Raw genomic sequence first — 230,686 nt, 5'->3', positions numbered from 1 at the left:
TTAATTAGGTCATTTGCAATACTCATTACTTCATGTAAATCTTTAGCCTCTCGACGCTCATTAAGTGAGACATGTAACTTACTGTATGCTCCCCAACCTTTGCTTGCGTCTAACTTTAGAAACTCTATATGATGCAATAAGTCAATCTTTTCTTGATCCTTTATTCCAATTAATTCATACAATCTACTAACTTCTCTAGGTAATTTATCTAAGAAATTTCTTACGAATGTCAAGTCTTTTTCAAACTGAATAACTTCACTACTAACCTCATTTGTCAATTCAATCACCTAACTCTCGCTTAAGATAATCTTCAAATGTAATTCCTTCATTTTCTAATACATTGTTATTTACAAATTTATAACCGTAATACTCTAGTGCTGAGTCGCTGATATTCAAATAATTTCATCTCCTTTGCTTATTTATAATCTAATTATAACAACCACTAATGTTAATTACAACTATATTTTATGTATTTTATTAATTAATTTATTTTGGTTCTTTTAATATTCGAAGCTGTACATTATGTCTTCCTAGTTTATTTGCTTCTTGTTCTGAAGAAACTAACACGTCTATTTTGTGATTTTTTATCGCCCCACCTGTATCGAGAGAAATTGCCCTGAACGTTTCATAAGGCGTTTTAACTTCTACAATTGTACCTAGTTTTATTACTCTTGGATCTGTAGCAATAATACGTAATCCATTATAGTAAATTGTATTAGACACGTTATAACCTGTTGCTGTTACACCAGTACAACCTTCTGCACAGTAAGCTGTATAATATGAAGCATTAAAAGTCATCCAATTATTGTTTACACTTTCATTACTACCTCTACTAATTATCTGCTTTTCTCTTGCTTCAGACTGCTTTTTTCTTTCCTCAACTTGTGCTACCCTAGCTAGTTCAGCTTTTCTAGCTTCAGTTAACTTCCTTTCTTTTTCGATCCTAGCCAATCTCTCCTGCTCAAGTTTAGCCTGTCTTTCTTGTTCTAACTTCTCTAACCTTTTTCTTTCCTCTTCCTTCAAACGTCCATATTCCTTTTGAATATCGCTGAATGATAAATCAATTTGATAGGCAATCGAATTCTTTTTAATATTTTCCATACGTTTAATGATATCTGAGGATTCTTTCATATCATTTTTATTACTATCTTCTATGACTTGTGTTGCAAACCAAGCCCATACTAAAGTACATGTAATTAGAAATGGTACTTTTAAAAATATAGTTGGTTTTTTCATTTATTCGCTTATTCCATACAACTATCTCATTTGAAGCTCTTAATGACAATTGATATTGTGCGCTTCTCTCGCAGAAATAAACTCCCTCACTTTCTTTTTTTATGTATTTTATTATCTTAAATATCATAATCTACTAAATTGTTATTTGTCAAACATTTATATTTCCATAGATTAACACATCAATTTCACCTGAATTATTAACTGTTGAAATTATATATCCGTTATTCAATAACACTTCGATCAGTTTATTTTCGTCATATCCCGATTTAAGCGTTAAGTTATACTGATGTTGTTGGATATTATCTATAGATTTTTCTATTGAGTTATAACAAATATTCTTTTTACGATTAGACAATACTGCACCATCTTCATCTAATTCAAATCCATTAGTGTACAGTAATTTTGTGAATTTCATGGTATATGCATTTTCACTGCCGAAAGTAATTTTAGTAGGTGATTCAGATTTGAAACGCTCATATAAGTTCTTCACTACATTCTCATCGTATTTATAATATTTGACTGAAACGTTTTTGATTTCCACTGTCACATAAGACATATCATCTGCTGTTAGAACATTCATAATTACCATAGAATCACCCCTCGTTATGTATATTTTTAAATAATATATGGTTATTAATTAATCTCATCATTCAATACTGCTAGATAGACTAACTTTACGATAACCATCTATAATTCTTTGAAGTAATCGAACGCTACTTTCTATAGTCTTGTAATCCCCACCATTTAAACTTTTAGTAATTCTTTCTTCAAGTAAATTTTCAATACGTAATAATTCCGAACCCTCTTTACTTGTTGAATAGAATCCATCTTCATTGATATTTCTAATTGTTGTCAGAATGCTATCGATTTCCTTATTAGATAATTGATTAGTTATATTAGTAAGTAATTTTAATGGAATAGTATTAATATCAAATTCTTTCTTGATTTCTACAGGATTTTCACTTTCAATTTTAGATATGTGTTGTCCGAAAATTGTCGGTGTAGATTCTTTTGGTGATAATTCCTTTGTCATTGCTTCTACTACACCGAATAATTGTATTTCTAACAATGAATTAAATGTAAATTGATAAACCTCATCATATACAAATGCATCAATTAATTTACCCTTTAAAACTACTTTGATTTTGAAGTCTGTACCAGTTATTTCTGCTTCATATTTACTGCTATTGATTTGAAGTAATTTAACTAAAGGTACACTTAATTTCACTTGTTTTGTTACTTCATCAATCACGTTTGAATTTTCTGCAATTACTAAAATGTTTTTCATAATTAATTACCATCCTTTTTATATTTATTTTTTTAAAAGCAAACTATTATTTAATTTTGTGAAATCCACCAATAACTAAATAGCCTTGTTTCTCAATACGTTTAATATCCTCATAAGAAACACACTCATCTACTAGAAATTGAGTACCAAATTTAAATCTTCCAGTCTGTAGTTCTGAGGTAATAACTGTATTATCACTAAGATCATTCCAATATTTGCGAATTACCCTAACTCCTAATTCATTTGCTTTTTCATCTAACGCTTTGCTCTTACCGTATCCACGTAAACAGTCACTTCCTAACATTGCTAACATCTTGTATTCAATTGAAAAATCAAGTAAGTCTTTTACTTTCTTATAGTTTAAGTTAGATTCTTCTTTTTCTTTATATTCATATGTAAGTAATCCGTTATCCTCATATTGAATGTTATCCTTCTTCAATTCAATCATTAAATAATCAAGAAGCCCACGCCCAATACCATTAGTATCTAATTTAATACTCGTTGGTCTATACAGTTTTATCATAGTTATAACTAAATCTGCTAACTCCGTAAAGTTGAAATCTTTAATATTTAATGTATTTACATATGTATTGTTTTGATTTAAGTATTTCCCTAATAAAGTGATATACGTTGGAGCGTCATTAGGAGAAGTAATGTCAATTGCAATCGATTCAATTTTTACTCGTGGAGAAACCTTCAGTTTATATTGATTTAAAATGTCTAGTGTAAATGTTGAATTTCCAGTGATATTAATTTTAAATTTCTCTTCTTTTTTCATAAATATTTACCTCTTTTCTGCTTATTATATTTTATAAAATCAAAATATTATTTAAATGTGTACACCTTTGTTTTTCTTAAGACTATTCATGATAGTATCAGAAATTTTTTTAATGTCCTCTTTGTTATGGGAATCATTAATATTAATGAAAACTTCTAAACCTTGAGGCAATCTAACAAATTCCGTTAATTTATCTTTACAACAGTCAATCCCATGATCAATTTCACCTTCAAGCTTTCTTACTGCACCGTCATTAGTCAAATCCCATTTGTATTTATTTTCATCAATTGTAACTGTTTCACCTTTTACAATTAAGCTATTCAGCTTTTGATACTCATTTACCAGTATGTTAATATATTGTTTATTAAATAGTCTACTTTCAATTTCTAAAGGAGTGCTATTGATTAGCTTCTTAATTTCAATTAAATGAAGCAAATCATTGGACACTCTCTTTGAACGTTCTTTGTGATTTAAGATTACTGAGCTTTCATATAAAGTTTCTTTCAATTCACTTTCAGCATTGTCGATAACCGTTAAAGCTAATTCTTTAAATTCATTAATTTCCTTCTCATATTTCGTTGTTAAATATGCGTTATAAGCATTTTGTAAAATTGTCATTAGTACTTTTCTCCATTCCTCTTATGTATTTTCATTATTTAAACCATTATGTAATCTTTCTCATTATCAACTTCTAATAGATTTATTTTTTCTCCTGTTACATATCCAGTCATGATCTCAGAGTTTATTTCAACTTTTTTAAATCCAAATTTTTCAATCATACCTTTAACAATATCCTCTTTGTCCATTGGAACGTTCTCACCAACAACTTGATTATGCATAACAGCAAATTTAATGTTTGGAAAATGCTTTTCATGCATTAGTAATACTTGATGGTAATCCTCATATTCCCCACTAGATAAACTGTAGATATACATGTTATCAATCCTTTCGATAATATTGTCATTTTATCTAAATTCTATATTAGGAATATGATAATATACGAAGACTTTAACCATATTCCTAATATATTTACTACTTATTTTCCTCTAACTCTAATTCAAAGCTATCCCCATTATCATCTACATCGATTCTAAATACATGAGTAAATTCACTGATACCCAAATTATTTACATCCATATTGAATCCAGAAGTTAATGATGCATTGTTAATTACTAATTTATAAGCATGAGAAACTTCTTGGTTTTCATTGTATAAATTTCCTTCAGCAATTAATTTAAATTTCTTTATACTCTTACTAGAATATGCTGATTTAAATTTAATCTTTGTTGTTCTAGGGGTTAGTTCTTTTTCGAAATCTGATAAATTATCATTTTGTACAACCTCTCCAATAGCCTTAATTAGATCAATATCAAAATTTACAATGTTAATGGCAAAATACGATCCAACTTCTTCGTTATGTACTAATTTACCTTCAGTAGCTTTATTAAGTTTTGTTACAAACTTTCCACACTCATCAAATACTTTTAAATCCAATACGTCCATTAAAAAGTTATTCATATTAATCATTCTCCTCTACATTTATTTTATTTAATACTTTCAACGTAATACCTTCTGGAATCATTAAAAATTTTGATCCGTTCTCTAATGACTTTTTAATATTTTCATACACTTTACGAGCTATTTCTAATGACATTTCTTTAGGATAATTAACAAGTAAGGTATCATCATTTGATAATGTAATAGTGTCTTCTTCTACAGTTTCTCCATGAATATCTTTAAGTAGTAATTTGATACTCGACATCTATCCATCTCCTTATTTTCTTCTAATTGTATTCTTATACTTTGGCTTACGATTTTCAGTAAGCTTTTCAAACTTTACTTTCCATGTACTGATCACACGTTTAAGTTGTTTAATCTCCCTATTCTTATTAACGAGTTGTTTCTTGAGGTGAAAATTTTCGGCTTCAACCTTCTTATAATGTTCCCATACAGTTTGTTCAGTTAATGTTTCCCAATCATGCATAAGACTCAACTCCAATTATGTAATTTATTTTATAAAATTTATTTAGTTTTAAAATTACTCACATTAATTTTTACCTGAACTGAACCTACTAGTGACCATTTTATGATTTACTGTCACTTTATCTATCATTCCAATAAATTGATTGTCTGGAATATGACCTTCTAATTCAGGAATTTCCACTTCTTCAACTTTATATTTTACACTCTTATCGAATACTCCAATTGTTTTATCAGGATGATCAGAAATGTATCTTTTCATTTCATCTTTTACAAATGAATCATGATTCCTGACTATTGTTGAAATTTCATTGTATGTTTCACTATTAATAAAACTGATAGTAGGATTATCCACAAGACCATTCTCAACTTTAATTAAAGAAATGTAAGTCCCATTATTACTAACTGGTATCGATACAGATGAGCCACCATTACTTCTTTCGTGTTCTAATTTCAGACTACCTTTCATCAATTCATCTCCTTTTATGTATTTGATAATACTAATCTTTTATCAATAGTTTTCTACTAATGGTTTAATATAATAACCAACTATTTCTTTTACATCTAATGAAATGTAATGTAATGTAATGCCCATCTAATAATCCTTCAAATGAATAACTAGAAAACGATGTTAAATTATCTTTCTCGAAAGTCCAATCATTGCATACCACTTCTATAGTTTGTCCTGAGCGTAAATAAATTGTTACGATATCCTTTTTCATAATGAATCTCTCCGTTTCTTTTTTATAATAGTGTGATTTTATTTAATTATGTATTCTTTATTTCAATATGTATAAACGTTCAATTCTTTTATCATGCTTTTTATCGCCCAATGAAACTGTGGTTGTATGTTCCTTTTCCCAAATACATTCAAAATCACTTGGCATATTATACTCACTTACCAGTACCTTATTTCCTTTGGCTTTCATTTCTCTACACCATTTATAAAACTTATCATAAGGGAATGTCTCTTTATTGTATTTAGTGGTATCTCGATAAGGAATATCACAATAAATAACAGCATTCTTTACATCGCCATATTCATCAAAACTTCTATGTATAAATTTAATTCCTTGTAAATATTTCCTTTGATTCTCTAAGTTTCTAATAGCTTCATTACTCATATTTCTAGGGGTAACTTTATCCGATTTAAACCCTCTAGCATAACCACCAAACCACTTTGCGCCAAATGTTGCACAGAACCCAACTAATCCAACGTACCATTTAGGATAATCATCTTTATTATTTTTCACTTTATTATACTCTTCTTCTGTAATCTCAAATGGTAATTCATTGATTGGATCTTGTATGTATTTTAATAACTCAATTAAATATTCATTAATGTCAGAACCTACTTTTTTATCAAAGCTAATTTTATCAACCATATTAGCTCCGCCAACAAAAGGTTCAATATACCATTCATGTTCATCTGTTATGTATGACTCAATCACAGGCTTTAAGTGCTTTGCTATTTTATTTTTACTTCCTAAATATTTCAAATTATACAATCAACCTCTCTTTTTATGTATTTAATTAAGTAAAATGCGTGTTTTATTTAGCTAAAATAACCCCATTCAATCCATTCAATTACTTCTACATTTTTAATGCCTAATTCTTTAGCGTATTGCTTTGCAACCTCATCTAAATCTTTTAATTTAGTGTCTGGATACAATTTAGCAATATGAGTATGATCAAATGTTAAATAGTTTTCATCGTCATAATTGATGTCAAGTAAATAATCGATATCTTCTAGATGCTCAGTGATTAAACTGTAATCTTCATCTTCAATAGCTTCTTCCATACTAGAAATGAATACTTTCCATGTTGGTCGATGATCATATCTGACATCTACTTTTTCTTCTAATTTATTTTTATATTTTTCTCGTAAATAGTCTAAATCCCATTCAATTTTACTTACCTCAGCACCATAACCGTATAAATAACTTGCATCTACTCCCATAATTTAATTCCTCCATTTTACTTTAGTATTATTTATATAATTCTTTTTCCATTTTTTCTTTTCCACTTAGAATAGGTTTCATAAAGTTCTCTAATTCTAATACTCTTGACACATCACCATTTTTACCTGCCTTGACTTGAAGCTCTTTTAAATCATCTATGCGACCACCTAATTGGATTAATATCGCTCGTAATTCTTCTTTTGTGTAAGATACTGTATGCATTTTATCTCCTCTTCTTATGTTTTTTTAAATAAAAGATGAATATTATTTAAAGTAAAAACGACTTAATTTGTTCCAAAACGTCCTCTGCGAGTAAAATTGCTTCATATTCTCCAAAATCAATATAGATGAACTCTTTATGCTCGGAATACCTTGATAACACTAGCGTTTCAGTACGTTCAATTCCTTCACCTTTCTTTTCAAAAGGAATATTTAGCTTTAATTCCATCTCTATTTCCTCCTGTTTTTAAATAATATTTTCTTTTATTTAGTTCCTGTTTTGGCGAACTCATTAGCTAAATCTAGATACTCACTCATTTTATCGCTCAAATTCATCTCATTTAGTTGTGTATTTAAGTATATAAGCTCTTTCTTAATTCTATTCTTTGAAGTTGTTTTATTAGCATACTTTACTGCTGTCTCTAAGAAGTTGATCCGATTAACGACATGATTCTTTATAGCTTTTTTGACTCCCTTTAATGATATCCCAATCAATTCTCCACTTTTATTTGTCAATTCTCCGAGTAATTTAGCTTCTTTTAACATAACTAACATCTCCCTTTTTAATAATATTTAATTTTTATTTAAATTATTTTATGTATTTTATTAATTATCAAGCCTTTTTAGTTAGTTCCCATGCTGATAACCAGTTTTGCATAACATCAGTTGGCGTCCATTTACCGTTAAGCAATTGCTGTTTAGGTCTACGCTCAACTTTTAATACCTTTATTAAGTCTCCTTTAATTAAAAGTGGATTGCCTTTATTATCAGTGAATAATTTCTTATTAACTTTGACCTCGACCTCACTACCATTGTTAACAATATATAGCTTTATGGTTGGTGAATAACGAGTTTCTATATCTGAAATTACAGCAAACGATTTGTCGAAAGCCTCATCTACACTTTGCGGATACCCTAGCACCTCAACTTCAAACATTATTTTTTCATTGATTGAATAGTCATTGATGTTAATTAAAGTTGAAATAAACTCCTGTACCTCTTCAATCCTTTTAGATTTTGTATTGTCTTTATGAGTTTTCTTATATCGATCATTGAATTTTTCTGCTATTAGCTCTAAGTATCGGCTATTTCCAAACTCACTAAAGAACCCTAATCGAATAAGAATATTGAGCTGTCTAGTATTAACGGATGTATTTTCTGTTATATCAATTAATAATTCTAAGAAATCTGTATGTTTTTTTGATTGTGCTAACTCAAACAGTTCTTCAGATATATTATCATTAATGTATTTGATAGATTTTAACCCTTTATATATAGACTTATCACTACTGCTATATTCATACTTAGACTTAGACTTTCCGAACTTGATTGGCTTAATTTTAATTCCTCTTTGTTTAGCATAAGCAATTACTTTTGCACTCTTATCCATCTTATCTTCACGTACATTTAGTATGGTTGTTATAAATTCATGTGGATAATGGTATCTTAAATATGCACATACATAACCAATAAAAGAATATGGTTGAGAGTGGTTTAGAGAAAATCCGTAATCTGAAGCATCCTCGATTACCTTTAAGAAGCTCTGTAGTATTTCTTCTGATTTTTCAATTGTTTCACCATACTGAGATGTCATTATTTCTAAAAATCCTTCTCTGATCTTTGGCAGAAACTGTTCTGTTCCCTCTTTCTTACTTAACCCACGTCTAACACTGTCAGATTCGGAACCTGAGTGATTACAGAAATCAGTTAAGAATCGCATAATGTCTTCTTGGAAAACTAAATAGCCTAAATTTGATTTAAGGAATTCATTTAATGATGCGTGTCCATTATCATTTGTAATACCATTCGATAATTTACTTCTATAAGAATCACCTGCCGGTCTGATTGCACCATTGGCTAAACTTAGCAAGCTGATATAATCAATTTCACCAATGTCGTTCTTTATATTCGATAATGTCTTGTCACTAAATAACTGTTGTACATAATCAAACGCAGTATCCGATTCAAATTGGAACACACCAAGAGTAGAATCACGGAGCGATCTCCAAACATCCATATCATTCACATTAATATTATCTGGTGTAAGTCGCTCAATATTAGCTAATTTACAAGTCTCATTTATTATCTCGATATTATCAAGCCCTAAAATATCAAGCTTTACGTATGATTGACCGTCTAATTCCTTCATGTTGATTGCAGTTACCTTATACTTACTTTCTTTTGTATAAATAGTTGATATATTGCTGTTCAAGTCAATAGGAGAAACTACAAATCCTGATGGATGACTACCCATTGAAACAATAGTGCCTTCTAGTAGATCAACATATTCAAACAGCTCTTTGTACTTACTTCGATATCTGTCTAATGTGTTGCTATCTACAGCTTTAGATATTTCATCAACTTCATTTAAAGGAATGTTTAAAGCACGAGACACATCTCGAATAGCTCCTTTAGTTGCTATAGTATTAAATGTGATAATTTCTGCAAAATCGATACCATCAATAGATGCTAAATAATCTATAACGTCTTGCCTACGCGATGGCTCAAAATCGACATCGATATCTGGCATGGAAACTCGATCTGGGTTTAAGAAACGGAAGAAGTTTAAGTTATGCTTAACACTATCCATTTCAGTAACACCCAACAAGTAAGCAATCAATGATCCATTTACAGAACCACGACCATATCCCTGATAAATATCATTTTCATGACACCATTCAATAATGTTAGTCTGCAATAACATGTAATCAACAGCATCTAGCTTTTCGTATGTATCAAATTCTTCATGCACACGGTCTAAGTACACCTCTCTCTCTTCTCTGGGTAACTTATTAAACCCACGCTTTACAAATCCATCGTTTATTCTACTTTTAAACACTTCAATTGGATTTTCATACAACTTAGGATACTTAGGCTTTCTATCTAATTCAAAAACATCTATCATATTTGACATCGCATTTGTATTTTCAATAGCCTCTAAGTATTCATTGCGTGATAAAGCACCTTGAACTTCAAACATCTCTACTAGCTCATCAAATGATTTCATTGTTAAGTCAAATTGATCCTCATCACCATAACTAGCACCCTTTGCTTTAAGAAGCGTTTCACGACCTTTTGCATGAATTTTATCCAAACAGTGTGTATCCGTTCCTGCTATTAACGGTATTCCAGTCTCTTTAGATAGTTGTGATAACATTTGATTAAACTTAACTTGCTCTGGATGCGTATGATATTGCACCTCAAAAAACATTCTATGTTTATTCTGAATAAACCATTGCATCAACTCTTCGTATTCAATATGTAAACTACTATCTTTAATTACTTTGTTTCCACCTATAACTTCATATGCATTGTTATATAATCTCCAAATAGGCGAAGCTAAACAGGCAGATGTCATAATGATGTTATCAGATGTACTCTTTAAATCATCAAATGTTAAACGTGGGTTGTAATAGAAATGTCCATCTTCACGATTAAAGGATTTTGAAGTCAAATCATTTAATTCTTTTACGCCTTCATAATTCTTAGCAATGGTCATAAAATGATAGTTATCACGTTGAAGGATTAATTTATCTTTTCCTTTTACCTCTTCTACTCCTATCCCTTTAGTTAAATAAATTTCATTGGCATGGATATACTTTAGCCCTCGTTTTTCTACTTCTTGTTTCTTTTTCACCCAATTCATTACACTCCCATGTTCTGAAAATGCTATTGAGTTCATTCCAAGCTCTTGTGCCTTATCAAGGTAATCAGTAAATTTCGTTATACTGTCTGCCCCTGTACCTGCGGTTAGATTTGAAATATCACTATGAAGGTGATATATAGTATAGTTGTTCAAGTTATAACCTCCATTATTTAATAATATTTATATCATCAATAATAAATTGATATTGTTTGATCCATTTATACGTATTAACATTGCACGTTCCTACAATTTCAATCTCTTTTGTATTTTTTAATTTTAAAATAACTTCTTCATTCTGCTTAAACATTATGTATGTAATATTTCCACGTTGCATCTGAATCGTATCTAATTTAGATCCAATAACTTCAAGGTTTACATCATTCAATTTAAAATCATTAACTACAATTTTCGGCTCAACGATGTCTTTTCCCCATATAGGTGACAACTCGCTAATCTCCTCAATAATAGATGAATTCATTGACTTTAAAGGTACTAAAAAATCAACCTTATACTTTTTGCTAAAATCAACTTTAGACAATAGTTTGTTTAAATGTGATGTAACATCTTTAATGTTTTCTTTGCTAATCCCTATTCCAAATGCAGATCCATGCCCCTTAGCATATTCAATATGTTTGCTATCATTTAAAATATCTCTTAATTCATCAAATCCACCATAACTACGTCCACTGCCAGTATATAAACCTTCTTTTTCGTTAAAATCAACAATAATGATGGGCTTCATAAATTTACTTGCTAATTGATTGGCAATTAAACCTTTCGAACCGTTATCAATATTCATGTCTTTTAACAAAATAATCTTATCGCTTTCATTAACATTAGCGTTTTCCATAATACTTTCAACCATTTTGTTCTTTGCTCTATCTTGTCGAGACTTTATGTTTACACATTGCCTTGCGAAATCACTTATAAAAGGAACTAGTTCTGATTTATCTTTTCCTCTAGGCTTGTATTCAACAAGCTCTTTATGTTCGATAAAAGCCTTAAACATATCCTCTCTTTCCTTAAATGTGCCAATGCGAGTAACGGCATTTATAAGTGGCGCAATATAAAATCCTATTGTGGTTGGGTTTAGTTTGCTCTTCATTGAGTAGTCTTGTTTAGTTATTAATGCTTGCAGAAATGAATTATTAATATTTAATAAACCATCATTAATTAAGTAGCGAGTCTCCAATTCTTTTAGAGACATCATATCTGCAATGTTCCCTACTGCCACTAAATCTAAGAAGTAGTCTGCAAACTCAGTATCGTAATAATCATCTAATGCCTGACATACTTTATAAACAATTCCTGCACCACTTAATGACAAGTTACCTTCATTGTTTAAGTATGGATTAACAATTGTAGCATATTTACTTTCTTCACAGTCAATTTCATGGTGATCAATTACCACTACATCTATGCCTTTTTCGTAAAATCGTTTATGATCATCTTCTTCATTTGATGACGCATCTGGAATTAACAGTAGATCAATATCTAAGGCATCATTTACATCAGCAATGCCATGTGTTTTTTTATCATGAATGTGATAAGTAATATCTAATTCTTCATTTTGTAATTTCAAATATTGATACAATATCGATGCACTGGTATAACCATCTGCATCTGAGTCTACTACTATATGTATTTTTGAACCATTATCAATATGTTTAACAATTGTATCTTTAACTTTATGTATATTCTTTAATATTCTCCAATCTTGAGTGACTGATTTATCTAAATCAAGGTAGTCGTGGAGGTTTGATACGCCTCTGTTTTGTGAGAGTGTACCAATAATATCAAATATGTAATCATTGTCTCCTATTAGTTTGTATTTAAACAATCAACCTCTCACCTTTCTTTTCTCTTCATAGAGTTTACACCAGTTATCAAAATTATCACTAGGACTTTCCTTATCTTTGAGTAAACCTTTGGTATCATAGATACAATACAGCTCTTGATTTTTCATAAACTTATCAAATTCATCTGGATAGAAGTTTTTATCTACAAGTCCACCTCTACCTATCTCTGCGCCTCTGTCATAAGCTATAACAATCCTTACGCCTAACAAAGTTAATTTCTTTACTTGCGTTTTTGATAGTTTGTGACCGCCAATAGCGACTGCATTCTTTATCCCTTTGTCCCATAATTGCTGAACCCCCTTTTCAGCCTCTAGCACTATCACTTCTTTATGTTTTAAAATATGATGTTTTGCCTTGTCTAACCCATATAAAATTTTTGTTTTAGCACAAGGGTGTAAGTATATGTATTTATTCTCATGTGGAAGCACATCTTTTCTATTTAGTCTTCCTTTGATTCCCACTAAATTACCTAATTCATCTCGAATCGGAATGGTGATCATATTTGATTCTATATCATAACCAAGCTCAAACTCTTCTTGTGTATAATACCCTATTCCATCATTTTTAAATAAGTCTGTTACATACAATCCGTAATAGTCTAGGATACCTTCGTCTATAGGTTCAAGATGTTCATCAACAGAATCTTTTTCCCTATTTTTTATTCTCATCATATCTCTAGTCCATGATGCTAATTTTGATTTTGGTTTTTGCTTTTCGTAATAATCATAGTTACAAACATCACATATCCATTTTAAGCTGTCAGAAAAGTAGCTTTCATTCACAAATGACACTAGTGAGATAATGTCGCTGTTACCATATGCATCTTTTATATTTCTTGTATATGCATCTACTTTTAAATTATCTTTATATACAACAGTAGAGTTTTGGTTGTCTCCGTCAGGCATACCACAAGAATAATACCTGCTGTTTGATTCTATTGAATGCATACCTAATTCTTCTAGGATTAATCTAATTTTATCATCATCAATAATCCTTTCTTTTAAATCTAAAGCATCCAAAGTATTCACCTCAATTACACATAAAGTTATTTATCGTTCTTCGGTTTAAATACCTTAGTTAGAAAGCCTACTTCATACCATGTATTTCTATCTAAATTAACCTCTGTAACTAAGACAGTCCCCTTACCTGTACCCCTATTTTTCGCTATTTTTTGTCCATAGTATGTTTTGTTTTTATCTAATTCATATGTACCCCATTCGTTAGTGATTCTATATTTATGATAATCATTCGGATTTAATCGTTTCTCCAGAATCATGTGATCAACTACATGGTATAACTGCTTGGCGTTAGCTATGTTATTAGAGTTTAAATCAAAGATATCAATATTATGAGTCTCATCGGTTAATTGAATCGTACAATATCCTGCTACATTCATTTCTCCGCAAACATTCTTAATCATTGTCGTTGTCTGCTTTACTGTTTCCCACTGATCACCCTTGTACCCTTTTAATGTATCGTAATAAATTACTTCTACGCCTAACCCTAATACGTGCTTTTTGATTTCACGTTGTAAATCTTCATCTGAATATTTATTTAGTTCCAAAAAATAAACTCTTGTATTTTCTTTGATCCACTCTCCAACAATCTCAGTAATTAAGTGATATTGATCTTCTGATTCGTAGACACCATTTAATATATCTGACTCAGTGATATTAGTTAGTGACTCCTTGTTATCATGATTCGAATTTAAGAAGTTAAACTCATAATTATTACAGACTGTTGATGCTTGCATGGCATACCACTCATCTTCGTCTTGCTCATTAACTAAAACTAAGACAGGAACTCGTTTTAATACACCAATGAAGTTAACAACCTTTGCCATACGTCTACTTTTACCTTCATTCGATAACATACCATCAACGAGTACTTTCTTTTTACGTAATCCTCTAAAGTATTCATCCCATTTAGGGAAAGGCAATGGATGTCCAATATCTGGAGTTTGTTTCCATGACTCTAATTTATCTTTAAACTTACTACCCAATAAAGTTGCTTGTTTACCGCCACCGATTACTGTATTAATATTATCCACTGCATAACGCATTGTACTAATAATATCCTCTGCCTTCATTTGAGGAAACTTCGGATGCTGTAACATCTTGTCTGTTGGGAAGTTTTTTCTAGTAAATTCACGAATTAGTGAATACTTTTTTACTGTATCAAAATACTTGTCAACATCTTTATCATCAGCTAGGCTCATTTGATACTCAATTGTTCGCCAACCGCCTATATCCTTATATCTCTTAGCTCGTTCACTATCCTGATTCATAAAAATTGTAAACTTTGACTCGTTCATTTCTTGTGAAAATGTCATATAAAACAACTCGAACATATCATACAAGTATCTAAGCTCTTCATCATGAAAATCATATTTTGATTTAATTAAATCTGCATATTCTATGTATAAATCTACATTCTTATATAATGAACCAACTAGTAATGCTTCAGACGCATAGTCATTATCTTTTCTTTTCTCAACCATCTGTTTCCTCCTAAATCAATTCATCATGAATGTCTGCTACTCTAAAATCTTCAGCATCCTTTCTGGCTTTTTCAACTACCTGATTAAACTTATTAGATGATTCAATTTTAGATTTAATATCAACTACCTGATGATTTTTTTCTTCTAGTCTTTCTTTGTAGTTCTTGTAGTCTTCATATTTACTAATAACAATTGCTAACTCATAATTCATTCTCTGGGAAGTGTTTTTGAATTTTTTATTTAATGTCTGTTTAGCTAAGTAATTAACCAACATAGAATACATCTCTAGAAACTCATCGTATGAAATAGAGCCATAAACCTTTTCATCTTTTCCCTGTGTAATCTTATCGATCCTCATACAATAATAATTTGGCAACGTAACTTGATAATGCTCTTTGATCCATTCATAAAATCTATTTTTAGATTCTGCTAATTGTTTATCTTTATGTTGCTCTAATTGATAACCAATGATCATTCTTTCTATTTCTTGCTTAGACATCTTGCCTTTCTTATTTAATTCATTTTTAAAACACTCCTCATGGTAATACCTATTATTTATTTTTAAGTATGAATCTTTTTCAGTATCGATTGACTGTAATCTTATTAGCTTTCCATCACTGTCTCTATCTAATCCTTGCAACTTTAACTCTTTTAATTTTTTTGTATCGCATGAATTACACTTGTATTTCATAATAGTTACACCTCATTTTATAAAATAAGGGGAAAGAAAAAATTCAATCCCCTGATGTTATATGTACTATTCTTTAACTAATTTCAAGAATTTCTCTAAGTCTGGTATAGCTTCAATTTGATTAAAATCAGTATCTAATCCAGAAGCCTTAATTTTTGCACCTAATGATTTCTTTTTCAGTGGAGTTAAGGCAGAAATTAATTTTCCAATTTCATCACGTAAACCATCAACAGTAACTTCTTTGATTACCTCTCCTTGAACTTTTTCTTTTTGATTTGTCATTGTCTCAGATAACAAATCTTCGTCTTTTTTTATTGAGTCTGACATGCTATTTCCAACTACATTTGATTTTTTACCTTTGTTTTTATCAATTACCTCTTGCCATAGTAGAGGCGATGGATCATCAATTACAACATTTTGAGCATAAACTTGAGTTCTATCTTTACGCATTACTTGCGCTTTGATTTGACCCATATCATCTTCAAAATGACGTAATACTGTAAAGAATTCATATTCAACTCCATCCCATGTATCAGGAACTTTGCCAACCTCAACTAATTGCATTTTTCCATCAACATCAACCATTTGCTTCTTAGTTTTCTCACGAGAAGTTACTACTACATATTTATCTGTACCAGTAATAAGGCTTCGTAACAAGTTCTTACCTTTCATTTTGATTTTATCGTGATCTTTAAATTCTAATCCTGCTGTAGATTCTGCTACAAATTGCTCTGTTGCTGTCTTATCTTGAGATTTAGCTTTTAACTTAGCACGTTTTTCAGATACGTTAATTGCCGCAAATTTTACATTATCGCTAATTACAGTAATACCGTCTACTACAATTACGTCTGCAACGAATGGATTTCCATCAGCGTCAAACACCTCTTCTAGATTTCCTTCATCATCCTCAATATAAAGCGTCTCTTCTTGCATTGCTTTTTGTGCCCACTCTTCAACTTCTGAGTAAGATGTAGTATAGACTAACAATAAGTTGTCTAAATTAATTCCTTGTCCTTCTAATGATTCTAAGTAGTTATCTACGCTACCTGCTTCGCAGTCGATATATAATACACGCAATGGCTTACCATTTTCACTTGTCATCTTCATGAAGTCTAATGCAAATGTTGACTTCCAAGTTCCTGCTTCACCAAAGTTAAAGAATTTCAAACCTTTTTTTACTGTACTTCCACGTTTAGCTTTTGCCATGAATAAATTACTCTCCTCTAAATTATGTATTTTTCATTTCATTTATTTTGTACAATGTTATGTATTAATTAGCTACTACCAAGGTAATTCGTCTTCTCCTACTTCTTTTTTATCACCATTTGAATCTTGCTTACCCCAATTGTTAGATGACTTTTGTTGACCTTCAGCATTCAGTTTTTCTAATGCTTCATCTACAATTGATTGAGTATACGTTTCAACGTCAATCGTTTCTGGGTTAGCACCTTCAATTACATACTCACGAGTGTAAGATGTATTTGCTCGATCAAATGAGTTTGTTTTACCCCAAGAGTCAGTTTCTTTTACTTCTTCTACGTCAGCCTTATTAATAATTTTCCCACTAACATCAATAGATGTGTATGGCTTTAAATTCTTCTTAATCATATTTGCTAGAGACTTTTCATAAATTACAAACTCTGCATTTTCGATTGAGTTTTGAGTAATGATCTTTGCTTCAACTAAGAACTTATCTCCACTTTCTGCTTTTTCAATTCCGATGAATACAATAGTTTGCTTAAAGTCTGATAGTGATTCAAACCCATCTTCTTCAAAATCAATATCCTTAGAGTTTAAGAATACTGCATCAGCAAGCAACTTTTTGTTACGAATAGCATCACCATCACGATTTTTAAATGAAGAATACTCAATTTTACCTTGTACATAAATTGAAGTATCGTCGCTTAAACCGCTAATTAAAGCTTCAGGTGCATCGTATTGAGCAAATGTAGAGATGATATTTTTACCTTTCTCATCTTTCTCTAATCCTAAGCGAGTACCAATAACCTTAAACCCTTCCTCTTCGTGATTGTATCGATCATCCCAAGGTACGATTTTTTTCTGTGATTTTTCTCCTTTAACTTCAGACTGTTTGAACAAGTGAGCTTCCTTTGTTTTAAACCCTTCTGCATTAATAAATACAATCGATTCTTGGTCAACTTTTACACCGAATTTTGCAGTATTTTTTTCTGATCCTGATGTAAACGTATGTGACTTTAATGCATCCTCTTTTTTCAATCCTGTTACAAGTCCACGTAAACGGAAGAATCCTTTTGTTTCTGGTAATCCATGAGTAGTTTTTGCCATATTAATAAATCTCTCCATTTCAATTATGTATTTTATCACTTAACTATCGAACCGATCACAATGTACCTAACTAAAGTTTAATAATATTAGGATTTTATTTTGAGAACACTGTAATAAGCTTTGGCGAAACTCATTACTTGAGAACATGCGATTGTTTAATATTTCACCTTTATATGTATAAATTTTAATTATTTACATCACTCAAGGTTCGATAGTTTTTTATTATGTATTACATTATTTATTTTGCTTGTTTTTCTTCATCCAAACCTTCACGCTTGAAGTAATATTTACTTCTTGGATTCATCCAAGGTGGAGGTTTAATTTCTTTCCACTGCTCTTTGTTCATTATTCCATCTTTTACAACTTTGATCACTTGCTTTTCGTGCAATTTCAATCCTTCATATTCAATGCCTTTATCAATGGCTTTGGCAATCTCTGATAAAACAAATGCATCGGTAACGTTATCACTTGGATGTTTGTAACTCCATCGCTTTTCAATAGGTGTCACCATCAATTTCTTTGAAGCTCTACCATTACCAGTTGCAAACTTCTTCAATCCACTTGGACTTACATCATAATAATTGAATCCTGCTCTATGAAGATGTTCTCTTATTATCCAACCGACTCCAAATTGATAATCGATCCCTTGTCCAACTGAATTGTAACTAAAGTTTTCAATACAAATGATGTCTGTTTCTATGTTTAATTTCTTGATTATTTCTTCAGCAATGTAAATCATTCTTTCTGGGTCTTTTCTGTATGTATAAAATAAATCAGTTTCAACTATAATCTTACCTTTTTCATCCTGTATGAAAAAACCTGTCATTGATGATGGGTCAATTCCAACATATCGTATGGTCAATCAGCATCACCGTCATCAATCTCTTCATCATCAGCAATTTCTACACCTTTTACTTTCCTACGCCCTTTACCCTTCGTAGATTCTCCTAAATCAACTGTGATGTGCTCATTAAGATGTTCAGTCACTTCTTTCCCAACCTTATCAATATGCACTAAAGCTTTATCAATCGCTTCTTTCAGATCTTCAACCTTACTTAAATCTTGCTCACTTAAATTTTCAAGGAATTCTTTTTCGATTAATCGTTTACCTAGAATATTTAGGTTTCCATAGTAACTTGCACCTTGCTTGTTGTAGCCAAATTCTCCACTACCTTCAGCATTTTTCCCTCTGGAAACCTTTTTCTCATAACGTTTCATTACTGCAAAGTTCGTCTTATCTATAGCAATTCTATGTTGTGATGTGATCTGTACTTCATTATCCTCTAAAGGAGGTTCAATCATTCTATCACCTTTCTTTTATGTAATTTATTTACTAACAATCTCATTTCTTATAAAATGTAGTTCCAGTAGCAGTTTCTTGATTGTCTTATTACACCAAACAGCATTATCACGAGTAAATTCTTTTTGATCATTCATATAATCTAGTTCGTTTAAAATTTCCTGTTCTTCTGTAACAGTCAATCTCCTGACCATCGTAATCACTCCCTCTCTTAACTTATATATTTATTATAACATCTCAATTTTATATTTCAAGTGTATTTTATGTATTTTATTATTTAATTTTTAAGCTGTGATTTTACTACAGTTAATTCTTTTTGTAATTGTTCAATCTTTGCCTCTATAATGTTTACCTTTTCCAACTTTTTCTTATGTAATAATTCCTTTTCGTGTTCTGTAAGCCACTTCTCTTCTAGTGCCGATAGATCGCTTTCATGTCCTTGAAATTCATACTTTAACATTTTTACTTCTTTTAAAATAGAAACCGTTGGTAAGCATCCACCTTCGATATCGCCAATATATAACTCAATTGTATAAGAGATTGTATTGTTTTGTCCATAAATCTCCAGCCATCCATTTGAGTAATAATCACCTTCATCAGCTTCATTAAAATCAATAGTATAATCATTACCTTGATAATTGTTTAGTAGCTCTTTCATTTCTGAATATGATTCTAATTGTAATAACGTCTCAAAGTAAGGAATGAGTGTCTTTTTAGTTGCTTTCTCTTGATTAAAAATAAACTCTTTTAAATCCTTATAAAATTTATGCATCCACTGCTTCACTCCCTTTATTTTTATTATAAAACTCAATAATCTCATATAGCTTATCTTGGCACTGTTTATCAATTCCCTCTAATAAATAGCTATCAAAGTCAAATTGAAGTTCTTTGATTTCATCATCAATCTCTTTAATCCAAGTTTTTAAGAGAAGTCCACTGAATTCGTTTTTCAATTCAATATCCTGATCAAGTGACTTCATTAGAAGCAACATTCCTTTTTGTTGCATGGTTTCTTCGCTTTTCTTTAGCGCCTCTGCTAATACTTGTCTACGAAATATTAACTCTAAGTATTTACGTTTTTTATCCAAAAAATCTTCCTCCAATTTTTATAAAATGTGATTATTATAAAATACTATTCTAGAGCCTTTAATGTTTCTTGAATTTGCATCTTCACATAGTTAGTTTGCGTAGTGAAATTCTTCAATTCATTTTCAACTTGTCTACGTTTACTCTTTTCATCTTCATACATTTCTAGCAGTTGCTCTTTTGTGAAGATAACAAATTTACCTTTGTGATAATAGTCAGCATTAGCATGTTCAAATGCCATAATAGCAACGTCAATATATTCTCTTGTACCATCTGGATCACCGATATTTTTTAGATATTCATCAACATCAGGTACAATCTTTGATATTTTTTCTATATTTTCTGTACTGTACTCAACGTGTACGTATACCACTTCACCTCCACCGCAATCTTCGTCAATTACTTTCATGCTATTTAAAATATCTAATTTTTCTTGATTCGTCATAATATACAACCTCCCAATGTTTTAGTTTCTTTTTTATTACAAAAACTTTCAAGTAAATAGTTTTAATAAAACTGAAATATTATTTAGAAAATTTCTAATTCCTTTAGAACTCTTTTCAACAAGTTCAATTCACCATTAGCAATCAATAGAACAGATTCAATTACATCCTTACCACAATTAATCCCTATTGAGGCTAATTGATTTGATATATCTTCTAATTGGTCATAATCAATTAGCCAACCACTACTACTTAATGACTTGTCTTCGTTCGCGTAATTTAACTCAATCACAGCTACCGACTCCTTTGAGTGGGTTAAAATCATTAACTCCTTCTAGTTTGTTGTATTCGACAATAATTGTTTCTACTTGTTTTCTAAACTTCTCTGGGAATCTGTCATTCTTACCATAGTTCTTACTAGAATATCTAAAATCACTTTCTATTTTCTTATAAAACTCAGCTTCAGAAAAAATTCGATCTCCGTACTCATCGTTACCTAATACGCTTACTGTAAGTCTGACATGTTTATTCTCATTTTCCTTTATGTACACATATGCCCATTGATGAAATGAACCATCTTTTTCCTCTTTATAATTAGTTGGGATTACATATAAATGACTATCAATTAATTTATATTGGTACGCCTCACCAAAACCGTTCATAAATTCAGGTATTACAATTTCTATATCATCAATCACTTCTGTTTTTAATCTGTTTTTATTCCACTCATCATGTTCTTCATTCCAAATTTTGCTCTTGATCACTCTTACTACCTTAGAAAGTTCATTATGTAAATATTTATCTTCTGTACTTGATGTTTTATATGTATCACGAAAAGATTCAATATTGCATATCTGTTCTTTTAAATATTCTATATTCACTTATGTACTCCTTTCATAAAAGAAAAATATTATATTATATTATTTAATCTTCATTTAACAACTCGTCAAGAATTTGCTCATCAATATAATCCTTAGCTATTAATTCCAACTTTTCATACTCAGAGCGCCATTCACTAACCTGTTTCTTTAAGCGAATTGCTTCATCTAATAATTCACGTAAGTACCATGTGTGCTGAGAATCCTCATTTAAATTACCGTCCACATAAATTTCTACATTTGAATTGTGTTCTGCTTGTTTATATTTAACTTTAAAATCATTTACCTTAATTAATATACTATCCATACTATCACTCCTCTTTTTTATAAAACGTGTATTTTATTAATCTGCTAACAATGCCACCATGCTCACTCTATTATTTTTACCCGCTAAAATATCTGCAAACTCAACAGTTTTCATTGCCTTCTCTTCTCTATCATTATAGGCGTTGAGGTGAATCTTTATCTTTTCTAATGTATCAATCAATTCATTATTCTCATTAACGGTAATATTATTTTCTAACAAATACTGTTTTACTTTATCAGTGCTTATCCGATGTAATAATGATTTTAGAAAAAGTCCTATTTCAGTTCCATCTTTCCGTTTATGTGTAATCACTCTTGAAACCACCTATTCATATCTTCAAGTGAAAATTTTCCTGAACTAGCCGTAAGAGATGCTATTGCATAAGAATCTAACAATTTATTTGGCATTATAGGATTCTTATTCACTGTTTCATTCCATAGATTAACTATATCTAACATTTTAATACTTTGATTTGACCATGCAAATTCAATAGTGTTTAACTTAATAAACAATCTTTTAATTTCATTTTCCGTTTCTGCTTTAAACAAATTGATGAAAACCTCTTTATTTTTATTAACCCATGTTTCCTCATTCATAAGTTAATCCACCTTTTTATGTATTTAATTTAATGCAACAGATTTGAATGCAACTATGTCTGGAATACTGAAACTAATTACCTCACCTTTTTTCATACCCTTGAAACTATATCCACTAAATGAGCCGTCACGATTGCTTGTAAACTTCCAATCATCGCATTCTACATCAATAATATGTCCCCCTTTTAAATATACAGTAACTATATGCTTGCCCTTTAGTTTATCCACCCTTAAAATCCCCTTTCAATATTTATTTAAACTCAACAATCGTTTTATTTGAAACAGACTAAAACAAAGTGCTAACATAATCACTATATAAGTTGTAAAGGATTGATCAAGTATGTCTGAAAATCAAAATTCCAAAGTAGTTAATTTAGATGAGCATCGTGCATTAAAGAATTTGATAAACAGTATTTCTGATGATGAGTTAGAAACTGCTAAAAAGTATATAGAAGCTTTAGAACGTGTCCATAAGAATACTGATATTAAACCTAAAGGATGATATCATCCTTTTTTATTTTTCTTCTTTACTTGATTAGTCATCATCAATATTTTTCTTTGTTATTTAATAATCTACCTTTTCTTGGTAATGTCACGCTCACAACTCCTTCAAAATTCATTAACTCTCTTTTACTTTTATCTGTATCAATAAATAAGATATTAATTACTGCCGATTTATATGTGATTGAACCAAGTTTAGATAATTCTTCAAGCGTTTTTTTGTCTTTGTATGTAATTATGTATTGCTGAGATTTATTTCTATTGGATTGCATTTCGTCTAACAAATCTATCATAATTTCACCTCAATTCTTTTGTATATTCTTAAATAAAAACATCTTATTATTGAAGCAGACTACTTCAACAGATATTACCTTTTTTGCTGTTGAAGTAACGTTCTCCTGCTTTACCATTCACTTATTATCTTTTCATTAATCGTTTCAGCTTCATTTTCTGCGATGTTCCATTCATTAGATATTTGAAGACTTAGCTTTCCCATTTCTTGATAACCTATTTTCATTTGCTCGATCATGGCTTGTTTTAGTTTATCGTTTATTATGGAATCGTTACTTATCTGCTTTATCTCTTCAAACATTATCAACATCTCCATTTCATTATTATGTATTTAATTAATTAATCACCGACTTTTGCTACATAACAACTATTTATTTATAATGAGAATGTTATAGTTTTCATTTATTTGTTTTCTTCGATAGGTATATATTAATCTATCAAATAATTAATTTCAAGTTTATTTTATGTATTTTATTAATTAATTTGCTTAATAACCCATCTTTCGATTGCATCTAACTTAATGATATCAATGATAATAGCAACAATGACACCGATAACACCTATTAGATATGTACCTATAACTGCATATATACTATGGTAATTTACGAAGTACCAAAACCAAGCCCAGAAAAACAGGCTACAACTTGATATCAAAATACTTCTTACTACGAACTCTTTCATGCAATGCTCCTTTCGATAATATTCCACTTTTACTGAAACTACCATAATCATGATTGTTATTTAGATTTTGTTTAGATCTTCATCTGGATAATGGTAGGAAATCATTTAAAATATCATCTCCTCACACTGATTTTCTTCATTAGGTTCATCATAATCAGCGTTATTACCCTTATTGTTAACCGCAATTTCAATTAATCCTTTTTGTATCAGTTCTGTTACTTCTGAAATTGGAATTGGAAATGTTTCACCTGCTTTATGCTCGTCATAATAGCCAAAAGGTTTCAAGACTCTAACAATTAAATATTTCATTCAATAGCACCACCTAGCAATTCAGGATTCTTGTTTATGTTGCTCACATCCCTACATATTCCATTAATATTTGGAATGGTCGATTATCGTTAGATACATATTGCATAGCACTACCTACTTCCCATCCGTTCTCATTACATTCTAAAATATTTTCATGTAGTTCAATTTCGTTACTTGCTTTAACAATCTTCTTTCTGTTAAATCTATTATAGTTCATCCTTTTTTACCTCTGTTATGTATAAAATTTTTATATAAAATTTACATTTTATGTATTTTAATATTTAATTTCTTTAACTACACCTACGTTTAACATGCACTTAGTGTAACAAATTGAATCACAATATAAGTTATGTTCATCCAACAGATACTCATCTTTTCTAGTTAAATCATTTGCACATTCTTTATTTGCACACTTACCAATTACATTATACTCGCTAAGTTTATTCAGTCTCTTCACCTTCTCCTACTTTATTATTCTCTTGGAGTGGATTGAATTCTTTCTGAGTCTTGAAATACTCGAAGCCTGCCCCTACTTTAAGATCTACCATCTGTTTTATGAGCCAGCCACATCTTGCTATCCAAGATGTCATAGTATCAATATCCTTAAAAAGTATCCCTTTATCATGCTCATTAATAATTGAATCAAATGTATTTTTCAAATTTGTAATATCACTATTCATTTTCATTCTCACCTTTATGTATATGTAATTTTAAACTAATCTTCTTGATTTTGTTTGCATCATCTTACGACATTCCGTATCTGCTTTTTTAATTCGGTAATGTCCTCTGTTCTTCCACATTATGTTTGATTTTGTTACTTTGAGTAAATGAGATATGTATCGAAAATCTTCATTGCTAAACTTACCATGTTTAACTCCAAATACAGTGACTAAGGAATCTGTATGTATTGTCACACCTTCCCAACCTTTCTTTAATGCCATCTGTAAAGCTTTGACTATAGTTGTTGCTTCTGTTTTAGTTGAAGACTCATCAAATCCAATAAACGTTCTTCTTTTAATTCTCTTGTTTCCTTTCATGACGTAGTAATGATGAGTAGATGCTCCATCCTTATAACCACTGTCAGTATATATTTTAATCATATGCATTACCTCTATTATGTATTTTGTGAATTTGCTTTCCACTTTGCTTTAGAATTATCCATAATCTCAATCATTTCATCTATCCAATTTAGTGCAGACTGTTTATCTTTATACGTTTTGTCGAATATCCACCCATCATCATCTCTTATTATTTTAAAACCCTCTCCTCGTCTATTGGGAGAAATAAATAATCCAAAATCTTCATATTGTTTTTTACTGTATTTTTTAATCATTAAATACAACCTTTATGTATTTTTTAATATATTAATTTCAAGGTGCGACATTAGAATCACCACCAATACCACACCCTAACATTAAACAATATTATTTATTTAATTTAATTAGGTAATCTTACGAAGCACTATGTATTCTGGGTAATTTTGTTCTAAATATAGCTTCGTATCATTGATATTTTTCACATTTTCCATATCAATAGTAATCTGCAACTCACTATTGTACAAAAATGCAAACATAGGAGTTAGTATGATGCTGTAATCGCCTTTCCCATTAATCCTAATTATATCAGTAGTTTTAAAAGTTTTATTTGTTGAAGGATAATATTTTAATTCTGGTTTACGATTTAAAAAAGTTACCTCTTCACCATCTTCATCGATTTCTAAAATCTCTGTAAATTGCGAGTCCATACATTCAACTACTAATCTTCTACCTTTTATGTTTTCTATATGGAGTCCATTTGACGGTATCATTCCATCAAACAACTCACCTAACTCTTCTGGACTTTTATCTTTTATTACTAGATTTGCTTCAAATGATACCAAAAGTGCGCTCATATTGTAATATTCCTCCATTTTCCATTAATTTTAGTATAGATGTAGCATCCGCTATCATCTCCGTTGATACAATTTTACCAACCATATACAGTATTGTCAATATCGAAATACAAACATTTGTTCTTGTTTTTGTTTGATTGTTCCTAGAAATATTCTCCATTTCTATTTCTTTAAATAAATTTAGCAAAAATCAAACACAATACATTTATTTATTTATTTTTATGTATAAAGGAAACCGAATGATTAACATTCAGTCCTTTTGAAGTTTATTTAAATCCATATTTAAAGCTACCATAACTATCCTCAAAAAACTCATCATTTATAATTTCTTTATATCTCATAAACGAAGGATAATCTTTCTTTTCACCTTTGAACGAATATAAGCCATATCTATTCATTACATCAGTAGCTATATCTTTAGTTATAATTCTATCTTCTTTTAACAATGAATTTGTATACCACATTGCCCCAGATTCTAATAATGATGTTACTGTTATTTGAGAATCTTCAAACTCATTTTTAATGACATTTGAAAATAAACTATTGATCATGCTTACTGTAAATCTTATATCGCCTTCACCTACTCGATTCTTTCTTAATACATATTCTCCATCGGCAACACGAGTAATATTTCCTTTCTTTCCAACGTATTCGGTCTTTCTGTAAGCTTGTTCTAGTAGTTCATATAACTCTTTAGATATTTCAATTTGGCGATTACTAAAATTAATTTCATCAGAAAGTAATGATACATAATACTTATCTTCTTTTTTAGATAAATCCTCAAATCTTAAATTAATTAATTCTGATAATCCTTTACCTCTAATACCTTCGAATACTGCTAAGACTATTGCTTTATCACGAACGTTAACTAACTTATCAATATTTGATAATAATTCTTCTCTCGTATAATAAGTTAACCCTTCTTTATATAAGTATTTATCAACAAAAGCAGTGTTGATAGCTTCTACTATTGGATGAACTGACGATGAACTATAGCCATTATCTTTAGCCCAAGTAATATAATTTTTTATAGTAGTAATAAAAGAAATTAGGGAACGATGTTTACTTCTCTTAGATGAATAAAAAACAATTTCCAAATCTTCAAAATTCATATCAAACAAATCTTTATCAATTTTAAATTCAACTTCTGCTGTTTTTTCAAAAAGATATATATAACGTTCCTCACTTATTTCTTTAACATCTAAAGTTTTAATAAACTTCATTTTATATTCTTTGTTATACATCACAATTTGCCTCCTCTAACATACCTTCAAAGAAATCTCTTATCTTGCCTCGCATTTTCTTATTTACGACCTTACCTTCATTATTTACTACATTTGTATCTTTCCAGAACTTATTCTCTATATTAAATGCTTCAATTTTAATTATTTCAGACAGTTTTTCGTATGGAACTTTGTTCTCTTTCATCTTACTAGCTAAAGTTAAATGAGCTTCGAATAAATCTGCATCAAACAATACTTTATATTCGTCTCTTTCATGTTTACCGAAATATCCAAATAAATATACTAAGTACTCATTTATTTCATCAGCAACTTTTCTTGACTGAAGTACAGAATCAATATTATAAACATTATTAATAGCGTCATGTAACATTTTATAAGGAATAATATCACTACCACGTAAAGTTGATTTACTATCTCCTACTGAACTGATCCGGTCTTTTAATTCACCTTTAGATTTTAGAATATTAATCACATTACTAACATAGCCTCCAGAGTACTCAACAATTTTACTTCTTGTTAACGGAGTTTGTTTATCCATATTTACTTGATATCTCTGTATTTCTTCATCCGATTTGTTAGAAATAGTAATTGGATAAGAACCTTCAATATCTTTGTCTTTTGAATATGCGCTGTATGTTGCCAGTGTTCTATGCATACCATCTACAATATCTAAGATTGTTCCTGAATTTATTGTCAATTTGTGTGATCTCTCATCGTAAATTAATTCTTCTCCTTCGTCAGATGACATTTGTGCCGCATTTAATGTGATCGTTGAAGGTTCTAACTTATCTTCTAATATTAATTTACGCATTTCAGTTACTTTACTTTTAAATACAATCGGCTCTTCCATCTCTTTGCCATAACGATAAACTTTTCTCATACCTCTTTGTACATTTGGATTATAATTTAATTTACCGTATTTATATAATCTACCAAGCATTTGTCTTGTGATAGTTGCATTATAATATCCATTTCCAAGATAATTAACATTTTCTAATGTTATAGGAAAATCTAAATCGTCAATTAACTGTGTATCAACGAATTGAAATCTTTCGAATTCTTTGATTTCTCTTTCGGTGAACCAAGTGTTCATCCATTCGATATTATCAATTCCTAATTTTACAGTTAATTGTTTTCCGAATAGCGCTAATTCTTCCAAAGTTAATTTACTTACATTGTTTGAATTATTAAACAACATATACACATTGGATTTTTTAATTCCGTGTTTACCATTTAAATGTGTTACTATTAACTCTACTTCTCCCTTATCCAAGGTTTTAGCAAATAAAGAAATTAAACTTTTGACTTCTGTCTCTAAAGATTCTCTATCTTTATTAATTTTCATTTAAAAAACTCCTTTCACTACTATGTTGATTTTACCATTTTCTATTTGTGATGTCACATAAATTTATTCATTTTGTTATTTTATTCTTAATTTTATTATTTAGTAAAAGTAACATTTCTGCACGCATTTCTTCTAAACATTCTAACAATAATTCGTGTGAAGCCGTTTTATATAATTCTTCATCCGTAGTCATTTTTGCAGATATAATACCCGTGACGTTTAAATCAGTTAATCTCAAATATCTCATCGTTGTATTAACATTTTTATGCCTAGCCTTTTTCATTGCAGAATCAATACAATTTCCATTAGTTAAGTAACACATTGTAACAGATAGTTTTTTGAATGAATGGAAAGAATACTCTAATTCCGTATTATTTAATATTTTATTACCTCTTTCCATCATCCCAACTAACTTTTTATAAGTCAAAGTAAAGAGTCTATTTGTATTTCCAATTTCTTTTAATCTTAACAATTTATTATATAATTCAAAAGATATCTTATCTATCCACTCTTCATTTCCTTTACCCTTATTATAACCGTGAGATTTCATAATAACTCCATCTTCTACTGGTGTAAAGTTTGACCATTCAACTTTTAATAATTCAGATGCTCTAAGTGCAGAATCTATAGCTAATTCAATGATTAATGACTTCTCTAACCCATGTTCTTCTTTACCGAAGTAATTAATGTATTCCATTGCTAATTCAAGTGGTATCATTTCTATTTCTTCGCCTATATTCTTAAGCGATTCAATTACTTTTAAATCATCTAAATCATACTTTATTAAATTTTCTCCATTGATTTTCTTCGTCTTTAAATAAGTGATTAATGACTTAATTGCTGATTGTCTATTATTAATCGTCTGGTTAGCATACATCCTAGAACCATCTTCTTTTTCAGCGTCATATAACGAATCAAAGTATTCAAATAAAACTTCTGAACGTAGGTCATGTTCAATATTTTTATCAGTTATATAAGTATAATCATTACTACCTAAGATATCCTTAAATACTTGATTCAAACTGGATCTATAAGTTTTTTCTGTGTTAATTGACTTTTTACTTTTTACTTTTAAAAACTCTTCAATGTAATCTCCTATATAGTTGCTCATATATGAAGTATTATAATTATTCATAACCATAATTTACAACCACCTTTATGATTCCTTTTATTAATAATAGTATATCCATTATTTTGTTAATTGTAAAGTAAATTATGTATTTTATTATTTTAATTTTAAGAGTCGACCATCCTAAATCGACTCTTAATGTTTTATAATATGTTCCTTTTATTTAATTCAACAAAGATTCAATTTCATCAATTTCTAACTCCACTTTCTTTCCTTCGGATAAGAGTTTCACCAATTTGTCTTCCATCAACTTCAATTTTCGTTCTTCATCCTTATGAGCAATAACATCTAATTTAGAATTAATGTCAGTGATCCAATCTTCTATTGGATATCCACTAATAATAAACTCATCCAGATTTAATCCTAAATCCACAGCAGATAATTTAAGTGAATTTACTCGCACTAAGAACATCATTAAGCCATTCTTGTCTGATACGTTAATATTATGTCGTTCACCATCTAATTCAATCGAGCAATTAGTAATGGGTGCAAATCGCATGGATTTACCTAGCTTCACTTTCTTATCTTCAATTTGTTTCTTTAATAGCAGAATACGCTCATCATTTGTTTTTGTCATATTTATTTGCCCTCCGAATATAATTTTCCGTTTGTTAAGTATTTATTTAAATAATGAGGTGGATATTTTTCGAACACCTCTTTTAGATTACCTATTAATTCTTTTTCCCATTTCCAATCGTCATATCCATGCCAACTATTTTTCATACGTTTTACTTTTTTTCGTCTTTCAAGGTTCTCATTATTCGTACCATAATTATCTCTTCGAATTTCAATTTGTTCGCCACTAGAAGTATAAAAAGTTTCTCCCCAACTATTCTTTCTAAACTTTTCTTCAAACTCTTCGTATGTATATGGTAAATATTCATTTTTACTATCGTCAATTGGAGAGTAATAAGTGTTTCGTTCTAATTTATCAAACATTTCAGCGTAATTCTCATCGCATTCTCCGTTAATAAGTGCAATGAATTTATTAAAAGATTTAACGTTCTCTATTCCACTTCTCCAATTCGAATTATTACTTTTGTTATAGAAATAATATGTCTTTCCTTTTGTGATATTTGGATATATCATTTTCCCATTTTCGTCTTCATATTTATTTTCATAATCGCTTACCCACTTATCAAATCGCCCTAGATAAACCCACTCCTCTTTATCTTTGGTTAAGTAAGTAGCACCGACAACTAATTCTTTAGCTTTTAATTTAAAGTTTTCTTTCACTGTGTCTGCATACTCTTTAATTTCAATGTAATCTGGAGAATCAGTAGGGATTAAGACTAGTTCTTTGCCGTCCCATCCATAAGTGAATTGCCCTTCTAACCCCTTCCCTTTGATTGAATTCGTATTTTCTAAAATATACAATAAGTTCTCTATTGTTATTTCAAATTCAAATCCTCTTGGATCATATACTCGTACATATGCTTGTCTGTGATTCCAATCTGAAACGTAATCTCCTACTTTTTTGTTTAGAACAAATCCTTCCAATGGTTCATTCTCGAAGTCGTCAAAATTAACCTTGTGATCACGCCATGAATTCCACGATGTCTCTTTACGTAATTTACCTTTCTCATCATAATAGATGATATAAGCTAATTTCTTTGTATAGGTATTACTACGTTCTTGATATCCAACTTTAATTTTCTCAGGTAAAAAGATAGTTGTTTTCAATTTTTTTATTCTCCTTTTATGTATTTATTTCAATAATACTTACCTTTTATTTAGAGTCGTATTTTTTATTAAAATAATTTATGCCAAAATGCTTTTAAAGTTCTTTTCCATTTGTCACCCTTTAGTTCGTATCCATCAATAAAAACCTTTTCATTGATTACCGTTACATTATTGCCTGAAACACCTTTTGGACGTTCAATTTCCACACCGTTAATTATTAATTTATTACTACATTGTATAACTACTGTGTCCTTCAATTTCATCATCCTTTATATGTATTTAATAATATTTAGTTATTACTGAATTCTAATTTATACGAATTATTAACCCTGTAAGCCAACTTCTTAATCAACGCATTTTTCCAACTATAAACATCACAAGACAAATGTTCCACATCATACTTTAAATTTTCAATTTTACTATGATGTGGAACATTACAGCCTAATAAAGTACCGTTGTAAGTTTTAGTAACCCCTCTTACGATTTCTTCAATATATGTATCCCATGATTCAACTTCAATAACTCTTGATTGATGATCTTGAAAGTTGCCATTGTCATCATAAGAAATATTTGTTTCAATAACTAACATAATCAATCCCTCCAATTTCTGTACTCCTTACAAATACATTTAGGTGTTATAAATACTATATAATTTATCACCAAGAAACATTGTTTTTCTCATAACCACATTAGCTTTCAATAATGTATCTCTTTTATTCAGCATTATTTTATAATAGCTAATAATTGAGTCCTTACTATAAATCCATTTGCAAATATTCTAATTGTTTTTTGGTTAAGTATTTTTTACAAGTTGAATTAACCCAACCATGCTGTTTTAAGTTTTTATCGAAGAATTCTTGACTACATACAATCCAATCCCAATACCTTTGTGGTGTCCAACACTCTCCATAACATGCAATCAATTTAGCTTCCATCGAATTATTCCTCCCAAATATTTAATAATACATCTGTTTTATGTAATTAATTATTTAACATACTTCTTGTTATAATTTTTAACATAGTCATTCATGGCACTATCATATTCTACGCTCTTATCTAAATACGCTTCTGCCACCATTCCAAAAATCAAATCTCTAACTTTTTCTTTTTGATTAATACTAGCAATAGTAGAGTTAGCTATAGTAGTTGCTATCTCGTAATACCTAAAGTAATCTCTGCTCATTATATTTTCTCCTTCATTTCTCTCAATACATCAATTACCATTTCCCAAGTTTCGTTAATTTGCGAAGCATCTTGGTAGATAATTCTCTTTAATTCTGTTTTGATTGATTCACGTTTATCTAAATATCTTTTCTTATTGTTATGTATATCTATATCAAATTGATCTGGATTGAACTCATATTTAGATGAACCCATCATACTTTGTTTTCTCATAATCTAATTTTTACATTATGTTTCATATTATTGATAGCATTTATATAGTCATCTTTAGACATACAAGATTCATGATCTTCTAATACACTAAGCGCATGTTTTTTAATATTTTCTTCTACTAAGAAAGCATCTTTAATAAAGTTATATGCGTTTTTCAAAAATTCCATTTCTCCCACCCCCCCATTTGTTGACAGTAATAACTAGTTTCTTTTGTTTTTAAAATTGGGTGAGTGTATTTAAAAGCCACATACCAATCTCGAGTCATACTTTCACAACAGGTTTCAAACACTACTTTGACATTGAACTCTCTGGTCATTTTTTTCTCCTATTTCGTATTTAATTTTCATAATAGACGGCTTTTATTCAATCTCTTCTTTTACTTGCAAGCAGTCAGTTTTTAACCATTGAGTTATTTTATCAAGCCTAATTTGTTTAAAATTAACGTTTTGTTCGTTATACCAGTCACTTAGTTTTTGCTTCCTTTTTCTACTATTACAGCTTTTGCAAGAAGGTACACAATTAGTGATATCATTTATTCCATCGTGTTCAACGTGTTCTTTATGTAATCTTTGTTTGTATATTTCTTTATGTTCTTTTTCTGTTAATCCACAGTATGCACAAGAATAATTGAAGTATTTTTTACATTCATCCCATTCGGATTTCGTTATATCGTGATTCCTGTGATTCTCCGCCCACTCTTTAAATTTATCCAAATTTTCCTTTCTATATTGCTTATACCATCCTTCTGCATATTTCTTTTTATTATACTCTAGCCTCTTCTTTTTAGAATGTTCTCTACTATCTCTAACCCTAGCAGATTCTCTATGCTTTTCTCTATTGTTCTTTATCCATTCAGCCGTCCTTATTCGTTGACACTCTTTGCATTCAGAACTATAAATTTGTTTCTTTTCTCCTTTTTTATTTTTATAATTTATTGTGTAGAATAGCTTTACGTCCTTGGTATTTTTACATGTCTTACAACTTTTATTCAACTTATATGCGATCTCCTTCCTTTTAATAATCTGCGACTATCATTTAATCTTTACGAGTTTCTCTAGAACATTTTAAATTATGTACAGCCAATGAATGACTATATTCGTCCGTCAGTACTAATCTTCGTAAATAATTTAAATCTGAATAAGATAACAGCACTTCAGTCTTTTCCACTATCACAAAAATCAATTGCATCATTCAGTCTACCTAACACAGTATCGACCAATTTCATTCACCTCGTTTTATGTATTTTGTTTTATAAAATGAAATTATTATTTAATACAAAAGAAATCTTGGTTCATAATGATCCTCCGACTTGTATTTTCGCTCCATATTGTAATCAACAGTAGAAGTTAGGATTCTAGTATTTAAAAATTCCAAACCACGATCATCGCCAAATGAGTATTTATCAATAAATGAATAATGATGTTTGTTTCCTCGTGTTGAGTCATTCATAGGTAATGCTAAAATCCTAATTTCATAACCGTCTTTTTCTAAACCTACTTCATGATGATTCCTATACTTACGCTCATATAGAACTTTTTCATTTGTTTTTAACTTATCAATTAACGTACTAGCCTTTTCAAAATTAATATAATAAATTGCTACTCCGATATGCAAACCCTCTTCTACTATTTCTGTATTTACAAAATTAATCACAGTTACACTTCCTCCTCTTCGTCAGTAATACCGTACTTCTCATAATTCTCTATGCCCAACTTTACCTTATCAAAATCAATATTTAACAATATGACATCGATATATGCGTTCTCTCCATCTCCACCATAAGAAAATCCAATATCTTCAATATGAAGTGATGAGGTATAATTCGCAGTCCACGTACCTGTATGTAAATGAATTTCTACTTCATCACTATCAACTTTCTTTTCTACATCTTGCAACATTTTAATCAGCTCGCTCAATTTAATTTTCATTAAGACAACTCCCTTTTCATAAAAGCGTTCTATTATTTAATGTAATTCAAAGAATTTTTTCTAACCGTATAGTTCAACTCTTCTGCTTCGCCAATATAGTCTCCAATCTCATACATAGATGACTTGCAAGCACGAGTTAGCTTATCATAAATATGAAATTGTCCATCTTCGCCTAAAATTTTAATTTTAAATGTTAAATCCTCGTTTCGTTGAAAATGCTCTAATTCACCTTTTACATTTGAACTAACTTCTACCATTTTAAATTCCTCCTAATTTTTATAAATTCGTTATATTTTTAATCCACCCCAAAATTTTCTTTGATCAGGGTTTGACTGTACGTTTCGATTCGTTCTACTGTACAGTATTTCGCTTCTTTGTCTCCATGATAAAACTCTTTCAGAACTTTATCCTTTTCGTCATCTGTTTCAACAACAAAATAATTATGCATTAAATCATTGTCATTATCATATATGCCAATTTCGTATTTTATATTCATTCAAAACCCTCCTGAAAAATCATTATTGTATATAGTAAGTAGTAGAATGTTCTTATAGTTTTGTTTTAATATAATACTTAGTAATTACATTTTATTTATTTGTTCCATAATATAATTTATTTCTTCCTCATAAGGCAATAACTCTGGATAATTCGAACCTATACTACATGACCCACTCCATAAATTATCAACAGTATAATTACAAGTATCACATCCAAGAAAAATTCTTAATTCTGAAGGAGAATTAGATGAAAGTTTTATATTTTTCTTTTTTATCCCTTTACCTTTAGTTTTATTTTCAAATGAAACAGATTGAACAAATATTCTTTCTGCCGACACTTCTAAAATCCCATCGTTACATTCTGGACATTTAATCATAGTCTTCACCTCTAACTAAAATTTAACATCTATTTTCATAATATCAACTTTTTATTTAGTTTCGTATGTATAAGTAATTCTTCTCCCAAGTGGAATTCCTAAAAATTTATAAACTTTAACCTGTTTTTCTTTGACTTTAGGTGGATCTGGTACTTCAACCATTTTAACTACTTGATAATATGCATCTCCAATAGTTATTTCTTTTTTATATGAAGGTAGTCTATCACTAGTCGCTACAATGTAGCCATGTCCTAGTTCAATAACTTCATATTCATAACCAGTGACCCAATCTCCATTGTTAAACGGATTAGAAGTCGTTACTACTGTATCTCCTACTTTTGCGTAAATGTTAAAATATTTTTTCTTCAACATTTTTATGTACCTCCTTTCATAAAATCGAATTATTATTTAAGTTATAATTCCATTAGACTCTAAATACTTTATCATTACATTCACTATCGCATTAGATGGAGAATAGCCAAACTCACTATATTCTTTTCCGTCCAATAAAATCCACGCACGATAATTTAAACCGTTCAATCTTTTTCTAACTAAGCATTCTTCAAATTGTTCCAATAAAATCCATGCATCCTCAATATCTGATTCAGGATGCCAACTTGATTTATTTATCAAGCCATTATCTGTAATCCATTTTCCAGAATCTTCATCTGTTTTCCACTTCATAATTTCTGTAGCAAGAATATCTCTAACATCCATATTTACTGAGCCTCCAATTTCAAATTAATTTGTTTATTATATTCTTCAATATTTAAGTTAATATTCCTTCCTATAAAATACGAATATTATTAAATGTTATCCTATAAAGATACAGTCATCATATTCTTTAACCTCACAAGCATTTCCAGAACCAGTGAAATTATCAGCGACAACCTCTATAACTTTATCTTTATTTTCTACCTTCTGTAGAATTTCAATTAAATCATTAACTGTAATAACCTTACTCATATGTACACCTCCTAATATTTAGTAATGTTTGATTTCTTAACCTAAGTATAAATAACAAAATACATAAAATCAAGTATTAATTATGTATTTCTTTATTTAATTTTATAATAGGGAAATATTATATAAAGGTTTGGATCAAAAACATGATTATCCTCATTAGGAAAATTTTTATAAAATATTATACTTTATTTGGTATACTATGCATTGTAACTATTTTCTAGGAGGAATAAGGTAAATGGATAGTAAGTTATGGACTATTTTCTTTTTAATAATTTTCTTTCCGATAGGTTTATTTTTAATGTGGAAGTATGGACACTTTACTAAACAAGTACGTGTTCTCGTAACTCTGTTTTTCATAATTATAGTTTTACTTGTATCTTGTTTTAGTGATACAAATAGTGCTCAAAAGGAAGAGTTACTTAAGAAGGAACAGCAACTAAAAGATAAAGAAAAAAGTTTAGTCAAGCTAGAGAAGGAACTAGTTAAAAGAGAACAAGATTTGGATAAGAAATTAGAAGCTTGTAAGAAAGATCTTGATAAACAAAATAAAAAGCTAGATGAACAAGAAAATGAACGTGAAAAACAAGAAGAAATAGAGAAACAGGAAAAATCACGTCAGAAAGAGGAACAGAAAATAATCAAAGAACAAGCGAAACTTGAAGAAAAGAAACAACAAGAGGAAATAAGAAAGCAAAAAGAGCAGAAAAAACTTGAGGAACAAAAAAAGCAGGAAGAGGCACAAAAACAAGAGGCTACTCAACAGACTTCTACTCCGACATCTGCTCCTCAACAAAATGTAAATTTCAGTAGTTGCAAAGAAGCCAAATCCGCAGGTTACTCCAACATTAGAAGAGGAGAACCAGGATACTCATCTAGACTAGATAGAGATGGTGATGGAATAGCTTGCGATAGATGATAACAAAAGAAAGTCACTCACTATTTTATGTGGGTGACTTTTTAAATACTTTATTTTATAAAACATTTTCTTCAGGAACTTTATCGAAATTGAACCCTTTAAACGACACAATTCTTAATGACCCTGTACTTGTTTTCTCAAGATACTGTACCTTACAGAACAATCTAGGCTCTAACCACATTACATCTCGTTCTACGCTGATTACTATTTGTTTAGCAATTTCTCTAAATGCTCTTTTTTCAGCTGGTTTAAAGCCAAACTCAACATTTGCAATCGGTCTATATTTACCATTAGTTGCTTGAGTACCTACTACCATTGTAAATGGATTTTCTTTATAACCTAATATAACAGTATCCATTACTTTAAAGTGCTTATACTTTAACCAATTATGTGATCTATGATTTGTTTTGTAAGTGGAATCGCTACGCTTCCCTACGATACCTTCCATACCTTTTTCTTTAGTCAAATTAAAGATATCACCGCCATTACCTACTACAGATGGTGTTACCAACAAATTATTCGAAGGCTCAATTATCGATGATAATACTTCCTTACGTTCTACTAGTGATTTATTTACAACTTGTTTATCAGTTGCTATAACATCAAATGCAATAAATGTAGTTGGATGAGTTATCGTTGCTTGTTTAATCTTATCTCTATTTGAAAGTCTGCCTCTATATGCAAAATCATCAAATACAGATACTCCATCACGTAAAACTACACCTTCACAATCAATAATTGCTCTATGTTCTGCAATGGATTGACCTACAGTTTGTAACTCTGGAAACTTAGCAGTTACATTGTTTCCATGACGTGTAAAAGCCTCTACTCTTTCTCCATCTTTGTGTAAAAGAATGCGCCAACCATCCCATTTTATATCGTAAATCCATTCAGGATCATCTATTATTTCATCATTATTACCCATCGAGAGTAACATAGGTTTTATTGGAGTAAACAACATAAGTATCCCCTCCTCACAACCCATTATCTCACGGTAAACAAGACAAAAATACATGTAAATCAAGGGATTGGTGGTAATTACAATTTCATTTTCTCTTTTATGTGATCATTGAGTAGGTTTTCTACTTTTGTCTTTAATGCTTGATTAGCATACCTTAGTTCTACATCGTTTCCTGCGGTAGCAACTTGCACATCACTAAAATTTTCATCTATCTTAGTCCATCCGACTACTCTTATATTTTGTTGTTTAAGCTGTCGTTTCAAATCAAAGCATTCATTGCGTAGATCCTTCAATAACGAATCCATTAACGGAATAAATACATTTTCCAACTTAAATTGTTCTACCTTTAGATAATCAACTTGCAACGATTTAACAGTTAAGTCCAACAATAAAAATTTGTGTACAAGCTGTCGTTGCTCTGAATTAATCATCTATATTTACCATTGATACTTTTTGTATCTGATCAAATGTAATACGTTTGATTGAAATATCTATATCCAAAAGTAATTCCTTATGAAATACATTGATAGCAGTAATCATTCCTACAACATCATGTGTTTTATTGTCGCTCCAAAAAGTTAATTTTACCTCTTCATGTAGTTTATAAGCTCTCTGCACTACCTGTTCGATCTCTTCTATTTCCCATTCAGTCAATTCACGCTTTTTATCATGAAATTGTTCCTGTTTCCATTTTCTAATTTCGACTAAATGCTCAGGTAACATCATAGCTGTCCATTTTTTAGTACTACGGTCTTTTAACATAGTATCTCTCCTTACATAAAATAAGAACATTTGTTTTTATATATTATAGAACTAATGTTCTAATTTATGCAATAAAAAGATCAAATATGCTCAATAAAAGATAACTATTATTTATCTCATTTACTCATTATGTACTTTCTTCTTTTTAATTTTATCTAATCCATCAGTAAAATAAAGTAAACTCTCATATACTTCTGCTTGGATTTCTCCTTTCTTATCGTATCTTGAGCTATTGTAAATTTGGTCTAATGATAATTCAATGTGATATTTTAACCATTCATATTTTGTTTTCTTCATATTTCACCTTCTTTATGTATTTTTGTAAACTAATTTCCTTTTGCTCGTAAATAATCATCTTTCAGAATTTCATATATCTTGTCATCGTAATACTTACCATCAGATAACATCACTTCATTTTTTCTATAACCAACAACTCTACCATTATATTTATCTATGTATTTTTCGTACATTTTTTCAGCTCTATTGCCTCTAATTACTTTGAAGTTTATTTTATTGAAGTTATATTTATCGAATAAGTCTGTTAAAAACTTTCTAAAATCTTTAGAGAATGTGTAATTTATTTCGAAAAAATTAATCACATATAAATCAGTGACATTCCTAGTTTCTCTATCTATATATGCCCCTAACACTCCTATTACCTTGTCATTCTTTACGCTTACCATTTGTAAATGATTCCAATTATCTCTTGGAATGTCCGTATCATATCTATAAAACGATGAAAAGAAATAGTATTTGCATCTTTCGTCCATCATTGCTCTTCTCATTAATAGTGATAATTTATGTTCATATTCTACTGCAAACTCTAATGACATTTATCTGACACCCTCTCTTATAGTATTCTCATTTTACTTAAATTTCTTAGCCAACCATGTTGAAATTTCATCTATGTATGGTTCATAAACATATTTATCTAATCCATTCAGATGTATCATGAGTTTGCCATTTTAAATTACTTAACCAATGATCCAATACTTCTTTTGATTCTTCTGTTGTCATGTTCGGATTAGCGTCTCTCCAAATATCGATCAATATAGAATTATTAGTTTGATGCAACATTGCCATTTTCAAAACCATAGCTTGTTCTTTGTCCGTTAATTTAGTATCAGTATTAGAAACTACTGACTTTAAAATCTTCCTAGCGATACTTTTAATTCGTTCTTTTTCTGTGTAGGTGAATTTATAACTTGTCATCATCATCTCTCCTTGTTTCATAATAGGCTCGTTTTATTTTATGTATTAATTTCACATCCTTCAGCTTTCATACCTTCCATATGAATAGTTTTACCGTCATCACTAATATCAAAGTAATCAGTATATCTTGTGAAGACTTGTCCATCTTCAGTTTTAATTTCAACCTTATACTTTTTCTTTGGTAGTTGCTCAATACTACTAGTTCGAAGTGGTTTTGCTGTTAGTAATACCTCATTTGTTTCACTGTCTACTAATAATACTTCTGCTTTTTCTAATCCCATCCTGTTTAATCTCCCTTATTTTATTATTTTATTCCATAGTTTATCGTATAAATAGTCGTCATCAACGTATCTCAATATGTATAATATTATTTTTTGTTTAATTCTTTCAATGAACGAATACCTTTTGTACATTGATAATCCATCACTGTTTACTATTTTGTCTCCGTTATCATCTTCAATTCTTGATAATTTATTGACATACGCTATATATAAATCCAATTCTGTACATTCATTATCACCGTGTAGTTCCACAACTTCATTCTCTATCTTCTTCTCACTTATTAATTCTTTAGTCTTATATTTAGATTCTATTGATGCATCTAATGAAAGTAATCTTATTCTATCTTTATTTTCATTAACCGAATCTCCAAAAGTTTTAATCCTGTTTGATATATCGTTATTTTTAATTTCTATTTCCTTAAGTCTGTTCTCCAATTCGTTATAAGATAGCATAATCCCACCTTCTAAGTTTTAATAATACTTTGTTTTTATGTAATTATCTTCTAATATCTGAACCAATCTTTGATCACCTCAGAAAATGTTCGTTTAGCAAGTTTACTTTCAATCATTCTTCTGAACTTAGGTATGTACTGATTCAACTTTTCCATTTCAGCTTCTAACAAGTCTTTAGAGGAATTGCCATCGTTAATTATGGCTTCCGTGACATATACACCATAATTATCATCAATGTTATACTCAATACTCTTCACTTTATATTTAATTCCATTTGCAATTAGGTTGTCCCCTACAATCAATTTATCTCCTTGATATTCAAAATAAATATCCTCTTCACTATATTCTAAATCCACATAAATACCGTATGAAATATGTCCGAAGTATTGATATACAGTAGGGTAATCAATTCTACAATTCCTATTATTTCTTGTGTTTTTGTAGTATTTTTCATTAAATTTCGGCTTAATATTATTATGTTTAGCTTTCACATACCATCTATCCACGCACTCATCCTTTCTTTAAAATGACTGTATCATTAAGTATCTGCTTTCACTATTATTTCAAGAAATAATTAAATGAAATGTATAAAACCTAAGAAAGTTCCATATAATTATAAAGAAGCAAGAGCTTCTAATGTAATGTCGTTAGATTTCCTAAAGAAATGAGGTAGGGATTTATTTCTCTGTCTCGTTTTCTTTTTTTTATAAAAATCCAATATTATTTAATTCTTCAACCTATCCTCTTCTGCAATTCCAGATTGTAATTTCTCGGCTTTTCCAATGTACTTCTCACATTTGACGCAGTAAGCGTTTTTACCAGCACTATGGTTCAAATAATCGTACATACTACTTTGTTCTTCGGCATAATCACCTAATTTTGTATAAAGGATAGTTGCTGTTCCAGTTATACGTTCCCTAACGTAAAACCCTTCTTCTGCTTTGCAATGTGGGCAAACAATAACGCTCATTTTTTCACCTCATTTAATGATAAGTCTCTTTTATGTATTTAAATGCCCAAATTATATTCATTTATTCTAAGTGTGAAATTCAACAATTTACTTGAATGCTGTGCGATCAGCGTTTTCTTAGTAGTCATAAGCATATCATTCATGTCCTTATATTCAGATTCATCGATTTTTCTAATTATGTAATAGTCGTAATTCTCATAGTCAAAACCAAGAGTATTGTCGATAAATTTATTGTCATGTGACAAATTGATAAAATGTACAATTGGATAGTCACTTTCATTTATACAGATACATGAATAAACACTCTTCATCAAACCATCTTTAACCATTTGTACGGCATTCAATTGACATCTATGATTAAACAACCCCTTTCCCATTTTCATTTTAGATTTAGGAACTTTATTGTAATTACTTTGACAGTATTCTTTAATTCTTACAGCAACTTTACCCTTATACTTCTTTCTCATCTACATATTCCTTTCATAAAAGTTTAGTATTATTTAATATGAGTATCTGTATGGCATTAAATCGTTCAATACAACTTGCATTGATTCATCAAAATCATACTTACTAGTTAATCTTACCTGTTCTACAGTCTCCTGAAGTTTTGGGAAAGTCATTAATTCTTGTTCATGAATTTTACAATATAACTTTAATTCCTCATAAGCGTGAATAAGTTTATCTTCATTTAATCTCTGCTTATTTAATAAATTTCCTTTAAAATAACCCACCGAAATACCACCTTTATGTATATTATTATATTAATCGTTTACACCTTCTATAATTCCACCAAAATTACAATATGTCGATGTTTCAGGTTCTATATGAAAATTACTTTCTGGTAACGGCTCTTTTAATTTAGATCTTAAATCTTCAATATTACCAGTTTCTAAAACATGTATTTTTCCGTTGATAATTATACTTTTTACGTATATAGAAATATCATTCCTTGTTCCAAAGTCAACTCCTATTATATTCATTAATCACTACCTCTTTCTAAAAGCATTCTTAGCACTTTTTCTTCATTATCTATAAATTCTATGGCAAATTGAATATTTCTTTTTGCTGTATCTAGCTCAACAAGACGATTTTCTACTTGTACAGTTGAAACAAAATCATTAGTATTTGCATCCAATGTACCAACAGTAATTTCTACAATGGCTTTTGAATAAAACCCATTCATCATCTTTCCTCCTATCTAACTTTAATAAAAGCATGATACTAATTAATTTCACGCTTCATTATGTACTCACTTCCATCTTTCATAGTTAACTCCCAACGATCTTTTCCTAAACTGTTTAAAGCATCAATAAACCTGATTTCATAATATGAGTCTCCTTTATATCCCTTTTCATTAATAATTTCCCCATCAAATGAATACAAACGTTGACCATGTTCATATCTCTCTATTAACACTGCATATTCAAACTTACTCATAATTAAACTCTCACTTTCGTTTACCTAAAATCCTGTTCATCTTCTTACCTTCTAGAAATCCATTGCATTTCTTTTCGGATTTAGTACACATAACTTCATTCATTTGAGTAAACTCTTCCATCGAGATACCTAAATTAATAGGATTGGTATCCTCATTTTTATACACTTCCATTAAGGATCTAGCTAATTCATCTACAGATGTACTTTTTCCTACACCAATAATTGCGTTTTTGCTCATTCAAACCACTCCTTACATTTAATAATATATTGGTTTTATCACCCTAACTTATTTAAAATCTCCTTTTGTTTCTAATGCTTCATTAATTGCTTCTTGAGCCAATACAGCTTTTTCAGCAACCTTGTTTACACGTTCGATTACTTCTCCAACTTGATTTTGGTCAAAAATTTCATCGAAGAATAGGTCAAATAAACCAATCTTCATTAATGCTTCCATTGCCATAATCTTTTCTTCGAACGTGTCACCGATTTCATTTTTAAAGTGAGAGAAGTATTTAATAATAAGCAATAGCTCATATTTAATTAGTTGTTCTTCACTTTCAAAGAAACTGTATTCTTTTTCGATTGCGTACTGCATATCGTTGAATAGCTCAAGAGTTAGCTTCTCAACTTGAGTGCAGTCAAAGTATTCGTTATACTTAACTGTTTTTTTAGTCTCAGGGTCAACTACGAACGTAGACATTACATCTACTTTCTTAGAATCTACTAGAATATCTTCTAATTTAATTAGTGACTGTCTTTTTGTTGTCATGGTAAAATCACCTCTTTAATCAAAAATGATAACTCTTCATATTTCTTAGCTTTATCGAACATAACCATTAGTTCATTTTCGTATTTTTTTATATTAATTACCCTCCATCATAGCTTCTTGATATGCTTCAGCATAATTATTCATCTGTCTATCTGAAAGCATTGAATTAAATTCGCTCGCTACTTGCTCTAATCGTCCTGCAATACCAAGAAGGAAGTTAATATCATCATTATTAAATTCAGTTATTAATCCATTATCTGCTAATCCTTGTAGGTATTTAATTCTTTCTTGTTCATTCATTTCAACCACTCCTTTTATTATTTAACTAAATTTTACCACACAATTAAAATATTCACAACCAATTTTATGTATTTTATAATTTAATTTATTACTCTTTGTATTTTATTACAATCTATCAATTTATCTGTATAATAAAATGGATAAAAGATTTGTATATGTTGGAGGATGATTATGTGAGTTCTTTAAGTAGTGAAGATAGACTATTGTTCGAAAAACTTTTAGTCAGAAGTGGACGTGTGTTAGATTTCAACAATTTACCATTTGGGATTTTTGTTCTTGAAACCACTGGCATTGATATTTATGACGGCAACTATTCTGGTATTAGAATGTCAGATGCAAGCAGATTACGTTTGTTTATAGAAACAGAAAGTAATTTTGTTGTACAAAAATTATTGTCGAAATTACTCTCAATCTGGTATAAAAAAATGGTTGCTTATGATTATGAATTCAATAATGACGAGTCTTTCGAAAGGTGTAAAAAGATCCTAACTACACTAAATGATAATAATGCAATAGAAGATATTGATAATATTTCAGCAATTAATAATACTCAAGGAGTTGATTTATTATCTGCCGAAATTAAAGAAAAGTTGTTAGACAACAATCCAGAATTAGCTTTAGATAGATTACATACATATAGTGTGAAGTTCTTTAGAGAGCTTTGCATAAAGCATGATTTGCAATTTAAAAAAGATGATCCTTTACATTCTTTGCTATCTATATATAGGAAGTCGTTAGAAAAATCTAATACTATACAGTCAGATATGACAATACAAATTTTAAAGACAAATATAAATATATTGAATAACTTTAATAACGTTAGAAACAACAAAAGTTATGCACATGATAACGCTATTTTAAATAAAAGTGAAAGTAAGTTAATTTGTAATCATGTTATAACATTATTAAAATTTATTGATGAAATTGAAGAAAATAATGCTGTTCAAAATTCATTTTAATTTCTAAAAGCAACCAATGATTGTTGTATAATTACATCAATTGGTTGCTTCAAAATGTCTTGATATGTATTTTACAAAACAAATATATTATTTAACTTCTAATTCTTTGATAAAATTTATTAGCTGATCTTTTGGAATTACTTTTAAAATATTCTTTACTTTTTCTAATTCATTCTCTGACTTCTCCTTTTGAATTTCATACCATTGTCCAACTAAATGACCTATTTCTTGAGTTAATGTAAATGTAATTTCTCGTTCGAATCCTTCTGTGTCTAATTCTAACCACTTGAATGGAACGATGAATTCAGACCTATTTACATCATACCCCCTAGCAGTAACCCCACTTACTTTTACTCCTTTTTCTTCTAGTATATATTCATCATCTTCAAACATTACAGTTATAATCTCTTCTTCAAAAGGATCTTTGCCGAAATTTTTCACATATAGATGACTATATAGTGGTTTGTTTTTATCTTCATAACATTTGATTTGATTCTTGTATTCAGTATTATAAAACTTAATAATTGCTTCACACTTATTTTTAAGGTTGTTCATTGAGTCCTTTAAAATGATAATTTCTTCTTTTTTCACAATAATTCTCTCCTTTTTTAGTTTTCATAAAACGTGACTATTATTCAATTCATTATTATGTATTTACTAATATAGAAAGATTTGCTTATCACTAATCTTTCCTTTCTATGATTAATAATTCTTCAACACCACAATTTAGATATTCACACAAAGTCTCTAAAGTATCAAACTGTATTCCTTTAGATGTTTCATGGAAAATTCCTCTGATTGCAGTTTTAGATAGTCCAGTATCTCTAATCACATCAGTCATCTTCAGTTTTCTTTCTGCTAGTAACACTCTAAGGTTTAATTTCATTTTAAACACTCCTTTAGGTATTACTTTAACACTTAAAAGTACTTTAAACAACACTTTGGTATCTTGATAATAGAATCATATTAAAAAAATCTTAATCACAATACGGTAATCCTTCTTTGTTATACATTTGAGTTATACCCATAGACTGACCTCTTGAATAAACAATGTAATGACAACCTGTTTCTATATGCTTCACTTCACTATAGTCATCACGCTTTAATTCATTATTTGAGATCAGTTCGAATCCATCTGGTACACTGGCTTTCACTTTGTTATTGCTTTGATTACATCCAAATAACACTGTGAATCCTAATACTCCAACTAATAATAATTTACGTTTCATTATGTATTTCCTCCATTTAATTTTTAATAAAACTCCTCTTTTACTTAATTGCTATACTTAGCAATACATTCACTTTCGACATCAATTTTTGTGTATCCATAATCATCTGTCACAGTATAGCGATTGTCGTCTAAATTGCATTCCACTATGGTCAGGATTGTTCTATTTCTTACCCATTCACGAATATAAATTAACGGATGAGTTGCTAACTCTTCATCTAAAATAACCTTGTCCCTAACTTTATACAGTGCTTAGACCTCCTTTAGTTTTAATAAAACGGTTCTATTAAATAAAACTTAATACTTCTCAACAAACCCACAATTATTACATTGAATTGATTCTCTATAAATACTTGCATTGTCTTCACTGCATTCAGGACATTTGAACTTAAAAAGTTTCTCTTCTTTAATTTCTTCTTTTTTAAACTCATCTTCAAACTCTATGTAATCGTTCTCTGATATTCTACCTTCGTTTAACATCCATTCATCATAACCTTTAAATTCACAAACTTTTTCCCATAATCCCAAGTTCCTTATTTGACTAACTGTTAACTTCACAAGACTCAATTTATTTACCTCCTTATTTTTTATCATTTTATTTCTTATGTTCATATTAACATCATGAGTTATTTACTACAATATATTTTATGTATTTTTTTAATTTATTTTTAATACTTAAAGATGAATATTATTTTTAAATATGTATAATACTAGTTATATAGATTTAGAAATTATTTATTATGGGGGTTTTATAAGATGACCGAAAAGAAAAAAGTAAAACGTGTTGAAATACCACTAGAAATCTCAAATGAAGCGATGTTCTTGTCAAAAAATACTTGTTGTAAATGTAGAGAGCCTAGAAAAGCTGTTCAAACTCATCATATAGACGATGATCCATCAAATAGTAAGAATTTAGACAATATAGCTGTATTGTGTTTACAATGCCATGATGAAACAATGATTAAAGGTGGTTTTGGTAGAAAGCTGAATGCAGGATTGGTAATTAGGTACAGAGATGATTGGTATGAAACTGTTAAGAAAGAAAGAGAAAATACCATCACTACTTCGCAAACACCAAATGATACATATTATGACGATTTGGATGGAGTTAATCTAAATGATGTTAAAACACGAACGCTTCATAGACGTATAGGTTCAATTTTCGCATATTCAAAGTTTAAAGAAGCTATTGAAAATTATTTCGATTTAACTATTGGCGACCAAAAGGTTCTTGCAAAAATATTAAAAGACTTTAGAAAAAACGCAGAGGTAGACATACCTAAAATAATTAGAAAAAATAATAACTACATTTACGATATATCTAATTTAAAGGATAGTTTCTTTTTATCATTTCATTGTGGATGGGAATATTTAGGTATGGATTCAGAAGGCTTTACGATAGATCCAAATGAAGACATTGTTCTTGCTGTTAGCATCAAAGAAGGATGGTCGTTAACTCATTTCTCTGAAATCATCAATGAAATTTATTTGTATTTTGACGAAGATAAACAAGAACAGTTTAATGAAAAATTACGTGAAGAGACTTGTTAATAAATAATACTAAGGTGAGTATTTGATTGAGCTACTCACCTTTTCATTTTTGATAATACTATCCTATTATTTAAGTGAGTAACTACAAGAGTTATTCACCTTTGATCAACTTGGTATATGATACAGCATTATTGCAACTTTAATTTCTTTGTTCTTATCACCGTTTAAGTGGAAAATATAGTCAAACCAACTTTCATCTTTTTGATCAACAAATTTAATAAAGTTGTCATGTGTCTGAATTGACTCTTTTGCGGTTTCAATAACAGTTGTGAACTCCTTATTTCTTACAAACATTATTACAGAAGTTTTTGAATCTCTCCAAGTTAAATATCCTAGCAATTGGTCAATAGTTTTTAAAAAGCCTTTTGCTCCTGTCCAAAACTTACACTCTCCGACAAACACATTACCACCATCATGTCTAAGTAAAATGTCTGTTTTACCACTTTTATTGAACGTTTCTCCAGTAGCACTTCCATCGAAATGAGGTTCTAATAACATTAAGAAATGGTCACGTAAATCTTCTTCACCTTTGTTGTTATATACCGAAGGTTTTCTTTCAAATTCCTTACCCATATCATTTACAATCTTTAATATATCATTGTATGTTTCATCATCTAATATTGGATCTGGTGCATAATTCTCTGTCTTTGGTGTTGGTTTAACGGTTATTTTCTTTTTTACTTTAACATTTGGTATTGAAAAAGTTTGAGGAACATCCCCTTTTTTTCTTATTGGTACAGTTATTCCTGACAACAATTGTTTCCTTTTTAACAACTCTTGTTTTCTATTGATAAAAATTTGTTCTACTGAAGATTTTATAGAATTATTGTAAGTTTCTATATCTTTATTTACATACTCAACCATTTCCATTAAATCCCTTTTAAATCCATCGAATTGACTTTGTACACCTTGATAATCGTCACTAAAAACAACATATCTTTTAATAATTTCATTATTTGTTATTTTAGCTGTAGGTGGATTAAACGTATATTGTGAAGGTAATAACATCATTAAGTTTCTATCACCTGCATATGGTATGTGATAGTATAGAACTGGCATTTTATAGCTTTTACCATCATATACGTTATATCTCCGTGGGAATTGATCTGAAGATATCTGTTCTTCTTTATGGTCTGCAAAAATATCATCTTCAATTAATGATATTCCGTCAATAGATAGGGTATCTACTAAATGGTCTATGTATTGTTCTTGTCCAACATTCAATATATAACTTTCATCTTGTGATTCGATTATTTGTTTAACATCCTTAATTTTTGATGTCAAATAATCGGAAAGTTTAGCTATGCTATTGTAAAAAAGTAACTCTTCGTCATAATACAATATTACCAACTCCCAATCTGTGTTTATAGTTAATTATACCAATTTAATATACTAATTTCCATCAATCATCAGTAAGCTACTCATTAGTGTTTATAAATAATACGAATCATTTATTCAAACTTGATTCAATTAGTAATTACTCCAAACTTCACTTAAATATTCAACATACGGAATTCCATTGGAGTTCAGCCATTCTGAGTTTAATCGAAATAAGCTATTCCAAAATACTGATGTTTCTCCGATGAATTTAAATCCAATAAAATCATCACCCATAATTTCAACACCTTACGTTTTAGTCGCTACTTCTAAAATATCCTCAAACAAAACATTTTTTCATTATATTCCAATTTCATTGATAATGCTTTCTTAAAATGGTACTTTTATACAAAGGAGGTAATTATATGAGGAATTTAATTGGATTCATTTTTTTATTAATAGGAATTTGGCAGCTAATAATAACTTGGCGAACATTCACAGGTCTCAAGAAAGACGGAGATAAAAGTACTTCTCCTTTTATTATGCTAGGTCTGTGGAATAGTTTAGTATTTGCCATAATTTTTATTGCTGTTTCACTCGGATGTTTCTTCATCAATTTTTAAATATTTCTATTTAAAAATTATTTGGTTTGTTCATTACTTAAACCTGAATTACTCATAGTTATCTAAAGTTTGTGTTTTTATGGGTTTTTTGATAGTAGTCTCGTTTTTTTGCCACTTTAATGAGGCGCGCAAATACTTTTGATTTGAATTCCCTTATAATGCTTTGGGAAACTAAGTGTACGGAGCCAGTTTGTATAATTATAGTAAACAGACTTAACATCATGCGCGTTTCATTGACAAGGAAATCATGACTTTTCATCTGATCGAAATCAAATCCGTTCTTTGATATTCATAATTCCCACCCCTTTTCTTTTATATAAAATGAACATTTTAAATAATCCTGCTTAATTTTTTCTCCATTTTTCTACTATATAACCTATCATGCTTAACCTTATTGAAAGCTTCTTCAACAGAAATAGATCTATGATAATCATCTTTTAACATATCTTCGTTTGGGTAATAATCTGAGTCACGACTATAGAAATCCATTTCGTCATAATTGTAAAACTCTACTGCACCTATGTACCAACCTGCATTAGATTGAAGTCTAACATCTCTAATTACAATGTCATCTTTATTAATCAAACCATTAAACTGACTCCAACTTTCGCTCCATCTACTTTGAATCATTGTTTCCCTCCTTAAGATACTTGCTATAATCTTCCTCATCGTCATACTCAATTTCTAAATCCTCAGTAACAACCTTTTCGTTATCTACATCCCATTGCACAATACCATCTATGTTATACATTTCATGTTCAATAGCATCAATTGCGCTGTTTGCATAAATATCTTCATCGTTATAAATAACTGTCATTGTAAACGTAGTTTTCTTCATCATATGTATAGATACCTCTCATCTTATTATTTTATGTATTTAACTTCATAATAAATCACTTTTATTTAATCTTCTTCTAGACCATATTCTTTCATTTTCTTTTCTAATTCGTGAATTCTGATTTTCCTACGCATCTTTTCAATTCTTAATAATTCTTCTCTTGCCTCCATTTCTTCTCTATCTCTTGTTAATCGTTCCATCGTTTTCATTGCCTCAATACGTAGTCGACTTTCATATTCTGTAGAAACACTGTAGTCATTCTCATACTGATAACGCTTATTATTTTTTGACTTGAATAAACCGAACATGATTATTCTCCACCTTTGATAATATTCAGTTTTTATTAAATATTTGCGGTAACTTATTTAGCGACTGCATATCTAACTTTATATCCTTAAGACTTGGAAATTTTTCATAAAGTTTATCCCTTTGTACTTTTTCAAATTCCTCATCTATACTTCCGTCTTTGTTTAACTTTCTATAAAACATAATACAATTAGAAAAACCTTCTTCTTGAAGACCTTTATTCAATTCATTATGAAAGTTAGCAATGTCCAAAACCTCTATAGTTTTTGCACAAAGTGTTCTACCAGGTGTATATATACAAGAAGCATTTCCTCTAGTGATAACTGGATAGCTTTCGTACCAAACTTCAAATTTGTACATTCAATCATCTCCTTTGATAATATCTATCTTTTATTTAACTTTTAATATTATTTCCAATTGATTTTAGACGTTTTAGTACTCTTCAGCACACTTTATATGCTCAACAGTCAAAAGCTCTCTATGAAAGAAATAACGTCTAAATTCATTAGTAAAGAAATATGCAACTTTATATTAAGATTTATGTTAGACCGTCTGATAATATCTAATAAGATATTCATTACTTAACTCTTCATATATGTATAATTCAGTATCAGTACCCTTTAAAGAAGTAATAATGTCTTCTCTATAATCTGGAGCAACGACTATCATTCTAGTAGGCTTATTTATTTGAGTAGGATAGTATATGCATTGATACGCTAATCTTTTATCGTTATTGATAGCTTTCAATTCAATTATGCAGTCAACTCCATTAGCATCTACTGCATGAATATCTAATTGTCCAAACTTCACCTTCACTTGATTGCCTATCACTGTCATACCTTTTTCGATATACTCTATATTATCTATCAAAAAATTCTCTAGCTGTTTTTCTTTTGTCTCTGGTTTCTCATCGATCCTGTTTTCAATAAGGTTTATTTCTCCTACCTTTACAAAAATACTTCTATCCACTAAATTAGAATAATCTTTTATTTTCTTTAATTCTTTAAATGATTTACTAATTGTAAAATTTGACACCAACATCTTATTTTCTATAGTTTTACTCATTACATGGTGATAGTAAGCCTTGTTTGGATTTTTTAATTGTAAATATCGATAATAACTTAGATAAAAGATTATTCGGATTAGATTCCTTTCGAATAAGTTAACATAAATATCTACTTCAAAATAATCATTTTCGTCATACTTCTTCATATTAATGATATCAATATCTCCGTTTAAATTTAATTTATAACCTTCCATAGCTCCTACATCTACTAAATCAGAAAGAACCTTTTTAACAGTGCGATTATCTTTCATTCCAGACACCTTTTTGATATAAGCGTTACTTATTTTAACATCGTCTGATAATGATTTGAGTCCATTGAGTAAAATCAAATGAACTATAAACATTTCAGAATTATAATTACCGTGTTCATTTGTTATTGCATTTTTCGGCATTTTACACTTCAAACCTAAAACCTCTTTCATTTTAATTAGTAAAGCCATATGCAACATTTCCGAAAGTTCGATTACTAGTATCGACCAAGCGAATTGCAAGTAAAGGTTGCATAATTCTTTGTATATAAAGAATAATATATAAGATACATAATATACAGTATTTACGATTCATAATTTCACCTTTTCAGGTAAAATTCTAATCGTTTAATTTTCCTCCTCTTCTTCCTTTTGAAACATCTACAACTTATGTAAATTAACACTATAATGATTATTAAACTTTTCTAATCCACCATCTCCAAATGGATCGTATTCTGCTTTGTGTTTGGTAATAGTAATCAGCTTTTCTTTTGCTAACAATTTATTGTACTTTGTTACTGAGAAATTACTTATACCTAAATCAATTTGAATAGTTTCATAACTTGGGAAACAAAAAAGCTTGGATAAGTTGCTTCTGTTAATATAGGACTCATAATAATACATTAATCTAAATCCAATTAAACCTATACTCTCTATTGATTTTAATAAGTCTAAAGGAATTTGTGTAAAGTAGTCACTTTTATAAGGTTCTAACATAATAATTTTTAACGGGTTATTAATTGGTAACTTGTCTATTTGATACTTAATTAAACCTTGATTATGTAAATTCACAAAACACTTCTTGATAGTTCTATTATCCGTAATACCTGTCACAGTTTTTATATCTTTAAGTAAAACTTTTATTTCGCTATTATTGAATGCTTTAAATTTCTTATATAGTAAAAATGCGTAAATAGCAAATGACTTCTCATCAACTTTAAATCCAATATTTCTTACAATTTCTGTTGGTATTTGTAACCAAATCGTATTCCCCTTACTCATTTAACAAGTTTCCTTTTATGTATTTTCTACTTTAAATTCACACAGTACAATTTCAAACTGCTAACACCTTAACTATTTTCTTTCTTTCCTGTTAGATTTTCATTATTCTATAGGTGTGCTGTAATATCTCTTTACTTGTCCATCTTGATCATTCTTTAGGTAAGTACTTGTGAAGGGTTGTCCAGTCATCTTCTAATACCTCTTCAACGAATCTTTCACATACCATTGCAAATGTTCTATTATCATAAGTACATCCCAATCGCTTAGCTGATAGATGGAAATATTCAGGATAGATTGCATGATCGTACCATGTAACGAAAGCATCTTCATCCTCTTTTGAATAAAATAAGCTTTCTACTCTTCCGCCTGAATGTATGATGTACATCTCATACCATTTCTCATAGTTCTCCATCGTCAGTATAGGTTTAAGTTCTTCTTCAATACCATTTTTATCCACACCTAGTTTCTCTACTTCAAACCTTTGACTTATTAATGGATTCCCTCTTTTACTGAAGTATTTAGGCTCTCCTTGTATAGGAACTAATAATCCTTTATATTCAACTCCCATTGCACATTCCACCTTTTACTGAACTATTTTTATCATTTTAATTTTATAATAGATGTGTTTTATTTAACACTTTTCAATTTCAAATTCTAGAGTGTCTATTACAGAATCAAAATCGTCATTATCTTCGAAACATCCTCTGTCATTACCTACTATGATGGAATAAACAGGATACTCTATTTGATCATATCCATGCCATTCACATAATTTTTCTGCCACATCACCAACCCATACTTCCTCAATATAACTGATTTCATCCTTTTCACAAGCCTCTACTTGCTTTAAAAACTCTATCCTCAAACGTTCCAACGTATCTTTTAAATCCTTCTTAAAATCATCCTGATTCTTTCTTTTGTGATACAATCTAGTTGTTATTTTTTCTTCTCCATTATCGATTAATTCAAAAGTACGGTATCTAATGTCTTTTTTCGCATCACTATAAGCCTTACGATGAGATGGAGTTGCATTAGGTTTTAATCCAGTTCTAATTAATTCATGACCGAAACGGACGTCAAAGTCTCTGTGAGGTAATTTGTTGTAATGTAGATACCAATGACATAATTCATGTAACAATGTCTTTCTTACTTGATCGATTGTTCTTCTTCTATTTATTTCAGAATTAAATTCAATAGTCATGTCCTTATTATGATATAATCCTAGTAAAATACTTTTTTCTTCTTTAGGATAATAATTATCCCATTCCTCTTTTGGTGTTCTATCAAACACAATAGTAGGTATGTAATCTATTCCCCAATGCTTTTTAAGTAATCTGTGCGCCTCTTTATTTATCCATTCTATATTTAACCTTTTATCAATCACTTCATTCAACTATCTTCACCTCAATATTCTTAGATAATCGTTCTATTTTATCTACTGATAACAACGCCTTTTACAAATTACAACAAAACCTAATCTATAATAATCAAACCATCTTTTGTACTTTTAAGTCCTAATTTCTTCAAAATTGCGTTTAATTGTGCCCTATACCTAGCCTTCAATTTATTTCTAGTTTCTACATCCTCAAAATAATCATTTTCATACTTAGACAACCAATAAATAGACTCACTCATTGGTAACTCCTTGATGATCAACATATTAATTGCTCGTAAACGATTACTGAATTCCTGATTAGTTAAGCCTTTATTTTTATAATAATCTGAAACTGTTTTATAAATTTTATCTTCTGAGAACTCCATAGATATTACACCTTCTTACACTTAAATAATAACTTCATTTTATTCTATTTTTACCTTCAAGCACTCTATTATGTGCTTCTATATCACCTTCTTCAACATCATAAACTATTTTCTGATCAACATAGTTATCTAAAATTGAGAAGTCATATGTCTCTTGGCAACTTACAAAAAATATCTTTTTAACACCTCTATCTTGTAAATCTTTAATTACTTTAATGTATAAACCTTTACTTAATATTGAGCTTACTGGATAGACTATTGCAAAATCTATATCATATGGCGACCTATTCCAAGTCTTGGTATCTATTGAATCAAAATAATAATTGATGTTATTAACAAATGAATAAGCTACCCCTGATTTAAATGGTGTATTTGTTTTAAGAAAAGTTCTTAAATTTTTTAGAGCGTTGGTGCGAAACAATATCTTTGTATTAGGTATCGTATTTAATATAGACACTAGTAATTCATGTTTTTTAAACATATGAGTGCCAGTTAGTAATAAACACTCCTTATTTGATTCTAAGAATTCGAAAATTTCTTTAGATGCTTTATCTTTTGTATTCATATAAATCTCCTCACTTCTATTAATATCACTGTTTTATAAAAAAACTATAACTTATCGTCTGTGATATCAATAGGGAAATCCCCATTAATGTCCTCTTTTTTCTTTCTTTTAAAAATATCCCAAAAGTTTCTTTGCTTTTGTTCTTCATCTTTTTCAAGATTACAAGAACTGCACAACCACTCTCCGTTATCTCCTAATCTATTAAGATGAAGTTTTGGTAATTTATTTTTCTTTGCAACACATGAACGATGTTGTCCGTCTGAAAATGTCATATGACCACATGAATTTCGATGAGCATAAATTCCAGTACGTTCAGTTGCCGATATAGTACCTCCTTCTCGCATCATCTCCAAAAGCTCACGACAATATCCTACACGAGCCTCATAGTGATATGAAGCATTACATATGACTTTCTCTTGCTCATATTCTTCATCAGTTAATTCAAATGTACATCTACCTGTAGCAAGCTTATAACAATCGTGTTTGCTAAATGTAAAACAATAAGATTCTTTTCTTGGGTCAATTATTACGTCAAGTTGTTCTGTCATAGTTTCACCTTCTTTTAATACTATCTCTATTACCTATTAAGTATTTTATTTGAAATGCTTTGCAAAATGACTCAATGGAGTGCCTTTCGTATAAAAATCATCTAAAGCATCATAAGCTAAGTCAACTACAGTCATTATGTCATTTCCATAGTTCGAGAAAATATAAATGAATGCCTCGTTATCGTCTAGATAATCTTCTTGATTTAATGGGTCTTGAAAATACATAACTTGATATGAAATATCTATTCCTCCATCAAAACCCTCTACTCCATATCCAATTACATCAAAAATTATATTAATAACACCTATTACTTTTTCCTCATCGAAAAAGTCTATCTCTAAAGTATACGAAGTAACATACCCTTCTGTTGAATGCTTTTGAAACTGACTTAGATAATCATCATTAACTCCAAATCCGATATTTGTCATAAAATATCTCCCTATAATCTCGATAAAAGACTTCTATTATCTAATATTAATCAATCCCTAATTCATATTTTTCATATTGGCTTTTACTTTGAATAAGTTCAGACATACAATCTTTATTATTTTTAACTTCTTTATATTTCGCTTCAGCTTCTAATTTAGAATCAAAGAAGAAGGTTTTAACTTTATCTATCTTTAAATCAAGGTAACTAACTACGTATTCCGTTTCCACTTCTTCATGTACTACATCTCTAGTAATTTCCTTTTCGTTATAACAGGCTAATAATCGTTGTGGAACTAAATAAATTGATCCAGTTGTATCCTCACATAAAGCCATTCCATTATTGTATTCATAAATAACAAATAGTTTAATGTAGCGTTCGATATCTTCATACTGTTCTTGGATGAATGTTTCCTTGTCTAAACATTCTTCTTTATCAAGGTATTTGCCTATACTTAATAGTTGTTCACGATAATCCACTGAATCATATAGTATACCCTCTACCTCTCCAGAATCTATTCCACGTTCACATAGCTTTTCATAGATGTCATTCTCTATATTATGAAATTTTTGTATTATATCAAATGTTTCTTTGTTCATTGTTTACACCTCTTATTGTTTTATAAAATGCTGATATTAATTAATTTACTATTTCATCATCTTAGTAATAGCCTAATATTTCATTGAATACTTTATCAGCTACTTCATTTTCCCCATCATCGTATCTACGCATAACTTGATAACCTTTGCGTTGATAATCAACTACCTTCATTGCAATATCCTCTATATTAAGATTCTTATCTTCCTTGAGTTTCTTTCCATGAAACATTTCAGGTTTAATATTGGTTGAAATAATAAAATCTTCAGATGCTTCTTGTTCTGTTATTGTGTAAGTTTCAGCTTGTAATCCTTTGTAAGTGAACCATACCTTAAACATTGAAGAAGGTTTAACTGATTTATCTATTTCATTCACTTCGAGATTCTTCCATCCCGTTAAAATTAAATCGTGCATTTTCATTCCTCCGATTCTACATTTCATAATATTATACTTTTAATAAAAATCTCAAATAACATCGACATGCTTTGAATATACTGGGAAACCGCACATTTCTCTACCATTAAGGTCAACAATCGTAAACCAATCAGCAACATAATTAAATTTCACATAAGCCGATAAATCTAATTCTGTACCGAATCGCTCCATAGTGTAAAAATGTTGATCTGCCATAACTATTTTCATAGTAGTATCATCATTTACATTTCTATATATCTCCCATCTACTTAACATTTCCTTCAAATGAAAATCAGCATATTCCTCATTTGGTGATCGTTTTTTGAGTTTTTCTCTAGTAATATAATCATACTTCATTACACTAAGTACCATACCGTACTCTTGAACATCTTTAAATGTCACAGATTCCTTTTCATTGCACTCAATAGCTTCTGCTATTTGGTGGAAAATTTCATCTGTTAAATTTTTTATATATTCACGTTCATAATCATTTTTCGTTATATTATCAATGAGATATTCTTTTGTATAAGTCATTTCATTTCCTCCAATTTAATCTAACTTAAATTTTACTTTATGTACAAATGGTATACAACTTCCAACTACAAATTTAAATTAGTATTTATAGTTAGTTGAAGCCACCATTTTTTCTTAAAACAAGATTACCATAATTTACTTTAAATAGTCAAATAGTTTTGTGTATTTTATTATTTAATTTTTCTTTACACTTCAATTCTCACCTTTTGACCGTAAAACTCATCTAAATGTTTTGTGATCGATTCTAAGCGTCCTAATACATTCACCTTCTTAATCCCCCATGCACCTGCAAACTCCTTATAATTAGTTGGAATCTCATTAGAAACACCTTGCACAGTATTAGAGAACAATGTTAACCAGTCTATAAGATATTGTTTGTCATAAGCTTCATCTTCAAAATGTCTCATTGCAAACATTAACGTTGGGAGATTGATTTTTCTTAATAGGAACTTATCTGTCTCATCACCATATGCATCATGTAAAAGTGTCATGGCTTTTTCTACAGCTTCGAAAATCACTTCATTCATCTCTTCATGAATCTTCTGTGCATACTTTGTTAGCTCATCACTAGCGAATGACTTTAATTCGTAGTCTTCATCAAATAACATTAGAGTTTGAAGTAATACTGCTTGATCTTCGCTTTTTCGTTTTTGCGTTGGTGTAAAGTAAGCATTCTTCGACATAAAAGGATGTTCTGATAGTTTATTTAATCTAATAGACGCACTTATACCCATAACAGCTTTATTCTTCTGATGTACACTTAGATAAACACCATTATTTAAACGATAGAATAATTCTACTTTTTCTTCCTCAGTAATATCACTTAAATAATACATATTTAATGTTTTAGTTTGAAATTCTATCTTCACTGTTTCTGGTAAATCTTCAAATTTAGTTTTGCCAATGTTGAAATAAGTATTATCTATATTTACTGAAGGTGTGTCTGGATGCAATGCGTATTCTCCTCTAAAATATGATACTAAGTTTGTTATTCGCTGTTTACCGTCAATAGTGCAATAAGTATTTGCTGTTTTGTTGTCTTTTGTTTCAACTTTCGCAGATGTAACCACTGGAGGAATGAAATAATCGACTATTAATGATTGTACTAGTAATGACTTCTGCATCAAACTCCATTGTTCATCTGGTCTTTGAATTGGAAAGTCGAAATTTAACCTTTCATCCGTAATAAGTTTATCAAATTTACTAACTGACATTGGCATACTTGCTTTTATCATTTTATTCACTCCTCAAATTCTGTTGGATTTAAATTTCAAAATCACACAATTAAGAAATCAAGATTTCTATTTTTCTTTATTTTCGTATTCAAAAATTCTTTACATTTCAATTTTCAAAATGTAAAATTCTACGATTTTGATTTTTTAATTCTATAGTTTTGATTTTTCGTTTTATAAAATTCTACCCATTTCAATTTTTAATTTCAGAAATTCTACAGATTTCATTTTTCATACTAACAAATTCTATATTTTCTGATTTTTATTCACATATTTCTAGTTTCTTCATATTTTATATGCCGAAAATACATTCATTATTACTCTCTAATACACTCTTTATAGACTTAAATCTAAATAATATTGAGATATTACGTAAACATATACAGTAAAACAGCTTTAGCATTACTAGTGTAACCATAGAGTAGTGTTTCCCTCATTCACAACACCAAGTACCACTCTACACTAATCGTTATGTATATATTTATTTAATGGTTAAAAAATAAGATTATCAATACCTCATATACTAAGTAACAAGTAACCTTAATTATTGATTAGCCAACAACTTCATGTACCCTTTTTGCAGTTCTTTCATTTGATCTTTATAATAATCAGTCTCATCTTTTGTGAAGCTAGGTGTAAACAATGTAGGCATTTCTGGTTCTACATCAGAATTATTTACTGAGATTTCATAACGAGCTAGATCATATTTATCAACTAATTCAAACCCATATTCTTCATTTATATTGTTAATGCATTCTTCTCTTAAGTCCTCATTTACATGTAATAACGTGTTATATACCTCATATTTATTGTAGCTTATTTCTGGATTGTACCCCACTAAATTATTAGCAACTAATTTTAATTGATTCATCATATTTCATTCTCCTTTTAAAATATTTTATTTATTTTGTTATTTTAAATTAATTATATCACATCAACTTAACTTGTATAACTGAAAATTGGATTATTTTTCATATTACTAATCAAACATTTCACTAATTTATGGATAATATGTATTTTAAAAAATTGAGTATTAATAAGCTCATCTAACATTAAACGATCCAATCAACATTGTTTTAAAAACCCCTAATAATTAATGATATCTATGTTTTCCTAAAATTATCTTACAAGTAAGCTATAAGTAAATTATATATATCTTATAAGTAAGATACAAGTGTTTTTTTAAAATTAATTAGAAATATTTAACTTTATATTCATTTCTATTGTTTATTCATATTTTCTTATCGAAGATTTAAGGACAATGGAGTATTCGCAAAGCAAATATAAAGAAGCCCATAATGATCTCGGTTTAAGGTTAGCTTTCACACAAACATTGTTAGAGAAATCACACTATGGGCTATGGATATACCAAAGAAAATATCTTGAATTAAAAAAATGTGCTTAGTACAACTATAATAAGTTAAGTACTAAGCACATTTTTAATTATGTAATTTATTTTTTTATTTATTGTACAGACCGTTAGTTCCTCTAATCATTTCACTATCTGGATTCTTTAAGTTATGATTTGATACCAACTCCAAACCACTCTTACCTTTATTATACCTTTGAAGAACAGTGTGGTAATTCAAACCATATGCTTCAGCAAGTTGAGATATCGTGCTAAATGTAGCTCCATCTACAATTACTTCTATATTATTACTTCTGTTTCTAGCTTGCTGAAGTTGTGTTTGCCAACGGCAATTAGATACTTCATAATCACCATTAAAATCAATTCTATCGATAGTTGCTGATTTTTCACCATTTGTTTCTTCAAAATTTAAATATGCCTCGTACATATCATTCTTGAAGTTTTCAAAAGTTAACCATTCATCACAAACTTTTATTCCTTTTGCCCCATAATTTTTATATTCTAAATTCTTAGAATCATAACATCTACCCCTCATACCGACCCATATTCTATAAAATCTAGTTTTACTTATAGGCTTGTTTTTTATTTTTCGTTTAGTATATTTACCTCTTTTTCCAAATCTGCTACACCCACATGATTTTACTGATCCACTTTTCAAATCACATCTAGCAACCACCCTTTCCGTCCCACAATCACATTTACATAACCAAAATGTACTCTTTCTTCTAACCTCTTTTTCATGATTATGTATTTTCTTCAACACTGTATAACTTCCGAACTTTTCTCCAGAAATATCATGTTTACTCATTAAATCTCCTCCTTTTATGCATTTATTGTAATTATATTAACAAATACATAATAAATCAAATAAATACCCAGCTCGATTTTTAACTTTCTGTTACTTATAAGTGGTTTTCAATTTAAAATTTGACGATTAAAAGAGTTCATAAAAAAAGATCTACCACTCCAAGTGTTTCTCTGACTGTCATAACAAACACTCGTTCTCGTATATTACTTATTCATTTTTTGGTTTTTACTATTTAATAGGAAGAAACATATATTTTTTCGTGAAAAGACACCATGAACCATGAACCTAGTAATATCAACGTTTCTAGTAAAACCATTAAAATTAAATAATAAAATACATAATTTATATTGACGGGTTTAATATTTGGATGGTAATATAATAACAGTTAGTAAATGATATTGAAGGAGCTAAGACGATGACAGTAGAAGAAAAGAAAAGCTTATTCGAATCACTTAGACACGAACTATTCGAACTGGTAATACTTAAGAGCAAATCTTTATCCTTTCCAACAAAATACTGTGAAGATTTAATTTCAAAAATTGATAAATTAAAACTTGAAATTCAGTTAGGACAATAATACAATTTATTTAACAAAATACATAAAATACTTACTTTTTAGGAGGAAAATATAATGAAATCAAATATTCATACTGAAATGCAAATCGGAATTTATGAAATAAAAGTAACCATCTTTAGAAATGGTAAACGTATGAATGTGAAATGGTTTGATTCAAATGAGTACAATAAAGCAAAAGAGTTTGTAGAAACAATTATTAAATAAACTCGTCACAGCGAGTATAAACAGGCATTAGGCTGTGAGCGTTCCTTCCTTATCGGAAGGAGGTTGTAACACAAACATACATAACTACTTAGGAGGAATTTTAAATTGATTAAACTAATGAAACCAATTTTTAATAGTGGATTACAAATCGTTTTAGAAGGTCAAAATACAAATTTTACGGTGTATATGTTGGATGTAATACACAACAAAGCACTAAACGTTAAAACATACAAAGACTATCACAAAGCGTTAAATAACTACAATATACGTTGCACGGGTTTATAAATTTTATAAAACATCATTATCTAATTGGAGGAATCGAAATTGAAATCTGAATTAAAAGAGAAAATAAAAGAGGAAAGAAAATATTATGCTTTACTAGAAAGCAATCCACAATACAGGCTACAAGGACGTTCAATGAAATTAAATAAAGTAATAGTCGGAATTATTCAAGGAAATCCAAAAGACTATAATCAAGGTGCAGACCATCTAAATTATAAATATTTTGATTCATGGAAAGATGCGTGTATTCAACTCAATAATAACTAAATAAAAATACTATTTTATCTAAATTGGAGGAAAAGAAAATGAAAGCATTGTATACAAACGAAAAAGAGATTCAAGGTCAAATTATAAGCGAGAAAGAATTGAAAACTTATGATTATGATTCACGATATGAAGCATTAAAACAAGGCTATAGTTTTGTACACTTATTTGAAGCGTTAATAAATAATTTTGGAAAGAAAGAGTATAAATATTACTCTACAATGAAAATGTAATCAATAAATAAAAACAGTATTTTATAAAAATAAATAAATTGAATGGAGCGAATTAAAAATGACATATCAATACACATTTGAATTAAAAGACTGGAAAGGTATCGTGACTAAAGAAATTAAGAGTTTTGCTGAAAAATTAAGTAGTCGTGATTTGCGGAAAGAAACATCTTCTTTTATTGATAGAAAAGACGTAAAGTTTGTAACTGCTAAAAAGTTAGATATCATCAATACAAATGGTGAATTAGTTGAAACAGTTAAAAACTTAAATAAATACGATTAAATTATATAAAAAGTAAATATTATATAAGCTTGTAGGATGTTATTCCCCCTACCCCTATTCATTTAATTAATAAAATAAAAAAGGATGGTAATTAATTATGGAAATCAAAAACATTTTACTTTCAATCGTTACAGCTTTTTCTCTATTCACTGGTACAACAAATACAGATGTTTTAGCTAAAGAAATAAATAACACTTCAAATAAATGTACTGTAGTTCAAACACATGAATTAAAAGACAATCAAGCAGAATTATTTTATATGTACAGCAATAAAGAAGGCCACTTCTTCTTAGATCCAAAAGCAGAAACTGAAAACGTTGTTTATGTTGGTTTGAATGATTATAAGATAGATGGAAATTTTAAAATTGACATTAGTACCCTCCATCATGGTAAAAAGTTTATCGGTACATTTGCGGATGATTCATTATGGGAATTAGTGAAAATTGAAGAAGTTAAATGATACAACTGTATTATAAACAAATTAAACGAAAGAAGGTGTTTAAATGTTTGAATCTCTATATTCTCAAATTGGTTTAGATGGAAAATATCAAGTATGGTACACAACTATTAAAAGAGGATTAAAGAAATCTAAGTCATTTGGTGACATGAAAGAAGTTAAAAAGTGGTGTTTACAAAATAAAAATAAAGTACGTTTAACAAGTGGTAGTTGGCAAGTATTAAACACTTTTGAAGAAGTTAATTCTAAATAATATAACCATATTAAATAATATTAAATAACCTCCCCTACTCTCCTTTAATCAGATAGATATACATAAAAGGAGGTAGAACAAAATGAAAGTATATGCAGATTTAAGACACATCATTGATGATTTACAAGCGAGTAAGAATTCCAAAGAACTATATAATAAGATCCAAAAGTATAAAGAAAATATCGATATTATTGCAAAGGATAATGATACTAGTATTATTGTTGAAGTTATTCAAAATGAATTAATTGTTGTTGCTAATAACGTGGATAAACATATTAAATTAAAATTTGATGATTGAGAGGTATATTCCCTACTCTCAATTTACATAGGAGGAATCGTTATGATTAGTAAAATTAAGTCTGGAATAGATGATTTTTTATGGATGGATGATGACTCAAAAGAAGATAAAGTTTCTTATTATAAATTTGGAACTACTATAAATGTAATCGCAGTTGCTATATTCTTGCTAACTAGAATTAATTAATAAAATACATAAATGCACTTTACAGTAATTGTGTGTTTGTGGTATTATAAAGACAAGGAAATAGTAACGAGTCATTTAGTTGACTGCTTAAAGGTTAATCTAAGTAAGTAAATTAGATACAGTTATTTATTTAGATTAGGTTTTAAGTTAGAATGGAGCTACATACAAAATACATGGGAGTGCTACTAATGGCAAACAAATATAATGTAATCAATAAACATTTTACAGGAACTTCTTTGATTGAAGTAATTAAAAATAATGAATCAACTATTATTAGTGAAGTTAGAAATGAAATAAATAATTTTCTATCTAAAAAGTATATTAAAATTGAAAAAATCGATGTTAATAGCGATGTTAGGATTACAATAAAGAGAAGTAGCACATTACGATTCTTTATTGAAGATAAAGCAGTCGATCAATTTGAACTGACAGTGTATTACCTCACAAATGAATTAAAACCTACTTCAGTAGATATTTACGATGTATATGGATATGATGATTATTTATCGGATGCAGATATAAAAAGTGATGAGATAACTGTTATTGATACATCGTTAACAATACATTAATGTAAAATAAATTAATTTAAGGGAGTCTATTCTCCCTTCTCTTCTTTAAATAATATATGCTTTTTATAAAAACTTGAGATCCTGAAGAGGTTCTCTTTTTATTTTGTTTAAATTTTAATTAAATAAATACATAAAATAACTATACAAATAATTATGAATTATGGTACACTATATTTAAGTTAATAAAACAAATACATAAAACTTTTAAGGTGGTCATTCAATTGAAAACAACTATCCAAAACCAAATTAATTCCAACGTTGAACATGCAATTAAAGCTACTGAAAATTCATACCGTGGAAAGTGTTTCTTAGTTGTTAGAGGTGAACATATTCAATCTTTCAATAAAACTAAACGTGGTGCTGAAGGCTATATTAAAAAGAAAGATACATCTTACTATGATGAATATTACATGGAAATGCGTAGTTGCAATGAAGGATTAGAAGTAATTGAAATTATTGCACTTGATATTGCTGACTATTATAACACTAAAGAAATTTGGTTCGAGTCTTTGAAAAATGTATGGTCGATTCGTCGAAGTTCAGATAATTTATTATTCTTAGCTGAAAAATTAAATGTTAATCCAGAAGTTATTGCATTCATTAAATTAGTGATTGAAAATACTGAGAATACTTCATTCCCTTCTCGCTCAATGGTAGGATTGGAAGTTGAACAAGTGGTATCGGAAATTGAAATAGCAAAAGTTGCCGAAGAAGATACACAAGTAGTTGTGGAATCACAGGAAATCAATACAGACGTTTCCGAAGTAGAAATTACAAATACTATTACAATGAAATTAAACGATGAAAAAAACGGTGTAGAGTTGTACTTCGCTGATAAACCTAGTGATGAAATCCGTACAGAATTAAAGGTTAACGGCTTTAAATGGTCGAGATTTCAAAAATGTTGGTATGCAAAGCAAAATGAAAATACCATAGCACTAGCTGAAAAATTAACAAATGGCAATATTGAAGTTGTTGAGACTATAGAACCGTTTGAAATTGAATTAGTAGAATTTGTTGATATTACACAATTTAAAATTAATGAAGAAACTGAAAAACGCTTAATTGATAACAGCTTAATGCAAACAAAAAGCTTAGGATATGAAACAAAACAGCTACAGCTTACACTTTCTGATTTGTTAGAGAATACAAAGGAAGTTATTGAAATGGCTGATAATAATTATAGTAAGAATACACTTATTAATGGTTTCAATGCCTTTTGTGAACGCTATACAAGAGAATTAAACAGTTACAAATACCAAAAATCAGTTAACCCTGGATGGCATATTACCGGAAGATCTGGACTCAATATCTCAAGATATAACAAGAAACAGGATCAATTAAATAATAAAATGTTAAAAGTTGTGGAAATGTTAGAAAAACAAAGATCAATACTTGAGAAATACAAACGTAAATTTAAACAAAATGAAGAATATAAAACTAAACAAGCTATTGAACATGCAATTAATAATTTAGATAATATTACACTTTCCTTTAGTACTCAAAAGCGTGAAATAGATTATTACGGCTACAAATATAATACACGTTCTTATGAATCACCTAACTACTTCTTTATGAATATAGCAGGTTGCTACCGTATATTCGAACGTGTTACAGGTAAAGAAGTTTATAGTATGAAAACAAATGACAAGTTAACGGATGCTAAGAAGTATGTAATGTATTTGGAAAGTCAACGTGTTAAACGAGCGATATAATATTAAATGATAAAATACAAAACGAAAAGGATTGATTAACAATGAAAATTAAAATAGTAAAAGAAACAGGTTGCTTTATGTATCTTGATGAAAATAACAACATGACAGATTATTTCTTCCTTAATATGTACCGCTTCGATCAATTGCCTAATGAGTTATTAGAAGCGCTTAAAGCACGTTTAGAGATGGAAAAAGTAATTCCTTTAGGAATATACAACAACTTTTTTGATAACAGTCTATACTTGGTATGTAAAAATAAGAAGTTTGAAAATGAAGATTATGCATTCACATTTAAGTATTCACCAGAAGGAAGTGAAAAGGCTTTAGGGCATGACTTTTATAATGAACACATTAATAATAGTAAAAGTTTCATCTCCTTACATGACTTTAGAGATCGTATAACAGCTAAAGAAAAGAATCACTTAATAAAGGTGTAAAAAGCTATGCTTACACGTAAAGAGCAACATAGTCACTTTAGTATTAAGGAACGTGTAAAAAAGTTTATTAGTAAAGTTGTTGATAAAGCAAATTTACAGCCACCTACCCTACCACCTACTACAAAATTAAAATTTGAAAAGTGGAAATGTGAACCGCTTCAAAATGGACAGAAACATTTTATAACGGTGTGTAATGATGATATAAAAGAAAGCTTACGTGGTATAGAATTATTAAATGGAAATATGATTGAAATTGTTAAGAAGTCAGATGATGAATATAGAATTAAGTTTAAAAATAATAAAGTGTATAAACTAAGTAAGTATAATTAATTCAGATTTTAATTAATAAAATACATAAAGTGTATTGCGTTTTATTAATTTATGGTATATAATAGTATTATATTAAGGAAAGGAGTTGACACAGTGAAGTATGGATATTGAACACATTATCATGTTGATAGGCTCTATCGTGGCAATCTTAAAAGGAATTACTTCTTCCTTAAAAGACATACACGATATGAGGACAAGCAAAAAGCGACCATCTTCTAAGCCGTCCGCAAAACGCAAGAAGAAAAGTCGCAAGTAGTCGGAGGGGATTTATTCCCCTTCCCTATTGATTATAATATACCATACTCATTTAAAATATGCTAAAGAAAATCGGTTATCTAAATTTATTTTTTATCTTATTTCTACCGCTTCTGATGTATCAATGGATTGATTTTAAAAATTTAAATGTATTTGATTGGGCTGTCATTGTATCTTATGGAATACTTGTGATTGTATTTATAGTTAGAATTGTAATTGCTGTGATTAAATCAAAGGAAACTTAACCATGAAAGTTATAATTTTAGAGTAGCCAATATATATTTTGGTTACTCTATTTTCTCATTTAAAAAAGTCATGTCCCTACTTGTATATGCAAATACAGTTATGATATCCAATACCACAAGGATATTTTAATCATTTTCTTTTAAGTATTATTATATTATTTAATACATATTTAAATTTATACTCCCTTGAGCAACACATTTTATACGAGATATGCGCCCTCGAGCAACACGTAAAAACAGGTACAATATTCAATGTCTACAAGGTTATTACATAGATTTTAGTGAGTCTTATCTATCTAAATCAAAGAAAAATAATTAAATATAAAAAGTAAAGGATGATTAATATTATCTATAAAAATTTCCAAGATTTAAATAGTAAAGTACAAAAACGAATAGCAGGTATTCAAGATAATCATATGGTGATTAACGGTCAAACTTACACTTTAGATGGTGAGAATATAAGTGATAAATATAAACCTAAATTAGATATAAATTATACTGACAATCAAATTAATAACTTTAAATCTAATCATGAAATGGTAGAGTTTCAAAAAGAAAATGGAGGTTTTGTTTTCTTATTCTATCAAGTCAATAAAAGTATGTCTAAATACACTAACAACCTAACTAAAGCAGATGTAACAAGACTTCTGTATCTAACAACATATACTGCATGGGAAACAAACAAAATACAATATGATAACGGAAGAGATATTCCTGATAAAGATTTAGCTAAGTTATTACGCTTACAACCAAGACAATATAATGATTACATTAAAAGACTAATTGATAATAGTATAATTACTATAGATAACAATAATAAATACATAAGTGAGCATATATGTAGGAATGGAGCGTTGAACAAAAAGCAACTACATAAACAAGATATACAATACACAAGACTATTTAAAGATACTGTACGTGGTTTATATGAAAGTGCATCAGTAAGAGAGTTTGGGAGATTATCAACAATCTACATGATATTACCGTACATAAACTTGTACACTAATGTAATAAGTCATAACCCACATGAAAGTAATGAAGATAAAATAATTCCCATGTCTATTGTAGAGCTTGCAAGTAAGTTAGGTTATACAAACTACACCAAACTAAAGAGTGCAATGTATAAGACTAAGTTTGAAGATGAATACTCATTTGCATTTATAACTATGGTCAATGATAGACGTAAGACTAAGATATTTGTTAACCCTAAAATAATGTTTGCAGGTAAATCGGATATGTTAAAGTTACTTTTAATTATCTTTAAGGACTTTAACAGTAATAATAAATGATGTTAATCCATTTAATAGCTAGTTTTAACCGTGTAAGTAATAAAAGTAACAAAAGAGCCTGACGCACAACTGCAAGCAGTCGTTTGTCCACAACGTTAACAAGTTAACTTATGTGACTATCACTTACATAATAACAATAAGATATAAAGAATACATGACTACAGAAATACAATTAGATAGATATGATATTATAAGGTTGTCACTATATAGTATATAAATATTTTAAACAGACAACATTTTATATTTTGTGTATTCTATATTCTAGATATTACAGAAAACAATAGACTAATGATATTAGCGATTGTCAGTATAGGAAAAGTCGATACATTTATATTTTAAATTTAGATATTGGAGTTAATTATTTGAATTAGTAGTGAGTTGAAATATACTTGCTACTTTTTTATTTGGGATTTAGTTATGTATATTAAATTTTGATAATTGGAATATAGAGTTAGGATGAGGATAAGTTCATTGAGAGTGGATGGGATGGGTTGAGTAGGTTATAAGATTATTACATTTGAATGATTACATAGTATAGGATTGAGTTAGGTTGTGTGAGGATTAGTATAGTTGAAGTGATGATAGTTAGATGTGTGTGGTGATTAAGTATAAAAAGAACACCTCGACTCAGCGCTGACTGTTATACTACGAATATAACAACACAACATGTGTTCAGGCAATTTAAAAGAACTAACAAAACATTTCATATAATACAGTTGTACTTTTACAGGTACAGGAACACTTGTTCGTATTTTATAGTGAGTTATGAGAGTGTTTTAGGTGTATGAGTGGTTGTTTTATATACCATTTATTGTCAGTTATAGGTAAAATAATATACATTATATCCTTTAAACACTGTATATAGGGGGTTACTTTACATCTTGAGGTTATTAGTGTGTTCAAATATCAGGGCTACCACATCTATTCCCACACCATGATAAAATTTTCAATTATCACCATCCTCCATCTTCCTAATCTATAATCCAATATACCTAAAATTAGTTCAACTTACCTATTCCACATTTTCTCCAATACTCGTAAACGTAATCGTAAATTTCATCAACTATCCTTGCTACTATTGAGTATTAGCCTATAGTAAAATAGTAACAAATCGCACGTTTCATCTAAATTTCACCCTATTTTGACCTCTAATACCCGCATAAACATTGAATATTTACGACTAAACATGAACGACTATTTTCTATATATACTGTAACAACTAGTCAATCCCCTTATAAACACTGCATATCTAATCACTTCACCTCTTTTTCTTGAATTTAAAAATGACTCAAAAATTAACGACTATTAAGCATCATTTCCCTTATATAATCTAGGTTTCTTCTATTGAAATTAGATTAGTTTACGAGTAATGGTGTTTTTAATAGTAATCGTTTTTTTGAGTCAAATTCTTCACTAATTTATTTAACTTAAGTATTCATAGTAGTTAACTTATAATATTATTTTGTCATCTATAATAAAATATTGATATGTACTTAAAGATCAATTAACTTAGATAATTTCTCCTCTCAACAATGTCGAGTGCATAATTTAAAACATTTTGTTTTGGTATATCATCTTTTGCACACATTGCTAATAATTTTAAAGATTCATCTGGTTGTGTTATTGACAACTTACTAATCAACAAAAGTAATGCTGATTCAACAGTCTCATCTTTCTCAATATGTACCCTCTTCATATTATTCATTTTAATGACTCATTCCCCTTTCTCACTATATATTGATAATTATTGTAAACTTTTCTATAAATTACAAGTATAAATTTAGCACTTGTTATATTTTTGAAGTCTGACTTATCATTCACTATAGTCAATAATACAACAATTCAGATATGAATGAAATGCCATTCTTTATTTTTCAACACGTTTCGACAGGATTTCTTACCAATTAATAGAAAATGATAGTAAATAGAAATTTTGTATCTTATCATTTTAAATTTACTTCTTATTTTACTAGTAGATCGGAAAGTTTTCGGAGTATTATTTAAGTAAATACAAAATTAATTAAAGAAATACATAAAATGATTGATTATATATTTAACTATGATATAATTTAATAAAATACATAATAAAGGAGATTGGTATATTGAAGAAGCAAACTAATTATAGTGAGGTTTTATTTTATTTAGAGGAGATGATTGATTTGGATTTAGCGACAGATTGTGAGAAAGACGTCTATTATGATATTAAATGGAGAAATAAAGTAAGCAGACATAAACTTAATAAGGTAATGAAGAATATGGATAAGTGGTATGATACCGCATTTTAAATTATAAAATACATAATTTTTAAAAAGGAGGTAGTTGTTTGAGTAAAGCCTTAGAAAAACAAGTATACATACATAGTATCGGAACGGAAAGTTTCTACACTGATAAAGAAATGCTATTACATAATAAGATTTTAAAGTGCTACATTCTAAAGAAAAGAATCAAAACAAAAATTGATAAATGTAACGATAAGATTAAAAAAACAAATAAAGAATTGGATGAAATAAGAAAGAAAAATGAAAGTCTTGAAAAAGCACCTGAATTACATGTATACGAAAAGTTTCTTAAAATGAGAATTAAAGAATTGCGTAAAAGAAGTAAGTTTGTTAATGATCATATTAATTTATACAAAGATATACTGAAGACCGAATTTGGTAAATTTAAAGGGATTCGTGAACTACGCAAAGATACATTGATAGACAATAAAATAATAGGTATGTTTGACTCTGCATTAACTCGCACCATTGGAATGAAAGTAGATGAAATTTCAGATAGTCTATTTGTAGTAAGAGCCTATTATTTCAATATCCTAGAAGACATTATTAATAATGGGTTCATTTATAATAATGAAAAGTACATATATTTCTCATCCAGTGCAGGTCAAATAAGAACTAAAAAAGTAGTATTTATTAAAGAAACGTTATGGAAAAAACATGAAGGTGCGTTAACTTGTGGACTTAGCATTGAAGATATTAATGCTCAAGGTGGATGTAACGTCAATAAATTATTAGCTTATAAAGCATTAACTGCATCTGCAAGTTGTAAATGGGAGAAGTTCGATATACACAGAACAATCGTTGTTGATGACTTAGAAACTCCTGTAACAGCTTTGTTTGACTATATTGATCGAGATACATACGATATTACTCGCAAAGAAATGGCGGTTTCAATTGAACATACTGATGGATGTGGTATGATTTTGCCACAGTTATCAAAAAAATCTTTCATGACTAGATTGCCATATGTTAAAGGCTTGTTAGTCCCCTTCCCTTTTGATAAATTCGCTAAATTAGAAGGGGCTAGTACAAAAATTAAAGATATTTACGGCAAAGAATGGGATGTTATTGATGATAATATACAAGTTATATTTACAAAAAGTCAATTTAAAATGAAAAAGTATTACTCTGATTGGAACGATTATAAAAAAAGATTTGAGGAAAATAACTGCCAAGCTGTGAAATTGAATGAAGAAGACATTGGTGAAAACGCAACTTTAAATTATCAGATGTTACAAACACTAATCGATTTCAATAATAAAGAATTGAAAATACTAGCGAAAGATACGTTATATGATATCGAAAAAATAGGTAGTGACAAAGATGTAATGCTTAGAGTTTTGGGTGCTACTAAAAATAATAAAAATAAAAACTATTATCAAAAGGCTTTATTGCTGTATCCAGAATTATTAAATGATGAATACTCAAAGAAAACTATCAAAGATAAAAAGAAATCTCTCGTAAATGATGCTAGAGCAGGTAAATTAAAGGTTAATGGTAAATACATTTACTTAATTCCAGATTTATACGCATTCTGTGAGCGTTTATTTATGAGTATCGAGCAACCTAAAGGCTTATTGGAGAATGAAAAAGTATATTGTAATATCTATAGTGAAGATAAAGTTGATATTTTACGTAGCCCGCACTTATACAAAGAACATTGTGTAAGAGAAATTGTCAAAGGTAAAGATTACAGTGAGTGGTTTATCACAAATGGCATCTACACCAGTATTCATGATCCTATTTCAAGAATTCTTCAGTTTGACAATGACGGTGACAAGGCTTTAGTTATACAAGATAAAGAATTTATCGATGTAGTAGAGAGAAACATAGAAGGTATTGTACCTCTTTATTATGAAATGGGCGTTGCAGAACCCCAAGAAATTAACAATGAAAATATTTACAATAGCTTAACTCTAGCTTTTAAAGCTAACATTGGTGAAGTGAGTAATAATATTACTAAGATTTTCAACTCTGAAAATGAAATAGACTTAGACGTAGTTAAATGGCTAACTGCTGAGAATAATTACATGATAGATTTTGCAAAGACTCTATATATGCCTAAACGTCCGACTGATGTTGAAGAAAGAATACGTTCAGCAATTAAAGGTAAAGTCCCACACTTCTTTAAAGAAGCAAAAAACAAACCTAAAGAAAATGTAGAAGACATGACTGATAGTACGGTAAATAAATTGAGGAAAATTGTTCCAAATCGATTTATCAAGTTTGCCGATGTAGCAGGAGAATTTGATTATACTGCTCTCATGAATGAAGATATTACATATGTTAATAGAGAGATTATAGACAAATTCATAAAATTAGAAAGACAAAAGAGAAGTTTATTTAGAAAAAATAACATTAAAGATTCTAGAGAAGGAAACATTTTCTTCTTTAAGTACGTGCGAAATGAGTTGCTTAAAATCGATGATAAATTTAAAGTTGTAGATAGCTTAGTAAAAGAATTTTTCTGCAATAAGAAATTAGTGAATAAGGATACTCTATGGAACTCATTCGGAGATGTCATTTATCAAAATATACTAGTGAATTTAAAAGGTACTAAGCAATGTGAATGTTGCGGTGTTCGTATTCCTGTAATCAATAGTCAGTCTAAATTCTGCAAAGAATGTTACATAGAATCTAGAAAAGAGTATAAAAGATTAAAAGAAAAAGAATATAGGATTAAAAAACGTGGACAATTGAACAACGTTTAATCATTGATATATCAACATTCTTATAAAATTTCAATAATCATAACCTTCGATAAACCGCGTCATATCAACGTTTGCGCGTACTTTTAGAGGATTTGCAATAAAGGAAGAAAAAACTAAAGTACAAAGAATTAATGGTGATTATCTTCCCTAATTATATTTTTTGATTAACAAAATACATAATATAGAAATATAAAAGGAGAAATTAAATTATGACAAACGTGAAAGTAAATACAGCAGAATTAGGTAAAGATTTGCAAGGAATTCTAGAAGCAAAAGGAATTAAAGTTAAACCCGTTGAAAGTAAAGAATTTGTAGAAAAATTTATGGATTCGATTTTTGACCGAGTAAACAATGGTGAAACTGTAAAATTAGGAGCTTATGCTGACTTAGTACCTAAAACCCGATCAGCTCGTAAAGGTCGTAACCCACAAACTGGTAAAGAAATCGACATCGAAGAAAAACGTGCAGTTGGCTTAAAAAATCATAAGAAATTAAAAGACTTATTAAAAGGTTAATTTTAATACGTAGCAAATTAATACAGACGTTTTAAATACAAAATGGAGTTAGTGGTAGGGTTCTCCCCTACTCTTCTCTATTAATTAAATTTTAATTAAATAATCCTATCTGTAAAATCCGAACAATTAGTTCCTTAAAATTTTGCAGATAGGATTATTTTTGTACTTTTGATTATATGGAGAAAAGGATGATGAAATATGGCTAAAGAAAATAAAGGATTCGGTTTCAACGGTGAATTGAAATTTGAAGATGGTAAGTATTACATCACTGAAACGGTAAAAGGTGTAGAGTCTACATATGATTTTTCTGCAAAACTAGATGAATTCGTAGGTAATCATGTTTCTGTAAGTGGTAAATTAGAAACTTCTATTGAACCAATTGAAGATTAAGGAGTGATTGAATGCTAAATAAACTTCAAAATGAAAGTAATTTAGATTGGAAATATCGCTTAATTGAAGAAAAGCTAACAGGAGTCAACAATGATGATTGGCAAGACATTGTAGAAGCATTGAATCTTAACATTCATCGTGACACTCTGCGTAAAGGTTCGATATTCTTCTTAGAAATCAAAGAGTATTTTGAAAAGAAATTCAAAGACGGAATGACTAATGAACAATTAGAAGAAATGAAACAACTTGAAAAAGAATTGTACAAGCTTAAAGTTCAATTATCAGACGAACGCAAAGAAATTCGTAAATATATGACACATGAAGCTCGTTTAGAAAATCTGTTACATAAGCTACTAGATGAAATTAAAGACGATATGAATACTAATAAGCCTTTGAAATGGGTTAAGCCTCTACCCTCTTCTACTTCAAATGGAGCATTAACTTTATTATTAAGTGACCTACATAAAGGAATGGTAACTGATAATCATTGGAATAAGTATAATGATGAAATTTTTTATGAACGTCTTAATCAAGTAAGAAATGAAGTACTTGATTATAAAGAATTGTTAAATGTAAAAGAAATTCATGTATTTGAATTAGGCGATGTTATTAGTGGTTGTATTCATAGGTTAACTAAACTAAGCGAAACGGAAAATGCAGTTACTTCTACTCAAAAAGTTGCTGAAGCTTTAAGTGAATTACTGTCAGTCTTAGCGAATAATTTTGAAACAGTTAACTATTATAATGTCAAAGGTAATCATGACCGTGTTGCCTCTCGCAAGGAAGAAGAAGTTCGCACAGAATCATTCCATAGTTTCATTATGTGGTATATGGAAATGCGATTAGAGAAGTTCGAAAATGTGATTTTCCATAAAAATAATATCGATAGCGAAATTATCGTAGCTGATATTTTAGGAAACAGATATTACGGGGTTCATGGACATTTAGACAGTGTTAATACTGTCATAAACAATCTGTCATTGATGTTAGACAAGAAACCAAAGGCTATTTTTGCAGGACACATACATAAGAATTATGAAAATGAAGTACATGGAGTAGATTTAATTGTAAACGGTTCTTTTGGAGGTGTCGATGATTATGCTAAAGATGGTCGGATGACTGGAAAAGCGCATCAAAAACTACTTTGGATTACCGAAAAAGGACGTAAAGGCACATTCTACATAGAGTTTAAATAGGTGATACTTATGAAGTGTTTAATATTTGAAATTAGATTCACAGCTTTTATATACATACAACAATTAAAAATTTTATTAAATCGGTTATTTTATTTAAATTAATACATAAATACATAAACACACTTATATTTTAAGTGAATAATTGGAATGAGGTGAACTATATTTGTCTACTATTCTAGATAAAGATAAATATAAAAACTGTTCCATGTGTGGAGATAATAAAAAGTTAACGGATTACTATAAATCCTATAGCCCATTAGATAAGATCGATGAACGTTTACGGGTTTGTAAAAAATGCTTGAAAGATAAAACAGTCATTAATAACATCGAAAGTGTCAAGAATACTCTGAGACAAGTAGACAAACCTTTCAATATCTATTTATGGGAATCTGCATTAACAAAACCAGACGTTATAGGTGAATATTTTAAACTTATTAATGCTAAAGATTATAGACATGATACATGGGAACAGAGTATTTTCGAAAAAGAAGATAAAGAAAATGAAGCAGTACACAGTGACACTTTATCAATTGAAAGTATTGATGATGCTTTATTAAGTGAATTAAAAGAAAAGTATGGCTATGGCTATCCTGATGAAGAGTATGTGCTTTTTGAAAAGAAATTTATAAATTTAAAACCAAGCTTCCAACTCCCTACCACAATGCACGAAGAATATTTACGTGAGTATTGTGTTAACAAGGTTAAAGAAACAATTGCCAAGGCTAAAGGAGAATTTAAAGAAGCTAAAGAATGGTCTGCTATGGCTAAAGAATCTGCTGAAGCAGGTAAATTGAAGCCTAGTCAAATGAGTAAAGCAGACTTGTCACAAGGGTTAGATGGATTCGGACAATTAGCTCGTATGGTAGAAGAGCATCAAGACATTATTCCCCTACTACCTAAGTTTATTAAACAACCTAAAGATGATGTTGATATTACATTATGGCTATATATCAATTATGTACGAGATCTACAAGGATTACCTCCTGCTGAGTATGAAGACATATACCAATTTTACGATGAACGTAGAAAAGATTATGAAGGTAAAGAGCTAGATAGTCAATTAAATGAAGGTGATGAAGATGTCTAGCTACAAAAACTTTCAAGACGACAACTTCAAATATTCTAAAGAATCTTCTCGTACTAACGACAATCCTGCTTTTAATTCTCAAGTGAAAGTTAATGACTTAAAGAAAAAATCATTTGATGATAACTTTATCACTTGGGTTGAATTTTTACAGTGGGCTAGATGGTTTCCTGATCTCTGGTTTGACCTAATAAAGCCAGAAAAAGGCGGTATGAGGTTAGACTTAGACCAACGAGTATTTCTAAGGTGTCTTAGTAGGTTTATTAGTACATACGGAGTTTTCCCTCGTGGATTCGGAAAAACGATGATTGAATTAATGTCAATATATCATACTGCAATATTCTTTCCAGATGTGAATTTGAGTATGAGCGCACAAACCAAAGAAAATGCGGCATCTATCAGTGAAGACAAACATAAAGAATTGGTAAAGAAATTCCCGCTACTATTAAATGAAATAACTAAAGTTAGTCACAGTAAAGATAGTGTGGAAGTTATTTTTAAATCAGGTGGTACTTATTCAATTTTAGCTAATGCACAAAGTACAAAAGGTCAACGTAGACACCGATTAAATGTAGAGGAATCTGCATTATTGAATAACGAGTTATTTAAAGATGTACTTGAGCCAGTAGTTAACGTTCCAAGACGTACCATAGGTGAGCAGTCAATAATAAGTCCGTATGAATTGAACGGTATGATAAACTTCGTAACGACTTCTGGATACCGTGGGTCGGATGAATTTAATCGAATTTTAAACATGATTAATGAAATGGCTGAGTTAAAAGGTAAGATTGTTTTAGGAGCTAGTTGGGAGTTACCTTGTCATTATGGACGTGGCGAAACTAGAAATCAATTATTAGCTAAGAAAAATGACCCTACTACATCTGCGACAGCTTTCGCAATGAACTATGAATCAAAATGGGTTGGAGCTACTGATGGGGCTTTAGTTAATATAACAAAATTATTGAACCTTAGAACCATACCTAAGCCCGAGTTAGAATGTCCAAAGGACGCAAGAAAAAATCTAGAGCTTAACGAATACGTACTAGGAGTTGACGTTGCTCGTTCGTCTGCTCAGAGTAATAATAAAACAGCAATTGTAGTACTTAAAATAATTAGAAATCCTAAAGGTTTAATACGTCAAATACAATTAGTTAATATCGTTGAGCCTCCTAACGGATTAAACTTTAAAGAACAAAGCATCTTAGTTAAACGATTATTCAAAAAATACGGCGGTAATGAAGACTTAACGAAATCCCGTGTAAAAGCAATTGTAATCGATGGAAATGTAATTGGTAAAGGCTTAATTGACAGACTGCTAGAAGATGTTACAGACCCAGACACTAATGAAGAATTAGGTTGTTTTGATACAATAAACACTGATCAAAAACCGGATCATGAAAAAGCAATTAAAATTATCTATGATTTAACAGCAACTGGTATTAATGATGAAATTATTCGTACATTCATTGATTATGTTGAAACAGAAAAATTAAAGCTACTAAAAATTAATGATGAAATTAAGAAAACATCGGTACATGGAGATGATAGTTTAGTTGAAGAAGAGAGAGCTAGATTACATACTCAATATTTAATTGACGAGGTTTCGAATCTGAAGTTAAAGAAAACAAAAAACTCAATAACAGTAGAACAAGTTCAAAAGAAAATTGATAAAGATAGATATTCTGCGTTAGCTTATGCATTGTATTATATCTTTTTATTTTTGGAAAAAGAAGCTGAAGAAGACAAGTGGGACGAAGAGAGAGAATATGTACTCACATAATCACCCTACCCTATTTAATAATGGAGGTGAAAAATCTAAATAATGAATACTGTTGAAGAATATAACAACAAGTTCAATCAAGGACAGCATAATTATATGATGGAATTTGGAAACTTATTTACTAAAGGTTTATATCGTCAAGGTATTGTGAACGGTGTAAAACCAGAGGATTTGCATAAATACTTCTCAAATCCAGATATGTATCAAGATGTATTATCTGACATTGTACAATATTTCTACATCTCAAACGCTGAAATTCATCAATTATTCGAAATGGTCGAAGCATTACCTACTTTAAACTATCGCATTGAAACATTCGAACAGGATAAAAATACTGAAAAAAACATCATAAGTTTAAAAAAGAAATTACATAATATTAATCACAAAAGTTTGACTCGCGATTTATTAAAGCAAAACACATCTACAGGAAATGTCGTAGGATTATGGATAGGTAAAAAACCCAACTTCTACCCATTCATCTTTTCTAATTTAGAATATTTAAAAATTCGGAGAGGTCTAGACGGTCATATGAGAGCAGGTTTAGACATGTCGTGGTTTGATTCTATGTATGAAGATGAACGTGAATTATATCTATCACAGCTAGGAGGAATAATTTCTAAAAATGATTATGAAAATTACTTAACTAATCGTGAAAAAAATCAAATTTTCCTACTACCTCTTGAACGTACTTTTGTACTACGTACAGGAACTTTGAACAGAAATCAAGCAATTGGTGGAAATTGGGCTACTCCTGTTTTATTCGATGTGTTACATAAGAAAAAGCTCAAAGATGTTGAACAGACTATTGCTAATAAAATCATCAATGCCGTAGCAGTATTGAAAATGGGTCAGACAGCTAAACAAGGTGAGAAGGATCGTGATTTCGACACTATCCCTGAAAAATTAATTAAGAGTATACATAATAGCGTAAAGAATGCATTATCGAACGGCGCTAAAGAAGGTATTTCACTTGTAACGATTCCTAACTTCTCTAATTTAGACTTCCCTGATATCAAATCAGATGGGTTAGATGGTGATAAATTCAAACAAACTGATTCAGATATACGTGCAGGATTAGGTATTAGTGGTGTTGTTTTAAATGGAGAAGGTACAAACTTCGCTAGTGCTAAATTAAACTTAGAAATAGTCTACAAGCGCATAGCAGTGTTATTAGAAGAGACTGAAACTGAAGCATATCAGAAGCTGATTGATTTAATGTTACCTAATAATCAAAAAGGCAATTACTATATGTCATATGATAAAGAAATGCCTCTCACTCTCAAAGAGAAAATTGATTATCTGTCTAAACTCAATGATAAGGGTTGGTCAAGTAAGCATCTTATTGATTCGGTCGGTATGGATTTTGACATATATCTTGAGCAAACCATGTATGAGACAGAAACTTTAAAACTTCAAGAAAAATTAATTCCACCTAAGACTGCCCATACAACTTCATCTGATTCAGAAAAAAATGGTCGCCCTACTACTGATGACAATGATATAGAAAACGAAAACACTCAACAAAGCAAAGAGTTTGATGGTAATTCAACGAAGAAATAAAATGCATAATAACATTTTTTATTGAAAGGTGGTGAGAGAATATAGAAAATAAAAAAAATTCTTTAGAGCTAGTTTTAAACTCACTACAACATCATGAGTCTGACCCTACCCTTCTTAAGTGTACCCTAATATTGCTTGATTTCGAATTATCTAGTAACAACGTAATAGTTGAAAAAGATACTGCTATGGAGGCAGGTAAAACTATCTTAAATAAAGCAATCAAAGGTGCGTATAAACAGGTTAGTCAGGTTAATGCAGATGATGATGATTTTAAGGGTCATGAAGAATACTTAACTAAAGATAAACATGGTAATGATATTGTCCAGTTTAATACGGTACCTATGGGAACATTTACGTCTGAAGGTTACATATCAACTATAAATGTAGATGGTGAAGATAAAGAAGTTTTGGTCGCAGATGCAGTTTTATGGTATTCACAATTCAAAGATGCTTGTGAATTATTATTAAAGTGGTTCAATGAAGGTGTGAAAATTAATATGAGCTGTGAATACCTATATTACAACTATGAATTTATTGATGGTGTAGAGGTACATAAGTCCCCTATTATCTTTGAAGCTCATACAGTTTTGGGTAAAAATGTAGTACCTGCCTATGAATCAGCAACAGTTGTAAGCATGAATCAACTAAATCAATTCAATAGGTTGGTAGCTCAAGCAGTAAATAAAGAAAAAGATAAGGAGGATGTAATTTTGAAAGAAGAAGAAAAGTTAAAAGTTAATGAAAAAAAAGAAGTAGGCAAAACTCAGTTGAATGAATTGTCGCATGACGATATTCGTAGTCAGATTCGTACTCAAGTTAAATCCACGATTACAGATGAAGAATGGACATGGGTAAATGATGTTTATGAAACATATGCGGTTGTAGAAATAGAAACTGAAGATTCATGGAAACATTATCGTTTCGATTATTCAATTGAAAATGATGTAGTAACTGTTAATTTAGAATCTAAAGTAGAAGTTAAGCAAAAACGTGAATGGGTTGAGGTTACTAATGAGTTACAAGTTGAATTAGATAAGGTCAAATCAGAAAAGAGTGAATTGCTAAATAAATTTAATTCTGCATCTGAAACAATTATCGATCTAAAATCTACAATCGATCAACTAGAACCTTTCAAAGAGCAAATGTTAAATGCTCAACGTGAAACAAAGTTAAATGAATTGAATGAGAAATTTGCAAAAGCATTTAATAATGCAGGAGCTAAAGAAAAATTTGATTCAGAAGAAGTTCAATCGTTATTAAATGAGGCAGTTGAATCAGTTGAATCTTTATCTAAATTAAATGAAATGGTAGTAGACCTTATTTCACAATCACAAGTAAAATCAGATAACAACATTGCATTGTTAGGGTTAAATTCAGAGCGCAAGAATCTAATCAAAGAAGAAAAAGATGATTTCGAATTACGCTTCAAACTTTAATCAAATAAAATACATAAACAAGAAAGAAGGATAATCAATATATGGCAACTCAAGCATTTAAAAATTTAACTAACTCACCTAAATTATCAGTTGGTAACCTAGTATCAATGGATAAATACATCATGGATGTAGCAAACGGTGCTATTTTTACGGAGGACGTAGAAAACTTCCACTTGGTAGAATTAGGATTTAATACTGAAGGTGAACGTACCGCTAAGTATCTAACATCAGGTGCAAAGAAAGCATTCTTAGTTGCGTCTAAAGAAGTACGATACTTAAATGAACCTCTATATGCGTTCTACAACGCTAAAGATGAGCGTGGTCGTATTATCTATCTTACTGAAGGATTACAAATCGACGTATCTGCATTTAAATTATCAGTTGTAACTGAAATTAAAACAGGTCAATCTGCTCATTATGATGTAGCCACTAAGAAGTTTCTTGTACACGATGGCACTCATGCTGATTTTGCAAATGCATTAGTGAAATTTACAGTCCTATCATCAGAAAGCAATCTAGAATATGTCGCAGGATTACCAACAGTTCGATTAGAAGTACAATAAATTAAATAAATACATAACACATTTATAGAAAGAAGGAAAAATATAATATGGCATACAATGAAACAGAATTAAACGGTCTATTTAGTCGGGTATTAAATGAAAAGAAACCAGTGGACGTGAAGGATGAAGAGTACTTAGTTCGATATATGAATGAGTTATTCACTGAAGACTACAACCCTTCTAATCATGAAATTCACCAATTCAACAATTTAATTATTAAGAAGGCAGAAGAAATTTCTCGTGCAAAAGCTACTGAAATCCTAAAAATCTTAGCTGATTTTGAATCAGTGTCTAATCGATCCGCATTCCAATATACTATTCCTAAACAATTTAAAGCTACTGCTGTTTGGGCGGCAGACGGTACTTCAGTACAACGTATTCGTGTAGATGGCGATGAATCACGCACAGCCATTCCTAAACGACTTCAAGGAGGCTTCTACTACGAACCTGCTACATTAGTAAATGCAGATGTTGAACGTTTCCGCGATTTAATTCATGGCATTGTTGATGCAAAATTACGTCTATATTGGAAATCTATTTCTGCTCTAACTGAGACATTAGTTGCCTCTGGTGACATCCCTGCTAAAAATGTTATGTCAGGATCTAACCTAGACTTAGCAGATTACCGTAAACTGGCTTCAGTATTAGGTCGTTATGGTGGTCGTCCAGTATTTGTTGCTGACGCTATCCTAATTGACCATTTTGCGCAACAACAAGTAACAAATACTGCATATCAATCTACGGCATCTGACGCTCGTTTAGATGAACTATTCACATCTCTAAATATTTCGACTATCGCTACAACTAATGCTGTGTCACTGGTTAACCCGTTTGTTGCAGGTTCAGGTAATACTAAAACTGAACTTCCTGTAAACGAAGGTTATATGTTTGCAGGTGGGGTTAAAGAGAAGCCATTCAAAGTTATTGAATTCGGAGGCATGACTCAAGAATCTAAATATAACTACGAAATCGAACAAGTGGAACTTAAATTCTACCAAAATGTAGCTATTGAATTTATTCAAGGTGAAGCTGTTGGTTACATCAAAGACGATAGCGTTTCAGTTTAATAAATACATAATTTAATTGAGTAGGGTCAATCCCCTACTCTTTCTTTTATATTAACAAGGATATCAGGAGGAAACAATATAATGACAGAATTAGTTAAAGTTGAACGTTGGAAAAAAGTAAAGTATACAATCAATGTTCCCACCCTTTCAGGTACTACTCGAAAATGGGAGTGGCAAGCCCCTCGTGGAGATAATCCTACAATGGTACAACTTCCACAGGAAACTTACGATTGGATTGTAGGCAATACCTATGCATTCGATCGTGGTGAATTACGAATTTCAAGTACCCAACCAAATAAAGAAGAAGTTGAGCAAGCTATTGTTGATATTGAAAATTATAAAAACAATAGTCATTCACGAGATGAAATCATTGAGCTGTTAAAAAAAGGAAATCTTAATAAGATTAAAAAAGAGTTATCACTAGTCACTGAAAAAAGTGCAAAACAGTATGTTTATGAAGTATTCTCTGAAATTAAAGGTGAATTAGTGGGCAGTAAAAATGAGTTAGTTGAAGAGTGGTTTAAATCAGATTCAAAGGATAATGAATAGTTGGTGATTTAATTGATTACTTACGATGATGTATGGACTTCATTTTTACAGAACTATAAAACCGACGATATAGACGTTCCTCAAGAAGAAGATGTTATTTACGGTTATATTCATAACGCAATATTGTTATTTAATAATCGAATGCGTACCAACGCTCAATGTGATGACGCTAGTGAAGTTATAAGTGGAGTTTGTTCTAATGATGAAAAATTGATTATCGCTCAATATTTACGTTTAATTTTTTTAGAACATACTAAAGACTTTTACGAAAAACTACTTCAGGGATTTGAAGGAGACGTTGGATTTAAAGGATTCACTGCTCAACTTGTATCTGTTAAACAATCAGTAAAAGACCAAAAAAATAAAATAGATGAGTTTATATTCAATACAAGGGAGACATTCTTATGAATTTAAAAGTAAAAAATGACTTCTTTGATATTGGATACGAGGATTTAGATACTTATTGTGATTGGTTGAAACGAAAAAACACTGTTGTACTATTCTTGCTTGAGAGTTATATAGGTAATGAATTAAATAGTAATGAACAACTCTTGGAAATTAAAAATATTATCTTAGATGTAGGGAATGATATTTCTAGATTATCTGAAAACATTGTCATTTTCGGTGATGATAATGAAGGATTATAGAAATTTTCATAAATACAATGTAAAAGCAAAGATAAAAAACGACGCCATGCTCATTTTTCAAAAAACCTTAGATGGATATGCTTCTTATGAAGTAAAGATGAATGAAGATAAATTAGTAAAAGTATTAATGTATCAAAAATGGGATGCTAATGGCGAAGGAATGAAAGTTGTTGGTTACATAGAGGATATCGAACGAGGAAATATAGTCGAATATAACAGTGAGTACTGGTTAATTACAACAAAACCAGAGGACAATCGTGTATTCAGAAAAGCTGAGATGAGGCTATGTAGTGCAACATTCCCTGTTAAATTAGAGGATAAGAAAATATTTATCGGCTTCGATAAAATGGATAGACCAGTTTACGAAACTATAGAAGGTGAGATTGTACAAAAACCATGCGTTGTTAAAATGAATGATGCTTCTACCGCAATTGCAGACGCAAATGAACCAGTAAACTTGTTGGCTAATCAGGTAATGGTTACTATCCCCTATACTGAAGCCCCTTCTATCGAACTAAATGAGCAGTTCGACTTATATAATGAAACTTATCGTATTATTAGGATTGACCCTTCGAGTTCAATCAATAAGGTTGGTATTTTAAGAATTACTGGTGAACGTGAAGGAAGAAACAAATCTAGTGAGGAGGTTAATGAATGAATTTAAAATCAAATTTAGAAGATCTATATATTTCTCTACAATCAAATCAAAAATTGCTACGACTCCTCCACTACGTCCCTAAAAATGCATTAGATAACCCATTAGATAAAAATAAAAAAGATGTAAATGATTTACTTAACAAATTTGATATTATCAGCAAGGTGTTAGTTCCTTCTGACAAAACTTACGACTTAGAATTACAGTCTAAGATATGTCGTCTATGTGTATATACAGGTACAAGAAAATTACAAGATTTTTATAATAGCGCATCTCGTAAATTACAAGATAACGTTTATACAGGAGATCAAGTATACATATTTGATGTGTATGTGCATTTAGATATTGATAATATTGATTTTAGGATGATGTGGATTTGTGACACGCTTAATGAAATATTGTTCAATGAAAAAATTGCAGATGTTGGTAAATTCAGGTTTTCGTTTGGTTCGCCTATTATGAATACACCTAAAGGATTCGTTGGATATAAATTAGCTTATATTACCCCTTCTATACAAGAGCCTGTAAGGGAATAAGAACTATGGATAATAGAGATTTCTACATATTTGGTAAACCCATCGAAACGAAATTCGGGAAAATTAGATTTCTAACTTACATGGAGTATATAGAAAATTTAGCTGATTTAAATTTAATGGCTATGAACAATTTACATTACTTTCATCAGTATAAAAAATACTTTGAGCAAACTAAACGTAGTCAAGTCGAACAACAAGAAGTTAACGAATTGTTAGATACAATCAAAAACGAAAAGTTATATAAAATTGTTACAACAAACAATCGAAATCTTAGTTCATATATGAAGATACTGAGTTTAGTCTTAGAGGACGTAGAGAGTATTCAAGAAGTGTTTAATAATGAAGATGATTTCTTATATATTAGGAATCTTATATTGGATATGCAAATGCTTCAAGAAGAAGAGGTTAGTGAGAATCCAGAAATCCAAGAATTTATAGATGCTAGCAAAGAACAAAAAAGTTTGAATTCAGAAAAACAAACTTTCAGCGATATTATTTCTTCTATTGTTGTTGGTACAGGGATGCCATATAAAGAAGCTGTAGAGATGACAGTTCTTCAAGTATATTCTACTTATTACAGGATAAATCAATTTAAAAGTTTCGATACAACAACACTGTTTGCAACGGTTAATAGTGATGTATCTATTGAAGCTTGGAATAAGACAATTGACTTATTTAAAACAGAAAAAGCAGGAATGAAGATGTCAGATTTCAAGAAAAAGTATGGAGGTTTATTCTAATATCTAGTATTGGAATAAATAAAATATAAAAATATAAAACATTATCGGAGGAAAATTATTTATGTCAAAAGAACTTGTAGTGATGGATACTGTAGATGTGAAAATGAAACGTAAAAGTGACGGTTACGTTGTAGTGAAAACAAAAACTCAAATGGGTTCTATCTCGCAAACAGTTTCTAGTGAGAAGCTTTATGGGGCAATTGGTAATCAGACTGTTGCAATTTTAGAGACGCAGAAAGAAGTGTCGTTATCTTATCGTAATGCATTATGGGATTTAGAATATCTTTCTATGACACAAGGTGTAGCGATTGATGAATCCGCAAAGGTTAAAATTAAGAAAACAGAACAAGTGAAAGTGGTTGATAACACAGGCACTTTAGAAGTTACTGTAACTAGTACTCCTATCGGAAATACTGCGACATTATTTGATAAAGATGGGTCACAACAAGAAGTAGCAGTTGCTACTAAAGTAATCGAAGTACCTACTGGTTATACTGCTGTAGAAGGAGATACTATTACTGTAATTTATGAAGAAGAAGTTACTGCGGATGTTGTAACTTTTGATTCTAAGAAATTCAGTGAATACTATGAGATTGAAATGTCTACAATTTGTTATGATCCTGAAACGATGAAGGTGATAAAAGACCTTTACATTCAATTTGATCAAGTTAAACCGAGTGGTGCATTTGATATGTCATTTGAAAACGGATCTGCTCTTACACCAGAATTAACTTTAGAAGCTATGTCACCAAATGGTACTTCTGAAATGGGACGTATCTTTACTGTTGATCGAAAATAATTAAATAAATACATAATTAGTTTTGAGGGTATACTTAATTGTATACCCTTTTACTGTTTGTTAATGGAGAAAAGGAGAATTTAAATATGAGTCAATTAAAATTAGCCGAAGTAAGAAAACGAATTAAAGAATTACATAAAAAACAAAAATTTTATCTAGATAAAGAAAGTGATGAATTTATTTATTATTTCCCAAAGTTCTCAGAGAAAAAGATTAACGAACTCTTAGAGGAATTATTTATAACAATTAAATATTGCCAAGAAAACAAATTAGATAAATTAAAAGATGATGACCAAGTTTTACAATACCTTCAATTCCTTATTATCAAACATTTCACCTCATTAAAAGAAGAACTAGATAATAAGCAATTCGATATTCATTTTGAAGCAAAGGAGTCATTAGAAGAAGCTGGACTATATCGGATCTTCTTAGATCACATGTTTGATCCTTCAGAAGTACATGATGTACTAGATAGATTCAACGATATAATTAAATTAGGTGCAGATGTTGCGACTGAATTAGAGAAAAAATCTCAAGATAAAGACTTAAAAGTCATAAACACTATTGGTAAATAACCATGGTTCAGGTAAAAGATTTAAACCAATTGAAACGCTATTTAGAACGTGGAGACATTATTAATACTTTATTTAAAGACAAAGGTATTGAAAAAGTATTAGCTAAAGAAATGTCTAAAGCTGTACAAGATGTAGTTTATCGTCGTTATATACCTGTTGAATATTTACGTAGAGGCAATGATGGTGGTTTATCTGACGTTCGTAACATGAAGATTACAAAGGTTGAAGTTACTAATGGAAAAGTTAGAGTCCTATTTGAAAACTTAACGTTAGGACAAGGTCACTTCTCCCCTGTCTATGAACAGGATTATGATTCGTTGCAAGGTCAATTTATTACAGATACCATTGAGGATGGTATTGATGAAAATTGGTATCGTACTGGTAGATGGAGTGAGGCTAGACCATTTGTACAAACTACAATAAAGCGTATACAAGCTAATCCTACACCACTTGTTAACTCAATTAAAAACGCATATAAAAAACTAGGATTTGAAGTTAGATAAGCTTCAAGTCTTTTTTTATTTCATTCTTGTGAAAGGAGAATGATGAATGAGTAAAATTACAAAGATTCGATACTTTACTAAAGAAAAATTAAATAAGGTGAATCCAGATAACGTAAAACTGTATGAAAAATATTTAAAAAGTAATATTCAGAAAAACAGAGATGTTAAAGACACTACTTACAAAGTGTATAAGAACTACTTCAATCAGTTTTTGGTCTATCTCATGGAAGAGTGCGACAATATTAATTTGTATGATGAAGATTTTTTAGATGATGCTGTAGATATTATGGAAGGATTCATTAGCTTCTGCCAAGAAACTTTAGGAAACAATAAAAAAGTAATTAATACTAAATTAAGTGTTATTTCTAGTTTCTACAATTGGTCTGAAAAAAGACAGTTTATCGAGAAACATCCATTTGCAAATAAACTAGAACGAATGAAAGGCGCTAACGAAGAGAGTATTATTGCATCTCATTACCTTACTCAAGAAGAAATTGATAAGATTTCTAAAGGTTTATTTGAAGATAAAAGATATGATATTCAAGATCGACTCATTTGGAATATCATGATTCAATCATGTAACCGTGTTGGAGCTATTTCAAAGTTGACATTATCATCTTTAGATTTAGAAGGCATGTTATTTGAAGACATTCGTGAAAAACGTGGATATAAAGTTGAGGTAATATTCGAAGAAGATACAAAACAGCTAATTGAAGAATGGTTAGAAATGCGTAAAGAAATGGACAATTCGGAAGTGGATGCTTTATTCATAACTAAACATAACGGCGAATATAGACAAATGGTTAAAGAGACAATTCAGTGGAGGATTAAACGATTTGGTGAGATCATTGGAATCGATGATTTTCGCTCACATAGTATTCGTAAAACTGCATTGAATCAAATTTATGAAACAACTGGTGATTTAGCTTTAGCGGCTGAAATGGGAAATCACAAAAGTGTAGAGACTACTCGTCAGTCATATATTAAACCTGCATCTAAAGCTGATGTTCGGAAAAAGATTGCTAAGTTAAAAGAAGAAAAAGCTAAAAAGAAATTAGAAGAAGCTAATGTATAAATAATTGAATTACTCCCCTACTCTTTTTTTAGGGGTTTACTTGAGTTATTTAAGTAAAATCAGAATATTATTTAATGTACACAGCAAAAAGGTCAGGACAAATATTCCATTTTTATATATAATTAAGTAAATTGGAGGTGTATTCATGACAGTACATTTTAAAAGAATACTTATAATGGATATAGATACATTTGAACTTGATACCAACGGAATCTATACTAAAGAAGATGGAAAGTTGATTGTTAATATTCATAAAAACGAAGCAGAAACACACGATAAATTCACAGAGTATTATGAGAATGAAAATGTAGAATTTATTGATGTTGCTTTTGAAGTAGGACATGAATGGGAAACTTTTAAAAAGGTAAAAGTTGAGTCAGGTAATGCTGTTGGTGGATGGATGGTTATTTTAGGGTTAAATAATTAACTTGGACATTGTAGACCTCACTTAACTAAGTAAGGTCTACTACCTTTTACTTTTACCAAAATAATTATTTAACAAAATACATAAAAACACTTGAATTTATTCCACTATCCTGTTAGTATTGAATTGTAGATAAGATTTCAACTACTCTCATATCAAGTTCAAAGAAGGATGCTTCATTCTTGAACATAAAGTTTTGAAGAGCTTATTGATTTTAAAAACGAATAAATTACTACATATATCATAAATTTCATAATTATGCTATCCTATTTGTATACAATTTTGTATTTCAGGAGGCATAATTATGAAATTTAACAGATTGTGGGTAGTACTACTGTGTTTTACTCTCCTTCTTTCTGCTTGTGGAAAAGAAAATGATGAAAAAGTAAGTGCTAGTAGTGAATCAAAAGTAGACTTATCTAACTATCCTATTGGTGTGCAGGATGGAAAAGTCTCGCTTGAATACTATAATATCCTGTTAGAGGCAAACACTAAACTTGGAGAATTCAACAAGAATTTAAAGAATGCTTCAGGAATAGATATTGAAGAGAAAAAGGATTTATATAGAAAATTTCTAGTATATATAAATGGGATTAACTACACTCCTGTGAATAATGTAGAAAAAGAAATAGATAATTATTTTTCATCATTTTTATTCAATGCTAAACAGTACTCTGAACATCAAATTAAATCCTATGATTCAAAATCAGATTTAGATAGTTCTGTCGCAAAAGATTATGCTGTTAATGCTCAAAATGATATGTTGATGGTCACTGAAATTATGGATAAGTACCAATTATTCACTGACTAGTACTATTTTAGTTTAATTGTACTTCACAACCTACTCTCAAATGATTAGGTTGTTTTTATTCAATAAAATACATAAGTATTACCAATTATAATGTTCATTAATGAAAGATATTGCACTCTTCTCCCCCTACTTAATATAGATAATACGTAGATTGTCGAAGGAAAAATTAAACATTCTTGATAATATGCTAATATATGCTATAATTTCCCTAACTAAACTCTATCAAACTCTCATATATAATAGTGAGATCACTATGTTTAATGGGAGGTGATAGTAAGTGAAGAAAAAGGAGGATGAAGACATGCAAGCAGTTGACGAAAAACACGAAGTAAAAGACAAAATTACTCAAAGTTATGAAATTGACAATAATCGTATTAAAGAGCTTGTAGTAAGTAAAGAATCTGTAGTAGTTAAGAACGGAGTTATGCAAATAGACCCTTCTCATCCCGATTACGATTTTTGGATGGAGGATTAATTTATTCATGAAAGCAAAAGATATATACAGGCTCAACCATCCTTATGAAGAAGGACATGGTGATAAAGAGCGCCCTGTCCTTGTTTTTGTTTTAACTTCAACCCCTGATGAATTCATTGCATTAAAAATAACTACTAAACCAAGACCTCAAAATAGAGTGGAAATCAAATATTGGCGTGAAGCGAATTTAGAGCGTGAGTCATATGTTCAATGTGATCGATATACACCTTTTATTTTAGATGGGGATGCGGAACATGTCGGGACGTTAGATCAAAGTGATTACGACAAAGTAGTCTTGAAATTTAATGAATTTTATCCTATCTTAAATATGCAAAAAGAGTATGAAGAAAGTTTAAAACAACCATAGAAATTACAAACTAAGTAAACTTATACACATATCTCGCTCCCTTTCTATATTTTAATGGAAGGGTTTTATTATACCCTAAAATAATTAAATACATAAATATAAAAAAGAAGAATTTAAGTGAAATGAATCACTCAATTTCTTCTTTTTATTTTGCAATTAATAAAGGAGGATGGAAATGGCTACAAATAACCCAATTGAATTATTAATTGCTTTAGGCGTAAATGATTCATCATCAAGAAACAACATCCAAAGTTATTTAGACAAGATAAAAAAAGACTTAAAATTAGATATTGAGTTAAATACAGTTAAAGGTAATGGAGATACATTCGATACTTTGCGTAAAGAAACTGAGTCTTTACAGAAGCAAGTTTCACAGTTGAATAAAGAGCTAAGTAGTATAGGCTCAAATAAGTCACATTCCCCTACCCTATCTCAAGGTATTAAGCAAGATGTTGTTGAGTCAATGAAATCTCTCGATCAGTTGAAGAATCATATAAAACAGCAGAATGGCGAATTTAAAATCAAGACTATCGTAGACGCTCAAGGATTAGAAAAGATAGATGCTGTTGTCACAAGAGTTAAAACTGGTCTGAATCAGATTCAAGAAACCCATCTAAAACCAATATTAGATACCAATAATCTAGTCGTAGGATTAAAACAAGTTGGTCAAACTGTCCATGATATTAGCTCTAAGGATTTAAAATTGAATTTATCTAAAGGTATGGAAGAGTTAAATAAGTTTGCACGACAAGGTGAGCTATCTAAAGAACAATATGAAAATTTTAAAAATAGCATCTCTTCTTCGATCAATAATACTGAACTAAATAAAGTTCTGGAATCGATGAGGAGTATTAATAAAGAAACTGCGCATGAAAACAAGATGCAAAATTCGATGGCTAATATTAATCAACAAGCCATCGAATTATCTCAAAAGCTAAATCAGTTTACAAAAGATAAGAATAATGCATTTGATCCGATTGTTGTAGATAAGTTTATCGGCAAGTTAGATAAATTAGCAGGTATAAATTTTGATTCAGTTAAAGGTATGAAATCTGCCAATAAGGACTTCTCTTCAATTGAAAAACAAATAAATACATATATAAAGTTACAAGAAAAATATAAAGATGTTACAGACAATTTAGAACTGTTACAGCGCCAAGGTAAAATTACATCTTCTGATTTAGCTAAATTTACTCAAGATGCAAAAATAGCTACTACTGTAACTGAGTTAAATAATCTAAATAAAGAAATAAATAAATTTGGAAAAACAACACAAATTGATGCTCAAATTTCGAACACGTTTAAGAATATTGGTAATGAAGTTGAACAATTAAATAATAAATTAAAAAATGTTACAAATAACTTTAATGTTCCATCAAACAATACTTTATTTAGTAAGATTAAATCAGATATTGACTCTATTAATAATATGAAGCTCAATACTCCTGAAGATATTAAAACGCTAAACAAGTTAATTTCTGACACGTCTAAGAATATTCGACAACTTGGACAAGACAGTAATAGTTTAAAGCAGTTTGAAACTAAGACTCGTGAAATAAACAACCTGTTACAGCAGATGAAAGAGTCAGGATTACTTACTAATAAAGAGATACATAAGTTTACTGATTCGTTATCGAGAATTGAAACTGGTAATTTAGCTCATGTCAATAACCTGTTAACTCAAATGAGTGGTAAGTTTGATAAGTTGAAATCCAGCGAAAAGAATTTAGATACATTTGAAAAACAGCAAAACTCCCTTTCTCGTCTTAATTCTGAATTGACAAGAACTGAAAAACTCTTCCCTCGCACAATGGATGCTTCTAAGGCTGAGAAATTAAGAAAAGAGATTGAGAGTTTAAGTAAGCTAAATATTATAAATCCAACTTCCCTGAAGAATAATCAAAAAGAAATTGATGTACTAAAAGAAAAAGTTAAGCAGTTCCATGCTGAATCTACCCAAGCTTCCAAAGGTTCTGTTGGAGTAATGGAAGCTTTTAAAATTGCGATGGAACGGTTTCCTGTCTGGATGGCGGCAAGTACTGCTTTTTATGGCGCTATCAGAACTGCAAAGGAATTCGGAACTATACTAATCGATATTGATTCCAAATTGGTATCCATTCAAAAGGTAGTAGATAACGGTACAGATATGGGTGCAATTTTTGACAGAGCAACACAATCTGCTGAAAAATTCGGACAATCTATTTCTCAAGCTTTGGATGCCTATATCGAATTTGCCCGTCAAGGATATAAAGGTGCTGAGTTAGGAACTCTTGCAGACGCAGGTTTAGTTGCATCTAATGTAGGCGAGATTACAGCACAACAAGCAAGTGAATATATGACAGCTTCATTGGTGCAATGGAAGAAAGATGCATCAGAAGCTATGGGCATTATCGATAGTTGGAATAATATATCCAATAACTTTGCAACTACTACAGAAAAGTTAGCAAAAGGTCAAGCTCGTGCAGGCGCAACAGCTAATGCTATGGGGCTTGAGTACGATCAACTTAACGCAATTATTGGTACCGTAACCGCAAGCACGAAACAGAGCGGTGATGAGGTCGGTAACTTCGTCAAAAATGTTTTGCCTCGTTTAGTTAGCGCTCCTGCGCAAGATGCGTTAAATATGGTTAATGTATCTCTAACAGATAAACAAGGTAATATGCGAGATATTATTCAGGTTTATACTGAAGTAGCTAACAAAGTAAAAGAGCTAAATGATACTGAAAGAATTTCTGTTATGGAAGGTTTAGCAGGTAAATATCACATATCTCGTATGCAAGCATTATTAGATGATTTAGGTTCTGCAAAATCAATGTACAGAGAAATGTATGAGACATCTAAAGACTCAGCAGGTTCTGCATTGCGTGAGAACGAAATTTACATGAAATCATTAGAAGCACGTATAGCGTTGACTAAAGTTGAATTTGAAAAGCTAGCTGTTTCTATAGGTGATGCTTTTCTTACAGATGGAATGGTGGCATTTCTTCAAGTAGCTTCAGGTGGTTTAGGTGTTATAACTAAGCTTGTAGATGGAATCGGTTTACTTCCTGTAGTTTTAGGTACAGTAGGAATGTCAACATTTGCATTATCTACAAGATTTAGAACATTGAGTACTAGTGTCGGTTCTGCCACAGTTACTTTATTAGGTTTCAACGGTGCTCAAAAAAGTACTGACTTGTGGAACAAAATGCTAACAGCTAGTACAAGAACTTTAGGTGTGGCGTGGAAAGGTTTCTTGGCGTCACTTGGAGTCGGAATTCCACTAATCTTAGTTGGTGTAGCTTTAGAAAAACTCATGGGCAAAATGGGTGATGCTCGTCAAAAGGCTGAAGAGCTAGAATCTCAAACAAAGCAAACAATGGATTCTTATAAGTCGAATAAAGATAGTATCAATGAATTAGCAAACGAATATAGTAAGCTAGAAAAAGCTATGAGTGACGGAGACAAATCAGATTCGACACTTCAAAAACATGCGGAAGTAGCTGATGAACTAGGTAAAATAATGCCTTCTTTAGTTCAAGGTGAGGATACATACGGACGTAAAGTAGTCGGGTCTTCAGATGCCGTTAAAATTAGAGTTGAAATGTTACAAAAACAACTCGAAATTCAAGAAAAAATAGCACAAGCTGAAGCTAGAGAAAAACGTGATGATAACATTGATACGTATAAAGATTCAATTAAGGACTCGCAAGGCGCAATAGATTCTTATCTAGATGTTTTGAAATCAAGTAGTAAAATGTCAGAAGATATCTCTGCTACAATTAATGACATTCCAGAAGAAAAACGTTTTAAGTTTATAGATGATAATGGTAAACCTGTATATCAAACATTTAAAGATGTAGAAAATGGCATTGTAAAAGTTGAAAAGGCTCTTAAAGAGGCTAATGCTTCTGGTGATGAAAAAGCAATAGAATATTATACGGAAGCATTAAATGGATTAAATGAAACTTATCAGGAAATATCCCCTTATGCTAACGATATAATAAAGAACACAGAATCATTGAGACTAGTATATTCTGATTCCATTAATGACATCATAAATAGCAATTCAGAATTAGATGAATCCGTAAAAGAATCTGCTAAAAATATAACACTCCAACTATTAAATGCAGTAAATAAATCAGACTTAGATAATGTTAAAAGTGCTTTAGAAAATTTGTTCTCTGGAGTGCAATTTTCTGATGTTTCTAATGATTTAATTAAAGTTTTCGCTGATTTAGAGGGTGCATCAGAAGAATCATTCGGTAAGATGGAGAAAAACGCAGAAAAGTTTCTTTCTACCCTACCTGATATTTTAAAATCAAGTGGGATGAAAGCAGAAGACGTTTCTGCTGTTATGGAAGTCCTCAAAAAGAAGCTTTCTGATACATCTACTGAGCATAAAAAATTAGCTAAAGAGGCTAAAGAAAGTGGAGTAAGTTTAGAACAAGCTAAAGCTAATGCAGTTGAGTTTGGTGAAGGAGCAGAACAAGCTTCGGAATCAGTATCAGAGCTAGCCTCAAAAATGAAAGACTACAAAGATGCAACCGAAGCTATGGCGGGTGTATCACAATCAGGTGTTGAAGCATTAAATGACTTAATATTCCAATACGATATGCTAACTAATCAATTGGCAGGCTACACTCAACAACAGCTTGAAGATATTTATATAAAAGAGAACTTATCTGCGGAAGAACTTTCGGTTAAAAAAGTTTTAGATGATCGAGTAGCTATAATGAAAGAACTGTCAGGACTATACCCTGATTTACTTGGAAAAGATGGTAAAGCTATTGCTCTGTCCGAAGAGAAACGTAAAGCTATTGAACAAGAAAATAAAGCAAACGAAGTTCTGCTAAAAGGTTATAAACTTGCTCGTGATGGAAAGTTGAGTGCCGAAGAACAAGCTACTTTGGCATCTGCTACTGCAACTAGAGCACGTATTGAAAATATAAAAAAAGAAATACAAGCATTAAGTATCCTTCAAAAAAAGTTACAAGAAGCTTACAATGACGCTACGAAGAGTATGGAAGACGAAGATCCAAACAGTTATACATATGGAATGAAAGCATATCGTGCAGGTACTCTTTTAGGTCAAGCTCAGTCAGGTATCAGCAATTATACATCTGAGTTAGAGGGACTTCAAAGTCAATTAAATACTAACATAGATACGATTGACGGCTTCAATACTGCAATTGAAAACTCATCTAAATCTACGAGCGGTAATACTAAAGCTCAAAAAGAAAACAATGCCGAAAAAGAGAAATCAATTTGGATAACTGATGAATATAAACAAAAATTAGAAGAGCTTACCTTAGCTATTGAAAAACAACAAAAGATACAAGCTAGATTCCCTGAACATTCTAAGGAATATAAAAAATCACTAGAAGCTCAAATCAAACTTGAAAAAGAAAAACTAGCACTTCAAGAAAAACAAGTTAAAGCAATACAATCTCAGATTGCATCAGGTAAAATTCAGCAAACTGGTAATGTTACTGTAAAATCCATCAATGGTTATAGTGGGAAAATTACTTCTGGATATGGTGAACGTTCAGATAATCATCGTGGTGTTGACATTGCCATGCCTACTGGTACTCGTGTTGATGCTCCTGTGTCTGGTAAGGTCATCAAGGCAGGTTCAGCTACATCAGATACAAATGGTAAAAAGATGGACTGGACTTATGGTAACTTGGTAGTTATTGAAGATAAAGACGGCATTAGACATTTACTAGCACATTTAGATAGTACTCTAGTAAAAGTTGGCGACCAAGTAGAAGCAGGAACTCAAATTGGTAAATCTGGTAACTCTGGTTATACTACAGGTGCTCACCTACACTACGAACAAAATAATTCAAAAGGTCAAACAATCAACCCTACTGCTACTTTAAATTCCATTCGTGCAGGTAGCTCCCCTACCTCATCTACATCTAGTCAACAAGCGATAGTGTGGAACTATTTTAAATCTAAAGGTTTAAATGACAAAGCTATTGCAGGACTTTTGGGTAATATTCAACAGGAATCAAGCTTTAACTCAAGTTTAGTTAACAAGTCTACAGGAGCATCTGGAATTTTCCAATGGTTAGGTGGAAGAAAAACTGGATTACAAGACTATGCTAAATCAGTAGGTAAATCTTGGACTGACTTACAGGTACAATTAGATTATGCATGGAAAGAATTAAATGGTAGTGAGAAAAAAGCTTTAGCTTCTTTACAAAGAAGTGATTTATCATCTTCTCAACATGCTTCAGAATTTGAAAGATTGTTTGAACGCTCAGGTGGTTCACAAGTTGGTAAACGTCAAGATTATGCTAACCAATATTACAATCAATTTGCAGGTACTAATGGTAGTTCTGGTGTCGGTATTGATACTACTCAACAAGCCATTGACCAAGCTAAGTCAGACTATTTAGGTTTACAAAAAGATGTACTTAATTCTAAAGAAACTATCGAAAACTTAAATGACATGTTGGTTAAAGCTAATATTGCTTATTATGACGACCTTATTAATAGTGTAGACCTTTCGATTAAGAAGTCTAATATTCTTTCTGAACAACAATCAGAGCATTCTAAGGCATATCGAGATGAGCTAAAAAAAGAAAGTAAGCATTTAGAATATAAACAGTCTTTATTACATAAAGAAGCAAACTTCATTCGTACACAACTTAAACGTACTGACATCTCCCCTGCTTTAAAAGATGAATTAGCTAATCAACTAAGTGAATTATCGTTATCTTGGTGGGATGTTGCTGAAAGTATAAAGAATGTAGAAGAGAAGATTCAAAATAGTAAAGTTGAATCGTATATCGCAAAGTATGAAGAGTTGCGACAAATACAAGATAAAACTATTAACTACGAAAAAGCTAAACTGGAAGAATTGGATACATCTTCTGCTAGATATGTAAAAACTCTCATGAATATAAATAATGCAATGAGAGAGAAACAAAATTCTAATCGCTATGAATTAACTCAATTAACTGCCTTAATAAACAGAAATGAATTAACTGGTGAAGCTCTAAAGTCTGCAAGACAACGTATTGATGAATTGACTCTAGGTATTAAAGAACTGCAAATTACCATTCAAAATGGTGATTATGATATTTTAATTAATATTAAGACTCAATCTGATGAAAAAGTTGGAATCATGGAATCTGCAATTAATCAAGCTGAAGCGATTCGTAAAATGTTTGATGAAGGTTCTGTTGATTACGTTAAATACACGAAAATTATACTTGCGGAGTATGAAAAAATAGCTCAACAGCATTTATCAACTAGAGACGCTTTAGTTGAAGAGTTAAAACAACGTGATATTACTGCTGAACGTATCAAAGAAGTCAAAAAGCTTATGGCAGATGAACATATAGCCTACTTGAATGCTACCCTTTCTATCAAAGATTATACAAAACAAGTTGAAAAAGCTAATGAGTCTCAGTTGAGTAATGTGGCAGATAAAGTTATCAATGCATATAAAGAATATGTCCAAGAACGTAGAGATGAGCATATTAAAATGCTTGATGATGAAATTAAACGTGAAAATGAAAAACATGAACAAATCATAAAACAGCTTAATGATGAAATGGATCTGTTCAGAAAAAACGTTGAAGATAAGATAAGACTTATTGATCGTCAAGAATCTCAACGAAGCTACGACATGGAAATTTCAGACTTAGAAAAAGAGCGTAATAATGTTCAAAGTGAATTCGATAGTTTAGCCTTAGATAACTCGCATGAAGCTAAAGCTAAACGTAAAAAGTTACAAGAGCAATTAGATGAAATTGATAAGAATATTGCAGAAAAACGTCATGATCGTGAAGTTGAGCTACGTAAAGAATCTTTAAACGATGCTTTAGAAGCTAAAGAAGAAGAAACTAATGAAAAAATTGAACTTCAGGATAAAGAACATGAAAATGAAATCAATAAAATTAATCGTAAAAAAGAATATTGGGAAAAGCATTATAAAGATTTACTTAATGACGAAAGAGAGTTTGCTAAGATAAGAGAAGCGATCCTATCTGGTCATTTTGAAAAGGTTAATGCTGATTTCATGAAGTATATTGGTGAAATGGAAGCTACACTACCTGAACTTGCAGATACGCTTGATGATACGATGGACGCTGTAGGAATGTCAATTAGAAATAATGTAATTGATAATTTAAAAGAAGCTCTGAATTTAATAAATGAATTTAATAATAGTCAAAAAGGATCTGATAACGGTTCATTCAATTTCGATCCTAATGATGGCAATGGATCACAATCATCTAACGGTAATTTATCTGAAGCTGATTTGCAAGTATTGTTAGGTAAATTCTTATACGATAATGTTGCTCCTAACACATCAGGTAAAGATAAAGATAAAATCCGTCAACTGGCAGAGCAGTTAGCTGAGCAAGGTAGAAAAAATGGCAGTACACAATTTACTAAAGATGATGTTAATTTTAATGATTCAATTCAAGGACTTACTCAAGCAGAGATGGATTCTTTATACGAATACTTTGATGGCAATAAAGGAATGTTAGGTGGTAAATACGATAGTTTTATTGAGCAGTTCATAAGTAGTATTTCTGGTAATAAGCATGAATCTACAAATGATGGAAGTTTATCTAAGGCAGATATGCAGGTTATGTTAGGTAAATTTATTTATGAAAAACTTGTACCTGACCCATCATTAAGTACCAATACTAAAACGGCATTAAAAGCGAAAGCTGATGGAGTTGCATCGCAAGGAAGAAGAAACGGTTCACCAATTTCAGAGAATGTTACATTTGATGCTGTGAAAAGTACATATACATCTGCACAGGTTAATCAAATGAAATCATTCTTCGACTCAAACTTAGGTATGGTGGATAATGCTACAACAAGAGAACTAATGCAAAGAAAGATTGCTTCACTTGATACTGGTGGATTAACTAATTGGTCTGGTCTTGGTGTTGATGGTAAAGGCGGTAAATACGCTATCATGCATCCTCATGAAAGAATATTGACTAAAGATGAGAACGCAAGATTCTTTGACTCAATTAATGTGATGGATAAAATCATGAGTAACCTATCCCCTTTCCTATCAAAGTTTACACCGCCTCAAAAGAACTCTCCTGTTGTTAGCGGAGATACTTACGGTGATATTAAAATTGACTTCCATATTGATAAAATGAATGGTGACAGAAATGATTTAGATAGACTTAGTAAAATGATCGATAATAATTTGTTACGCAAGAAAGGAATGAGAAAGTAATGTTAGAGTCTATTCATTTTATGTATGACAATATCTCTTCGAAAGATATGGGTGTTAAAATTACTTGGTCTAAAGGTGGTTTATTCGAAGAAAACTTTCTTCCTAAACGTAATATCATTGAGAAAAAGATTGCTAATAATGAGAAGCCTTACTTTCAGAGAGTGGAACACGAACCACTCTCTTTCAGTTTGTCTTTTTATCTAGAAAGTTGGATTGAAGACAAAGATATAAGAAAAATTGCTCGATGGTTATTTCAACCATATTACAAACCTTTGGTATTTGAAAGTAACCCTAATAGAGTTTTTAACGCTATTGTAGAGGGTGATTCTAATTTAATACATAACGGGTTACAACAGGGTTATGTTGAATTAAATATCAGATGTGACTCACCTTATTCTTATTCGCATGAACACAGTTTCAATAATTTAGAATTTAGAGATTCTAATACAGGTTATCAGATAATTGATGATATTAGCTCCTTTTCTCAAGGGAGCTTTTTTAATACAAAGGTCACTTCAAACGGATTAACAATTGATAAAGTAGACAACTCTTGGGGGTCGCTATACCCCAATATAAAGAAATGGGGTGAATTATGAGATGGAAACCACAAATCAACTGGATTTAAATATTACAACTGAGTCCACTTTTGAGGATGACGATATAAAACAAACTATTGTAAGTTATGGGGATAATTTTAAAAAAATAGAACGATATTTAAAAAATTCTACTGATTCGATTGAAAATCTAAATGAGAATAAGCTATATAAAATTGGACACATTCTTTGGAATAAAACCCCAACAATTGGATCATTTGTTGGATGGGTTGTAATTAGAGAAGGTATTCAAGCTAAAAAATGGCTACCTAATAAGAATTACAGTATAGGTAATTTAGTAAAGCCTCCTGTAGATAATGGTGGACTTTATGAATGTGTTGTCGATGGCAAAAGCTCAACTACCCACCCATCTTTCCTTACAACATTAAACCAAGAATTCTACGACGTAGCAGGTACTACTTGGAAAAATGAATTTAACTATGAAGTTGGTAGTTTAGTCTTCCCAACTAACGGAAGTAAAACTCATTATTATATTTGCGAAACAGCAGGATACTCCTCCCCTACTGAACCTGAATGGGCATCGATTCAAAACGACACAGCATTTATAGATGGTTCAGTTGTATGGAGAAAAGCTAAAAACATAATTTGGAAAAAGGTCGGAACTAGTTGTGAATTTAGACCATTCGGAAAAATAGAATAGGAGTTTTTAGAATGAAATGGGGTTCTTTAATAAATTCAACAGGTTCTTATATTTCTAAGACTTATGAAATTTCTAATGTTTCTTCTAAGTACTTAACAACGATACTTTCAAATATTATAAATATACATAATCAAAAAGTAGACTTCTTCTTTTCGGCTTCTTATGACTATGTTAATTGGACTGAGTGGAAGCAAATAAATTTCAATGATACTGATTTATTAAATGGTTATAAATTAGATGGGTTAATCTTCAGGTACAGAATTGTTTTAAATTCAGTTAAGGATAACGAAAAACCTTATGTACAATCATTTTCTATTTCCTTCGATCCTTGTGAATTACTAGAAAATTTAGGTGACTTTGATATTAAACCTAAGTTGTGGATTAGAAAAAATAATGGTAATGGCGATATTGAGCTTAGTAATTTAAATACAAATCAAAAATTAGAAATAAAGAATCTAATAAACAATGAAGAAGTATTCATCGATTGTCAAAAAGAAGATATAGTATCAGACAGACAAAATTTAGGCGTGTATAGGTATGATGATCATAACGATGAGTATTTGAAATTAGTGATAGGCGATAACTTCTTAAAAGGCAAAGGTGATTTTGATATGGATATTAGACATCAATATGTCTTTTTACAAGAGTGAGGTGATGAATGATTGAAATTAGGTGAAATAAATTATAATTTAAAACCAGATGGTGCTAGGATTTTTCTATGTAGACCTGATAAGAAAACAATAGCAAGGATAAGCGAAGCTTATGATATCAATTACAGTACAAAGATTTCAGTATTAAATGAGATCTCTTTTAAAATTCCTACGGTACTAGTTGAAGACGGCGTTCCTGTTGATAATAAAAATATCGATAAAATAAAAAATAGATATCTTTTCAAATTAAAATACGGAAATACGACTGAGTATTTCTTAATGAACGAGTCCAGTAAGTCGTATGGTGATGACGAATATATCAGTTATACTGCATTATCTCTTGGAGTTCAATTAAGCGATAAGAATATTAGAGAATTTGAGGTTGTCAGTAAAACTCTATCACAAGTTACAAGCGAAATCCTATCTTCAGTAAATACAAAATGGAAATTAGGATATGTAGATAGCTATTTCGAAGAAATTTACCGTAGTTATGAGGTTGCCTCAAATAATGTTTTAGAAATAATATATGATTTAGCTAACGTTTGGAACGCTTTAATCGTTTGGGATTCAGTTAAGTATGAAATAAATTTCTATAAACCTGATAATATTGGTAAAGATAAAGGATTTTATTTAAGAGATGGTAAATATATAGAGTCATTCAATTTAGCTACAAATACAATAGATACTATAACTCGTTTAAAAGTCTATGGTCAAGAAGGTTTATCGATCCGAAGATTAAATCCTACAGGACAATCATACCTTGAAGATTATAGGTATTATATCTACCCTTTTGCACGTGAAAACGAAGTTGTCATCAGTCATTCAAAATATTTAAGCGACAGTTTATGTATAGCGTTAGAAGACTACAAACTGTTAGTAGCATCTCTATCTGAAAAGTTTACTGAGTTAACTGCATTGGTTACTGCACAAAGATCCATTATCCAAACAGAAGATCAAAAACTTAGCGTCCTAAATACGCAAAGAATTATTATTGAGGACGAGCTAGATTTGTCTAATGCCAACTTTCAATCCTCCTCCCCTAATCATCAAGACATCATACAACGTTTAGAGACAAAAAGAGCTGAAATATCAAATCAAGAAGCTTTTATTAGAGAGTTAAAATATCAGCTTTCCAATTATGAAGATGAATTAAATGATTTGAAAGATAAATTAGCTAGGGAGAATAATTTCACTACAGAACAAATAGAAGAGTTGTCGGATTTTGAAATAGAAAAAGAACACACAAACGATTCTATTGTTGATGATGAAGATTTGCTAGAAGAAGGTAAAGAAGTATTCAGGAAATTTCTAGAGCCTAAAATTAAACTAGACATGAATTTAATTGATTTCCTTTCTGTAGTTGAATGTCAAAATGATTGGGATAAGCTTGGTCTAGGAGACATCGTAAGAGTTAGATACGACAGATTACAAGTAGATGTAAAAGCTAAAATTACTGAGATTACTCACGATTTCGAAAACGAAAGTATTTCTGTTGTTATCGAAAATGAATTCGATGAGGATAATAACTGGTTAGAGCAACTTAATAAGGCAGGTAATACTTCTACCATAGTTCAAATGGATAAATGGAAATGGAATTTATCTGAAGAAAATAATGGTGCTATCAACGACATCATTAACAATAAGTGGGACGCATTAAAAAATGCAGTAATGGCAGGTTACAATCAGAAAATAGAAATTAGTGAACGTGGCATTATCGTTAAAGACCTGCAAGATCCGTTAAGTTGGCTTGTTATTCAAAATGGATTTCTTGCCATAACTAATGATAACGGTAAGTCTTGGAAACATGCAATATCAAAGGATGGGATTTTTGGTGAGCGCATTTTCGGAAAAATAATTTCGGGAGTTAACTTGATTATTGAAGATGAATCAGGGATATGGATGACGCAAGGTTCTAGGACTACTATTTACAATCGTTATGGTGATGAAGTGATGCGATTAGGGTTGGTTTCTGATAATAAAAGAGATGAAGACGGAAACCTGATTCCACAAGAAAATGAATGTTTTGGACTTGTCTCGTGGAATCATATCACTAAAGTTGCCTTAACAACATGCGAAGGGTTTTCAGTTAGTAAAAGAGACGGAGACGATTGGAAAAAGGTGTTATGGGCTAACACTGATGGTACATTGTATTCTCGAAACATGGTAGCTGAGAATATTAAAATTGTAAATAATTTAGACAAAGTTATTATGGACGCAGAGAATAATTATTTTGACATCGGTTTATTCGATAAAATTGTTGCCGATGGAAAATTAACAACACTTGAAAAATTAGAGTTGATTAAAGAATTATATAAGATTCATTCAGACTACAAATTACTTCTTCAACAAGCTCAAAAATACATAAGAAGTGATAGAGATAATGTTACGGATGTAGATGGGCAATTCGATACTTTTACACAAACCTTCCCTACTGTTTATTCTACAACTGATAAATACTCAACAAGTGCTTTAAAAAATGCTTATCTAGATTTAATGAACTACATATCAAACTATATAAAAGTCATTAATAACGGTTATTTAGAATCAGATAACTTAATTATAGATATGACTGATCCTCTTACTGAATCCACGAGTGAAATTGAGAATCGTGGTATTTTTGTGCAAAAATTTAAAGATTACTATGATGAAGCCACTCGTCTCCGACAAGAAATTGAAGATTCTCTGTTCTATTCAGGCATTACTATGGGAAGATATCATAACAATCTTATTATGAATGATTTTGGTTTTATCGCTGTACGTAGCGATGGTAAATACCGTGCATATCTAAATGCTACAAATGGTCTTGCTCTACAAAAATGGGAAAATGGTAAATGGGTTAGTAAATTGTTTGCTACTTTAGGTGATTCTAAGTGGGAAGATGGAACACTTTATGCTGAAGGAATGGTAACAAAAAATCTTCGCATCGTTGATGGTGATTTAGGTGATGCTATTACACTTGACTGGAAAGATGGTATTACTATTTATGGTGATCCTAATGGAGACGGAGTTAAAGAATCAGTAATTAAATTAAATGCTAATGCAGGAATATCTATTCATGTAAATAATGATAAAAAATTTTATATAGGTATCGATGGAAGACTCTATGCAAAAGATATCACTACTCATAATTTAAAAATTGTAGATGGTTTCTTAGGTGAAAAAATCATCTTTGACCACAAGAACGGTATCACAATCAATGGTAACAACGGTGAGCAAATTAGATTGAACGCCAATGAAGGCATTGCTATCGATGTAAAGAAAGAACCTAGATTTTGGATAAATAAAGATGGTAACTTGTATGCTCGAAAATTGTTTATTATGAACGGTGAATTAGATGAATCAGTTCTAGAATCATTGGATAAGGATGATAGTTTCATTTCTGATTTAACTGTCACTAGATTACGAACTTACGATAAGAATGACCCTTACAATTACGTTCATATTAAACAAAAATTCCTAAGATTCATGACAAGATTTGATTTAAACAATCCTTCATCGGAAAAAGCAAAATATGAAATGTACTTTGAAGGTTCTGGAGTTGAAGCTTACCCTATTGCTATTTGGGGAACTGGTTCTGGTAACAATATTGATTTTAACAAGGCTAAACAATATAAAACTCCTAATGGATTCTTTACTGAATATGTTGATGAGTATGGTGAGAAACATTCAATTAATTTAACAACAGATAGAGAAAAATCTATTGAGCTTTTAAGCCCTCGTACAGTTTCTATTAAAGGTGGAAATGGTAGTGGAAGTATTACAATTAACAACTCAAAGTTAGAATTAAGCTTTGGTAATAATGTAATATCAATGACGGCTAATGGTATAAAAATAAATGGTAATCGTATCGATCTTAACTAAGGAGGTTGTTATATGGGGTTAATTACATTAAATGGAGCTTCTATAAATCAATCAACTGCTGTATCTCATATTAGTACTGAAAGATATATCCAAACAGGGACAGAATGCACATCATGGGACGATGATGGCTACTGTACTAATCGTGAGCCTGTGTACAATTGGGTTGGAGGATATAGTACTAATGCTAATATAAATGGAACTATAAAAGCCAAACAATCCAATGTATTTATTCAAGGAAGAAACCCCGCCCTACTTGGCGATAGTACGGATGAAACTGATACTTATAGTCTTTCATCAAACGAGCGTTATGTGAGTGGTCAGCACAATAATACAAATGGAAAAGTATCTACTGGAAATACTAAAAATGTTTATATTGGTGGCGTCCTAGTTGCAACTAAAGACTCTACAATTTCAACACATGCAAACACTAGTACAAATGTAAAAGATGGATTCAGTTCAAATGTACATATTGGTGGATAGAAAGAGGTGATTAATTGTCATTACCTATAAATTATTTAGAATTTAATAACCCTGTTCATATAGTATGGCGCAGTGGATTACCGAATGATCCATTTATAGACCGTCTGGATATTGTTCGTGTAGTAAATCAACGTGTCTTTTTATTAGAAATACCAGATGAAATGTTTAGAGTTAGAATTTCAGGTATGTTTGAGATTAATTATGAAAAGTTCATGAAGCAAAGCTTAGAGAACAATGAATTTTATGTAGACTATACAAACGGGTTTGTTTACTTTCATGCATTAAAAGAAGCTGAAACAATGTCAATAGTATATAAAGGAAGAGGTTTGATACTTTACCCTTCCACACGTATTCTTCATTTTGATGGAACAGATTCTACAGAGACATTGCATGAAATTATTGAAAAAAGTAAATTACAAGTTCAAGAATTAATTGATAGAACTGATAATTATGAAGAATATTTGAATCATCTTGTTGTTGCTGTAAATAATTCAAATCAAGCAACAGACCAAGCTTTAACTGCTACACATAAAGCTAATGAAGCTACTGAGTTAGTTAAAGATGCATATAAAACAACAGTCTTAATTTATCAACCATTCGTTAATACGTATGATGAAATAGCCAAGACATTCCCCTACCCTGAGGTCGGATGGACAACTCAAGTGTATGACACAGGCATACGTTATAGATGGAACGGAAATGTTTGGATACCTATCGATGCTCTTGGTGGAAACGTCCCCCTAGCAAACGAAGAAATTAATGGTTTGATGAGTAAAGAACAATTTATTAAGGTAAAAAATATAACTAAATTTGTGAATGAGAAAACAATAGTTTTTATTATTCCAAAGGATATATTAGAGGGTGTTCAAGATCCACATGTTGTGTTTGAATGGGACGGAGTAATTACTGATGTTAAGGCACTTGTATCTACAAAAGGTAGTCACCCTACTCCAATTCTAATACAGAAATCTGCAAATTTTAAGGATTGGGTTGATGTCACAGATAATCCAGTAACAATTGATGCAGATAACTATTATAACAATAAATCATTTACATTAATTAATACAAAGGTGAAGAATGGAGACGTATTTAGACTACATGTCCCCTCCTTTTCAGTTGACGCTCAAAATCTATCTGTTAATGTAAAAATTCTATTGAACGACTCTCTTGATTTAATTTAATAAAAGATGACTATTATTAAAAAATACATATGAAAGAAGGAATTATTAATGAGTGAAAGACCAATAGTTTCTTGGTATGAAGGTACAAATACTACATCTACAGAAGTAAAAACTACAGTTAACTATGGTACAGTTGATGCTATGTCTGATTCACCTCAAAAAACATACTTCATTTGGAATAATCGGGGCGGTACAAAAGATTGTTCCAAAATGGAGGATGTTAAATTTACTACTCGTGACCGTAATGGTGGCGATGGTAGTAGCGTAGGAAATATTGTAGAAGCAGTACGTGATAACTGGTTCAAAGTTAGAGTTGATAGTCTGAATGAACAAGGCTTTACTCCTGTGGGCAAAGGTGGTGTTGGAACAGAGAATCCTTCAGGTACAAAGTTTTTAGGGACAAATGGAATTACAACAAATGTACATGCAAGTACGTCTACAACATGGTCTAAAGAAACAAAAATAGCTATAGATACTTATATTAAGCCTACCGTTGACAATGGTTTTATTTATAGAGCCGTCAATGCAGGTGAAACTGGAATGACTGAACCATCATGGCTAATTGAAGAAGGAAAATCAGTATTCGATAATGGCATTGAATTGATTGCTATTAAAATTAATAAAAAACCCAACGCAAAAGAGATTCTAGGATTGGCAAATAATACTTTAGCTGACGGGACTAATGCAAATTTAGCAGGCGGTAACTTTGTTCAAGCAACAGTATTTGCGAAAGTCCCTATTGACGCTTCAGCAGGTAAAAACACTTTACTTCAACGTGTAACATTCTCTTACGTTTAATCAATAAAATACATAAATATACTTAGGGTAAGAGGTTGACTCCTCTACCCTTTTTAATTTAAAAAATACTCAATACAATGAGGTGCATCTATATGATATTTTCAAGTTCAAACAATTTACAAGCAATTAGTATTCCTTTTAACTGGAATGCTGATTATGCAAACGGAAAAAGCTATGCTGAGTACGACCTTCTCACGCATAAGAAAAATGATTTTTATTTAATACAGAAAAATCAGGTCATTCGTTTTGGTTTGTTTGGTCAAGGAATGAAATTTTTCTTTGAAATGTCTGATGGATCTTTCTATTTACATGGTAGAAGAATAGAAATTGGATATGAAACTGAAAATGGAGAAAAATATAATTTAACAACAAACTTTAGAGACAAAGACCTTATTACATATAAAAGAGCCTCTACTGATTTTAGCAGTAATCAAGGCTTACAAAATACAAGTATTGAATCAATTAATTTTGGATATAAAACGATTTATCAGAGAGATGATTTACAATTATTCTTTCAACCTGTAGTATCTTTAACTTTTAACGACAGTGCTTTTATTGAAGTTAAATTAACTTCAAATAAAGATATGAATGGATATTTAGTATTCAAATCGAGTGGTGTTGAAGTAGAGCGTTTCTACGCCCCTTTAGAAACAAATGTATCTGGTCAAATTAATTGGACTATTAAAAACTAACAAAAGAAAGGAAGACACTCTTTGACAACTGTAGGTGGTAATTTAGAAAAGAAAGAAATAGGATTACCCATTGGTGTCTCAGGAACTCACAATAATACTGAGATTAACAAAACGACAGGCTTCCTTCAATTAATGATAGTTGATGTTGACGGTCAGGGAAATCCTGTTTATGCAGAACAAGGCTTTTGGACTTCTGACATAGTTGATTTAGGTGATAGGTTTCTAGACTTTGAAAAAGTTTTTGTGAACCACGACAACAATAAATCAAGCTCCTTCGCAGTATTAACTAGAGTATCAGACAATAATACAGATTGGTCTGAATGGGTTGCTATTGCGGAAGATGGTAACATTCAATCTGAGACTAAGCAGTACATTCAGGTGAAAATTGATTTATTCTCAGGATTTGTCACTGATTTCTTTTCGATTTCAAATTCAGACTTTGAGAAAAACAGGTTTGTTGAGATTTCAAATAACATTAGATTAAAACGAAACTATCAGACTGAAATGGTACAAGATTCTACTTGGTCAGATTTAGGAAGTTTACACAGAAAGAAAATTATTCGTAACGAGTGGACTAGAATGGATAAGTTAGAGGTGAAAAAATAAATGGTAGATAATTTCACAATCGAAAATAAAAAAAGTCAAGTAGTTATGGATAAAAACGGATTATATTGGTATCAATTTAATGAAACATCTGGTAATGCAGTAGATTCTAAAGGTAGTGCATATACAGGGACATTATCTAGCGCAACCCGTGTAACGGGCTGGGATGGTAAAGGTAGTGCTATTAATTTTAATGGCAATTCACTGATTACTTTTAACAATAGTTTAATGACATATGGAGAGAAAACTATTTCTCTTAGATTTAAGACGCTTTCAAACAGTAATATGTTTTTATTTGAGAATTATGCTACACCTACTGTAAACCAAACTGGATACAACATGGTAATTAACCAAGGCAAGGTTATTATGAGACGAATTACCTCTAGTGGCGGGGATTTAGTAACAGCGTTTTCTTTAGAGTCCACACAAACATATAATGACGACCAATGGCACAAAGCAATGTTCACATGGTCGGGTAGCTCTAATCAAGTGCCAAAACTTTATATAGATGATCAATTAGTGGATTCTAAAAGCACAACAGTGAGTGAGACTAGCAAAAACTTTGCCACTCAGAACATGACTCTTGGTGGGAGTAAAATGTCAGCATTTAGAAGATACTTCACTGGACAAATAGACGACTTCCAAGTATATAACAAGGTATTGACACCAGAAGACTTTACTTTGAATCAATCTTTCATTTATCACAATAATGAATATAAGAAATACTTGCTTCAAGACGAGTTTAGCTATTCAGATAGTTTAATGCCAGTAATGACATCTAACAACACGCCTAGTGGAGTTGCTAGAGCAAACTCTGAGTATAGTGTGGACAGAAGTGTGTATAGACTTTTTGATGGACAAATTGGAACGTCCGATTGGGTTACTGCCTCCAATATATTAACAGGATGGGTTTCTTATGAGTTTGCCACTCCTCAAGAGGTAAATAACTATAAGCTTGTAGGAGTAGTAAGCAACGACAATGTGTTAAAGAGAAATCCTAGAGACTGGACTCTTGAAGGTAGCAATGATGGTGTAATATGGGAAGTTTTAGACACCCAGAAAAATATAAGTTGGTCAACATCTGATTATATTAAGAATTTTAATATTAGGAATAAGAAAACTTATTTAACATATCGACTAAATATTACTAAGAATAATGGTGGAACAGATAATCTAAGTTTTGATACGTGGAGTATGCACTCAATTTTAAATACAGTGCCAAGAGGTTTCTATGATGTATCCAACACTCTACCAACTCAACAACAGTTTATAGAGCAAGGGATGGATGCTTTATCGCCATTACTAGACCGCAAGGTAACAGAATTAACACCAAAACAAATGCACGATAAAACAGAGATTTTATTGGGTGAGGATGGCAAGGTTTTTGCTAAAAATGTAGACTTAAAAAAATATTTCGATATTAGAAGTATTAAAGTAGAGGTGAAATAGCATGGCAATACATTTAGATACAAGTGTTACAGGAGCTATGTATTCGAATGATAACTTAACTTCAACTATGTCAACGCCAAACTCCCCTGCTATAGCAAATAAAGGCGTTAGTGAGGGTAAATGGTATTGGGAGGTTACAGTAAACAGTGCAGTTGAAGGCAGAGTAGTGATTGGAATTGGAGATAAAGATGTTTCAAAAACGAGCTATGATGAAACAATTCATCGAAGAGTCTATTATGGAAACACTGGTCAGTCTTGGGCTTCTACAGGTAAGACTTATGGCTCGGCATTTGGGACTGGAAATATTATTGGTGTAGCTTTAGATCTTGATAATGGGATAATTGAATTTTATAAAAATGGAGTTTCTCAAGGTATTGCTTACAACGATGTGAAAACGATGTCTTCCCCAGTTTTTCCCTATGCTACACAGAATCTAGTTAACAACCCTGTTACGGTCACTTTTAATTTTAGTGGAGTATTTAAGTATAACCTTCCTACTGGCTATCAACCCTATGCGCCATATAATAAGTTATTGCTCTCTAGTAATAATAAAACCTATGCTTTAAAAGCAATGGGCGCATCCTATGAAACGAATATGACATCCAATATCGCCCCTTCTCCATTGGTTGCTTCTGCCAGTAATTCATATTCTACAGACTATTTACCTTTTAGAGCTTTTTCTGGTTCTCTTGCTAATCTCCCTAATGGTGGCAATAATTGTTGGATATCTGCAACCGACTCGTTCACAGGCTATATACAATTAGACTTCGGAAGCAAGGTTGCTATTCAAGGGTTCAGCTTAACTCCCCGACAAAACGAAGCTGTCAACGTTGGTGTTAATGCTATGCCAAAGGATTTCACTCTGTTTGGGTCAAATGATGGTGCTAATTATTCAATCATAAAAGAATATATTAATGAATCATGGATTACTCACACACAAGAGCGAACTTTTGAACTTCAAACACCAGTGAAATATCGCTATTATAAATTAGATATCAAAAGAAATAATGGTGGGACATTGTATATTGCAATTGGTGAAATCAAATTTTTAAAACCTATGGTGATAAGTGAATTACCTATTCCATCATTAAATAATTTTACTATGTATGGTACAGCATCTATTAATAATCTTGATAAAATTTTAGAGGTTAAAAATTATATTTTACAAGACACTATATCAGAAAATCCAGAAGGTCTGTTGACAACTAAAATAGATAGAAAACCACTCAGCTTAAGGTTTGTATAATGCTGAGTTTTATATTTCTTAATACAATAAGAAAGGACTAACAAGCTATGACTTCTAAAATAATACTACAAAATGAAAGCACCAATAGGCGCTATTCCATATCAAACAACACTCTTATTCACCTTCCTAGCAACTCTTCAAAAAACATGATTCTACATGGTATTAAGCAAGGTAAAGAGATTCAGTTGGATACTTCTTTTAATAGACATAAGTATGTAAATGAAACACCTGTTGCCAATTTAACTGGTAAGGTATTTACTCAAGATATTAGTGAAATCAATACTTTAGCTATAAAAGAGGTGAAATAAATGGCAACAACAGAACAATTAATGGCACAATACGGTGTCGCATGGTTTAACTTTGATGAACCAAGTGGTAATGTTTATGACAAACTAGGTAACAATTATATAGGTACAGTCACAGGAGCTACCAGAGTTGGAGGTTGGAATGGCGAAGGTAGTTCTATGAGTTTTAGTAATAACTCATTAGTATTGTTCAATAATAAACTACCATTAGGAGCAAAAACAATAAAGTTTAAAATGAAGTCTACTAAAAATGGGAACTATCAGACTCCTATGTCTACATGTGCAAGTGGTAGTACAAACTCTATTGGACATTATATTTCTATAACTCCAACTGGCACTCTCAACTGGATACACTATAAATCATCATTGACTACTAATTTCGTGCTATCGACTACCTCAGATGTACTAGATGGTAAATGGCATGAAATTATGTTTACATGGACAGGTAGTGTATCTGGACTAGGAGCAAAATTGTATGTGGATGGTAATTTAGAAGCCTCAGTTACTCCAACAGCAAATGACACATTAGATTATTCAAACATTTGTTTTGGAAGATACAATCTAACAAGTAGTCAATATTGGTTACCATACATAGGTCAACTGGATGATTTCCAAATTTATAATAAGACTCTTTCTCCTTCTAATTTTACACAAAAACGACTAGTAGTTAAATCAACAGACGATATAAATCTTGTTTTGCTGAAAGATAGAATAAGAGAGATTCCAAACTTAGACGAAATCTTATTATTGGACTATGGCGGTGTCATAAAAGAGATTGACTCAGCAGTTGATAGTACACCAATTGATTTCACTAAAACTACAACTAAATATGAGATTGCGACTAATAACAGAGCAACATTAGGTAAAGGAAGAATGTTTACTATTCCTATTGGTAGTAATTTTAAAACAGCAATGATTGAGGGTAACTATTAAGCTAGTTATCCTTTTATTATGGAAAAATATTGGAGGTCAATACAATGGCTAATAGTAAAGATAATTTAAGTAAATATGGTAAAGCATTTATTGGTTTTGATGAACCAAGTGGTAATGTTATGGATTCCATTGGTGGTTACACAGGCACAGTTACGGGTGCAACTAGAGTAGGTGGTTGGAATGACAAAGGAAATGCTATGAGTTTTAATGGTATTAATCAATTTGTTGAATTTAATGGTCAATTAATTCCTCTTGGTGCAAAAAGTATTAGATTCAAAATAAAGATTGCTAACAATGAACTCCGACAACTTAGAGTGATAGATGCCTCACAATCTGTGAAAGATGGAATGTCTATATTAACTCTAAATGGAGGAATACGACTAGTATTAAGAACGAGAGATAATGTTGCAGAATATTATTTTGATTCAAATAAAAAAATAGCTGACAATAGTTGGCATGATATTTTAATTATTTGGGATGGAACTAAAAATACAGATAGCATTAGATTTTATATTGACGACATGTCAAAGCCTGACTCTACTTTTGCTCTTTCATATGAGCCGTCAGAAATTTATTCTAATTTATTTATAGGCAAAGCCAATCCTGCGCTAACTGATGCAGATAAATTTATAGGACAGCTAGACTCTATAGAAATCTACGATAGAGTAATCTCCCCTATTCCTGATAAATATCTAGTACAACATAATTCACAATCTAAGTATCACAACGGAACTACGTGGCAGTCCACTACACCAACAGAAGAAAATTTCATTCAATATGGTATGAACAACCTTGACCATATTGAAGAGAAATATTGGAAAGAATTATCAGGAGATAAGTCAGTGATTATGTGGTCTGATTTTGTGGATAAGCAATTAACTTCTGTTGTATTAAATAAAAACGAGTTCAAAGCTCAAGATTTACTTGGTGATAAACCTCAAGTTCTTTACTACACTGACTCTGACGCTTCACAAATCGCTTTAGAGACATCTGTTAACCCTTACAGTGTTTATGACTACATTGGAGAACTCCCTACTGTAGTGGCTTATGTAGAGTCTACAGAAGATATTATTGTATCAACTACTACTGAGCCATTCGACATATACGAGGAATTAGGTGATAGTGTTGAGGTGCTTTACTACACTGATGATGAAGCTGTAAAAGAAGCTGATTTAATCCTCGAAGCGAATTGGTCGCCTGTCGATGAACTAGAAGGTGACTTTGAAGTTGTGACATGGACGGATGAATCCCCTGAGACTGCTAAGAGAGTACTCGAGATGAAAGCAGTTCCAAAACCTCAATTTATTAAACTAGTTAATCCTAAACGTCTTTATGGATATTTAGATGATGTTTTTATTAATGATATCTCTAAATCATATCGTAACGAAGCTAGATATTTTATTGCAGGAGAAGATACTTCCGAATGGTATGTATGGGACAAAAAATCAGAAAAATTTGTAATTGTTGACACTTCTACTGAACAAAATATATTAGATAATGGTATGAAATATTCAGAGCTTAATGATATTACAAATACCCAATGGCACACATGGAAAGGTGAATACTTAAATATTGGTGTGTTCTTAAAAGACAACCCTCGTGACACAATAGTTTCAGTTGTTGAAAGTGTATCATATGAAGATTATCTACCTAGAAACACTGCTGCTATTAAGAATACAAGTCTTTACATCATAAATACAACCGCAAAGATTGATATTTCATTTAATGGTAACATTCTTAAGGGTGTTCTAAGTGATAGCGATTTAACTCGTGTGCATTATCGTGTTCTATTAAACGGTGGGAACTTCTACCCTTCTGATGGCAGTTTCACAAAACTAGGTGAATCGCCTCAAAACATAGAGCTTTTAATTGAAAGCAAAGATATTAAGATTGATGATTGGAACAATCTAAGAGTTGAGTTTCAAGACTTCTTTGGTACTACTGATTATTGGCAAACAAGCTTTATTGGAGCATATACAGGTCTTATGTTTAAAGATGTGTATGGTGAGTATTACTCAAGTGAAATCGGAGAGGTCTTAAAATATCTTGATTTCGGAGTTATTATCGCAGGACAAACTACAATTGAACATGAGGTAATTCTTAAAAATCAGTATGGATATGATGTAAAGAATATACACTTGTTTACAAATACATCTAACTTCCCTACAGGAATGGATGTAGAATTTAGTGAAAATCTTACACCATTCATTCCTAATAAAGAATTGATACTTAATAACATACTTAAAAACAATGAAGAAATGTCATTCTTTATTAGATTAAAAACAACATTGGGCGCAACGCCTGACGCTAATGGTTCTTTTGACATTATCGTAAGAGCAGATAAAGCCTGATCACAATACAATGTGATGGGACGTGGTTATATGGAGGAAACAGCTACGAACAATTCCTCTCAAACTATTGAAGATGAAATTCTAATTGAGCCTTTTAATAGTTCATCTTTTATAAATATTGAATATGAAGTAAATCCAAACAATAAATTTAAAGCAAAATTTAAATTATATGCAGTTGATAATTCGGATATATTAACAGAATTAACTGTAAAGCAATTTGAAAATTCAAATGTGTTTACAGAAATAGTACCTAGAGCTTTTGCTATAAGTGAAAAAGAAACATTTATAAATATTGTATATCGTGGAAACTCAGATGTTGTTACGGAGATACAACCTTACATACATAATTTTATTGAGACAGTAATTGAAATACCTCCTCATAATAGGATGACAGCTATTTATGACGTACAGCAACCACCCATTGTTACGGATATCTTTAATCCTACTCAAGATGCGTTCACTCGTGAAAAATTAGAATATCAATCTATTAACTATGGCGAATATCCATCTATGATAGTTGGACGAAGTGAGGATGATATATGGCGTTCATTTGTACAATTTGATTTAAAGACTATTCATCCATCGTATGTTTTGACTGATGCTAAACTACGTCTATTTTATGAGGGTATAGTTCCGAATGGTATCATTTTAGAATTACTAAATGCAGATAAAGCGTGGTCAGAATATAGTCTCACTCATTTAAATAGACCTACCCCTATTAAGTTAATTTCAAATCAATTTACAATAAATGAAGAATTAAAATTTGTTGAGTTTAACGTATTTGAAGTTGTTAAAGATTGGGTTTCATTAGGACTAATAAACAACGGATTCATAATTCGTACATCTGTAGAAACCTATAGTAATTCGATAACTTTTAAAACTAGAGAGTCGCCTATGTCTCCTGAATTAATTGTTAACTATTTTGATTCAAGGATATTTAGCACTGGTAGAAGTGATGTAATAACAGAATTGTTTGTTTATAAAAATGGTATTTCAAATAAAAATACTGAAATTACAGTCGGCTCTACATATGAGTTCTCCAATAAGGAAGCAATTATTTATGTGCATAGAAAAGAAGTTCCATTAGACGAGGATATATCTACAGAAATCACCATTACTAAAGAATTCGTAACAACTGATCTAATAGTAGCAATTCCTGATAAGAGCGATATAGTTTCATCTGTCAGTGTTAGATTACAAGGTAAAGACGAGAAAGTTATATCAGAAATTACAGTAAATAGACCAGACGTATTAGCTGAAGTAACTTGTGCAAGAAAAGAACAATCTGAATTTATATCAATTATTGCGATTAGTAAACCTAATATTGCAGTTGAAATTACTATTCCTACAAAGGATTCCAGTGATGTCTTTGTTGAGATAGAAGCTAACGATGTTATTTCCACTGAATTACCAACAGAACTCACTATAAGTCGAGAATCAATTGTTACTGAGATTATTCCAAGGGTTAAGATGGATAGTAGTTTATACACTGAAATAACAGCAAATAAAAATACTATTCTAGTTGAAATTAATGTTACTTTTACTAGAGATATTTTAGTTGAAATTGAACCTAGGATTAAAAGTGACATTCCTACTGAAATCAGTGTCTCTAAGCAGAATATAGAAACTGAAATAGAAGCTATGGCAAGTGATAGTAGCGATACAGAAACTGATATTTTTGTTGCTTTTAATAATGGGATCTTTATAGAGATTACTTCAAATGCTTCGAGTCAAATTTCAGCTGAAATTGATGTTAAAGCTATTGATCAGGTAGATGCTGAAATTACTATTTCTAAACCAATAATTTATGTTGATATTACTATTCCAACTAAAGATAAAACAGATGTATTAGTATCAATTGAGCCAAGAATCTTAACTGTAGCCAACATCCATACAATAATTACAGTTAATGGCGGAGTTTCAGGATATGCATTTATTATGTAAGGAAGAAAAGGAGAAAATATAATTATGATGATGAAAAATTATGAAATTGGAGAACTACAGTCATTTTTGTTCAATTTAGTATTAAAAGGTAAAGAATCAAGAATGAGAACACGTTTTATTAGTTTATTAGATAGTCAGGTAGAATTAATAGCAAAAGAAAGACAGTTGTTAATCAATGACTATGCCTCTAAAAACGATGATGGAAGTATCAAAACAGAAATTAAACAGTTTGATAATAAAGAAGGAGAAATTGTATTATTCCCCTCCATTGAAGCTGAAAAAGAAGCTCAAGCTCAAATTTTAATATTAATGAACGAAGATTTTACTATTGAAGAAACTGCCGACAAGATTGAAATACTTAAAACAGTACAAAATAATGTTCTTAACTGTGATTCAGAGTTTAGTGGACAAAAAGCTGTCCTATACAATAGATTTTGTGAAATCTTTGAAGAAATAGATTTACTTGAAGACTGATTCAAAGGAGGTGAGGAAATGCCAGTACAAGTAGAATACATAGATTACAACGAAACAATTAAATCTGCAAAAGTTCCAATCGAGAAAGATATTTATCAATTGATTACACCTATCGTGAAAAAAGTAGAAACAAATGGACAAATTGAAATTGAGCGTTATGTTGAAATTGCTACTCATGATGAACGTCTAAGTAATATTATTACAAAGCGATATTCTCAAAAAGAAATGCTAGAAATGATTCGTATTTATCAAAGAATGGTTAAAGAAATAATGACTGAAGATGTTAAAAATCATTCTAAGTGTTAAAAAATTAACTAACAAAATACATAATAACAAAATTAGAAAAGAGGAATTTTATTTATGAAATTAGTTATTACAAATGATTTAAAGAACAATATTTATACTGTTAAAGTAGATATTACCGATGTGAAACCAGAAGACACTGAATTATTTAGTGACTACGGAGAACAACGTATTGATGTTTCTGCTGTCATTAAAAAGCCTGAAGTTAAAGAAATTGATAATGAAGATGGTACTACTACACCTTCTACAACTGAAACCATTTTAGTTAATGAAGGTTCTTCTTATAAATATATTTTATCAGATTTTCCAATTACCAAATCTTTCTCTACTTCGCAATATGGGAAGGATACGGAGTATATTGCTAAAGAATATGGGAAACTCATTGAAACAAGAGTTAAAACTATTATTGATGAACTAAAAGCGAAACCTGATGAATTTTCAGGTAGTCGTGAAGTAATTCTTTAGATTTAATAAAAGACACATATTATTTAAAATACACAGTATATTAATACAAAAATGCCGTATAAACATAGTATAAATCATTCTTTCGTGTATCAATATACATTTAAATTAAAAGTGAATCAGGAAATTCAGTTTAGAGTAGGTGTGAGGTCATTCTCCCCCTACTCTTTTATTATTTTGATAAAAGTCGGTGATTAAATTGGATAATGAAAGACTAGTCGGTGAAAGACTGGCAAGCGTGGAAACAGAATTAAAAAATCAAGACAATAGACTTTCTAATATGGAAAAAGATAAAGAGTTGCTTTATCGTATAACAGTTGTATCTGAACAACAGCAAGAAATGAATAAAAATCAACAAAATCAGATTAACGAGATGAATAAAAATCAACAAATCCAACATAACAAAATGAATGAAACATTCAACAACATTAATATCAATTTGACTAAATTAAATATGTCTCAAGATGAGTTACAAAACAATGTTAAAACTATCGGTAAACGTGTTGATGGTATCGAAGAAGACTTAAAGATTGAATCTGATAAAGGGTCACTTAAATTTAATGAAATTTTTTCTAAATATCTTATGTGGTGGATTATGATTCCATCTGTAATTATTGGTGGTTTGATACTTTTAATATTTGCACTATAAGAAAGGAAATGATAAAGATGAAAATTAACTGGAAAGCTCGTATTTATAATCATCATTTTTGGATTGCTATTGGTATTGTATTTTTTACTAACTTGTTTGCAATGGCAGGTGTCTCTTTAGAAGATGTGACAAGTTGGAGTAAATTAGGTGGTTTAGTTTTTGACGCTTTAAAAAATCCAAATATCTTTATTAATTTGTGTGGAATTATTTATTTAGCGGTAATTGATTTTACCACTAAAGGTATTAGTGACAGTGCATTAGTGATGAGTCGATTACAAACAAAAAGTACTACTAATAAATAGATCTTTCATAGGTTTAATTTTATTTTGTATTTATTATTACTTGTTGAAAATAACACAAGAAAAAAGAAAGGATGAATAGCAATGGTGACAGTTAAACAGAACCTATTACCTTCAAATAAATTTAGTATCAAGTGTCCTTATACTATGAATGCTGAGTTTATTACAATACATAATACTGCAAACGATGCATCTGCAAGAAACGAAATACTGTACATGATTAACAACAATAATCAAGTGTCTTACCATTTTGCAGTTGACGATTTAGAAATTATTCAAGGTATACCATTGAACCGTAACGCATGGCATTGTGGGGATGGTCAAGGAAACGGCAATAGAAAGAGTATTGGGATTGAAATCTGCTACTCTAAGTCTGGTGGAGAACGATACATAAAAGCTGAAGAAAACGCTGTGAAATTAGTTGCACAATTGTTGAAGGAGCGTAAATGGGGTATCGAACGAGTTAAAAAACACCAAGATTGGTCAGGTAAGCATTGTCCTCATCGAATTTTAGATGAGTGCCGTTGGAATAGCTTTTTAAAACGTATAGAAGATGCAATGAGTAACAAAAACGAAGTGATTGAAAAGGATGATGATAAAATGCAATTTTCAAATGAGACAACTAAAACAGCAGTACGTGACTATATTAAACAATCTGTAGACAAAAAGCTAATTGATAAGTCATGGTTAGATAAATTTGATGATGGAACTATGACAAATGGTGATTATGAAGGCTTAAAAATCATCATTGCACAACGTAGTAACTAAAATGTAAACAATGGTATTACAGGTGGTTCAAACACACAAGATTGTGTGATTTGCGAACAAGTGGTGACAATGATTTATCGTATGGATCAATTCAATAATAAGAAATTTAAATAGTTAAAATTACATATATCAGTACAGTGTACAAATAGCATTATAATCAAATACATATTATAAAAGGTATTTGATTATTAATTAGATGAGTCAATATTTAATTTTATCACTACAAAAAGTAATCTCACTATAGATTTATTATCTTAGGCATGGTATTATAGCAGAGGTCTAACGGTTAACTTAACTGTAATACTAGGTCAGAACCAATTTTAATCCCTATCCAATTATTATTTGCGGATAGGGATTTTTATTTTAATGCATGAAAGTATCATACATATCATTATTATTCGCAAGCATTAGCATTAATTTAATTCTCGCCTTTTTCGCATCAAAATCTCCTCCCATAATAACTCCAATTTCCTTAAGGTTATTTGCACTACCATAGTAATCGTACGAAGGAAATACCCTACCTTCTTCAGTAGAAGTTGTTAATGCGATTTTGACATTCTTTTCAATTAACTTCTCAATTGATTTTGTCATACTTGGTGTTATTTGCCCTCTACCAGAACCAACTAAAACTATTCCATCAATATCAGATGTATACAGTGCATCTAATACAAAGCCTGTGCATCCTAAATAAGCGTTGACAATCTCAACGTTTGGATAGTTTTCTTTTAAATCATAACATTCTCTTTTAGTTGGCTTTTGATAAATCACAACCTCATCATTATCAATGAACCCTAATCTTCCATACCCTATAGAACCAAAACCATTTATACTTGAAGAGTGAATTTTCTTCACGTATTTAGAATGTAAAATTTCATCATTGAAAACTACAACAGTACCTAAATTATTTGCGTTTTCATTTGAAGCTACAAGAATAGAATTTCTTAAATTTGAATAAACGTCTGTTCCAATGTCTTCTGGTGATTTTTGAGAACCTGTAACTACAATTGGTCTAGTATCGTTAGTTGTTAACTCCAAGAAGTATGCAGTTTCCTCTAAAGAGTCCGTACCATGAGTAACTACTATACCGTTAACATTTTCATCCTTAAGTTGCTCGTTTATAGTTCGTGTCAAGGTATTAAGATTGTCAAAAGTCATATGCATTGATGGTAAATGGAATAAATCAATTAATATTATTTCAATATCACTTTCTAAATTACACATTGAAAGAATTTCACTTCCGTCTAATACACCAGATTCTAACTTACCTGAATTATTTCTTTTACTGGCTATAGTCCCACCAGTTGTAATCAATACTACTTTTTTTGTCATTTTTGATTCACCTCTCCAACATTATATAGTATAGTCATGCTTATTTCACCTTGTATTTATGTATTGTGGATAACTATTGAACTGCTATCCACATCTTATGAAGCCTTATATATCAACATTTACAGGGGATAGGCTAACTGTGCATTTTAAAACATATATGAATTACTGTACATACTAGTTCAGTAAATACCTTCCAGTCACCTCAGTATGGCCCGATCGGACTTATTACAAAATCAAGAATTTTATTTCATCATGCTCCTATCGGCCGTCAATATGTAGATATTGATGGATTATCAAAACGAGTAGCCATGCTGAAAGTGTACGCTGGCATGGAGGCTGATTTACTTGATGTAGTATTAGCATGTAAATATGATGGCGTTGTATTAGAAGGCCTTGGACAAGGCAACGTCCCTCCATCAGTAGTGAAAGGTATTGAAAGTCTTATAGAGCGCGGTATTCCAGTTATACTCGTATCCCGCTGTTTTAATGGTATCGCAGAAGGTGTCTACGGCTATGATGGTGGTGGCAAAATGCTCGAAGATCTAGGAGCTATATTTGCAACCGGCATTAATGGTCAAAAGGCTCGATTAAAATTATTAATTGGGCTCAATAAAGTTGGAGCGCCTATTGATTTAAAAGAATTTTTCATGTAAGGCTAATGTATTCGATATTCACGTTGGCTTATGCATCTATAATTTGCTTATCATAACCTAAAATATTATGTAACCGATCGATTGCTATAAAAATCCGGCTGAATAACAGACAGCTGTACGATTTTTCTTCGACGTAAGTATTGGCTATCCGCATGAACATAAAAACCATTTAAATTTAAATCTCTCTGCAGATTTGCTAAATCCTTAGGAAGCTGTAAAGTGATGAGCATAGTTGAAACGTGATAGTGCATGAATGATAGCTGCTGCAATGTTATCAATTATGCCTCGGCATAATTGCGTCCGGAATCGACTTTGTGCTTAGGCCTGCAGATGCTTTTTGTGCGAAAGCGCAGTGCTAACGTAGCGTCAGCAACACGAGGGCCGACACGATGTCGGTCATTGCGGTAATGCCACAGGACGTGGCGTTTTTACCGATGCAGGTCAGTTAGCCGTTATCGCATGGATGCGATAACGGCTAACATCCCCTAAGAATTCATTTCAGATTCCGTGACATCCGCCGGAAGCTTTAACTGTCCATATCTTTTTGGAAAAGCTTGTAATGCTGCAACAAAAAGCACCTTTTCCAATCACACTACCTGCATTTCTAGCCCCTAGGTTTTTACTTCTTTCTTCCTGTAAATTAACACCATATACTTTTCCAACAAAACAGGCCCTCATAAAGTTCCCTACAAAATAACTTATCAACCAATATAATTCAATCATTCCTTCACACCTTTTTTATCAACTTCGATTTGATTAGAGAAATTACTTATCATCATCATAACGTGGGGTTGATTTCCGTTTCTGGTGGGCCTTTCATAGGGAGCGTTGGATGACCACCTCTCTCTATATCCGTCACTTCGGCTCTTCTTTCCGAAAAAAAGCTGTATAAGCAGCTTACTTGCCTATACAGCTCCTATTGCTATTTTTCTTTTTCTACAATTGTCTTCGCAATACAATCGCCATGGAAACGACCATTTTCAATAAAAATTTCATTGGCATTATTTCCAGCTGCAATAACTCCTGCAATGAATAATCCTTCTACATTTGTTTCCATAGTTTCCGGATTAAAGAACGGACGACCCGTTTCATCATCAATAGAGACACCCATTGCTCGAATAAATGAATGATCAGGATGATAGCCTGTCATCGCAAAAACAAAATCATTTTTTATAGTTTTCTTGCTGCCATCAATTTCTACTACGACCTCCTGCTCACGGATTTCCAGTATATTTGTATTGAAATGCATTTGGACTTCATCATTTCGTACTAGTCCTTCAAATTCTGGTAAAACCCATGGCTTGATGCTAGGTGAATACTCACTACCACGATAGACAACAGTAACGCGAGCTCCTGCCTTATTCAACTCAAGCGCTGCATCTACTGCCGAATTTTTCCCGCCTATTACAAGAACATCAGTATCAAAAAATTCATGTCCCTCTTTAAAGTAATGGTAGACTTTCGGTAATTTCTCACCTGGAATGTTTAAATAATTTGGATGGTCATAGTAGCCTGTTGCAATCACCACATAAGCTGTTGTATAAACTTCTTTATCTGTCGTTACTGTAAACATCTCTCCATTTTTCACAACGCTATCTACTTTCTCGAAGCGATTTATTTGGATATCCTTCAAACGCACAACTTCTCGATAATAAACAAGTGCTTGGTTTCGCTTTGGTTTACGGCCTTCAATAATAAAAGGGACATCGCCGATAGCTAGTCGTTCACTCGTACTAAAAAAAGTTTGATGTGTAGGGTAATTATAAATCGCATTTACGATATTTCCTTTTTCAATGACAATTGGCTTTAAACCAATATTTTGCAAGGCTATTGCTGCTGCTAAACCACATGGGCCTCCTCCAACAATAATTGCATCTACTTGCTGCATTTCTTGACACTCCTATCAACTTTGTATTAGCAATATACTAATACTTTACTTTTAACTTCTTTCAGCAAATATCTTTTGTAGCGAAAGCGAAGCGACAGCAACACATGACTCAGTGACCAACTTCATGTTGTTGCTGTCGCTTCGCTAGCACTGCGCTTTCGCACAGAAAACATTTGTTGGCCTAAAGCCTCCGGCGGATGTCACGGAAATCGGAAAGGAGTTCTGAGGGGATGTTAGCCTAAAACCATCGCATCCATGCGATAACGGCTAACTGACCTGCATCGATAAAAACGCCACGTCCTGTGGCATTACCGAAATGACCGACATCGTGTCGGCCCTCGTGTTGCTGACGCTACGTTAGCACTGCGCTTTCGCACAAAAAACATCTGCAGTCCTATGCACAAAGCCGATTCCGGACGCAATTATGCCGAGGCATAATTGATTAATCGGGCTTTTACCGAATAAATCCTTATCGCTTCCATTATACGCCTTCTAACGACTTTTGGTTGTTTATTTATCCGAAACTTCAATGTCAATAATATGACACTGCGGTCTCGCACCAAGTCGGAAAGGTAATAATGTAGTACCGTAGCCGTTGCTTACTAACGTCATCACACCTTCACGCTCTCGATATGAGCCTTTAGGATGCACCCCATATGGGCCAAGTCTAATTTGACCACCGTGTAAATGCCCGCCCATCATTAAATCTGCTTTAAATTTTGCACGGACTTCTGCAAAAACACCAGGGTTATGTGCGATGAAAACAACTAAGTCTTTCTCTTCAACCTTTGCAAATGCTTCATCAAACCTACTTTTCATTATAGACGTGTCTTCAATTGCATTAAGCCAAAAGCGGTTTTTTTTAGGGAGTAATACAGCATCATTGGCAATAATCTGAACACCATGGTCCTGTAAAATACTTCGAAATTGCTCTTCGCCTACTTCTCTGTCATTATTACCCCATATAAAATAAGTTGGTCCTAAAGGCGTTAATAAATTTAGGTTGTCATGAATACGTTGAATAGGTGTACGTCCATCTGCAAAATCTCCACCAATAATAACAGCATCAAATGGACCATCTAACTGCTCAATCATCTGTCGGTTAATTTTGCGTAAATGGGTATCCGAGATAAAAAATAATCGGATCTTTTCCTGTTCACCCTTTAATTGCAATTGATGATGTAAAACATTATTTTCATGTGCAACCTTCAACATATAAAGTCCGAACGCGATGACTACTAAAACAAATAGTCCAAAATAAATCATTCTTCCACTTCTCCCTACGAAAACAAAAAGACGATTCATTTAAAATAAAGAATCGCCTTTTCACTAAATAAGACGTACGCCTTAACCATATTTGGTGTTAACGTTTGTCCATTATTTTATACTCGAAAAACATCATTGCCAAAGAATGACATCTGTTTTCTTATGGTAACTTAATCACTTGCCCAACTGATATATTATTAGAAGACATACCGTTGGCTGCACGGATTTTCGCTAGTGTTGCTTCACTGCCATCACCGTAGTGATTCAATGCAATACGATATAGGTTTTCATTTGTTTTTACAGTATGTGTACTTGCTTTTGCAGATTGTTTTGCTTCTTCTGCTTTTCGTGCTTCCTCAGCCTTACGTGCTTGTTCAGCTTTTCTATCCGCTTCGGCTTGTGCTCTTCTAGCTTCATCGGCTTTTCTAGCTTCCTCTGCATTCTTAGCTACTTCGGCTTTTCTAGCTTCTTCTGCATTCTTGGCTGCTTCGGCTTTTTTCGCTTCCTCTGCTGCCTTCTGTTCTGCTGCTAATTTTTCAGTGTCTTTCTTAGACGTTCCCTTTTCTTTGTCTGCTTTATCGCCATCTTTGTTTTTGTCAGTTAACACAGGTACAGTTTTATTCCCCGAATTGTCAATTTCTACAATTTCCTCTGAAGAATTTTTTTCAGCCTCTTCAATCGTTGATCCAGGTTCATAGAATTTTAAGAAATAGACTAATATTGATAATGGAATTAAGATAAAAATCACAAAAAGAATCGTCATTAATGGCGTTTTTCGTTTTGTATTTTTTGGCTTTTTATTATTACTTCCATTTTTATTCATTCTTGCAACTCTAGATAAAGCTTCCTGTTCTTTTTGTTCTTCTTCAAAAGATTGACGATGTTCTTCGATTTTATCGCGATAATCTTCTTTACTCATTCGTCTTTCCTCCAACCTCACTACGCTTTCTATCATTCTATTATGACGAATTTTGCGAAAAAAGTAAATGACCGTAAATTATAGTCTAAAAAGGGTCTATCACCATAGCTTGGGGTCGATCCGTTCCGACTGGACACTTTCCGGAGGACATCCGCTGAGCCACTTCTCTCGCAAGACTTGCCCTGTGTCACATCTGTGGCGCTTATCCAAGCGGCCGCCCAGTAGAAACAAAGATCAACTTATATGCATACGTTTAACAAATATCATCCACAACTTTTGGTGATAAGCCTCTATAAACCAATTAAAAGTTGTTTTAACCGACTTTTCCATGGAATCATTTCTATTTTCTTCTCTTCCGTCAAGCGTACCTTATTGATTTCATCATAATGGATTCCACAATTTTCACAACAGTTTTCCGGTTTTTTCAGCAATTTTTGCCCAAAATACCCGACTAACTTAGTGCGTATACAGTCTTTTGTCTGAGTCATTTTATGCATTTTATCGATAGCATGATATTTTTCTAGTGCCAAATGATTTAAACGCACTTTCACTTGTTCCATCGTTTCTTGTTGCAGCCAGAAATCAAGCACACGAAAAGCGGTCTCACTTAGTTCTCCATTTTTCAACATTTGAGAAGGGTGTACTTGTTGATTTAGCAGTTCCTGATAACGATCAACATGACCAGCTGTTGGCAAATCGCCTGTTACAACAAATTTCGCAAGTTCCTCGTCGCCATCACTATATAGTAATATAGCGAGCGCTGGTTGACCATCACGCCCTGCACGGCCAATTTCCTGCATGTAATTTTCTACATTAGCAGGCATCGTTTCATGGATGACCTGACGAATATCAGACTTATTGATACCCATTCCAAAAGCATTCGTAGCCACAATCCAGTCGAGCTCTCCGTCAATAAACTGTTGCTGAATAAACTGACGGTCCTCAGCAATATATCCTGCATGATACGCTGCCGCTCTTATACCTGCCTGTATAAGCGCCGCACTATATTGTTCAGCACGCTTCCGCGAGGACATATATAATATACCCGGTCCTGCAGTCTCTTTAACATGCTGCATAATCCAATGTGCTTTATCTGCCCTATCCTCAAATACAACACGCCCAAGATGAATATTAGGCCGATCCACATTGTACAAAAACTCAAATGGCGTATCCAGCGACAATGTATCTCGTATATCATTGACTACTTTATTCGTCGCAGTCGCTGATAAAGCTAAAACAGGTGGCCGATTCACTTGTGAAAACCATTGTCCAATTCGTAAATAATCTGGTCTAAAATCAAAGCCCCACTGTGAAATACAGTGTGCCTCATCCACTACGATAAGACCTAGCTGCATTTGTGAAAGCTTATCTTGAACCTGTTGCTGTAAAAGCATCTCTGGCGAAGTAAAGATAAAACGAAACTGCTCTAAGAAAAGTAACGCATATCGTTTTTCACTTACGGTTAAAAATGAATTTAAGGCAACTACCCTCTTTTCACCAAAGCGTTTTAGCTCCTCTACTTGATCCTGCATGAGAGAAAGCAAAGGAGAAACAATTAAAACCGGCTTCTGCAAAATATATCCTGGCAACTGGTAACAAAGTGATTTCCCCATTCCTGTTGGTAATAAAGCAATTACATCTTTTTTTTCTAAAATTGCTTCTATGACCTCTTTTTGGCCTGGACGAAATGTTGTATAGCCAAAATACTTTGCTAACGTTTGTTCAAGTTCCATTTATACTTCTCCTTTCGCAAGGACAAGCCTTAACTGAAAATAACTCATACCTTCAACTACTTCATGCAATGTTTTTAATTTTTTAGTTTGATAATGTTTCGATGCCTGCCAAACTTTTTCCGCTTCTTCATAAGAGACGAAAGGACCAATCGAAAAGTTCGGTTCATTCATAGCTAATTCTACCAAATGATCCTCAATTGTACTTTGTTTTAATTTCCTTATTCGCACAATCTGTTCAATTGAATAGCCCTGCTCATATAAATGTGCTGTTTGCTGTGCTGAATCAGTTAATAATGCTTTTACTCTTAATCCCTCAGTTATTTTACCGAGCAAGGGACAATCATTTGTCTGATGAACTTCATTTAATAACGTATGTAGCAATTCTATAAACGCTAGTTGACAATCTAAAACTGTTTCCTGTCGTTGACTAGCAAGCTGCTGCCACGTCCACCCTGGTAATCTATGACCACTTAACCGATAGAGAACGAGTTGCTTATTAGCATCTAACAAGGGTAACACAGACAGTACCTGTTCACATTCCTGTAATAATTGTTGCTGTAAATGTCCATCTTGATAGTGATGCTCGACTAAAAAAGTTCGCACCCAGGATTGAATATTCGTATCCCTACTAATAGGAGAAAACGAACGAACCCCAGCACTTTGATAAGATAAACTTTGTACAATTAACGAGAACCTTGCAAAAAATATATGCTCATTTCCCCTATAGTGCCATCCGTCAAATAAAAAGTCAGGCGTCTGCTCCGCTCGCTGTAAACCTAGCTTTTTCATGGAATAGTGACCAGATTCTTGTATTGTTAACCAACTATACTGCAAAAATAATGATACAGCTTCATCAAATGTCTTCCGAGGTAACTTAGGTAATAACCCAAAATAATTATGTAACTTAAATAGGCCAATGTCTTGAATAGTCTGACCTGAGCGCTTTCCTCTTAATACATGATAAGCAGCAGAAATAGTTCGTTCGTTATTTAGTTTTTGAAAGATTTGCAATAAAATTTGATGAAACATAGACGCAAATTCCTCCAATTTAATAGTATTTATGTTGAAATGTAAGATAAACATCTTTAAAATGAGTATGAAGCTTTGATAGGAACATGTAAAAGGAGAGAAAAAAAATGGCTAAATACACAATTGTTGATAAAGATACATGTATCGCTTGTGGCGCTTGCGGAGCCGCAGCACCAGATATTTATGATTATGATGATGAAGGTATCGCCTTCGTTATTTTAGATGATAACATGGGAACAACTGAAGTTCCAGAAGATCTACTAGAAGACATGCAAGATGCTTTCGAAGGCTGCCCAACTGACTCAATCAAAGTAGCAGATGAGACTTTCGATGGCGACTCATTAAAATTCGAATAGTTTTAATTGTATCTTTAAAGGCACCCTTAACTGGGTGCCTTTATTTTTATCTCCTCATGTATTAGTTGATTGGAGCGGAGAATGGGCGACTCCTTTGGGATCAGCAATCGAGGATCGAAGGCGAAAATCATCATATCCTGTGATAACGCCTTCGCGGCCAACATCGACGCTGCCGCCATATTGCCACTACACTTTCTCGCAAAAAAACATCTGTTGGCGTGAGACCCTGTAGCATAGCGAAGCGTCAGCAAACGTTTTATCTGTGCGAAAGCAAAGCGTCAGCAACAACAATTGTTTTCTGTAGCGAAAGCAAAGCGGCAGCTACAAAGCGCCCAGTCGGAACGGAAATCAACCACACGTTTTGTTTGGTGATAATCCATAATTTAGTTAATAGATTCGTATAGATTCTTGCTTATACCAGATTAATCAATTAAATAATCTTGCAGCAAAAATGTAAATAACCCCCTTCAGGTTCATCTCTAACATAGTAGAGATGAATTTTTTTGTACTTTTCAACGTAAAGTTGGTCACTCTTTTCATCTTATTATTGCAACCATTTTTTATGTATGATAAGATTTTAGTAGTTGGTACTAATAACAGATATTATTTCATAAACATAAAGGGGTTCTTATTAGATGATGGATAATTTATTACAATTAAAAGATAAGAATATTGTCGTAATGGGCGTGGCAAACGATCGAAGTATTGCTTGGGGTATCGCAAAACGTTTATTTGATGTAGGCGCAAATGTTATTTTCACATACCGTCAAGAACGTTCATTAAAAAAATTACAAATGCAATTAGAGAAAATCGGACAATCTGATTCACTGATCGTACAATGTGATGTTAACAGCGACGAGGGCACAAAAGCCGCTTTCGAAGAAATCGGTACAAAAGTAGGCGTAATCCACGGGATTGTCCACTCAGTAGCGTTTGCTAATGCAGAAGATTTACACAATCGTTTCTTAAATACAACTCGTGATGGCTATGCATTTGCGCAAGACACTAGCGCCTATTCTCTTATTTCAGCAGCAAAGGCCGCACATCCTTATATGACTGAAGGTGGTTCTATCGTAACAATGAGTTACTTAGGAGCAGAGCGTGTCCTTGATGGTTACAATGTTATGGGTGTAGCAAAAGCTGCATTAGAGGCATCTATGCGCTATCTTGCTGCAGATATTGGTAAAGATAATATTCGCGTTAATGCAATCTCAGCTGGAGCGATTCGCACACTTGCTGCAAAAGGGGTTCCTTCTTTCAATACAATTTTACACAAAGTCGAAGAAACAGCTCCTTTAAAACGTAATGTTCAACAAGATGAAGTAGCAGATATGACAATCGTGATGCTTTCTCACTTATCTCGCGGTGTAACAGGCGAAACGATTTACATTGACGCAGGCTACAATATTATGGGTTAAATACAAAAAAAGCATGGAAGATCAAAATTGATCTCTCATGCTTTTTTGTTTCGGATTTATAAATCTGTTATTTTATTACCTTTGGAGCTGGGTAATCAAAGCCCTTTGTATCTACTTCGACCTTTTTCATTTGTTGGTCTTTGATTGGTTTTTCACCTTCTCGTTCAACAGCAGCGATAGCATCTACTGTTTCCATCCCCTCGATTACTTTCCCAAAAGCAGCATATTGGCCATCTAGTTGCGAAGTATCCTTTACCATAATGAAAAATTGAGATCCCGCAGAATTCGGATCATTTGAACGAGCCATTGAAATAACACCGCGTTCATGCTTTAAATCATTTTTAAAATCATTTGATGTAAACTCACCTTCTATCGAATAATCCGGTCCTCCTGTACCATTACCTGAAGGATCTCCACCTTGAATCATAAAATCAGGGACAACTCGATGGAAAATAAGACCATCATAAAAGCCTTTTTTAGCTAAGGAAATAAAATTTGCTACCGTATTCGGCGCTGTAGAAGGCTCTAATTCGATGACGATTTTTTCATCATTGTCCATCGTAATCGTCACAATTGGATTTTCCTTCACCTTTGATGAATAATCTACATTGTCTTCCGATTTTTCTTTAGTGGCTCCACAACCTGTCAAAACTAAAACTACCGCCAGCAAAGCAAAGACAAAAGAAAATCCTTTATTACGTGCAAACATATCTTTCAACTCCTCTTTATATCCAGTCTACTCATTATACTATCAGATAGTTTACGACAAATCATTTTTTATGAAGATCATGCAAATGAAGGAAATAAGCTCAATAACCCTCCACAAATAAATAAGGTTCCTAGCGCCCTGCTACAATGCGTTGTTTAGTAATGATCCCCTTTAATAAAAATGAAAGTAAGCATGCAATGACTAAAAATACCGCAATCATACTAATAACGCCTCCCCAGCCGAAGTACATCCAAAACACACCCCCTACCGTTCCTCCAACACTTGAACCGAAATAATAGAAAAATAAATAGAGAGAAGAAGCTTGTGCTTTATCATGAGTGGCTCGTTTACTTACCCAGCCACTAGCAATCGAATGTGCTGCAAAGAAGCCAAATGTAAAGATTGTAATCCCTAAAATTTTTAAACTAAGTAGCCCATTTGATGTTAAAATCGCCCCTGTAAACATGATCGCAATAGACAATAACAGCATCTTTTGACGGCCATATCGATCAGCTAGACTACCGAACCAAGCAGAGCTAAAAGTACCTACTAAGTAAATAACAAAAATCCAACCAACTATTGTGGCACTTAAATTATAAGGGGGCGCCATCAATTTAAATCCAATGTAGTTATAAAGAGTCACAAAGCTCCCCATTAATACAAAGCCAATACCAAAAAGACAAAGCATGGATGGGTCCTTTACATGTTGTAAAAGAGATGTCGCCAATGATTTTATCTGTAATGGTCGAGCTGTAAAATGCTTGGAGTTAGGAAGCATCCAGATAAATAACACACTAATCATTAGACTGATAACACCTAGTACAATCATCCCCACTTGCCAATTGTAAAGATCCGTTAATGTCCCTATAATAACTCGACCACTAAGCCCACCTACCGAATTACCACTTATGTATAAGCCCATTGCTATACCTAAACTAGATGGATCCACTTCCTCCCCTAAATAAGCCATCGCAATTGCTGGCAACCCTGCAAAAACAACACCCTGTATAACACGTAACACTAATAACGTTTCAAAATTTGGAGAAAAAGCAAGGGCAAGCGTAATTATAGATGCCGCAAAAATAGAAACCGTCATCAAGGACTTCCTGCCCCATGCCTCTGATAATGAGCCAACAATAATCATACTGATGGATAACGCAAAGGTTGTCACAGAAAGTGTTAAACTCGCAATAGCTGGTGATACATGAAACTCCTTCGCAAATGTTGGCAATAATGGCTGTGTCACATATAAGTTGGCAAAGGTAATAAAGCCCGCTAAAAATAAAGCCCAGTTTGCTTTATGAAACGCCTTTGTCCCTTTTTGAATGTAATCCATTTCTCTCTCTCCTTAACGTACTTCCAATGCTACTATTATTCTAATACAATAATCTTCAAAACTCACGATTATTTGTCATAAAATAGACAAAATCATCTCTTGTATGCACGATTTCATTTGACACTCCATCCATGACTATAGTCACATTTTCTACATATAAATTTAGTTTTTATCTATTTTGAGTTGGCAAATATTGTGTTACAGTGAAAGTAATCATCTAGCAATCATTGGTAATTAGGCTCCGATGACTAAACTATTTTCGTTGCACAGATTTGGAGGAATTTTCATGAAGATTATTGAAGCTTTAGCCCTTTCAGTACCCTATATCCACCTTGCATTAAAGGAAGAAGCAATCGTGGCTGTCGTTGAGAAGGAAAGTGAAACAGTTGTAAAATACTTAGCTGGCAAACGTGTAGATTCAGGCTATCTAGATGGTCAAAAGGTAAATGCTAATGACCAAAATGTTTTCATTGCCTTTAGTGGAAAAAATGCTGATGTCGTTATACCAGAGGACGTATACGGAGTTGCCATCAATGCGTTTTCTTTTCCAATCCGTGAAAATGGGAAAGTTGTAGGAGCTCTAGCGTTTGGACTGCCAATCGACAATGAACTTAAACTCGAGGATTATATGGGAACAATGGATAGCATCGTTAACAGCCTACAGGACAAAGTACATACGATCGCCTCACATTCAGAGGAATTGGCAGCAACAAGTGAGGAAATTAACAAACAAGCACAGCACGCCCTTGAAGATTCAGAGAAAACAAATGAAGTTACAGATTTAATAAAAAGCATTTCTCGCCAAACCAATTTACTCGGCTTAAATGCCTCTATTGAGGCGGCTCGTGCTGGTCAGCATGGCGCTGGCTTTAACATCGTAGCGCAGGAAGTTAGAAAGCTATCTTCCGAAACATCAAGCGCGACTGAAAACATTGAAGCATCCCTAAGAAATATAAATAGAAACCTTGATAACCTAAAGCAAAATATGGGGCAAATCAATGACGCTACAAACGAACAGGCTCAACTCGTTCAAGATTTCAGTGAAATTATCGAGGAGTTAACAGTTCTTAGTCGTGAAATGAAGGGCTTTATGCATGATGCTTTAAAATAATGAAGGGGGGAATAACATTGCAAATTATTATTAATCCAGAATTATCTTTACGTACTATCGAATTAGAAGATGCTAATGCTGTTTTTGCCTTAACAGATGCATCACGAGCATATTTACGTGAATGGTTGCCGTGGTTAGATTACACGAAAGAAATAGCCGATACAACAGCATATATAGAGGGCTGCATAAAAGGACATGAAGCTAAAAGTAGCCTCTCTCTTGTTATCATTTTTCGAAATGAAATTGTTGGCGTCGCTGGCTTCAACACGATAAATCATAGCAATAAAATCGCTGCTATTGGCTATTGGCTCAGTGAAGGAGCTCAAGGGCATGGTATTATGTCGCAAACCGTACTGGCATTATTACAATATGCTTTTGAGGATATACAGCTCAATAAGGTCGAAATCCGTGCTGCTGTGGGCAACAAAAAAAGCCGTGCCATCCCTGAGCGCCTAGGCTTTACAAAAGAGGGAACGATTCGAGCGGCAGAATGGCTTTATGATCATTATGTCGACCATGTTGCTTACGGTATGCTCGCTAGTGAATGGAAACAAATGAAAGAAAAATAAAAGCTTCTCAAAAATAGCCGCCCGATATTACAAATATCAGGCGGCTAAAATTTTATTTTTGTTCAACTGTTTCTTTAACTTCTTCTTGCATTTCATGATCTGTAGTTTGCGCTTGCTTTCCTAAGCCTACTGCTATTTGCTCTAATTCAGGACGTAATGTATGCTTCCCTGCGTAGCTTTCAATTAGTTCTTTAACGTCAATCCCTGAAGTTTCCTTCAACGATTCCTGTAATGTTGACATTAAATTAGTTGCGTAGGCAGTTACTTTATTGGCACCGCCGCTTCCTTCCCCACCGCCAGTATCAACAACAGTAATCTTATCAATATTGCCAAGCGGACTCGCAAGCTCTTTCGCATATTCTGGCATCATACGTACAATCATATCAAGAACAGCTGCTTGACCATAGTATTCGAAGGCTTCCGCAATTTTACGTTTTGCCTCGGCTTCTGCTAGACCGCGAAGACGAATAATATCCGCATCTGTTTCCCCTTTTGCACGCTCAGCATCCGCCTTTGCAAGACCATCCAAACGAATTTTCTCTGCTTCGGCTTGTGCTAATGATTCAATACGGTATTTCTCCGCATCTGCCTGTGCTAGTTCACGCATTTTAGCCGCAACTGCATTTTGTTCGACAGCGTAACGATCAGCGTCAGCCTTTTTCTTAACTTCTGAATCATATTGCTTCTCACGACGTAAAATCTCTTTTTCCTCTAATTCAATTTGCTTTTGACGTTCAATAATGCGAATTTGCATTTCTTGTTCTGTTACTTCCTGTTTTGCACGAGCCGTTTCAAGTTCATATGCTTGGTCAGCACGTGCTTTAGCGATATCTTGCTCACGACGGAATTCTGCTACCTTTAATTGATTTTCTTTTTCCGCTTCTGCAATTTCAGTCGCACGTTCAAGCTCTGCCTTTTGTGCTTCTTTCGATGCTTCAGCACGCTTAATACGTGTTTCCTTTTCTGCATCTGCAGTTGCAATATCCGCATCACGTTTAACCTGTGCAATACGTGGCTTACCAAGCGAGTCTAAGTAGCCATTTTTATCGCGAACATCTTTAATCGTAAACGAAACGATCGTCAGACCCATTTTCGCCAAATCCTGAGACGCAACACGCTGTACTTCCTGAGAGAATTTATCACGGTTTTTATATATTTCCTCAACCGTCATTGAACCTAAGATTGAACGTAAATGGCCTTCTAACACTTCACGTGCCTCATTTTCACGCTCATCCTTTTGCTTCCCTAAAAATTGTTCTGCTGCCGTAGCAATTTCAGAAATAGAACCACCAATTTTAATGATTGCTGTTCCATCTGCCATAACCGGTACGCCTTGTTCCGTATACACTTCAGGTGTAGTCACATCAAGTTTACTAGATAATAGGCTTAATGGCCGTGCTTGCTGGAAAATCGGGAATACAAATGTACCGCCACCACGAATAATTTTTATACGATTTCCTGACTCATCTTTATGTACATTTTTTGAGCCAAGATAGCTACCTGTCACAATCAGTGCTTCATCAGGACCCGCTGTACGATACTTTGTCACATAAAGCGCAACTAATGCGATTAAAACAAAGGCTACAATCCCTAATACAATTAAAATCTCCATTGACATATAAATATCGCTCCTTTATAAAAATTTCTTATCATAAGATCTCACAAAAAGTGTTCCTTCCTTTACTTCTACAACAAGTACTGTCGTATCGTAATCGATAGCCTCATTGTCAAAACCTGTTGCTCGCTTCGAAATCATACCGCTAGTCGTTTCAATAACTACTTCTCCAAAACCGTCTGTCGGGATTGGGACAATGACCTTTCCTAACTGGCCACCAAGCGATTCTTCCGTATAAGCTAAAGAAACATCGGCCGATCGTAGCGGAACAAGAACGAATAAATAAAATAGTGCACTTAAAATAGCTCCGATGATACAAGCAGCAACAATGTTCCAAACGCTAGGGAAGAAGGCTAATTTTTCTAAAATAAACCCTGTTGCTGACATCAACGTAATGAAAGATAGAATGACACTCGGATTAAAAATCGGTAGCCCCTCTCCAATGCCCTCGACAGCATCACCAAAAAACATAATTAAAAGAGTTGCAAGACCCCCGAAAATTAATACCACTAAAAAGATCTGCTCGAGTGAATAGCCAAATAGCGTCAAGTTGTTCACCCCTTTTCATTGTATTACCTACTATACGGATGCAACTTACAAAAGGTTTCGTAATTTTTTATATTTTCTTAATTTTGAATGATAGGTTGCGAAATATGTTCTTTACAAAATAAAAAGCATGTCCCTGATTAGCTTTATTTAGAAGCTCCAATCGGCTGACATACTTTTCTTATATTCTAGTACATTAATGTGGTTAAAGAACCCTTCGAAGAATGCTCGGCAACTCATATGACCAACCTTTCGACACAGAAATATTTGGTTTAGGTAAAACACACAAGCAACATAAATCTATTTGCATATAGTGTCAATATATGATAGAAAGGGTGTGTATCGTGAAAAACGAACATAAAAATAATAAAACGTTCAGGTTCAAGTTTAGATCAAACCCAAGTTGTCGTTGTCATTGTTGTGGTTTTTGTTGCCCTTGTCGTTGTAAGCCACCATTTATACCTGAGCCACCACCAACTCCACCTTGTCATTTTTTAGTGTATGTTACAGACGCTGGTCAGTTAGCTACTCCTGATAAAAGGGTATCAGTAATTGATACGGCGACAAATACGATAGTCGCTGACATTCCAGTAGGAACGGCTCCACTAGAAGTAGCGATTACACCAGATGGAGCATTTGGTTATGTTCCAGCTCTCTTCTCTGATAATGTAACGGTTTTTAATACTGCAACAAACGCTGTAGTCACTACCATTCCAGTAGGATTTCAACCTCTTGGTGTAGCGGTTTCACCAGATGGAACACTTGTTTATGTATCAAATCATGGAGCTGGAGCTAACTCTGTATCTGTCATTAGCACAGCTACAAATACCGTAATTGCCACTATTCCAGTAGGGCTCCAACCTCAGGGCATAGCTTTTACTCCGGATAGTGCGTTTGCTTACGTTGCGAACGAAAACTCAAATTCAATATCAGTTATAAATACAGCAACAAATTCCACGGTTGGTCCTCCAATCCCTGTGGGAACTCGCCCAAGATCAATCGTTTTCACACCGAACGGACAATTTGCTTACGTTACAAATGAAAGTAGTAACAACGTATCTGTAATTGTAGCATCTACAAATACGGTATTTACTACAATCCCTGTGGGAACAGGACCTGTTGGAACAGCCATTACACCTGATGGAACATTTGTTTACATTGTAAATAAAGGTAATAATACTGTATCTGTCATAAGTACAGTAACAAATATTGTGGTTGATATAATTCCAGTAGGGTTATCTCCTGACCAAGTAACTATCTTGCCGGATGGTACACTTGCTTATGTCACAAATCAACTTGACAATACTGTCTCTGTCATAGACATTGAAACAAATACAGTAATCGATACAATTCCAGGGTTTAATGGTCCAACTGGCATAGACACAGGGACAATCTGCCTAGTTTCGGAGCTCTAGAGTTAAATCAAATATACCTCGGCATAATTGCATCCGGAATCGACTTTAACTTCTTTCAGCGGGTGTTTAAACACCCGCTGAAAAGTAACTTAAATCCACATTCATCTCACCACTTATAGAGGCGGTAGACTTCTTTACCTGGAGCTTCACTATCGGCACAAAAGACATTTGTAGTTGACGCTACCAAAGACATTTGCTGAAAGAAGTTAAAACAAGCATCCCTAGTTCATCTGCTTAAAAGCAGACATACTTTCTATTGCCATTTGCGCAATTGAAGTATGTCTTTTTGATATTGTTATGTGTTTCACCTATCGATTATCAGTCCCTTGCTGTTCACTACCTTCTAAATATATAGGTATTTCTTCTGAGTCAATCTGACATATTTGACCTCGCTATGGAAAGTGGGGCTAGCTCATAGCTACCCCCACTCAAAACAAATTATATAGACATTCACAATGCCTTTAAGATTCTAATACATTTAAAATAGCATCGAGATCATTGACAGCAATATCTAGGCGTTCCTTTGCATCGATATTTTGCTGTTTTAATTGATTAAACTCTAGCAAATTTTTCTCATGCTTTAATTTGATAGAAGACAAGCGTTCAATTCGTGATTCTACCTTTTCTATAGCTTGCTCACAAACTGTTGTCCATAGCTTTTCTGATTGCTGCATTTCAGTCGTTGATGGGTTGTGTTGACGCATAATTCGTGCATATACAGCTTCAATTTGTTCTATTAATTCTGAATAAAAATGTCGCTCAACACGAGTTGTTTGGAATGTTGGATGCTCTACCTCTTTTGCATATGGGGTAATTTGACGTAGTAGCTTCCCAGCATTTTCTCCAAAACCATGTGATAAATTTAGTACATTCATTAACTGTAAAAGTAGACGAATTTCTTCTAGATTAATAAGCTGTGAATCGATGCTTTCCTTTAACTTTAAGGATTCTATATAGCGTCGATCAAAGTGTTCAATTTCACCGTTGCGTTGCTCTACTAAATGATCACTTGCATTGTCTTTTAAGCTTTTAATATAGCGAATTGCGTGGCTTTTTAGCTCTTCCATCGACAGCAAGTTGTCATTATCTTGTTGTGGCTTTCCTCGTTGAACATACGCAAATGCATCCATTTTTTTGGGCCATTGTGCTGCTGAGGTTTCTTCTGAGACATTATAGCGTATATAAATTCCGTGCATTCCATATCCTCCAAGTCCATTAAACAAGTATCTCTAAAGACAATAAATCGAATACGCTATTTTTTCAAGTAAAAAACTTTTAAAGATTAAAAATCCTTCTTTTGAACAATTATCAGAAAATTCCGAGTAGTCGTTACTGTTCAGGATTGCAATATTTATTAAACGGGCGATTTTACCACTTTATCTTTTACAAGCTGTTCTCACGTGGTTTGAAACATATTCTACGACTAAAATAAGCACAATTGTCTCCCCCTAAAAGGGGCTCTCGCCTTGCACGACTAATAGACATTCCTAATTGATCTCCCAAATTAGAACCTAGCATTTTTATTTTTCATCCTAATTAAGCATCTTGTCGTATTTGATGAATGCTTTTTCCTTCAGTAAAGGCATGAATCGATTTTAATTTACCTATTGACTTGAAATTTGCCTTGTCATAGACCTTTGCAACCTGCTCATTGATTGGCAAGATCCAGAGATATTCTAACCCCTGTTTTACCGACTCTCGCTGAATGTGTTGCAGAATATATCCAATCAATCCTCGTCCTCGGTAACTTTCAACCGTCGCTACACTCTCAATTCTCCCTTGATTCCCTGAGATGAAAATATTGGCAGTACAGCATGCTTTGCCATCCACTCTTAATAAATAATACGTAAAATGCGGAGAATGATAGGTTTTCTCAAAAGCTTGTTTGATTAATGCAGGCTCCCCAAATGTAGAAATACTCATTTCAACGGCTAATGCTTCCTCCATATTGGCATCTGTTACACGTTCAATTTGTATGGCTGGATTATGAGATAATTGCGCGTATTCACCATTCCAACACTGTACATCATCTGTAAAACTTTCATATTGAAAGCCATGATGCTCCAATGCCTCTATACATGACTGATTTTCCTCCACGTTGTATAAATACAATCTAGGGATAAGAGATTTCGACTGATAGAAATTCTTGATTTCCTTTAAAAACATATCTGGTTCGGTTATCTTCTTCCAAATGTGTGCATGATTGGCGTCGTAATAGGTTGGCATTTCCTTATTATAAAATAATACTCCTTCCTTACATGTTTCTATCTCACTAAAACTTTTAATATAATCAATATCTAACTGCATGATATGTTCAATTTTATGCATGCTCTGTTCCTCCCTCAATCCATCTTTCATATAAACCCTCTAACTGCTGTTCAAGCTTTTGACGTTGCTCCTTAGCAAGTAGTGGCTCCTTTAATTTCATTTCAAGCTTTTCAATTTGTTCTTCAATGGATATCTCTTTTTTAGTCGCGTAGATCTTTTCAGGAGCTTCTTTTATAACTGGTTCATTTACTATTTCTAAGCGACGTTTCTGTCTTGCCCATTCATAATCCCCTTCAAACACTTGAATCGTTTCATGCTCAATCCATGCAACTTTCGTAAAAATCTTTTGTAGAAAGTAGCGGTCATGCGAAACACCAATAATAGTCCCTTCAAAGGATTCCAGTGTATCTTCCAATACCTCTCTTGCTTCAATATCTAAATGGTTAGTCGGCTCATCCAGTATCAATAAATTAATATCCTCATGCATTAACTGCGCTAGACGTAAGCGCATTTTTTCTCCGCCACTTAAATCCTTCACTTTTTTAAAGACGTCATAACCATAAAATAAAAACTGAGCAAGAATATGACGTGCTTCAGCCTCTGACACAGAGACGGTCTCACGGAAGGCATCTATTAAACGAATGGCAGGATTTTTATGCTCAAACTGTTGCGATAAGTAGCCAATTTTAACACTACTGCCGACATGGCAAACACCTTCATTTGGTTCTACTTCACCTAGCATCATTTTTAATAACGTTGATTTTCCACTGCCATTGTCACCCACAATCGCCAGTCGTTCTTCAAAGTAAACCGATAAATCACTTTCCTTAAATAATGGTTTTTCAAATGTATGGCTAATGCCCTTCATTTGTACAACCTCTTTACCACTACGCTCAGCCATTGTTAAAGCTAAATTCATTTTCTTTTTCGTTGTAGGCTTCTTCACACGCTCTATACGGGCTAGTGCTTTTTCCATACTTTTTGCGCGTCGATGCAGCCCTGCATTTGGCGGATTCGCTTCATTTGCCCATTGCTTTAAACGCTTTATTGTTTCCTGCATTTTTTTAATTTTCTTTTGCTGTTCTTCGTATTCAGCAAACTGCTGTTCAACCTTTGCTTCTTTTTGCGCTACAAATGCATCGTAATTACCGACATACGAAAATGCCTCTCCATCCTCAATCTCAATTATTTTGTGAGCCATCTGATTCATAAATTGACGATCATGTGATACTACAATAACAATTTCAACAAAGTTACGGACATAATTTTCTAGCCATTCAATTGCCTGCATATCTAAATGGTTAGTCGGTTCATCTAATAGCAAAATAGAAGGATTGCTTAACAAGATTTGCCCAAGCATCACCTTTGTTTTCTCCCCACCGCTTAAGCTACTAAAACGCTGCTCAAGTAATGGTGTAATACCTAGGCCATTTGCAATCATGGCTAATTGGGCATCCATCTCATAGCCACCCTGCAGCATAAACTGTTCCTGCACATGACCATATTGCTGGAGTACCTTATCTGTTACCGCTGACAGCATCTCTTGCTCCAGTTTTGTCATGTGTGCCTTCAATGCATATATTTCCGCAAATGCCTCCTCCAGTACTGCTCTTACTGAGTACGTAGGATAATGTGGAATTTGATGTAAATACCCAACTGTTGCTTCCTTGCTTTTTATGATTCGACCCTTATCCGGTGTATCCGAACCAGCTAGTAACTGTAATAAAGTCGTTTTTCCACAGCCATTCACGCCAACAATGGCAACATGCTCCGCAGTATTAACTTCTAATTGAAGTCCTTCAAATAAAACATTTCCACCAATAATTTTTTGTATTTGCTCAGCTTTAATTTGCATCGTTTTCTCCTCCAAAGAAACGTGCGAAAAACATTTTTAGACACAAAAAAGACTGCTCGATTAACAAGCAGTCTTTTCCTCATTAGTTTGTGAAAAAGAATGGTTAATTCGCTACGTTTGATATTTGATTTTGCTTAAAAATGGACAGACCTATCCCGTTGTTCGCAAAATCGAAAGTAATCACACGTGCAAAATACATAGCTGTATCCACTTTTACACATGTTTTCGTAGCGTTTTTATTCATTCCTTTTCACCTCCGTTCATAATAGTTAACTTTATAATACCATAATTCCGATAAATTGGAAAAGAAAAAATTTCAAAGTTTAAGATAATTGCGTTTTTTTTAAAGCAGATAAAGAATCATCATTTAATAAGGATGCTATTATTATCTTTTTTATAACAATGAAACCAAAAAAGATAGTAACTTTTTTATATAATAATAGATAAATGATATATAATGAAAAATACTTTGAATTAAATTATTAAAAGAAAGAGGTGTTTAGTTGATAATTTTTATCCTCTCAGGAGTACTGGCATCTTTTTTCATTGTACTAGGATGTATCAAACCGGTTAGAAAAAAGGGTTATTTAGTTCTCTTTATCGGTTTAGCAATTAATGCATTTATTGCTCCAATTTCATTAGTTTTTGGCATTATGGCAACAGATAACCCCAGTTCAGGATTACTTGATTTTATTCTAGGCTTTTTATTTATTCAATCCATTCCATTGCTAATACTTTTTATATGTATTGTAGTAACTTTTATAATGAAAGGTGTCAACCAAACTATTTATAAATGAGTTTGAAATAAAAGCGATTTTCACAGCGACAATGCAAGAATTAGTGAGTAGCGCAAGCACACGAAACTTATTACCAGTAAAAAATACAGATGCTATGCAAGGATAGTATTAATATAATTATAAGCATTGCCTTATGATAGTAACTTTTTTAACATAATAATAGATCAATGATATATAATGAAAAATACTTTGAATTATTAATTCAGATATACATATTTTAACGGCAAGAGGTGTTTAGATATATCAGAACTTTTCGTATTAGTATTGGCATTTTTAATTGTAGTAGTAATTATCATATCGGTTGGAAAGAAGAGTTTCTCATTTTTCTTCATCGGTATTGCTTTAGTAATTAATGTAGCTGTTGCTCCAATTTCATTCTTTATTGGCATCTTCACAACAGATGACCCCAGTAAAGGGTCCCTTGCTTTTATTCAAGGATTTTTAAATATTCAATCCATTCCATTAGTAATACTTTTTATAAGTGTTTTAGTAAGTTTTATAATAAAACGATGTGTAAAACAAAAAATTTCTAAATGAGTTTGGATGAATAGCGATTATTACAGCTAATATGCAAGAATTAGCGAGTAGCGCAAGCACAAAAACATAGTGCTAGTGAAACGCGGAAGCTATGCAGGATAGTATTCATGCTAGCTGATCAAACAATTTATTGGCACTCATTGATCAATCAACATAGCACGTGCTGGAGAGATGGTAAGGGCTTTGTGGCTCGAAAGATTGTTCATTAGGATAATATCTAATGGGCAATCTTTTTTATTCGTCATCCCATTTCTTTTAAGGACGAAGATCAACTTATATACATACAGTGTTTATATTTCATAAATTTTCCATACAATAAACTGGTGATATCCACCTGTACTCTACGTTTTCACTTTTTTCACAAACGTTTTCACAAACGGTACGAGGAAAACGGATACGACAAGCACTCGGAACAGCTGAAATGCGGTGACGATCGTGACATTTGCATGCACGGAAGCCGCGATAATCCCCATTTGATCAAGTCCGCCTGGTACAATACTTAAAAAGCCTGTTCGAAAATCTAGGCTGTAAAAGCTCTTCATAACAAATGTTAAACCATAAGCTGCACCAATAAAGATACCTGCCGATACAAATGCGTAAAACACATGCTTCTTCGATAAATGTAAATCCTCTTTTTTCAATAAAAGCCCGATGTAAATGCCAAGCATCAGCTGTGCAATATGAAGTAGTGACAACGGCAATTTCGGTACGTCAATCCCTGCTATATTGATACCCATCAATAAAAACACCGGGCCAAGCATAAAGCCTGTCGGAATTCTTGCCATTTGCGCTAGCCAACCTGCTACTCCACAGGCAGCAAGTAATCCTATTAAGCTCCATGAATACGCTCCGCTGACAACTACACCAGTTCCCCCAGCCCCTGACACCATTAATGGCACAAAGCCGACTATTAAAAGAACCCTTAATATTTGGAAAAACGTAATCACGACCATATCCATGTCCCCTTGCTCCTCGGCAAAGGCAACAACTTGGGACATGCCACCAGGTACACAGCAAGTCAACGCAGTCGAAAAATCTAAATCCGCACGTTTGGCCACTAAATAACTAACACCAAAAAACAATACAATAAATAATACGTTTAAAACAATTATACTTCCTATAAATTGTTTAATATCCTGCACCGCTTCTGGCGTAAACGCAAAACCAATGGAATAGCCCGCAACGATTAAACCAAAATTACGAAAATATTTATGCCATTTCAATTGTACTTTTGTTGATAACTGAACTATTAGCACCGTTGCTATAGCTCCAAGTAACCAAGGCATTGGAATATGTAATAAATTAAATAAAACTGCACCTGTTAACCCTATACATAATGTAATGAACATGTGCTTGTCAAAAATAAACATAGAAGCAACCCCTCATGATTGTATCATTCTATTATGCCGTGAACCTGCCTATTTTTCTACATCATCACTTTTTTGCAAGGTCATATAACGTTCAAATTGAACCTGTTATCTACAAAATTTAACCTCTTATCCAAGATTTTCTCCAAGCCAAAATTTTCTATGCTACATTATTATTACCTGATTCAGTGTTTCTCCAAGCGGAGATATGTAAAGGAGGCCTCCAATGAAAATTCATTTAACAATCAATAGTGAGCTAGAAGAAACTGAGGTTCATATACATGCAAAGGAATACACCGAGCAAATTGAACGACTGATGAAGCAGCTACAAACTTCACAAACAACGATGCTAGATGGCTACTTTCAACAGGAAATTCATATGCTAAAAATTTCGGATATTTACTCCATTTATGCAGAGGGTGCAAAAGTTTTTTTGCAGACAGAGGAACAGGAATTCGAAACGAAGCGTAAATTATATGAGCTAGAAGCGCAATTAGCGAAAGACTTTGCCAGAGTCAGCAAATCGACACTTGTCAACATTAACAAAATTGCCTCTATTCAAATGGGTAAAATCGGTACAACAGAACTGATTTTAGAAAACGATGTGTCCGTCCATGTTAGTCGCAAATATTTAAAAGAACTAAAACATCACTTAGGTATTGGGAGGGACTCATAATATGAAATTTATTCGCATGATGATAATTGGAATACTCATATCACTTAGCTCTTCCTACGTCTTAGTAACATTAAGTGTCATATCTAATAACGCTGTGATCACAGGGCCGGAATTACTTGAACAAATAATAATCGCCGCCATACTTGGAGCTGTAATAGGTCTGCTGTCCATCATCTTTGATATAGAGCGTTTACCTTTTATTGCTCAGTTTATTTTACATGTACTTGCAGTTACGCTGTGTGTGTTGATTGCAGGCTATTTCGGGCGCTGGTTTGAACATTCAAGCATTACGTCTATTTTTATAAGCGAAGCTATTATTTTCTTTTTCGCTTGGTGCATTATTTATGTAATCCAGAAAAATGATATTGCAAAAATCAATCAAGTAATTCAAAAAAGAAAGGAATAAAACAATATGACCTTTGCTATACAAGTTGAAAATCTATGTAAGCAATATGGCAATCATCAGGCCGTAAAAGATATTTCATTTACGGTTGAGCAAGGTTCCCTCTTCGCCTTTTTAGGTGCAAATGGTGCAGGGAAATCAACGACTATTGAAATACTTTGTACATTGTTAAAAAAATCAAGCGGTACTGTAAACATTAATGGTTATACACTTGATGCAAGCAATGACAATGCGGAAATTCGAAAATCCATCGGTGTTGTATTCCAACAAAGTTTACTAGATGAACGATTAACAGTGCAGGAAAATATACTTCACCGCGGTAAAACATATGGCTTATCGAAAAAACAATTAACCGAAAACTATCAATTCGTTTCAACATATTTATATTTAGCTGATATAGAAAAGCGCAAGTATGGGACTTTATCGGGTGGTCAAAAAAGGCGTGCTGATATTGCTCGAGCCCTTATCCATCGACCAAAAATATTGTTTTTAGATGAACCAACAACTGGACTTGATCCACAAACGCGTCAATTCGTTTGGCAAGCCATTAAGCAGCTTCAGCTCGAAACAAACATGACTGTTTTTTTAACAACGCATTATATGGAAGAAGCGGCTGTCGCTCATCAAGTCATCGTCTTAAAAGAAGGAGAAATTGTTGCAGAAGGAACACCAGATACTCTTAAAACAAAATACGCCTATGATTCAATGGCAATTGTTTTTCATAATAGTTCGGAAGGAATACAATGGCTCGAAGACAATGCAATCTCTTATACAGAAAAGCTAGGTATCTTCTCCATCCGAGTCGACTCGACACTCCATGCTTTATCGCTATTAAAACAAGCCGAGTCGCTTATTGCTTCGTTTGAAGTCATCAAAGGTACGATGGACGATGTCTTTCTTCATATTATGGCCGAGGGAGGCGCAGCTTAATGGAAGCATTATTTAGCTTAGTACAACGAAATAACAAGGTTTTTAGACGTGATAAAACACAAGTCTTTTACTCGCTGCTTTCCGTCATTATCGTCATTATCCTTTACGCAGTATTTCTTCAAAAAATGCAAGTAAATGCAATAGAACAAGTGACAAAGTCTACTCCCGAATTGGTAACGATGGTCAATGAATGGATTGTCGCTGGTTTACTCTCGATGACAGCTGTTTCGACTACACTTGCCGCTTATGGAATTGCTGTTAAGGACCTTGAATCAAAAGCGCAAGCTGATTTTCTAACAGCACCGATCTCTCGAGCAACCATTCAATTTAGCTATGTATTAAATGCCTTTATCATTGGCTGTATCTTTTCCTTTATCGCCCTTATTGGCTGTGAAATTTTTATCGCAACAACTGGCGGTCAGCTATTAAGCTTTGAGGCATTCATCATAGTAGTAGGATTACTATTTATATCTGTGTTACTGGCCAGTGTTTTTAACCTGTTCCTTGTATTACTTGCTAATACCCAACATTCATTTTCAACTCTTAGTACAATCGTCGGTACAGCACTCGGTTTCTTTTGTGGTGTTTATGTACCTGTTGGTGCACTTCCATCCTTTGCTCAAAATCTTATTATGTATTTCCCTATCAGTCATACAACGCTACTACTACGTAATGCCTTTATGGACAACTCAATTTCCAAGGTTTTCGAAGGTGCGCCTGCTTCACAGGTAGAGGATTATAAAATAATGTATGGGATTGTCTATGACCTTCACGGAAATATACTAAGTACCTCAACAAGCATTATCATTATTGTCGTAACAATTATTGTACTAGCCATCTTATCTATCATTATTTTTAAAAAGAAAAATAAATAAACATTTTCGCACATCGTTTACAAAACGATGTGTTTTTTATTGATTTCTCCTAAACAATTTGTTATCTTAATAATAAATAAGCAAACAAAATTATAAATCGTTTGTTTTTTAGGAGGATATCCAATGGATGTAAATGAATTATTTTGGCAAGCTTCAATCCATGACATAAAAAAAGGCTACCATGATGAAGCAACACATTTCACTTGTTTACTTTGCGGAGAAAAAATTGAAAAGGGTATTATTTATCCACATGAAGGCGTTCTCTTCGAGGCAGAAAAATTTATGCAACATCATATTACTGCTGCACATCAATCAGTATTTCATTATTTAAACGGCCTTCATAAAAAAATGACAGGTCTAACTGATCATCAAAGTCATATTTTACGCTTATTTTATGAAGGAAAAACCGATCAAGAAATTAAAGAAGAGCTGGAAATTGGTAGTGCAACAACGATACGTCACCATCGCTTTACTCTTAAAGAAAAGGAACGTCAAGCGAAAACCTTTCTTGCAATGATGGAGCTATTAAAAGAACAAAATGAAAAGGAAGATAGCTTTGTACCTATCCACAAAACGGCAACGATGGTCGACGATCGCTATAACATTACAATTTCTGAAGAACAGCAATTACTTGAAAAGTACTTTCCAAACGGCATCGGCAAGGAGCTTGTCCGCTTCCCAAAACGTGAAAAGCACAAAATTGTCATCCTCCGTGCAATCACAAAGATTTTCGATGAAACAACACATTATTCAGAAAAAGAATTAAACGAAATGATTCAACCAATATATGAGGACTATGTGCAAATACGTCGCTATTTAATCGAATATGGCTTCATGGATCGAAAAGAGGATGGCAGTGCTTACTGGATCAAAAAATAAGAAAGCAGGGTTACCAATGGACCATAAAAAAGAATTAAAGGAACTGTATAAAGAAATAAAAATTGAAGCTGGTGTTTTCACAATGACCAATAAACAAAATGGTAAAGTGTTTGTAGGTAGCTTCAATAATTTAAAACGCTTAAACGGCTTTCAGTTTATGTTAAAAACAAATACACATACTAATAAAGAGCTACAAGCCGATTACAACACTTTCGGCAACGATGCTTTTGATATTGAAGTTGTGGAATATTTGAAGAAAAAAGAAGAAGGTTATTTCGATGCCAAAAAAGAGCTAGAAAAACTAGAACAAAAATGGCTCGACAAGCTGCAGCCATTTGGTGAACTAGGGTATAACTAAGTATGCATGGAAGCTACAAAAAAGAATCTGCTTTCTTTCGCAGTTAAGCTGGAGAAACTTACAGATTCTTTTTTTATTTCATATATAGTGTTGGTTCGCACGGGTATTCACCTATTCCTTTTAGGCGGTGGAGTAAATATCGGCTGGATCGGAGTATTTCTTCGCTGATTCTACACCCATTCCTTTGCCTAGGGCATTACTTTGACGCACCGGTATTTATCACTTCAATTCTTCAATAACTGAATTTCCAGTTGAGCTTTTTTTGTTAACTTTCCGAAAACTAGCTCATAAGAATATTTGATTAAATTTTCAACTAAATCCATAGGTACATCATCTACATCCATATAAATTGAATTCCAATGTGTTTTATTCATATAGTAGCCTGGAATAATACCTTCATAGGCTTCTCTCAACTCTTCAGCTCGAATCGGTTCACATTTCAACGTAAGTACCGGTCTACCAGTAGCATCGCCGCCCATCATCCCATACATTTTACCCCCAATATGATAGCGATCCGCCTGCCATTCTTCTTTGTAATCATACGTTGTTCCGTGAAGCTTTAAGCAATATGCGTGAATTGTTTCTTTGTTCATGATTTAACCCCACTCCCTTTAAAAATATAAAAACACACGTTCGATTATATTAATTATAATTCACAACGTGTGTAGATGGAATACATATTTATTTGCTTCTAGTAAGATAAACGTATTTTCCAGAATACCCTTTACTTTATACCCCTATCAAACATGCCGATGACCTCGGTAGTTTGCAATATATTGACGAAGGATTTGGCATCTGCTTCTTTTATCAACCCTTTTACTTCAGCAAGCTGATAGCGCGTAATGACGGTAATTAAAACTTTTCGCCCTTCGCCTGAATAAGCACCTTTCGCATCCATAATAGTTACACCTCTATGAAGCTTTTCCAGTAGTTGCTGCTTGACATCCTCACCCTTGCTCGTAATAATCATCAGTGTCAATTTAATATGACTCGTATGAATCGTGTCGACAACCTTCCCTGTGGCATAAATCGATACGAGCGTCAGTAATGCCGCATCCCAGCTAAAAACGAATCCGGAGATAGCTACAACGATACCGTTCATCGCAGAGATTAATGTACCTAGTGGAAAATCCCGTTTGCGACTTAGCAGCATCGCTATAATATCAAAACCTCCCGAGGAACCTGCCGCACGAAAAATCATGCCCATCCCTAAGCCCACAATAACACCACCGAATAATGAGGCGAGAATTGGGTCTTGGGTAGCTTTATGGATTGGAATAATATACAAACTTGCTGACAAAACAACTACTGAAAGAATGGTATATCCTATGAATTGTTTCCCCAGCTTTAAGACCCCTAAAATAAGTAAAGGCAAGTTCAATAGTAAATTTATTACCCCTGTATTTAAAGGCGTAATAATACCAAGCATGATAGCAATCCCGCTTAATCCCCCACTTAAAATCTCATGTGGGATTAACAAAAAGTTATAGGCAAAGGCGACTAATATCGATGAAAGTGTAATAACGACAATATTACGCATAACAATTCCCCTATCATTAACGAACAGTTTTAATCTTAGAATACCCAACTTATTCGTTCAAAAAACCTGGAGTATTGCAATTAAAAAATCGACATTTATTTCTTCTGATATTCTTTTTTCTGCTCCTCTTTTATCGGCACTTCTTTTAAAGGCTCCTCTTTATTCTCTTCTACACTCTCTGCTACCTTAGAAATACGTTCAAGCATTGGTGGATGTGTATAACGGAACCACTTTACGAGTAACTGTGGATTTACTTCACTTAAACCAGATATCGTTAGCTTTTGGAATGCAGTAACTGCGGACTCTCGATCACCCGTTAATGCAATCGCATATTGATCAGCTCTCGTTTCCTGATACCTCGAAATATAATTCGACAGAGGGCTTGAAGCAAATAATAAAACGGATGTTATGAGTAAAAACAATGGATAGGAGCTTATATCACCGATTTTTTTAATTTTTAATACCTGTCCGTAACGTCCAATCAACCACCTTAAACATTTCGCTGATAGCCATAACCCTAGTAATGTCAGCAAAAGATATCCCGCAATACCAAAATAAATATGCTTTTCAACGTAGTGTCCCATTTCATGAGCCATAATATATAATATTTCGTTATCTGTTAAACGATTTAACGTTGTATCCCAAAGCACAATTCTCGAATTACTGCCAATACCCGTTACATAAGCATTTAAGGCATTTGTTTTTTCTGCCATATTGACTTCATATACATGCTCTGCTGGTATATTTGCCTGTTCAGCAATAGACAAAATTTTCGCCTCTAGCTCTTTATTTTTGAGCGGATAAAAATCATTATATAAAGGATCAATAACTACAGGTTGAATAAACATTACAAATATTGTGAATGGAATCGTTAGAAACCATGCATAGAGCCACCATCTTTTGGCACTTTTTTTGATAAGCCAGTAAAGGACAGACACGATAATTAAACTCATGCCAAAGTTAACCCAAAAATCAAGAATACTATCTCTCATCCATGAGGGAAATGCTTGTGTACTAATACCATAAGTTTTGCTTAAATTGTAACGATAATAATTTAGTGGGAATAGTACAACATATAGTAAAAATGATAATAAGAATAGGTAGCTTGCATTTTGTAACAGCTTCCATTTTGTTTGTGACGTCGCTACCTTTTCAAAATAGCGTGATACGCCCATTATTAATATCATGAAAAAGACTAACCATTCCAAAGGTGTAGCAACAAAGAATAGGAAGTTCCGTATTTTCGAATATTCACCACTTAAATATAATTCTTTTTCAGACATAAACATCACCGGATCTGCGGCTGTCCCCTGCATCGCTCGTGGTATAGTACCACCACCGCTATGGAATATATACCAATACATACACAGCACATAAACACCGAATATAAGTAGCGCGACAATTCCCATTTTTTTCGCTATGTCATTTCCTCCCTTGTTCAACACTAAGTTCGTCCTATAGTAAGTGTAAGCTAAATTGAAAAAGTTAGAACAAAATTTTCTTTGTTTTTATTTACCTTCTATTATAATTCACACCAACAAGAAATATTTTGCTTCACTTCTTTGATAAGTCATGCAAATGCTATAACTTCATAGCTTGTTCCTTAATCACAAAATGTCGCAAATTTTTTAAGACTATATTTTTTTTACAAATCTCACGATGATCATCATGTAAATACCTAGTAGATGCTCATTTATATTCACTTAAAAAATTACAATTTATTATTTTGCCAAATAAAAATATATCCTCTTATGAATAATTCCGTAATCAACAATAATAACATGGAATGGGGATTATTTATCCCTATGAAGGGAGGGTTGTACTTGCTAACTGAGTTACTGACAAAAGATACTATACAACTCGCAAATTTTGTAAATACTTGGCAGGAAGCTATTCATTTAGCTGCTAGTCCACTATTAAAGCAGAATAAAATCGAAGCACGCTATATTGAGGCAATGATTCATTCCATTGAAAAACACGGTCCTTATGTAGTCATTACACCAAAAGTAGCGATTCCACATGCACGGCCCACGGAAGGAGTTAACGCGCTAGCCATGAGCCTATTAAGCTTACAAAAACCTGTCTTGTTTGGACCAAAAAAACCTGTTTTCTTAATTATTGTCTTAGCTGCGACCGGTCATGCTTCACATCTACAAGCATTAGTTGACTTAACAAAGATTTTGCGAGAACCAAAACAAATCGAAAGCATCATAGCCTGCCAGTATAAAGAAGAGATTATTAAAGAAATTCAACAAATTGTGGCAAAGGAGTCATCTTGATGAAAATTTTAGTAGTGTGCGGGAATGGCTTAGGCAGTAGCTTTATTATGGAGCTGAATGTAAAAAAAGCATTAACCGAGCTTGGAAAAGTTGCAGAAGTAACTCATACAGATTTAGCATCTGCCAAGGCCGAGAAAGCGGATATTTATATTGGTGCAGAAGATATTGTCAATCAATTGCCCGAAGAGAGAGGTCACATCGTTAGTATTGTTAATATGATGAGTATTTCAGAAATTAAAGTAAAGCTGAAACCGTTGTTATGAGGGATTAAATTTTTTGAAAAAACGAATGAAAAATTGGATAGGATGAGGTGTTAATATGTTAGATGTTATGATGAATGACATTTTGGGAACACCAGCTATATTAGTCGGCCTATTCGCTTTTGTCGGTTTATTAATCCAAAAAAAGTCAGCTTCAACCGTTCTTTCTGGTACGTTAAAAACGATTATGGGCTTTGTAATTCTTGGTGCGGGAGCTACCGTTTTAATTGGTTCTTTAAATCACTTTAGTCATATGTTTGATCATGCATTTAATGTCCAAGGGGTCATCCCCAATAATGAAGCGATTGTAGCAGCCGCACAAACTAATTTCGGAACAGCTACCGCCATGATCATGGTTTTCGGTATGATTATGAACATTTTATTTGCGCGATTTACGCCTTTAAAATATATTTTTTTAACTGGTCATCATACATTATTTATGGCGTGTTTAATTGCAGCATCACTTTCTGTTGGCGGTATGAGCGGCACACCTCTTATTATCGTTGGTTCTATTTTACTTGGTATTTGCATGGTCATATTCCCTGCCATTTTACAACCAACTGTTCGTCAAATAACAGGTAGTGATGATTTTGCTGTCGGTCATTTTGGAAGCATTGGTTATTATATATCTGCTAAAATTGGAAAGATCTTTGGAAACAAAGCAAAATCTACCGAAGATATAAAAGTCCCAAAATCTCTAGGTTTTTTAAGAGATACATCTGTCGCTGTTTCCTTAACTATGAGTCTATTTTTCATTATCGTTGCCCTATTCGCAGGTCAAACCTATATTGAGGGGCAATTATCTGGCGGTTCAAACTTTATCGTCTTTGCCATTATTCAAGCTATTACCTTTGCCGCTGGTGTCTATATCATTTTGGCTGGCGTAAGGATGCTAATTGCCGAAATAATTCCTGCTTTTAAAGGGATTGCAGATAAACTTGTGCCAAACACAAAGCCTGCATTAGACTGCCCTACGATTTTCCCGTTCGCACCAAATGCTGTTATTATCGGCTTTCTGTTTAGCTTTGTAGCTGGCCTAGTATCGATGTTTATACTCCCCCTCATAGGGCTAAAAGTGATTGTTCCTGGCCTTGTACCACATTTCTTCACAGGTGCGGCTGCTGGAGTATTCGGTAATGCAACTGGTGGTAGAGTCGGGTCTATGGCAGGAGCATTTGCCAATGGATTAATTATTAGCTTTATCCCTGCAATTCTACTGATCTTTATGGGTGATATCGGCTACGAAGGCACTACATTTGGCGATTCAGACTTTGGCATTGTGGGAATCATAATTATAAATATATTAAAATTATTTGGTGCAGTTTAATAGAAACAATTGGCCTTGCAAACACTTTAAATGTTTGCGAGGCTATTTTGATTGACAAAGAAAAGGGTTATTTTTGCAAAATATATAAATATTTCGCAACATCCCCTACCTTTTTCACTATACTCATAGAGAAAATTCATCAAAAAGCGAACTAAATACTCAGTGCATTGAAAATGTCGAGAATGATTTAAACCCAAATCCCTGTAGTAAATTACAAAAAATCTGATAGTATTTAATGGTAAAATAAAAAAACCATTGTCTGACATCTGACTTAGAATAACTTTTTGCCGATATAAATCATACATACAATTGGAGGTACTCATTTTGAAAAAATTAATGATTGGCTTTTGTTTAATAGTTTTGTTACTAGTAGCAGGCTGTTCAACAACTCCGTCAGAAAAAGCGCTAGATGACTATAAAATTGGGATCTTACTCTCAGATGCAGGGCTTGGAGACGAATCATTTAATGATTCAGCTTTTAAAGGGCTTGAGAAAGCACGAGATGAGCTTGGTATTTTGTTCGATTATAAAGAAGCGCCTGATGGCAATTACGAACAGAGGCTAGAAGAACTGGTCGCTGAAAAGTATAACGTCATTATCGGTCTTGGATTCTCTGTACAGGAAGCTTTAGAAAAGACTGCGAAAAAATATCCTGATCAGCAATTTATCCTTATTGATGGTCAATCAGATGTTGCAAATATCACTTCAATCACTTTTAAAGAGCAGGAAGGTAGCTTTTTACTTGGAATGGTTTCCGCAATGACGAGTAAAACTGGAAAGATAGGATTTATTGGTGGTGTAAGTGTTCCAGTTATCCATCATTTTGAAAACGGCTTTATTGAGGGAGCTCGATATTTTAATCCAAATATTGAAATTGTTAGTGAGTATGCTGGCACATTTGATGATACCGAGGCAGGTGCCGCAATCGCAGAACGTTACATAAAGAACGGCGTAGATTTTATCTATCATGCAGCGGGCTTCACAGGCTTTGGCGCCATAAAAAAAGCTGAACAAATGGGCGTATATGCAGCGGGAGTTGATACTGACCAATTTTACATAGCCGAAAAAACGGTCGTAACATCGATGCTAAAAAATGTCGACCAAGCTGTTTTTAAAATGGCTAAAACATTAGATGAGGACGGGAAAATCTCTGAAAAATCGTTTTCATTCGGTTTATCTGATAACGGAGTGGGCCTAGCGGATATACGTGTGATTAAACTTACACCTGAGCAACAGGCTGCTATTGAAAAAGCAAAAGAAGATATTGTTTCGGGTAAAATAAAAGTTTCTGCAGAAAAGGGGAACAGCCAGTGACACTTCGAAAAAAGTTATTTATGAACATACTTATACCTATTGTCCTCGCAATGGCTATGATTGGCTTTATTATCGTTCAAACATCTGATATACAAACAACTGCAGAAGATGATACAGAACTATTACTAGCAGTGAAAGAACTTGAGCAAAGTTTAGTTGTAGCGAGCCAATCACTAAATAATTACACCTATTTAGATAGTGAGGCCAATAAAAATGAAGCTCTTTCCATTTTAAAAGAAACGAAAGTAAATTTAGAAAAACTCTCAACGATTTCAAAAGTCGCTGAGCATAAGGCTATCATCAAAAAAATCGATAATAAATATGACGAGTTAGCGAAGGCTTCAGAAGAAGGGTTCCTTGCTCACAATCGTCCTGAAATAAAAAAACAAGCAATAAGAATATCTGGTATTTTGAATGATATGTATCTACTAAAAAAAGAAACAAATGAATGGTATAAAGAAACGAATGATTTGGCAAAGCAAAAAATATCTTTCATTACTACAACAGCAATAATTGGTAGTATCCTTCTAATTATTGCTACTATCATTTTTTCGTATGTCGCAACGAAAAAAATTACAAATCCGATTAACCGAATTGTAGATTATGCACAATCGGTGGCTGCAGGGAATTTGACCATTGACACCTCTTCCCTATCCTTTAAAAAAGGCAGTCGAAATGAAGTTGATCAATTAACTGAGAACTTTTCCACAATGATTGTTAACTTAAAAAACACCGTACAATCCATTGATCATGTAGGAAAAAATGTTGGTCTCTTCACAAAGGATGTCACAAGCTATATTGAAACCGTTAACGAGGGCAATCAACAAATTGCTGTATCAACAGACGAATTGGCAAAAGGAAGCCTAACGATATCAGAAGATATCCAATCAACGGCTGTCCTTATGAATACGATGGCTGATCAATTTACTACTGTTCAGCAGACAAGTGAACAATCAGCCATAAACGGCAACCAGGCACTTACTGCTGTCCAACATGGTCGTAGTTCACTAGAAAAGCAATCCTCTATTGCGAAGGATATTTCATCCACTTCGATTAACATCAAAGAGGCTGTTACTCAATTCTCTCAATTTACAACAGAAATTGAAGGTGCCGCTAATGCAGTCCATGCTATTGCTGATCAAACAAATCTCTTAGCATTAAATGCTGCCATCGAAGCTGCACGTGCTGGAGAAGCCGGAAAAGGATTCGCAATTGTAGCAGAGGAAGTCAAAAAACTATCTCATGAAACCGAAAAAGCAACGGCTTTCATCTCTTCTATGGTGACACATATACAAGATGGCATTACGCTCATTCTTTCTACGGCAGAGCAGGGACATCAGCTATCAAAAGAACAATTACAATCGATGACGGATACAGAGAAGTCATTTGAAGCAATTGCAACTCATGTGCTAGACATTAATGATCAGTTACAGCATCTTACCGAGGATATGGAACAAACAAGTGCAATGAGCCAGCAAATGAACAGTGCCATTGAAAACATTTCAGCTATTACGGAAGAAACTGCTGCAGGAACAGAGGAAATATCTGCTTCTACCCAAGAGCAGCTACACTCCTTCCAGAAAATTAGTGAAAAGGTTTCAGAACTTCAAGACATGACAAATACATTGTCTGTAGAGCTTAAAAAATTCACTTTATAATGATGAATGCAGCTTTTGGAAAATGAAAGACATATAATAAGAAAAGCAAAATCCCGAATAACGTTCAATATTCGGGATTTTGTTTATTGAAATATTATATAGTTTACTACCATCAACTACGATTATGGATTCTACCTCTTCCAGCTTTTAAGATAAATATTTCATGGTTAAATGGAGAACTGCAACTTCATCTCCTGTGTTTTCATAGCTATGCTTTCTATTTGCTTCAAATTGAATCGAATCAAACTCGTTTAATACATATATTTCTTGTCCAACTTGAATGGAAATTTCCCCTTTCATTACTGTTACATATTCGATAGCTCCTTCATGATGAGGTTCTGCCTCATATCTGCTATTCGGTTGCAAACAAGCACGATGCATTTCCAATCCTGTTTCTTTTTTGTAACGAAATATAGTCTCTAATCGCCACATTTGATTTTCTTCTATAATAAATCCTTCTCCGCAGCGTGCGACATTTACTATATCTTCTATAACCATAAGCCGTGATAACGGAATAGATAATCCTTTTGTAATCTTCCAAATGACGCCTAATGTAGGATTCGTTTCTCCTCTCTCAATTTTTCCTAATGTTAATTTACTAACACCCGTTTTTTTCGCTAACTCTTCTAAACTTAATTTCTGTTCATTCCTTATTTGTCGTAACAGTTGACCAACTTGCAAAATTACTTCTTTTGTTTGCATATCCTCTTGTTCTTTCATACAAACCCTACTTTCGGTATATTATAATTTACTTTTCATCTAAATAATTATATTATAATATATATTTAGAAAGGAGCGAACGAAATGCGTGCTATCTTATTAGGTATTTTATCTTCTGCGTTTTTTTCAGCTACATTTATTATAAATCGAGTTATGAACGTATCAGGAACAAGCTGGGCCTGGACTGCTTCCTTCCGATTTTTATTCGCTTTACCCATTTTATTCTTTATCGTCCTATTTCGCAAAAACCTTCGTCCACTATGGGTAGAAATGCGTAAACATCCTTTGGCCTGGATTGGCTATGGCACAATAGCAGGGATTGGATTTTATTCATTATTAAGCTATGCTGCTGTGTTTAGTCCTGCATGGCTCGTAGCAGGTACATGGCAAATAACTATTTTAGCTGGTTTGTTATTATCTCCGTTATTTTTTATTACATTGGAGACGAAGTCTGGGGTTAAACAAGTTCGCGGTAAAATCCCTATGCGAAGCTTACTCGTTTCTTTATTTATTTTGTCAGGTGTCATTTGTATGCAATTAACAGAAGCTGGGGATATTACTGTTTCTCAATTTTTATCTGGCTTCCTCCCTGTAGTCATCGCTGCATTCTTATACCCTTTCGGTAATCGAAAAATGATGGAAGTCGTTGCGGGTCGCTTAGATACATTTCAACGCGTGTTAGGCATGGCAATAGGTAGCCTTCCTATTAGTATTATACTAGCGATTTATGGTTGGACTACAACTGGCATACCAACATCTGGGCAAATCATGCAAGGATTCTTATTAGCTTTATGTTCGGGTGTTATCGCCACAATGACATTTTTCTTCGCTACGGACTTAGCGAAAAATAACCTTTCTTTGTTAGGGGCAGTAGAGGCAACACAAGCTGGAACAATGATATTTACTGTTCTAGGTGAAATCCTTTTTTTAAACGGTTCTTGGCCTATTGGATTATCTTTAATCGGAATGATCATTATCATGATTGGAATGATAGCTAACAGTATTATCAATTATGCCTCGGCATAATTGCGTCCAGAATCGGCTCTGTGCTTAGGCCTGCGTGAGGGCCGACACGATGTCGGTCACTCAGGCGTTTTCACAGGATGTGAAGTTCTGAGCCTGAGCTCCTCTTTTTCAGCGGATGTTTGGACACCCACTAAAAGAAGTTAAATCGTTCTGTTCCCGTATCCAAACAAAAGAAAACAGCATAGTTTTCCTTTTTCCAAGTAGCATTTTACATTGTGTAAAATGCTACTTTTTTATATTGACATAGATTTATAAATTGTAATTCAAACTATTGCGACATGGGAGCAAAGTAAACATTAGTTACGCAACATTTATTATTCATTTAGACATTCTAATGAAAACTATATTTTGCTAGCATTTCTCCCCAAGGTGCCATTCCTGACTCTTTAAAACCCACACTGGCATATAGTTTTCTTGCTTGCTCGTTGTCCGGCTGATACCCGAGCCAGATGACGTCAGTCCGATCATTTCTACTCCGGATGTTTTCAATAATCAATTCCATTGCGCTCTTGCCATGTCCACGCCCTTGAAATTGCTCATCAATCATAAATCTATACACCCAATAGTTTCCATCATCCGAATCGATCCCGTACATTGCAAAACCGATAAGTATATCTTCACAATAGATTGCCTTGACCTTCATGTGCGGTAAAAATTTACTTTCTGCAATTGAATACAGATTCGAAGCAATAAATGCTTCCTGTTCTTGCTTAGGCTTCAGTTGAATACAAGCTTCCCAATTACTTTGATCAATTGATCTTAAACTAATCAAGTTTCCGATTCCTCCTCTAGTAGTAGAGAAATCCTTGATCACGAACTCTCTACTAAATAAGTATTCCCCTACTAATAAAACAACCTGTTATTTTTATATACATACTACATCACTCCTTATAAGATGGTAGTCATCGTTAAATTGTACAATTATATAGAAATATTGCTCTCTATTTGTACTCTTGTTTATTTCGGCATACAAGGAAATATCCCTTCTATATTTCTACTCATCACCATAACGTGTCGTTGATTTCCATTCCGACTAGGCGGCGTCAGATGTGAACATTAAATATAAAGAGAGCATGTTTTCATTCATAAAAACATGCTCCCTTTAATGTATTATTATAGTTTTATCAAATATACTTTATTAATACGATAAACTTCCTGCTATAATTAATCCTACCGTAATGCCCACTGCAAATAAACTGAAGCCTACTGCAGTATTTCCTTCTTCCACTTTTTTCTCCAAGCTTGTTTTTGGTGTTAACACGTATTCAATAATCAAATACACAACTACTTGTGTAGCAATTCCGATTAACCCCCAAATAAAAGCATCAAGTATATGAACACTTGAAGACCATACTGTATATAATGTGATGCCTAATCCAATCACTTTTCCCCATAGCTTTAATGCAACTGCCATATTGCCTTCTTTAATTAAGTTCCACTCTGAAAATTTTGTTGTAAAAGCAAATGCAACAATCCCAATCAAAATGAGAATTAACCCTGTCCCTGTATATAATAAAAAATTTAAAAAACTATCTAATGAGAAATATCCCATTCCAATACACACTCCTTTTATCGTGCTTCAGTTTGTTTTACTTTACGCTTAAATTCTTACAATTTTCTAATAGCCTATTGGTAGAAAATAAGATCCGTTATCTGTAATTTGTCCCCCTGCGCGAATACCAATTGCACTTGCCTTACCATTAATATAAAAGCAACCATACATATAATGTGCTTGTTTGGGACCTTGTTCTGTTTGAATCATAGTTTGTGGTAGCTCTATAAATTGTTGATAAACAGGAAGTTCATCTTTATATGTTTTATGAATATCTTCCGCAATTTTTTTACCTGTATTTGATAAAATCTCAACAGTGTCTCCTTCGCGACCAAATGAAGGCTTTTTCACAAAACTTTGTCCTTGTTGTAAAAAAACATCTGGATCTAGATAAGTTGGTAAAAAATATTTATGTATTGCGTTATGTTCTTCAGGTGTATAAAAAGAATGTCGTTCCTCATGTAGCCCCCAAATGAGTGCCATTATTGCCTTAGATTGTAGTAAAAAAGCAGAAGGTGGATTCACAATGGCTAAGTCTTGCTGTTCCACTAGCTTCATTAACGATTGACCCACTTTTTCCTTCGTTATTGGATCTTCATCATATATCAAATGTTCAATAGGATACGTCTGTCGATATAAAACATCGATTTTTTCTCCGCTTCTATCATAAAGACCTTGTGGTAGGACAACTTCTTCATTTTCTAGAATTGGCTCATCTACAAGTTGTAGGTGACTAAAGTCCATATACTGACTTTGTAATCCAGAGAGGTCCTTTAAATACATTGTTGTCAATTTATCTTCTTCATGTTCCGAGTGTGCTACGAAAACAATATTGCTAGCTTCATATTTTCTCCTCGTACGAAACGACGACGTTACAGCTTTCAAAATTGCTTGTTTTAACTGGTCTTCGCAGCCTTCGTTTGGATTTTGCATCTCAAACTGTTCACACACTTTTCCATTCACAAAAAAAGTTTCTTTTATAAATGTAGGTGTATCTGCGTTTATTTCAAGCAATTTTACTTGTTCATCGGTCACTACTAAATCTAAACGAGCAATGACACTTTCAACTGGTAGTGTTTGCAAACGGATGAAGGAGTGAGTTTCAGTGGGAAATCCAAGGCGCAAAAGTGTCTCATCATCTACCATACGCAACAAAGCAGCCGACTTATAAAAAATATGGCCTATCTGGTCAGTTGCTTGGCGAATCCTATTAATCGTTTCTGCATTTTCTCTCTTAATATCAAATAGAGCATATTCCATCCCATATATGTCATGCCAAAAATCCTTTATTTGGCTAAAAAAATGTTGTCGATTTTCTCGAAATCGGTTCATCATTACCCTCCAAAACCGCCTTTTGAACCACTGCCTATTCCTGACTTGTAATTCGATACATATGTTTTATAGTCAGCACTTTTTTGTAATGATGTTTTTGTTCCATAATATTTCCCACCATGGTAGTAACTGCGCGCATAAGTTGAATCATTATCATCGCAATAATACGTACCCGTCTCCTTATCCCAATCCCAATCATCGCAATCCGTCCCTGCTGGCTCTGCATAGCCCCTTTCCTCTCCACAAGCAGTTAACGTGACCAAAGCCGCCGCTGCTAATGCTCCTGTCATCATCTTCTTTGTTTTCTTCATGCTAAAAATCCACCTTCCTATGTTGCAAGCGTATATCCTGTTGGCGTAACATATAAAACATACACACCTCGGTCTTCATCAATTTCAGCTGAGTCCCGCTCCCATTCCTTGTCTTCGATATATGTATATATACTGCCGATCATGCTTAAAATATCTAAATGATTCGCCATATATTCAAATGTTATTAACGGATGATTTTTATAGGCGTTTAACTCACGAATTTCAAGTTTAATACCTTCACTTAAGAGCTCTTGCATTTCCATTGGTGTTTCTTCATACAATTCTACATAAATCACGAATAACTCATCTTCAATAGCAGAAGACAATTGTTTATAAGTCTTACCTTCTTTAATAAAAAATTCGCATTCTCTTCTTGTTAAAATTTGTGGCAAGTCAATATTAGTATAATAATAGATTGGTTCAAACTTGTCTTTACCTTTTTGCAAACGATATTCTAACATTGCACCTTCGGATTGCATAACACACTCCCCTTTATAAATATTGTTTTTATATTCACGTAGATTTTTCTATCCAGAAGCTCCTTATTTTTTTATACGACTGAGATTTATAAATAGTTTCATATTATTCTACTAAACTTAACCTTATGTATCATTAGGTTAAGTAGAGAGAAACTTTTATACATTCAAGTACTCCACCACAATGACCTGTATTATTTTTGAATATAAAAATCTCACTTAAATATAGAAAGTTTTACCCTTTCTAGTTTAAGTGAGATTAAGTTTGTTATAGTAGAAAAACATTTCTACTACTAGCTTTACTGTAGCGTTTTATAAAAAACCTCATCCTTCAAGTTGCCCTTTTGTTCGTTCAATCATCTTTCGCTTTTGAATTTTTGCTTGTGTTAATCGTAAAGATTGTTTTAATGTTTGTGTCCTCTTAGCTTGTTGTAATGCAATCATCATTGCGGGAATTAAGCTACCTTCAGAAACGGGCTTCACTAAATAGCCCATAATATTATCTTGCCTAGACTTCTCTATAAATTCTTTTTGACTATATGCAGTAATCAACAACACTGGTATATCTAACTGCCGCCCAATAACTTCGCTTGCTTTTAACCCATTTAATTTTGGCATTTCTATATCCATTAACACAAGATCTGGCTTTAATTTAAAAGCGAGCTCGATCGCTCGATCACCATTTCCTGCTTCCCCGACTACCTCATAACCGTTTTTCCGAAGCAATATTTTTAAGTCCAGCCTGATAATTGGTTCGTCCTCAGCAATTAGAATCCGTTTTTTCATCACACCACAACCTTTCTTGCAGGAAGTTTTCTATATGTTGATATTCCTTTGTTGCGCAAATGAAACGCCTGTACACTTTGCTAAAAGCATTTGTTCGATTAAATCAGATAAATAAGCACCCGCTTCAAGTGAAGTCAACCCATCTTTATGAATATTTGAAATGACCGTCCGATCGGCTTCAACTGTTTTTTCGGTCGGCCGATAAATCATGTAAGCACTCAGGCTTTCATCTGTATTTAAACCTGGCCTTTCGCCAATCAACGAAATAACAAGGTCACAATTAACAATAGCAGCCACTTCGTCTTGCACCCACACACGCCCCCGCTTAATAAAAAATGGAGTTGCAACGCTTATATTTTTTAATTTTAATCCTTGTATTAAAGCAGGTAGTAAATCAGCTGCATTGGCTTCTACTGCCGAGGAGCTCAATCCATCACAAACAATAATTTGAACATTTTTTCCTTTATCCCCATTTTGTTTAAGATACTTCATAGATTCATCTGATAACTTTCGGCCAGCATCTAAATCCATTAAGTAAGATTTCATATCATTTGCTTGTGTTTCCAGCTTGTGTAAACCCATCTTTTGAAGAAAATCATCACTGACATCTCTTAATACAGCATCCTGTGCGGCTGCATGGTCAATTAAAAATTGCAAATAACTTGTCGTCAACATTCGAGTGCCAGTTCGACCAATACCTATACGCGCAGGTGTAATACTTTGTGCTCGTTCAATGGATGCCGCGTTATGCGGCTTGTCTACCCCTTTTATACGTCCTTCTGGAAAATGTATGACTTCTTCTTTAGTTTGAGCGGTATCGTTTTTTGGCGAATTCATGTTTTTCTGTACTTCTTCTACTACTCTTTGAACAATATCTCGAATTTCTTGAATATCCATTTTGATTCCCCCTCCTCAATCAAAAATTGATAAGTCTCCTGCTCGTTTTGTCAACTTCCCATTTTCCATTAGGCCCATATTCTCCAACCATTTTTCAAATTCTCGAAGTGGTCGTAATCCTAGAATCTCACGCAAACTAGCATCATCGTGATAGCTTGTATCTTGATAATTCAGCATGACATCATCTCCACCCGGTACTCCCATATAAAAATTTGCACCTGCAACTGCCGTTATGATACCTGCAACTTCCTGATCATTTTGGTCGGCATCCATATGATTTGTGTAAGTGGGTGCAATACCCATTGGTAAGCCATGTAATTTCCCCATAAATCCATCTTCGAGATCCGCTCTAATTAATTGGCGACCATCATAGAGTGTCTCCGGTCCAATAAAGCCTGAAACAGTATTCACCATGAAAGGCTTCCAGTGACGTGCATAACCGTAACTTCTTGATTCAAGCGTTTGCATATCTACCCCAAAATCAGCATTTAAAGATACTTCCGAACCTTGTCCTGTTTCAAAATACATAAAGTTTGGGCCAGCAGATGTACCATATCGAGCCATCATCTCATAACCCTCATCAAGAATTTTTGAAGATATACCGAACGCTTCATTCCCTTTTTGTGTACCTGCTAAACTTTGAAACATTAGTGCGATAGGCGCCCCCTGTTTTAAAGCCTCCATTTGTGTTGTTATATGGGCTAATACACAATTTTGTGTTGGAATTTTCCAGTTCTCAATAAATTCATGTGAAAGTGTCAAAAGTTTTTTGACAGATTCAATTGTATCCACATTCGGATTAATACCAATAACTGCATCGCCTGCTCCATAGGATAATCCTTCTTTTATTGAATACAAAATGCCTTCCGGGACATCATTTGGATGGTTGGGTTGACAACGAAATGCTAAACGACCAGGCTCTCCAATTGTCGTATTACAATGTGCTTGATATTTCATTTTCTGTGAAGCAAGAACAAGATCAATGCTTGACATTAGTTTAGCAACTGCTGAAATCATTTCACTTGTTAGTCCTCTTGAAAGTTTCAATAACTGATCTGTACCTGTATCAGATGACAGAATATAATTTCTTAGTTCACCGACTGTCCAATTTTGAATATCTTCATAAATCGTGTTGCTAATATCATCATAAATTAAGCGTGTTACTTCATCGATCTCATATGGAATAACCGGATTCTCATAAATTTCTTTCAGTTGCATCTCGCTAAGTACTACTTTTGCTGCCATACGCTCTAGTGATGATTCTGCTGCTACACGAGCCATCACATCCCCGGATTTTGCTTCACTGGCTTTTGCAAGTACCTCCTTTACTGACGAAAACGTATAATGAGTTCCCTTTACTACGCAAGACAATTTCATCATTTAACACCCCTTTTTATTATGTTAAAGATTGCAATTAAACAAAAAAAGCGCTTCCACGTATCCCTGAAGAAATTTTCTTCGGGCGTGAAAGGCGCCTTTGCCTTAGCTATTATTTTAGTTCATTCTACACTACTAGCAAATATTTTGTAAATAGTTCGAAAACAATATCAGCTTCCCTGATTAGTATTATTTAGCCTCGGTAGATACAATCGGAAAGGTTATTGAAACTTTTGTCCCTTTCTCAGAAATAGGGAATGAAAAAACGCCTTGTAGCTTCTCTTCAACTAACATTTCTACAAGTTGTAATCCTAAAGATGAAAGATCGCCTATCGAAAAAGGATTACCAATTCCACATCCATCATCCGTTACTGTAATCTTAACCATTTGCTTTCGTTGTCTCAAATTAATAGCAATTCTCCCGAAATTACTTGAAGGAAAAGCATGTTTAATGCTATTTTGAACTAACTCATTAACAATCAGTGCTACAGCTGTTGCTTTATCTGAAGGACAGAATATCGACTCTCCTTCTACAGACACAGCAATATGTTGATCTGGAATAATAGACGAGGAAACTAACAAAGTAGAAATTTGTTGTATTAAAAGTTTAATATCAGCTTCCTCAATTCCACGCTGGGCCAAGTAATCATGAACTAAAGCCATACTAGATATTCGAGATATACTGTCATTAAATACCTCAGCCACTTCTTCCGAGTGAGTACGTTGCATTTGTAATCTCAATAAACTAGAAATAACCTGTAAATTATTTTTAACACGATGATGAATTTCCTGAACGACAATGACTTGAAAGACACCTTGCTTGTCTCCGCTATTAGTCGCTTTCATAAGCTTCTCTATATTTCTTTCGTTCTGCACTACCTGTGAAATATCTCTTTCTTTTATTAATACCCCAATGGTCTCCCCATAAAGGTCTTTTATAGGAACAATATCTTGTTGCATGACTCCACGCTCTTCCGTAATTCCTCTTGATCCAAAAATTGGTTTCCCGGTTTTCAAACTAAATAATACACCTGGCTCCATTTCTTCAAATGCTATTTTCCCTAGCAAACTTTTTTTATATAAAGATGCTATAGTAGTAGGCTTTGCCTCAGCTACAATTAAAGAGGCGTTATCTTCTTCTAAAAGACAGTTGATAAAAATATCTGCTTGAGAAAGGTCAGCTATTATTTGAAGGTTTTGGGCTACATCTAAAATAATTTCACACTGTTCATTTGATAAATTTGTTAATCGTTCTAAATCCAAAATTCCCATCATAATAGCACTTCCCCTTTCTCTAGTTTTTCAAACACTATAACAAAAAATGTGTTCCATGCGATACATCTATTAGAGAATATCAAACAAAATTTAGTATAAATAATAGAAAAGGACCAAGCGTGTTTATTCACACCGTCTTGCCCTTTTCTTTTCTACTTTCGATTGTTTCGATCGTTCATTATACATCTAATCCTAAGTGTGAACGCAATGTGCTACCTTCATAATCAGCTCGGAATAAACCACGTTCTACTAAGTTCGGAATAACATCGCTAAGAAATAAATCTAAAGATTTTGCAGGACCACCCGGCACAGCTATAAAGCCATCCATTGCTCCTTTTTCATAAAAATTCACAATTTGATTCACAATATCTTGTGGTGTACCAATTGCTACAAGATGTGCAGAGCCAATTACCTCTGGACGTTCTAACAATTCTTCAACAGTTGGCTCATTTTCTATAATATATCGGCGCACGAGATGTGCATGCGTTTTACTACGTACTTTTTGATTTTCAGGCGGTAACATATTTGCTGTTACGCAATCCATTAGAGCTAAATGACGAATATCCATTCCACTTACGGATTCTAGGGCATTATAGCGACGTTCAATTGTTAAATGCTCGTGTGCTTTACGGTGCATTTCTAATGCTTCCCCATATGTATCACCAATAAAGAAATACAATCCTGGTAATAAACGTATGTCATCTGCTGAACGCCCTAACTCAACAGCTCGCTTGCGCAAGTCATTACGTAATTCAATACCCACTTCTATATCTGGCGTGGCAGCAAAAATAGCATTTGAAACTGCTGCTGCAAATTGGCGACCTGTATCCGATGCTCCTGCTTGGAATAGAGGAATATCACCTGCTGGATGCATAGGTATATTTAATGGTCCCTTTACATGAAAATACTCTCCATCATGGTTAATTGGCTTCACAAGCTCTTTAATTTTCTCTAAATCTCCATCTGCCTCTAATATTTCATAAGGGTTGCTGTGCCATAGTCGCTGTACAACATCCTTACATTCTGTTGCCTTTGCATAACGCTCCTCTGACGTAGGCATCAACTCGTTGCTAAAATTAGATGCTCCATCAATTGAAGTTACTAGGTTCCAACCTAAACGCCCTTCACTAATCCAATTCAAGGATTGTAATTGGCGCGCAATAATATAAGGTGGATTAAATGATGTTGAAACTGTTGTTACCAAACCAATTTGTTTAGTTTCTCTTGCCACCGTCGCCATTAAAAAACTTGGATCTAGCCCTACTGTTCCTTTCATTTTAGCTATTAATTCTGGATGCGCTATTAAATAATCTGCCTTAAATACAAAATCTAATTTCGCTGCCTCAGCACGCTTTGCAAATGCAATATGTTCATCAATTAACGCACCTTTTTTGCCTTGCTCACCATTCACTGCTAAATGCATCCCAATTATAAGATGTCTTTTTGTCAATTTACACTCTCCTTTTCTAATTGAAAATGATTATCATCACCATCATAAAGTTTATTTTCTAATAAGACAATGAAATAAAGAGTGTATCCATATATTAAACAATGAAAATAATCTATTACAGATCCAATAAAGAGAGAGCATGTTTTTTAAATTAATAAAAACATGCTCTCTTATATAAAAAAATTTTTACTAAAAATGTGCAAAAATACAAGTATTGAATATTAAACAGCCTGCCGCAATTCTTCTTCCTCATGCATAACCTGCAAAATCGTGTTTTCTTCTCTACGCTGACAGATGTTATTCCAAATAAGAGCCGAAATAACAAGTAAGGTCCCTACTATATCAAAAATTGTTATGTTGTATCCTTGTATCATCATAATGACCAATGTAGTTATTGGAACGAAATTAATAAATAAAATCCCGTTAATGGATGATAGGATTTTCACACCGTAATTCCAACTAAGCAATGCTACAATACCCGGCAATGTCATCATAAACAATAAATCATATTTAATAGCAAAAATCGTTTCCGTACTTGGGACTGATACAACCCCTTGTATCGTCATGATTATTGTGATGATACCTGTTACAGCTGTGCCAAATACACATGTTAATGTAGAATAACGGAGCGTAGACCAATCATTAAATGTTTGACCGCCCATTGTATAGATAACCCACCCTACAACACCAATTAAAATGAGTGCCAGCGAAACTAGATTATGTTTTAGTGTAAGAAAGAAACCCATATCGCCTTTTGTAATAACAAAAATAGCTCCAACAAAAGCAATGATCATGCTGCTAATCATATACTTCTTCGGTTTCACATGTTTATAGCCCCAAAGAATTGCAATCGAAATCATCGGCATGAGTGCTTCCATAATCGACGCTACCATAACGCCAGATTTCCCCATTAACATTTGGCCTAAGAAAACAAGTACATTATAAACTGTAAATGCCATCGTCCCAAAAAAGACGAGCAATTTACCTTTCCCTTCTAAACGAAATGCTTTCTTCCCTTCTTTCATCCATAATAAAATGACTAATACAATCGATACCGCTCCATATCGAATAGTTGAAAAATAGAGCGGATTTATATATTCAAGTGCATGATCTGCTACTGGAAACATGGCTCCCCATGACATACTTGCAATTAAACATGCGATCACGCCTACTACTACTTGATTTCTTCTCACTGTTTTTCCTCGTTTCTATATAACTACTATCAATTATGCCAAGGCATAATTGCGTCCGGAATCGGCTTTGTGCATAGGGCTGCAGATGTTTTTTGTGCGAAAGCGCAGTGCTAACGTAGCGTCAGCAACACGAGGCCGACACGATATCGGTCATTTCGGTAATGCCACAGGACGTGGCGTTTTTACCGATGCAGGTCAGTTAGCCGTTATCGCATAGATGCGATGGTTTTAGGCTAACATCCCCTCAGAACTCCTTTCCGATCACGTGACATCCGCCGGAGACTTTGGGCCAACATGATGTTGGTCACTCAGTCGTTGCCACAGGACGTGGCGATCTTAGACTGAGTTCCTCTAATTCAGCGAATGTTTGGACATCCCTGAAAGAAATTAAATGCACAATGAGAATTATAAAAAAGAAAATACATCACGTAAAATGATTGAAAGTGATGTTAACTATCATTTATAATGATAGGTTTTAAGGGGGAAAGCTAGATGGAACTACGAGATTTACAGATTTTCAAAAGCGTCGCAAATAACGGGAGCGTTAGCCATGCTGCAAAAGAATTAAATTATGTACAATCCAATGTAACTGCACGTATAAAGCTATTAGAAAAGGAGCTCAAAACGCCGCTATTTTATCGCCATAAGAAAGGGATGACATTAAATCCAGAAGGGCGAAAAATGCTTGCTTACGTTAATAAAATTTTGCAGGATGTCGAGGAAATGAAACAAGTATTTTTAGATAGTGATACACCAACTGGTACTTTAAAAATCGGTACAGTCGAAACAGTAAGTATATTACCTACCATTCTAGCGTCTTACTATAAAGGATATCCGAATGTCGACTTAACACTACAAGCTGGTTTAACTGAGGAACTTATTAAAGAAGTAGCGGATCACCAATTAGATGGTGCATTTATAACTGGGCCGATTAAACATCCTGCTTTAGAACAATATGATGTATTTACCGAGAATCTCGTTCTCATCTCACAAAACAAATCCTTTCGCATAGAAGAATTTATGACTACACCTATCCTTGTTTCTAATCAAGGTTGTGGCTATCGTTCCAAGCTAGAACTTTGGCTCAAAAATGAGGGTTTATTGCCAAAAAGAATTATGGAATTTAATATTTTAGAGACAATTTTAAACAGTGTTGCCATCGGTCTTGGGGTTACACTTGTACCACAATCAGCCGCTGAACATCTTTCTACTACAGGCAAGGTTTATTGTCATCCAATTCCTAAAAAATACGGTACTATTTCAACCGTCTTTATTCGACGAAAAGATGCATATATGACAAATTCGATGGAATGTTTTTTAAAAACAATTGCTGAGCATCAGCATAAATAAGGTTAGTTCTATCATTTACGCGTCTTTTCTTCTGCCAATCATTATTAATAATATCTGTGAAGTGACAAAAAACGCTTGGTTTCTAGTACCAAGCGTTCTGAGTTAATCAATTATATTTGAATTTAAAAACATAATTTTAAATTATAATGGTGCTATTTTGCATTTTTGTCAGGCTGATGAATACCGAATATATTGCCCTCGGTATCAATATAGTATCCCTGCCACGCCATTCCAGGAAGAGCATATTTCGGCATTGCAACCGTGCCGCCATTCTCAATAATTTTAGCTTCCGTTACATCGTAATTTTCCACACCCATTGTACAAGCAAATCCATTTAAAGCTTGATTTGGTTCTGGAGAAGCACTTTGACGTTGCATTAAAGCACCATCGATTCCTGGTTCGTCCGCATTACCAGTCACCGCTCCAAAGTAAGGCATTCCTGCATAATCACTCCAATCTTGAAATGACCATCCGAAAACCTCTCCATAAAATTTCTTTGCTCGTTCCATGTCACTTACATGAATTTCAAAATGAACTAATCTCCCCATGATATCCTCCTTATTATTAAAGAACTAATTTACTCACTGTGTTTGAGTACAATTACTATATATTATTATGACAAGGAATGGAAATAAAAAAGAAGAGCAATTCTATGAAAAAAATCGCGAATAAGCATTCAAATACTAGTTCCCGATTTTGGTTCTATTTCTTTTAAACTAGTTAGTTAATAGCATTTAAATGCTCTTTTAAATACTGAATAAATGGATGCTTTTCTATATCTGATTTGCGTGTACATATAAATAAACTTTGCTGAATATTTGCACGTTCTACATACACCCTAGCCAGTTTTCCATTTGATATACTTTCAGTTACACTGTAGGACGGTGCTAAAGTCATACCGTACCCTGCTTCCACTACTTTAATCGATTCATGTAAGCCTTGCATTTGAAGTCCTAATTTAGGTAATGGACAATTATACGTATAGAAAACTGACTCCAATAAATCAAGCGTCGAGCTACCACGTTCCCGATAAATAAAGTCCTCATTCGATAATTCATAAATGGAGACAGTTTGATTTGCCAAAGAATGTGATGGGTGCACAACAAACCAAAAAGGGATATCTACTATTTTTTCAAACTGTAAATCAGGGTGACCCATTTTATTTTGCACGACAAAACCAAAATCTACTTCATAATTAAGAACTTGCTCTTCCACAGATTTTACATTACCTAGCGACACAAAAAATTCAATGTAAGGATTAGCAAGCTTATACGCTGCTATAATAGACGGGAGTATATAGTTTATCGGTATATAGGAAGAAGCAATATGTATTTTTTCTTCTTTCGCTAAAAATTTACCGAGCCTTTCATCAATTTGTGCTTCTAAATAAAATAGACGTATTCCCTGCTCATACAAAAACTTCCCCTCAGGCGTTAATTGAATGCCACGCCCTTTTCCTTCAATTAATTTTACCCCTATTTCGCTCTCTAATTTCCGTATTTGAATTGTGACAGCTGGTTGACTAAGCAGCATTTTATTAGCCGCTGCAGTAATTCCACCAAGCTTTGCTACATTCGTAAAAATCCTTAATGCATGCAAATTCATTTCATTCACTCCTCCCTATCCATAAATTTAATTTATGAATAAGCAATTTTTATATATTTGTTTTATGTATTGTTTAGCAGTAATTTAGGTGTAGAGGTGATTTGATGGAAATTTTACTACAGGAATGGTTTTCAGTAAATGGATTTATTTTATTTACAATTGGCTTACTCGCAGCAGTCATTGGTGTTCTTTTCGGCGCTGCAGGCTTCGTTTTGTTACCCGCAATGTTACTTATTGGCATTCCGATTCATGCAACCGTAGCTGTTAATAAATTCGCGACAGGACTTTCAGCTCTATCAAATGTCGTGTCGTTTATAATTAAAGGTCATTTATCGTTAAAAAAATTCACATCTTTAATGATGATATCTAGTTTAGGAGGTGTATTGGGCGCATTTTTAGCGACTCGATTATCAGAACAAATCATGAATATTGTAGCTTGTGTTTTCTTAATTTTCGCATTTTTCATTGTGATTTGCAGTAATAAATTTATGGTAAAGGATATTAAAGAGACAGAGGAACAACCAATTAATAAATTTATTCCATTTGCGGTTTCAATATATGATGGTGGTTTTGGACCAGGCTCAGCTCTAATGAATGTAACCTATCACCTTAAAAAGCAATATACCTATATAAAAGCAGTTGAGTTAACAAGAATGATTACGTTTTCAAGTTGTACAGGTGCCTTTCTCTTTTACTACTTTACGGGCATAGTTAATTGGGGAATCGCCATTCCTGTTTCAATTGGCTCTATCGTTGGCTCGTTCTTAGGTTTAAAGATCATCCCTTATATCAAAACAAGATGGATTCAAATTTTATTACCAATCATTTTTTTCTTGCTAATTGTTCAGGTCGTATCAGATTTATTAATCTAGATCACGCTACGTTTTAGTGGGCACGCAAAGCAAGCGAGAAGGACTAACTTCTCGCTCTTTTGTTTCCTCTTATTTTATTAATTAGCAGGAGTGACAACGAGTTATATTTTCAACTCTTTTATCCCTGCTTTTAATGTATCTGCATCCACTTTTAATGTTTTCCAGCTGTCTTTAGCTGAATTCAAATTAGGTAGTAAAAATTTGAATTTATTTTGTTCCGCCTTATCAGATGCATTCTCGATATGTCTCAATACTCCTGAATATTGAGAGTCTAAATCATTCCATTGTGCAGACATAAAAGTAAGGGCATTAATAGCATCATCGAGTGCATTGTACATCTCACTAATATTACTATGTGCAATTCCAACTACACGATTTAATGTTGTTTTATAATCAACTGTCTGTCTTAATTGTGCTAATAACGGTTCTAATTGACCTAATTGATCTCTCGCTATCCCCAGCATAACACCACCAGCAATCCACGTAGGAATAGAAGGCACAGATATTGTTATTATGCCATCAGACTCTAGTTTCTTATAGTAGTTTACTGATTCTAAAATTTCATTTAGGCGCTTTTGATCATCCTCAACTGCAACCCCTTGATTTTTTAAAATTGTCTGTAAAAGCTCTTTATTACTGCCAAATGCTCTAACATCTTGTCCAATATCATTTCTTAATTTCGTTAATTCTTCTATTAATTGTTGAGCATACTTTTGATTTAGTTGAATCTCTTCTTGTAAATCTGTAATCCCTTCTATTAACGTCTCTCCATCTCCTGTATTTATTGCCTCTACAATTATGTCATAATAATTTTCAAACTTTGTATCGTATTCAATAATACCTGTTAATGTATCTATAAGCTGTTTTTTTACCTTTGTATCCCATGTAAGGGCGTGTGCTCTAGCATCCTTTTGATCTTGTACAATTTTACCTGGTAAATCCGGATATCCATTAATTTTAATCCCTTCAAAGTTCACATCTGGATTCTTAATTAACATATACGAATAAGCATTCATAGATTTTGCAAAAAGCCCCGCCTTTTGCAAAGTTTCTTTCATCTTCACTTCATTTGCTGAAAGAGACGTATCACTATTGCTTGTTTGCTCAATTTTACTTGTCTCTGCAAATGCTGCTACTGGAGAGACTACAGAAGTTGTTGTCAAAGTTAAAAACGTCGATACAGCGAGTACTTTGTAAAGAGATTTTTTATTCATTTAATATTCCTCCTATATGTTTTTTATTTTCAATTTTTATCTTCTTGTTTAAAAGCAATGTCTTTTGCAATAAATTCCGCATCTTTATGAATATCATTCCAACTTTGTTTAGCCGCTTTTAAATCATCAGGTATTAAAGAGAGCTTATGGTCTTGCATTTGATCGATATTATCATATAAGTCTTTATAATTTGCCCCCATCGTATTCCATTGTTGTTGAATATTCGTTAGAGACATGATCGCTTGATCCACTGTTTGATATAAGTATGTCAAAGTGTCTTTGGCGTTAGTAAGTGAAATAACTGCTTGGTTAGCGAAATCGGCTTTCATCGTTAATTCTCCGATTTTATTGGAAATTTCGTTGTAGGAGTCCATATGATTAGATGCTGTAACACCAGCTGCTGTTCCTAAACCAATACCAGCTGCACCGAGAGCTGTAAGGCCGCCGACAACTAGCGGAGTTGCTGTTCCGCCTGTCACAACAATTACTACCCCTCCTGCAATAGTTCCAATAATTAAAACAGCTGCTCCCAATCCACCACCAATTGACCATGCTAGTACATTGTCAAAATGTGCTTTTTGAGTGGAACGTAGATTCTCAATTTCAGCTTGAAGTTGTGGAATCAATGCCTGTTTGCCCGCTAATATTGCCGTTAATCCACCTTTCCCATCTGGACCACCAATATTATTTTTAAAATCTATAGTATTTGTATATAGCTTTGTTTTGAAGGCTTCTAACATCTTTATGACTTCTGTAACTTCTTTTGAATTTGTATCAATCGAACTGATTAAATCACCAATACCTTCTTTTAGCCCTTCCTTATCTTTCTTTTTTACAGTGTCTATTAATGTGTCGTAATAATTATTAAATTGTTCATCGTAATTTACAATATTACGTGCTGTCTTTTGAATTTTTGGCTTCGCTGTATCTAACCAATAATTCGCATTGATTCGCGACAGTTCCTGATTAAGGTGAATATTTTTGATTAACTCTCCCCCTTCAGAACCTAAATCAATATTTGATAGATTTACATTTGGTTGTTTAATCATTGTTTTTGCGTACAAATCCATTACAAGAATATGAGAACCTGTTTCAGCTAACGCTTTCTTCAGTCCTTCAGGTCCTAATGTGTAATAACTCTCAATTTTCTGTTCTTGAACGCTCTGTTCTTGCGCAAGTGCCTGAATAGTACCACTGTTAGTTGCAGTTATAACCGTTGCCAAAGTGGCCACGGTTAACACCTTATATGAAAATTTCTTCAAATCTAATCCCTCCTAATTTTTTCGATAAACTATCAAAATTTATGAACTTGTTCTTCAAGTTGACCAATACAATTTTTTAATCGTCTTAATGTATCTTTTTGAGATAAATTGTTAGCAGTATCAGCATCTGTACTTAACTTTGTGATACTACTATTTATTAAATTCAAATCTTCTTTATAGCGTTTCAATAGATCAAGTTCTACATCCACTTGGCTAGCAAATGTATGTAAATCATGTTGCATAAGTAGAAGCATTGATTGTTGTAAATCTGCTATCGATAGTTTCGTTGTTAAATCATATAATTTTTGGTTTTGCTGCTCTAAATCATTTAAATACGCTCGTTGTTCTGCCTTTAGATTATTTACTTCAGCGAAGGTACTATATGTTTTCTTGATTCTTTCTGAGTCAATTACTTTCATAAGGTCATGCTCTTTCGCTTTTGTAGCTGCTGCAGCTGCAATTTCACCTTTATTATTTTTTTCTATTGATTCCCGCGCTTCTTTTTTAGCAGCTTCAATCTCTAAAGCAGTTTTACCATTTTCTTTTGCTTCTTGCTCTGCTTTTTTCTCTGCTTCTAAAATAGCGTTGTTAATTTCTTTTCCTTTGTTATACGCTGCTGCCGCTGTTTGAGCAGCTGGTTCAATAATATCTTTTGAAAGACTATAGATCTCTTGGAATATTTTTAGTCCTTGTTCATTTAAAGCTCCCGGTAGAAACGCTATTTCTTGCAAATTATTTTGAATTGATTTTTTAGTATCTAGTAATTCACCTTTTAGCTTGTCTATCTTCCCTGTTCCTTCTAAACTAAGTACTTCCTGAGCTTTTGCCACATCAGTATCGAGATTTTTAAGTTTTTTATCAAGCTGTAATTGGAGATCTGTTAATTCATTAATCTGATATTGAATACCTTCTTGGTTTGTCATAACCATTTCTTGAAGGACTTCTAGCCTATCGAGGAAACCTTCCTTATCTTCCTTATTATCTACATATTCCTTTAATGTTGGATAATAGCTATTAAATTTAGTGGCAAATCCTTTACTTTTTGAATTAATTAGAATTAACTTTGGATAGAGTTCCGATGTCCATTCTTTCATATCTTGTTTTATTAGGAATTGATCTGTATGTAAAGCTGGTACTTCATCTAGCTGTACATTCGGGTTCATTAAAGATTGGTCTATATACATTTGGATTAACTTAGATTGTGCACCTAATTTTCTTAAAGATGAAGAAAGAGTCATGTTCTCTTCTTGAAGTTCTGCTTGAGCAATAGGCGTTGCAAAAGTATGTACAGGAACAACTCCTGTAGCAACAATGGATGTTATCATTAATCCTGTAATTAATTTCCTTTTCATTCCATTTTCCTCCCTATATGATATTTTTCAAAATAATTCCTACGATTTTTTATTTAGTTTGAGCACCCCCAATTTACTTGAGTTTAGGAAAAATTCTTTCTATTTCCTATGATGTAAATTTTAGTCATGTACACATTTTTTAGCAAATAACGACGGAATTAACCTATTTCACGCTAAAATAGGTTATTTCACTGTAATTCCGAGTCTGAAAATGGATTAATATTAACAATATTCATCTGAATGTGTCACAATATAACGAAGTTTAGTCGTCTGACGACTAAATAATGACATATTTTTGTTAATAATGGATGAATTATGTGAATTGGAATAATTCTATTAATTATTCCTTGGCTTAATTATGTCTGGAATCGGCTTTGTACTTAGGCATGGGCCAGCAGGTTGTCGGTCATTTCGGTAATGCCATAGCGTGGTTTTCTTAGACTGAGTTCCTATATTTTAGCGGGTGTTTGGATACCCGCTGAAATAAGTTGAAGTTTACATATATTGATTCCCAATAAGACTCTTCTGGTAATAGATATTAGCTGTGAGATGGTACCTACTTAATTTTCATTATTGAGGGGTATCATTGACTTTGTAGTTACAAGGCACTTTTGAGATTTTTCATGTTTCTAGATTGAAATGTAAAGAACCAATTGCTTATTGAAGATTGGCAATCGGTTCTTTAATTAGATTTTTATTTAGTTTTGTAAAAACTTATTAGCCTACCTAAAAAGGTATAGACTAAGATTGAACTGTCATCCAGCGCGCATTTCTTCCTTTTGAGATAAGCTTAATTTCGCCTAATAATTGTAAATCAGTTAAAGCTTTACTAATTGTACTTTCGGCTATATCTGGATAAATGCTCCGAATGCAATCTTTTGTAAAAGGTTGTTGTTGATTATGAATGAAATTCTGAATTCGTTCTACCTTAGTATGTTTACATATAGAATCCAGTACTCTGCTATGTAAATCTTTATAAGCCTCTAAAATAATCATCAAGAACTCTTTTAACCAAAAGTTCATATTGTGTCCATTACAGTACCAATTAACCGATGATTTAAATATAGCTTCATAGTATTCAGATTCTCTTTTCTTTATATATTCATCTAAACAAACGTATTTTACAAATGTATGTCCGCTTTTTACTAATAGTAATTGCAAGAACATTAATGTTAATCTACCATTACCTTGACTAAAAGGGATTATGCAATAAAAATTGAATATAAAACGAGCGATCAATATAAGTGTAGGCATCTCTTTTTTGCGGTTTAATAAATTGTACTGGTTGCATAATTGTTCTATAGCCTGTGGAACATTTTCAGGTGGAAGAGGACGATAACAAATCGTGTGCATCCCTTTTTCAGGAATTCCTGGAATAGAAAATGGCTTTTGGCGCCATTTCGCGCTGTCAGAGGTATTATAATGAATTAATTGAAAATGCAATTCTTGTATAGTATCTGGACTTATAGAAAAAGTACGAGATTGTTTATGTACAAGAGTCAAAGTTTCATAATAACAAAAAATCGCATCTTCCGAAATTGATTGGGGTATCATATCATCTAAAATAATTTCTTTTAATCGCTTATTTGAAACTTTTATGTCCTCATAAACTGAAATATAGTTTTTTATGTACTGTAGGGGTATAGCTTTTTCAAGGCTAGTGAATATATCAGGTCTTTGCTCTTTATAAGCGGTCAACATACCTTTATATTCACTAATTTCACTGACTAAGGTTATTAGTTGCTGATCAATATTTATGTACTGATCTTCGAAAAAATTTCTCATTTTGTTCCTCCTGCCACTATTTCTCAATTGCTCTATTACAATAATATTTTTGGGAGTTCCTAATGTTATTCTAGTATTACTATTCAAATAACATTTGGTTTAATAGAGCTTTTACTTTTTTTAAAAAGAGGATTAATTTATTATTCAAATTTTTGTATAAAGTTACTCTGGATTTTGAAATTACTTTTTTATTCTAAATAATGGATGTATCATGAATATAGACATTAGATATTATTAAATATCGGAATATTATCTTTTAAATGTACTGATATCTTTATTATTTTTGTGACATTTCTGTGTTATTTTCCGACATTTTTATTACGTTTATTAATTAGATAACTATTTTGTGTCCTTTTGCTGTGTAAATCAATTGCTAGCAGAACCTTTATTTATGTGTACTAGCATTTTGTTCGTCCTTTTTTAGCATTATAATGAAAGAGACAAGCGGATATCATATCTTAATTAGACATGGAATCCGCTTGTTATTAATTCATTGAAACTTTCTGTAATCATAAAACAATATCACCTTTTAAATATGTAACATCGATCTTAATCAAAACAAAAAGCACTCTTGGTTTTGATACGTATCAAAACCAAGAGTGCCGCATTATGCCAAAATTGTACCTTGATGAAGCTCGACAATCTATTTATTTATGCTTTTTTTGCTTTTTGAAGATACATTTGATTATCTGCTACACTCAATAATTGCTTCGCTGTAGCCCCATCTTGTGGAAAACGCGCACAGCCGATACTTGCTGAAATCACAATTTGCTGTTCCTCGATGCTAAACGGCTCCCGTAATAACTCGTGTACTTTTTCTGTATACGGTTCAACTTCATTTGCCGTAGTGATATGTTCAACTAATAACACAAATTCATCTCCGCCAAGACGTGCCCAAACTTCCTGCTTTTGAGTAAATTGCTTGCACCGTTCCGCAAACATTTGCAGTAATAAATCTCCCTGTAGATGTCCAAACTGGTCATTTACTGCTTTAAAGCCATTCAAATCTATGAAAAATAGCGAAAATACCTGATCCTCTTCTTCGATTAAACGCTCTAAACGATCTAACATAAATTTACGATTCGGTAAATTCGTTAAACTATCATAATAAACAAAGTGCTCCAGATTTTTGGAAAAATCAATCGAACTTTTTAAATACTTATTTAAGTTTTGAATGCGCTTATAGTGATTAGATACATCATAAAGTTCTATCATTAAATACGATGTATGTTCTATTTGTATATGTTGAATTAAAATATTTTGACGAGGTGGCTTCATCTTTTCACACTTATTTTCCACAAAATATTGATGCATCGCTGCTGAGCAAAAGCTTTTTTGTTTATCCGACAAAGCCTTTTCAAACATATAGGCATAAATCTTTTTATCAAAACGTGGAACAACTGTTGTGATCGGTAAACCTTTAACCTCTTCTTCACTTCTACCTGTGTACTTGACTAACCATTTATTCCATAATTGAATGTTCAATTGCTCATCCAATAAAATAATGCCATTATCTAGCTGATTGACGATTGCCACATATAAATCATTCATCCAAATCCCTACTAATCTCGTCCACTTTTTGAATTAAAAATTCGATTGATTCTAATGAAAACTTAATTAAAATGATGCCTAGAACCTTTGAATCATCTACATCAAAACTTACATAAAGTAATAATACATTGCTATCCCCGGAGCTAGTCAGTGTTTTATAAAACTCTCCTTCATTATGTAAAATTACCTGTGGCACATCGTACTCTAGTTTCATCTTCAGCAGGCTTCCCATACCACCCATAATAGAATTTAGAATGATATTGCCTATTTCCTTTACAACATCAAAATCCTCATCATTAAATGAAAGCTCTTCAATCTCTTCTGTATATTCTTCCCCTAAGCAAAGCGCAGTCAAATATTTAATTTGCTCTGCCGGAAAAATAAAATCTGCTCTACCAGAAAAGACATTACCAAACTTTAAAGAGGTAGATAGTACTGTACCATTTATTACAGGAGTCAGCTCTTCTTGATTGCCAGACTTTAATTCTTGTAACCCTAGTAAAGTTATCTCTGGTACTGACAAAAAAATTCTTTTTTGAAGAATTTCTGATAATAAGTTAGCTGCCTCACCGACAAATACATTATACAGCTCTTTCAATATATCCTCTTGTGTTGTTGTCAACAACTAAATCACCCTTCTATCAATAATTCTATCTCCTTCAGTTTCGCAACATTTATCGGTTTATTAATAAATGCTAACGCTCCAGCAGATAAAACCTCGTCACGAACCGCCAATTGTACGTCAGCTGAAAGCACGATAATTTTAGCCGTTGGATATTTCTCTAATAATTGTCTAATTGCCTCTTGTCCACTCATCTTAGGCATTAATAAATCCATAAATACAAGGTCAGGTAGAAAAGTTGCAAATACTTCAATACCTTCAACACCGTCATTTGCTGTTTCATAAACAGCATCAGGGTAAATAGATTTTAATGTTTGTATTGTTGTTTTTTGAGAAAACACGGAATCATCTACTACAAGTACTTTCATAAAAAATTTATCCTCCGCTATTAAAATCATGTTTCTTAAAATAATATCACAATTATTCTTTATTTGAAAAATATTTAACTAGTTCTCTAAATGTTGGTGAAATATCTATAAAAAGTTTTTTGCTAACTATTCTTAAAGGTATCAAGATTTCACTAAAGGATACATTCGAGTTCATCGTTGAGTTAAAAAAGCGATGTCCTAGAGCACAGATTCAAAAATTCGAGTAAATGGTGCAGAATAATTTAACCCTAATAAGGTTCCACATTGAGAAAAATATTATTCTTAAATAATTTATTACTCACGTTTAGATGAATAGCATCATTCAATAGGTGTATTTTTTATTTATTATTCTTCTGATTTTATTGGTATTGAGAAATCTGGTAGCGAGTTAACAATATCTTCATATGAATTAAAAAAAGAACTGTTAGAATAAACTTCTAACAAAGTACCAGCTTGAATTAGACTAAAGACAGTCGTTTCAACATCGAAGTTTATATTTACAAGATCAAACAATCCTCTTGGACGTCTCTTTTTATCAACTGAAAAGCAGTCCCTCCTAGAAGACCAAAAAACTAAATCTTCCATACTACCTGTTAATTTTATAAAAGGGAAAATAACAGAAAATGATTCACTATTTAAAATTTCAAGAATAGCAACCTTCGAATTTTCGTATTTTCCAATATATTCAAAATCTAAACTGTTTTCATTACAAATTAATTCAAAATCATTCGTATGAATATTTATAATTTGAATACAAAAGTATATTGGAAATGCATCAATTTTCTCCATCCAAATTTGAATCGTTTCCATGTGCAAACTCATCGTGTCCGGAAAGATAATATCAAATACATAATTAGGGTTTCCTAACATCTTAAACTGAAGAAATTCTTCATATCGCATTTGTGTAATATCACTAATTTCAATTTTCATTAGATCTAAGTTCCTATCTTTTTATTGCTCCTTTATAATATATTATTATTACTTTTTCAATGAATAGTAATGGCAGCAACTGAGAGGAGTGAATTTAATGCTATATAAGGAAAAGAAAAGCGTGTTTTGAATTATTCAAAACACGCTTTTTCTATACTCTATTGAATCATCCTTTTATTATCAAGTGCCTTAAAGTAGCGTTACCTTTGGATGTCGTACAAACAGTTTCGCTAATCTGCCATAAAACATCAATCAGTCGTGTACTGTCGCTACGAAAACACTTGTAACTGCCGTTTCACTTTCTTTACATAAAACACGTACTGAAAGAAGTTAAAACGAGTTAATGTAAAACAATAGTTTTAGCTCGATCTTCATTGACAGTATAAAGGAAGAAGTTTAATGTAATATCTTTTTCCTTTATATTTTTAAATGTTTCTACTTGGTTATGTGTTCTTAACACCCCATCATTAGAACGAGTTTCAGCAAAGATTCTTTTGCCATTCTGATAAATAACATTTTGTGTGATACCACCAAATTGCTTGTTCTTACTTTCTGATTCAACAATTAAATCATTACCTTTTGTATAGTAGGTAATATCAATTGGATACCCGTTTAATTCTGTTTTTATAGTCTTTGGCACATCAGAAATATTTGTTAGCTCTACTTTGTCTTGCTTTTCAGCTTCATAAGAAACCTTCGCATCATTTAAAGTAAGTGAAATTTCTTTATTCGTAATATCTTTTATTAGCTCCTGTGTTTCAAAGGAAAGATAATCATCAAAATAATTTCCTGACAATTCTTGTTCACCAATTCGTAATTTAATCTGACGATAATTGAAATGAGCTATATTAGAGTTAGAATCTGTATATTTTTCATCAAAATAAAGCTTCACATTACTCGGTGTAATCACAAGCTCGTTAAATTGAAGTTGCTGTGAGCCTACCTCAACTTTTTCGTCTATATCCATAACAAAAGTAGACTTTTTAGCAAGATCTTGATTGTATTTAAAATCCAGGTTCCACGTTTCTGGTTTATAACTTACTGTATCAGTATAACTTAAAAATATCCCTAATTTTTCTACCGCTTCTTTTTGTATCTCTAGTGAATCACTTCTTTTAATGACATTTGCTTGAGGACGTTTATGAGTGACGCCAAAACTCGCAATGGTTTCATTTTGAATTTTATAAGATACATATGCGTCTTCTATGTTATTGGACTCTTCCAGGTCGATAAGATAATCCAATGTATATTGCCCGTTTTGATATCCATTTGAAGTGAATTCTATTTGTGATACTCCATCTTGATTAATAGTAATCTTTTCAGGGAACGCGTTCGATTGAACTACATTTTTTAACTCTACACTTTTCAGCTGTATCTCCTTTACACCACCAAGTTGAAGTGTAACATGGCTGTTATGTGGGATTTCCTCATTTGTATGTAGGATCCCTACTAATTTATCCGATTCCTGATTATATACTGCACTTGTTTCCATCTGTATTTCTTTTTCGTCATTTATTTTGAGTAATGCTTGTTCGAAGTCTGCATAATCTATTGGATAATCGTGATCAATGTCTAAGCTAAAGTTAATAGTAGTCCCATTTTGATCTGAAATTACATTATGAATATTTAATACACCAGCTTCGTTTTCTACAGTTTTATTGATTTCCTGTCCAAAGCCATTTTCTAAAGAAGTAATAACGCCTGTTCTATTCATATTTCGCATCCAGTCCAAGATTTCTGTTGTATATTTAGCAAATACAGGTGTGGCTGATAAAACAATTGTAATCATAATGGCAGTTAATATAATTTTGGGTTTATAGCTATGTTTTTTAATTTTATAATTATGATTTCGTTGTTTACGGATGATTTTACTCCACATTTCATTCTCATTAGGATATTCTACTTCATCGTACTTCACTTTTTCTTTTATTAAATCGTCCATATTACTCATGATGATCCCTCCATTCGAGTAACAAATTTTCATCTACTTGGATAAACTTTTTCATTAATTTTTTACCTTTATAAAGTCTCGATTTAACCGTCCCCTCAGGGATTTTTAGAATTTCAGCGATTTCTCTATCTTTACAATCATGCACATATTTCAATACCATTACCTTCCGTATGCGAACAGGCAGATTGTTCATTAAATCGACTAACTCACTTTTATTTTCATTGAGCTGTATTGTTCGCTCAATATTTTGGGTATTGTCAACTCGTATAAATGATAGGAAATCAAAATTTTCTTTTAATAGCAGTCTTTTCTTTTTCTTTAAATAATTTCGAGACATATTCATAGCAATACTAAGCAACCAAGATTTTTGATTTTGTATAGCTTGAAAATCTTCACTCAAAGCTTTTGCAAATACATCCTGACAAAGATCCTCTGCATCGTATTTATTTTGAAGCATGTAATAGCAAGCTCTGAAAACGTCTTTATAATATGTTTGAAACAATACCCTCTCATCGCTAATTTGTTCCACAATCCCACCTCCTTTTCCGATTTCTACACAAGTAACAATTTAGCATTATAAATAGTTCATTTTTTCAAAAAAACTTTTATTCAATTTCGTTAAATGCCCAGAAATTCACAAAAAATTCTTATCGAACTAAATTTCAAATCAACATGAGAAACGGCACAAGAAAAATTAGGCTACTTAACGCCCATTATATATGGGAATCAAGCAGCCTAAAAAGTGTTTAATGTGTGTCTCAAATACAGATTTTGATTGGTAGTTTAACATAGTTTTTTAATATTTATGATTGTCAAAGGTTTTAATATGGTTGTAAGTTATTTCATAACTTTTTTTCATTGAAAACCATTCTGAAAATGCATTGCATTCACCATAATCAGTACTTTGGAAAGGGCAACAATCTATACTAAACAGCCTTAAGAATCAATCTACCACAAACAAAACCACAACTAAGAGCACTATATTTATCTCCCTGAACAAAAAAATATAGTAAATTTTCACTAAAACTATTTACATAAATATAAAATTGAGAGAAAATATAATAGTATTTCTATATTTTATATAATAAAGAAGGAGCTTTAACATGAAAAAAATTATTTTTTCAACAAGTCTATTATTTTTTTGGGTGAAAGGAGCCGTAGAAATTGATAACAGATTTGTAAAAACCAATTTATCAAACACAATTCTAGGATTTATTCCAGCAGGAAAAGATGAACAAAATATACCTCTAAAGAATATTTCGGGATCAATGTTATCCTCAAAATATAATCTTAAAGCAATAATAATTGGTCTATTTATTATTTCACTTGGATTTTCATCTATGGATGGAAGCCTTATCGGTGGTTTATTTTGGTTAATTATTGGTATCGGAATTACCGGAAGTGGAATTCAAACAATATTAAGCATAGAAAAATCAGGGACACCATATTATATAAGTGTGCCATTTTTTGAAAAAGCAAAAATACAAGAATTAAACCAGTATATCCACGCAGCTTTAGCTGAAGATACTGACAAAACAGATTTAAATTTATTCTTTGATAAAAAGAATCAATAAACACTAAAACCGTATTAACTTTTAGTTTATACGGTTTTTTCATTTTTATAAAATTCTTTGAACATTTTCTAGCGTCACTTTATTATTACGATTAACGTTTGTACTGATCACCTTTTAATCATATATAGCAATTGCATCAATCATTCGCACTAGCATATAAATTACTGAAGCACAGCTTATTTTACTTATTTTTAATGTAGTATATTAGTTCCTGCTAGAATGAATTCGAGGTAATAAATATTCAAGTCTTTAGTTGAAACGTCCAACCGTCACAACGACCAAAAAGAAGGCTACTTAATCAATTTTAGAAATTGATAAAAAGTACTGCCTCGTTTTTTCAATAAGAAAAAACGAGCTGCCTAACGCACTCCGTTTGTTTAGATGATTTGATTCACAACTCAACCTATCTTACATACTGAAAGAAATAGCTCTACACTACCTTCTAGACAACAAAAAAGCAGTCAATCTTTATAGACTAACTGCCTTCTAAAACTAGAACTTATAAAATCTTCTGATAAAGTTCGAAATTATCTAAACCATATTCACTATATCCTAAATCTATTGTATCAATGTACTCAAACCCATATTTTCGATAAAGTTTTATAGCAGGTTTATTTTTTCATATACATCCAAACGAATAGCTTTAATATTCATTTCTTTACTATACTGAATAATAAAATCCATTAGTCTTTTCCCATTTCCCTTTTTGAGATAAGTAGGATGTACAGCAAAAGTATATATAACTAATATATCTTTATAATCTAAATCAATATTCCAATTAACTTTAGAATAACCTAATCCTTGTTCTGTCGTAATATGACAGTACCAACAATCTGTTTAGCATCTCTAATCACATATAAATTCCCTTCCTGTACGCCATTTATCGCAGTTTCTTTTACAGGATATACTCCTTTTTTCCATCCAGGGTAATTTATATGGGAATCAAGATAATCATTTAAATCATTATATAAAGATTCAATTTCGACTGTATTATATTTCGTCCCTTTTTCAATCTTCATAATTTCCCCTTTATTAGTTAGTTGAAGATTCGTAAATCACATTTTTCGGCCACTATATTTTTTTACTAAAGTTACTGAAATTGCAATAATAAAAACAATCATACTATTCATTATTAAAAAGTATCCTAGTTGCATGCCATAAAATATTGCAAAAGCACCTCGGATAATAAATAGCGCTAATAAACTTCCTATTGTACCAAAGAAAACCGCTAGTAATAATATTGTAAAAGCAGCAAAATATAGATTTTTCTTTTTCTTATAGGATATAAATCCAATAATATTTGCACTAACAATAAGAAAGCCCATAAGTATTAAGAAAATACTATCCATTTAACCCTCCTAAATAAACATATTTTACCATTGAAACCAAAAACCTTCTTGAACTATTTTGCTCTGTTAGTAAAAAAATGTCTTCACTTGTTGTAAGTTAAAGTGGAAAGTTTCACAAATAATAAAAAATAGATTATACTGGACTAACTATCATATTCAAAAAGGAGCATTTCCTATGACCGAGAATAATCAATCTGAAGTACCAAAAAAAATCAGCCTGCAAGAGGCAGTGAAAAAGCAGCTTGAAAACAAAAAGAACAATTCCACTGCTAATAAAGGAAAAAAGCATGCCGACCTTTCAACAAAAAAAATGAAAAGCCAGCAAACGAAAAAAACAAGCAATACCCGTAGAAAAATGGGTGTCTAATCTACCGACAATATCGGAGAGACATATTACCAGACAGAACTGTTGTCGATCATTCTTATTATTTCTATTATCGTCGCCATGAATCGGGTGATGATGACTTCGGGTATTAATGAGGTCGCCAATGTTATATTTATATCTTTTCATTCATTGAAAACCTTCAAAAAGGCTTAGGAATAACTCCTAAGCCTTTCAATCTTTCTATTATTGTGTAATGCTCGATTTGAAATCTGAAGATAAAGTATGAGTATGTCTTAATCACTAAATTAGAACATTCCCTAAGTATTGGGCATTACCTGCTGAACTAATAAATATTCAACTTCTAAAACAAAATTTTCTTTTCTGTTGGAAATTGAAATTCTATAAAGTCCTCCAATAAAAGTTCAGTTTGTTTGCCATCTTTTTAATAAGGCAACCGTTATCTTTGGATCAGTCCAGATATCCCTACCAATTTTTAATTCTCTTTATAATCTAAACACACTTTTTTGTTTTCTTTTCAATGTTCTCTAAGTATACTTAGTTGCTAATTAGGAAATTCTATAATTATCGAGACTATACCTGTCATTATATTTAAAAGGTTGGGGATTATTTAAATGGAGTCAATATGGTTAGAGTATGCCTGGGCATTGCTAATTCTAATTGGATTAGAAGGATTATTATCGGCAGACAATGCTCTTGTACTTGCAGTTATTGCCAAGCATTTACCCGAAGAACAGAAAAAAAGAGCAATAAATTACGGAATCATTTTGGCTATAGTTTTCAGAATTGCTGCACTTTTTGCGATATCCTTTATTGCGAATGTCTGGCAGATTCAAGCAATAGGAGCAGCCTATCTTCTTTATCTAGGATTAAAACATGTCATTAAGGCACTGTTTGGGAAAGATAATAAGAATATTCACAAGGACGATGAAAAGGAAGCCGCTGGTAAAGGTTTTGGTCCAACTGTTGGGAAGATTGCATTAGCAGACCTTGCTTTTGCAATCGATTCAATACTAGCTGCAGTTGCTTTAGCTCTCGGTCTTCCCGATTCTCCCTTAGGTAATTTTGGAGGTATGGATGGAGCGCAATTTATTGTTGTTGTTCTTGGAGGGATTGCTGGACTAGTCCTAATCAAATTCGCAGCAACTTGGTTTGTGCAACTACTTGAAAAACGTCCAGCATTAGAAATAACAGCATATGCAATAGTTGCATGGGTTGGTGTCAAACTAGCTATAATAACGCTCGCCCATGAGGATATAGGTATTTTAGATCCTCACTTCCCTCACGGTACTGCCTGGACTATGATTTTCTATGGCGTATTAGTAGGTATTGCCCTAATCGGGTGGTTTGCACCTAGGAATAAGTCAAAATCAAATGGGTAAAAGTTATAAATTAAACCTCGTTTCTTGAGCAGTTAACGGGAGTTAATGTATTTGCATTTTGTAGTTTGAGCATATTTTTTATTCCAATAAAAGAGTGCAATTATAGATAAGATTGTGCTCTCAGTTTATACGTTTACAAAATAAATTTTGGCAAGGTGCTCAACCACATGAAACGAAAGATTCCGTTATTACAGCAACTCATCTAGTTCAAGATATGGACTTATACCGTAATGGTTGAACCAAATTAAAATAATCATGATTTGCTAAAATGAGATGGATTCTTTCCAATGCATCACCAAAAGATTGTTCATCATATTTTTTCGTCCACACAATCATAGAGACGATATTCATTGCTGATAAAGGGCATATATTCGCCAAAATGTATCGTCTGGAGATTCTGTAAAATAAACATTTATTTGTCCATTACAAAATAAGACACTATGTCTTTTGCTAAATAAAGAAAGATTATAAATAAGGGTCACCAAAATCATAGCCATTTTCTCGCAACAAGTAAAAATGATGATGGCACTATACGGTCGAGTACTTTCAATATAATAAATCCATCCTCTAATAAAAACTCATAAGCAGATTCCTTTTCACTCTCTCCTCAATTATTAGTTTTTTCTAATTATTTACTTTGGTTTTGTAACCCTTTTTCTATATTACTCCTTGAAAAACATCAGAGTATATTTAATTCACTAAATTTCTCGTTATGACATACTTCAATCTTTCTCGTAGGCAATGGCATATAAAAAAGCTGCCGCCTGTAAAATACAGACAGCAACTTCAACTAGAGTAGCAGTTATGAACTATGCAAGCTACAGTTTAATTCTCTATTAGTTTTTGGCATACTCATTTTTTAAGCTGCTTCTTTTTTAAAAATTTTGTCACTAATAAACAGCCAGTGGCCCATAAGGACCTTCGATAATTTCTATTTTTGTTTCGAAAATATCTGTCAAAATTTCTGAGTCCATAACCTCTTCTACAGTCCCAAAAGCGGCAATTTGTCCATCTTTCATAGCACAAATTCTATCAGAATATTTGGCAGCAAAATTGATATCATGCATAACAGTCAGAATTGTTCTTCCAAATTCATTCGCCGCACGTCTCAAATGCTCCATCATTTGAACAGAACGAGCAACGTCAAGATTGTTCAGAGGCTCGTCCAAAAGTACATATTCAGTCTCTTGACATAAAACCATTGCCACATATGCCCTTTGTCTTTGACCACCTGAAAGCTCGTCTAAATATCTATCTTCTAAATTAGTCAAATCTAAAAAATCAATATATTTAGAAATAATTTCCTCATCTTCTTTCGTTAATCTTCCCTTTGAATAAGGAAATCGTCCAAATCCAACTAGTTGTCTAATAGTAAGCCTAGTTACAAAATGATTTTCTTGACGCAATATAGTTAAAATTTTTGCTAAGTCTTTTGATTTGGATTCAGCAATATCCATATTTGCCACCTGAATTTGACCTTCCTCCATATCCAAAAGTCTTCCAATCATCAAAAGTGTTGTAGACTTTCCAGCGCCATTTGGTCCAATTAAAGAAGTAACACCCGCTTTTGGTATTTCAATATCCAAAGGTCCTATTTTTACCTCATCAGTATAGAACTTTTTAACATTATCAATTTTTATCATAAAGCCCTCTTCCTTAAAACTACAGTTAAAAATATTATTCCACCAAATAATTCAATAATAACTGAAACTACACCTTGAGCATGGAATACGTGATACATCAAAAAGTATGCACTCGTTAATATCAAAAATCCTATAGCAAGAGCCATTGGAAAAATATATCTATGATCATAAGTTGATGCCGCCTGATAGCTCAAAGTTGCTACTAAAAAGCCATAGAAAGTAAGTGGCCCAATCAGAGCTGTTGAAATTGACATCAAAATAGCAACTAATACAAGCGTATAAATTACACTAGATTGATATTTAACTCCAAATGAAGTAGAAACATCCTTTCCTAGTGACAATATATTTAGATTTTTAGAATGAGCAAGAAGTAATAGTGCTACAATTATTACCATAGGAATTACGATAGGAAAATATGCTGAATCCGCATTATTAACAGAACCAAACAATCTTGCCTGTAAAATATCAAATTCAGAAGGCGCAAGTAGTCTTCTCATGAAAGTTGACACAGAATTTAGCCCAGTGCCAATAATAATTCCAACTAAAAGCATAAGTTGTAAATTCCCGTATTTACCAGAAAGGAGCCACCCATAAAGTATCAAACTCATCAAGACCATAATAACAACTTGAAATAAAAATGATCCAATCCCAGTAAAATTTATCAATGCACTAGCACCAAAGAAAAATATTGTACTAGTATGAATGGTTGAGTAAAGTGCTTCGAAACCTAAAAGTGAAGGAGTTATAATCCTATTATTCGTAATCGTTTGGAAAGCAACCGTTGACAAGCTCTGACAAACTGCAGCAATAATCATTGCAACAAGAGCTACTATCCTTCTCATAACAACTGGGATAAAAGAAGGTGAGTCTACTGGAACTGGATTGTTATAAACTAAAAGTCCATATGAAGAAAGGACCCCCAAAGCAATCAATGTTATTAGCAAAATCCAATAACGTCTTTCTTCCTTCTTAGAACGAAAAGCCCTAGCTGATCTATTTTCATTATGAAGGCCAGAATCGATTTCAACATTTTCTTTATTTCTATATTCCAATGTGTTCATCGGTGCCTCCTTGGCTTTCTTTGTCTCAATAAAATAGTAATAAACACGACTGACCCCACTGTTCCAAGTATTAAAGAAACAGGTACTTCAAAAGGCATTATTATTGTTCGAGAAATGATGTCACAGGCAGTTACAGTCCCCATTCCTATCAAACATACCCAAGGTAAATTACTCCTAAGATCATCGCCTCTATACATTGAAACAATGTTTGGGACAATTAGACCTAAGAAAGGTAAGTTTCCAATAACAGCTGCAACAATTCCAACTGCAAGAGAAATAAGGGCAGTCCCCACAAGAACAATCCTATTGTAATTAACGCCAAGGCTTGTTGCGACATCTTCTCCTAGTCCAGCTAAAGTCAATCTATTCGCATAAATAAAAATAAACAAAGTAACGATAACAATTAGCCATAAATATTCATATCTTCCCACCTGAACAGGCGCAAAAGAACCTACAAACCAAGTTTCAATACTTTGTGTCATTTGAAAAAGGAGCCCAAAAAAAGTGGACACTGCAGAAATGACTGCTCCAAGCATCAATCCAATAATCGGGACAATTAAAGACGAACGAAGTTTAACTCTTTTTAAAAATAAAAAGAAAATCATAGTTCCTATAAAAGAAAAAATGATTGCACCAGTCATTCTTAGAACTAAAGTCGGGGCAGGAAATAATAAATAAACAAAAAGCAGCCCTAAACCTGACCATTCAATAGTCCCTGTTGTTGTAGGTTCAACAAAACGATTCTGTGTAATCAGTTGCATTACGAGTCCTGCCATTGACATTGCAGCTCCAGTAAGCATTAATGCAACTGTTCTCGGAACACGAGTTATGAAAAACATCTCCATTCCATCCTCTTGTCCACGTATATCATAAACTCCAGTAAACAGTGATATAATACCTAAAATAATAACAACTATAATCGCTAATATAAAAGGTCTTGTCCATATTTTATTGTAGTTATAAAACTGGGGTTGAGAATTTATCTCAACCCTAGAAGTTACATTTTTCAGCACTTTTTATACTCCTTTACACTACTTAGCTAAAGTATTTGCAAGGTTTTCAAACAACTCTATATACGTCTGAATTGATTCATTTGTGTAAGTATCTGCTGGTGCATAAATAATATGTTTTTTAGAAACAGCAGTTGTTTTTTGAAGAGCAGGTGCGTTAGCAATAACATCCTGAGCAGGAACTGCATCTTTTTCACCAGATATTGCAGCATCACGATCTAATACGAAAAGCCAATCAGGATTACTTTGTGCAATAGCTTCAACAGAAACTTCATCACCTTTATGATCTGAACTAGAATCGGCAACCTCTAATGCTGGTGCCCAACCGAAAATTTCATACATCGGTCCCCAAACACGTCCAGAATGAGGAGCAGCAAAACCAATATCCCCACCACCAACGATAACACTCATCACTTTATCTGTTCCATTATAAGCAGATTTAGCATTTTCAATAACTTTATCAAAATCAGCTACCACTTGTTTAGCTTCTTCATTTTTATCGAAAATTTGCCCTAAAGCAATTGTAGAATTTTTAAGTCCATTTACTAAGTTTTCCCCAGGTGTAGCAGCTTCCTCAGAAACATCTACATTAAGATCAATAACAACTGCATTTGGTACTAATTTTTTGATCTCTTCGTAATAGTCTGCAAATCTTTGACCGACGATTACAAGTTCAGGGTTTGCAGCCGCTATAATCTCAAGATTTGGTTCACGGTGATTTCCAATATTTTGAACTGATTCATCACTTACGTATGGTGAATCCGCAGGCATTACATCCTTTGGAACAGCTGCTAGTTCAATTTTCCAATCAGCTAAAGTTTCAAAAGTTCTATTATCCAAAGCGACTACATTCTTTGGGTTTACAGGAACAGTAACAGTTCCATGGGCATCAGTGATTTCTACTGTCGCAGGTTTAGCAACCTCTTTACTTCCATTATCTTCATTAGACTTTGACTCTTGATTAGATTTATTACTTGAATCTGAACAAGCTACTAACATCAATGTCAAAACTGCGATAATACCAACAAATTTTAAAAACATAGATTTCTTCATACTCATACTCCTTATTATGTAATTTATTTCGAAAACGATGAAGTCTATAGATTGAATTGGATAGTAATTGCTAGCCATCTCAATTGCTATTGATAATCATTTTCAATTAACCGTTCTGTGAATCAGTATAGTCTTTAATTCTGTGAAAATCTTGTGAAAAATGTAAGATAATAAATAAAGTTAATTTTTCACATTAAGTATTGGATACAAAAAAGTAATACCTGAAGTAATCTTTTTATAGTTTCCTTTTCTTCAATATCTTCCAGAAACTGCTTGGTTATCTGATTTAATAGAACAAAAAAACGAGCAAACTAGTTGAAACTGTTTTTACTCGTTTTTTTCGATTATGTTTAATATTAATTACTGGGACAAACTGTAGACTATTCAATCATTGAATAGCCCCTGCCATGAATTGTTTGAATATATCTGTTTTTCTTCTCGCACTTTAGCTTTTTTCTTAAATACCCAATATATAAATCCACTACATTTGGATTTACTGCCACGTCATATCCCCAAACCTGATTCAAAAGCATTTCACGGCTCAATATTGTATTTTTATTCTTGATTAAAAATACAAGTAAGTCATATTCGCGCTTAGTAAGCGGAAGATTTTCGCCACCTTTTGTCATAATATTGCGGGATGCATCAACGAAGAGATCTTTAAATCTAAAGTAGTCATTCTCGATTGGCTGGATACAGTCCCCTCTTCTTAAAACAACTTCTATCCTTGCTACTAATTCTTCTTTCACAAATGGTTTTCTTATATAATCATCTGCTCCTGCTTGTAATCCTGCTATGCAGTCCTTGCTGGACACATTGTTAGTCACTATGATTATTGGGGTCGTTTTAACAGCCCGTATTTGTCTGCAAATTTCCGGTCCAGATATACTTAACGAATCCCAATCCAATACGATAATATCCCAATCTTGCTCATATACTATATTTAAACCTTTTTTTTCATTGTGAAGTGTTAAAATGAAATAGCCCTCTTGCTTTAGACCGCTTACGATCTTCTTTGCTAATGACCGTTCATTCTTAATTACCAACACCTGCTTCACCTATAGTTCACCTCTGCTTCATTCATAAAATTATTTATCACAAAAAAGAATATCGGATTTATAAATCTTAAATTTCTAAAAACTATTATAACAACTCATAAGGATAAATTTGGGATAATTTACAACGAATATGTATAAAATGCATTGGATATGGTTATACGTTGCGACACCACACTCATTTGTGTATTAAGCATCTTCATGCTAGTATAAATTGATCAAATAACCGCTAGAATCCGAATAGGTGGACATTTGGATTCTAGTCTACTTTCACAATATCGATAATGATTATCATTGTCAATAAAAACCAGAATCACCTGTATAACTGGTGGTTTAATCTGTATGTACCAAGTGGTCTGCTTTCGCCTTTATCGATAAGTAAAATCACTAGAATAACGATTTTCATATTCCACCGCTTTTATTCTATTAATTGTTTTTCAATTATCAATCCATACTGCCTTTCACCTAGGTCGAAATATTTCTAATTCATCACCAACTTTTTTCCCTTCATATTCTATAGAATCAGATCGCATATTGAGGGGGAATCGTATGGGGATTGAATTCACAGCCCTCCATTGGATTTACGTTGTTTTATTGTCCTTATCATTGCAGTGTCACTACCTTTTCTTCTTTCTATGTCAGACTCAACCTCTCAAAAAATATCAAAAAGCCATACCTTGTTTTGATATGGCTCTAGTTTGCATCTAACATCGTGTTCTTGATTAATGTATATCTATTTTTAACATGCATTTTTCAAACATTTTAATAATCTTCCTAAGATAACTCTCACAATTCTTTTTGACAACAATATATTAAATAAATTACAGGAAGGAAAATTACATATATCTGAATATTTAGATAATTTTTCCTAAAGAATTACTTCAGAACTATTGACCCGTGTATTTACTTTCTTTTTATTATAAAATCAGATGTAATTCCTATACTTAAACTAAATAATAGATAGTAATAGTTTATCTAATCTCATTCATAAATATTGACAAATCATTCATAGTTAGTGGTTTAGATATGTAAAAACCTTGTATAGAATCATATTCGGCTTCTGATAAGGAATTAAACTGCTCAACACTTTCTACACCTTCTATGATAACCTTTAGATTTAAAGCTTTGATAAACTTTGTTAGCATTTCAATTACCTTTTTATTTGATTGCCCACTAATAAACAACCTATCGAGCTTCACCCCATCAAGGGGGAACAAAGAGATATATTGAAAATTCAGATTCCCTGAGCCGAAATCATCAATAAATATAATATGACCACGATCACGAATAATTTTTAAATTTTCTCTTACTTCTATCCCCATTAGGGTTTCCTCGGTTATTTCAAAAGCAATTCGGCTATTGTTATTAAAATTAATTTCATTAAGATGCTCGATTAGCCAAGATATATCTTTTATTAATGAAGCTGTTAGATTAATAGAGACATAAACTATATCATTATACCTTTTCAACAAATCCACAGCTTTATTAATAATATTTTTGGTTAATTCCACCAAATTCTCTATATCTAAAATCGGCATAAATATACCTGGTGACATTGGACCGAGTTCTTCACATTTCCATCTACTTAGCGCTTCAAAGGATACTTGTCTATTATTGTGTAATATCGGTTGAAAAACGATTTCAAACTCATCCATTAATAAACCTTTATGTGAAATGTACTCTTTTATCGCATTACTATTCGTGTTTTGCAAATAGACTTGTCTAACGTAATTTAACGCTGGAAGTTTTCTATCTTGAACAGATAGATAATGTATCTTCAAATATTCAATATTTGATAAATCTTGAATAATCAAATGAGCTTGCGACTGAACATTACAGACTAATATATATTCCTTATCAAATACTCTATAACATTCAACTTCTGTTTGATACATAGCTAATTTCTTCTTAACCACATCTATACATTTAGAAGTATTCAAATTATGCCAACTTGAAATAGTAATATATACTAAGGCGAAAGATTTTTTATCTTCAATACTTTTTAACACAGACTTTCGATTTGATTCAAATTTTGTTATCCCAGTCTCCATCCTAATTCCTCCAATAGGGCGGTTTACTCCTCCATTTTCTATCAAAAAATTAGTTTCTTTTTTAAATATTTTATAAAGCTAATCTGTAGTTAGCATGAATTTAATGTGAAGTTTACCTGTAATATCAATTAATGTTTTAAAATATAAAATACACCAGCTCTAAAAGTCATCTCAATCATTCTTCTGCTGATTTTAAGACAAGTTGTGCAAACGAGTTTACTTTTTAAACAAATATTAGCCGATTGTTATCCTTAGTGATTATAATTCGGCATCCTTATACTTTAAACATATTCGTTTTTTCTTGTAAGTCTTCCGCCATTTTAGAAAGTGCCGAAGTAGATGCAGTAATTTCCTGCATAGAGGCTAATTGTTCTTCCGTAGCCGCTGAAATATTTTGTGTCCCTTCTGCGGTGCTTTGGGCGATTCCATTCATTTGTTCCATGGATTTGGACATTTGACCTGCACCCGCAACCATCTGCTCTACAGAACTAGACACTTCATGAATTTGAACTGATACCTCGTTGATGGCATGTAGAATTTTCTCAAATGATTCACCTGCGCTGTTCACATTATTAATACCCGTTCTCACTTCATTCGTAGTGAACTGCATGGAGTCTACCGCTTTTTTCGTTTCTCCTTGAATTCTTATAATAAGCTCAGAAATTCTCAGTGCCGATTCCGATGATTCTTCTGCCAATTTTCGCACTTCTTCCGAAACGACCGCAAAGCCTTTCCCATGTTCGCCTGCTCTTGCTGCTTCTATCGCTGCATTTAATGCCAGTAGATTGGTTTGTGCTGCAATACTTGTAATAACTTCAACAATATCTCCAATTTCAGCTGAACGCTCACCTAGACCACTAATAACATCACTTAAACTACCAATAGATGTCTGAATCGAGTTCATTTGTAGAACTGCAGTTTGAATAATATCATCTCCATCTACAGAAAGTTGTTTTGCTTGTGTAGCTGCCTCTGATACGTTAGTAGAATTTTTAGCTATTGTTCGGACATTTTCTACCATATGATCTACACCATCCGATGTTTCTATAATCGTTCTAACCTGGTCATCTGAGCCGCTTGCTACCTCTAACGTAACAGATGCAATATGTTCACTTGCCTCACTCGTTTGTTCCGCACTTGCCGAAAGCTCAACCGAAAATGCTGCCATCTGTTCGGACGATTGTTGCACCTGACCAATTAGATCCCGTAATTGAGCAATCATGTGGCTGAAAGTAGACGTTAAGACGCCTAGCTCGTCCTTTGAATCATAGTCTACACTAAAATTTAATTCTCCAGCCTCTGCTCGTTGAACAGCATATTTTAATTTTTCAATTGGAGAAATTAGATATTTTCGTACACCGATAAAACCGATTGCCACAAACGAAATTCCTAATACAATGGATATAATTAGAGAGTTCGTGACCCCTTCACTTGCCTCGGCCTTACTTTCCATATTCAATATACTTGCATTTTTTTTATTCAATTCTGTCAGCTCTAAACCTTTTGACATAATTTCGTCAAGTACAGGCTCGGCACTTGAATTAAAGAGGTTTATTGCTTCCTCATTCTTATTAGCAAGACTTAACTGAAAGACTTGCTCCATGCTTTCTTTAAAGTTTGGATATAGCAGAATCAATTCACTTATTATTTTATCCTCATCCGATTGCATATTGGCTGCCTCAAGTATTTTAAGATTCTTTTCATTATCTTGAAACGCATCAGTTACTTCATTTTTAATTTGAGTAATAGTTGTTTCATCAGTAAAAAGTAAAGAACGATACATATCTGATACAATAATCCGATTATTAAGTCTATAATCCGACAAAACAATACCTGGTTCTAGACGATTTATAAAAATATTCTCTGTATTATTCTCCAATTTTTTCATAGTAATATATCCACTTACTTGGATAAGAGCAACCGTTAAAATTGCTATAGACATTAAAAGAACTAGTTTATTAAAAATGGATAGATTACGAAGCAAGGTTAATACTCTCCTTTTTGAATTCATATTTCGTTTGCATTGCATAGATTTTTTCGCCGGTGTTTTGTGTAGCACTTACAGAAATTGGTGATGTCATCGCAAACGAAGTACCTATAGAAGTAATGGCTATTAATGTTAAATTCTTACTTTTCAGTTTTTTCATAATATTCCTCCTTTTTATCAAGTTATCATATGACACATCTTTACACAAATCTACAAAAAAATTACCTATAATAATATATTTCAAGTAAATTTACTATATATAATCACTTCTTTTTCTCTTTAAGCACATCAAAATCACAATTAAGTATTATATTAATAACCAACTTTAATAAAACTATTTATATTAAATTTCATATTTCAACAGTTGTTAATCACCTATTCTTTGTATAGCTTCTTCTGGATATTGAGCTATATATATCTAAAAAACTACTACAGATGCGCATGTTATTTTCACGAGTATCGAACTCATGCCCAAACCGCTGCCAAATGAAATAACCGCGTCTAACTTCTAGGGATCACTTCAGTACCGAACGGTATCAAAGGAACCTTTTTGAATTTTTACTTGGTTTGTTTGGCATAAAAGTTTACAACCCCTTATTTTATCTGTCCAACTTAGTGTAGCCTGTACAGCGCTACAATAGCCAGGATAGCAGTAGGGTTTGATGGAAGCCACTTTGAGATAAAATATTTCCCCATGTGTCTTAGTGTACGATGCCACTTAATTACCCTATATATTATTTATACTTTTCCAATTATCAATTCATATAACATTTCAACTTAAGGTGAGATTTTTCAAAACCATCACCAACTTTTTCCCCTTAGCTCTAAACTCAGATTGGTCAGTAACAAGGTAAAAATCTATCTCCCCGTATTCTTCAAAATTCCATTTTCATAGCTTTCATTTGATTTTAGGTATTTAAAAAATCCCATCTTTTCATTTAAAAAAAAATTATTTATTTCTCTTTAATAGACATATTACCAATCACCTTCCAACATTAATTCATAAAATATTTGTGAATTAGCTTTATTAATTAATAAGTAACAAACGCCTATAACTTACGGGGTTACCAACATATTAGGAAATGGAGGTGACAAATAATGAAACAAATGGATCCACAAAATTTGATTTGTGACAGTTGTTGTGAAAATAACCGAGTATTTTTGCCCCGTATAAAAGCTGTTGACATATGTTCTATTCAACCTCCGCCAGTGGTTATCCCTGAAGGAACTATTATTCCAACAATAAATAGATATTTCTATATTGTTACAGAAGATATTGATTTAACAAACGGAACCACTCTTCCTGCTAATTTATTTACAGATGATAATGGCGATCCAGTAACAGAATTCAAACTTTTTAATCCCAATGGATATGTCAATCTTTACATCAATGCTGTGATGCAAGAAGGCGGTGCTTATAAAGTAATCCCAAATTCGTTAATCCTTAATCCATTTAATGCAACTATTTTTGCCGGAACTCCAATCATTATTGAATCATTTGGTTTCCAACAAATGTGATATGAGAAGCTGCTAATTATTCTTTTTCCCATGAAAGGAGGTGAAAAAATGGCACTTTCAATTATTAAACGTTAATGGTACTTCCACAAGATTTTTTGATGTGTTAGCAGCAGATTTAACAGTTGCTGATGGTACTACAATCCTTGCAACTGCCTTTCTAAATGATAGTGGAACTGCTGCAACTGCTTTTCCAGTAGTAACACACGGCTACTATAATTTCTATATCAACGGTGTATTACAAGAAGGTGGATCATATACAATTTCTGCAACAGAGTTAACTTTTAACGGTGTTAATGGCACAATCTCAGCCGGAACTCCATTAGTAGTAGAAGCTGTAGAAATAGTTACACAAACTTAATGATTAATTTCTAACTAATCGCAAATTGAAAATGTCTAGCCTTTCTTCTACTTTTTGTACAAGGGTCACGTTTTTTTCAAGTGACCCTTTATTTTTAATTACCTATCAAAAGCTTCGATTAGAGGTAGTTTATACTTTTAACCTATCTGACCTTTATAATGTCAGTATCCAATTAAGGTAGAAGTACTGAGATATCATTCATTTTGTTTCTATGTGTTGCCATCCAGCCTTAGAATTCCCATCCATCAAGATTCCACTACTATTAAACTTTTGAACTTTCCCTAACCCCGTAATCTTAAAATAACCTTAAAATATCTTTTATAAGAAACCTTTTTGGATGGAAAATCGTATAATGATTGGTAATTTTTAACGGTTGTCCTGAAATATAATTAGCTGGGTTTTTATGTCAAACTTCCCCGAAATCATCACCAACTTTTTTCCCCCTTCATATTCTATAGAATCAGATTGAATATTGAGGGGGAAACGTATGGGGATTGAATTCACAGCTCTCCATTGGATTTACGTTGTTTTTATTGTCCTTATCATTGGCTTTATGGTTAAACGTCGCGATACCACCCTCATTTGTGTACTTGGCATCTTCATGCTAGCAATCTTTGCTACAGGCGATTTAACTGCATCTATTAGTGGTGTTTTTAACAGTTTTATTTATGCCATTACAGAGCTGTTATCGATCATTCTTATTATTTCTATTATCGTCGCCATGAGTCGGGTTATGATGATTTCTGGTATTAATGAGGTCATGATTGCTCCTTTTACGAAAATCATTAAATCACCTGCGCTCGCTTATTGGACGATTGGTCTGTTAATGATGTTTATTTCGTGGTTCTTTTGGCCATCACCGGCTGTGGCACTGTTAGGGGCGGTTTTGTTACCTGTTGCTCTACGTGCAGGCTTACCAGCACTTGGAGTTGCGATGGCGATGAACTTATTTGGTCACGGAATTGCTCTCTCGAGTGATTTTGTTATACAAGGAGCTCCGAAGTTAACTGCTGATGCTGCTGGTATTCCGGTTAGTGAGGTAATGACTGCTAGTATCCCCCTTGTTATTACAATGGGCGTTGTTACTACAGTAGTAGCCTATATCTTATTACGACGGGATATGAAGCGTGGATCAGTGAATTTATACGCTACAAACGATACAAATGAAGACGTAGAACCAGTAATTCCTGAAAACCTGCTAACTCTCGGACAAAAACGCTTTTTTGCAGTACTTATTCCAATTGCCTTTATACTCGATGTCATTGCAATGTCTATATTAAAATTACAAGGTGGAGATGCAACAGCTTTAATAGGAGGAACCTCTGTCTTTATCCTACTGTTGCTTTGCGTTGTAGCCCACAAAAAACAAGGGCTTGAAAAGACAACAAGTTATTTAATTCAAGGATTCCAATTCGGTTTTAAAGTGTTCGGACCGGTTATTCCCATTGCAGCTTTTTTCTATCTAGGAGATTCCGGATTTACACAAATTATTGGAGATCACTTACCAGCCGCTTCGCATGGTATCGTCAACGATCTTGGTGTGGGTCTAGCTGCGGTAGTTCCATTAACGAAGGAAATTGCAGTCGTCACTTTAGCAGTCGTTGGCGCTATCACAGGCTTAGATGGCTCTGGTTTCTCAGGTATTTCTTTAGCAGGTTCAGTCGGTAGTTTGTTCGGTAATGCTATTGATGGAGGTACTGCAACTTTAACAGCTTTAGGGCAAATAACAGCGATCTGGGTTGGAGGAGGAACGATTATTCCCTGGGCATTAATCCCAGCAGCTGCGATTTGTAATGTTAGTCCCTTCGAGCTTGCGAGGCGTAATTTATTGCCCGTGGCAATTGGTCTTGTGATTACAACCATTGTGGCGGTATTTTTAATCTAACATTGTAAAAGCAGGAAACTCTTTTAGTAGTTTCTTGTTTTTTCTCTTCCAAACAATTACCATGGTATAATTTAACTGTTCAAATTAGAAAGGTGGTAATTCAATGAAAGTATCCTATTGGTGTGGAGATAAAATACGTTTAAGAGCGCCTAAGTCTGAGGACATTCGTATATTTGAAAATTTAGATGATGATATACTAAAAAACCTCGACTCCATCGCTTTTCCTCGGACAAATCAGCAAATTGAAGAATGGATTAATGAAATATCATCACAAGGGGCATCTACAGAGAGTGATGATTTTTACTGGATTGCGGAGGATGCTTCGAACAATACCGTGGGGACCATTGAAGTTTCTGGATGTGATGCAAAGAATGGAACCTTTGATTACGCTATAACGATATTTCCTCCATATAGAGGCAAAGGATATGCAAAAGATATGATTTTAACCATTTTAAAACATTATTTCTTAGAACTTCGCTATCAGAAAGCAACCATTTGTGTTTACTCCTTTAACGCATCTTCTATAGCTTTACATAAAAAATTACGCTTTGTGGAGGAAGGCCGCTTGAGAAATATGATTTATACAAATGGTACTTTTTACGATGAAGTTTATTTTGGAATGACAAAAGATGAGTTTACTAAAATACATGCTAATTAATAAGAGATGGCTTGCTTCTGTATATTGCAGCAGCCATCTCTTTCTCTCTTAACGCTCACTAAAATATTTCCGCATATTTTCTTGAAACATCTGTTGTAGTTGATGTTCACTAATACTTAAAACATAAGCTTCACACATTATTTGTTCGACTTTAAAAGAAATTTGTTGAAGGTCGATCCCCTTTGCTTTAGTGGGTTTCCTAACAATTGCTTTTGAGTTAGGTTTTATAGCAAGTATTCCCTTCTTTTGAAGCACCTTGTAGCTTTTATGAACGGTATGAAGATTGAGGTTTGTTTCAGCTGCTAAATCACGAATGGAAGGCAATGGGTCACCATTTTGCAAGTTCCCTTTTGCTATTTCAAAAAGAAGTTGCTGGGTTAATTGCTGATAAAAAGGAGTATTACTCTTTGGATCTATTTTTACATTCAATTGTTTACGTATCCTTTCATATGCTCCTCGCCTAATTAGAAGTGGAGACTTCTGTAATTGACATTTCACTTACTCTACCAAAACATTAACTGAAAGAAGTTAAAATTTCTTTTTCGCAATGAAACTTTGCATAGTCACGATCATCAATACAACTAACAGCAGCGTTACTACAATATTGATGCCAACCCAAGATCCCACATCACCCGACATTAAAATATTTGTTGCATACATACTATTACTAGCAGGATTCACAACATCTATTAATGGATGTAGTCCAGCGATAAAACGACAACATAATAGGCTAACAATACTTATTAGTGCAATAAATGCAGGACTATTAAAAAATGTACTCATCATTGCAACAAACGTTATGATGAATAATAGCCAAACACAATAAAATGCTAAAGCCCACATAGCTTGCGTCATAGGAACCGAAGTAAATAAATACGCTGAATAGCCATAGGACACTGCATAGCCCAGAGCTATACATATAACCGCCAATATATAATGGATAATGATTTTACTATTTAAATAAGAAGATATCGATACTGGCCTTGTTAAGATAAATGCCATCATACCATTCGCTTTTTCCCCTTGAATAATGCTCATAGTGGCAACGACCAATATAATAATGCCTAGCTGATCAAATTGTGAATTTAATGTTGAGGCTAGTACCTCCTGTCCCACAGGCTTTGCCATCGTAGGATCGATTATTATACCTTCAATACCACCCGCTGATTGCAAAATAACAGGTAAAAAATACATCATAATCGGCTGAGTTAGCCCTAGTAAAATAAATACGATTGGGAGCCAAAAAATTTTAAATTCCCTTGCCATTTGCTGTACTTCTTTTTTGCTTAATGCAATAAAAGCACTCATTCTATTACACCACCAATTCTAAAAATATTTCTTCTAGATTGTCTTGAATACCCACTTCAAATTTAGTAAACATCACCTTTGAATCTAATCCATGCTGTATTAGTCGATTAGCATCTGTTTCCAAATTTTCAACGTGTATTTTGAAGCCATCTCCACAGCCTTCGATTTTCTTCACATATGGTAAATGTTCAATCATTGTTAACCATTGAAAATCTGCCTTTCTGATCATTAAAAAGATAGCTGATTCTTGATGGCGTTTAAGTAGCTCTGACTTTGTAGCATCTTCTATTTTGTGACCATTTTTAATCATTACAAAGCGCTCACAAATTTCCTCCGCATCGCTCAATATGTGCGTTGATATTAAAACTGTCGTTTCTTGTTTAATCTCTTTCAATAGATTCAACACTTCTCTTCTCCCTATTGGATCTAGCGCTGATACCGGTTCATCCATAATCATTAAAGCTGGCTTATGCAATAATGCTTGCGCGATGCCAAGGCGTTGCTTCATACCACCAGAAAATGTCCCGACATGACTATGTGCTTCATTCCCTAAGCCGACCTTTTCTAAAAGCACAGGGATTTCTTTTTGCAATTCATTTTTTGCTATGCCAGAAAGTGTCCCCATAAAGGACAATGTTTCAAATGCTGTCATCCATGAGAAAAAATTAGGATACTGAGGTAAGTAACCAATTTGATTTCTCATAGATGAAATCTTTTGACCATCAAGAAGAATTTCTCCTTTGTCTGCATTCAGAATATCGGCAATGATTTGAATTAACGTGGATTTCCCCGCTCCATTTGGTCCAATTAACCCGACACACTCACTAACATCGATAACCATTGAAAAATCATTTACGGCTGTTTTTTGTTTAAACTTTTTCGTAATATTTTTAATTTCTAAGCGCACGTTTATTTACATCCTTTCTACCAATAATGAAGTATAGAACAGAACCAATTGAATTACAGAACAAAATAATAATGGTCCACATTAGTATGTTTTCTCTCGTATCGCGGTGCCGGTATAAGTCGAATAAAGCAACAATGATTAGAACAAATCCTACAAATATAAATGGCAAAATGATTGGAAGTATACTTGCCCAATCTAATTGCTGTAAATCATCAAAACCATAGTGTAATTTCATTTCTAACCCCTCTTTCATTATCGTTATTGATAATGATAACAGAAGATGTAAAAAATTTCATTCCCTTTTTACTGTACATCCTTTAAAAAAACCTATAGTATGTTTTTTGGTAATGTTCTCATATTGATAACATTTGATTGCTTCCCTTGATTCCATCTGATAGGAGGATCGTTTTATGCGGAATAAAGCAGAGGTATTAATGCACCCTGTGAGAATGAAAATTTTACAAGCTCTCATGCACGAGAAAGAAGATGGCTTAAGCACCTTGGAGATGATTTCTATCATAAAGGATGTACCTCAAGCTACTTTGTATCGGCACATTCAAATTTTAGTGGATGAAAACATCATAAAAATTGTGAAAGAGCGAAAAGTACGTTCTGTTACAGAAAAATTTTATGCAGTAAATGAAGGAGCAGAAAAACTTAATAAGGAGGATTGGGCTCAACTAACGATCAAACAAAAATTAAATTATGTTTCCTACTATCAATTAGCTTTACTATCTCAATATCAAAATTATTTACATTCACTTAATGAAGAAGAAAGTCTTGCAGATTGTGCAACTTTTTCATTTATTGATTTAACGTTAACGAATGATCAATTCAATAACTTTGAAAATGAATTAAATAATTTAATAAATAAATACTATAATATGGCCGACTCTAATAAAGAGACAGATACTGAGACAAAAACAATAGCAATAAATATTATTCCAAAACCTTAAGTAGTATTTTAGGTAAAGAAATGGAGAAGATTTATGAAAAGAAGTAAGTCAGTTGAAAACACAAGAAAATTTATCATGATTATAATTGGCGCTGTCATCGCAGCATATGGACTTGAAGCGGTATTAATTCCGAACGAAGTCATTGATGGTGGTGTGACGGGTATTAGTATTATGGGCGCAACTCTTTTTGGTATACCATTAGGCGTACTGCTCTTTGTATTAAACATTCCGTTTATTTATATTGGCTACAAACAAGTAGGTAAAACTTTTGCATTAATGAGTACTGCTGGGATTGCAGCTCTATCTATTTCCACAGTGCTTATGCATGATGTTAAAACAATTTTAGGTCCGAGTGATCCACTATTAATTGTTTTATCTGGTGGTATGCTATTAGGTGTTGGGATTGGGATTGTCTTACGTAATGGTGGCGCTTTAGATGGCTCTGAAGTTTTAGCCGTGTTGTTATCACGTAAAATTCCGTTTTCAGTCGGGGATATTATATTATTTATTAATGCCTTTATTTTCTTAGGGGCAAGCTTTATTTTTGGCTTAGAGAGCGCACTATACTCAGCTTTAACGTACTACATTGCGAAAAACGTTATCGATATTATTCAAGTAGGTTTAGAAAAATCAAAAGATGTTCGTGTTGTCAGCGCAAAATCAGAGGAAATTGGTGATGCGATCCAAGCTCGATTAGGACGTGGGGTTACATATACAAAAGGGCGTGGCGGTTTCTCCAATGAACCTACTGATATATTAAACTGTGTCATTAACCGTATGGAAGAAAATAAACTTGTATCGATTATTAAAGATATTGATGAAGGAGCCTTCGTAGTTATTTCTGATGTTTCAGAGGTACGTGGTGGTAACTTCAAAAAACGTGATATTCACTAAAATCTACTCCCTATCCAAATAAAAAAACGCACATTGCTAAATGATTTTTAGTAATGTGCGTTTTTATTTTGGCGAATGCTTTTGTTTATTATCTAGTCTTTCTTTTAAATCATTAAAGTCTTCGATTACATCCTTCATTGATAATTTTTTACCTAATGCAATCCCCTTTTGAATAGATTTAGTTGCTTCTTCAAATTTATTTGCTTTGATCTGGGCATCTGCAAGGCAATACCAATAAAACCAGGCATCCATTTTTGAAATTTTTTCTTTATAAAACTTTTCGATGATTGGATAGTAATTAGAATATAATTCTTCGTTATAGACTAACTTTTCACCATTCCATTTTAGTACATCCACTAAATAGCTATCACCAATATACATTTGCCAAACTGCTAGACCGACTTTTTGTATACCATTTACAATGTCCATTTTATGATAAGGAACTTCAGCAATCTTTTGGAATGAGTTATTGATCCATTGGAACACTTCCAGATTGCTTCCCATTGCCGCTCCAATTGTCACACCAAATAAATATTCTTTTGTGCCATCACCAGTAATATCTACCAAACCAGAAAAATCCAAATCGACACCTTGCATTTTGGTTTCCCAAATCTTTCGCCAATCTGTATTGTGTTTTTTTAGCACTATTGATCCAAACTGAGAAGGGTAATCCTTTGCCTTAATTTTATAAGTGAATATTATTTCTTTCTGTCCATCGTGGTCAAAGTCATAAAGTTGAATTGGCCGTGTGGAGAAAGGTTTTTCAGGGCTTATTAGTGACGCATTCGATGGCATAAATCTACTAACTAAGTCTTCTTCCTGGTTCTCCTTAGCGTGAACAAATATTGGAGTAAAGCAAACTGTAAAAAGGAGCAATAATGGAAATAGCATCATTTTCTTCATCAAAATGTCCCCTTTTACAGCCAAATATAACATATAGTATTGACGTAATTAGAAATGAAATTCTTCAATAAACTTGCAAGATGACGAAGTGCAATCAATTGCGTTAAAATATTTTCTAGAGACGACGATTGATGTATGCGTATCTGTCTTTGAGGGTTCTCTATCCGTCGCTTTGACGATTCTATCCATCATTTTGATGGTTCTATCCGTCATTTTGATGGTTCTATCCGTCATTTTGACGGTTCTATCCGTCATTTTGACGGTTCTATCCGTCATTTTGACGGTTCTATCCGTCATTTTGACGGTTCTATCCGTCATTTTGACGGTTCTATCCATCATTTTGACGGTTCTATCCATCATTTTGACGATTCTATCCGTCATTTTGACGATTCTATCCGTCACTTCGATGGTTCTATCCATCACTTTGACGGTTCTATCCGTCACTTTGACGGTTCTATCCGTCACTTTGACGGTTCTATCCATCACTTTGACGGTTCTATCCATCACTATTAACATCATGATATAAAAAAGGAGACATAAATGGACTTATTTATCGCAAGTAATCGTCAATTACCTATCCGTTATTACGTCAATGAAGCGATTTGGATTCGTCGCGGTTGCTTAAGTTTTCATCAATTAACGCTGCCCTTTTTTGTAGAAGTAGAAATAAAAAACCCACATCATTTATTGAAAATTACAGAATATGTTCAAGAAGTCCAAAAACAATATAGCTATACAGAAATTCAAATTATTATTAAGGACAAAAATAATTTTATGCACTTACAAAAGAGCCTCCCCGACTCTAATATCAATCATATTCTCACTATTGAGCAACTAATTCGCCCATAAAAAAGGTAGCATTGCTCTAATGCTACCTTTCTTACAAAGCTGTAACAGGCAGTTCGATGATAAACTGCAGCATACCATCCTTATACTTCGCGTCGATTTCGCCACCATGTAGTTCTACAATGCTCTTTGCAATAGCAAGTCCAAGTCCTGAGCCTTCCGCTACACTAGTTCTAGATTGATCTTTTTTATAAAATCTCTCAAATAAGCTCGTTAGCTCTTCAGATGTAAATTCATCACTTTCATTTGCAACACAGATTTGAACATTACTTTGTTTTCTTTCAAGAGAAACAAAAATCTCACCGTCACCCGAACAATATTTAATGGCATTCATTAATAAATTATCAAAGACCCTGACAATTTTTTCAGAATCCACTGAAGCAAAAATCCTCTCCTCTGAGAAATTTTTAATAAATGTACGATGATTTTCCTCCGCTTGCGGAATCAACTCCTCAATTAACTGATCGAGAAGCTCATTCATACATACCTCCTGTTGCCCAAGGACAATGCTGTCATTCGTTAGCTTCGTATATTCAAATAAATCTTCAATCAGGTTCTTTAACTGTTCAGATTTTGAGAAAGCAATTTTTATATACTCATCATATTGCTCCTTTGTGTCATACCTTTCATCTCTTAATAATCGTAAATAGCCCATAATCGAAGTAAGTGGTGTTCGTAGGTCATGTGAAACATTCGTAATTAATTCATTTTTTTGTTTTTCAATCTTCCGTTCCATCTCTATATTGGTCATAATAGCTTCGGTCATATGATTTACATTCTCTGTTAATAAAGCGATTTCATCAATTCCTTTTTTCTCAATCCGATAGGTTAAATCTCCTTTTGCGATTTCCTTAACCCCCTTAGCCAGCGCCTCGATTTGTTTCATTTTTCTTTTCGTTATATAGAAGAATGAGAAAGCAAATACAACAATTCCAATAAATAAAGGGATAATACCCTCTGTCGACTTTGCAATAACCGTCCCCTCGGGAATTCCACTAACGAACAAATAAAAGTTTTTATTATCTAAAGTTAATGGATAAAAGGCAATAAATTCTTGCCGCGATTGTTCGATTGCCGGTATTTCATAATTATAAAGTGGGTGATTTATCGCAAAATCCATTACATTTCTAATTTTATTATGTAAATCGATTTGTTCCTCTTCCACTTGTTTCGTCTTATACAATACCTTTCCGCTCTCATCGGTAACTAACACTTTCAACGCACCCTGATTTAGTGCTAATTTGTCATTTTCTGATTCAATCATTTGCTGTAAGGATTCTATACTATTATCATTGACAGCTAATTCTGCAACTTGCTGCGCTTGAAAATTTATCTGCTGCATTCCTTGACTATAATCAACTGTAGCTGTTTCATTGATATTTAAAACAAACGGGAGCGTGACCCGTGCAGCAAGTAGTCCTAAAAATGCACAAAAAATAAAAGTCGTTAATAGTTGGACTCTAATACTTTCTCGTACTTTCGTAATAGCCTTTACAATGAGTATTTTTAGTTTACTTAGTACGTATTTAAATGGCTTAATGATCTTTCTCAATTTTATAACCTACTCCCCATACGGTTTTAATATATTGAGGATTTCTTGGATTTGTCTCAATTCTTTCTCGAATTTTTCGTATATGCACCATTACCGTATTTTCAGACTGTATAGCCTCTTCCTTCCAAACCTTTTCATAAATTTGCTCAGCGCTCATGACTATGCCTTGATTTCTTGCAAGTAATTCAAGAATAGAAAACTCCCTTGGCGTAAGCTTTACCTTTTCATTGTTGACGATTACTTCATGTGTGTCGGTATTAATTCGCAGATCACCAATCTCTAACTCACTTTCGTTCATACTATCTAGTCGATTCATTTTGATATATCTACGAAGTTGAGATTTTATGCGCGCAATTAGCTCTAAAGGGTTAAAGGGCTTTGTTACATAATCATCTGCCCCTATTGATAATCCAACGATTTTATCCATATCCTGAGACTTTGCTGACAGCATAATAATAGGCATCTCGGCTATTTCCCTTACCTTCATACACATTTCAATGCCATCCACGTTCGGCATCATAATATCTAGAACAATTAAATGCACTTTATGTTTCTTTAAAAGACTTAAGCCCTCCTCTCCGTCACTTGCTTCTAGAATATCGTAGCCTTCATTTTTTAAATAAATAGCAATAAGATTTCTAATCTCTTTTTCATCATCAACTATCAGTATTGTTTCTTTCGTCATCTAATTCCACCAAATTTCAAAGTATTTTAAATTGTCAGTTGTATGTAATCAGACCTAGCATCATAACATGAGGTTGATTTTCGTTCCAACTTGGCGCTTTGTTGCTGTCGCTTCGCTTTCGCACAGAGCAAAGCTTCCTAGGGCGTTCAGTCTTCGCTCCAATCAACCTATTTCATGCAAAATATTCCTATTCATAATTACAGTTCCTAATTTTAACTATTTTTTTATTTTTCGTATATAAAAATAATAAATTCATTCTGATACCGACTTTAATTTTCGTGTATATAAATAATAAAAACATCCTGCAATACTAACGAAAGCACCAAAGTAAATACCGTATTTCGTCGCAAGCGTGGAAATGCTTTCAATGTGTTTTCCAAAGAACAAACCAAGTGTAAAGTAAATCAATGTCCAAACAAAACCTGCTGTGTAGTAATACAAAGCGTATTTTTTAAATGACATGTTATTCATACCTACTAAATACGGAAGTATATGTCTCACAATTGGTATGAAATAGCTTATCACTAAAGCAAAATGACCATACCTATCTATTAATTCTTTTGACTGTAATAAATATTTAGCCTTGTTCTTTTTCACCAATTTATCAAGTATTTTATGACCAAACACCTTTCCAAGGATAAACCCTAAGGAAAGTCCTGAAACTGCGCCAAGATAAGTTAGTACAAAAGCTTTCAACACACTCATTTTTCCTAACGATGATAAAAGTCCACCACTCATAACAATCATCTCATCCGGAAGGGGCATACCAACGATTCCTAGCCATAAGCTAAAAAATAAAGCAAAATAACCGTATTGCTCAATATATGATAGAAGATCTTGTAATCCCATTAGCTAGCCCTCACATTTCCAAGTTTGCAGCTGAGTACATAGGCTGGTGGAAGGTTAATCCATACTTTTTCATGTGAAATGTCCTTAAAATAATTTTGGATAAAGGATTTCCTAACAAGTGAATATTGGAATGTGATAAATTCTCCATCTTCTAAGCACTCCTTTACATTTTGTAAAATACGTGATGAAATGGCAGGATTCAATGATGTAAAAGGTAATCCAGATACGACATAATCAATTTTTTTAATATTTAATGCTGACATATAATCGCATAAATCCTCAGCTGATCCATGTATTACGATTATACTCGGCTCATGTTCAAATTGTTCACGAAGCTTTTCACAAAAAACTTTATTATTTTCAATAAGAATTAACTTTGTTGACTGCTCTTTTCTTTTCACTAATTCTTTCGTAAATGAACCCGTACCCGGACCTAGCTCAACAATACATCGGGCATTTTCAAAACATATTTGGCCGACCATTTTTTTTGCTAATTTTTTAGAACTAGGCGAAATCGCACCTATCGTTTTTGGATGTTTTATAAATTCAGTAAGGAACGTTAACATACATTTTCTCCCCGATCAAAGTATTATTTGAATACTTTTAATATAAAGAGCATTTCTTAAAGATTTCCGAGGAGATTTCTTAAATTTTTCTTAAGAGTCCAAAAAAAGGTTGTTAGGTCATTGGTTCTAATGATTATTTCCTTTACAAAATAGTCATACAATTGCTTCCAATAGAATAGAAACCTATATAAGGAATAATTGATACGGAAAAATAAGTGGGGTGTGAAAGGATGCTTAAACTAAATAATGCAAAAGAATTGGTACTCGGGATGGTACAACATGATCCATTGTTTGCCGTAATACAAAATACACCTTCAGAAGAAATACTTTATAATGACGGCTATTTAGCACATATTGAGAAAACAAATTATTATTCTACTTCAGAAGTCGCTAGCTGGTTTGAAATAACGGATGCGATGCTTCGCTATTATATTAAACCGTTCGAACAGTATATTTTTGATAATGCTACGAATAGCCCTAATACTAATATTCGTTTGAACCTTCCTGCCATCTTAAGACTTCGAATGATTTTACTGCTAAAAGATGAACACCGCGTCAAAGGCTTAAAGCTTTTACTAGGAATTGATGACAATGATCAACTCATTAAACACCAAATAACTGCAACAACTATGGGTACTGATGATTTAGCGAATAAGGTTGATGTTCTTGGAAATGTGCTTCAGCAAATGATTCAAACTGGGCTTTTTAATATTCTCCCAGACGAAGAACATGGCGCCCTACAAGTGACGATCAATCAAGATTTTCTCGCACAAAAAATTCAATTAGTATCCTCTGAATCGGACCTTCAAGTAGAAGAAATTCAAAAAGAAACAGCTGAGCTTAAGCTAGAAAACGAAAATTTACAAAAACAAATTTCAGAACTGCAAGAGAATAGCGTGAAGGAAATTGTGCAAAAAATTCGTGAGCGTCATATTGAAAATGAAATTGTGTCGACATTACGGACAGAAGCATTACAGCAATATTCTATAGAGAATAATGCAGGCTATTTCAGAAAACTTTTTCGTTCCTCCCAAATTGAGATGGAAAAAGAACAATTTGTGTTGGGTTATATTTCGAAGCACCTAGAAGAACGTTTAGAAGTAGCACTGAATAATTATTATGGCGAATAAATATCTTCAAGCTGCCCTCACTTGGCGTAGAACATGATGGAGTCTTTTTAAAGAAGCCATTCATGTTCTTTTTTATATCGCACAGCCATTTAGCCCCACTGTTTAGAGTTGCATTTTATAGTAATTTATTTTTTGAAAATTAGTCTTATAATCATTATAAAGAACAGTCGAAGGGGTGAAATGTATGGCAATGATTGAGGTCAATAATCTAACAAAAAAGTTTGGAGATTTTTATAGTGTACAGAATGTGGACTTACAAATCGAAAAAGGTGAAGTGTTCGGATTTTTAGGACCCAATGGTGCAGGTAAATCTACAACAATTCGGCACTTAATGGGCTTCTTACAGCCGACACAAGGTCAGTGTTTTATTAAAGGGTTAGATTGTCGCCAATCTACAGCTGAAATTCAAAAATTCGTAGGCTATTTACCTGGTGAAATTGCATTCATCGATAAAATGACTGGACAACAATTCATCAAATTTATTGCCCAAATGCGAGGGTTAAATGATTTAACAAGAGCTCATGAACTCATGCAATACTTTGAATTAAATGCTACTGGGCTTATTAAGAAAATGTCGAAGGGTATGAAGCAAAAAGTAGGTCTCATCTGCGCATTTATGCATAACCCAGAGATAGTCATTCTAGATGAACCGACAAGTGGATTAGATCCTCTTATACAAACAAAGTTTATCGATTATATTTTAGCTGAAAAAGAAAAAGGAACGACCATATTCATGTCCTCTCATATGATTGAAGAAATTGAAAAAACTTGTGACCGTGTAGCAATCCTTAATGCCGGCAAGATTGTAGCGACGGAAGCAATCGCTGACTTAAAAAAGCGAAAATCTAAAAAGTTTTTAATTGAATTTCAAAGCGAGCAAGAACTATCTCGTTTTTTAGGCGAGCCACATACTATAGAACAAACTGGACCAACACGAGCAATTATTAAAGTTCAGGGTAATGTCCAAACATTACTGCATACATTAGCAGACTATAAAATCAATGACCTCGATATCATTTCACAATCACTTGAAGATATATTCATGCATTACTACGAAAGTGGAGGGAAAGAGTCATGAACTTTACTTTGCTAAAACATGAAATCCTAGCTACTATTAAACTTTTTAGTATTATACTCGCTGTATTAATGCTCTATATCATTAGTATTGTCTATATGTATAACCCTGAAATGAGCAATACTCTTAATAAGCTTACTGAAACAATGCCAGAATTGATGTCAGCATTTGGGATGAGTAACATAGGCAATTCGTTAATTGAATTTCTATCTACTTATTTATATGGATTTTTATTACTTGTTTTGCCGTTAGTCTTTATTATTATGTTGGCAAATAAACTAATGATGGGCTATATCGATAATGGTTCCATGGCATACTTAATTGCAACACCGAATACACGTTTTAAAATTGTCTTCACGCAAGCATTTTTTTTGGTTGCCAGTATCTTTATACTGCTCACGGTAACAACTTTAATAGCCATCTTATTTTCAGGGATTCTATTTCCAAATGAACTGGATTTAAGTGCTTTTTTGACATTAAATATCGGTCTTTTTTTCTTACACTTTGCCATTAGTGGCTACTGCTTTTTAGTATCCTGCAGTAGCAAAGATTTAAGAACCTCTTATGCATATAGTACAGGAATTCCTATTCTTTTTTATTTAATTCAAGCACTTAGTAATATGGGGGGTTCTTTAGAAAAGCTTAAGTACTTCACCATTTACTCATTGTTTGCACCTGAAAAATTAATGACTCAAAATAGCTCGTCCATTTGGATGCTAGGAGCATTGTTTGTAATTGGGCTGTTATGCTATATGCTAGCTATTCGTGTTTTTGTTAAACGTGATTTGCATTTGTAAAGCTAAACGTCAGAATCTGCTTGCTTATCTTGTAGCAAGCAGATTCTTAAACTTAGGAATATAAAAACTCATTGCTGCAAAGATGCCAAATTACCAAGGAAGCGCAATAACCTAAAATGAATCATGGCTAACTCCTCCACGTTTAAATTCTCATCTCCACTGCGTAACCACTCCTGAATAACACCTAAAATCGCGGAAGTTAAAAAAGCCTCAAAGTATTGTAGAAACTCTGGGTCAAGCCCTTCTTCTCGAATCACCGAGATTCTATCCAAAATATGATTACTAAAAACTTTCTTCATTCTCCTGTTAAAGGCGGGGCTCCCTTGCTCTCCTAAAATAATTCGAAAAGCTCTTGCATGCTCTTTAATAAATTGAAATACTGCAATAAATGGCTGATATAGTTGGCCTATTTTTATCGAGTGAAAAGCATCTAGTGGTTGAACGTTTTTTACATAGCTCTCTAGTCCACTTAATAATTCCTGCTGCAAATCCTCCATCACTTCAAATTTATCTTTATAATGTAGATAAAAAGTTCCTCGATTAATATTTGCAGTAATAGCTAGGTTTTTTACTGTTACTCGCTCAAAACCTACTTTCTCTATTTGTACAAGTAATGCAAGTTTTATAGCTCGTTTCGTTTCAAAATTCATGATATCGTGAATAGACATTTAGAACCCCCATTGTATTATCACTTTATTCCGTTAGTATTTAGCCATGTTGTTAGATGATTACCTCAATGGTTACCTCAATAATTACAACAAGTTCAAAAAGTAATAGTCATTACAGCATTTACCTTATTTATCGGGTCTTTTTTATTAATTTCCAACAATCTAATTTAGTAAAATAGTTATTTTTTAAAATTTTTAGGCGGTATACACCCTTAGTTGTTAAAAACTGCACTATTACTCATTGAATTAGATGATTATAGCTACTATGTACTATGAATTTGTTTGGACTAGGTAATCTATGCTAGTGGAAATTATCAATCAAAAGTTAGGTTACACAAAACAAACGATACAGAAAGTAAATACGATCACTTTTAGAGCCAGTCAGTACAACCATGTGACAGACAGTTATGAAAAGAAAAAACTCCTTCAACGTTGGTGTCAAATTGGCATTCATCTCGTACAACGAGATTTATACAGTGCGTTTTTACTGATGAATAGTGAACCAAATTTACAACAAACTAATCGAGACTTATGTCATAAAACGTTTACTACCTTTTAGCGTTGCACAATCAACATATAGAAGACTTAAGACAAGTAAAGAAAACATTCCCTTTTAGCATGGGTATCCAAAATCAAGTAGGGGTATTCCTCCGTAGGTAGAGCTACCTGCCTTCGTTAAAACTTATTGCCAACACAACATCGGTTGTGTAAATAAAAAAGTCTTATAGAACAGAAGATAAATCAAAGATGTTGTACACAGGACATGATCTGTGGAGAGCTTTGTAACGCTTCTCTTAAGTATATAAGAACCCCACTGCTTTAGCTGTGGGAGTAGTCAGTTAACACTTTTTAGTTATTTGTTTATTGTAATTCCCCATTCACTGCCTTAAAATTTCAGGTATCAACACTGTGTTCAGTAAAGGAGAGATGGATATATGGGAAACAATGCAATTTCATTAAACTCCATAGAAAAAAAGTTTCACCAAAAACAAGTAATTGCCCCGCTTTCCTTAGAAATTCCTAAGGGACAGCTTATTGGCTTACTTGGCCCTTCAGGCTGTGGAAAAACGACGTTAATTAAAATGATTATGGGAATGATCAAGCCCGATAATGGTCATATTCAAGTGTTAAATCATACAGTCCCCCATAAGCAATTACTGACGGATATCGGTTATATGGCACAATCTGATGCACTGTATTTGGATTTAACCGGTGAAGAGAATCTCCATTTTTTTGCTAAGCTTTATCGATTATCCAAAAAAGAACGTACGGAGCGTGTCAATTATGCTGCAAGCCTTGTTCATTTAACGGATGATTTAAATACTAAAGTGTTGAATTATTCTGGGGGGATGAAACGGAGATTATCCCTTGCAATTGCCCTTATCCAAAATCCCAAGTTGTTAATTTTAGATGAGCCAACTGTTGGGATTGATCCCGTATTGAAAAAAGAAATTTGGCAGGAGTTAATTCGTCTAAAAAACGATGAGCATAAAACAATTTTAGTAACGACACATGCAATGGATGAAGCAGAGCGCTGTGACCAGCTAGCTATGCTACGTAATGGTCATATTATCGCGCATGGAACACCTCATGAATTGAAGGCTCATTATCAGGCAAAGGATTTTGATGAAGTGTTTTTAAAAGCAGGAGGTGAAGCACTATGAGAATCGGTGCAATTGTTACTAGAATTATGCAGCAAATGATACGTGATAAACGTACACTTGGCTTATTATTTTTTGCCCCTCTTCTTGTGCTTTCGTTAATGTATTTTGTTTTTAATAGTAACGAACCTGACATGACACTAGTCGTATCAAATGGACCTGCTTCAATAATTGAAAAGCTTGAAGATGCGGATTTTCATGTTATCGAAAAAAATGATTTTTCTATTGCCAGTCTAAAAGATGAAAAATATGATGGCTGGCTAGCTTTTCAGCAAACTCAATTGAAGCTCACATTATTAAATGATGATCCTTCAACAGCTAAGGCTTTAAAGATGAAGCTTTCTCAGGTTTTACAGCCCGAACAATCTGCCATGATGAAGTTGAAAACTGATTATGTATATGGCGATGAAAATACCGCTATTTTTGATATTTTCAGCCCGATGCTAACAGGCTTCTTTGTATTCTTTTTCGTCTTTTTAATTACAGGTATAGCGTTGTTAAAAGAACGAACTTCTGGGACTTTGGAACGCTTACTAGCGACACCGATTAAACGTTCTGAAATTGTCGCTGGTTATATGATTGGCTATGGATTGTTTGCTTTTATTCAAACAATTATTATTGTGCTATTCGGGGTTTATGTCCTTGATATTGTACACGTTGGCTCCATTTGGCTTGTGCTACTAATCAATATTGTTGTTGCACTTGTTTCATTATCATTAGGAGCTCTGTTATCAAGTTTTGCCGCTTCAGAGTTTCAAATGATGCAATTTATCCCGCTTGTCATTGTGCCGCAAATTTTCTTTTCAGGTATTTTCCCACTGGATAATATGGTGGAGTGGCTACAAAATATAGGTCGAATTATGCCACTATACTATGCCGCTGACGCGTTGAATGGGGTTATGTATAAAGGATATACCTTTAGTGAGATTCTAGCCGACTTAGCGATTCTTGCTTGTTTCGCTCTTGTATTTATTACATTAAATATTGTAAGTCTCAAAAAATATCGATCATTATAATTGAAACGGTTCTGCTCAAAAATTGGGCAGAACCTTTTTTACTAACTAAGCTCATCACGAAAAGTTAGGAATGACATTTAAAGTGTTAATCTTCGTTCCGGCTGGGCGACTCTTTGGGGATCAGCAACAGAGGAACAAGGGAATTGCATTTTTCGCTTCTTGTGCGCTATTTTACCCTTTTTAATTTCAAACCTAAAGGTATGAATATGTTGTTAATCAAGGGATAGCATAGGCTAGCTATGGCTTACTTTTTCTAATGACTCAGCAAAATTGGCGATCATTCTCTGAGTTGGAGAATTAGAATTTACAGAACGCGGATATGCCGCTTCCAGCCTAATTAATTCCTTATATAGACCATCATACATTGAGCCTGTTATGATTGGTCTGTTTTGTTCGTAAAGCTTATCGTGCACAATAATTGTGTTTTGTAAGGCCGAAATATAATCGTCGGTGGATATTAGATTTAACTCTAAGCTTTCTAATTTGTTGATTGAGTAGTTATCATTGCTTAAATCAAGCCCCTTTAATAAACCATGGTGTACAAACGCGTTAGCAATTGATAGAGCCGTCTCATGCTGCACCACATTAACAACAAGTAGTGCCTCTGTCTGTTTTGTTACATTGTCTGAATGGTAATGAAAAATAGCTTTCATTACCGGATAGTTAAACCTTTCCTCACTTGATTGTAATTGATCGAATAATGTAATTTCTTTTGTCATATACTTTGACTCCCTAATGTTTATTCATTTCTAAAACATGAAAAAGCACTTCAATATGACAAATGTTCAAACTACTCCCTTTGGAAGTAATTGAACACTTGCTATTGAAGTGCTTTTTTTGTCTCTTCACCGTGTGGTTAGAGCTAATCAGTTAAAATATTAAACTCTAAATAAAATTGAATTGCTGTAAAAGTAAAAATCGCCAATACAATCCACAGGTAATTAAGCCACCATGAGCTAGCTTTTTTATTGATTTTTCTATAAAGGGTTAAATAATTCTCAAACATCCAAATAATCCAAAGAAAAACATAAATCATGAAAAAATTTTGTTTATCAACAAATTTAAATGTAACAATCAAAAAAAATGTACAATATAAAAATGCTCTCATCGAAGGAAATTTTAGCATTTTAAATTCTAGTATAGGATTAATATACCTATTTTTCCTTTCCCTGTATTATAGTAATCGGTTATAATCCTCCCTTACCAATTTAAATAACCATTTTTTGGTTTAGCATCTCTTCGGTCGGAATAATCAAATAAAATTTGACCTGGGCTATATACGCCCACCAAATAATCTGCAAATACAATTACTCCTGAAATTACACTACTTATTAATAAATTTGAGGCACCTCTTCGTTGAAGAGATTTTCTAATTTGTGTCGAAAATATACTTCTTTTAACTTTAATAAATTATTGAACAGCTTTAGCAAATAATTTACCCGAGGCCCATACTCTAAAACCAGATAGCGCTGCCATCAAACCCATATTGATTAAAGTTGCTATTGATGCTCTAGAATTCCAAAATACATTCTTCCAATATTAACCATTACGATCTGCGTTCATCACTGGATTATTTTTCGCATAATTATAGCCATTCAACGATAAAGGATCCATTGTATCACCTCGGACAGGGTCTAGTGATAAGAACACACCTATATTCGGATTATAATAACGTGCCATTAAATAATAAAGCTTTGTACTCTCATCGTAACGATAGCCAGCATAGCGGTATGGGTTGATAGTATCCATATCATTTGTACCACTTTGTGTTAAAATGTTACCCCATGCGTCATATGTGTAGGATGCAACGAGCTTGCCATTTTCATCTGTCATCCCAAGTACATCACCACGATAATTTGTGATGTACTTATAAGGGTGTCCTTTGTAAACCATTGTGAGTAGATATCCGTTATCATCGTAAACGTAACTTCTTACTGCGTAAGAGCTTTTATCCTTTCATAGAGAACGCGGCTGCTATCTCCATCATAAGTGTACTAGCATTCTCTGTTCTTAAGTCTACTAATTCTATTGGTTCTTTTTCTTCACGCTTCTTTTCTTTTACATTTTTTGCTTCTACTTGTAGCGCAAAATTTTCAAAAGGAATATACGCGATGAATAACGTAAGTACTACACTACAAACTAATAATTTTCCTAAAAAACTTTTCAATTAATCTACTCTCCTAAAAGTTAACATGTATATTTTTGCCCCCCCCCAAAGACAACCAATATATACTATCACCATTAGTTTTTACAGTATAATGGTAATATATAGTTGATAATATTTTCTTTTTAATAGTAACGGGCTGACAGTTCAGAGTCTCACGCCCCAGTACCTTCTGCCAAGGCTACTGATAGATTAAATTAAATCTAAATAAGAAAAGTTCAACCAGAAAGTTCTGGCTGAACTCTATAATACGAAAGCATCCGTTAGTTGAATTAGTACTTACTCTATAACATCTCCCATTAGCAAAAGTACAAATATTCATCTATACTTATTTTACAGATAATGGTCTAAAATTTCGTAAGTACGGACATATAGAAACGAAAATGACTTATAATAAAAAGCCTAAAAATAAAGGTGTGTAAAGATGAATACGATTATGGAAATTCAGAACATTTCTAAACAGTATAGAGGTAAAAAAATCTTAGAACATGCTACATTTTCTATTTACGCTAATCAAATTATAGCTATTGTAGGAAAAAATGGAGCAGGTAAGAGTACCCTTCTAAAAATTATTGCGGAATTAGTTGATGCTGACAGTGGTTCTATTGTGAAGCATCGACAATCATTAAAAATTGGCTATGTGCCAGAAGTGACCCCTTCACATATTTTATTTACGCCAGAAGAATATCTTTATCATATGGGCCGTATTCGAGGCATGACCAAAAAACAACTACAGCAAAAAATAAATGAGTTACTTGAATTATTTCATTTACAGGAAGCTCGAAACATTCGGATTGTTAACTTTTCTAAAGGTATGAAACAAAAGGTTATGATTATGCAGGCAATGCTTGAAGACACAGACCTGCTAATCTTAGATGAGCCACTATCAGGACTTGATCCTAAAGCCCAAAGTGATTTAGAAGAAACCCTTTCGATATTAAAGGCTAAAGGGATAAGTATCGTTTTAACATGTCACGAACCAAAATTACTTCAACATCTTGTTGATACCGTTCTTGTTATTCAAAATAACAAAGTCAATCAAACTGATTCATTACATAAGAGTCATACATTGAAAAATAAATTAATTTTTGAGATTTCAAGCTTGAATTTATTGGATGACATGCTACCCATTCTTGAAATTCAACAACAAAATCTTTTAGACAACGGTTGTTATGAGGTTATCACCATTATTAAGGCCGCGGAAACAGACCGAGTATTATTAGAGCTACTACACAAAAAAAACTCAATTAAACAATTAATCCCGATCAATGAAAAGGAGGAACAATTCTTTACCCATTTTTAATGAGGAAGAATAGACGCCGATATGACTAGTTTATTACGTTATCAATTTATTAATTATTTAAGAACCTATCAATACGTTCCACCTTTTTCAATTTTCATATTATGTCTTGTTGTTAATTATACTTTTGTACCAAATCCAATATTAGATAGTTATTCGTTTACAGCTATCATTCTATTTTTTCTAATGGGGTGGTTTACAATTACACTATTTCACGCGGAAGATGAAGGACAAAAAGTAATTACAACACTTCATGCCAAAAGTCGAACACACTATAATTTAGGAATTTTTATAATTTGTGTACTCATTGGTTTTTTCTTAAGCTTTGTATCAGTAGTCTACCCTACTCTTATTGGCGCCTTTGGAGAAAAACCAAGATTTATACATCAATTACTAGGATTCCTCTCACATTTTAGTTTAGCTGTACTAGCGATTGCACTTTCAGCTATATTTACGAGAGAACTCGTTAAAAATAAACAAAATACTTGGTGGGGTGTACTTGGCATCTTAATTGTTTCTGTCGTCATTGCTACTTTAAAAGAAACAATTCTTCAGATCAAAGGGCTTATTTGGTTACTTCCCCCTGTCCGCCTTTCATTAGAAATGATGGGCTCAGAAGACTCCATTAAATCAATCCCTAACAGTTTTTATTGGCAATTTACTTGGATCTTCACCTATTCGGCCTTTGTCATCATGTTGTTCTTCCTTCTTTCGAATCGAAAAAGGAGATAAATTCCTTAAGAAAAGAGCGTTCAATTCTCTTAAAAGTAAGCAAAAATGTAGGAACAATATTTACATTAACCATTCCTATTATTTAAATTTCCAAGAAAATAATTTCAAAAAAATAAGTATATAAGTAATAAAAGTCAGAAAAAAACGGAGAGTGAAGACATGATTCATGACATTGAAGAATATGTAAAATATTTAGAGGGTGTTCATAAACGAACGATACAATATGTAAAGGTAATAAATGAAGAACTTTTAGATTGGAAACCTTCAGAAGATAAATTTTCTATAGGTGATTTATTGCGACATATTGCATCAGCTCGTTTGATGTTTCTTGGTATATTTGAACATGGTTCGTGGACGTATGCAGGACATGATACTAGTAAGGGGACTTCTCTTGAGGATATTTCAAATTATTTAGAGTCATGCCAAGTTAAATTAACAGAGGGTTTACTGAAAATCGGCAATGATATATTGTCAAAAAAGGTTTTAACCCTTCATGGTCATGAAGTTAGTGCTTGGAGAATACTTATGTCCATTCCCGAACATGAAATCCATCATCGTGGGCAAATCTCTTCATACTTACAAATGAACAAGATTGAACCGCCTCAAATTTTCGGATTAAAGATTGAGCAAGTAAAAACATTATGATTTTTTGAAAGAGTATGGACATCATCTTATATCCAAAGCTTATTTTTGCCTTTATATTAACCCCCTGTTATATAGAAATTATAAATCAGTGGGGTTTTTATCGTCCCCTATTCGTTATTTGTCTCCATCAGTATTCTATAGCAGTTAATGCCAGATAAAAAAGGACCTATTGCAAATTATTATTTCGATAATTTGATTTGTTTTGATGATATGTCATAGCTATGCAAACGGTTAGTATACTTCCCAAAAATGAATCGATGATACGTACAACCATTATTCCATAGCTGTTAATCGATAACCTATCGATTATGTACCAAAGACATACATATAGTAGCGTTAAAATAAATATTAAAACCCAAAAATCGAGCTTCTTTTTAGCGGAAATTTTCGGAATATCTTTATTCTTATTTAATGATGCCCTGTAATACATATAACCGATAATAAGTGAAATCCCCAAAAGTGTACTACCATGTTGCAAAAATTTATAAATGGGTATTTGATAGCCATACAGATTGAAGGTATAGGTCAGAGTTGGGAAATTCCTTACCATAAATCCATTTGTATGTGTAAAAGAATCCCATACTACATGCGTTAACATTCCAAACAATGCTGAGTAACAAAAAATGACTGTCTTCCATTTTTTACTTCCCACCACTTTGTAGCTGGATGTATCTTGCAGAAAGTTAGATAAATGGTGGATTACTTTCAAACGTATAATTCGATGATAAATAAAGTAAATAATTACCACTAATGGGAGATTGAATAGTAAAAAACCTGTGTAGGTATGCCCTATCTCTCCTATAGGTTATCCTCGTAAAAAATATTCAAAGTCAGGCGCCATACTACCTAAAACCATTGCGGAAAAATTAATATATTTACTTTTTCTGGTGAAAGGTAATACTGCCGCCGGATGAGCAAATGTTAATGGCATAGTGTCCCGGTATCCCCCTCCTATTTAATAATGTATTTATTACAACGTTTCTCATTTCTAAAAGTTACTTTGAAATGAAATGATCCGCATATTCCATCAACATATCTTTCTGTTGTAAGAAATAATTTAATAAGGACCTTATAATAAATCCACTTACACTAAAAGAAATAATATCAAATGAAGGGGGTTTTCTTGTGAAAAACAAGGTACTTATTCATGCTCAAAACCTATATAAGACATATTCCACGGGTAACACAAAGTATTCTTTTAGAATATGGCATATGTAGTTACCCCCTTTTAATCAATTGGCCAACACCTATCGGATTATCTCTCTTAAGTGTTGTGGCAGCCTGTCTTGGTTGCTGGGTATCGACGAAAATCATCGCCAAAACCTCACCGAGAATTTTGCTTGTTGAATAAAAATGCCCCCAATCTACTTAGGTAGTGGGGGCATTCATTTTAATATATTCATAACTATCAAGTTCGTGTTATAATATTCCAAAAAATAAAAGAAATTTACTTCTCTGGGTTATCAATTTACCAAGAGATCCTTTCTTTCCTAATGGGTATGCCGACATCTGCCTAGCACAAATGTTTACAGTACACCGTTTAGACGAGAAAACAACTATCATATGTAAATATTTTTTGGGAGATGATTGTATGAAACGAGCACATATTCATGAATTAAATATTACTCGTGCATTATCCATTTTAGCTGTACTTATTATCCATGCTACTAGTACACCTGTTACGGTTTTACCAAGTGACTCAAAACTATATCCGCTTTATATATTTTTTAACATTTCCTCTAAATTTGCTGTCCCTGTATTTATTTTCTTAAGTGGATTTGTTTTATTTTACAATTATATACAAAAGGACTTAACAAAAGAGCTGGTCGTTAGTTTTTATAAAAAAAGAGTGACGCAAATTCTCATTCCTTTTCTCTTTTTTTCTATTTTCTATTATGCTGCTATTCAAATTTTTTTGACGGGTGATTTATCATTAACATGGCATGCACTATTTAGTGTGGAATTTCTTGAAAAACTTTTAATTGGAAAAGCGTATACGCATTTATACTATATTTTTATTATTGTACAGTTCTATTTGATGTTCCCTTTATTCCTATATGTTTTAAAGAAAAAACCCGCCCTATCCACTCATCTCATTTGGATTGGATTTGCCCTTCAATGGGGCTTTATTTTGTTAAATGCAGAGTTTTGGCAATATCCATATAGAGGAAGTATCTCATTTTCTTATTTTGCCTATTTCTTAGCAGGTGGATTTTTAGGCATCTATTTTGAAAAATACAAAAGATGGATCCATCTAAAAAAAGGGGATTTCCATATTGCTATCCTATTTATCTGGATTATATGGCTATTTTCTACCTTTTATAATGTATATTTATATTATTTTGCATTCTCAGCTAAAACCTATTTAACTAACAGTATTGTATTTGAAATTGTTTTTCAGCTACAATCTATAACAGCAAGCGTTGTCTTATTACAGTTTTCCTTCTGGATTTATAACAAATGGAATAAAGCGATTGTCAATTGCTTAATTAGCTTAGGCACACTATCATTTGGTATCTATCTATTACATCCATATTTCCTTTTCCTTTATAGACAAATTCCTATAAGTGGAAACAGTATTTTATTTCATATATGGAGTGTTGGTGGGTTTCTTGTTGCCCTATTCGTCACTTGGGCTATTGTATTTTTAATAGGAAGATATTTTAAATATCATTGGATTGCGTTTGGACCGATTCCGAAAGAGTTTCCATACAAAAAGTAAGTATAACAAGACCTCGTACACGCGGTAGTACCGTGTACGAGGTCTTGTTAATTATTTGCTTGGTCGTGCAAATCGCCAATTCAATTTAGTGCAATCATTTAAAGGCAACGCTCTTACCTATTAAGTTTGCAAAAACAACTCCAAAAAATCTTCTTCAGAACAAACAATAATATTATTTCTTCTTAGTAATGCAGTAGTTACGCCTACGCCACCTAATTTTGTACCATTGAAATCACCATTGTAAATCATTGCACTGCCACATGATGGACTATACTCTTTTAATACAACCTTAGTTGCACCTATTTCGAGTGCTTTATGTAATGTTGCATATGCGCCCTTTAAATAAAGCTCCGTAACATCCCGACCAGATATTTCAACAACTCTCGCTTTTCCATCTAGAACGTCTTCACCATCTCCACCAACAATTTCAGCGGGCTCACGAGGCGTCGAAAAACCTCCCATAAGTTTGAAGTGACCCCTAAAAGTTAGACACGGTTATTTCATTAGGCAGCTTGAGTAAAATGAGTTCGGTATTGAACCGGACTCATTTTTAATTTTGCCTTCATCCGTTTCGTATTGTAATAATCAATATATTTTTCTAATTCTTTTTTGAAATGCTCGACACTTTT

The 230,686-nt window shown here is 32.6% G+C and carries 284 protein-coding genes and 4 pseudogenes (1 of these 288 cut by a window edge); 108 read left to right on the top strand and 180 right to left on the bottom strand.

Annotation, left to right across the window (positions count from 1 at the left end; all coding sequences use genetic code 11):
• The 35 genes from AC3WSK_RS04200 to AC3WSK_RS04030 form a co-directional block, all read right to left on the bottom strand.
• Positions 1 to 278, bottom strand: partial view of a hypothetical protein gene (locus AC3WSK_RS04200; protein ID WP_492412608.1) — the 5' portion only. It extends 139 nt beyond the left edge of the window; 278 of the gene's 417 nt are visible here — the first part of the coding sequence; it begins with the start codon at positions 276 to 278; its stop codon lies off the left edge, out of view.
• Positions 279 to 486: 208 nt separating this feature from the next.
• Positions 487 to 1,236 (bottom strand): 3D domain-containing protein, encoded by a 750-nt coding sequence (locus AC3WSK_RS04195; protein WP_492412606.1) that lies wholly within the window; start codon positions 1,234 to 1,236, stop codon positions 487 to 489.
• Positions 1,237 to 1,384: 148 nt separating this feature from the next.
• Positions 1,385 to 1,825 (bottom strand): hypothetical protein, encoded by a 441-nt coding sequence (locus tag AC3WSK_RS04190; RefSeq protein ID WP_492412604.1) that lies wholly within the window; start codon positions 1,823 to 1,825, stop codon positions 1,385 to 1,387.
• Between the two features lie 57 nt (positions 1,826 to 1,882).
• Positions 1,883 to 2,524, bottom strand: coding sequence for a hypothetical protein (locus AC3WSK_RS04185; protein ID WP_492412602.1), 642 nt, complete (start codon positions 2,522 to 2,524; stop codon positions 1,883 to 1,885).
• 46 nt (positions 2,525 to 2,570) lie between these two features.
• Entirely contained in the window at positions 2,571 to 3,302 is a 732-nt protein-coding gene (locus tag AC3WSK_RS04180; RefSeq protein ID WP_492412600.1) for a hypothetical protein, read from the bottom strand.
• A gap of 51 nt (positions 3,303 to 3,353) precedes the next feature.
• A complete protein-coding gene (locus AC3WSK_RS04175) occupies positions 3,354 to 3,920 on the bottom strand; it encodes a hypothetical protein (RefSeq protein WP_492412598.1) in 567 nt (188 codons plus the stop codon).
• Between the two features lie 38 nt (positions 3,921 to 3,958).
• Entirely contained in the window at positions 3,959 to 4,237 is a 279-nt protein-coding gene (locus AC3WSK_RS04170; RefSeq protein WP_492412596.1) for a hypothetical protein, read from the bottom strand.
• 97 nt (positions 4,238 to 4,334) lie between these two features.
• Positions 4,335 to 4,820 (bottom strand): hypothetical protein, encoded by a 486-nt coding sequence (locus tag AC3WSK_RS04165; protein ID WP_492412594.1) that lies wholly within the window; start codon positions 4,818 to 4,820, stop codon positions 4,335 to 4,337.
• 1 nt (position 4,821) lies between these two features.
• Positions 4,822 to 5,064 (bottom strand): hypothetical protein, encoded by a 243-nt coding sequence (locus AC3WSK_RS04160; RefSeq protein ID WP_492412592.1) that lies wholly within the window; start codon positions 5,062 to 5,064, stop codon positions 4,822 to 4,824.
• 12 nt (positions 5,065 to 5,076) lie between these two features.
• Entirely contained in the window at positions 5,077 to 5,286 is a 210-nt protein-coding gene (locus tag AC3WSK_RS04155; RefSeq protein ID WP_492412590.1) for a hypothetical protein, read from the bottom strand.
• A gap of 63 nt (positions 5,287 to 5,349) precedes the next feature.
• Complete coding sequence (locus AC3WSK_RS04150; RefSeq protein ID WP_492412588.1) at positions 5,350 to 5,751, bottom strand: hypothetical protein; 402 nt, start codon at positions 5,749 to 5,751, stop codon at positions 5,350 to 5,352.
• Between the two features lie 310 nt (positions 5,752 to 6,061).
• Entirely contained in the window at positions 6,062 to 6,781 is a 720-nt protein-coding gene (locus tag AC3WSK_RS04145; RefSeq protein WP_492412586.1) for a DNA adenine methylase, read from the bottom strand.
• Positions 6,782 to 6,837: 56 nt separating this feature from the next.
• On the bottom strand, positions 6,838 to 7,242 hold the full coding sequence (locus AC3WSK_RS04140; RefSeq protein WP_492412584.1) for a hypothetical protein: 405 nt from the start codon (positions 7,240 to 7,242) through the stop codon (positions 6,838 to 6,840).
• A gap of 28 nt (positions 7,243 to 7,270) precedes the next feature.
• Positions 7,271 to 7,465, bottom strand: coding sequence for a hypothetical protein (locus tag AC3WSK_RS04135; RefSeq protein ID WP_492412582.1), 195 nt, complete (start codon positions 7,463 to 7,465; stop codon positions 7,271 to 7,273).
• Between the two features lie 46 nt (positions 7,466 to 7,511).
• The gene (locus AC3WSK_RS04130) at positions 7,512 to 7,691 is read right to left on the bottom strand and encodes a hypothetical protein (protein ID WP_492412580.1); all 180 of its coding nucleotides are present in this window, start codon (positions 7,689 to 7,691) and stop codon (positions 7,512 to 7,514) included.
• A gap of 35 nt (positions 7,692 to 7,726) precedes the next feature.
• Complete coding sequence (locus AC3WSK_RS04125; RefSeq protein WP_492412578.1) at positions 7,727 to 8,008, bottom strand: hypothetical protein; 282 nt, start codon at positions 8,006 to 8,008, stop codon at positions 7,727 to 7,729.
• A gap of 67 nt (positions 8,009 to 8,075) precedes the next feature.
• A complete protein-coding gene (gene dnaE, locus AC3WSK_RS04120) occupies positions 8,076 to 11,261 on the bottom strand; it encodes a DNA polymerase III subunit alpha (RefSeq protein WP_492412576.1) in 3,186 nt (1,061 codons plus the stop codon).
• Positions 11,262 to 11,274: 13 nt separating this feature from the next.
• Positions 11,275 to 12,948: a DHH family phosphoesterase gene (locus tag AC3WSK_RS04115; protein ID WP_492534964.1), complete on the bottom strand. Its 1,674-nt coding sequence runs from the start codon at positions 12,946 to 12,948 to the stop codon at positions 11,275 to 11,277.
• On the bottom strand, positions 12,949 to 13,986 hold the full coding sequence (locus AC3WSK_RS04110; RefSeq protein WP_492534962.1) for a hypothetical protein: 1,038 nt from the start codon (positions 13,984 to 13,986) through the stop codon (positions 12,949 to 12,951).
• Positions 13,987 to 14,012: 26 nt separating this feature from the next.
• On the bottom strand, positions 14,013 to 15,467 hold the full coding sequence (locus AC3WSK_RS04105; protein WP_492534960.1) for a hypothetical protein: 1,455 nt from the start codon (positions 15,465 to 15,467) through the stop codon (positions 14,013 to 14,015).
• A gap of 10 nt (positions 15,468 to 15,477) precedes the next feature.
• The gene (locus AC3WSK_RS04100) at positions 15,478 to 16,158 is read right to left on the bottom strand and encodes a hypothetical protein (RefSeq protein ID WP_492534959.1); all 681 of its coding nucleotides are present in this window, start codon (positions 16,156 to 16,158) and stop codon (positions 15,478 to 15,480) included.
• Between the two features lie 66 nt (positions 16,159 to 16,224).
• Positions 16,225 to 17,364, bottom strand: a complete 1,140-nt coding sequence (locus tag AC3WSK_RS04095; protein ID WP_492534957.1) for a hypothetical protein — start codon at positions 17,362 to 17,364, stop codon at positions 16,225 to 16,227.
• Positions 17,365 to 17,439: 75 nt separating this feature from the next.
• On the bottom strand, positions 17,440 to 18,465 hold the full coding sequence (locus AC3WSK_RS04090; protein WP_492534955.1) for a hypothetical protein: 1,026 nt from the start codon (positions 18,463 to 18,465) through the stop codon (positions 17,440 to 17,442).
• A 238-nt stretch (positions 18,466 to 18,703) separates the two neighbouring features.
• Positions 18,704 to 19,327, bottom strand: coding sequence for a hypothetical protein (locus AC3WSK_RS04085; RefSeq protein WP_492534953.1), 624 nt, complete (start codon positions 19,325 to 19,327; stop codon positions 18,704 to 18,706).
• On the bottom strand, positions 19,324 to 19,767 hold the full coding sequence (locus AC3WSK_RS04080) for a hypothetical protein (RefSeq protein ID WP_492534951.1): 444 nt from the start codon (positions 19,765 to 19,767) through the stop codon (positions 19,324 to 19,326). Before AC3WSK_RS04080 ends, AC3WSK_RS04085 begins: the two co-directional genes overlap by 4 nt.
• 24 nt (positions 19,768 to 19,791) lie before the next feature.
• The gene (locus AC3WSK_RS04075) at positions 19,792 to 19,959 is read right to left on the bottom strand and encodes a hypothetical protein (RefSeq protein WP_492534949.1); all 168 of its coding nucleotides are present in this window, start codon (positions 19,957 to 19,959) and stop codon (positions 19,792 to 19,794) included.
• 83 nt (positions 19,960 to 20,042) lie between these two features.
• On the bottom strand, positions 20,043 to 20,537 hold the full coding sequence (locus tag AC3WSK_RS04070) for a hypothetical protein (RefSeq protein WP_492534948.1): 495 nt from the start codon (positions 20,535 to 20,537) through the stop codon (positions 20,043 to 20,045).
• Positions 20,530 to 20,853, bottom strand: a complete 324-nt coding sequence (locus AC3WSK_RS04065; RefSeq protein ID WP_492534946.1) for a hypothetical protein — start codon at positions 20,851 to 20,853, stop codon at positions 20,530 to 20,532. The genes AC3WSK_RS04070 and AC3WSK_RS04065 overlap by 8 nt, the downstream gene beginning before the upstream one ends.
• Positions 20,854 to 20,897: 44 nt before the next feature.
• Complete coding sequence (locus AC3WSK_RS04060) at positions 20,898 to 21,296, bottom strand: hypothetical protein (RefSeq protein WP_492534944.1); 399 nt, start codon at positions 21,294 to 21,296, stop codon at positions 20,898 to 20,900.
• 83 nt (positions 21,297 to 21,379) lie between these two features.
• Complete coding sequence (locus tag AC3WSK_RS04055) at positions 21,380 to 21,586, bottom strand: hypothetical protein (RefSeq protein ID WP_492534942.1); 207 nt, start codon at positions 21,584 to 21,586, stop codon at positions 21,380 to 21,382.
• Positions 21,579 to 22,175, bottom strand: coding sequence for a hypothetical protein (locus tag AC3WSK_RS04050; protein ID WP_492534940.1), 597 nt, complete (start codon positions 22,173 to 22,175; stop codon positions 21,579 to 21,581). Before AC3WSK_RS04050 ends, AC3WSK_RS04055 begins: the two co-directional genes overlap by 8 nt.
• 43 nt (positions 22,176 to 22,218) lie before the next feature.
• Positions 22,219 to 22,479: a hypothetical protein gene (locus tag AC3WSK_RS04045; RefSeq protein ID WP_492534939.1), complete on the bottom strand. Its 261-nt coding sequence runs from the start codon at positions 22,477 to 22,479 to the stop codon at positions 22,219 to 22,221.
• 36 nt (positions 22,480 to 22,515) lie between these two features.
• Positions 22,516 to 22,791: a hypothetical protein gene (locus AC3WSK_RS04040; protein WP_492534937.1), complete on the bottom strand. Its 276-nt coding sequence runs from the start codon at positions 22,789 to 22,791 to the stop codon at positions 22,516 to 22,518.
• Positions 22,788 to 23,075: a hypothetical protein gene (locus AC3WSK_RS04035; RefSeq protein ID WP_492534935.1), complete on the bottom strand. Its 288-nt coding sequence runs from the start codon at positions 23,073 to 23,075 to the stop codon at positions 22,788 to 22,790. Before AC3WSK_RS04035 ends, AC3WSK_RS04040 begins: the two co-directional genes overlap by 4 nt.
• A 24-nt stretch (positions 23,076 to 23,099) precedes the next feature.
• The gene (locus AC3WSK_RS04030; RefSeq protein WP_492534933.1) at positions 23,100 to 23,303 is read right to left on the bottom strand and encodes a hypothetical protein; all 204 of its coding nucleotides are present in this window, start codon (positions 23,301 to 23,303) and stop codon (positions 23,100 to 23,102) included.
• A 112-nt stretch (positions 23,304 to 23,415) separates the two neighbouring features.
• Here AC3WSK_RS04030 and AC3WSK_RS04025 point away from each other — a divergent pair, with 112 nt between their 5' ends.
• Positions 23,416 to 23,577, top strand: coding sequence for a hypothetical protein (locus tag AC3WSK_RS04025; RefSeq protein WP_492534932.1), 162 nt, complete (start codon positions 23,416 to 23,418; stop codon positions 23,575 to 23,577).
• Between the two features lie 43 nt (positions 23,578 to 23,620).
• Here the strand turns inward: AC3WSK_RS04025 and AC3WSK_RS04020 are convergent, their stop codons facing one another.
• The 29 genes from AC3WSK_RS04020 to AC3WSK_RS03880 form a co-directional block, all read right to left on the bottom strand.
• Positions 23,621 to 23,869 carry a hypothetical protein gene (locus AC3WSK_RS04020; protein WP_492534930.1) on the bottom strand — a complete coding sequence of 83 codons (249 nt, stop codon included), beginning with the start codon at positions 23,867 to 23,869 and terminating at the stop codon, positions 23,621 to 23,623.
• A gap of 110 nt (positions 23,870 to 23,979) precedes the next feature.
• Complete coding sequence (locus AC3WSK_RS04015; RefSeq protein ID WP_492534928.1) at positions 23,980 to 24,168, bottom strand: hypothetical protein; 189 nt, start codon at positions 24,166 to 24,168, stop codon at positions 23,980 to 23,982.
• Between the two features lie 173 nt (positions 24,169 to 24,341).
• Positions 24,342 to 24,575 carry a hypothetical protein gene (locus AC3WSK_RS04010; RefSeq protein WP_492534927.1) on the bottom strand — a complete coding sequence of 78 codons (234 nt, stop codon included), beginning with the start codon at positions 24,573 to 24,575 and terminating at the stop codon, positions 24,342 to 24,344.
• Between the two features lie 78 nt (positions 24,576 to 24,653).
• A complete protein-coding gene (locus AC3WSK_RS04005) occupies positions 24,654 to 24,857 on the bottom strand; it encodes a hypothetical protein (protein ID WP_492534925.1) in 204 nt (67 codons plus the stop codon).
• Between the two features lie 43 nt (positions 24,858 to 24,900).
• Positions 24,901 to 25,074 carry a hypothetical protein gene (locus AC3WSK_RS04000; RefSeq protein ID WP_492534924.1) on the bottom strand — a complete coding sequence of 58 codons (174 nt, stop codon included), beginning with the start codon at positions 25,072 to 25,074 and terminating at the stop codon, positions 24,901 to 24,903.
• A gap of 223 nt (positions 25,075 to 25,297) precedes the next feature.
• Positions 25,298 to 25,537: a hypothetical protein gene (locus AC3WSK_RS03995; RefSeq protein WP_492534922.1), complete on the bottom strand. Its 240-nt coding sequence runs from the start codon at positions 25,535 to 25,537 to the stop codon at positions 25,298 to 25,300.
• 30 nt (positions 25,538 to 25,567) lie between these two features.
• Positions 25,568 to 25,957: a hypothetical protein gene (locus tag AC3WSK_RS03990; protein WP_492534921.1), complete on the bottom strand. Its 390-nt coding sequence runs from the start codon at positions 25,955 to 25,957 to the stop codon at positions 25,568 to 25,570.
• 14 nt (positions 25,958 to 25,971) lie between these two features.
• Positions 25,972 to 26,190, bottom strand: a complete 219-nt coding sequence (locus AC3WSK_RS03985) for a hypothetical protein (protein ID WP_492534920.1) — start codon at positions 26,188 to 26,190, stop codon at positions 25,972 to 25,974.
• A gap of 108 nt (positions 26,191 to 26,298) precedes the next feature.
• Positions 26,299 to 26,748 carry a hypothetical protein gene (locus tag AC3WSK_RS03980; protein ID WP_492534918.1) on the bottom strand — a complete coding sequence of 150 codons (450 nt, stop codon included), beginning with the start codon at positions 26,746 to 26,748 and terminating at the stop codon, positions 26,299 to 26,301.
• Positions 26,749 to 27,014: 266 nt separating this feature from the next.
• Positions 27,015 to 27,992, bottom strand: coding sequence for a phage lytic cycle repressor MrpR family protein (locus tag AC3WSK_RS03975; protein ID WP_492534917.1), 978 nt, complete (start codon positions 27,990 to 27,992; stop codon positions 27,015 to 27,017).
• On the bottom strand, positions 27,985 to 29,337 hold the full coding sequence (locus AC3WSK_RS03970) for a ParB N-terminal domain-containing protein (protein ID WP_492534915.1): 1,353 nt from the start codon (positions 29,335 to 29,337) through the stop codon (positions 27,985 to 27,987). The genes AC3WSK_RS03975 and AC3WSK_RS03970 overlap by 8 nt, the downstream gene beginning before the upstream one ends.
• Before the next feature lie 67 nt (positions 29,338 to 29,404).
• The gene (locus AC3WSK_RS03965) at positions 29,405 to 30,478 is read right to left on the bottom strand and encodes a tyrosine-type recombinase/integrase (RefSeq protein WP_492534913.1); all 1,074 of its coding nucleotides are present in this window, start codon (positions 30,476 to 30,478) and stop codon (positions 29,405 to 29,407) included.
• Positions 30,479 to 30,629: 151 nt separating this feature from the next.
• On the bottom strand, positions 30,630 to 31,043 hold the full coding sequence (locus tag AC3WSK_RS03960; RefSeq protein WP_492534912.1) for a hypothetical protein: 414 nt from the start codon (positions 31,041 to 31,043) through the stop codon (positions 30,630 to 30,632).
• A gap of 2 nt (positions 31,044 to 31,045) precedes the next feature.
• Positions 31,046 to 32,149 carry a hypothetical protein gene (locus tag AC3WSK_RS03955; protein WP_492534910.1) on the bottom strand — a complete coding sequence of 368 codons (1,104 nt, stop codon included), beginning with the start codon at positions 32,147 to 32,149 and terminating at the stop codon, positions 31,046 to 31,048.
• 68 nt (positions 32,150 to 32,217) lie between these two features.
• Positions 32,218 to 32,406 (bottom strand): hypothetical protein, encoded by a 189-nt coding sequence (locus AC3WSK_RS03950; RefSeq protein ID WP_492534908.1) that lies wholly within the window; start codon positions 32,404 to 32,406, stop codon positions 32,218 to 32,220.
• 32 nt (positions 32,407 to 32,438) lie between these two features.
• Positions 32,439 to 32,738, bottom strand: a complete 300-nt coding sequence (locus AC3WSK_RS03945; protein ID WP_492534906.1) for a hypothetical protein — start codon at positions 32,736 to 32,738, stop codon at positions 32,439 to 32,441.
• Positions 32,739 to 32,904: 166 nt separating this feature from the next.
• A complete protein-coding gene (locus AC3WSK_RS03940) occupies positions 32,905 to 33,084 on the bottom strand; it encodes a hypothetical protein (protein WP_492534904.1) in 180 nt (59 codons plus the stop codon).
• A gap of 50 nt (positions 33,085 to 33,134) precedes the next feature.
• Complete coding sequence (locus AC3WSK_RS03935) at positions 33,135 to 33,332, bottom strand: hypothetical protein (RefSeq protein WP_492534902.1); 198 nt, start codon at positions 33,330 to 33,332, stop codon at positions 33,135 to 33,137.
• A complete protein-coding gene (locus tag AC3WSK_RS03930) occupies positions 33,332 to 33,529 on the bottom strand; it encodes a hypothetical protein (RefSeq protein ID WP_492534901.1) in 198 nt (65 codons plus the stop codon). Before AC3WSK_RS03930 ends, AC3WSK_RS03935 begins: the two co-directional genes overlap by 1 nt.
• Positions 33,530 to 33,540: 11 nt before the next feature.
• Entirely contained in the window at positions 33,541 to 33,711 is a 171-nt protein-coding gene (locus tag AC3WSK_RS03925) for a hypothetical protein (RefSeq protein WP_492534899.1), read from the bottom strand.
• 192 nt (positions 33,712 to 33,903) lie between these two features.
• Positions 33,904 to 34,536 (bottom strand): HNH endonuclease, encoded by a 633-nt coding sequence (locus AC3WSK_RS03920; RefSeq protein ID WP_492534897.1) that lies wholly within the window; start codon positions 34,534 to 34,536, stop codon positions 33,904 to 33,906.
• A gap of 277 nt (positions 34,537 to 34,813) precedes the next feature.
• Complete coding sequence (locus AC3WSK_RS03915) at positions 34,814 to 35,197, bottom strand: hypothetical protein (protein ID WP_492534895.1); 384 nt, start codon at positions 35,195 to 35,197, stop codon at positions 34,814 to 34,816.
• A 2-nt stretch (positions 35,198 to 35,199) separates the two neighbouring features.
• Positions 35,200 to 35,472 carry a hypothetical protein gene (locus tag AC3WSK_RS03910; RefSeq protein ID WP_492534893.1) on the bottom strand — a complete coding sequence of 91 codons (273 nt, stop codon included), beginning with the start codon at positions 35,470 to 35,472 and terminating at the stop codon, positions 35,200 to 35,202.
• A 32-nt stretch (positions 35,473 to 35,504) separates the two neighbouring features.
• Complete coding sequence (locus tag AC3WSK_RS03905; RefSeq protein ID WP_492534891.1) at positions 35,505 to 35,729, bottom strand: hypothetical protein; 225 nt, start codon at positions 35,727 to 35,729, stop codon at positions 35,505 to 35,507.
• A gap of 38 nt (positions 35,730 to 35,767) precedes the next feature.
• A complete protein-coding gene (locus AC3WSK_RS03900; protein ID WP_492534890.1) occupies positions 35,768 to 35,968 on the bottom strand; it encodes a hypothetical protein in 201 nt (66 codons plus the stop codon).
• Positions 35,969 to 36,052: 84 nt separating this feature from the next.
• Positions 36,053 to 36,346, bottom strand: coding sequence for a hypothetical protein (locus tag AC3WSK_RS03895; RefSeq protein ID WP_492534888.1), 294 nt, complete (start codon positions 36,344 to 36,346; stop codon positions 36,053 to 36,055).
• 51 nt (positions 36,347 to 36,397) lie between these two features.
• Positions 36,398 to 36,718, bottom strand: a complete 321-nt coding sequence (locus AC3WSK_RS03890; protein WP_400937112.1) for a hypothetical protein — start codon at positions 36,716 to 36,718, stop codon at positions 36,398 to 36,400.
• A 36-nt stretch (positions 36,719 to 36,754) separates the two neighbouring features.
• A complete protein-coding gene (locus tag AC3WSK_RS03885) occupies positions 36,755 to 37,063 on the bottom strand; it encodes a BC1872 family protein (protein WP_492534886.1) in 309 nt (102 codons plus the stop codon).
• 96 nt (positions 37,064 to 37,159) lie between these two features.
• The gene (locus AC3WSK_RS03880; protein ID WP_492534884.1) at positions 37,160 to 37,312 is read right to left on the bottom strand and encodes a hypothetical protein; all 153 of its coding nucleotides are present in this window, start codon (positions 37,310 to 37,312) and stop codon (positions 37,160 to 37,162) included.
• Positions 37,313 to 37,547: 235 nt separating this feature from the next.
• On the opposite strand from AC3WSK_RS03880, the gene AC3WSK_RS03875 reads away from it, so the two are divergent.
• Entirely contained in the window at positions 37,548 to 38,228 is a 681-nt protein-coding gene (locus AC3WSK_RS03875; RefSeq protein WP_492534883.1) for an excalibur calcium-binding domain-containing protein, read from the top strand.
• A gap of 55 nt (positions 38,229 to 38,283) precedes the next feature.
• Here AC3WSK_RS03875 and AC3WSK_RS03870 read toward each other — a convergent pair whose 3' ends face one another.
• The 18 genes from AC3WSK_RS03870 to AC3WSK_RS03785 form a co-directional block, all read right to left on the bottom strand.
• Positions 38,284 to 39,189, bottom strand: a complete 906-nt coding sequence (locus tag AC3WSK_RS03870; protein ID WP_492534882.1) for an ATP-dependent DNA ligase — start codon at positions 39,187 to 39,189, stop codon at positions 38,284 to 38,286.
• Positions 39,190 to 39,266: 77 nt separating this feature from the next.
• Positions 39,267 to 39,620 carry a YhjD family protein gene (locus AC3WSK_RS03865; protein WP_492534880.1) on the bottom strand — a complete coding sequence of 118 codons (354 nt, stop codon included), beginning with the start codon at positions 39,618 to 39,620 and terminating at the stop codon, positions 39,267 to 39,269.
• A complete protein-coding gene (locus tag AC3WSK_RS03860; protein WP_492534877.1) occupies positions 39,613 to 39,951 on the bottom strand; it encodes a YolD-like family protein in 339 nt (112 codons plus the stop codon). The genes AC3WSK_RS03865 and AC3WSK_RS03860 overlap by 8 nt, the downstream gene beginning before the upstream one ends.
• Before the next feature lie 120 nt (positions 39,952 to 40,071).
• Positions 40,072 to 40,248 (bottom strand): hypothetical protein, encoded by a 177-nt coding sequence (locus tag AC3WSK_RS03855; protein WP_492534875.1) that lies wholly within the window; start codon positions 40,246 to 40,248, stop codon positions 40,072 to 40,074.
• A gap of 29 nt (positions 40,249 to 40,277) precedes the next feature.
• On the bottom strand, positions 40,278 to 40,784 hold the full coding sequence (locus tag AC3WSK_RS03850; RefSeq protein WP_492534873.1) for a GNAT family N-acetyltransferase: 507 nt from the start codon (positions 40,782 to 40,784) through the stop codon (positions 40,278 to 40,280).
• Between the two features lie 94 nt (positions 40,785 to 40,878).
• Positions 40,879 to 41,184, bottom strand: coding sequence for a hypothetical protein (locus AC3WSK_RS03845; protein WP_492534871.1), 306 nt, complete (start codon positions 41,182 to 41,184; stop codon positions 40,879 to 40,881).
• 17 nt (positions 41,185 to 41,201) lie between these two features.
• Positions 41,202 to 41,444 carry a hypothetical protein gene (locus AC3WSK_RS03840; protein ID WP_492534870.1) on the bottom strand — a complete coding sequence of 81 codons (243 nt, stop codon included), beginning with the start codon at positions 41,442 to 41,444 and terminating at the stop codon, positions 41,202 to 41,204.
• A gap of 15 nt (positions 41,445 to 41,459) precedes the next feature.
• Positions 41,460 to 41,897 carry a hypothetical protein gene (locus AC3WSK_RS03835; RefSeq protein ID WP_492534868.1) on the bottom strand — a complete coding sequence of 146 codons (438 nt, stop codon included), beginning with the start codon at positions 41,895 to 41,897 and terminating at the stop codon, positions 41,460 to 41,462.
• Between the two features lie 50 nt (positions 41,898 to 41,947).
• Positions 41,948 to 42,403, bottom strand: coding sequence for a hypothetical protein (locus tag AC3WSK_RS03830; protein WP_492534866.1), 456 nt, complete (start codon positions 42,401 to 42,403; stop codon positions 41,948 to 41,950).
• 218 nt (positions 42,404 to 42,621) lie between these two features.
• A complete protein-coding gene (locus AC3WSK_RS03825; protein WP_492534864.1) occupies positions 42,622 to 42,867 on the bottom strand; it encodes a hypothetical protein in 246 nt (81 codons plus the stop codon).
• A 38-nt stretch (positions 42,868 to 42,905) separates the two neighbouring features.
• A complete protein-coding gene (locus AC3WSK_RS03820) occupies positions 42,906 to 43,334 on the bottom strand; it encodes a hypothetical protein (RefSeq protein ID WP_492534863.1) in 429 nt (142 codons plus the stop codon).
• Positions 43,335 to 43,367: 33 nt separating this feature from the next.
• Positions 43,368 to 43,598 (bottom strand): hypothetical protein, encoded by a 231-nt coding sequence (locus AC3WSK_RS03815; RefSeq protein WP_492534861.1) that lies wholly within the window; start codon positions 43,596 to 43,598, stop codon positions 43,368 to 43,370.
• A 30-nt stretch (positions 43,599 to 43,628) separates the two neighbouring features.
• Complete coding sequence (locus AC3WSK_RS03810; protein ID WP_492534859.1) at positions 43,629 to 43,847, bottom strand: hypothetical protein; 219 nt, start codon at positions 43,845 to 43,847, stop codon at positions 43,629 to 43,631.
• Positions 43,847 to 44,053 (bottom strand): hypothetical protein, encoded by a 207-nt coding sequence (locus AC3WSK_RS03805; protein ID WP_492534858.1) that lies wholly within the window; start codon positions 44,051 to 44,053, stop codon positions 43,847 to 43,849. Before AC3WSK_RS03805 ends, AC3WSK_RS03810 begins: the two co-directional genes overlap by 1 nt.
• 35 nt (positions 44,054 to 44,088) lie before the next feature.
• Positions 44,089 to 44,304 carry a hypothetical protein gene (locus tag AC3WSK_RS03800; RefSeq protein WP_492534856.1) on the bottom strand — a complete coding sequence of 72 codons (216 nt, stop codon included), beginning with the start codon at positions 44,302 to 44,304 and terminating at the stop codon, positions 44,089 to 44,091.
• A gap of 10 nt (positions 44,305 to 44,314) precedes the next feature.
• A complete protein-coding gene (locus AC3WSK_RS03795; RefSeq protein WP_492534855.1) occupies positions 44,315 to 44,542 on the bottom strand; it encodes a hypothetical protein in 228 nt (75 codons plus the stop codon).
• A 48-nt stretch (positions 44,543 to 44,590) separates the two neighbouring features.
• Positions 44,591 to 45,073: a hypothetical protein gene (locus AC3WSK_RS03790; RefSeq protein ID WP_492534853.1), complete on the bottom strand. Its 483-nt coding sequence runs from the start codon at positions 45,071 to 45,073 to the stop codon at positions 44,591 to 44,593.
• A gap of 93 nt (positions 45,074 to 45,166) precedes the next feature.
• Complete coding sequence (locus tag AC3WSK_RS03785) at positions 45,167 to 45,373, bottom strand: hypothetical protein (RefSeq protein ID WP_492534851.1); 207 nt, start codon at positions 45,371 to 45,373, stop codon at positions 45,167 to 45,169.
• Positions 45,374 to 45,546: 173 nt separating this feature from the next.
• Here AC3WSK_RS03785 and AC3WSK_RS03780 point away from each other — a divergent pair, with 173 nt between their 5' ends.
• On the top strand, positions 45,547 to 46,332 hold the full coding sequence (locus AC3WSK_RS03780; protein ID WP_492534849.1) for an abortive infection family protein: 786 nt from the start codon (positions 45,547 to 45,549) through the stop codon (positions 46,330 to 46,332).
• An 87-nt stretch (positions 46,333 to 46,419) separates the two neighbouring features.
• On the opposite strand, the gene AC3WSK_RS03775 is transcribed toward AC3WSK_RS03780, so the two are convergent.
• From AC3WSK_RS03775 to AC3WSK_RS03760, 4 genes are all read right to left on the bottom strand, one after another.
• Entirely contained in the window at positions 46,420 to 46,923 is a 504-nt protein-coding gene (locus tag AC3WSK_RS03775) for a hypothetical protein (protein WP_492534847.1), read from the bottom strand.
• 91 nt (positions 46,924 to 47,014) lie between these two features.
• The gene (locus AC3WSK_RS03770) at positions 47,015 to 47,218 is read right to left on the bottom strand and encodes a helix-turn-helix domain-containing protein (RefSeq protein WP_492534845.1); all 204 of its coding nucleotides are present in this window, start codon (positions 47,216 to 47,218) and stop codon (positions 47,015 to 47,017) included.
• 91 nt (positions 47,219 to 47,309) lie between these two features.
• Complete coding sequence (locus AC3WSK_RS03765) at positions 47,310 to 47,561, bottom strand: DUF6440 family protein (protein WP_492534844.1); 252 nt, start codon at positions 47,559 to 47,561, stop codon at positions 47,310 to 47,312.
• Positions 47,562 to 47,857: 296 nt separating this feature from the next.
• Positions 47,858 to 48,127 carry a hypothetical protein gene (locus AC3WSK_RS03760; protein WP_492534842.1) on the bottom strand — a complete coding sequence of 90 codons (270 nt, stop codon included), beginning with the start codon at positions 48,125 to 48,127 and terminating at the stop codon, positions 47,858 to 47,860.
• 189 nt (positions 48,128 to 48,316) lie between these two features.
• Here AC3WSK_RS03760 and AC3WSK_RS03755 point away from each other — a divergent pair, with 189 nt between their 5' ends.
• Complete coding sequence (locus tag AC3WSK_RS03755) at positions 48,317 to 49,111, top strand: HNH endonuclease signature motif containing protein (protein ID WP_492534841.1); 795 nt, start codon at positions 48,317 to 48,319, stop codon at positions 49,109 to 49,111.
• A gap of 105 nt (positions 49,112 to 49,216) precedes the next feature.
• On the opposite strand, the gene AC3WSK_RS03750 is transcribed toward AC3WSK_RS03755, so the two are convergent.
• Complete coding sequence (locus AC3WSK_RS03750; protein WP_492534839.1) at positions 49,217 to 50,452, bottom strand: hypothetical protein; 1,236 nt, start codon at positions 50,450 to 50,452, stop codon at positions 49,217 to 49,219.
• 401 nt (positions 50,453 to 50,853) lie between these two features.
• Between AC3WSK_RS03750 and AC3WSK_RS03745 the strand changes: the two genes are divergently transcribed.
• The gene (locus AC3WSK_RS03745) at positions 50,854 to 51,051 is read left to right on the top strand and encodes a hypothetical protein (RefSeq protein ID WP_492534838.1); all 198 of its coding nucleotides are present in this window, start codon (positions 50,854 to 50,856) and stop codon (positions 51,049 to 51,051) included.
• Positions 51,052 to 51,154: 103 nt separating this feature from the next.
• On the opposite strand, the pseudogene AC3WSK_RS03740 reads toward AC3WSK_RS03745, so the two are convergent.
• The 19 genes and pseudogenes from AC3WSK_RS03740 to AC3WSK_RS03650 form a co-directional block, all read right to left on the bottom strand.
• Positions 51,155 to 51,337, bottom strand: a pseudogene (locus AC3WSK_RS03740) (transposase); the annotation flags it as partial.
• Between the two features lie 44 nt (positions 51,338 to 51,381).
• Positions 51,382 to 51,681 (bottom strand): hypothetical protein, encoded by a 300-nt coding sequence (locus tag AC3WSK_RS03735; RefSeq protein ID WP_492534836.1) that lies wholly within the window; start codon positions 51,679 to 51,681, stop codon positions 51,382 to 51,384.
• Positions 51,668 to 51,892 carry a hypothetical protein gene (locus AC3WSK_RS03730; RefSeq protein WP_492534834.1) on the bottom strand — a complete coding sequence of 75 codons (225 nt, stop codon included), beginning with the start codon at positions 51,890 to 51,892 and terminating at the stop codon, positions 51,668 to 51,670. Before AC3WSK_RS03730 ends, AC3WSK_RS03735 begins: the two co-directional genes overlap by 14 nt.
• Before the next feature lie 62 nt (positions 51,893 to 51,954).
• Complete coding sequence (locus AC3WSK_RS03725) at positions 51,955 to 52,197, bottom strand: hypothetical protein (protein WP_492534832.1); 243 nt, start codon at positions 52,195 to 52,197, stop codon at positions 51,955 to 51,957.
• Positions 52,198 to 52,222: 25 nt separating this feature from the next.
• Positions 52,223 to 52,555 carry a hypothetical protein gene (locus AC3WSK_RS03720; RefSeq protein WP_492534830.1) on the bottom strand — a complete coding sequence of 111 codons (333 nt, stop codon included), beginning with the start codon at positions 52,553 to 52,555 and terminating at the stop codon, positions 52,223 to 52,225.
• A 183-nt stretch (positions 52,556 to 52,738) separates the two neighbouring features.
• Positions 52,739 to 53,701 carry an endonuclease NucS domain-containing protein gene (locus AC3WSK_RS03715; RefSeq protein ID WP_492534829.1) on the bottom strand — a complete coding sequence of 321 codons (963 nt, stop codon included), beginning with the start codon at positions 53,699 to 53,701 and terminating at the stop codon, positions 52,739 to 52,741.
• A gap of 189 nt (positions 53,702 to 53,890) precedes the next feature.
• A complete protein-coding gene (locus AC3WSK_RS03710) occupies positions 53,891 to 54,511 on the bottom strand; it encodes a hypothetical protein (RefSeq protein ID WP_492534828.1) in 621 nt (206 codons plus the stop codon).
• Between the two features lie 148 nt (positions 54,512 to 54,659).
• A complete protein-coding gene (locus AC3WSK_RS03705; protein WP_492534826.1) occupies positions 54,660 to 55,079 on the bottom strand; it encodes a hypothetical protein in 420 nt (139 codons plus the stop codon).
• Positions 55,080 to 55,142: 63 nt separating this feature from the next.
• Complete coding sequence (locus AC3WSK_RS03700; RefSeq protein WP_492534976.1) at positions 55,143 to 55,895, bottom strand: SprT-like domain-containing protein; 753 nt, start codon at positions 55,893 to 55,895, stop codon at positions 55,143 to 55,145.
• Between the two features lie 89 nt (positions 55,896 to 55,984).
• Complete coding sequence (locus AC3WSK_RS03695) at positions 55,985 to 56,272, bottom strand: hypothetical protein (RefSeq protein WP_492534824.1); 288 nt, start codon at positions 56,270 to 56,272, stop codon at positions 55,985 to 55,987.
• Between the two features lie 34 nt (positions 56,273 to 56,306).
• A complete protein-coding gene (locus AC3WSK_RS03690; protein ID WP_492534822.1) occupies positions 56,307 to 56,837 on the bottom strand; it encodes a hypothetical protein in 531 nt (176 codons plus the stop codon).
• 44 nt (positions 56,838 to 56,881) lie between these two features.
• Complete coding sequence (locus AC3WSK_RS03685; protein ID WP_492534821.1) at positions 56,882 to 57,385, bottom strand: hypothetical protein; 504 nt, start codon at positions 57,383 to 57,385, stop codon at positions 56,882 to 56,884.
• Between the two features lie 45 nt (positions 57,386 to 57,430).
• On the bottom strand, positions 57,431 to 57,814 hold the full coding sequence (locus AC3WSK_RS03680) for a hypothetical protein (RefSeq protein WP_492534820.1): 384 nt from the start codon (positions 57,812 to 57,814) through the stop codon (positions 57,431 to 57,433).
• A gap of 46 nt (positions 57,815 to 57,860) precedes the next feature.
• Positions 57,861 to 58,412 (bottom strand): hypothetical protein, encoded by a 552-nt coding sequence (locus AC3WSK_RS03675; RefSeq protein WP_492534818.1) that lies wholly within the window; start codon positions 58,410 to 58,412, stop codon positions 57,861 to 57,863.
• A 61-nt stretch (positions 58,413 to 58,473) separates the two neighbouring features.
• Positions 58,474 to 58,824 carry a hypothetical protein gene (locus AC3WSK_RS03670; RefSeq protein WP_492534816.1) on the bottom strand — a complete coding sequence of 117 codons (351 nt, stop codon included), beginning with the start codon at positions 58,822 to 58,824 and terminating at the stop codon, positions 58,474 to 58,476.
• Between the two features lie 51 nt (positions 58,825 to 58,875).
• Entirely contained in the window at positions 58,876 to 59,358 is a 483-nt protein-coding gene (locus tag AC3WSK_RS03665) for a hypothetical protein (RefSeq protein ID WP_492534815.1), read from the bottom strand.
• Between the two features lie 185 nt (positions 59,359 to 59,543).
• The gene (locus tag AC3WSK_RS03660; protein WP_492534813.1) at positions 59,544 to 60,593 is read right to left on the bottom strand and encodes a DUF262 domain-containing protein; all 1,050 of its coding nucleotides are present in this window, start codon (positions 60,591 to 60,593) and stop codon (positions 59,544 to 59,546) included.
• Between the two features lie 541 nt (positions 60,594 to 61,134).
• Positions 61,135 to 61,464: a hypothetical protein gene (locus AC3WSK_RS03655; RefSeq protein WP_492534812.1), complete on the bottom strand. Its 330-nt coding sequence runs from the start codon at positions 61,462 to 61,464 to the stop codon at positions 61,135 to 61,137.
• A gap of 586 nt (positions 61,465 to 62,050) precedes the next feature.
• Complete coding sequence (locus AC3WSK_RS03650; protein ID WP_492534810.1) at positions 62,051 to 62,767, bottom strand: hypothetical protein; 717 nt, start codon at positions 62,765 to 62,767, stop codon at positions 62,051 to 62,053.
• 415 nt (positions 62,768 to 63,182) lie between these two features.
• Here AC3WSK_RS03650 and AC3WSK_RS03645 point away from each other — a divergent pair, with 415 nt between their 5' ends.
• From AC3WSK_RS03645 to AC3WSK_RS03580, 14 genes are all read left to right on the top strand, one after another.
• Entirely contained in the window at positions 63,183 to 63,344 is a 162-nt protein-coding gene (locus tag AC3WSK_RS03645) for a hypothetical protein (RefSeq protein ID WP_492534808.1), read from the top strand.
• Positions 63,345 to 63,398: 54 nt separating this feature from the next.
• Positions 63,399 to 63,548, top strand: coding sequence for a hypothetical protein (locus AC3WSK_RS03640; RefSeq protein WP_492534806.1), 150 nt, complete (start codon positions 63,399 to 63,401; stop codon positions 63,546 to 63,548).
• 324 nt (positions 63,549 to 63,872) lie between these two features.
• Positions 63,873 to 64,097 carry a hypothetical protein gene (locus AC3WSK_RS03635; protein WP_492534804.1) on the top strand — a complete coding sequence of 75 codons (225 nt, stop codon included), beginning with the start codon at positions 63,873 to 63,875 and terminating at the stop codon, positions 64,095 to 64,097.
• Between the two features lie 38 nt (positions 64,098 to 64,135).
• Positions 64,136 to 64,327, top strand: coding sequence for a hypothetical protein (locus tag AC3WSK_RS03630; protein WP_492534802.1), 192 nt, complete (start codon positions 64,136 to 64,138; stop codon positions 64,325 to 64,327).
• A 58-nt stretch (positions 64,328 to 64,385) separates the two neighbouring features.
• Positions 64,386 to 64,607 (top strand): hypothetical protein, encoded by a 222-nt coding sequence (locus AC3WSK_RS03625; protein WP_492534801.1) that lies wholly within the window; start codon positions 64,386 to 64,388, stop codon positions 64,605 to 64,607.
• A gap of 97 nt (positions 64,608 to 64,704) precedes the next feature.
• Positions 64,705 to 65,067, top strand: coding sequence for a hypothetical protein (locus AC3WSK_RS03620; RefSeq protein ID WP_492534799.1), 363 nt, complete (start codon positions 64,705 to 64,707; stop codon positions 65,065 to 65,067).
• Positions 65,068 to 65,110: 43 nt separating this feature from the next.
• The gene (locus tag AC3WSK_RS03615) at positions 65,111 to 65,317 is read left to right on the top strand and encodes a hypothetical protein (RefSeq protein WP_492534797.1); all 207 of its coding nucleotides are present in this window, start codon (positions 65,111 to 65,113) and stop codon (positions 65,315 to 65,317) included.
• Between the two features lie 82 nt (positions 65,318 to 65,399).
• On the top strand, positions 65,400 to 65,615 hold the full coding sequence (locus AC3WSK_RS03610; RefSeq protein WP_492534795.1) for a hypothetical protein: 216 nt from the start codon (positions 65,400 to 65,402) through the stop codon (positions 65,613 to 65,615).
• Between the two features lie 42 nt (positions 65,616 to 65,657).
• Entirely contained in the window at positions 65,658 to 65,801 is a 144-nt protein-coding gene (locus AC3WSK_RS03605; protein ID WP_492534793.1) for a hypothetical protein, read from the top strand.
• 188 nt (positions 65,802 to 65,989) lie between these two features.
• Complete coding sequence (locus tag AC3WSK_RS03600) at positions 65,990 to 66,370, top strand: hypothetical protein (protein ID WP_492534792.1); 381 nt, start codon at positions 65,990 to 65,992, stop codon at positions 66,368 to 66,370.
• A 221-nt stretch (positions 66,371 to 66,591) separates the two neighbouring features.
• The gene (locus AC3WSK_RS03595) at positions 66,592 to 68,085 is read left to right on the top strand and encodes a hypothetical protein (RefSeq protein WP_492534790.1); all 1,494 of its coding nucleotides are present in this window, start codon (positions 66,592 to 66,594) and stop codon (positions 68,083 to 68,085) included.
• Between the two features lie 41 nt (positions 68,086 to 68,126).
• On the top strand, positions 68,127 to 68,522 hold the full coding sequence (locus tag AC3WSK_RS03590) for a hypothetical protein (protein WP_492534788.1): 396 nt from the start codon (positions 68,127 to 68,129) through the stop codon (positions 68,520 to 68,522).
• Positions 68,523 to 68,528: 6 nt separating this feature from the next.
• On the top strand, positions 68,529 to 68,852 hold the full coding sequence (locus tag AC3WSK_RS03585) for a hypothetical protein (protein WP_492534786.1): 324 nt from the start codon (positions 68,529 to 68,531) through the stop codon (positions 68,850 to 68,852).
• Positions 68,853 to 69,687: 835 nt separating this feature from the next.
• Positions 69,688 to 70,641, top strand: a complete 954-nt coding sequence (locus AC3WSK_RS03580) for a hypothetical protein (RefSeq protein WP_492534784.1) — start codon at positions 69,688 to 69,690, stop codon at positions 70,639 to 70,641.
• Positions 70,642 to 72,145: 1,504 nt separating this feature from the next.
• On the opposite strand, the gene AC3WSK_RS03575 is transcribed toward AC3WSK_RS03580, so the two are convergent.
• Entirely contained in the window at positions 72,146 to 72,346 is a 201-nt protein-coding gene (locus AC3WSK_RS03575) for a hypothetical protein (protein WP_492534782.1), read from the bottom strand.
• Between the two features lie 397 nt (positions 72,347 to 72,743).
• Here AC3WSK_RS03575 and AC3WSK_RS03570 point away from each other — a divergent pair, with 397 nt between their 5' ends.
• The 47 genes from AC3WSK_RS03570 to AC3WSK_RS03340 all read left to right on the top strand — a co-directional run bounded on the left by AC3WSK_RS03570 (position 72,744) and on the right by AC3WSK_RS03340 (position 123,282).
• Positions 72,744 to 72,926: a hypothetical protein gene (locus tag AC3WSK_RS03570; protein ID WP_492534780.1), complete on the top strand. Its 183-nt coding sequence runs from the start codon at positions 72,744 to 72,746 to the stop codon at positions 72,924 to 72,926.
• Between the two features lie 38 nt (positions 72,927 to 72,964).
• Positions 72,965 to 75,631: a hypothetical protein gene (locus AC3WSK_RS03565; protein WP_492534778.1), complete on the top strand. Its 2,667-nt coding sequence runs from the start codon at positions 72,965 to 72,967 to the stop codon at positions 75,629 to 75,631.
• Between the two features lie 209 nt (positions 75,632 to 75,840).
• Positions 75,841 to 76,146, top strand: a complete 306-nt coding sequence (locus AC3WSK_RS03560) for an HU family DNA-binding protein (protein WP_492414020.1) — start codon at positions 75,841 to 75,843, stop codon at positions 76,144 to 76,146.
• 198 nt (positions 76,147 to 76,344) lie between these two features.
• Positions 76,345 to 76,536, top strand: a complete 192-nt coding sequence (locus AC3WSK_RS03555) for a YonK family protein (RefSeq protein WP_492414022.1) — start codon at positions 76,345 to 76,347, stop codon at positions 76,534 to 76,536.
• Between the two features lie 11 nt (positions 76,537 to 76,547).
• Positions 76,548 to 77,732 carry a metallophosphoesterase gene (locus tag AC3WSK_RS03550; RefSeq protein WP_492414024.1) on the top strand — a complete coding sequence of 395 codons (1,185 nt, stop codon included), beginning with the start codon at positions 76,548 to 76,550 and terminating at the stop codon, positions 77,730 to 77,732.
• Between the two features lie 163 nt (positions 77,733 to 77,895).
• Positions 77,896 to 78,819, top strand: coding sequence for a YonG family phage-derived protein (locus AC3WSK_RS03545; RefSeq protein WP_492414026.1), 924 nt, complete (start codon positions 77,896 to 77,898; stop codon positions 78,817 to 78,819).
• Entirely contained in the window at positions 78,812 to 80,596 is a 1,785-nt protein-coding gene (locus AC3WSK_RS03540; protein WP_492414028.1) for a hypothetical protein, read from the top strand. Before AC3WSK_RS03545 ends, AC3WSK_RS03540 begins: the two co-directional genes overlap by 8 nt.
• Before the next feature lie 42 nt (positions 80,597 to 80,638).
• The gene (locus AC3WSK_RS03535; protein WP_492414030.1) at positions 80,639 to 82,156 is read left to right on the top strand and encodes a hypothetical protein; all 1,518 of its coding nucleotides are present in this window, start codon (positions 80,639 to 80,641) and stop codon (positions 82,154 to 82,156) included.
• A gap of 41 nt (positions 82,157 to 82,197) precedes the next feature.
• Positions 82,198 to 83,592 carry a DUF8531 domain-containing protein gene (locus AC3WSK_RS03530; RefSeq protein ID WP_492414135.1) on the top strand — a complete coding sequence of 465 codons (1,395 nt, stop codon included), beginning with the start codon at positions 82,198 to 82,200 and terminating at the stop codon, positions 83,590 to 83,592.
• Between the two features lie 41 nt (positions 83,593 to 83,633).
• Entirely contained in the window at positions 83,634 to 84,155 is a 522-nt protein-coding gene (locus AC3WSK_RS03525) for a hypothetical protein (protein ID WP_492414032.1), read from the top strand.
• A 47-nt stretch (positions 84,156 to 84,202) separates the two neighbouring features.
• Positions 84,203 to 85,222: a YonB family capsid-like protein gene (locus tag AC3WSK_RS03520; RefSeq protein ID WP_492414034.1), complete on the top strand. Its 1,020-nt coding sequence runs from the start codon at positions 84,203 to 84,205 to the stop codon at positions 85,220 to 85,222.
• Positions 85,223 to 85,303: 81 nt separating this feature from the next.
• Positions 85,304 to 85,771: a hypothetical protein gene (locus tag AC3WSK_RS03515; protein WP_492414035.1), complete on the top strand. Its 468-nt coding sequence runs from the start codon at positions 85,304 to 85,306 to the stop codon at positions 85,769 to 85,771.
• A 12-nt stretch (positions 85,772 to 85,783) separates the two neighbouring features.
• Positions 85,784 to 86,179 (top strand): hypothetical protein, encoded by a 396-nt coding sequence (locus AC3WSK_RS03510; RefSeq protein ID WP_492414036.1) that lies wholly within the window; start codon positions 85,784 to 85,786, stop codon positions 86,177 to 86,179.
• Entirely contained in the window at positions 86,176 to 86,418 is a 243-nt protein-coding gene (locus AC3WSK_RS03505; protein WP_492414038.1) for a hypothetical protein, read from the top strand. Before AC3WSK_RS03510 ends, AC3WSK_RS03505 begins: the two co-directional genes overlap by 4 nt.
• Entirely contained in the window at positions 86,405 to 87,076 is a 672-nt protein-coding gene (locus tag AC3WSK_RS03500; RefSeq protein WP_492414040.1) for a hypothetical protein, read from the top strand. Before AC3WSK_RS03505 ends, AC3WSK_RS03500 begins: the two co-directional genes overlap by 14 nt.
• The gene (locus AC3WSK_RS03495) at positions 87,073 to 87,609 is read left to right on the top strand and encodes a hypothetical protein (protein ID WP_492414042.1); all 537 of its coding nucleotides are present in this window, start codon (positions 87,073 to 87,075) and stop codon (positions 87,607 to 87,609) included. Before AC3WSK_RS03500 ends, AC3WSK_RS03495 begins: the two co-directional genes overlap by 4 nt.
• 5 nt (positions 87,610 to 87,614) lie before the next feature.
• Positions 87,615 to 88,349: a hypothetical protein gene (locus tag AC3WSK_RS03490; RefSeq protein WP_492414044.1), complete on the top strand. Its 735-nt coding sequence runs from the start codon at positions 87,615 to 87,617 to the stop codon at positions 88,347 to 88,349.
• Between the two features lie 61 nt (positions 88,350 to 88,410).
• A complete protein-coding gene (locus tag AC3WSK_RS03485; RefSeq protein ID WP_492414046.1) occupies positions 88,411 to 89,148 on the top strand; it encodes a YomU family phage tail tube protein in 738 nt (245 codons plus the stop codon).
• Positions 89,149 to 89,234: 86 nt separating this feature from the next.
• A complete protein-coding gene (locus AC3WSK_RS03480) occupies positions 89,235 to 89,723 on the top strand; it encodes a hypothetical protein (protein WP_492414048.1) in 489 nt (162 codons plus the stop codon).
• 2 nt (positions 89,724 to 89,725) lie between these two features.
• On the top strand, positions 89,726 to 90,226 hold the full coding sequence (locus tag AC3WSK_RS03475) for a YomN family phage-derived protein (RefSeq protein WP_492414050.1): 501 nt from the start codon (positions 89,726 to 89,728) through the stop codon (positions 90,224 to 90,226).
• A gap of 46 nt (positions 90,227 to 90,272) precedes the next feature.
• Positions 90,273 to 91,301 carry a tyrosine-type recombinase/integrase gene (locus AC3WSK_RS03470; protein WP_492414052.1) on the top strand — a complete coding sequence of 343 codons (1,029 nt, stop codon included), beginning with the start codon at positions 90,273 to 90,275 and terminating at the stop codon, positions 91,299 to 91,301.
• A gap of 145 nt (positions 91,302 to 91,446) precedes the next feature.
• Entirely contained in the window at positions 91,447 to 91,728 is a 282-nt protein-coding gene (locus AC3WSK_RS03465) for a hypothetical protein (RefSeq protein WP_492414054.1), read from the top strand.
• Between the two features lie 301 nt (positions 91,729 to 92,029).
• Positions 92,030 to 92,536, top strand: a complete 507-nt coding sequence (locus AC3WSK_RS03460) for a hypothetical protein (protein ID WP_492414056.1) — start codon at positions 92,030 to 92,032, stop codon at positions 92,534 to 92,536.
• A 277-nt stretch (positions 92,537 to 92,813) separates the two neighbouring features.
• Positions 92,814 to 93,011, top strand: a complete 198-nt coding sequence (locus AC3WSK_RS03455) for a hypothetical protein (protein ID WP_492534776.1) — start codon at positions 92,814 to 92,816, stop codon at positions 93,009 to 93,011.
• Between the two features lie 7 nt (positions 93,012 to 93,018).
• The gene (locus tag AC3WSK_RS03450) at positions 93,019 to 93,378 is read left to right on the top strand and encodes a type II toxin-antitoxin system PemK/MazF family toxin (RefSeq protein WP_492414060.1); all 360 of its coding nucleotides are present in this window, start codon (positions 93,019 to 93,021) and stop codon (positions 93,376 to 93,378) included.
• A 175-nt stretch (positions 93,379 to 93,553) separates the two neighbouring features.
• The gene (locus AC3WSK_RS03445) at positions 93,554 to 102,580 is read left to right on the top strand and encodes a phage tail tape measure protein (RefSeq protein ID WP_492414062.1); all 9,027 of its coding nucleotides are present in this window, start codon (positions 93,554 to 93,556) and stop codon (positions 102,578 to 102,580) included.
• Positions 102,580 to 103,176, top strand: a complete 597-nt coding sequence (locus AC3WSK_RS03440; RefSeq protein ID WP_492414064.1) for a distal tail protein Dit — start codon at positions 102,580 to 102,582, stop codon at positions 103,174 to 103,176. The genes AC3WSK_RS03445 and AC3WSK_RS03440 overlap by 1 nt, the downstream gene beginning before the upstream one ends.
• Position 103,177: 1 nt before the next feature.
• Positions 103,178 to 103,834 carry a hypothetical protein gene (locus AC3WSK_RS03435; protein ID WP_492414066.1) on the top strand — a complete coding sequence of 219 codons (657 nt, stop codon included), beginning with the start codon at positions 103,178 to 103,180 and terminating at the stop codon, positions 103,832 to 103,834.
• 11 nt (positions 103,835 to 103,845) lie between these two features.
• Entirely contained in the window at positions 103,846 to 104,484 is a 639-nt protein-coding gene (locus AC3WSK_RS03430) for a hypothetical protein (protein ID WP_492414068.1), read from the top strand.
• Positions 104,485 to 104,496: 12 nt separating this feature from the next.
• Complete coding sequence (locus AC3WSK_RS03425; RefSeq protein ID WP_492414070.1) at positions 104,497 to 108,345, top strand: phage tail spike protein; 3,849 nt, start codon at positions 104,497 to 104,499, stop codon at positions 108,343 to 108,345.
• A gap of 12 nt (positions 108,346 to 108,357) precedes the next feature.
• Positions 108,358 to 108,825 carry a hypothetical protein gene (locus AC3WSK_RS03420; RefSeq protein ID WP_492414072.1) on the top strand — a complete coding sequence of 156 codons (468 nt, stop codon included), beginning with the start codon at positions 108,358 to 108,360 and terminating at the stop codon, positions 108,823 to 108,825.
• A 14-nt stretch (positions 108,826 to 108,839) separates the two neighbouring features.
• Positions 108,840 to 110,006: a hypothetical protein gene (locus tag AC3WSK_RS03415; RefSeq protein ID WP_492414074.1), complete on the top strand. Its 1,167-nt coding sequence runs from the start codon at positions 108,840 to 108,842 to the stop codon at positions 110,004 to 110,006.
• A 48-nt stretch (positions 110,007 to 110,054) separates the two neighbouring features.
• Entirely contained in the window at positions 110,055 to 110,804 is a 750-nt protein-coding gene (locus AC3WSK_RS03410) for a hypothetical protein (RefSeq protein WP_492414076.1), read from the top strand.
• A gap of 92 nt (positions 110,805 to 110,896) precedes the next feature.
• A complete protein-coding gene (locus tag AC3WSK_RS03405; protein WP_492414078.1) occupies positions 110,897 to 111,496 on the top strand; it encodes a hypothetical protein in 600 nt (199 codons plus the stop codon).
• A 21-nt stretch (positions 111,497 to 111,517) separates the two neighbouring features.
• Complete coding sequence (locus AC3WSK_RS03400; RefSeq protein ID WP_492414080.1) at positions 111,518 to 112,102, top strand: hypothetical protein; 585 nt, start codon at positions 111,518 to 111,520, stop codon at positions 112,100 to 112,102.
• Positions 112,103 to 113,548: a LamG-like jellyroll fold domain-containing protein gene (locus AC3WSK_RS03395; RefSeq protein WP_492414082.1), complete on the top strand. Its 1,446-nt coding sequence runs from the start codon at positions 112,103 to 112,105 to the stop codon at positions 113,546 to 113,548.
• Between the two features lies 1 nt (position 113,549).
• The gene (locus AC3WSK_RS03390; RefSeq protein WP_492414084.1) at positions 113,550 to 114,794 is read left to right on the top strand and encodes an SPRY domain-containing protein; all 1,245 of its coding nucleotides are present in this window, start codon (positions 113,550 to 113,552) and stop codon (positions 114,792 to 114,794) included.
• 47 nt (positions 114,795 to 114,841) lie between these two features.
• Positions 114,842 to 115,102, top strand: coding sequence for a hypothetical protein (locus AC3WSK_RS03385; protein ID WP_492414086.1), 261 nt, complete (start codon positions 114,842 to 114,844; stop codon positions 115,100 to 115,102).
• Entirely contained in the window at positions 115,103 to 116,032 is a 930-nt protein-coding gene (locus AC3WSK_RS03380; RefSeq protein WP_492414087.1) for a LamG-like jellyroll fold domain-containing protein, read from the top strand. It abuts the gene before it with no gap.
• A gap of 44 nt (positions 116,033 to 116,076) precedes the next feature.
• Positions 116,077 to 118,383, top strand: a complete 2,307-nt coding sequence (locus AC3WSK_RS03375) for a LamG domain-containing protein (RefSeq protein ID WP_492414088.1) — start codon at positions 116,077 to 116,079, stop codon at positions 118,381 to 118,383.
• Between the two features lie 30 nt (positions 118,384 to 118,413).
• Positions 118,414 to 120,327, top strand: coding sequence for a DNRLRE domain-containing protein (locus AC3WSK_RS03370; protein ID WP_492414089.1), 1,914 nt, complete (start codon positions 118,414 to 118,416; stop codon positions 120,325 to 120,327).
• A 24-nt stretch (positions 120,328 to 120,351) separates the two neighbouring features.
• Positions 120,352 to 120,801 (top strand): hypothetical protein, encoded by a 450-nt coding sequence (locus AC3WSK_RS03365; RefSeq protein ID WP_492414090.1) that lies wholly within the window; start codon positions 120,352 to 120,354, stop codon positions 120,799 to 120,801.
• 18 nt (positions 120,802 to 120,819) lie between these two features.
• Positions 120,820 to 121,107 (top strand): hypothetical protein, encoded by a 288-nt coding sequence (locus AC3WSK_RS03360; RefSeq protein WP_492414091.1) that lies wholly within the window; start codon positions 120,820 to 120,822, stop codon positions 121,105 to 121,107.
• Positions 121,108 to 121,161: 54 nt separating this feature from the next.
• Complete coding sequence (locus AC3WSK_RS03355; RefSeq protein WP_492414092.1) at positions 121,162 to 121,569, top strand: hypothetical protein; 408 nt, start codon at positions 121,162 to 121,164, stop codon at positions 121,567 to 121,569.
• A gap of 196 nt (positions 121,570 to 121,765) precedes the next feature.
• A complete protein-coding gene (locus AC3WSK_RS03350) occupies positions 121,766 to 122,215 on the top strand; it encodes a hypothetical protein (RefSeq protein WP_492414093.1) in 450 nt (149 codons plus the stop codon).
• Positions 122,216 to 122,232: 17 nt separating this feature from the next.
• A complete protein-coding gene (locus AC3WSK_RS03345) occupies positions 122,233 to 122,517 on the top strand; it encodes a phage holin (RefSeq protein WP_492414094.1) in 285 nt (94 codons plus the stop codon).
• Positions 122,518 to 122,598: 81 nt separating this feature from the next.
• Positions 122,599 to 123,282, top strand: a complete 684-nt coding sequence (locus AC3WSK_RS03340) for a peptidoglycan recognition protein family protein (protein WP_492414095.1) — start codon at positions 122,599 to 122,601, stop codon at positions 123,280 to 123,282.
• Positions 123,283 to 123,645: 363 nt separating this feature from the next.
• Here the strand turns inward: AC3WSK_RS03340 and AC3WSK_RS03335 are convergent, their stop codons facing one another.
• Complete coding sequence (locus AC3WSK_RS03335) at positions 123,646 to 124,611, bottom strand: asparaginase (protein ID WP_492414096.1); 966 nt, start codon at positions 124,609 to 124,611, stop codon at positions 123,646 to 123,648.
• 308 nt (positions 124,612 to 124,919) lie between these two features.
• Between AC3WSK_RS03335 and AC3WSK_RS03330 the strand changes: the two genes are divergently transcribed.
• Positions 124,920 to 125,264 carry a hypothetical protein gene (locus AC3WSK_RS03330; protein WP_492414097.1) on the top strand — a complete coding sequence of 115 codons (345 nt, stop codon included), beginning with the start codon at positions 124,920 to 124,922 and terminating at the stop codon, positions 125,262 to 125,264.
• A 65-nt stretch (positions 125,265 to 125,329) separates the two neighbouring features.
• On the opposite strand, the gene AC3WSK_RS03325 is transcribed toward AC3WSK_RS03330, so the two are convergent.
• The 7 genes from AC3WSK_RS03325 to AC3WSK_RS03295 form a co-directional block, all read right to left on the bottom strand.
• On the bottom strand, positions 125,330 to 125,542 hold the full coding sequence (locus AC3WSK_RS03325) for a hypothetical protein (protein WP_427482874.1): 213 nt from the start codon (positions 125,540 to 125,542) through the stop codon (positions 125,330 to 125,332).
• A gap of 220 nt (positions 125,543 to 125,762) precedes the next feature.
• Positions 125,763 to 125,987 (bottom strand): glycerol-3-phosphate acyltransferase, encoded by a 225-nt coding sequence (locus tag AC3WSK_RS03320; RefSeq protein ID WP_079559893.1) that lies wholly within the window; start codon positions 125,985 to 125,987, stop codon positions 125,763 to 125,765.
• A 199-nt stretch (positions 125,988 to 126,186) separates the two neighbouring features.
• Positions 126,187 to 127,152 (bottom strand): YpdA family putative bacillithiol disulfide reductase, encoded by a 966-nt coding sequence (locus AC3WSK_RS03315; protein ID WP_492414098.1) that lies wholly within the window; start codon positions 127,150 to 127,152, stop codon positions 126,187 to 126,189.
• A 510-nt stretch (positions 127,153 to 127,662) separates the two neighbouring features.
• Positions 127,663 to 128,418 carry a metallophosphoesterase gene (locus AC3WSK_RS03310; protein ID WP_079559891.1) on the bottom strand — a complete coding sequence of 252 codons (756 nt, stop codon included), beginning with the start codon at positions 128,416 to 128,418 and terminating at the stop codon, positions 127,663 to 127,665.
• Between the two features lie 160 nt (positions 128,419 to 128,578).
• Entirely contained in the window at positions 128,579 to 129,337 is a 759-nt protein-coding gene (locus AC3WSK_RS03305; RefSeq protein WP_492414099.1) for a LysM peptidoglycan-binding domain-containing protein, read from the bottom strand.
• Between the two features lie 290 nt (positions 129,338 to 129,627).
• Positions 129,628 to 131,070 carry a RecQ family ATP-dependent DNA helicase gene (locus AC3WSK_RS03300; RefSeq protein ID WP_492414100.1) on the bottom strand — a complete coding sequence of 481 codons (1,443 nt, stop codon included), beginning with the start codon at positions 131,068 to 131,070 and terminating at the stop codon, positions 129,628 to 129,630.
• Entirely contained in the window at positions 131,071 to 132,099 is a 1,029-nt protein-coding gene (locus AC3WSK_RS03295; RefSeq protein ID WP_492414101.1) for a YpbB family protein, read from the bottom strand.
• Positions 132,100 to 132,206: 107 nt separating this feature from the next.
• On the opposite strand from AC3WSK_RS03295, the gene AC3WSK_RS03290 reads away from it, so the two are divergent.
• Both AC3WSK_RS03290 and fabI read left to right on the top strand, forming a co-directional pair.
• Positions 132,207 to 132,455 (top strand): ferredoxin, encoded by a 249-nt coding sequence (locus AC3WSK_RS03290; RefSeq protein ID WP_053584054.1) that lies wholly within the window; start codon positions 132,207 to 132,209, stop codon positions 132,453 to 132,455.
• Positions 132,456 to 133,090: 635 nt separating this feature from the next.
• Entirely contained in the window at positions 133,091 to 133,873 is a 783-nt protein-coding gene (gene fabI / locus AC3WSK_RS03285) for an enoyl-ACP reductase FabI (protein WP_492414102.1), read from the top strand.
• 67 nt (positions 133,874 to 133,940) lie between these two features.
• Here fabI and AC3WSK_RS03280 read toward each other — a convergent pair whose 3' ends face one another.
• Together AC3WSK_RS03280 and AC3WSK_RS03275 are read right to left on the bottom strand one after the other, a co-directional pair.
• Positions 133,941 to 134,582: a peptidylprolyl isomerase gene (locus AC3WSK_RS03280; protein ID WP_492414103.1), complete on the bottom strand. Its 642-nt coding sequence runs from the start codon at positions 134,580 to 134,582 to the stop codon at positions 133,941 to 133,943.
• A gap of 130 nt (positions 134,583 to 134,712) precedes the next feature.
• Entirely contained in the window at positions 134,713 to 135,918 is a 1,206-nt protein-coding gene (locus AC3WSK_RS03275) for an MFS transporter (protein ID WP_492414104.1), read from the bottom strand.
• Between the two features lie 286 nt (positions 135,919 to 136,204).
• On the opposite strand from AC3WSK_RS03275, the gene AC3WSK_RS03270 reads away from it, so the two are divergent.
• On the top strand, positions 136,205 to 137,029 hold the full coding sequence (locus tag AC3WSK_RS03270; RefSeq protein ID WP_079559884.1) for a methyl-accepting chemotaxis protein: 825 nt from the start codon (positions 136,205 to 136,207) through the stop codon (positions 137,027 to 137,029).
• A gap of 17 nt (positions 137,030 to 137,046) precedes the next feature.
• Positions 137,047 to 137,598, top strand: coding sequence for a GNAT family N-acetyltransferase (locus AC3WSK_RS03265; protein ID WP_492414105.1), 552 nt, complete (start codon positions 137,047 to 137,049; stop codon positions 137,596 to 137,598).
• Between the two features lie 52 nt (positions 137,599 to 137,650).
• On the opposite strand, the gene floT is transcribed toward AC3WSK_RS03265, so the two are convergent.
• Both floT and AC3WSK_RS03255 read right to left on the bottom strand, forming a co-directional pair.
• Positions 137,651 to 139,216, bottom strand: a complete 1,566-nt coding sequence (gene floT / locus AC3WSK_RS03260; RefSeq protein ID WP_079559882.1) for a flotillin lipid rafts scaffold protein FloT — start codon at positions 139,214 to 139,216, stop codon at positions 137,651 to 137,653.
• A 15-nt stretch (positions 139,217 to 139,231) separates the two neighbouring features.
• A complete protein-coding gene (locus AC3WSK_RS03255; RefSeq protein ID WP_079559881.1) occupies positions 139,232 to 139,762 on the bottom strand; it encodes an NfeD family membrane protein in 531 nt (176 codons plus the stop codon).
• 341 nt (positions 139,763 to 140,103) lie between these two features.
• Between AC3WSK_RS03255 and AC3WSK_RS03250 the strand changes: the two genes are divergently transcribed.
• Complete coding sequence (locus AC3WSK_RS03250; RefSeq protein WP_492414106.1) at positions 140,104 to 141,174, top strand: beta-propeller fold lactonase family protein; 1,071 nt, start codon at positions 140,104 to 140,106, stop codon at positions 141,172 to 141,174.
• A 461-nt stretch (positions 141,175 to 141,635) separates the two neighbouring features.
• Here the strand turns inward: AC3WSK_RS03250 and AC3WSK_RS03245 are convergent, their stop codons facing one another.
• The 4 genes from AC3WSK_RS03245 to AC3WSK_RS03230 all read right to left on the bottom strand — a co-directional run bounded on the left by AC3WSK_RS03245 (position 141,636) and on the right by AC3WSK_RS03230 (position 145,541).
• Complete coding sequence (locus AC3WSK_RS03245; RefSeq protein WP_349661158.1) at positions 141,636 to 142,370, bottom strand: hypothetical protein; 735 nt, start codon at positions 142,368 to 142,370, stop codon at positions 141,636 to 141,638.
• Positions 142,371 to 142,710: 340 nt separating this feature from the next.
• Positions 142,711 to 143,502 (bottom strand): GNAT family N-acetyltransferase, encoded by a 792-nt coding sequence (locus AC3WSK_RS03240; RefSeq protein ID WP_427482890.1) that lies wholly within the window; start codon positions 143,500 to 143,502, stop codon positions 142,711 to 142,713.
• A complete protein-coding gene (abc-f, locus tag AC3WSK_RS03235; protein WP_427482892.1) occupies positions 143,495 to 145,297 on the bottom strand; it encodes a ribosomal protection-like ABC-F family protein in 1,803 nt (600 codons plus the stop codon). The genes AC3WSK_RS03240 and abc-f overlap by 8 nt, the downstream gene beginning before the upstream one ends.
• A gap of 103 nt (positions 145,298 to 145,400) precedes the next feature.
• Complete coding sequence (locus tag AC3WSK_RS03230) at positions 145,401 to 145,541, bottom strand: RAxF-45 family protein (RefSeq protein WP_166672191.1); 141 nt, start codon at positions 145,539 to 145,541, stop codon at positions 145,401 to 145,403.
• A 259-nt stretch (positions 145,542 to 145,800) separates the two neighbouring features.
• On the opposite strand from AC3WSK_RS03230, the gene AC3WSK_RS03225 reads away from it, so the two are divergent.
• Positions 145,801 to 146,094 (top strand): hypothetical protein, encoded by a 294-nt coding sequence (locus tag AC3WSK_RS03225; protein WP_427482894.1) that lies wholly within the window; start codon positions 145,801 to 145,803, stop codon positions 146,092 to 146,094.
• Between the two features lie 197 nt (positions 146,095 to 146,291).
• Here the strand turns inward: AC3WSK_RS03225 and AC3WSK_RS03220 are convergent, their stop codons facing one another.
• Both AC3WSK_RS03220 and AC3WSK_RS03215 read right to left on the bottom strand, forming a co-directional pair.
• Positions 146,292 to 146,489, bottom strand: coding sequence for a hypothetical protein (locus tag AC3WSK_RS03220; protein ID WP_139376936.1), 198 nt, complete (start codon positions 146,487 to 146,489; stop codon positions 146,292 to 146,294).
• Between the two features lie 483 nt (positions 146,490 to 146,972).
• Complete coding sequence (locus AC3WSK_RS03215; protein ID WP_492414107.1) at positions 146,973 to 148,001, bottom strand: AbrB family transcriptional regulator; 1,029 nt, start codon at positions 147,999 to 148,001, stop codon at positions 146,973 to 146,975.
• A 223-nt stretch (positions 148,002 to 148,224) separates the two neighbouring features.
• Here AC3WSK_RS03215 and AC3WSK_RS03210 point away from each other — a divergent pair, with 223 nt between their 5' ends.
• The 6 genes from AC3WSK_RS03210 to AC3WSK_RS03185 all read left to right on the top strand — a co-directional run bounded on the left by AC3WSK_RS03210 (position 148,225) and on the right by AC3WSK_RS03185 (position 152,119).
• Positions 148,225 to 148,674 carry a LytTR family DNA-binding domain-containing protein gene (locus AC3WSK_RS03210; protein WP_079559872.1) on the top strand — a complete coding sequence of 150 codons (450 nt, stop codon included), beginning with the start codon at positions 148,225 to 148,227 and terminating at the stop codon, positions 148,672 to 148,674.
• Position 148,675: 1 nt separating this feature from the next.
• Entirely contained in the window at positions 148,676 to 149,080 is a 405-nt protein-coding gene (locus AC3WSK_RS03205; protein ID WP_427482899.1) for a DUF3021 domain-containing protein, read from the top strand.
• Positions 149,081 to 149,086: 6 nt separating this feature from the next.
• Positions 149,087 to 150,007, top strand: a complete 921-nt coding sequence (locus AC3WSK_RS03200; RefSeq protein ID WP_492414108.1) for an ABC transporter ATP-binding protein — start codon at positions 149,087 to 149,089, stop codon at positions 150,005 to 150,007.
• Positions 150,007 to 150,882, top strand: coding sequence for an ABC transporter permease (locus AC3WSK_RS03195; RefSeq protein WP_492414109.1), 876 nt, complete (start codon positions 150,007 to 150,009; stop codon positions 150,880 to 150,882). Before AC3WSK_RS03200 ends, AC3WSK_RS03195 begins: the two co-directional genes overlap by 1 nt.
• A 123-nt stretch (positions 150,883 to 151,005) precedes the next feature.
• On the top strand, positions 151,006 to 151,761 hold the full coding sequence (locus AC3WSK_RS03190; protein WP_427482905.1) for a DUF2087 domain-containing protein: 756 nt from the start codon (positions 151,006 to 151,008) through the stop codon (positions 151,759 to 151,761).
• 16 nt (positions 151,762 to 151,777) lie between these two features.
• Positions 151,778 to 152,119, top strand: a complete 342-nt coding sequence (locus AC3WSK_RS03185) for a GIY-YIG nuclease family protein (RefSeq protein ID WP_079560350.1) — start codon at positions 151,778 to 151,780, stop codon at positions 152,117 to 152,119.
• A 224-nt stretch (positions 152,120 to 152,343) separates the two neighbouring features.
• Here AC3WSK_RS03185 and AC3WSK_RS03180 read toward each other — a convergent pair whose 3' ends face one another.
• The 3 genes from AC3WSK_RS03180 to AC3WSK_RS03170 all read right to left on the bottom strand — a co-directional run bounded on the left by AC3WSK_RS03180 (position 152,344) and on the right by AC3WSK_RS03170 (position 155,080).
• Positions 152,344 to 152,712, bottom strand: a complete 369-nt coding sequence (locus AC3WSK_RS03180; protein ID WP_427482907.1) for an MmcQ/YjbR family DNA-binding protein — start codon at positions 152,710 to 152,712, stop codon at positions 152,344 to 152,346.
• A gap of 131 nt (positions 152,713 to 152,843) precedes the next feature.
• On the bottom strand, positions 152,844 to 153,659 hold the full coding sequence (locus AC3WSK_RS03175; protein WP_427482909.1) for a YitT family protein: 816 nt from the start codon (positions 153,657 to 153,659) through the stop codon (positions 152,844 to 152,846).
• A 95-nt stretch (positions 153,660 to 153,754) separates the two neighbouring features.
• The gene (locus tag AC3WSK_RS03170) at positions 153,755 to 155,080 is read right to left on the bottom strand and encodes a M48 family metallopeptidase (RefSeq protein ID WP_079560349.1); all 1,326 of its coding nucleotides are present in this window, start codon (positions 155,078 to 155,080) and stop codon (positions 153,755 to 153,757) included.
• Positions 155,081 to 155,482: 402 nt separating this feature from the next.
• Here AC3WSK_RS03170 and AC3WSK_RS03165 point away from each other — a divergent pair, with 402 nt between their 5' ends.
• The 5 genes from AC3WSK_RS03165 to AC3WSK_RS03145 all read left to right on the top strand — a co-directional run bounded on the left by AC3WSK_RS03165 (position 155,483) and on the right by AC3WSK_RS03145 (position 160,497).
• A complete protein-coding gene (locus AC3WSK_RS03165; protein WP_079559865.1) occupies positions 155,483 to 155,938 on the top strand; it encodes a PTS sugar transporter subunit IIA in 456 nt (151 codons plus the stop codon).
• On the top strand, positions 155,938 to 156,201 hold the full coding sequence (locus tag AC3WSK_RS03160; RefSeq protein WP_079559864.1) for a PTS sugar transporter subunit IIB: 264 nt from the start codon (positions 155,938 to 155,940) through the stop codon (positions 156,199 to 156,201). The genes AC3WSK_RS03165 and AC3WSK_RS03160 overlap by 1 nt, the downstream gene beginning before the upstream one ends.
• A gap of 55 nt (positions 156,202 to 156,256) precedes the next feature.
• Complete coding sequence (ulaA, locus tag AC3WSK_RS03155) at positions 156,257 to 157,525, top strand: PTS ascorbate transporter subunit IIC (protein ID WP_079559863.1); 1,269 nt, start codon at positions 156,257 to 156,259, stop codon at positions 157,523 to 157,525.
• A gap of 324 nt (positions 157,526 to 157,849) precedes the next feature.
• Positions 157,850 to 158,839, top strand: coding sequence for a BMP family lipoprotein (locus AC3WSK_RS03150; RefSeq protein ID WP_492414110.1), 990 nt, complete (start codon positions 157,850 to 157,852; stop codon positions 158,837 to 158,839).
• Positions 158,836 to 160,497, top strand: a complete 1,662-nt coding sequence (locus tag AC3WSK_RS03145; RefSeq protein WP_427482913.1) for a methyl-accepting chemotaxis protein — start codon at positions 158,836 to 158,838, stop codon at positions 160,495 to 160,497. The genes AC3WSK_RS03150 and AC3WSK_RS03145 overlap by 4 nt, the downstream gene beginning before the upstream one ends.
• Positions 160,498 to 160,644: 147 nt before the next feature.
• On the opposite strand, the gene AC3WSK_RS03140 is transcribed toward AC3WSK_RS03145, so the two are convergent.
• Positions 160,645 to 161,217: a helix-turn-helix domain-containing protein gene (locus AC3WSK_RS03140; protein WP_492414111.1), complete on the bottom strand. Its 573-nt coding sequence runs from the start codon at positions 161,215 to 161,217 to the stop codon at positions 160,645 to 160,647.
• Between the two features lie 84 nt (positions 161,218 to 161,301).
• Here AC3WSK_RS03140 and AC3WSK_RS03135 point away from each other — a divergent pair, with 84 nt between their 5' ends.
• Positions 161,302 to 162,243: a DMT family transporter gene (locus tag AC3WSK_RS03135; protein WP_492414112.1), complete on the top strand. Its 942-nt coding sequence runs from the start codon at positions 161,302 to 161,304 to the stop codon at positions 162,241 to 162,243.
• Between the two features lie 331 nt (positions 162,244 to 162,574).
• Here the strand turns inward: AC3WSK_RS03135 and AC3WSK_RS03130 are convergent, their stop codons facing one another.
• The 11 genes from AC3WSK_RS03130 to AC3WSK_RS03080 all read right to left on the bottom strand — a co-directional run bounded on the left by AC3WSK_RS03130 (position 162,575) and on the right by AC3WSK_RS03080 (position 172,892).
• Positions 162,575 to 163,015, bottom strand: a complete 441-nt coding sequence (locus AC3WSK_RS03130) for a GNAT family N-acetyltransferase (RefSeq protein ID WP_492414113.1) — start codon at positions 163,013 to 163,015, stop codon at positions 162,575 to 162,577.
• A 366-nt stretch (positions 163,016 to 163,381) separates the two neighbouring features.
• The gene (locus AC3WSK_RS03125) at positions 163,382 to 163,795 is read right to left on the bottom strand and encodes a DUF350 domain-containing protein (RefSeq protein ID WP_079559857.1); all 414 of its coding nucleotides are present in this window, start codon (positions 163,793 to 163,795) and stop codon (positions 163,382 to 163,384) included.
• 66 nt (positions 163,796 to 163,861) lie between these two features.
• On the bottom strand, positions 163,862 to 165,127 hold the full coding sequence (locus AC3WSK_RS03120; RefSeq protein ID WP_492534774.1) for a glutathionylspermidine synthase family protein: 1,266 nt from the start codon (positions 165,125 to 165,127) through the stop codon (positions 163,862 to 163,864).
• Positions 165,128 to 165,129: 2 nt separating this feature from the next.
• Positions 165,130 to 165,438 carry a hypothetical protein gene (locus tag AC3WSK_RS03115; RefSeq protein ID WP_079559855.1) on the bottom strand — a complete coding sequence of 103 codons (309 nt, stop codon included), beginning with the start codon at positions 165,436 to 165,438 and terminating at the stop codon, positions 165,130 to 165,132.
• A 17-nt stretch (positions 165,439 to 165,455) separates the two neighbouring features.
• On the bottom strand, positions 165,456 to 165,917 hold the full coding sequence (locus AC3WSK_RS03110) for a hypothetical protein (protein WP_492414115.1): 462 nt from the start codon (positions 165,915 to 165,917) through the stop codon (positions 165,456 to 165,458).
• 321 nt (positions 165,918 to 166,238) lie between these two features.
• Entirely contained in the window at positions 166,239 to 166,700 is a 462-nt protein-coding gene (locus AC3WSK_RS03105; protein WP_094075062.1) for an ANTAR domain-containing response regulator, read from the bottom strand.
• Positions 166,701 to 166,730: 30 nt separating this feature from the next.
• Positions 166,731 to 167,597 (bottom strand): ethanolamine ammonia-lyase subunit EutC, encoded by an 867-nt coding sequence (eutC, locus tag AC3WSK_RS03100; RefSeq protein WP_492414116.1) that lies wholly within the window; start codon positions 167,595 to 167,597, stop codon positions 166,731 to 166,733.
• Positions 167,598 to 167,612: 15 nt separating this feature from the next.
• Complete coding sequence (locus AC3WSK_RS03095) at positions 167,613 to 168,974, bottom strand: ethanolamine ammonia-lyase subunit EutB (RefSeq protein WP_492414136.1); 1,362 nt, start codon at positions 168,972 to 168,974, stop codon at positions 167,613 to 167,615.
• 189 nt (positions 168,975 to 169,163) lie between these two features.
• Entirely contained in the window at positions 169,164 to 170,237 is a 1,074-nt protein-coding gene (locus AC3WSK_RS03090) for a sensor histidine kinase (protein ID WP_492414117.1), read from the bottom strand.
• A gap of 190 nt (positions 170,238 to 170,427) precedes the next feature.
• On the bottom strand, positions 170,428 to 171,672 hold the full coding sequence (locus AC3WSK_RS03085) for an NtaA/DmoA family FMN-dependent monooxygenase (protein ID WP_492414137.1): 1,245 nt from the start codon (positions 171,670 to 171,672) through the stop codon (positions 170,428 to 170,430).
• 248 nt (positions 171,673 to 171,920) lie between these two features.
• Positions 171,921 to 172,892 carry a DMT family transporter gene (locus tag AC3WSK_RS03080; protein WP_492414118.1) on the bottom strand — a complete coding sequence of 324 codons (972 nt, stop codon included), beginning with the start codon at positions 172,890 to 172,892 and terminating at the stop codon, positions 171,921 to 171,923.
• Between the two features lie 94 nt (positions 172,893 to 172,986).
• On the opposite strand from AC3WSK_RS03080, the gene AC3WSK_RS03075 reads away from it, so the two are divergent.
• Positions 172,987 to 173,109: a hypothetical protein gene (locus tag AC3WSK_RS03075; RefSeq protein WP_492414119.1), complete on the top strand. Its 123-nt coding sequence runs from the start codon at positions 172,987 to 172,989 to the stop codon at positions 173,107 to 173,109.
• A 275-nt stretch (positions 173,110 to 173,384) separates the two neighbouring features.
• Positions 173,385 to 174,242, top strand: coding sequence for a LysR family transcriptional regulator (locus tag AC3WSK_RS03070; RefSeq protein WP_079559849.1), 858 nt, complete (start codon positions 173,385 to 173,387; stop codon positions 174,240 to 174,242).
• Between the two features lie 152 nt (positions 174,243 to 174,394).
• Here AC3WSK_RS03070 and AC3WSK_RS03065 read toward each other — a convergent pair whose 3' ends face one another.
• Together AC3WSK_RS03065 and AC3WSK_RS03060 are read right to left on the bottom strand one after the other, a co-directional pair.
• Entirely contained in the window at positions 174,395 to 174,790 is a 396-nt protein-coding gene (locus tag AC3WSK_RS03065) for a VOC family protein (RefSeq protein ID WP_079559848.1), read from the bottom strand.
• A gap of 172 nt (positions 174,791 to 174,962) precedes the next feature.
• Complete coding sequence (locus AC3WSK_RS03060) at positions 174,963 to 175,847, bottom strand: LysR family transcriptional regulator (protein ID WP_079559847.1); 885 nt, start codon at positions 175,845 to 175,847, stop codon at positions 174,963 to 174,965.
• A 104-nt stretch (positions 175,848 to 175,951) separates the two neighbouring features.
• On the opposite strand from AC3WSK_RS03060, the gene AC3WSK_RS03055 reads away from it, so the two are divergent.
• Positions 175,952 to 176,719, top strand: a complete 768-nt coding sequence (locus tag AC3WSK_RS03055; RefSeq protein ID WP_079559846.1) for a sulfite exporter TauE/SafE family protein — start codon at positions 175,952 to 175,954, stop codon at positions 176,717 to 176,719.
• 101 nt (positions 176,720 to 176,820) lie between these two features.
• On the opposite strand, the gene hblA is transcribed toward AC3WSK_RS03055, so the two are convergent.
• The 10 genes from hblA to AC3WSK_RS03005 all read right to left on the bottom strand — a co-directional run bounded on the left by hblA (position 176,821) and on the right by AC3WSK_RS03005 (position 188,283).
• Complete coding sequence (gene hblA / locus AC3WSK_RS03050) at positions 176,821 to 177,933, bottom strand: hemolysin BL binding component B (RefSeq protein WP_079559845.1); 1,113 nt, start codon at positions 177,931 to 177,933, stop codon at positions 176,821 to 176,823.
• Positions 177,934 to 177,962: 29 nt separating this feature from the next.
• Positions 177,963 to 179,195: a hemolysin BL lytic component L1 gene (gene hblD, locus AC3WSK_RS03045; protein ID WP_079559844.1), complete on the bottom strand. Its 1,233-nt coding sequence runs from the start codon at positions 179,193 to 179,195 to the stop codon at positions 177,963 to 177,965.
• A gap of 32 nt (positions 179,196 to 179,227) precedes the next feature.
• Complete coding sequence (gene hblC, locus AC3WSK_RS03040) at positions 179,228 to 180,547, bottom strand: hemolysin BL lytic component L2 (protein ID WP_492414120.1); 1,320 nt, start codon at positions 180,545 to 180,547, stop codon at positions 179,228 to 179,230.
• Between the two features lie 741 nt (positions 180,548 to 181,288).
• A complete protein-coding gene (locus tag AC3WSK_RS03035; protein ID WP_079559842.1) occupies positions 181,289 to 182,332 on the bottom strand; it encodes a Fic family protein in 1,044 nt (347 codons plus the stop codon).
• A 651-nt stretch (positions 182,333 to 182,983) separates the two neighbouring features.
• A complete protein-coding gene (locus AC3WSK_RS03030; RefSeq protein ID WP_079559841.1) occupies positions 182,984 to 183,883 on the bottom strand; it encodes a diguanylate cyclase domain-containing protein in 900 nt (299 codons plus the stop codon).
• Positions 183,876 to 184,505 (bottom strand): chemotaxis protein CheC, encoded by a 630-nt coding sequence (locus tag AC3WSK_RS03025; protein WP_139376935.1) that lies wholly within the window; start codon positions 184,503 to 184,505, stop codon positions 183,876 to 183,878. Before AC3WSK_RS03025 ends, AC3WSK_RS03030 begins: the two co-directional genes overlap by 8 nt.
• An 8-nt stretch (positions 184,506 to 184,513) precedes the next feature.
• A complete protein-coding gene (locus tag AC3WSK_RS03020; protein WP_094075061.1) occupies positions 184,514 to 184,873 on the bottom strand; it encodes a response regulator in 360 nt (119 codons plus the stop codon).
• Between the two features lie 345 nt (positions 184,874 to 185,218).
• Complete coding sequence (locus AC3WSK_RS03015) at positions 185,219 to 185,803, bottom strand: hypothetical protein (protein WP_492414121.1); 585 nt, start codon at positions 185,801 to 185,803, stop codon at positions 185,219 to 185,221.
• 340 nt (positions 185,804 to 186,143) lie between these two features.
• On the bottom strand, positions 186,144 to 187,754 hold the full coding sequence (locus AC3WSK_RS03010; RefSeq protein WP_492414122.1) for a DUF4179 domain-containing protein: 1,611 nt from the start codon (positions 187,752 to 187,754) through the stop codon (positions 186,144 to 186,146).
• A complete protein-coding gene (locus AC3WSK_RS03005; protein ID WP_079559836.1) occupies positions 187,747 to 188,283 on the bottom strand; it encodes an RNA polymerase sigma factor in 537 nt (178 codons plus the stop codon). The genes AC3WSK_RS03010 and AC3WSK_RS03005 overlap by 8 nt, the downstream gene beginning before the upstream one ends.
• Positions 188,284 to 188,857: 574 nt before the next feature.
• Between AC3WSK_RS03005 and AC3WSK_RS03000 the strand changes: the two genes are divergently transcribed.
• Positions 188,858 to 189,328, top strand: coding sequence for a hypothetical protein (locus AC3WSK_RS03000; RefSeq protein ID WP_492414123.1), 471 nt, complete (start codon positions 188,858 to 188,860; stop codon positions 189,326 to 189,328).
• A gap of 600 nt (positions 189,329 to 189,928) precedes the next feature.
• On the opposite strand, the gene AC3WSK_RS02995 is transcribed toward AC3WSK_RS03000, so the two are convergent.
• The 3 genes from AC3WSK_RS02995 to AC3WSK_RS02985 are packed head-to-tail and all read right to left on the bottom strand — an operon-like array spanning position 189,929 to position 190,677.
• Entirely contained in the window at positions 189,929 to 190,099 is a 171-nt protein-coding gene (locus tag AC3WSK_RS02995) for a GNAT family N-acetyltransferase (RefSeq protein ID WP_492534974.1), read from the bottom strand.
• Between the two features lie 23 nt (positions 190,100 to 190,122).
• Positions 190,123 to 190,347 carry a hypothetical protein gene (locus AC3WSK_RS02990; RefSeq protein ID WP_492414124.1) on the bottom strand — a complete coding sequence of 75 codons (225 nt, stop codon included), beginning with the start codon at positions 190,345 to 190,347 and terminating at the stop codon, positions 190,123 to 190,125.
• Positions 190,348 to 190,383: 36 nt separating this feature from the next.
• Positions 190,384 to 190,677: a 3-isopropylmalate dehydrogenase gene (locus AC3WSK_RS02985; RefSeq protein WP_492414125.1), complete on the bottom strand. Its 294-nt coding sequence runs from the start codon at positions 190,675 to 190,677 to the stop codon at positions 190,384 to 190,386.
• A 175-nt stretch (positions 190,678 to 190,852) separates the two neighbouring features.
• Here AC3WSK_RS02985 and AC3WSK_RS02980 point away from each other — a divergent pair, with 175 nt between their 5' ends.
• A complete protein-coding gene (locus AC3WSK_RS02980) occupies positions 190,853 to 191,044 on the top strand; it encodes a hypothetical protein (RefSeq protein ID WP_492414126.1) in 192 nt (63 codons plus the stop codon).
• A gap of 590 nt (positions 191,045 to 191,634) precedes the next feature.
• Positions 191,635 to 192,402: a TerC family protein gene (locus AC3WSK_RS02975; RefSeq protein WP_079559833.1), complete on the top strand. Its 768-nt coding sequence runs from the start codon at positions 191,635 to 191,637 to the stop codon at positions 192,400 to 192,402.
• An 890-nt stretch (positions 192,403 to 193,292) separates the two neighbouring features.
• Here AC3WSK_RS02975 and AC3WSK_RS02970 read toward each other — a convergent pair.
• The 8 genes from AC3WSK_RS02970 to AC3WSK_RS02935 all read right to left on the bottom strand — a co-directional run bounded on the left by AC3WSK_RS02970 (position 193,293) and on the right by AC3WSK_RS02935 (position 202,422).
• A complete protein-coding gene (locus AC3WSK_RS02970; RefSeq protein WP_079559832.1) occupies positions 193,293 to 194,045 on the bottom strand; it encodes an iron ABC transporter ATP-binding protein in 753 nt (250 codons plus the stop codon).
• Positions 194,042 to 195,106 carry an iron chelate uptake ABC transporter family permease subunit gene (locus AC3WSK_RS02965; protein ID WP_427482943.1) on the bottom strand — a complete coding sequence of 355 codons (1,065 nt, stop codon included), beginning with the start codon at positions 195,104 to 195,106 and terminating at the stop codon, positions 194,042 to 194,044. The genes AC3WSK_RS02970 and AC3WSK_RS02965 overlap by 4 nt, the downstream gene beginning before the upstream one ends.
• Positions 195,103 to 196,119, bottom strand: coding sequence for an ABC transporter permease (locus AC3WSK_RS02960; RefSeq protein WP_427482944.1), 1,017 nt, complete (start codon positions 196,117 to 196,119; stop codon positions 195,103 to 195,105). The genes AC3WSK_RS02965 and AC3WSK_RS02960 overlap by 4 nt, the downstream gene beginning before the upstream one ends.
• An 18-nt stretch (positions 196,120 to 196,137) precedes the next feature.
• Positions 196,138 to 197,169, bottom strand: coding sequence for a siderophore ABC transporter substrate-binding protein (locus AC3WSK_RS02955; protein ID WP_079559829.1), 1,032 nt, complete (start codon positions 197,167 to 197,169; stop codon positions 196,138 to 196,140).
• Positions 197,170 to 197,549: 380 nt separating this feature from the next.
• Positions 197,550 to 198,227 carry a response regulator transcription factor gene (locus tag AC3WSK_RS02950; protein WP_079559827.1) on the bottom strand — a complete coding sequence of 226 codons (678 nt, stop codon included), beginning with the start codon at positions 198,225 to 198,227 and terminating at the stop codon, positions 197,550 to 197,552.
• 968 nt (positions 198,228 to 199,195) lie between these two features.
• Entirely contained in the window at positions 199,196 to 200,275 is a 1,080-nt protein-coding gene (locus AC3WSK_RS02945) for an EAL domain-containing protein (protein WP_427482946.1), read from the bottom strand.
• A gap of 274 nt (positions 200,276 to 200,549) precedes the next feature.
• On the bottom strand, positions 200,550 to 202,259 hold the full coding sequence (locus AC3WSK_RS02940; protein WP_170938885.1) for a methyl-accepting chemotaxis protein: 1,710 nt from the start codon (positions 202,257 to 202,259) through the stop codon (positions 200,550 to 200,552).
• The gene (locus AC3WSK_RS02935; RefSeq protein WP_170938884.1) at positions 202,249 to 202,422 is read right to left on the bottom strand and encodes a hypothetical protein; all 174 of its coding nucleotides are present in this window, start codon (positions 202,420 to 202,422) and stop codon (positions 202,249 to 202,251) included. Before AC3WSK_RS02935 ends, AC3WSK_RS02940 begins: the two co-directional genes overlap by 11 nt.
• A 938-nt stretch (positions 202,423 to 203,360) precedes the next feature.
• Between AC3WSK_RS02935 and AC3WSK_RS02930 the strand changes: the two genes are divergently transcribed.
• From AC3WSK_RS02930 to AC3WSK_RS02915, 4 genes are all read left to right on the top strand, one after another.
• Positions 203,361 to 203,780: a DUF4183 domain-containing protein gene (locus tag AC3WSK_RS02930; protein ID WP_240518178.1), complete on the top strand. Its 420-nt coding sequence runs from the start codon at positions 203,361 to 203,363 to the stop codon at positions 203,778 to 203,780.
• Positions 203,781 to 203,820: 40 nt separating this feature from the next.
• Positions 203,821 to 204,138, top strand: coding sequence for a DUF4183 domain-containing protein (locus AC3WSK_RS02925; protein ID WP_492414127.1), 318 nt, complete (start codon positions 203,821 to 203,823; stop codon positions 204,136 to 204,138).
• 487 nt (positions 204,139 to 204,625) lie between these two features.
• Positions 204,626 to 206,023 carry a hypothetical protein gene (locus AC3WSK_RS02920; protein WP_427482950.1) on the top strand — a complete coding sequence of 466 codons (1,398 nt, stop codon included), beginning with the start codon at positions 204,626 to 204,628 and terminating at the stop codon, positions 206,021 to 206,023.
• A gap of 103 nt (positions 206,024 to 206,126) precedes the next feature.
• Positions 206,127 to 206,681 carry a GNAT family N-acetyltransferase gene (locus tag AC3WSK_RS02915; RefSeq protein ID WP_427482951.1) on the top strand — a complete coding sequence of 185 codons (555 nt, stop codon included), beginning with the start codon at positions 206,127 to 206,129 and terminating at the stop codon, positions 206,679 to 206,681.
• A gap of 48 nt (positions 206,682 to 206,729) precedes the next feature.
• On the opposite strand, the gene AC3WSK_RS02910 is transcribed toward AC3WSK_RS02915, so the two are convergent.
• The 4 genes from AC3WSK_RS02910 to AC3WSK_RS02895 form a co-directional block, all read right to left on the bottom strand.
• The gene (locus AC3WSK_RS02910; protein ID WP_427482952.1) at positions 206,730 to 207,110 is read right to left on the bottom strand and encodes a GntR family transcriptional regulator; all 381 of its coding nucleotides are present in this window, start codon (positions 207,108 to 207,110) and stop codon (positions 206,730 to 206,732) included.
• 99 nt (positions 207,111 to 207,209) lie between these two features.
• Positions 207,210 to 207,989, bottom strand: a complete 780-nt coding sequence (locus tag AC3WSK_RS02905; RefSeq protein ID WP_427482954.1) for an ABC transporter permease — start codon at positions 207,987 to 207,989, stop codon at positions 207,210 to 207,212.
• 4 nt (positions 207,990 to 207,993) lie between these two features.
• Complete coding sequence (locus AC3WSK_RS02900; protein ID WP_427482956.1) at positions 207,994 to 208,896, bottom strand: ABC transporter ATP-binding protein; 903 nt, start codon at positions 208,894 to 208,896, stop codon at positions 207,994 to 207,996.
• Positions 208,880 to 209,131 carry a PLD nuclease N-terminal domain-containing protein gene (locus tag AC3WSK_RS02895; protein WP_079560853.1) on the bottom strand — a complete coding sequence of 84 codons (252 nt, stop codon included), beginning with the start codon at positions 209,129 to 209,131 and terminating at the stop codon, positions 208,880 to 208,882. Before AC3WSK_RS02895 ends, AC3WSK_RS02900 begins: the two co-directional genes overlap by 17 nt.
• A 175-nt stretch (positions 209,132 to 209,306) precedes the next feature.
• Between AC3WSK_RS02895 and AC3WSK_RS02890 the strand changes: the two genes are divergently transcribed.
• Both AC3WSK_RS02890 and AC3WSK_RS02885 read left to right on the top strand, forming a co-directional pair.
• The gene (locus AC3WSK_RS02890; RefSeq protein ID WP_427482959.1) at positions 209,307 to 209,852 is read left to right on the top strand and encodes a helix-turn-helix domain-containing protein; all 546 of its coding nucleotides are present in this window, start codon (positions 209,307 to 209,309) and stop codon (positions 209,850 to 209,852) included.
• A 33-nt stretch (positions 209,853 to 209,885) separates the two neighbouring features.
• On the top strand, positions 209,886 to 210,746 hold the full coding sequence (locus tag AC3WSK_RS02885) for a YitT family protein (protein ID WP_079560851.1): 861 nt from the start codon (positions 209,886 to 209,888) through the stop codon (positions 210,744 to 210,746).
• A 63-nt stretch (positions 210,747 to 210,809) separates the two neighbouring features.
• Here the strand turns inward: AC3WSK_RS02885 and AC3WSK_RS02880 are convergent, their stop codons facing one another.
• Entirely contained in the window at positions 210,810 to 211,649 is an 840-nt protein-coding gene (locus tag AC3WSK_RS02880; RefSeq protein ID WP_492414128.1) for a hypothetical protein, read from the bottom strand.
• 48 nt (positions 211,650 to 211,697) lie between these two features.
• A complete protein-coding gene (locus tag AC3WSK_RS02875; protein WP_492414129.1) occupies positions 211,698 to 212,153 on the bottom strand; it encodes a hypothetical protein in 456 nt (151 codons plus the stop codon).
• 36 nt (positions 212,154 to 212,189) lie between these two features.
• On the opposite strand from AC3WSK_RS02875, the gene AC3WSK_RS02870 reads away from it, so the two are divergent.
• Entirely contained in the window at positions 212,190 to 212,498 is a 309-nt protein-coding gene (locus tag AC3WSK_RS02870) for a hypothetical protein (RefSeq protein ID WP_079560849.1), read from the top strand.
• A gap of 31 nt (positions 212,499 to 212,529) precedes the next feature.
• Here AC3WSK_RS02870 and AC3WSK_RS02865 read toward each other — a convergent pair whose 3' ends face one another.
• The 4 genes from AC3WSK_RS02865 to AC3WSK_RS02850 all read right to left on the bottom strand — a co-directional run bounded on the left by AC3WSK_RS02865 (position 212,530) and on the right by AC3WSK_RS02850 (position 216,147).
• Positions 212,530 to 214,047 carry a sensor histidine kinase gene (locus AC3WSK_RS02865; RefSeq protein WP_427482963.1) on the bottom strand — a complete coding sequence of 506 codons (1,518 nt, stop codon included), beginning with the start codon at positions 214,045 to 214,047 and terminating at the stop codon, positions 212,530 to 212,532.
• Positions 214,031 to 214,732: a response regulator transcription factor gene (locus tag AC3WSK_RS02860; RefSeq protein WP_079560847.1), complete on the bottom strand. Its 702-nt coding sequence runs from the start codon at positions 214,730 to 214,732 to the stop codon at positions 214,031 to 214,033. Before AC3WSK_RS02860 ends, AC3WSK_RS02865 begins: the two co-directional genes overlap by 17 nt.
• 252 nt (positions 214,733 to 214,984) lie before the next feature.
• Positions 214,985 to 215,581: a DedA family protein gene (locus AC3WSK_RS02855; RefSeq protein WP_079560846.1), complete on the bottom strand. Its 597-nt coding sequence runs from the start codon at positions 215,579 to 215,581 to the stop codon at positions 214,985 to 214,987.
• On the bottom strand, positions 215,581 to 216,147 hold the full coding sequence (locus tag AC3WSK_RS02850; protein WP_079560845.1) for a class I SAM-dependent methyltransferase: 567 nt from the start codon (positions 216,145 to 216,147) through the stop codon (positions 215,581 to 215,583). Before AC3WSK_RS02850 ends, AC3WSK_RS02855 begins: the two co-directional genes overlap by 1 nt.
• Positions 216,148 to 216,377: 230 nt before the next feature.
• Between AC3WSK_RS02850 and AC3WSK_RS02845 the strand changes: the two genes are divergently transcribed.
• From AC3WSK_RS02845 to AC3WSK_RS02835, 3 genes and pseudogenes are all read left to right on the top strand, one after another.
• On the top strand, positions 216,378 to 217,277 hold the full coding sequence (locus tag AC3WSK_RS02845) for a hypothetical protein (protein ID WP_492414130.1): 900 nt from the start codon (positions 216,378 to 216,380) through the stop codon (positions 217,275 to 217,277).
• 190 nt (positions 217,278 to 217,467) lie between these two features.
• Positions 217,468 to 218,377: pseudogene (locus AC3WSK_RS02840) on the top strand (ABC transporter ATP-binding protein).
• Positions 218,352 to 219,149: an ABC transporter permease subunit gene (locus AC3WSK_RS02835; protein WP_427482965.1), complete on the top strand. Its 798-nt coding sequence runs from the start codon at positions 218,352 to 218,354 to the stop codon at positions 219,147 to 219,149. The pseudogene AC3WSK_RS02840 and the gene AC3WSK_RS02835 overlap by 26 nt, the downstream one beginning before the upstream one ends.
• 68 nt (positions 219,150 to 219,217) lie before the next feature.
• On the opposite strand, the gene AC3WSK_RS02830 is transcribed toward AC3WSK_RS02835, so the two are convergent.
• Complete coding sequence (locus tag AC3WSK_RS02830) at positions 219,218 to 219,817, bottom strand: TetR/AcrR family transcriptional regulator (protein WP_079560842.1); 600 nt, start codon at positions 219,815 to 219,817, stop codon at positions 219,218 to 219,220.
• A gap of 298 nt (positions 219,818 to 220,115) precedes the next feature.
• Between AC3WSK_RS02830 and AC3WSK_RS02825 the strand changes: the two genes are divergently transcribed.
• From AC3WSK_RS02825 to AC3WSK_RS02815, 3 genes are all read left to right on the top strand, one after another.
• Positions 220,116 to 220,376, top strand: a complete 261-nt coding sequence (locus AC3WSK_RS02825; protein ID WP_492414132.1) for a hypothetical protein — start codon at positions 220,116 to 220,118, stop codon at positions 220,374 to 220,376.
• A 376-nt stretch (positions 220,377 to 220,752) separates the two neighbouring features.
• Complete coding sequence (locus AC3WSK_RS02820) at positions 220,753 to 221,481, top strand: ABC transporter ATP-binding protein (RefSeq protein WP_079560841.1); 729 nt, start codon at positions 220,753 to 220,755, stop codon at positions 221,479 to 221,481.
• A complete protein-coding gene (locus tag AC3WSK_RS02815) occupies positions 221,478 to 222,494 on the top strand; it encodes an ABC transporter permease (RefSeq protein WP_492414133.1) in 1,017 nt (338 codons plus the stop codon). Before AC3WSK_RS02820 ends, AC3WSK_RS02815 begins: the two co-directional genes overlap by 4 nt.
• Positions 222,495 to 222,727: 233 nt before the next feature.
• Here the strand turns inward: AC3WSK_RS02815 and AC3WSK_RS02810 are convergent, their stop codons facing one another.
• The 3 genes from AC3WSK_RS02810 to AC3WSK_RS02800 all read right to left on the bottom strand — a co-directional run bounded on the left by AC3WSK_RS02810 (position 222,728) and on the right by AC3WSK_RS02800 (position 224,661).
• A complete protein-coding gene (locus tag AC3WSK_RS02810) occupies positions 222,728 to 223,213 on the bottom strand; it encodes a DNA ligase LigA-related protein (protein ID WP_492414134.1) in 486 nt (161 codons plus the stop codon).
• Between the two features lie 820 nt (positions 223,214 to 224,033).
• Positions 224,034 to 224,387: an RHS repeat-associated core domain-containing protein gene (locus tag AC3WSK_RS02805; RefSeq protein ID WP_427482969.1), complete on the bottom strand. Its 354-nt coding sequence runs from the start codon at positions 224,385 to 224,387 to the stop codon at positions 224,034 to 224,036.
• 55 nt (positions 224,388 to 224,442) lie between these two features.
• Positions 224,443 to 224,661: a hypothetical protein gene (locus AC3WSK_RS02800; RefSeq protein WP_427482970.1), complete on the bottom strand. Its 219-nt coding sequence runs from the start codon at positions 224,659 to 224,661 to the stop codon at positions 224,443 to 224,445.
• A 421-nt stretch (positions 224,662 to 225,082) separates the two neighbouring features.
• Here AC3WSK_RS02800 and AC3WSK_RS02795 point away from each other — a divergent pair, with 421 nt between their 5' ends.
• The 3 genes from AC3WSK_RS02795 to AC3WSK_RS02785 all read left to right on the top strand — a co-directional run bounded on the left by AC3WSK_RS02795 (position 225,083) and on the right by AC3WSK_RS02785 (position 227,335).
• On the top strand, positions 225,083 to 225,961 hold the full coding sequence (locus tag AC3WSK_RS02795) for an ABC transporter ATP-binding protein (RefSeq protein WP_427482971.1): 879 nt from the start codon (positions 225,083 to 225,085) through the stop codon (positions 225,959 to 225,961).
• Between the two features lie 21 nt (positions 225,962 to 225,982).
• The gene (locus AC3WSK_RS02790; RefSeq protein WP_079560837.1) at positions 225,983 to 226,690 is read left to right on the top strand and encodes an ABC transporter permease; all 708 of its coding nucleotides are present in this window, start codon (positions 225,983 to 225,985) and stop codon (positions 226,688 to 226,690) included.
• Positions 226,691 to 226,849: 159 nt separating this feature from the next.
• Positions 226,850 to 227,335, top strand: a complete 486-nt coding sequence (locus AC3WSK_RS02785) for a DinB family protein (protein ID WP_427482972.1) — start codon at positions 226,850 to 226,852, stop codon at positions 227,333 to 227,335.
• Positions 227,336 to 227,501: 166 nt separating this feature from the next.
• On the opposite strand, the pseudogene AC3WSK_RS02780 reads toward AC3WSK_RS02785, so the two are convergent.
• A pseudogene (locus AC3WSK_RS02780) lies at positions 227,502 to 228,266 on the bottom strand (DUF4184 family protein).
• A 660-nt stretch (positions 228,267 to 228,926) separates the two neighbouring features.
• On the opposite strand from AC3WSK_RS02780, the gene AC3WSK_RS02775 reads away from it, so the two are divergent.
• On the top strand, positions 228,927 to 230,057 hold the full coding sequence (locus AC3WSK_RS02775; protein WP_427482974.1) for an acyltransferase: 1,131 nt from the start codon (positions 228,927 to 228,929) through the stop codon (positions 230,055 to 230,057).
• Between the two features lie 120 nt (positions 230,058 to 230,177).
• On the opposite strand, the pseudogene AC3WSK_RS02770 reads toward AC3WSK_RS02775, so the two are convergent.
• Positions 230,178 to 230,525 (bottom strand): annotated as a pseudogene (locus tag AC3WSK_RS02770) (2-thiouracil desulfurase family protein); the annotation flags it as partial.
• 35 nt (positions 230,526 to 230,560) lie between these two features.
• Positions 230,561 to 230,686, bottom strand: a 126-nt coding sequence (locus AC3WSK_RS02765; protein WP_492534972.1) for an IS3 family transposase, incomplete at its 5' end; no start/stop codon positions are given.

Source organism: Lysinibacillus sp. EB271-A1-10B (assembly GCF_058791335.1).
Note: the sequence above shows the minus strand (reverse complement) of the source record. Positions and strands in the feature narration are given on the sequence as shown.

Coding starts and splice junctions, on each gene's coding strand:
- AC3WSK_RS02955 (WP_079559829.1), bottom strand. CDS start 197,169: ATGAAGAAATCTATGTTTTTAAAATTTGTTGGTATTATCGCAGTTTTG.
- AC3WSK_RS03875 (WP_492534883.1), top strand. CDS start 37,548: ATGGATAGTAAGTTATGGACTATTTTCTTTTTAATAATTTTCTTTCCG.
- AC3WSK_RS04185 (WP_492412602.1), bottom strand. CDS start 2,524: ATGAAAAACATTTTAGTAATTGCAGAAAATTCAAACGTGATTGATGAA.
- AC3WSK_RS03030 (WP_079559841.1), bottom strand. CDS start 183,883: ATGAATGATTTATATGTGGCAATCGTCAATCAGCTAGATAATGGCATT.
- AC3WSK_RS04100 (WP_492534959.1), bottom strand. CDS start 16,158: ATGAAATACAAGTGTAATTCATGCGATACAAAAAAATTAAAAGAGTTA.
- AC3WSK_RS03600 (WP_492534792.1), top strand. CDS start 65,990: ATGGCAAACAAATATAATGTAATCAATAAACATTTTACAGGAACTTCT.
- AC3WSK_RS03435 (WP_492414066.1), top strand. CDS start 103,178: ATGGAAACCACAAATCAACTGGATTTAAATATTACAACTGAGTCCACT.
- AC3WSK_RS03175 (WP_427482909.1), bottom strand. CDS start 153,659: ATGCGTAATATTGTCGTTATTACACTTTCATCGATATTAGTCGCCTTT.
- AC3WSK_RS03745 (WP_492534838.1), top strand. CDS start 50,854: ATGAGGAATTTAATTGGATTCATTTTTTTATTAATAGGAATTTGGCAG.
- AC3WSK_RS03985 (WP_492534920.1), bottom strand. CDS start 26,190: ATGATTAAAAAATACAGTAAAAAACAATATGAAGATTTTGGATTATTT.
- AC3WSK_RS04180 (WP_492412600.1), bottom strand. CDS start 3,302: ATGAAAAAAGAAGAGAAATTTAAAATTAATATCACTGGAAATTCAACA.
- AC3WSK_RS03010 (WP_492414122.1), bottom strand. CDS start 187,754: ATGAGTAATATGGACGATTTAATAAAAGAAAAAGTGAAGTACGATGAA.
- AC3WSK_RS03560 (WP_492414020.1), top strand. CDS start 75,841: ATGACAAACGTGAAAGTAAATACAGCAGAATTAGGTAAAGATTTGCAA.
- AC3WSK_RS03975 (WP_492534917.1), bottom strand. CDS start 27,992: ATGTATAACAAAGAATATAAAATGAAGTTTATTAAAACTTTAGATGTT.
- AC3WSK_RS03575 (WP_492534782.1), bottom strand. CDS start 72,346: ATGAATAATATGAAGAGGGTACATATTGAGAAAGATGAGACTGTTGAA.
- AC3WSK_RS03980 (WP_492534918.1), bottom strand. CDS start 26,748: ATGAGCGCACTTTTGGTATCATTTGAAGCAAATCTAGTAATAAAAGAT.
- AC3WSK_RS03655 (WP_492534812.1), bottom strand. CDS start 61,464: ATGATGAATCAATTAAAATTAGTTGCTAATAATTTAGTGGGGTACAAT.
- AC3WSK_RS04035 (WP_492534935.1), bottom strand. CDS start 23,075: ATGAATGAGGAAACATGGGTTAATAAAAATAAAGAGGTTTTCATCAAT.
- AC3WSK_RS03300 (WP_492414100.1), bottom strand. CDS start 131,070: ATGGAACTTGAACAAACGTTAGCAAAGTATTTTGGCTATACAACATTT.
- AC3WSK_RS04195 (WP_492412606.1), bottom strand. CDS start 1,236: ATGAAAAAACCAACTATATTTTTAAAAGTACCATTTCTAATTACATGT.
- AC3WSK_RS03945 (WP_492534906.1), bottom strand. CDS start 32,738: ATGTTAGTTATTGAAACAAATATTTCTTATGATGACAATGGCAACTTT.
- AC3WSK_RS03890 (WP_400937112.1), bottom strand. CDS start 36,718: ATGTTGAAGAAAAAATATTTTAACATTTACGCAAAAGTAGGAGATACA.
- AC3WSK_RS04075 (WP_492534949.1), bottom strand. CDS start 19,959: ATGGTCAGGAGATTGACTGTTACAGAAGAACAGGAAATTTTAAACGAA.
- AC3WSK_RS03290 (WP_053584054.1), top strand. CDS start 132,207: ATGGCTAAATACACAATTGTTGATAAAGATACATGTATCGCTTGTGGC.
- AC3WSK_RS03705 (WP_492534826.1), bottom strand. CDS start 55,079: ATGGGAGTTGAATATAAAGGATTATTAGTTCCTATACAAGGAGAGCCT.
- AC3WSK_RS03720 (WP_492534830.1), bottom strand. CDS start 52,555: ATGTACAAATTTGAAGTTTGGTACGAAAGCTATCCAGTTATCACTAGA.
- AC3WSK_RS03995 (WP_492534922.1), bottom strand. CDS start 25,537: ATGAATAGTGATATTACAAATTTGAAAAATACATTTGATTCAATTATT.
- AC3WSK_RS03205 (WP_427482899.1), top strand. CDS start 148,676: ATGAAATTTATTCGCATGATGATAATTGGAATACTCATATCACTTAGC.
- AC3WSK_RS02835 (WP_427482965.1), top strand. CDS start 218,352: ATGAACTTTACTTTGCTAAAACATGAAATCCTAGCTACTATTAAACTT.
- AC3WSK_RS03555 (WP_492414022.1), top strand. CDS start 76,345: ATGGCTAAAGAAAATAAAGGATTCGGTTTCAACGGTGAATTGAAATTT.
- AC3WSK_RS03850 (WP_492534873.1), bottom strand. CDS start 40,784: ATGTCATTAGAGTTTGCAGTAGAATATGAACATAAATTATCACTATTA.
- AC3WSK_RS03845 (WP_492534871.1), bottom strand. CDS start 41,184: ATGAAACAAGGAGAGATGATGATGACAAGTTATAAATTCACCTACACA.
- AC3WSK_RS02870 (WP_079560849.1), top strand. CDS start 212,190: ATGGACTTATTTATCGCAAGTAATCGTCAATTACCTATCCGTTATTAC.
- AC3WSK_RS02845 (WP_492414130.1), top strand. CDS start 216,378: ATGCTTAAACTAAATAATGCAAAAGAATTGGTACTCGGGATGGTACAA.
- AC3WSK_RS03055 (WP_079559846.1), top strand. CDS start 175,952: ATGGAAATTTTACTACAGGAATGGTTTTCAGTAAATGGATTTATTTTA.
- AC3WSK_RS04025 (WP_492534932.1), top strand. CDS start 23,416: ATGTCTGAAAATCAAAATTCCAAAGTAGTTAATTTAGATGAGCATCGT.
- AC3WSK_RS03115 (WP_079559855.1), bottom strand. CDS start 165,438: ATGAAGAAAACAAAGAAGATGATGACAGGAGCATTAGCAGCGGCGGCT.
- AC3WSK_RS03860 (WP_492534877.1), bottom strand. CDS start 39,951: ATGTTAAAAGACCGTAGTACTAAAAAATGGACAGCTATGATGTTACCT.
- abc-f (WP_427482892.1), bottom strand. CDS start 145,297: ATGCAAATTAAAGCTGAGCAAATACAAAAAATTATTGGTGGAAATGTT.
- AC3WSK_RS03540 (WP_492414028.1), top strand. CDS start 78,812: ATGTCTAGCTACAAAAACTTTCAAGACGACAACTTCAAATATTCTAAA.
- AC3WSK_RS03895 (WP_492534888.1), bottom strand. CDS start 36,346: ATGATTAAATGTCCAGAATGTAACGATGGGATTTTAGAAGTGTCGGCA.
- AC3WSK_RS03725 (WP_492534832.1), bottom strand. CDS start 52,197: ATGTTCGGTTTATTCAAGTCAAAAAATAATAAGCGTTATCAGTATGAG.
- AC3WSK_RS02860 (WP_079560847.1), bottom strand. CDS start 214,732: ATGACGAAAGAAACAATACTGATAGTTGATGATGAAAAAGAGATTAGA.
- AC3WSK_RS03960 (WP_492534912.1), bottom strand. CDS start 31,043: ATGACAAAAACAAATGATGAGCGTATTCTGCTATTAAAGAAACAAATT.
- AC3WSK_RS02930 (WP_240518178.1), top strand. CDS start 203,361: ATGAAACAAATGGATCCACAAAATTTGATTTGTGACAGTTGTTGTGAA.
- AC3WSK_RS02775 (WP_427482974.1), top strand. CDS start 228,927: ATGAAACGAGCACATATTCATGAATTAAATATTACTCGTGCATTATCC.
- AC3WSK_RS04135 (WP_492412582.1), bottom strand. CDS start 7,465: ATGCATACAGTATCTTACACAAAAGAAGAATTACGAGCGATATTAATC.
- AC3WSK_RS04170 (WP_492412596.1), bottom strand. CDS start 4,237: ATGTATATCTACAGTTTATCTAGTGGGGAATATGAGGATTACCATCAA.
- AC3WSK_RS02810 (WP_492414134.1), bottom strand. CDS start 223,213: ATGACAAAAGAAATTACATTATTCGATCAATTACAATCAAGTGAGGAA.
- AC3WSK_RS03095 (WP_492414136.1), bottom strand. CDS start 168,974: ATGAAATTGTCTTGCGTAGTAAAGGGAACTCATTATACGTTTTCGTCA.
- AC3WSK_RS02905 (WP_427482954.1), bottom strand. CDS start 207,989: ATGAGTGCTTTTATTGCATTAAGCAAAAAAGAAGTACAGCAAATGGCA.
- AC3WSK_RS02880 (WP_492414128.1), bottom strand. CDS start 211,649: ATGAAGAAAATGATGCTATTTCCATTATTGCTCCTTTTTACAGTTTGC.
- AC3WSK_RS03550 (WP_492414024.1), top strand. CDS start 76,548: ATGCTAAATAAACTTCAAAATGAAAGTAATTTAGATTGGAAATATCGC.
- ulaA (WP_079559863.1), top strand. CDS start 156,257: ATGTTAGATGTTATGATGAATGACATTTTGGGAACACCAGCTATATTA.
- AC3WSK_RS03480 (WP_492414048.1), top strand. CDS start 89,235: ATGAGTCAATTAAAATTAGCCGAAGTAAGAAAACGAATTAAAGAATTA.
- AC3WSK_RS03735 (WP_492534836.1), bottom strand. CDS start 51,681: ATGATTCAAAGTAGATGGAGCGAAAGTTGGAGTCAGTTTAATGGTTTG.
- AC3WSK_RS03690 (WP_492534822.1), bottom strand. CDS start 56,837: ATGAATACAAAAGATAAAGCATCTAAAGAAATTTTCGAATTCTTAGAA.
- AC3WSK_RS03020 (WP_094075061.1), bottom strand. CDS start 184,873: ATGAAAGTACTTGTAGTAGATGATTCCGTGTTTTCTCAAAAAACAACA.
- AC3WSK_RS03680 (WP_492534820.1), bottom strand. CDS start 57,814: ATGACAAATATCGGATTTGGAGTTAATGATGATTATCTAAGTCAGTTT.
- AC3WSK_RS03615 (WP_492534797.1), top strand. CDS start 65,111: ATGTTTGAATCTCTATATTCTCAAATTGGTTTAGATGGAAAATATCAA.
- AC3WSK_RS03715 (WP_492534829.1), bottom strand. CDS start 53,701: ATGGCTTTACTAATTAAAATGAAAGAGGTTTTAGGTTTGAAGTGTAAA.
- AC3WSK_RS04090 (WP_492534955.1), bottom strand. CDS start 18,465: ATGGCAAAAACTACTCATGGATTACCAGAAACAAAAGGATTCTTCCGT.
- AC3WSK_RS02915 (WP_427482951.1), top strand. CDS start 206,127: ATGAAAGTATCCTATTGGTGTGGAGATAAAATACGTTTAAGAGCGCCT.
- AC3WSK_RS03840 (WP_492534870.1), bottom strand. CDS start 41,444: ATGGGATTAGAAAAAGCAGAAGTATTATTAGTAGACAGTGAAACAAAT.
- AC3WSK_RS03670 (WP_492534816.1), bottom strand. CDS start 58,824: ATGCACGATTTAATTTTAACGGGATGGAAGAATCTCGAAGTGAATGAA.
- AC3WSK_RS03605 (WP_492534793.1), top strand. CDS start 65,658: ATGATTAGTAAAATTAAGTCTGGAATAGATGATTTTTTATGGATGGAT.
- AC3WSK_RS03190 (WP_427482905.1), top strand. CDS start 151,006: ATGGATGTAAATGAATTATTTTGGCAAGCTTCAATCCATGACATAAAA.
- AC3WSK_RS02855 (WP_079560846.1), bottom strand. CDS start 215,581: ATGGGATTACAAGATCTTCTATCATATATTGAGCAATACGGTTATTTT.
- AC3WSK_RS03485 (WP_492414046.1), top strand. CDS start 88,411: ATGTCAAAAGAACTTGTAGTGATGGATACTGTAGATGTGAAAATGAAA.
- AC3WSK_RS04105 (WP_492534960.1), bottom strand. CDS start 15,467: ATGGTTGAGAAAAGAAAAGATAATGACTATGCGTCTGAAGCATTACTA.
- AC3WSK_RS02830 (WP_079560842.1), bottom strand. CDS start 219,817: ATGTCTATTCACGATATCATGAATTTTGAAACGAAACGAGCTATAAAA.
- AC3WSK_RS04070 (WP_492534948.1), bottom strand. CDS start 20,537: ATGCATAAATTTTATAAGGATTTAAAAGAGTTTATTTTTAATCAAGAG.
- AC3WSK_RS03650 (WP_492534810.1), bottom strand. CDS start 62,767: ATGAGTAAACATGATATTTCTGGAGAAAAGTTCGGAAGTTATACAGTG.
- AC3WSK_RS03645 (WP_492534808.1), top strand. CDS start 63,183: ATGACAGTAGAAGAAAAGAAAAGCTTATTCGAATCACTTAGACACGAA.
- AC3WSK_RS02965 (WP_427482943.1), bottom strand. CDS start 195,106: ATGAACACATTGGAATATAGAAATAAAGAAAATGTTGAAATCGATTCT.
- AC3WSK_RS03060 (WP_079559847.1), bottom strand. CDS start 175,847: ATGAATTTGCATGCATTAAGGATTTTTACGAATGTAGCAAAGCTTGGT.
- AC3WSK_RS03515 (WP_492414035.1), top strand. CDS start 85,304: ATGACAGAATTAGTTAAAGTTGAACGTTGGAAAAAAGTAAAGTATACA.
- AC3WSK_RS03375 (WP_492414088.1), top strand. CDS start 116,077: ATGGCTAATAGTAAAGATAATTTAAGTAAATATGGTAAAGCATTTATT.
- AC3WSK_RS03210 (WP_079559872.1), top strand. CDS start 148,225: ATGAAAATTCATTTAACAATCAATAGTGAGCTAGAAGAAACTGAGGTT.
- AC3WSK_RS02785 (WP_427482972.1), top strand. CDS start 226,850: ATGATTCATGACATTGAAGAATATGTAAAATATTTAGAGGGTGTTCAT.
- AC3WSK_RS03580 (WP_492534784.1), top strand. CDS start 69,688: ATGATTAATATTATCTATAAAAATTTCCAAGATTTAAATAGTAAAGTA.
- AC3WSK_RS03180 (WP_427482907.1), bottom strand. CDS start 152,712: ATGAACAAAGAAACAATTCACGCATATTGCTTAAAGCTTCACGGAACA.
- AC3WSK_RS03230 (WP_166672191.1), bottom strand. CDS start 145,541: ATGAATAAAAACGCTACGAAAACATGTGTAAAAGTGGATACAGCTATG.
- AC3WSK_RS03625 (WP_492534801.1), top strand. CDS start 64,386: ATGACATATCAATACACATTTGAATTAAAAGACTGGAAAGGTATCGTG.
- AC3WSK_RS04015 (WP_492534928.1), bottom strand. CDS start 24,168: ATGTTTGAAGAGATAAAGCAGATAAGTAACGATTCCATAATAAACGAT.
- AC3WSK_RS03085 (WP_492414137.1), bottom strand. CDS start 171,672: ATGCATTTAGCAGTGAATGGTGAGCAAGGCAAAAAAGGTGCGTTAATT.
- AC3WSK_RS02885 (WP_079560851.1), top strand. CDS start 209,886: ATGAAAAGAAGTAAGTCAGTTGAAAACACAAGAAAATTTATCATGATT.
- AC3WSK_RS03820 (WP_492534863.1), bottom strand. CDS start 43,334: ATGAGAAAGAAGTATAAGGGTAAAGTTGCTGTAAGAATTAAAGAATAC.
- AC3WSK_RS03610 (WP_492534795.1), top strand. CDS start 65,400: ATGAAAGTATATGCAGATTTAAGACACATCATTGATGATTTACAAGCG.
- AC3WSK_RS03965 (WP_492534913.1), bottom strand. CDS start 30,478: ATGGTTATGAATAATTATAATACTTCATATATGAGCAACTATATAGGA.
- AC3WSK_RS03315 (WP_492414098.1), bottom strand. CDS start 127,152: ATGCAGCAAGTAGATGCAATTATTGTTGGAGGAGGCCCATGTGGTTTA.
- AC3WSK_RS03240 (WP_427482890.1), bottom strand. CDS start 143,502: ATGCATAAAATTGAACATATCATGCAGTTAGATATTGATTATATTAAA.
- AC3WSK_RS03525 (WP_492414032.1), top strand. CDS start 83,634: ATGGCAACTCAAGCATTTAAAAATTTAACTAACTCACCTAAATTATCA.
- eutC (WP_492414116.1), bottom strand. CDS start 167,597: ATGGATATTCAAGAAATTCGAGATATTGTTCAAAGAGTAGTAGAAGAA.
- AC3WSK_RS03925 (WP_492534899.1), bottom strand. CDS start 33,711: ATGGAATTTTTGAAAAACGCATATAACTTTATTAAAGATGCTTTCTTA.
- AC3WSK_RS03590 (WP_492534788.1), top strand. CDS start 68,127: ATGAAAATTAAAATAGTAAAAGAAACAGGTTGCTTTATGTATCTTGAT.
- AC3WSK_RS03755 (WP_492534841.1), top strand. CDS start 48,317: ATGACCGAAAAGAAAAAAGTAAAACGTGTTGAAATACCACTAGAAATC.
- AC3WSK_RS03585 (WP_492534786.1), top strand. CDS start 68,529: ATGCTTACACGTAAAGAGCAACATAGTCACTTTAGTATTAAGGAACGT.
- floT (WP_079559882.1), bottom strand. CDS start 139,216: ATGTCAATGGAGATTTTAATTGTATTAGGGATTGTAGCCTTTGTTTTA.
- AC3WSK_RS03355 (WP_492414092.1), top strand. CDS start 121,162: ATGAAATTAGTTATTACAAATGATTTAAAGAACAATATTTATACTGTT.
- AC3WSK_RS03140 (WP_492414111.1), bottom strand. CDS start 161,217: ATGAAAGAACAAGAGGATATGCAAACAAAAGAAGTAATTTTGCAAGTT.
- AC3WSK_RS02795 (WP_427482971.1), top strand. CDS start 225,083: ATGAATACGATTATGGAAATTCAGAACATTTCTAAACAGTATAGAGGT.
- AC3WSK_RS02920 (WP_427482950.1), top strand. CDS start 204,626: ATGGGGATTGAATTCACAGCTCTCCATTGGATTTACGTTGTTTTTATT.
- AC3WSK_RS04160 (WP_492412592.1), bottom strand. CDS start 5,064: ATGTCGAGTATCAAATTACTACTTAAAGATATTCATGGAGAAACTGTA.
- hblC (WP_492414120.1), bottom strand. CDS start 180,547: ATGAAAAGGAAATTAATTACAGGATTAATGATAACATCCATTGTTGCT.
- AC3WSK_RS03990 (WP_492534921.1), bottom strand. CDS start 25,957: ATGATTAAAATATATACTGACAGTGGTTATAAGGATGGAGCATCTACT.
- AC3WSK_RS03665 (WP_492534815.1), bottom strand. CDS start 59,358: ATGACTTATACAAAAGAATATCTCATTGATAATATAACGAAAAATGAT.
- AC3WSK_RS03245 (WP_349661158.1), bottom strand. CDS start 142,370: ATGCACGGAATTTATATACGCTATAATGTCTCAGAAGAAACCTCAGCA.
- AC3WSK_RS04020 (WP_492534930.1), bottom strand. CDS start 23,869: ATGATAGATTTGTTAGACGAAATGCAATCCAATAGAAATAAATCTCAG.
- AC3WSK_RS03930 (WP_492534901.1), bottom strand. CDS start 33,529: ATGATGGGTTCATCTAAATATGAGTTCAATCCAGATCAATTTGATATA.
- AC3WSK_RS04080 (WP_492534951.1), bottom strand. CDS start 19,767: ATGATTGAACCTCCTTTAGAGGATAATGAAGTACAGATCACATCACAA.
- AC3WSK_RS03870 (WP_492534882.1), bottom strand. CDS start 39,189: ATGTTGTTTACTCCAATAAAACCTATGTTACTCTCGATGGGTAATAAT.
- AC3WSK_RS02805 (WP_427482969.1), bottom strand. CDS start 224,387: ATGGTTTACAAAGGACACCCTTATAAGTACATCACAAATTATCGTGGT.
- AC3WSK_RS02975 (WP_079559833.1), top strand. CDS start 191,635: ATGGAGTCAATATGGTTAGAGTATGCCTGGGCATTGCTAATTCTAATT.
- AC3WSK_RS03880 (WP_492534884.1), bottom strand. CDS start 37,312: ATGAGTAAGGTTATTACAGTTAATGATTTAATTGAAATTCTACAGAAG.
- AC3WSK_RS03730 (WP_492534834.1), bottom strand. CDS start 51,892: ATGATGAAGAAAACTACGTTTACAATGACAGTTATTTATAACGATGAA.
- AC3WSK_RS03495 (WP_492414042.1), top strand. CDS start 87,073: ATGAATTTAAAATCAAATTTAGAAGATCTATATATTTCTCTACAATCA.
- AC3WSK_RS03200 (WP_492414108.1), top strand. CDS start 149,087: ATGACCTTTGCTATACAAGTTGAAAATCTATGTAAGCAATATGGCAAT.
- AC3WSK_RS03125 (WP_079559857.1), bottom strand. CDS start 163,795: ATGGGATATTTCTCATTAGATAGTTTTTTAAATTTTTTATTATATACA.
- AC3WSK_RS02990 (WP_492414124.1), bottom strand. CDS start 190,347: ATGAAGATTGAAAAAGGGACGAAATATAATACAGTCGAAATTGAATCT.
- AC3WSK_RS02935 (WP_170938884.1), bottom strand. CDS start 202,422: ATGAAAAAACTGAAAAGTAAGAATTTAACATTAATAGCCATTACTTCT.
- AC3WSK_RS03000 (WP_492414123.1), top strand. CDS start 188,858: ATGAAAAAAATTATTTTTTCAACAAGTCTATTATTTTTTTGGGTGAAA.
- AC3WSK_RS03160 (WP_079559864.1), top strand. CDS start 155,938: ATGAAAATTTTAGTAGTGTGCGGGAATGGCTTAGGCAGTAGCTTTATT.
- AC3WSK_RS03310 (WP_079559891.1), bottom strand. CDS start 128,418: ATGATTTATTTTGGACTATTTGTTTTAGTAGTCATCGCGTTCGGACTT.
- AC3WSK_RS03195 (WP_492414109.1), top strand. CDS start 150,007: ATGGAAGCATTATTTAGCTTAGTACAACGAAATAACAAGGTTTTTAGA.
- hblA (WP_079559845.1), bottom strand. CDS start 177,933: ATGAATAAAAAATCTCTTTACAAAGTACTCGCTGTATCGACGTTTTTA.
- AC3WSK_RS03445 (WP_492414062.1), top strand. CDS start 93,554: ATGGCTACAAATAACCCAATTGAATTATTAATTGCTTTAGGCGTAAAT.
- AC3WSK_RS03785 (WP_492534851.1), bottom strand. CDS start 45,373: ATGAATGAACAAGAAAGAATTAAATACCTACAAGGATTAGCAGATAAT.
- AC3WSK_RS02895 (WP_079560853.1), bottom strand. CDS start 209,131: ATGAAATTACACTATGGTTTTGATGATTTACAGCAATTAGATTGGGCA.
- AC3WSK_RS03280 (WP_492414103.1), bottom strand. CDS start 134,582: ATGTTTGCACGTAATAAAGGATTTTCTTTTGTCTTTGCTTTGCTGGCG.
- AC3WSK_RS04150 (WP_492412588.1), bottom strand. CDS start 5,751: ATGAAAGGTAGTCTGAAATTAGAACACGAAAGAAGTAATGGTGGCTCA.
- AC3WSK_RS04165 (WP_492412594.1), bottom strand. CDS start 4,820: ATGAATAACTTTTTAATGGACGTATTGGATTTAAAAGTATTTGATGAG.
- AC3WSK_RS03110 (WP_492414115.1), bottom strand. CDS start 165,917: ATGCAATCCGAAGGTGCAATGTTAGAATATCGTTTGCAAAAAGGTAAA.
- AC3WSK_RS03385 (WP_492414086.1), top strand. CDS start 114,842: ATGACTTCTAAAATAATACTACAAAATGAAAGCACCAATAGGCGCTAT.
- AC3WSK_RS04130 (WP_492412580.1), bottom strand. CDS start 7,691: ATGGAATTAAAGCTAAATATTCCTTTTGAAAAGAAAGGTGAAGGAATT.
- AC3WSK_RS03035 (WP_079559842.1), bottom strand. CDS start 182,332: ATGAGAAATTTTTTCGAAGATCAGTACATAAATATTGATCAGCAACTA.
- AC3WSK_RS03395 (WP_492414082.1), top strand. CDS start 112,103: ATGGTAGATAATTTCACAATCGAAAATAAAAAAAGTCAAGTAGTTATG.
- AC3WSK_RS02985 (WP_492414125.1), bottom strand. CDS start 190,677: ATGGATAGTATTTTCTTAATACTTATGGGCTTTCTTATTGTTAGTGCA.
- AC3WSK_RS03360 (WP_492414091.1), top strand. CDS start 120,820: ATGCCAGTACAAGTAGAATACATAGATTACAACGAAACAATTAAATCT.
- AC3WSK_RS03795 (WP_492534855.1), bottom strand. CDS start 44,542: ATGAGCAAAAACGCAATTATTGGTGTAGGAAAAAGTACATCTGTAGAT.
- AC3WSK_RS03630 (WP_492534802.1), top strand. CDS start 64,136: ATGAAAGCATTGTATACAAACGAAAAAGAGATTCAAGGTCAAATTATA.
- AC3WSK_RS03390 (WP_492414084.1), top strand. CDS start 113,550: ATGGCAATACATTTAGATACAAGTGTTACAGGAGCTATGTATTCGAAT.
- AC3WSK_RS02945 (WP_427482946.1), bottom strand. CDS start 200,275: ATGGAGACTGGGATAACAAAATTTGAATCAAATCGAAAGTCTGTGTTA.
- AC3WSK_RS04175 (WP_492412598.1), bottom strand. CDS start 3,920: ATGACAATTTTACAAAATGCTTATAACGCATATTTAACAACGAAATAT.
- AC3WSK_RS02820 (WP_079560841.1), top strand. CDS start 220,753: ATGGGAAACAATGCAATTTCATTAAACTCCATAGAAAAAAAGTTTCAC.
- AC3WSK_RS03135 (WP_492414112.1), top strand. CDS start 161,302: ATGCGTGCTATCTTATTAGGTATTTTATCTTCTGCGTTTTTTTCAGCT.
- AC3WSK_RS03620 (WP_492534799.1), top strand. CDS start 64,705: ATGGAAATCAAAAACATTTTACTTTCAATCGTTACAGCTTTTTCTCTA.
- AC3WSK_RS03770 (WP_492534845.1), bottom strand. CDS start 47,218: ATGAAATTAAACCTTAGAGTGTTACTAGCAGAAAGAAAACTGAAGATG.
- AC3WSK_RS03800 (WP_492534856.1), bottom strand. CDS start 44,304: ATGAGTAAGTTTGAATATGCAGTGTTAATAGAGAGATATGAACATGGT.
- AC3WSK_RS03365 (WP_492414090.1), top strand. CDS start 120,352: ATGATGATGAAAAATTATGAAATTGGAGAACTACAGTCATTTTTGTTC.
- AC3WSK_RS03640 (WP_492534806.1), top strand. CDS start 63,399: ATGAAATCAAATATTCATACTGAAATGCAAATCGGAATTTATGAAATA.
- AC3WSK_RS03440 (WP_492414064.1), top strand. CDS start 102,580: ATGTTAGAGTCTATTCATTTTATGTATGACAATATCTCTTCGAAAGAT.
- AC3WSK_RS02980 (WP_492414126.1), top strand. CDS start 190,853: ATGACCGAGAATAATCAATCTGAAGTACCAAAAAAAATCAGCCTGCAA.
- AC3WSK_RS03790 (WP_492534853.1), bottom strand. CDS start 45,073: ATGACAACAAAAAGACAGTCACTAATTAAATTAGAAGATATTCTAGTA.
- AC3WSK_RS03430 (WP_492414068.1), top strand. CDS start 103,846: ATGAAATGGGGTTCTTTAATAAATTCAACAGGTTCTTATATTTCTAAG.
- AC3WSK_RS03320 (WP_079559893.1), bottom strand. CDS start 125,987: ATGATTGAATTATATTGGTTGATAAGTTATTTTGTAGGGAACTTTATG.
- AC3WSK_RS04060 (WP_492534944.1), bottom strand. CDS start 21,296: ATGACGAATCAAGAAAAATTAGATATTTTAAATAGCATGAAAGTAATT.
- AC3WSK_RS04005 (WP_492534925.1), bottom strand. CDS start 24,857: ATGAAATATTTAATTGTTAGAGTCTTGAAACCTTTTGGCTATTATGAC.
- AC3WSK_RS03535 (WP_492414030.1), top strand. CDS start 80,639: ATGAATACTGTTGAAGAATATAACAACAAGTTCAATCAAGGACAGCAT.
- AC3WSK_RS03450 (WP_492414060.1), top strand. CDS start 93,019: ATGAAAGCAAAAGATATATACAGGCTCAACCATCCTTATGAAGAAGGA.
- AC3WSK_RS03810 (WP_492534859.1), bottom strand. CDS start 43,847: ATGAATATAATAGGAGTTGACTTTGGAACAAGGAATGATATTTCTATA.
- AC3WSK_RS04045 (WP_492534939.1), bottom strand. CDS start 22,479: ATGGATAGTATATTAATTAAGGTAAATGATTTTAAAGTTAAATATAAA.
- AC3WSK_RS03520 (WP_492414034.1), top strand. CDS start 84,203: ATGGCATACAATGAAACAGAATTAAACGGTCTATTTAGTCGGGTATTA.
- AC3WSK_RS03370 (WP_492414089.1), top strand. CDS start 118,414: ATGGAGGAAACAGCTACGAACAATTCCTCTCAAACTATTGAAGATGAA.
- AC3WSK_RS02890 (WP_427482959.1), top strand. CDS start 209,307: ATGCGGAATAAAGCAGAGGTATTAATGCACCCTGTGAGAATGAAAATT.
- AC3WSK_RS03340 (WP_492414095.1), top strand. CDS start 122,599: ATGGTGACAGTTAAACAGAACCTATTACCTTCAAATAAATTTAGTATC.
- AC3WSK_RS02970 (WP_079559832.1), bottom strand. CDS start 194,045: ATGATAAAAATTGATAATGTTAAAAAGTTCTATACTGATGAGGTAAAA.
- AC3WSK_RS03940 (WP_492534904.1), bottom strand. CDS start 33,084: ATGGAAGCTAAATTGATTGCATGTTATGGAGAGTGTTGGACACCACAA.
- AC3WSK_RS03420 (WP_492414072.1), top strand. CDS start 108,358: ATGGGGTTAATTACATTAAATGGAGCTTCTATAAATCAATCAACTGCT.
- AC3WSK_RS03345 (WP_492414094.1), top strand. CDS start 122,233: ATGAAAATTAACTGGAAAGCTCGTATTTATAATCATCATTTTTGGATT.
- AC3WSK_RS03120 (WP_492534774.1), bottom strand. CDS start 165,127: ATGAACCGATTTCGAGAAAATCGACAACATTTTTTTAGCCAAATAAAG.
- AC3WSK_RS03855 (WP_492534875.1), bottom strand. CDS start 40,248: ATGAAGAAAACAAAATATGAATGGTTAAAATATCACATTGAATTATCA.
- AC3WSK_RS03825 (WP_492534864.1), bottom strand. CDS start 42,867: ATGAGCGTTATTGTTTGCCCACATTGCAAAGCAGAAGAAGGGTTTTAC.
- AC3WSK_RS04125 (WP_492412578.1), bottom strand. CDS start 8,008: ATGTTAAAAGAAGCTAAATTACTCGGAGAATTGACAAATAAAAGTGGA.
- fabI (WP_492414102.1), top strand. CDS start 133,091: ATGATGGATAATTTATTACAATTAAAAGATAAGAATATTGTCGTAATG.
- AC3WSK_RS03070 (WP_079559849.1), top strand. CDS start 173,385: ATGGAACTACGAGATTTACAGATTTTCAAAAGCGTCGCAAATAACGGG.
- AC3WSK_RS02815 (WP_492414133.1), top strand. CDS start 221,478: ATGAGAATCGGTGCAATTGTTACTAGAATTATGCAGCAAATGATACGT.
- AC3WSK_RS03710 (WP_492534828.1), bottom strand. CDS start 54,511: ATGAGTAAGGGGAATACGATTTGGTTACAAATACCAACAGAAATTGTA.
- AC3WSK_RS03900 (WP_492534890.1), bottom strand. CDS start 35,968: ATGAATATAAAATACGAAATTGGCATATATGATAATGACAATGATTTA.
- AC3WSK_RS03935 (WP_492534902.1), bottom strand. CDS start 33,332: ATGAGCAGAGATTACTTTAGGTATTACGAGATAGCAACTACTATAGCT.
- AC3WSK_RS03305 (WP_492414099.1), bottom strand. CDS start 129,337: ATGAGTAAAGAAGATTATCGCGATAAAATCGAAGAACATCGTCAATCT.
- AC3WSK_RS04190 (WP_492412604.1), bottom strand. CDS start 1,825: ATGGTAATTATGAATGTTCTAACAGCAGATGATATGTCTTATGTGACA.
- AC3WSK_RS04140 (WP_492412584.1), bottom strand. CDS start 7,242: ATGGGAGTAGATGCAAGTTATTTATACGGTTATGGTGCTGAGGTAAGT.
- AC3WSK_RS04000 (WP_492534924.1), bottom strand. CDS start 25,074: ATGAACTATAATAGATTTAACAGAAAGAAGATTGTTAAAGCAAGTAAC.
- AC3WSK_RS03215 (WP_492414107.1), bottom strand. CDS start 148,001: ATGTTTATTTTTGACAAGCACATGTTCATTACATTATGTATAGGGTTA.
- AC3WSK_RS03335 (WP_492414096.1), bottom strand. CDS start 124,611: ATGACAAAAAAAGTAGTATTGATTACAACTGGTGGGACTATAGCCAGT.
- AC3WSK_RS03685 (WP_492534821.1), bottom strand. CDS start 57,385: ATGACAGAACAACTTGACGTAATAATTGACCCAAGAAAAGAATCTTAT.
- AC3WSK_RS03185 (WP_079560350.1), top strand. CDS start 151,778: ATGGACCATAAAAAAGAATTAAAGGAACTGTATAAAGAAATAAAAATT.
- AC3WSK_RS03410 (WP_492414076.1), top strand. CDS start 110,055: ATGAGTGAAAGACCAATAGTTTCTTGGTATGAAGGTACAAATACTACA.
- AC3WSK_RS03490 (WP_492414044.1), top strand. CDS start 87,615: ATGGATAATAGAGATTTCTACATATTTGGTAAACCCATCGAAACGAAA.
- AC3WSK_RS04155 (WP_492412590.1), bottom strand. CDS start 5,286: ATGCATGATTGGGAAACATTAACTGAACAAACTGTATGGGAACATTAT.
- AC3WSK_RS03270 (WP_079559884.1), top strand. CDS start 136,205: ATGAAGATTATTGAAGCTTTAGCCCTTTCAGTACCCTATATCCACCTT.
- AC3WSK_RS03675 (WP_492534818.1), bottom strand. CDS start 58,412: ATGAACAAAGAAACATTTGATATAATACAAAAATTTCATAATATAGAG.
- AC3WSK_RS03805 (WP_492534858.1), bottom strand. CDS start 44,053: ATGATGAATGGGTTTTATTCAAAAGCCATTGTAGAAATTACTGTTGGT.
- AC3WSK_RS03460 (WP_492414056.1), top strand. CDS start 92,030: ATGAAATTTAACAGATTGTGGGTAGTACTACTGTGTTTTACTCTCCTT.
- AC3WSK_RS03835 (WP_492534868.1), bottom strand. CDS start 41,897: ATGCTATCTTATAACGAATTGGAGAACAGACTTAAGGAAATAGAAATT.
- AC3WSK_RS03695 (WP_492534824.1), bottom strand. CDS start 56,272: ATGGAGTTCTCAGAAGATAAAATTTATAAAACAGTTTCAGATTATTAT.
- AC3WSK_RS03475 (WP_492414050.1), top strand. CDS start 89,726: ATGGTTCAGGTAAAAGATTTAAACCAATTGAAACGCTATTTAGAACGT.
- AC3WSK_RS03500 (WP_492414040.1), top strand. CDS start 86,405: ATGAAGGATTATAGAAATTTTCATAAATACAATGTAAAAGCAAAGATA.
- AC3WSK_RS03405 (WP_492414078.1), top strand. CDS start 110,897: ATGATATTTTCAAGTTCAAACAATTTACAAGCAATTAGTATTCCTTTT.
- AC3WSK_RS03330 (WP_492414097.1), top strand. CDS start 124,920: ATGCTGAAAGTGTACGCTGGCATGGAGGCTGATTTACTTGATGTAGTA.
- AC3WSK_RS03295 (WP_492414101.1), bottom strand. CDS start 132,099: ATGTTTCATCAAATTTTATTGCAAATCTTTCAAAAACTAAATAACGAA.
- AC3WSK_RS02825 (WP_492414132.1), top strand. CDS start 220,116: ATGCTAGTGGAAATTATCAATCAAAAGTTAGGTTACACAAAACAAACG.
- AC3WSK_RS03465 (WP_492414054.1), top strand. CDS start 91,447: ATGACAGTACATTTTAAAAGAATACTTATAATGGATATAGATACATTT.
- AC3WSK_RS03765 (WP_492534844.1), bottom strand. CDS start 47,561: ATGAAACGTAAATTATTATTAGTTGGAGTATTAGGATTCACAGTGTTA.
- AC3WSK_RS02875 (WP_492414129.1), bottom strand. CDS start 212,153: ATGGATAGAACCGTCAAAGTGATGGATAGAACCGTCAAAGTGACGGAT.
- AC3WSK_RS03865 (WP_492534880.1), bottom strand. CDS start 39,620: ATGATTAATTCAGAGCAACGACAGCTTGTACACAAATTTTTATTGTTG.
- AC3WSK_RS03905 (WP_492534891.1), bottom strand. CDS start 35,729: ATGGTAGAAGTTAGTTCAAATGTAAAAGGTGAATTAGAGCATTTTCAA.
- AC3WSK_RS02850 (WP_079560845.1), bottom strand. CDS start 216,147: ATGTTAACGTTCCTTACTGAATTTATAAAACATCCAAAAACGATAGGT.
- AC3WSK_RS03275 (WP_492414104.1), bottom strand. CDS start 135,918: ATGGATTACATTCAAAAAGGGACAAAGGCGTTTCATAAAGCAAACTGG.
- AC3WSK_RS03105 (WP_094075062.1), bottom strand. CDS start 166,700: ATGAAAAAACGGATTCTAATTGCTGAGGACGAACCAATTATCAGGCTG.
- AC3WSK_RS03505 (WP_492414038.1), top strand. CDS start 86,176: ATGAATTTAAAAGTAAAAAATGACTTCTTTGATATTGGATACGAGGAT.
- AC3WSK_RS03660 (WP_492534813.1), bottom strand. CDS start 60,593: ATGATAAAAGCAAGTATGCCAATGTCAGTTAGTAAATTTGATAAACTT.
- AC3WSK_RS03015 (WP_492414121.1), bottom strand. CDS start 185,803: ATGAAAATTGAAATTAGTGATATTACACAAATGCGATATGAAGAATTT.
- AC3WSK_RS03910 (WP_492534893.1), bottom strand. CDS start 35,472: ATGAAAATTAAATTGAGCGAGCTGATTAAAATGTTGCAAGATGTAGAA.
- AC3WSK_RS03970 (WP_492534915.1), bottom strand. CDS start 29,337: ATGAAAATTAATAAAGATAGAGAATCTTTAGAGACAGAAGTCAAAAGT.
- AC3WSK_RS03470 (WP_492414052.1), top strand. CDS start 90,273: ATGAGTAAAATTACAAAGATTCGATACTTTACTAAAGAAAAATTAAAT.
- AC3WSK_RS03885 (WP_492534886.1), bottom strand. CDS start 37,063: ATGGATGTTAGAGATATTCTTGCTACAGAAATTATGAAGTGGAAAACA.
- AC3WSK_RS03065 (WP_079559848.1), bottom strand. CDS start 174,790: ATGGGGAGATTAGTTCATTTTGAAATTCATGTAAGTGACATGGAACGA.
- AC3WSK_RS04095 (WP_492534957.1), bottom strand. CDS start 17,364: ATGGCAAAAGCTAAACGTGGAAGTACAGTAAAAAAAGGTTTGAAATTC.
- AC3WSK_RS03380 (WP_492414087.1), top strand. CDS start 115,103: ATGGCAACAACAGAACAATTAATGGCACAATACGGTGTCGCATGGTTT.
- AC3WSK_RS02790 (WP_079560837.1), top strand. CDS start 225,983: ATGACTAGTTTATTACGTTATCAATTTATTAATTATTTAAGAACCTAT.